The 230686-nt window shown below is 49.8% G+C and carries 212 protein-coding genes and 1 pseudogene (1 of these 213 cut by a window edge); 118 read left to right on the top strand and 95 right to left on the bottom strand.

The features are described 5' to 3' along the window. Positions 1-1460: the 3' portion of a hypothetical protein gene (locus tag FN808_RS04905; protein ID WP_142713443.1), read on the top strand. 361 nt of this gene lie to the left of the window's left edge; only the last 1460 of its 1821 coding nucleotides appear in the window; its start codon lies off the left edge, out of view; it ends in the stop codon at positions 1458-1460. Between the two features lie 61 nt (positions 1461-1521). Next, complete coding sequence (locus tag FN808_RS04900) at positions 1522-2919, top strand: tyrosine phenol-lyase (RefSeq protein ID WP_142713442.1); 1398 nt, start codon at positions 1522-1524, stop codon at positions 2917-2919. Positions 2920-2941: 22 nt separating this feature from the next. On the opposite strand, the gene FN808_RS04895 is transcribed toward FN808_RS04900, so the two are convergent. Then, entirely contained in the window at positions 2942-3346 is a 405-nt protein-coding gene (locus FN808_RS04895; RefSeq protein WP_185958252.1) for a BP74-related protein, read from the bottom strand. Positions 3347-3596: 250 nt separating this feature from the next. Here FN808_RS04895 and FN808_RS04890 point away from each other — a divergent pair, with 250 nt between their 5' ends. From FN808_RS04890 to FN808_RS04860, 7 genes are read left to right on the top strand one after another with little or no spacing between them, the layout of a single operon-like run. Beyond that, a complete protein-coding gene (locus FN808_RS04890; protein WP_142713440.1) occupies positions 3597-4853 on the top strand; it encodes a hypothetical protein in 1257 nt (418 codons plus the stop codon). Further along, entirely contained in the window at positions 4843-5238 is a 396-nt protein-coding gene (locus tag FN808_RS04885; RefSeq protein WP_142713439.1) for a group III truncated hemoglobin, read from the top strand. Before FN808_RS04890 ends, FN808_RS04885 begins: the two co-directional genes overlap by 11 nt. Beyond that, positions 5235-5432: an acetyltransferase gene (locus tag FN808_RS04880; RefSeq protein WP_142713438.1), complete on the top strand. Its 198-nt coding sequence runs from the start codon at positions 5235-5237 to the stop codon at positions 5430-5432. Before FN808_RS04885 ends, FN808_RS04880 begins: the two co-directional genes overlap by 4 nt. Further along, positions 5429-5896, top strand: coding sequence for a hypothetical protein (locus FN808_RS04875; protein WP_142713437.1), 468 nt, complete (start codon positions 5429-5431; stop codon positions 5894-5896). Before FN808_RS04880 ends, FN808_RS04875 begins: the two co-directional genes overlap by 4 nt. Then, on the top strand, positions 5893-6114 hold the full coding sequence (locus FN808_RS04870) for a DUF3565 domain-containing protein (RefSeq protein WP_142713436.1): 222 nt from the start codon (positions 5893-5895) through the stop codon (positions 6112-6114). The genes FN808_RS04875 and FN808_RS04870 overlap by 4 nt, the downstream gene beginning before the upstream one ends. Then, complete coding sequence (locus FN808_RS04865) at positions 6102-6587, top strand: cbb3-type cytochrome c oxidase subunit I (RefSeq protein WP_142713435.1); 486 nt, start codon at positions 6102-6104, stop codon at positions 6585-6587. Before FN808_RS04870 ends, FN808_RS04865 begins: the two co-directional genes overlap by 13 nt. A gap of 34 nt (positions 6588-6621) precedes the next feature. Beyond that, positions 6622-7029, top strand: a complete 408-nt coding sequence (locus FN808_RS04860; RefSeq protein WP_142713434.1) for a heme-copper oxidase family protein — start codon at positions 6622-6624, stop codon at positions 7027-7029. Positions 7030-7047: 18 nt separating this feature from the next. On the opposite strand, the gene FN808_RS04855 is transcribed toward FN808_RS04860, so the two are convergent. The 7 genes from FN808_RS04855 to FN808_RS04825 all read right to left on the bottom strand — a co-directional run bounded on the left by FN808_RS04855 (position 7048) and on the right by FN808_RS04825 (position 11089). Beyond that, positions 7048-7539 carry a DUF4149 domain-containing protein gene (locus tag FN808_RS04855; RefSeq protein ID WP_142713433.1) on the bottom strand — a complete coding sequence of 164 codons (492 nt, stop codon included), beginning with the start codon at positions 7537-7539 and terminating at the stop codon, positions 7048-7050. 98 nt (positions 7540-7637) lie between these two features. Next, positions 7638-8210 carry a plastocyanin/azurin family copper-binding protein gene (locus FN808_RS04850; protein ID WP_142713432.1) on the bottom strand — a complete coding sequence of 191 codons (573 nt, stop codon included), beginning with the start codon at positions 8208-8210 and terminating at the stop codon, positions 7638-7640. A 74-nt stretch (positions 8211-8284) separates the two neighbouring features. Then, a complete protein-coding gene (locus FN808_RS04845) occupies positions 8285-8704 on the bottom strand; it encodes an OsmC family protein (RefSeq protein WP_142713431.1) in 420 nt (139 codons plus the stop codon). A 172-nt stretch (positions 8705-8876) separates the two neighbouring features. Next, positions 8877-10010: a DUF8744 domain-containing protein gene (locus FN808_RS04840; RefSeq protein ID WP_142713430.1), complete on the bottom strand. Its 1134-nt coding sequence runs from the start codon at positions 10008-10010 to the stop codon at positions 8877-8879. 79 nt (positions 10011-10089) lie between these two features. Continuing rightward, positions 10090-10413: a metal-sulfur cluster assembly factor gene (locus FN808_RS04835; protein ID WP_142713429.1), complete on the bottom strand. Its 324-nt coding sequence runs from the start codon at positions 10411-10413 to the stop codon at positions 10090-10092. 6 nt (positions 10414-10419) lie between these two features. Then, positions 10420-10662, bottom strand: a complete 243-nt coding sequence (locus tag FN808_RS04830; protein ID WP_142713428.1) for a DUF2249 domain-containing protein — start codon at positions 10660-10662, stop codon at positions 10420-10422. 70 nt (positions 10663-10732) lie between these two features. After that, the gene (locus FN808_RS04825; protein ID WP_142713427.1) at positions 10733-11089 is read right to left on the bottom strand and encodes a ferredoxin family protein; all 357 of its coding nucleotides are present in this window, start codon (positions 11087-11089) and stop codon (positions 10733-10735) included. A 166-nt stretch (positions 11090-11255) separates the two neighbouring features. On the opposite strand from FN808_RS04825, the gene FN808_RS04820 reads away from it, so the two are divergent. The 8 genes from FN808_RS04820 (at position 11256) to FN808_RS04785 (ending at position 18588) form a co-directional block, all read left to right on the top strand. After that, positions 11256-12002: a hypothetical protein gene (locus FN808_RS04820; RefSeq protein ID WP_142713426.1), complete on the top strand. Its 747-nt coding sequence runs from the start codon at positions 11256-11258 to the stop codon at positions 12000-12002. Positions 12003-12062: 60 nt separating this feature from the next. Next, positions 12063-12674, top strand: a complete 612-nt coding sequence (locus FN808_RS04815) for a helix-turn-helix transcriptional regulator (protein ID WP_142713425.1) — start codon at positions 12063-12065, stop codon at positions 12672-12674. Between the two features lie 51 nt (positions 12675-12725). Further along, positions 12726-14087, top strand: a complete 1362-nt coding sequence (gene gdhA / locus FN808_RS04810; RefSeq protein WP_142713424.1) for an NADP-specific glutamate dehydrogenase — start codon at positions 12726-12728, stop codon at positions 14085-14087. A gap of 197 nt (positions 14088-14284) precedes the next feature. Further along, positions 14285-14653, top strand: a complete 369-nt coding sequence (locus tag FN808_RS04805) for a hypothetical protein (RefSeq protein WP_142713423.1) — start codon at positions 14285-14287, stop codon at positions 14651-14653. Between the two features lie 180 nt (positions 14654-14833). Continuing rightward, entirely contained in the window at positions 14834-15886 is a 1053-nt protein-coding gene (gene nirK / locus FN808_RS04800) for a copper-containing nitrite reductase (RefSeq protein WP_185958264.1), read from the top strand. Positions 15887-15935: 49 nt separating this feature from the next. Continuing rightward, complete coding sequence (locus FN808_RS04795; protein ID WP_185958250.1) at positions 15936-16406, top strand: plastocyanin/azurin family copper-binding protein; 471 nt, start codon at positions 15936-15938, stop codon at positions 16404-16406. 100 nt (positions 16407-16506) lie between these two features. Next, the gene (locus FN808_RS04790; RefSeq protein WP_142713420.1) at positions 16507-17772 is read left to right on the top strand and encodes an alginate export family protein; all 1266 of its coding nucleotides are present in this window, start codon (positions 16507-16509) and stop codon (positions 17770-17772) included. Positions 17773-17841: 69 nt separating this feature from the next. Beyond that, positions 17842-18588, top strand: coding sequence for a DUF2249 domain-containing protein (locus FN808_RS04785; protein ID WP_142713419.1), 747 nt, complete (start codon positions 17842-17844; stop codon positions 18586-18588). 33 nt (positions 18589-18621) lie between these two features. Here the strand turns inward: FN808_RS04785 and FN808_RS04780 are convergent, their stop codons facing one another. The 8 genes from FN808_RS04780 to FN808_RS04745 all read right to left on the bottom strand — a co-directional run bounded on the left by FN808_RS04780 (position 18622) and on the right by FN808_RS04745 (position 26145). Beyond that, complete coding sequence (locus FN808_RS04780) at positions 18622-19491, bottom strand: tetratricopeptide repeat protein (protein ID WP_142713418.1); 870 nt, start codon at positions 19489-19491, stop codon at positions 18622-18624. Continuing rightward, positions 19488-21299 (bottom strand): CRTAC1 family protein, encoded by a 1812-nt coding sequence (locus tag FN808_RS04775; RefSeq protein ID WP_142713417.1) that lies wholly within the window; start codon positions 21297-21299, stop codon positions 19488-19490. The genes FN808_RS04780 and FN808_RS04775 overlap by 4 nt, the downstream gene beginning before the upstream one ends. Positions 21300-21302: 3 nt before the next feature. Next, positions 21303-23393 (bottom strand): cytochrome b/b6 domain-containing protein, encoded by a 2091-nt coding sequence (locus FN808_RS04770; RefSeq protein WP_142713416.1) that lies wholly within the window; start codon positions 23391-23393, stop codon positions 21303-21305. A gap of 448 nt (positions 23394-23841) precedes the next feature. After that, positions 23842-24228: a DUF302 domain-containing protein gene (locus FN808_RS04765; protein WP_142713415.1), complete on the bottom strand. Its 387-nt coding sequence runs from the start codon at positions 24226-24228 to the stop codon at positions 23842-23844. A 136-nt stretch (positions 24229-24364) separates the two neighbouring features. Then, positions 24365-24814, bottom strand: a complete 450-nt coding sequence (locus tag FN808_RS04760; protein ID WP_142713414.1) for an OsmC family protein — start codon at positions 24812-24814, stop codon at positions 24365-24367. Then, the gene (gene trxA / locus FN808_RS04755) at positions 24814-25140 is read right to left on the bottom strand and encodes a thioredoxin (RefSeq protein ID WP_142713413.1); all 327 of its coding nucleotides are present in this window, start codon (positions 25138-25140) and stop codon (positions 24814-24816) included. Before trxA ends, FN808_RS04760 begins: the two co-directional genes overlap by 1 nt. A 1-nt stretch (position 25141) precedes the next feature. After that, positions 25142-25414, bottom strand: a complete 273-nt coding sequence (locus FN808_RS04750; RefSeq protein WP_142713412.1) for a hypothetical protein — start codon at positions 25412-25414, stop codon at positions 25142-25144. Between the two features lie 110 nt (positions 25415-25524). Continuing rightward, a complete protein-coding gene (locus FN808_RS04745) occupies positions 25525-26145 on the bottom strand; it encodes a Crp/Fnr family transcriptional regulator (RefSeq protein WP_142713411.1) in 621 nt (206 codons plus the stop codon). A 260-nt stretch (positions 26146-26405) separates the two neighbouring features. On the opposite strand from FN808_RS04745, the gene FN808_RS04740 reads away from it, so the two are divergent. Further along, positions 26406-27716 (top strand): MFS transporter, encoded by a 1311-nt coding sequence (locus tag FN808_RS04740; RefSeq protein WP_221929906.1) that lies wholly within the window; start codon positions 26406-26408, stop codon positions 27714-27716. A 127-nt stretch (positions 27717-27843) separates the two neighbouring features. Here the strand turns inward: FN808_RS04740 and FN808_RS04735 are convergent, their stop codons facing one another. Then, positions 27844-29445 (bottom strand): RagB/SusD family nutrient uptake outer membrane protein, encoded by a 1602-nt coding sequence (locus FN808_RS04735; protein WP_142713410.1) that lies wholly within the window; start codon positions 29443-29445, stop codon positions 27844-27846. A gap of 52 nt (positions 29446-29497) precedes the next feature. Continuing rightward, positions 29498-32407 carry a SusC/RagA family TonB-linked outer membrane protein gene (locus tag FN808_RS04730; protein WP_221929905.1) on the bottom strand — a complete coding sequence of 970 codons (2910 nt, stop codon included), beginning with the start codon at positions 32405-32407 and terminating at the stop codon, positions 29498-29500. Positions 32408-33103: 696 nt separating this feature from the next. Between FN808_RS04730 and nirK (FN808_RS04725) the strand changes: the two genes are divergently transcribed. The 12 genes from nirK (FN808_RS04725) (at position 33104) to FN808_RS04670 (ending at position 49225) form a co-directional block, all read left to right on the top strand. Then, a complete protein-coding gene (gene nirK / locus FN808_RS04725; RefSeq protein ID WP_142713408.1) occupies positions 33104-34558 on the top strand; it encodes a copper-containing nitrite reductase in 1455 nt (484 codons plus the stop codon). Next, the gene (locus tag FN808_RS04720; RefSeq protein WP_221929904.1) at positions 34518-35354 is read left to right on the top strand and encodes a formylglycine-generating enzyme family protein; all 837 of its coding nucleotides are present in this window, start codon (positions 34518-34520) and stop codon (positions 35352-35354) included. The genes nirK (FN808_RS04725) and FN808_RS04720 overlap by 41 nt, the downstream gene beginning before the upstream one ends. Before the next feature lie 12 nt (positions 35355-35366). Continuing rightward, on the top strand, positions 35367-36020 hold the full coding sequence (locus FN808_RS04715; protein WP_142713407.1) for an SCO family protein: 654 nt from the start codon (positions 35367-35369) through the stop codon (positions 36018-36020). A gap of 227 nt (positions 36021-36247) precedes the next feature. Continuing rightward, the gene (locus FN808_RS04710; RefSeq protein WP_142713406.1) at positions 36248-36730 is read left to right on the top strand and encodes a plastocyanin/azurin family copper-binding protein; all 483 of its coding nucleotides are present in this window, start codon (positions 36248-36250) and stop codon (positions 36728-36730) included. Between the two features lie 221 nt (positions 36731-36951). Beyond that, a complete protein-coding gene (locus tag FN808_RS04705; protein ID WP_142713405.1) occupies positions 36952-37989 on the top strand; it encodes a hotdog domain-containing protein in 1038 nt (345 codons plus the stop codon). An 11-nt stretch (positions 37990-38000) separates the two neighbouring features. Beyond that, positions 38001-38687, top strand: a complete 687-nt coding sequence (locus FN808_RS04700) for a response regulator transcription factor (RefSeq protein ID WP_142713404.1) — start codon at positions 38001-38003, stop codon at positions 38685-38687. Next, positions 38674-39993 carry a HAMP domain-containing sensor histidine kinase gene (locus FN808_RS04695; RefSeq protein WP_142713403.1) on the top strand — a complete coding sequence of 440 codons (1320 nt, stop codon included), beginning with the start codon at positions 38674-38676 and terminating at the stop codon, positions 39991-39993. Before FN808_RS04700 ends, FN808_RS04695 begins: the two co-directional genes overlap by 14 nt. A gap of 88 nt (positions 39994-40081) precedes the next feature. Beyond that, positions 40082-41320 (top strand): TolC family protein, encoded by a 1239-nt coding sequence (locus FN808_RS04690; RefSeq protein ID WP_142713402.1) that lies wholly within the window; start codon positions 40082-40084, stop codon positions 41318-41320. A 19-nt stretch (positions 41321-41339) separates the two neighbouring features. Continuing rightward, complete coding sequence (locus FN808_RS04685) at positions 41340-42566, top strand: efflux RND transporter periplasmic adaptor subunit (RefSeq protein WP_142713401.1); 1227 nt, start codon at positions 41340-41342, stop codon at positions 42564-42566. Positions 42567-42584: 18 nt separating this feature from the next. Next, positions 42585-45674 carry an efflux RND transporter permease subunit gene (locus FN808_RS04680; RefSeq protein ID WP_142713400.1) on the top strand — a complete coding sequence of 1030 codons (3090 nt, stop codon included), beginning with the start codon at positions 42585-42587 and terminating at the stop codon, positions 45672-45674. Between the two features lie 16 nt (positions 45675-45690). Beyond that, positions 45691-46200 (top strand): hypothetical protein, encoded by a 510-nt coding sequence (locus tag FN808_RS04675; protein WP_142713399.1) that lies wholly within the window; start codon positions 45691-45693, stop codon positions 46198-46200. A gap of 745 nt (positions 46201-46945) precedes the next feature. Next, positions 46946-49225 carry a TonB-dependent receptor gene (locus FN808_RS04670; RefSeq protein ID WP_142713398.1) on the top strand — a complete coding sequence of 760 codons (2280 nt, stop codon included), beginning with the start codon at positions 46946-46948 and terminating at the stop codon, positions 49223-49225. 93 nt (positions 49226-49318) lie between these two features. On the opposite strand, the gene FN808_RS04665 is transcribed toward FN808_RS04670, so the two are convergent. After that, positions 49319-49747: a hypothetical protein gene (locus tag FN808_RS04665; protein ID WP_142713397.1), complete on the bottom strand. Its 429-nt coding sequence runs from the start codon at positions 49745-49747 to the stop codon at positions 49319-49321. Positions 49748-50025: 278 nt separating this feature from the next. On the opposite strand from FN808_RS04665, the gene FN808_RS04660 reads away from it, so the two are divergent. The 8 genes from FN808_RS04660 (at position 50026) to FN808_RS04625 (ending at position 58264) form a co-directional block, all read left to right on the top strand. Further along, positions 50026-50913 (top strand): cation diffusion facilitator family transporter, encoded by an 888-nt coding sequence (locus tag FN808_RS04660; RefSeq protein ID WP_142713396.1) that lies wholly within the window; start codon positions 50026-50028, stop codon positions 50911-50913. A 3-nt stretch (positions 50914-50916) separates the two neighbouring features. Continuing rightward, the gene (locus tag FN808_RS04655; protein ID WP_246068281.1) at positions 50917-51486 is read left to right on the top strand and encodes a helix-turn-helix domain-containing protein; all 570 of its coding nucleotides are present in this window, start codon (positions 50917-50919) and stop codon (positions 51484-51486) included. A 121-nt stretch (positions 51487-51607) separates the two neighbouring features. Continuing rightward, positions 51608-53518, top strand: a complete 1911-nt coding sequence (locus tag FN808_RS04650) for a heavy metal translocating P-type ATPase (RefSeq protein WP_142713395.1) — start codon at positions 51608-51610, stop codon at positions 53516-53518. A gap of 132 nt (positions 53519-53650) precedes the next feature. Further along, positions 53651-54079 carry a nuclear transport factor 2 family protein gene (locus tag FN808_RS04645; RefSeq protein ID WP_142713394.1) on the top strand — a complete coding sequence of 143 codons (429 nt, stop codon included), beginning with the start codon at positions 53651-53653 and terminating at the stop codon, positions 54077-54079. 704 nt (positions 54080-54783) lie between these two features. Then, positions 54784-55137, top strand: a complete 354-nt coding sequence (locus FN808_RS04640; RefSeq protein WP_185958249.1) for a hypothetical protein — start codon at positions 54784-54786, stop codon at positions 55135-55137. A 128-nt stretch (positions 55138-55265) separates the two neighbouring features. Continuing rightward, positions 55266-56615, top strand: a complete 1350-nt coding sequence (locus FN808_RS04635; protein WP_142713392.1) for a polysaccharide deacetylase family protein — start codon at positions 55266-55268, stop codon at positions 56613-56615. A 98-nt stretch (positions 56616-56713) separates the two neighbouring features. Further along, positions 56714-57295, top strand: a complete 582-nt coding sequence (locus tag FN808_RS04630) for a glycosyltransferase family 2 protein (protein WP_185958248.1) — start codon at positions 56714-56716, stop codon at positions 57293-57295. A 180-nt stretch (positions 57296-57475) separates the two neighbouring features. Continuing rightward, a complete protein-coding gene (locus tag FN808_RS04625) occupies positions 57476-58264 on the top strand; it encodes a hypothetical protein (RefSeq protein ID WP_142713390.1) in 789 nt (262 codons plus the stop codon). 109 nt (positions 58265-58373) lie between these two features. Here the strand turns inward: FN808_RS04625 and FN808_RS04620 are convergent, their stop codons facing one another. From FN808_RS04620 to FN808_RS04600, 5 genes are all read right to left on the bottom strand, one after another. Continuing rightward, the gene (locus tag FN808_RS04620; protein ID WP_142713389.1) at positions 58374-58790 is read right to left on the bottom strand and encodes a DoxX family protein; all 417 of its coding nucleotides are present in this window, start codon (positions 58788-58790) and stop codon (positions 58374-58376) included. A 339-nt stretch (positions 58791-59129) separates the two neighbouring features. After that, entirely contained in the window at positions 59130-59720 is a 591-nt protein-coding gene (locus FN808_RS04615) for a choice-of-anchor V domain-containing protein (protein WP_142713388.1), read from the bottom strand. Positions 59721-59826: 106 nt separating this feature from the next. Further along, positions 59827-60834 carry a Vgb family protein gene (locus FN808_RS04610; RefSeq protein ID WP_142713387.1) on the bottom strand — a complete coding sequence of 336 codons (1008 nt, stop codon included), beginning with the start codon at positions 60832-60834 and terminating at the stop codon, positions 59827-59829. A gap of 161 nt (positions 60835-60995) precedes the next feature. After that, positions 60996-61550: an RNA 2'-phosphotransferase gene (locus FN808_RS04605; protein ID WP_142713386.1), complete on the bottom strand. Its 555-nt coding sequence runs from the start codon at positions 61548-61550 to the stop codon at positions 60996-60998. 67 nt (positions 61551-61617) lie between these two features. Continuing rightward, entirely contained in the window at positions 61618-63666 is a 2049-nt protein-coding gene (locus tag FN808_RS04600) for a S9 family peptidase (RefSeq protein WP_142713385.1), read from the bottom strand. 484 nt (positions 63667-64150) lie between these two features. Here FN808_RS04600 and FN808_RS04595 point away from each other — a divergent pair, with 484 nt between their 5' ends. Then, complete coding sequence (locus FN808_RS04595) at positions 64151-64765, top strand: ABC transporter ATP-binding protein (RefSeq protein ID WP_185958247.1); 615 nt, start codon at positions 64151-64153, stop codon at positions 64763-64765. Continuing rightward, the gene (locus tag FN808_RS04590) at positions 64766-65557 is read left to right on the top strand and encodes an ABC transporter permease (RefSeq protein ID WP_142713383.1); all 792 of its coding nucleotides are present in this window, start codon (positions 64766-64768) and stop codon (positions 65555-65557) included. A 64-nt stretch (positions 65558-65621) separates the two neighbouring features. On the opposite strand, the gene FN808_RS04585 is transcribed toward FN808_RS04590, so the two are convergent. Together FN808_RS04585 and FN808_RS04580 are read right to left on the bottom strand one after the other, a co-directional pair. Next, positions 65622-67643, bottom strand: a complete 2022-nt coding sequence (locus tag FN808_RS04585) for a monovalent cation:proton antiporter family protein (protein ID WP_142713382.1) — start codon at positions 67641-67643, stop codon at positions 65622-65624. Then, complete coding sequence (locus FN808_RS04580) at positions 67643-68242, bottom strand: DUF3124 domain-containing protein (RefSeq protein WP_142713381.1); 600 nt, start codon at positions 68240-68242, stop codon at positions 67643-67645. Before FN808_RS04580 ends, FN808_RS04585 begins: the two co-directional genes overlap by 1 nt. Positions 68243-68473: 231 nt before the next feature. Between FN808_RS04580 and FN808_RS04575 the strand changes: the two genes are divergently transcribed. From FN808_RS04575 to FN808_RS04565, 3 genes are all read left to right on the top strand, one after another. Then, positions 68474-69160, top strand: coding sequence for a response regulator transcription factor (locus FN808_RS04575; RefSeq protein WP_142713380.1), 687 nt, complete (start codon positions 68474-68476; stop codon positions 69158-69160). After that, on the top strand, positions 69157-70434 hold the full coding sequence (locus FN808_RS04570; RefSeq protein WP_142713379.1) for a sensor histidine kinase: 1278 nt from the start codon (positions 69157-69159) through the stop codon (positions 70432-70434). Before FN808_RS04575 ends, FN808_RS04570 begins: the two co-directional genes overlap by 4 nt. A 308-nt stretch (positions 70435-70742) precedes the next feature. Then, a complete protein-coding gene (locus FN808_RS04565; protein ID WP_142713378.1) occupies positions 70743-73199 on the top strand; it encodes a TonB-dependent receptor in 2457 nt (818 codons plus the stop codon). A 72-nt stretch (positions 73200-73271) separates the two neighbouring features. Here the strand turns inward: FN808_RS04565 and FN808_RS04560 are convergent, their stop codons facing one another. From FN808_RS04560 to FN808_RS04535, 6 genes are all read right to left on the bottom strand, one after another. Beyond that, the gene (locus FN808_RS04560) at positions 73272-74987 is read right to left on the bottom strand and encodes an IlvD/Edd family dehydratase (RefSeq protein WP_142713377.1); all 1716 of its coding nucleotides are present in this window, start codon (positions 74985-74987) and stop codon (positions 73272-73274) included. Between the two features lie 67 nt (positions 74988-75054). After that, positions 75055-75933 (bottom strand): SMP-30/gluconolactonase/LRE family protein, encoded by an 879-nt coding sequence (locus tag FN808_RS04555; protein WP_221929903.1) that lies wholly within the window; start codon positions 75931-75933, stop codon positions 75055-75057. Between the two features lie 6 nt (positions 75934-75939). Continuing rightward, positions 75940-76710 (bottom strand): SDR family NAD(P)-dependent oxidoreductase, encoded by a 771-nt coding sequence (locus tag FN808_RS04550; RefSeq protein WP_142713376.1) that lies wholly within the window; start codon positions 76708-76710, stop codon positions 75940-75942. 58 nt (positions 76711-76768) lie between these two features. Continuing rightward, positions 76769-78205, bottom strand: a complete 1437-nt coding sequence (gene gnd, locus FN808_RS04545; RefSeq protein WP_142713375.1) for an NADP-dependent phosphogluconate dehydrogenase — start codon at positions 78203-78205, stop codon at positions 76769-76771. Between the two features lie 108 nt (positions 78206-78313). Beyond that, the gene (locus tag FN808_RS04540) at positions 78314-78805 is read right to left on the bottom strand and encodes a gluconokinase (RefSeq protein WP_142713374.1); all 492 of its coding nucleotides are present in this window, start codon (positions 78803-78805) and stop codon (positions 78314-78316) included. Positions 78806-78823: 18 nt separating this feature from the next. Next, the gene (locus FN808_RS04535; RefSeq protein WP_142713373.1) at positions 78824-79600 is read right to left on the bottom strand and encodes a hypothetical protein; all 777 of its coding nucleotides are present in this window, start codon (positions 79598-79600) and stop codon (positions 78824-78826) included. Positions 79601-79831: 231 nt separating this feature from the next. Between FN808_RS04535 and FN808_RS04530 the strand changes: the two genes are divergently transcribed. The 3 genes from FN808_RS04530 (at position 79832) to FN808_RS04520 (ending at position 81806) form a co-directional block, all read left to right on the top strand. Next, positions 79832-80749, top strand: coding sequence for a collagen-like domain-containing protein (locus tag FN808_RS04530; protein ID WP_142713372.1), 918 nt, complete (start codon positions 79832-79834; stop codon positions 80747-80749). 142 nt (positions 80750-80891) lie between these two features. Then, positions 80892-81098: a hypothetical protein gene (locus FN808_RS04525; RefSeq protein ID WP_142713371.1), complete on the top strand. Its 207-nt coding sequence runs from the start codon at positions 80892-80894 to the stop codon at positions 81096-81098. 369 nt (positions 81099-81467) lie between these two features. Next, the gene (locus tag FN808_RS04520) at positions 81468-81806 is read left to right on the top strand and encodes a hypothetical protein (protein ID WP_142713370.1); all 339 of its coding nucleotides are present in this window, start codon (positions 81468-81470) and stop codon (positions 81804-81806) included. A gap of 16 nt (positions 81807-81822) precedes the next feature. Here FN808_RS04520 and htpX read toward each other — a convergent pair whose 3' ends face one another. Beyond that, positions 81823-82665, bottom strand: coding sequence for a zinc metalloprotease HtpX (gene htpX / locus FN808_RS04515; protein WP_142713369.1), 843 nt, complete (start codon positions 82663-82665; stop codon positions 81823-81825). 116 nt (positions 82666-82781) lie between these two features. On the opposite strand from htpX, the gene FN808_RS04510 reads away from it, so the two are divergent. Further along, positions 82782-84215 (top strand): pyridoxal phosphate-dependent decarboxylase family protein, encoded by a 1434-nt coding sequence (locus FN808_RS04510; protein ID WP_142713368.1) that lies wholly within the window; start codon positions 82782-82784, stop codon positions 84213-84215. 24 nt (positions 84216-84239) lie between these two features. Here FN808_RS04510 and FN808_RS04505 read toward each other — a convergent pair whose 3' ends face one another. After that, complete coding sequence (locus FN808_RS04505) at positions 84240-84851, bottom strand: TetR/AcrR family transcriptional regulator (RefSeq protein ID WP_142713367.1); 612 nt, start codon at positions 84849-84851, stop codon at positions 84240-84242. 206 nt (positions 84852-85057) lie between these two features. Between FN808_RS04505 and FN808_RS04500 the strand changes: the two genes are divergently transcribed. Genes FN808_RS04500 through FN808_RS04490 form a run of 3 tightly spaced genes read left to right on the top strand, consistent with a single transcriptional unit; the run spans position 85058 to position 88284 of the window. Further along, positions 85058-86359, top strand: coding sequence for an NfeD family protein (locus FN808_RS04500; RefSeq protein ID WP_142713366.1), 1302 nt, complete (start codon positions 85058-85060; stop codon positions 86357-86359). Positions 86360-86395: 36 nt separating this feature from the next. After that, on the top strand, positions 86396-87226 hold the full coding sequence (locus FN808_RS04495; protein ID WP_142713365.1) for a slipin family protein: 831 nt from the start codon (positions 86396-86398) through the stop codon (positions 87224-87226). A 59-nt stretch (positions 87227-87285) separates the two neighbouring features. Then, positions 87286-88284: a Gfo/Idh/MocA family protein gene (locus FN808_RS04490; RefSeq protein ID WP_142713364.1), complete on the top strand. Its 999-nt coding sequence runs from the start codon at positions 87286-87288 to the stop codon at positions 88282-88284. Between the two features lie 4 nt (positions 88285-88288). On the opposite strand, the gene FN808_RS04485 is transcribed toward FN808_RS04490, so the two are convergent. Next, complete coding sequence (locus tag FN808_RS04485; protein ID WP_142713363.1) at positions 88289-89323, bottom strand: metal-dependent hydrolase; 1035 nt, start codon at positions 89321-89323, stop codon at positions 88289-88291. A gap of 306 nt (positions 89324-89629) precedes the next feature. Here FN808_RS04485 and FN808_RS04480 point away from each other — a divergent pair, with 306 nt between their 5' ends. The 5 genes from FN808_RS04480 (at position 89630) to FN808_RS18840 (ending at position 98413) form a co-directional block, all read left to right on the top strand. Beyond that, positions 89630-90889, top strand: a complete 1260-nt coding sequence (locus FN808_RS04480; protein ID WP_185958246.1) for an efflux RND transporter periplasmic adaptor subunit — start codon at positions 89630-89632, stop codon at positions 90887-90889. A gap of 54 nt (positions 90890-90943) precedes the next feature. Next, on the top strand, positions 90944-94063 hold the full coding sequence (locus FN808_RS04475) for an efflux RND transporter permease subunit (protein ID WP_142713361.1): 3120 nt from the start codon (positions 90944-90946) through the stop codon (positions 94061-94063). Positions 94064-94224: 161 nt separating this feature from the next. Further along, the gene (locus tag FN808_RS04470; protein WP_142713360.1) at positions 94225-95619 is read left to right on the top strand and encodes an alkaline phosphatase PhoX; all 1395 of its coding nucleotides are present in this window, start codon (positions 94225-94227) and stop codon (positions 95617-95619) included. 334 nt (positions 95620-95953) lie between these two features. After that, the gene (locus FN808_RS04465; RefSeq protein WP_142713359.1) at positions 95954-97279 is read left to right on the top strand and encodes a hypothetical protein; all 1326 of its coding nucleotides are present in this window, start codon (positions 95954-95956) and stop codon (positions 97277-97279) included. A gap of 990 nt (positions 97280-98269) precedes the next feature. Continuing rightward, a complete protein-coding gene (locus tag FN808_RS18840; RefSeq protein ID WP_185958245.1) occupies positions 98270-98413 on the top strand; it encodes a hypothetical protein in 144 nt (47 codons plus the stop codon). A 468-nt stretch (positions 98414-98881) separates the two neighbouring features. Here the strand turns inward: FN808_RS18840 and FN808_RS04460 are convergent, their stop codons facing one another. After that, on the bottom strand, positions 98882-99250 hold the full coding sequence (locus FN808_RS04460) for a response regulator (RefSeq protein WP_142713358.1): 369 nt from the start codon (positions 99248-99250) through the stop codon (positions 98882-98884). A 382-nt stretch (positions 99251-99632) separates the two neighbouring features. Between FN808_RS04460 and FN808_RS04455 the strand changes: the two genes are divergently transcribed. Both FN808_RS04455 and FN808_RS04450 read left to right on the top strand, forming a co-directional pair. Continuing rightward, positions 99633-100232 carry a YceI family protein gene (locus tag FN808_RS04455; protein ID WP_142713357.1) on the top strand — a complete coding sequence of 200 codons (600 nt, stop codon included), beginning with the start codon at positions 99633-99635 and terminating at the stop codon, positions 100230-100232. 19 nt (positions 100233-100251) lie between these two features. After that, positions 100252-100977, top strand: a complete 726-nt coding sequence (locus tag FN808_RS04450; RefSeq protein WP_142713356.1) for a hypothetical protein — start codon at positions 100252-100254, stop codon at positions 100975-100977. Between the two features lie 11 nt (positions 100978-100988). On the opposite strand, the gene FN808_RS04445 is transcribed toward FN808_RS04450, so the two are convergent. From FN808_RS04445 to FN808_RS04435, 3 genes are read right to left on the bottom strand one after another with little or no spacing between them, the layout of a single operon-like run. Then, positions 100989-102347: a sigma-54-dependent transcriptional regulator gene (locus tag FN808_RS04445; RefSeq protein ID WP_142713355.1), complete on the bottom strand. Its 1359-nt coding sequence runs from the start codon at positions 102345-102347 to the stop codon at positions 100989-100991. 6 nt (positions 102348-102353) lie between these two features. Continuing rightward, positions 102354-103658, bottom strand: a complete 1305-nt coding sequence (locus tag FN808_RS04440) for a two-component system sensor histidine kinase NtrB (RefSeq protein WP_142713354.1) — start codon at positions 103656-103658, stop codon at positions 102354-102356. Between the two features lie 30 nt (positions 103659-103688). Further along, complete coding sequence (locus tag FN808_RS04435; protein ID WP_142713353.1) at positions 103689-104162, bottom strand: DinB family protein; 474 nt, start codon at positions 104160-104162, stop codon at positions 103689-103691. A gap of 360 nt (positions 104163-104522) precedes the next feature. Between FN808_RS04435 and FN808_RS04430 the strand changes: the two genes are divergently transcribed. Further along, positions 104523-104936, top strand: a complete 414-nt coding sequence (locus FN808_RS04430) for a helix-turn-helix domain-containing protein (protein ID WP_142713352.1) — start codon at positions 104523-104525, stop codon at positions 104934-104936. 103 nt (positions 104937-105039) lie between these two features. Continuing rightward, positions 105040-105327 (top strand): hypothetical protein, encoded by a 288-nt coding sequence (locus FN808_RS04425; protein ID WP_142713351.1) that lies wholly within the window; start codon positions 105040-105042, stop codon positions 105325-105327. A gap of 41 nt (positions 105328-105368) precedes the next feature. Here FN808_RS04425 and FN808_RS04420 read toward each other — a convergent pair whose 3' ends face one another. Next, a complete protein-coding gene (locus tag FN808_RS04420; RefSeq protein ID WP_142713350.1) occupies positions 105369-105935 on the bottom strand; it encodes an NUDIX domain-containing protein in 567 nt (188 codons plus the stop codon). 62 nt (positions 105936-105997) lie between these two features. On the opposite strand from FN808_RS04420, the gene FN808_RS04415 reads away from it, so the two are divergent. The 4 genes from FN808_RS04415 to FN808_RS04400 all read left to right on the top strand — a co-directional run bounded on the left by FN808_RS04415 (position 105998) and on the right by FN808_RS04400 (position 112193). Then, positions 105998-106588 (top strand): CDP-alcohol phosphatidyltransferase family protein, encoded by a 591-nt coding sequence (locus FN808_RS04415; protein ID WP_142713349.1) that lies wholly within the window; start codon positions 105998-106000, stop codon positions 106586-106588. Positions 106589-106657: 69 nt separating this feature from the next. Beyond that, positions 106658-107611: a signal recognition particle-docking protein FtsY gene (gene ftsY, locus FN808_RS04410; RefSeq protein ID WP_142713348.1), complete on the top strand. Its 954-nt coding sequence runs from the start codon at positions 106658-106660 to the stop codon at positions 107609-107611. Between the two features lie 331 nt (positions 107612-107942). Further along, positions 107943-110870 carry a CHAT domain-containing protein gene (locus FN808_RS04405; protein WP_142713347.1) on the top strand — a complete coding sequence of 976 codons (2928 nt, stop codon included), beginning with the start codon at positions 107943-107945 and terminating at the stop codon, positions 110868-110870. 150 nt (positions 110871-111020) lie between these two features. Next, on the top strand, positions 111021-112193 hold the full coding sequence (locus FN808_RS04400; RefSeq protein ID WP_142713346.1) for a glycoside hydrolase family 18 protein: 1173 nt from the start codon (positions 111021-111023) through the stop codon (positions 112191-112193). Between the two features lie 134 nt (positions 112194-112327). Here the strand turns inward: FN808_RS04400 and FN808_RS04395 are convergent, their stop codons facing one another. Both FN808_RS04395 and FN808_RS04390 read right to left on the bottom strand, forming a co-directional pair. After that, positions 112328-114034, bottom strand: a complete 1707-nt coding sequence (locus tag FN808_RS04395; RefSeq protein WP_142713345.1) for a M28 family peptidase — start codon at positions 114032-114034, stop codon at positions 112328-112330. 27 nt (positions 114035-114061) lie between these two features. Further along, on the bottom strand, positions 114062-114805 hold the full coding sequence (locus FN808_RS04390; RefSeq protein WP_142713344.1) for a segregation and condensation protein A: 744 nt from the start codon (positions 114803-114805) through the stop codon (positions 114062-114064). Positions 114806-114967: 162 nt separating this feature from the next. Between FN808_RS04390 and FN808_RS04385 the strand changes: the two genes are divergently transcribed. From FN808_RS04385 to metK, 5 genes are all read left to right on the top strand, one after another. Further along, entirely contained in the window at positions 114968-115513 is a 546-nt protein-coding gene (locus FN808_RS04385) for an RNA polymerase sigma factor (protein WP_142713343.1), read from the top strand. 102 nt (positions 115514-115615) lie between these two features. Continuing rightward, positions 115616-116395: a tetratricopeptide repeat protein gene (locus FN808_RS04380; RefSeq protein WP_142713342.1), complete on the top strand. Its 780-nt coding sequence runs from the start codon at positions 115616-115618 to the stop codon at positions 116393-116395. 149 nt (positions 116396-116544) lie between these two features. Then, positions 116545-117546, top strand: a complete 1002-nt coding sequence (gene ruvB / locus FN808_RS04375; RefSeq protein WP_142713341.1) for a Holliday junction branch migration DNA helicase RuvB — start codon at positions 116545-116547, stop codon at positions 117544-117546. A gap of 167 nt (positions 117547-117713) precedes the next feature. After that, positions 117714-118652 (top strand): fasciclin domain-containing protein, encoded by a 939-nt coding sequence (locus tag FN808_RS04370; RefSeq protein ID WP_142713340.1) that lies wholly within the window; start codon positions 117714-117716, stop codon positions 118650-118652. 181 nt (positions 118653-118833) lie between these two features. Next, positions 118834-119982, top strand: coding sequence for a methionine adenosyltransferase (metK, locus tag FN808_RS04365; protein WP_142713339.1), 1149 nt, complete (start codon positions 118834-118836; stop codon positions 119980-119982). Between the two features lie 80 nt (positions 119983-120062). Here metK and FN808_RS04360 read toward each other — a convergent pair whose 3' ends face one another. Together FN808_RS04360 and FN808_RS04355 are read right to left on the bottom strand one after the other, a co-directional pair. Then, the gene (locus tag FN808_RS04360) at positions 120063-122675 is read right to left on the bottom strand and encodes a M14 family zinc carboxypeptidase (RefSeq protein WP_142713338.1); all 2613 of its coding nucleotides are present in this window, start codon (positions 122673-122675) and stop codon (positions 120063-120065) included. Positions 122676-122830: 155 nt separating this feature from the next. Continuing rightward, positions 122831-123967, bottom strand: coding sequence for a baeRF7 domain-containing protein (locus FN808_RS04355; RefSeq protein ID WP_142713337.1), 1137 nt, complete (start codon positions 123965-123967; stop codon positions 122831-122833). 184 nt (positions 123968-124151) lie between these two features. On the opposite strand from FN808_RS04355, the gene FN808_RS04350 reads away from it, so the two are divergent. The 4 genes from FN808_RS04350 (at position 124152) to FN808_RS18835 (ending at position 126803) form a co-directional block, all read left to right on the top strand. Continuing rightward, entirely contained in the window at positions 124152-125435 is a 1284-nt protein-coding gene (locus FN808_RS04350; RefSeq protein ID WP_142713336.1) for an Nramp family divalent metal transporter, read from the top strand. Positions 125436-125558: 123 nt separating this feature from the next. Beyond that, a complete protein-coding gene (locus FN808_RS04345; protein ID WP_185958244.1) occupies positions 125559-126089 on the top strand; it encodes a DUF1697 domain-containing protein in 531 nt (176 codons plus the stop codon). 105 nt (positions 126090-126194) lie between these two features. Then, positions 126195-126443 carry a WYL domain-containing protein gene (locus FN808_RS04340; protein ID WP_142713334.1) on the top strand — a complete coding sequence of 83 codons (249 nt, stop codon included), beginning with the start codon at positions 126195-126197 and terminating at the stop codon, positions 126441-126443. Between the two features lie 123 nt (positions 126444-126566). Continuing rightward, complete coding sequence (locus tag FN808_RS18835) at positions 126567-126803, top strand: hypothetical protein (protein WP_185958243.1); 237 nt, start codon at positions 126567-126569, stop codon at positions 126801-126803. A 78-nt stretch (positions 126804-126881) separates the two neighbouring features. On the opposite strand, the gene FN808_RS04335 is transcribed toward FN808_RS18835, so the two are convergent. Both FN808_RS04335 and FN808_RS04330 read right to left on the bottom strand, forming a co-directional pair. After that, positions 126882-128420, bottom strand: a complete 1539-nt coding sequence (locus FN808_RS04335; protein WP_142713333.1) for a SulP family inorganic anion transporter — start codon at positions 128418-128420, stop codon at positions 126882-126884. Positions 128421-129270: 850 nt separating this feature from the next. After that, on the bottom strand, positions 129271-129891 hold the full coding sequence (locus FN808_RS04330; protein WP_142713332.1) for a CGNR zinc finger domain-containing protein: 621 nt from the start codon (positions 129889-129891) through the stop codon (positions 129271-129273). Positions 129892-130017: 126 nt separating this feature from the next. Between FN808_RS04330 and FN808_RS04325 the strand changes: the two genes are divergently transcribed. After that, complete coding sequence (locus FN808_RS04325; RefSeq protein ID WP_142713331.1) at positions 130018-130581, top strand: DinB family protein; 564 nt, start codon at positions 130018-130020, stop codon at positions 130579-130581. A gap of 907 nt (positions 130582-131488) precedes the next feature. Here the strand turns inward: FN808_RS04325 and FN808_RS04320 are convergent. Next, entirely contained in the window at positions 131489-132394 is a 906-nt protein-coding gene (locus FN808_RS04320; protein WP_142713330.1) for a DNA-3-methyladenine glycosylase family protein, read from the bottom strand. A gap of 558 nt (positions 132395-132952) precedes the next feature. Between FN808_RS04320 and FN808_RS18830 the strand changes: the two genes are divergently transcribed. Further along, the gene (locus tag FN808_RS18830; protein ID WP_185958242.1) at positions 132953-133093 is read left to right on the top strand and encodes a hypothetical protein; all 141 of its coding nucleotides are present in this window, start codon (positions 132953-132955) and stop codon (positions 133091-133093) included. A gap of 793 nt (positions 133094-133886) precedes the next feature. Here the strand turns inward: FN808_RS18830 and FN808_RS04315 are convergent. After that, the gene (locus FN808_RS04315) at positions 133887-134099 is read right to left on the bottom strand and encodes a hypothetical protein (RefSeq protein WP_142713329.1); all 213 of its coding nucleotides are present in this window, start codon (positions 134097-134099) and stop codon (positions 133887-133889) included. 78 nt (positions 134100-134177) lie between these two features. Here FN808_RS04315 and FN808_RS04310 point away from each other — a divergent pair, with 78 nt between their 5' ends. Together FN808_RS04310 and FN808_RS04305 are read left to right on the top strand one after the other, a co-directional pair. Then, the gene (locus FN808_RS04310) at positions 134178-134528 is read left to right on the top strand and encodes a VOC family protein (RefSeq protein WP_142713328.1); all 351 of its coding nucleotides are present in this window, start codon (positions 134178-134180) and stop codon (positions 134526-134528) included. A gap of 160 nt (positions 134529-134688) precedes the next feature. Beyond that, positions 134689-135114: a nuclear transport factor 2 family protein gene (locus FN808_RS04305; protein ID WP_142713327.1), complete on the top strand. Its 426-nt coding sequence runs from the start codon at positions 134689-134691 to the stop codon at positions 135112-135114. Positions 135115-135236: 122 nt separating this feature from the next. On the opposite strand, the gene FN808_RS04300 is transcribed toward FN808_RS04305, so the two are convergent. The 3 genes from FN808_RS04300 to FN808_RS04290 all read right to left on the bottom strand — a co-directional run bounded on the left by FN808_RS04300 (position 135237) and on the right by FN808_RS04290 (position 137006). Beyond that, positions 135237-135461: a hypothetical protein gene (locus tag FN808_RS04300; protein ID WP_142713326.1), complete on the bottom strand. Its 225-nt coding sequence runs from the start codon at positions 135459-135461 to the stop codon at positions 135237-135239. Positions 135462-135683: 222 nt separating this feature from the next. Then, positions 135684-136136 (bottom strand): carboxymuconolactone decarboxylase family protein, encoded by a 453-nt coding sequence (locus FN808_RS04295; RefSeq protein WP_142713325.1) that lies wholly within the window; start codon positions 136134-136136, stop codon positions 135684-135686. A 108-nt stretch (positions 136137-136244) separates the two neighbouring features. Beyond that, complete coding sequence (locus FN808_RS04290; RefSeq protein WP_246068283.1) at positions 136245-137006, bottom strand: sigma factor-like helix-turn-helix DNA-binding protein; 762 nt, start codon at positions 137004-137006, stop codon at positions 136245-136247. A gap of 321 nt (positions 137007-137327) precedes the next feature. On the opposite strand from FN808_RS04290, the gene FN808_RS04285 reads away from it, so the two are divergent. Further along, positions 137328-138167 carry a bifunctional transcriptional activator/DNA repair enzyme AdaA gene (locus tag FN808_RS04285; protein ID WP_142713323.1) on the top strand — a complete coding sequence of 280 codons (840 nt, stop codon included), beginning with the start codon at positions 137328-137330 and terminating at the stop codon, positions 138165-138167. A 782-nt stretch (positions 138168-138949) separates the two neighbouring features. On the opposite strand, the gene FN808_RS04280 is transcribed toward FN808_RS04285, so the two are convergent. Together FN808_RS04280 and FN808_RS04275 are read right to left on the bottom strand one after the other, a co-directional pair. Then, positions 138950-139840, bottom strand: coding sequence for a DUF72 domain-containing protein (locus tag FN808_RS04280; RefSeq protein WP_142713322.1), 891 nt, complete (start codon positions 139838-139840; stop codon positions 138950-138952). Positions 139841-139910: 70 nt separating this feature from the next. Continuing rightward, entirely contained in the window at positions 139911-140894 is a 984-nt protein-coding gene (locus tag FN808_RS04275) for a GlxA family transcriptional regulator (protein ID WP_142713321.1), read from the bottom strand. Between the two features lie 205 nt (positions 140895-141099). On the opposite strand from FN808_RS04275, the gene FN808_RS04270 reads away from it, so the two are divergent. From FN808_RS04270 to FN808_RS04230, 9 genes are all read left to right on the top strand, one after another. Continuing rightward, positions 141100-141588: a DinB family protein gene (locus FN808_RS04270; protein WP_142713320.1), complete on the top strand. Its 489-nt coding sequence runs from the start codon at positions 141100-141102 to the stop codon at positions 141586-141588. Between the two features lie 28 nt (positions 141589-141616). After that, positions 141617-142024: a VOC family protein gene (locus FN808_RS04265; protein ID WP_142713319.1), complete on the top strand. Its 408-nt coding sequence runs from the start codon at positions 141617-141619 to the stop codon at positions 142022-142024. Between the two features lie 58 nt (positions 142025-142082). Continuing rightward, positions 142083-142499 (top strand): VOC family protein, encoded by a 417-nt coding sequence (locus FN808_RS04260; RefSeq protein ID WP_142713318.1) that lies wholly within the window; start codon positions 142083-142085, stop codon positions 142497-142499. 98 nt (positions 142500-142597) lie between these two features. After that, entirely contained in the window at positions 142598-143269 is a 672-nt protein-coding gene (locus tag FN808_RS04255; RefSeq protein ID WP_142713317.1) for a DUF899 domain-containing protein, read from the top strand. A gap of 16 nt (positions 143270-143285) precedes the next feature. Further along, a complete protein-coding gene (locus tag FN808_RS04250) occupies positions 143286-143678 on the top strand; it encodes a VOC family protein (protein ID WP_142713316.1) in 393 nt (130 codons plus the stop codon). A 15-nt stretch (positions 143679-143693) separates the two neighbouring features. Further along, positions 143694-144449 (top strand): DUF899 domain-containing protein, encoded by a 756-nt coding sequence (locus FN808_RS04245; RefSeq protein ID WP_142713315.1) that lies wholly within the window; start codon positions 143694-143696, stop codon positions 144447-144449. A 136-nt stretch (positions 144450-144585) separates the two neighbouring features. Next, positions 144586-145515 (top strand): VOC family protein, encoded by a 930-nt coding sequence (locus tag FN808_RS19210; protein ID WP_246068280.1) that lies wholly within the window; start codon positions 144586-144588, stop codon positions 145513-145515. A 218-nt stretch (positions 145516-145733) separates the two neighbouring features. Further along, entirely contained in the window at positions 145734-145982 is a 249-nt protein-coding gene (locus tag FN808_RS04235) for a hypothetical protein (protein ID WP_142713314.1), read from the top strand. A 37-nt stretch (positions 145983-146019) separates the two neighbouring features. After that, the gene (locus FN808_RS04230; protein WP_142713313.1) at positions 146020-146547 is read left to right on the top strand and encodes a GyrI-like domain-containing protein; all 528 of its coding nucleotides are present in this window, start codon (positions 146020-146022) and stop codon (positions 146545-146547) included. Positions 146548-146638: 91 nt separating this feature from the next. Here the strand turns inward: FN808_RS04230 and FN808_RS04225 are convergent, their stop codons facing one another. The 3 genes from FN808_RS04225 to FN808_RS04215 form a co-directional block, all read right to left on the bottom strand. After that, positions 146639-147118 (bottom strand): Dabb family protein, encoded by a 480-nt coding sequence (locus FN808_RS04225; RefSeq protein ID WP_142713312.1) that lies wholly within the window; start codon positions 147116-147118, stop codon positions 146639-146641. A gap of 213 nt (positions 147119-147331) precedes the next feature. Then, entirely contained in the window at positions 147332-148153 is an 822-nt protein-coding gene (locus tag FN808_RS04220) for a helix-turn-helix domain-containing protein (RefSeq protein ID WP_185958240.1), read from the bottom strand. Positions 148154-149017: 864 nt separating this feature from the next. Next, positions 149018-149476 (bottom strand): hypothetical protein, encoded by a 459-nt coding sequence (locus tag FN808_RS04215; RefSeq protein WP_142713310.1) that lies wholly within the window; start codon positions 149474-149476, stop codon positions 149018-149020. A 156-nt stretch (positions 149477-149632) separates the two neighbouring features. Between FN808_RS04215 and FN808_RS04210 the strand changes: the two genes are divergently transcribed. Further along, positions 149633-150139, top strand: a complete 507-nt coding sequence (locus FN808_RS04210; RefSeq protein ID WP_142713309.1) for a DinB family protein — start codon at positions 149633-149635, stop codon at positions 150137-150139. A gap of 289 nt (positions 150140-150428) precedes the next feature. Here the strand turns inward: FN808_RS04210 and FN808_RS04205 are convergent, their stop codons facing one another. Beyond that, a complete protein-coding gene (locus FN808_RS04205) occupies positions 150429-151181 on the bottom strand; it encodes a ThuA domain-containing protein (protein ID WP_142713308.1) in 753 nt (250 codons plus the stop codon). A gap of 170 nt (positions 151182-151351) precedes the next feature. On the opposite strand from FN808_RS04205, the gene FN808_RS04200 reads away from it, so the two are divergent. Beyond that, positions 151352-151837, top strand: a complete 486-nt coding sequence (locus FN808_RS04200; protein WP_142713307.1) for an OsmC family protein — start codon at positions 151352-151354, stop codon at positions 151835-151837. Between the two features lie 47 nt (positions 151838-151884). Here FN808_RS04200 and FN808_RS04195 read toward each other — a convergent pair whose 3' ends face one another. Further along, positions 151885-152790 (bottom strand): DUF4412 domain-containing protein, encoded by a 906-nt coding sequence (locus FN808_RS04195; RefSeq protein ID WP_142713306.1) that lies wholly within the window; start codon positions 152788-152790, stop codon positions 151885-151887. A 168-nt stretch (positions 152791-152958) separates the two neighbouring features. Between FN808_RS04195 and trhA the strand changes: the two genes are divergently transcribed. From trhA to FN808_RS04180, 3 genes are all read left to right on the top strand, one after another. After that, positions 152959-153624 carry a PAQR family membrane homeostasis protein TrhA gene (gene trhA, locus FN808_RS04190; protein ID WP_142713305.1) on the top strand — a complete coding sequence of 222 codons (666 nt, stop codon included), beginning with the start codon at positions 152959-152961 and terminating at the stop codon, positions 153622-153624. 63 nt (positions 153625-153687) lie between these two features. Then, positions 153688-156573, top strand: a complete 2886-nt coding sequence (locus tag FN808_RS04185; RefSeq protein WP_142713304.1) for a TolB family protein — start codon at positions 153688-153690, stop codon at positions 156571-156573. Between the two features lie 50 nt (positions 156574-156623). Continuing rightward, a complete protein-coding gene (locus tag FN808_RS04180; RefSeq protein WP_142713303.1) occupies positions 156624-157202 on the top strand; it encodes a DUF2911 domain-containing protein in 579 nt (192 codons plus the stop codon). Positions 157203-157459: 257 nt separating this feature from the next. On the opposite strand, the gene FN808_RS04175 is transcribed toward FN808_RS04180, so the two are convergent. Together FN808_RS04175 and FN808_RS04170 are read right to left on the bottom strand one after the other, a co-directional pair. Beyond that, positions 157460-157741, bottom strand: a complete 282-nt coding sequence (locus FN808_RS04175) for an Lrp/AsnC family transcriptional regulator (protein ID WP_142713302.1) — start codon at positions 157739-157741, stop codon at positions 157460-157462. A gap of 495 nt (positions 157742-158236) precedes the next feature. Further along, positions 158237-158587 (bottom strand): AtuA-related protein, encoded by a 351-nt coding sequence (locus FN808_RS04170; RefSeq protein WP_142713301.1) that lies wholly within the window; start codon positions 158585-158587, stop codon positions 158237-158239. A 157-nt stretch (positions 158588-158744) separates the two neighbouring features. Between FN808_RS04170 and FN808_RS04165 the strand changes: the two genes are divergently transcribed. Together FN808_RS04165 and fabF are read left to right on the top strand one after the other, a co-directional pair. Then, positions 158745-159107 (top strand): SnoaL-like domain-containing protein, encoded by a 363-nt coding sequence (locus FN808_RS04165; protein WP_142713300.1) that lies wholly within the window; start codon positions 158745-158747, stop codon positions 159105-159107. A 240-nt stretch (positions 159108-159347) separates the two neighbouring features. Then, positions 159348-160598 carry a beta-ketoacyl-ACP synthase II gene (fabF, locus tag FN808_RS04160; RefSeq protein WP_142713299.1) on the top strand — a complete coding sequence of 417 codons (1251 nt, stop codon included), beginning with the start codon at positions 159348-159350 and terminating at the stop codon, positions 160596-160598. Between the two features lie 27 nt (positions 160599-160625). Here fabF and FN808_RS04155 read toward each other — a convergent pair whose 3' ends face one another. Together FN808_RS04155 and purM are read right to left on the bottom strand one after the other, a co-directional pair. Continuing rightward, a complete protein-coding gene (locus FN808_RS04155; RefSeq protein ID WP_142713298.1) occupies positions 160626-161348 on the bottom strand; it encodes an alpha/beta fold hydrolase in 723 nt (240 codons plus the stop codon). 105 nt (positions 161349-161453) lie between these two features. Then, positions 161454-162464, bottom strand: coding sequence for a phosphoribosylformylglycinamidine cyclo-ligase (gene purM, locus FN808_RS04150; protein ID WP_142713297.1), 1011 nt, complete (start codon positions 162462-162464; stop codon positions 161454-161456). A 449-nt stretch (positions 162465-162913) separates the two neighbouring features. On the opposite strand from purM, the gene dtd reads away from it, so the two are divergent. Then, entirely contained in the window at positions 162914-163354 is a 441-nt protein-coding gene (gene dtd / locus FN808_RS04145; protein WP_142713296.1) for a D-aminoacyl-tRNA deacylase, read from the top strand. Positions 163355-163433: 79 nt separating this feature from the next. Then, a complete protein-coding gene (locus FN808_RS04140; protein ID WP_246068279.1) occupies positions 163434-164303 on the top strand; it encodes an alkaline phosphatase family protein in 870 nt (289 codons plus the stop codon). Positions 164304-164338: 35 nt separating this feature from the next. On the opposite strand, the gene FN808_RS04135 is transcribed toward FN808_RS04140, so the two are convergent. Next, the gene (locus tag FN808_RS04135; protein WP_142713294.1) at positions 164339-164911 is read right to left on the bottom strand and encodes an adenylate kinase; all 573 of its coding nucleotides are present in this window, start codon (positions 164909-164911) and stop codon (positions 164339-164341) included. Positions 164912-165308: 397 nt separating this feature from the next. Between FN808_RS04135 and FN808_RS04130 the strand changes: the two genes are divergently transcribed. Next, positions 165309-165620 carry a DNA-binding domain-containing protein gene (locus FN808_RS04130; protein WP_142713293.1) on the top strand — a complete coding sequence of 104 codons (312 nt, stop codon included), beginning with the start codon at positions 165309-165311 and terminating at the stop codon, positions 165618-165620. Positions 165621-165744: 124 nt separating this feature from the next. Continuing rightward, positions 165745-166971: an ABC transporter permease gene (locus FN808_RS04125; RefSeq protein ID WP_142713292.1), complete on the top strand. Its 1227-nt coding sequence runs from the start codon at positions 165745-165747 to the stop codon at positions 166969-166971. Between the two features lie 111 nt (positions 166972-167082). Here FN808_RS04125 and FN808_RS04120 read toward each other — a convergent pair whose 3' ends face one another. The 8 genes from FN808_RS04120 to rpmB all read right to left on the bottom strand — a co-directional run bounded on the left by FN808_RS04120 (position 167083) and on the right by rpmB (position 172294). Continuing rightward, a complete protein-coding gene (locus FN808_RS04120) occupies positions 167083-167553 on the bottom strand; it encodes a MarR family winged helix-turn-helix transcriptional regulator (protein ID WP_142713291.1) in 471 nt (156 codons plus the stop codon). 778 nt (positions 167554-168331) lie between these two features. Further along, a complete protein-coding gene (locus FN808_RS04115) occupies positions 168332-169102 on the bottom strand; it encodes an exodeoxyribonuclease III (RefSeq protein WP_142713290.1) in 771 nt (256 codons plus the stop codon). A gap of 221 nt (positions 169103-169323) precedes the next feature. Next, the gene (tyrS, locus tag FN808_RS04110; RefSeq protein ID WP_142713289.1) at positions 169324-170538 is read right to left on the bottom strand and encodes a tyrosine--tRNA ligase; all 1215 of its coding nucleotides are present in this window, start codon (positions 170536-170538) and stop codon (positions 169324-169326) included. Between the two features lie 15 nt (positions 170539-170553). Continuing rightward, positions 170554-171111 carry a CvpA family protein gene (locus FN808_RS04105; protein WP_142713288.1) on the bottom strand — a complete coding sequence of 186 codons (558 nt, stop codon included), beginning with the start codon at positions 171109-171111 and terminating at the stop codon, positions 170554-170556. Between the two features lie 12 nt (positions 171112-171123). Then, on the bottom strand, positions 171124-171579 hold the full coding sequence (locus FN808_RS04100; protein ID WP_142713287.1) for a GatB/YqeY domain-containing protein: 456 nt from the start codon (positions 171577-171579) through the stop codon (positions 171124-171126). Positions 171580-171693: 114 nt separating this feature from the next. Then, the gene (locus FN808_RS04095; protein WP_142713286.1) at positions 171694-171864 is read right to left on the bottom strand and encodes a DUF4295 domain-containing protein; all 171 of its coding nucleotides are present in this window, start codon (positions 171862-171864) and stop codon (positions 171694-171696) included. Positions 171865-171879: 15 nt separating this feature from the next. After that, positions 171880-172044, bottom strand: coding sequence for a 50S ribosomal protein L33 (rpmG, locus tag FN808_RS04090; protein ID WP_142713285.1), 165 nt, complete (start codon positions 172042-172044; stop codon positions 171880-171882). 4 nt (positions 172045-172048) lie between these two features. Then, on the bottom strand, positions 172049-172294 hold the full coding sequence (gene rpmB / locus FN808_RS04085; protein WP_073067952.1) for a 50S ribosomal protein L28: 246 nt from the start codon (positions 172292-172294) through the stop codon (positions 172049-172051). A gap of 289 nt (positions 172295-172583) precedes the next feature. Between rpmB and gyrB the strand changes: the two genes are divergently transcribed. Then, a complete protein-coding gene (gene gyrB, locus FN808_RS04080) occupies positions 172584-174515 on the top strand; it encodes a DNA topoisomerase (ATP-hydrolyzing) subunit B (RefSeq protein ID WP_142713284.1) in 1932 nt (643 codons plus the stop codon). Positions 174516-174574: 59 nt separating this feature from the next. Continuing rightward, positions 174575-177031: a DNA gyrase subunit A gene (gene gyrA / locus FN808_RS04075; RefSeq protein WP_142713283.1), complete on the top strand. Its 2457-nt coding sequence runs from the start codon at positions 174575-174577 to the stop codon at positions 177029-177031. Positions 177032-177346: 315 nt separating this feature from the next. On the opposite strand, the gene FN808_RS04070 is transcribed toward gyrA, so the two are convergent. The 5 genes from FN808_RS04070 to FN808_RS04050 all read right to left on the bottom strand — a co-directional run bounded on the left by FN808_RS04070 (position 177347) and on the right by FN808_RS04050 (position 182241). Then, positions 177347-178291 carry a helix-turn-helix transcriptional regulator gene (locus tag FN808_RS04070; protein WP_142713282.1) on the bottom strand — a complete coding sequence of 315 codons (945 nt, stop codon included), beginning with the start codon at positions 178289-178291 and terminating at the stop codon, positions 177347-177349. Positions 178292-178378: 87 nt separating this feature from the next. Continuing rightward, entirely contained in the window at positions 178379-179011 is a 633-nt protein-coding gene (locus FN808_RS04065; protein WP_185958239.1) for a 16S rRNA (guanine(527)-N(7))-methyltransferase RsmG, read from the bottom strand. A gap of 9 nt (positions 179012-179020) precedes the next feature. Then, on the bottom strand, positions 179021-180910 hold the full coding sequence (gene mnmG, locus FN808_RS04060) for a tRNA uridine-5-carboxymethylaminomethyl(34) synthesis enzyme MnmG (RefSeq protein ID WP_142713280.1): 1890 nt from the start codon (positions 180908-180910) through the stop codon (positions 179021-179023). A 333-nt stretch (positions 180911-181243) separates the two neighbouring features. Further along, positions 181244-181567: a hypothetical protein gene (locus FN808_RS04055; protein ID WP_142713279.1), complete on the bottom strand. Its 324-nt coding sequence runs from the start codon at positions 181565-181567 to the stop codon at positions 181244-181246. 179 nt (positions 181568-181746) lie between these two features. Continuing rightward, complete coding sequence (locus tag FN808_RS04050; RefSeq protein ID WP_142713278.1) at positions 181747-182241, bottom strand: fasciclin domain-containing protein; 495 nt, start codon at positions 182239-182241, stop codon at positions 181747-181749. Between the two features lie 266 nt (positions 182242-182507). On the opposite strand from FN808_RS04050, the gene FN808_RS04045 reads away from it, so the two are divergent. Next, positions 182508-183902, top strand: a complete 1395-nt coding sequence (locus FN808_RS04045; protein WP_142713277.1) for a Gfo/Idh/MocA family protein — start codon at positions 182508-182510, stop codon at positions 183900-183902. Positions 183903-183964: 62 nt separating this feature from the next. On the opposite strand, the gene FN808_RS04040 is transcribed toward FN808_RS04045, so the two are convergent. From FN808_RS04040 to acsA, 8 genes are all read right to left on the bottom strand, one after another. Further along, positions 183965-186148, bottom strand: coding sequence for a DUF5916 domain-containing protein (locus tag FN808_RS04040; RefSeq protein WP_142713276.1), 2184 nt, complete (start codon positions 186146-186148; stop codon positions 183965-183967). A 626-nt stretch (positions 186149-186774) separates the two neighbouring features. Next, positions 186775-187521, bottom strand: a complete 747-nt coding sequence (locus tag FN808_RS04035) for an SDR family oxidoreductase (RefSeq protein ID WP_142713275.1) — start codon at positions 187519-187521, stop codon at positions 186775-186777. Between the two features lie 414 nt (positions 187522-187935). Further along, positions 187936-188178, bottom strand: coding sequence for a hypothetical protein (locus FN808_RS04030; RefSeq protein ID WP_142713274.1), 243 nt, complete (start codon positions 188176-188178; stop codon positions 187936-187938). Positions 188179-188227: 49 nt separating this feature from the next. Beyond that, a complete protein-coding gene (locus FN808_RS04025) occupies positions 188228-188482 on the bottom strand; it encodes an acyl carrier protein (protein ID WP_142713273.1) in 255 nt (84 codons plus the stop codon). Beyond that, positions 188479-189702 (bottom strand): dihydrolipoamide acetyltransferase family protein, encoded by a 1224-nt coding sequence (locus tag FN808_RS04020; RefSeq protein ID WP_142713272.1) that lies wholly within the window; start codon positions 189700-189702, stop codon positions 188479-188481. Before FN808_RS04020 ends, FN808_RS04025 begins: the two co-directional genes overlap by 4 nt. Beyond that, entirely contained in the window at positions 189695-190693 is a 999-nt protein-coding gene (locus FN808_RS04015; protein WP_142713271.1) for an alpha-ketoacid dehydrogenase subunit beta, read from the bottom strand. Before FN808_RS04015 ends, FN808_RS04020 begins: the two co-directional genes overlap by 8 nt. Before the next feature lie 7 nt (positions 190694-190700). Then, a complete protein-coding gene (gene pdhA / locus FN808_RS04010; RefSeq protein ID WP_142713270.1) occupies positions 190701-191717 on the bottom strand; it encodes a pyruvate dehydrogenase (acetyl-transferring) E1 component subunit alpha in 1017 nt (338 codons plus the stop codon). 16 nt (positions 191718-191733) lie between these two features. After that, positions 191734-193476, bottom strand: coding sequence for an acetate--CoA ligase (gene acsA, locus FN808_RS04005; RefSeq protein ID WP_142713269.1), 1743 nt, complete (start codon positions 193474-193476; stop codon positions 191734-191736). Between the two features lie 307 nt (positions 193477-193783). On the opposite strand from acsA, the gene FN808_RS04000 reads away from it, so the two are divergent. From FN808_RS04000 to FN808_RS03980, 5 genes are all read left to right on the top strand, one after another. After that, entirely contained in the window at positions 193784-194167 is a 384-nt protein-coding gene (locus FN808_RS04000) for a YybH family protein (protein ID WP_142713268.1), read from the top strand. Positions 194168-194246: 79 nt separating this feature from the next. Beyond that, entirely contained in the window at positions 194247-194816 is a 570-nt protein-coding gene (locus tag FN808_RS03995) for a hypothetical protein (protein WP_142713267.1), read from the top strand. Positions 194817-194822: 6 nt separating this feature from the next. Next, the gene (locus FN808_RS03990; RefSeq protein ID WP_142713266.1) at positions 194823-195941 is read left to right on the top strand and encodes a DUF3419 family protein; all 1119 of its coding nucleotides are present in this window, start codon (positions 194823-194825) and stop codon (positions 195939-195941) included. Then, the gene (locus FN808_RS03985; RefSeq protein WP_142713265.1) at positions 195931-197043 is read left to right on the top strand and encodes a GNAT family N-acetyltransferase; all 1113 of its coding nucleotides are present in this window, start codon (positions 195931-195933) and stop codon (positions 197041-197043) included. The genes FN808_RS03990 and FN808_RS03985 overlap by 11 nt, the downstream gene beginning before the upstream one ends. 164 nt (positions 197044-197207) lie before the next feature. Continuing rightward, positions 197208-197717, top strand: a complete 510-nt coding sequence (locus tag FN808_RS03980; RefSeq protein WP_142713264.1) for a hydrolase — start codon at positions 197208-197210, stop codon at positions 197715-197717. An 11-nt stretch (positions 197718-197728) separates the two neighbouring features. Here the strand turns inward: FN808_RS03980 and FN808_RS03975 are convergent, their stop codons facing one another. The 4 genes from FN808_RS03975 to FN808_RS03960 all read right to left on the bottom strand — a co-directional run bounded on the left by FN808_RS03975 (position 197729) and on the right by FN808_RS03960 (position 202602). Next, a complete protein-coding gene (locus FN808_RS03975; protein ID WP_142713263.1) occupies positions 197729-198919 on the bottom strand; it encodes an efflux RND transporter periplasmic adaptor subunit in 1191 nt (396 codons plus the stop codon). Between the two features lie 2 nt (positions 198920-198921). After that, on the bottom strand, positions 198922-201285 hold the full coding sequence (locus FN808_RS03970; protein ID WP_142713262.1) for an ABC transporter permease: 2364 nt from the start codon (positions 201283-201285) through the stop codon (positions 198922-198924). Between the two features lie 5 nt (positions 201286-201290). Continuing rightward, the gene (locus tag FN808_RS03965; protein ID WP_350354186.1) at positions 201291-201950 is read right to left on the bottom strand and encodes an ABC transporter ATP-binding protein; all 660 of its coding nucleotides are present in this window, start codon (positions 201948-201950) and stop codon (positions 201291-201293) included. A 175-nt stretch (positions 201951-202125) separates the two neighbouring features. Beyond that, positions 202126-202602 (bottom strand): TspO/MBR family protein, encoded by a 477-nt coding sequence (locus tag FN808_RS03960; RefSeq protein WP_185958238.1) that lies wholly within the window; start codon positions 202600-202602, stop codon positions 202126-202128. Between the two features lie 263 nt (positions 202603-202865). On the opposite strand from FN808_RS03960, the gene FN808_RS03955 reads away from it, so the two are divergent. Both FN808_RS03955 and FN808_RS03950 read left to right on the top strand, forming a co-directional pair. Further along, positions 202866-204029, top strand: coding sequence for a c-type cytochrome (locus tag FN808_RS03955; protein ID WP_142713260.1), 1164 nt, complete (start codon positions 202866-202868; stop codon positions 204027-204029). Between the two features lie 61 nt (positions 204030-204090). Further along, positions 204091-205743, top strand: coding sequence for a multiheme c-type cytochrome (locus FN808_RS03950; RefSeq protein WP_142713259.1), 1653 nt, complete (start codon positions 204091-204093; stop codon positions 205741-205743). Positions 205744-205774: 31 nt separating this feature from the next. Here the strand turns inward: FN808_RS03950 and FN808_RS03945 are convergent, their stop codons facing one another. Continuing rightward, positions 205775-206254: a GNAT family N-acetyltransferase gene (locus tag FN808_RS03945; protein WP_142713258.1), complete on the bottom strand. Its 480-nt coding sequence runs from the start codon at positions 206252-206254 to the stop codon at positions 205775-205777. A gap of 320 nt (positions 206255-206574) precedes the next feature. On the opposite strand from FN808_RS03945, the gene FN808_RS03940 reads away from it, so the two are divergent. After that, entirely contained in the window at positions 206575-206898 is a 324-nt protein-coding gene (locus FN808_RS03940) for a hypothetical protein (protein WP_142713257.1), read from the top strand. A 237-nt stretch (positions 206899-207135) separates the two neighbouring features. Then, positions 207136-207984, top strand: coding sequence for a hypothetical protein (locus tag FN808_RS03935; RefSeq protein ID WP_142713256.1), 849 nt, complete (start codon positions 207136-207138; stop codon positions 207982-207984). 25 nt (positions 207985-208009) lie between these two features. On the opposite strand, the gene FN808_RS03930 is transcribed toward FN808_RS03935, so the two are convergent. Next, positions 208010-209434: an esterase/lipase family protein gene (locus FN808_RS03930; protein WP_142713255.1), complete on the bottom strand. Its 1425-nt coding sequence runs from the start codon at positions 209432-209434 to the stop codon at positions 208010-208012. A 786-nt stretch (positions 209435-210220) separates the two neighbouring features. Here FN808_RS03930 and FN808_RS03925 point away from each other — a divergent pair. Further along, positions 210221-212017 carry an arylsulfatase gene (locus FN808_RS03925; protein ID WP_142713254.1) on the top strand — a complete coding sequence of 599 codons (1797 nt, stop codon included), beginning with the start codon at positions 210221-210223 and terminating at the stop codon, positions 212015-212017. 292 nt (positions 212018-212309) lie between these two features. Beyond that, positions 212310-213177: pseudogene (locus FN808_RS19420) on the top strand (SDR family oxidoreductase). A 43-nt stretch (positions 213178-213220) separates the two neighbouring features. Here FN808_RS19420 and FN808_RS03915 read toward each other — a convergent pair. The 5 genes from FN808_RS03915 to FN808_RS03895 are packed head-to-tail and all read right to left on the bottom strand — an operon-like array spanning position 213221 to position 219568. Then, complete coding sequence (locus FN808_RS03915) at positions 213221-213655, bottom strand: TraR/DksA family transcriptional regulator (protein ID WP_142713253.1); 435 nt, start codon at positions 213653-213655, stop codon at positions 213221-213223. A gap of 47 nt (positions 213656-213702) precedes the next feature. Next, positions 213703-215208 (bottom strand): glycoside hydrolase family 130 protein, encoded by a 1506-nt coding sequence (locus tag FN808_RS03910; protein ID WP_142713252.1) that lies wholly within the window; start codon positions 215206-215208, stop codon positions 213703-213705. A 13-nt stretch (positions 215209-215221) separates the two neighbouring features. Then, a complete protein-coding gene (locus FN808_RS03905) occupies positions 215222-216154 on the bottom strand; it encodes a glycoside hydrolase family 130 protein (RefSeq protein WP_142713251.1) in 933 nt (310 codons plus the stop codon). A 22-nt stretch (positions 216155-216176) separates the two neighbouring features. After that, entirely contained in the window at positions 216177-217229 is a 1053-nt protein-coding gene (locus tag FN808_RS03900) for a glycosyltransferase family 4 protein (protein WP_142713250.1), read from the bottom strand. An 8-nt stretch (positions 217230-217237) separates the two neighbouring features. After that, entirely contained in the window at positions 217238-219568 is a 2331-nt protein-coding gene (locus FN808_RS03895) for a glycosyltransferase family 4 protein (RefSeq protein ID WP_142713249.1), read from the bottom strand. Between the two features lie 712 nt (positions 219569-220280). Between FN808_RS03895 and FN808_RS03890 the strand changes: the two genes are divergently transcribed. The 7 genes from FN808_RS03890 to FN808_RS03860 all read left to right on the top strand — a co-directional run bounded on the left by FN808_RS03890 (position 220281) and on the right by FN808_RS03860 (position 230433). Beyond that, complete coding sequence (locus FN808_RS03890; RefSeq protein ID WP_142713248.1) at positions 220281-223553, top strand: DUF1553 domain-containing protein; 3273 nt, start codon at positions 220281-220283, stop codon at positions 223551-223553. Between the two features lie 4 nt (positions 223554-223557). After that, the gene (locus FN808_RS03885) at positions 223558-225021 is read left to right on the top strand and encodes a DUF1501 domain-containing protein (protein ID WP_142713247.1); all 1464 of its coding nucleotides are present in this window, start codon (positions 223558-223560) and stop codon (positions 225019-225021) included. Between the two features lie 379 nt (positions 225022-225400). Continuing rightward, on the top strand, positions 225401-226960 hold the full coding sequence (locus FN808_RS03880) for a DUF2231 domain-containing protein (RefSeq protein ID WP_185958237.1): 1560 nt from the start codon (positions 225401-225403) through the stop codon (positions 226958-226960). A gap of 370 nt (positions 226961-227330) precedes the next feature. Beyond that, a complete protein-coding gene (locus tag FN808_RS03875; protein ID WP_142713245.1) occupies positions 227331-228689 on the top strand; it encodes an enolase C-terminal domain-like protein in 1359 nt (452 codons plus the stop codon). 402 nt (positions 228690-229091) lie between these two features. Further along, positions 229092-229427: a type II toxin-antitoxin system HigB family toxin gene (locus tag FN808_RS19415; protein WP_142713244.1), complete on the top strand. Its 336-nt coding sequence runs from the start codon at positions 229092-229094 to the stop codon at positions 229425-229427. A 2-nt stretch (positions 229428-229429) separates the two neighbouring features. Further along, positions 229430-229963, top strand: coding sequence for a helix-turn-helix domain-containing protein (locus FN808_RS03865; protein ID WP_142713243.1), 534 nt, complete (start codon positions 229430-229432; stop codon positions 229961-229963). 2 nt (positions 229964-229965) lie between these two features. Then, positions 229966-230433: a hypothetical protein gene (locus tag FN808_RS03860; protein ID WP_142713242.1), complete on the top strand. Its 468-nt coding sequence runs from the start codon at positions 229966-229968 to the stop codon at positions 230431-230433. Positions 230434-230686 lie beyond the last annotated feature (253 nt).

The raw sequence follows: 230686 nt of genomic DNA, 5'->3' as shown, positions 1-230686 counted from the left end.
TGATGCATACTGACAAGGGCAGCCTTCGCGATCGCCTGTCGTCGGAGCTGTCGCGGCTGATGCAGCCCGGCTCCATTGATATAAATATCATGGCCAAGGTGGATAAGATCAACTATACCAAAGGCGGCATGCCGATGAGCCAGGAATTCAGTGATGCCAGTGCGGCGCTGCGAGGCTATGCAAAAAGCTCCCTTTCCTCCAGTCTGATTCTTTCTGCCGGCTTTAACCCCCGGCTCTACAATTATCTGACTGAATTCAAGGATTTTTACCGGGATACCAGGGGGGACATTAAGAAGAAAATCATCCTGAAAGTAAGTGACTTCCGATCGGCGCTGATCCAGGGCAAGTACCTGGCAAAAAAAGGATTGGAAGTTTTTGAATACCGTATCGAATCGGGATTGAATTGCGGAGGGCATGCCTTCGCCTCCGATGGATTCCTGTTACCGAGCCTCTTAAAGGAATTTCGCGAAAATAGGGATCAGTTATCTACCGCGGTCCAGCCGCTGATTGACAAATACTACGACAAGGAGCGCAATGGGTTTTCTGCCGACTGGGATATTCAAGAACCACGGCTTACGGTGCAGGGGGGTATTGGTGTAAGCGGTGAAGCCCACCGCCTGCTCCAGGATTTTGACATGGATGCCACAGGCTGGGGCAGCCCATTTCTGCTGGTCCCCGAGGCTACAACGGTAGACCAGCCGACGAGAAGACTCCTTGAAAATGCCAGGGAAAAGGACCTATACCTTAGTGGTGTGTCACCTCTGGGCGTACCGTTCAACAATGTACGAAATACCGGATCAGAACAGTGGCACAAGAAACGAATTGCAAAAGACAAGCCCGGGTCGCCCTGTCCGAAGGGATTCCTGGAAGCGAATACCGAATTTACGGAGCAGCCCATCTGTACGGCTTCCAATCAATACCAGCTGCTGAAGCTGGACCAAATCGCCCAGAGCGAAATGGCAGAAGAACAGAAAGAGAAGGAACGCGAAAAAGTTCTTGGGAAAGCCTGCCTGTGCGACCACCTGGGCAACGGGGCCCTCATCGACCTGGGTATCCTGGCCGAACATCGTGCCCCCCAGGCCATCTGTCCGGGGCCCAATATTGCCTTTTTCGATGGCGAATACTCGCTTCGGGAGATGGTGGACCATATTTACGGACGATGTCCTTCGCTTGTGCCTGCCGAACGCCCCCATATGTTTGCCAAGGAAATCGTACTCTATGTTGATTACTTTGAAGATCTTGTAGCACAAAGTGACGGCAGCAAGGGTACCCTCAGGAAACTGAAAAAATTCAAGAACAACCTGGAAAAGGGGATGGCTTACTGCCTTGATATTGCCCAGACAGATCCTTACCGGGATGAAAATCTTGCTTCCATTCCTCCCACCGTACGGGAGCAGCAGAAGCGTCTTAATCGCTTGCTTGAACAGCTTGAAACCCAATGCCTGGTAACATCCTCTTGATTCTAACCAAACGGTTGACAATGTTACCACATACTGTAACATGAAATAAAATCTCGTGGTTATGTCATCATCCAAGCGAACACGATCCTGGGCAGAACCCTACAAAATCAAAATGGTGGAGCCGGTTAGGATGATCAGCCGCGAAGAACGGGAAGAAGCCATCGCAGAAGCCGGCTATAATACTTTTCTGCTTCGTTCGCGGGACGTCTATATTGATTTGCTGACCGACAGCGGTACCTCGGCCATGAGCGACCGTCAGTGGGCCGGCATCATGATGGGCGATGAGGCCTATGCCGGAAGCGAAAATTTCTACCATCTTGCAGAAGCCGTTAAAAAGTATTACGGTTACACTTTTCTGGTCCCTACGCACCAGGGGCGCGGGGCTGAACATATCATCTCGCAGCTGCTGATTGAAGAAGGGGACTTCGTCCCGGGGAACATGTATTTCACGACGACCAAGCTTCACCAGGAGCTGGCCGGCGGCACCTTTGTTGATGTCATCGTCGACGAAGCGCATGATCCGGAAAGTGAGCACCCCTTCAAAGCCAATGTGGATCTCAACAAGCTGGAAGATCTCATCAAGCGAAAGGGGGCGGATAAGATTCCCTATATTGCCATTGCCACATCCGTGAATATGGCCGGCGGACAACCCATTTCCATGGCCAATTTAAAAAAAGTGCGCCGGCTTACCCGCAGGTATGGCATACCCATCATCCATGACATGACCCGGGTGGCAGAAAATGCCTATTTTATTAAACAGCGGGAAAAAGGATATGAGAATACGCCTGTCAGGGACATTGTCCATGAAATCTGTTCCCTCACGGATGGGGCCACCATGAGCGCCAAAAAGGATGCGCTGGTTAATATCGGCGGTTTCCTGGCCCTGAACGATGAGGAGCTTTTCAGAGAGGCCCAGAACATGGTGGTAATCTATGAAGGGCTGCATACCTACGGCGGCATGGCCGGGCGGGATATGGAGGCGCTGGCAATCGGCATAAGGGAGTCCGTGGATGAAGATCATATTCACGCGCGGGTCGGACAGGTACAATACCTGGGGAATCAACTGATTGACATGGGAGTCCCGGTGGTGCATCCCATAGGCAGTCACGGAGTCTTCCTCAATGCCAAAAAGATACTGCCCCATCTCAGCCAGGACCAGCTGCCCGCCCAGTCACTGGCAGCGGCCCTTTACGTGGACTCCGGCGTACGAAGTATGGAGCGAGGGATTGTTTCCGCGGGACGCAATCCTGAAACGGGAGAGCATCATTATCCCGAGCTTGAACTTGTACGGCTGACCATCCCCCGCAGGGTCTATACCCAGGCCCACATGGATGTGGTAGCGGAGTCGGTTGAAGCCGTCTATGACAACAGAGACCATATCTCGGGACTTTCATTTGACTATGAACCCGAATATCTCCGTTTTTTCCAGTCCCGCTTTAAAAAAAGCAAGAAATCCTAGCCCAATTGCCGCTTATCCGTCATCAGCGATTCACTTCCCGGAGCACCCGGGCAGACCAGGGACAAAAATAACCGACCTGGTCGACCCAGTAGTCGAGGTCATCCTCCACCATCTGCGGACGGCCGTCGCACACTTCCACAGACATCTCAACCATATCCCAGTGGCCCGGCGTAAACTTCCAGCTCCAGCCTTCATTATAGCCGCCGTTCCCTCTTTCAATATCACCATTGATATGCAGGTTGCGCTGTTCGAAAGGGAGCTGCAGCTGCTTCTCGACCTTGTCAATCACCCCGGGATCCGACGTTTTAGCAACAAAACGGTAACTGGTTTTCCCGTCCTCGTGGGCAAATTCAAAGTAGTGTGGCTCTATCTCACCATTGCCTGAATTCGTATCACAGGCCGCAAAAAACAGTATCAAAAGAGACATTAATAGCTGAAGAGTTCGTTTCATCACGACAATATCCATTGACTACTATTCCACTGAATGCTTGTCAACGCTTGTCTGTTGGTCATATTCTGCCGGAAATGACCCGTCAAGGCCTTCGGTTCACCTAATTTTAACCCATACCTTTGGCGGGGCATAAATTATCATTATATTAAGACATAGCACTCTTAAATAGGTTGAGAATATACCGGATTCCATTTTTTAAAAGTTTCGAGGACTGAGGTTGTACCGGATGCAAGTAAAATACAACGGGTTGAAGGAGGAGCGCTGGTTATGGCAGGTGTCGGTGGTTTCTTTTATCCTCGCAGCGCTCACCGGCCTTGTTTACCGGCTGGGACTCATCGGCTGGCTGCCCGAATGGGGGCTTTCGCTCGGAAATATCCGCCATGCCCACTCCCACCTGATGTTCTTTGGGTGGGCCGTTCCCCTCCCTCTTTATATCATGCGCAGCCAGATTATGAGTGTTTCAGGCCGGCAGGAAAGGGGCACGCCATGGATGAAATATGCCCTGTTCGGAACGCTGTTTTTTGGTATGGCCTCCTATCCTTTTTTTCTAATTTTCGGCTATCGCCCGGTAGCCATCGGAACGCTTTCCCTGCCTTTATCGGTCATATTGTCCGGAATGGTGATGATCTGCTGGTATATTTTCATGGGAGGCTACTTGAAAAGGCGCTCCTTGCTTGATGGGGAACCCTGTCAATCCTGGTTTGACAGTGCGCAAATCCTGTTGCTGATCAGTTCCCTCGGCGCGTGGAGTGTTGCTGTAGTTCAGGCCCTGGCACCAAATAATCACCTGCTCATGAAGGGAATGACCCATTTCTTCCTGGCGGCATTCACGGAGGGCTGGATCGTGCTGGCGCTGCTCGCTATCCTGGTGGCAAAATTTTCAATCGGCCAGAAGAACTGGCCAATATCACACCATGTTTCGCTGGGATGCATAGCCATCGGGGCTCCGCTCACTTTTCCCTATGGCATATCAGAATCCCTGTTGTCGCCAACCCTGCTTTGGACAGCACGCCTGGGTGGTTTATTAGCAGCCTTCGGACTATTCCAGGCGCTGTATGTTATTATATCCAGTAGCCCGTGGAAAAAAAGTCCCTGGGTCTGGCCGGTTGCACTGCTGGCACTCAAAGCCCTCATGCAGATGGGTGCATCCTTTATTCCATCCTCATTCCTGTTTTCCGATCACGCACTCCGGATTTTTTACCTGCATGTTTTACTGCTGGGGGCATTCACATTGACCATGACGGGCTGGCTTTCCGTTAAAGCCAGTATTCCGGGCAGGTATTTCTCTGGTATCGCGGTCACTGTTCTGCTCATGCTGCTCAGCCTGCTGCCGCTCACTTCATTTTGGCCTGTCAGATGGAGCGGCCCCTGGGTTTTCTATGCTGCTGCGGCGACAGCGCTTCTGCCTGCCCTGGCTGTAACGGCACAGTGGATTAAAATTATCCAAATCGAAAAGAACCCTAACCCTCATTATGATGCATGACATTCGAGATGACAACGATGTAAAGACGCTGGTACACAATTTCTACAATAACGTTGAACAGGATGAACGCCTGGGTTATATCTTCAACGACGTAGCCGGGGTAGACTGGGATCATCACCTTCCCAGGATGGTAGATTTCTGGTCCAATCTCCTGTTTCAAACCCGGCGTTACAAGGGGCGGCCTTTTCGTCAGCACCTCCCCCTGCCCCTTGAACAAGAGGATTTTGGACGCTGGCTTGAACTGTTTGAAGACACCGTCGACCAGCATTTCAGCGGAGAGCGGGCCGATTATGCCAAGGAAATGGCCCGCAAGATAGCCTCTTCATTTTCCATTCGCATGGAGATGGAAGGCAAATTCAACCATACTAATGAAAAACAGCCATGAATAACGAGAACCCTGTTAAACCGTCAGATCTGGAAACAGCCCGGAAAATTCGCTCGGCCTGCATCAAAGCCGCCCGCGAAGGTTTCAACAATGCCTCAATGAGCGGTCTCTGCAGCGAAGGGGCTATGGAAGCTGCCATCAGTGCCATCCAACAGATCGATCTGGAGAAAACATTAAAAGAAAACCCATCATGATGCGACATTTACTTGTTCTTGCCACGATGCTCGGTGCATCGGCACTCTTTCTCCTCGGATGGAGTCATTCAACCCAAAAAGCGAACTCCCAACCAGAAACCATGCCCCTGGTGCCCATGATGCAGCAGCTGTTGACCGATATGCAGCAGGCTGACCGGGGCCTCTACACTGAAAATTACGACATGATTAAAGAGGCTGGTGGAAATATTTCCAATCATCCGACCATGACACCGGAAGACAAACAGCTGGTAAAGTCAACCCTGGGAGACGAGATGAAACAATTTGTTGAGTATGACATGATTGTCCACCACCACGCCGACTCCATGAGAATCGCCGCCATCCAAGAAAACATGCAGAAGGTCCTGCAGCATTATGCCATTGTGCAGCGTGGATGCGTTGATTGTCATACGGCCTTCCGGACCCCCATCTCCTCAGCCCGGCAAGACAGCAAACAATCCAAATGAAACAACCGATTATTGGTTATCACAAAGATGAGGAAGATTGCTGGGTTGCAGAACTGCGGTGCGGCCATCAACAGCATGTACGCCATAACCCGCCTTGGACACTCCGTCCCTGGGTCACCACGGCTGGAGGACGCGAAAGCAGGCTGGGCCAAAAGCTGAACTGTAAAAAATGTGACCGCGACGAACCCAAAGATTTCATATTACCATGCCAAGATTAGCACGGGCATTTGTCAAAACCGGTCTTGTCTGTTTTATGTTGTCCCTGCTTCTGGGGCTCTTTATGGCTTTTCAATGGCTGCCCCTGCCCGGTATGGAGCCCCTCTTCTGGCATCTTCTGATGGTAGGGTGGATAACACAGATCATCTTCGGCGTGTCCATGTGGATGTTTCCGGGCCGAAACCGCAGCGAGGGGTTCTGGGTCCAAAAATGGGGCTGGTTTACCTACATCCTGTTAAATACCGGATTACTGCTCCGCGTCGTGGCAGAACCCCTGAACTACCTCTCGGAGAGCCCCGTCTGGAATCTGCTCATCATTCTTTCGGCATGCAGCCAGGCTGCAGCTGCTGTTACCTACACCGTAGAACTCTGGCCCCGCATACAATCGAAGCAGCAGCGGCGGGAACAGCGTAAAAAGAAGCGAAAACGCAGGAAAGCCGACAGGCAGAAACCAAACCGGGAACGTACAAATTGAAACAACTATTTTGAACTGAAAACTTTCCAATCGCATGCCCACAGTCAGCCGATGGATGATCCGAGCCTCGCTCGTCTACCTGCTTGCCGGTTTCATAATCGGGGCCGCCATACTTATCAGCAAGGCCTATCCGTCCTACTCCTCGGTATGGTCGCTGCTGCCCATTCATATCGAAATGAGTATTTTCGGCTGGATCATCCAGCTGACCATGGGCACCGCCTACTGGATTCTGCCCCGCTACCTCAAGGGGACAGCCAGGGGAAATCCCACGACGGCCAGGATCATGGTGATCATATTCAATGCGGGCATCTTAGTAAATGTATTCTCCTTTATGAACATTTTGCCTTCAACAGCCATTGTCCTGGGCCGCTTGCTTGAAGTGCTGGCCGTCATCCTGTTTATAGCCCTGCATTGGCAGCGGGCTGTCAGCTATAATAAATAACGCTCAGCTTGCAGTTTCTCATCCTCTCAGCAGTCGCATGGCATAGTAGAGAATCCCCAAACCCAGCAGCAAGTTCAGGCGTCCCAGCCAACTCGACATTTTCCGCATTTTATCCGTCCTTGGACTGTCGGGCTCTGTATCCAGCAGGGTCACGGCTTTGGGACCTGCATAAAAGTCATGGACCCCGCTTACGATTAAGACCAGGGCAAAAAGATGTAGTTTTATAAAGAGGTTGCCCCCGAATACTTCGGTCCAGAAAGACCCTCTGAGAAGCTGATCAGCAGCATATCCTCTTGTGATCAGATTCGTGACCCCCGTGATTATGAGAACAATAAACAACACCCAGGAGATACGGCTGAACTTTTCTCCCACAAGGGCAAAAAAGGCTCCCTTTTTGTTTCTCAATAATTTATCGCGCGTGGCCGGTACCAGCACACCCGCCGTGAAGAGCATTCCCCCAATCCAAAAAAACGCAGACAGCAGATGAATAAATACAGAAAGGTAATACATATAAGCGAGTCAAGGTATAGCTCTGAATATTGGCAGTACATAAAAAAGGCGACTGTATATTCAGTCGCCTTTTCGTTTAACAAATAAATGTGTAAATCTTATTCAACCTTCAGGATGCCCTTCATGCCGGCGGCATAGTGTCCCGGAAACGAGCAGATGAACTCATATTCGCCTGTCTCCTCGGGGGCCGTAAAGGTCACTTCTACCGTCTCACCTCCTGCTGCCAAGTCGGTATGAGCTATAATCTGATCACTCATATCAGAAGGGATATACTCATTGTCCCTGGCTTTGGAAGCCGCGTTGACAAAAGCCTGTACATCAGCTTCCATGGTCATCAGTACAAAATTGTGGGCCATGGCCGAAGCCGGCAGGTCGCTTTCGGTTGTAAGTACGATCCGAATTTCTTCTCCGGGTGATGCCGTAATTGTTTCGAGCAGAGGCATACCACCAGCAACCGGATCTCCGATCGTGATGCCTTCGGCTTCTCCTTCCACTACGAATTTCATCTGGTCAACACCTGTAATCTCAATAGTGCGAACATCACTGGACTGATCCGCACTGCTTTGTGCTTCCGTGGCTGTACTTTCAGCTTGCTGCTCTTGCTCACTTGATCCGCCACCACATGCAGTAATAAAAAACATAAGGGGCAGTAAATAGATTAGATATCTCATAATAGATTAGATGTAATTTTTATTTAACTTTATTTCAACCTTAAATATAAGGTTAAACACAATATAAAATACAATTAATTTAACGTCGCTTCGAGCGTTATCGCAGGGCCTGCCAATGCCTTTGAAACAGGGCACCCCTCCTTGGCTCCCTCCGCAATTTCCAGGAAGACATCCTTATCAATATCAGGGACGTCTGCTTTTGTAATTAGCTTGATGCTTGTTATTTCTCCCTTCGAGCCGTCAAGTGTTACTTCGGCCTTTGTTTTTACTGATTTTGGATCATAGCCTGCTTCTGCTAATTCATTTGAAAGAGCCATAGAAAAGCATCCTGCGTGAGCAGCACCTATCAGCTCTTCCGGGTTGGTTCCCGTTCCATCTTCGAACCGGGAAGCAAAGGTATAGTCCCCTTCAAAAAAACCGCTGCCCAATTCCATCGTTCCGCTTCCATTTTTGAGATCACCATTCCACTGTGCTTTTGCATGTTTGGTAGGCATAATAAATAATGTTTTAGTTGATAATTGTGTGATGTTACTAAATGATTTTTGTACTCATTTAATTTCCTCTAGTCTACATTTGTTCCTTGGTATCGGCTGTTGATATCATTCCTGCATAACAGGTTGGCAAATCGTACAGTCGCAACAATATAAAAATCACCTTCCATTTTTCTCATGGATTATTCACTGTTTCTAATACCCGTGCTGCCGTTTCCCGGCGGGATGCAGCTGTAGTCGTGATCAGCCGTACAGCAATACCGCCCAGGAATAGCAGGATAGCAACGATGTTACCGTAGCTTCCTGCTTTTCGCACGGCCGGCCACCATGCTAAATCACCCATCACCCGAAACACTAAAAATAGATGAAGCAGTATCAGCGGCAGATAAAAATAGTTGTGATAAGCCACCAGTTTCCCAGAAAGTGAGGGAATAATCACCGAAGCATGCGCAAAAATCATGCTGAATACGAATCCCACAAAAATCATGTGCAACAAGGCATCATAGATCGGACCCGCTGTCGGAAATCCCCGCCAGATCCCAAACAAACCACCAGCAATAAGCCAGCCGTAGCCCGTGAGCAGACTAATGGCGCTGTAACGCGTCCATCCCGCTGCCTTAATTGTACGCCGGGCCACGTCATATCTGATAAGCCAGGCGGCAATGACCATCAATAAAAGCGAGGCCAGCCTCCACCCGGCGTCACGGTCAACGTGCGTTGTAACAAGCGCCAATATCCACAAGAATATCAACAGCCCAAACAATTTACGGGCTTTTTCGGGGGGACGCATAATACGATTCAGCTCCAGCCGTTCTCCGAAAATGGTAAGCATGGGAAAGGCAGCCCACCAAGCCACGAAAACATAAACGGGATAATGAAACAAAAAAGCTGTGTTGCCGACAGCAAGTGAGGCCGCCCCGGCTGCCATGATCAGATGATATATTTTGGGTTGCAGGTAATACAAATAGATCATGACGCCTGTTAATCCAATCGAACCGAGCATCATCAGCCAGCGCCCCGGCTGCTGATATCCGGTCAGCATCAACAGGGTTGAAAGAGCGATAAACACCGGTGCAGCATAGGCCCATTTTTTATCCAGGGCGGCCGCACGCTCGACTCCAATCAGCGTTCCCAGGAAACCATTGATCATGAGAGGACCGTGGGCAACAGGAGAAACAGGATAAGCGGTCACCGGAGCCGAAAATCCAAGACGCAGCAGTCCTGCATAAAGTCCACTGACAAGTCCACCGGCAGCCAGCAACAACAGACCTACCAGAATGGCTGTCGTGTACTTTGTAAACTTCATCATGGTTTCATGTTAATGTTGACCATTACCATTGTAATACAGAGTTCCAGAACATGCAGCTGATGCGGGCTTGATCGTTACGTTAATCCTGCATCGGGGGTGGATGAGCAAAGAAGGTGACCTCCTCTTTGATCATGTCCACGGACCACTCGGGCTCCCACACCACTTTTGTGCTGACTTCCGCGGTTCCATCGATGGAATCCACGGCGGCTTCTATCTGCTGCTGAAGATAACGGCGCATGGGACAGCCCGGCGTGGTAACGGTATATTCTACAAGCACCTTGCCATCGCCAAACAAGATGTTATACACCAGTCCCAGGTCCACGATGTTCACGCCCAGTTCAGGATCGATGACATCACGGAGTCGCCGGACTATCTCGCGCCGCTCTATGGGAGTAGAATCCATGGTTGACTACTTGGCTGTCTTCCCGATAAGCACTTTCCAAACTTTGGGGCCTTTCTCCAGATATTTCCAGCTAAGGTTATCTTCTCCATGCATGACTGCCAACTGGTATCCAAGAGGTTTGGGATCGTGATCATTAATGATAATAAAGGTTTCCCCAACCCTGAGTTTGTCGTATTCATCAAATACAGTTGCATGTTTTTCGTGGGGAGATATATTACGAACGTCGATTTCTTCTATAGTTGCAGGCATCGTTTTTAACTTTAGTTATTGATTAATAGTTATCAGGATTTGTCCCCTATGAATAACCATTAACAAATAACTATTTTACTGCTTTTAGATCGTCCCAGCTTTCCACCAGGTATTCCCGCTTGTGTTCTCTTCCGCTCCATCTATCCACTTCGGGCAGCGGCTCTTTAACTTCGGCAATCAGGTGCTCCTCCCATTCGGCGGAAAGCCGCTCATTCAGGGTGATGTAGTCCTCCCATTCCAGGGGCACTTCATCATCAGGGAAAATGGCCTCCTCCGGACATTCTGCTACGCAGGCATCACAATCGATACACTCCAGAGGGTCAATGACCAGAAAATTAGGGCCTTCCCGGAAAGCATCAACCGGGCAAACAGCCGCACAATTCGTATGTTTACACTGGATACAGGGATCCGCTACTACATATGCCATAAAACGGGACTATTGATCATTGGCCTGTGGTTCGCCCCCAAGTTAGAGTTCCGGAAAATCAATTTCAACTATAAAAACGGTTTTTACCAATTTTATTGATTTATTAATCCCGACTGCCTATCTTGTAGGTGTTGCAACAAGCCCCAGAACCAACCAGACCCTCACTATGAACTCATCTCCCCTGACCAAACTGTCCCCGGATGCCAAACTTTCACAGATCATGTCTGCCAACCATTGTGCAGCGGAACTGCTCCGATCTATCGGATTGAGGCCGTCTAATCACAGCAATGAGACACTGCGGTCGATATGCAGGCAGCGGCAATGGAATGAGGTGGAAGTACTTCAGTGGATCAAAAAGAAAAGCCATTCCGGTGAGAACTGCAATGAATTCGCTGAACAGCAAGAGCCTCATTATGGAAATGACCTGTTGAAATGGTGTAATTATGTGAGTGATACGCTGCACGTCCCCACCACCTCGCTGCTGCAGGAGATATCAGGCCGTTTTCCCAAATTCAGTACTGGCGGTGTCAACCAGTATCCACGGCTTGAAGAAATGCAGCGATATTTTACAAATTTCAGCGAAGATCTGCAGCTTTACATGAAATTTGAACAGCTGAAACTTTTCCCCCTGGCGAGAAGGGTCTCACAGTCGGACGCCCATATCCTGGACGGTACCATCCGTCAACTTCAGCGCGGGGTGCAAATTATTTCCAGCGACCAGAAGCGGCTGTCCAGGCTGCTGGATACCGTAGCGGAACAGGGGCACCACTTCCATACCCCGCCTGATACCAGCTCAGCCCACAGCATCCTCTATAAGACGTTATTGACCCTCAAGAGTCAGCTGAATAAACAATTTAAAGTAGAAAAAGAGCACATAATTCCCCTTATTCATAGATCCCTGCGTACCCTCTGATTCTTAGCCCAAATTTTAATTCATAATCCTCTTGTCATGTTTACCGGCTAAAAAAAAGAATTGCTTGACCTTATTAAACGCAGGGGGACCCTCTCAATTGATGAAGCCACAGCCCACATCGACCTGGCCAAAACAACCCTCCGCGAGCATTTTCTTCAGCTTGAACGGGACGGCTATGTGAAGCGCGACTACGTGCGCTCGGGGCCCGGCCGACCCAGCCTGCAGTATCAGCTTACTCCCAAAGGCAATCAACTCTTTCCCTCCTTCGAGTCCAGCCTGATCAGGGAACTGATTGATTACCTCAAAACCAGGGAGCAGGAGGAGATGATTGAGTCCTTTTTTTCTTCCTTTTGGGAGGCACGCCTGGAAAAAGCACGCGGGGCCATGGACCAGGCTCCCACCGGGGATCTGCAGGGTCGCCTGCAGGCATTGGAAGAAATGCTGCAGGAAGAGGGATTTATGCCCGAGCTGGACCTGGATCAAGAAAACAACATACTCACCGTTAAAGAATGTAACTGTCCTTTCCGCGAGGTAGTGAAAGAAACACGTTTGCCTTGTAAGCTTGAGACGTTATTTTATCAGCAACTATTTAATAACAGGGTAGATAGAAAAACCTATATTGCCGAGGGAGATCATTCCTGCACCTACGAGATTCCGCTGGATAACAGCTAACTCTTCTCACCCTAAAAACTGTCAATAACCAAACTGATCATCATTCACCCTATGGAGAATCATAATAATGATGCCAACCATTCCATCAACTCTTTTCTGAATGGTCTGAAGGCCCGCAATCCAGGTCAATCTGAGTTCCAGGAAGCCGTACAGGAAGTACTCGAATCGGTATGGGACATGCTCGAGGAACGGCCCCGTTACTACCAGGCGAATATTCTTGACAGGATAACAGAACCCGAACGCGTTATCATGTTTCGGGTTCCGTGGATGGACGATGAAGGCAAAGTCCATGTCAATAGAGGATATCGGGTAGAATTCAATTCAGCCATCGGTCCGTATAAGGGCGGACTGCGATTTCACCCGTCCGTGAATCTGGACATACTTAAATTTTTAGCCTTTGAACAGATCTTCAAGAACAGCCTGACCACCATGCCCATGGGAGGAGCCAAGGGCGGTGCTAATTTTGATGTCAAGGGGAAATCGGACATGGAAATCATGCGATTTTGTCAATCATTTATGACGGAATTATATCGTCACATCGGCCACAATACCGATGTACCCGCCGGGGACATTGGAGTCGGCAAAAGGGAAATCGGCTATCTCTTTGGACAGTATAAACGTCTCCAGAACGAATATACGGGCGTTTTAACAGGGAAAGCTGTGGAATGGGGAGGAAGCAAACTGCGTACGGAGGCCACGGGTTACGGACTTGTGTACTTTGTCCGCCGGATGTTTGAGAGCCTCAATGAGTCCCTGGAAGGCAAAACCATTACCGTCTCCGGATCCGGCAATGTAGCCCAGTTTGCCACTGAAAAAGCCATTCAGCTGGGCGCTCGCGTGGTGACCTTGTCAGACTCCAACGGGGTGGTATATGACCCCGACGGCATTGATGAAGAGAAGCTGCAGTTCGTAAAACAGCTGAAGAACGTCAAACGGGGACGGATCCGGGAGTATGCGGAGAAATATGATGTTGAATATATCGAAAACGGCAGACCCTGGCATATCGAATGTGATATTGCCCTACCCTGCGCCACTCAAAACGAAATTGATGCCGATGATGCTGCAGCCCTTATTGAGAATGGATGCAAATGCGTAGCTGAAGGGGCCAATAAACCGGCCCAGCGAGAAGCTGCAAAAATCTTCATGGACAGCGAAATCCTGTTTGCACCGGGTAAAGCAGCCAATGCCGGCGGCGTTGCCGTATCCGGGCTGGAGATGACACAAAATGAGATGCGTATCCAATGGCTGCGATCGGAGGTTGATGAAAAGCTCCAGGATATTATGAATGAAATCCATGATACCTGCGTCACCTACGGGGATACCGGCAACAGTTATGTCAATTATGTTCAGGGAGCAAATATCGCAGGCTTTATTAAAGTGGCGGACGCCATGCTCGACCAGGGGGTCGTTTAACCGACATGCTGGGCCTGTGCACCGCGCTCTTATCGCAAGCGAAAAGAGCTGCAACTAGCCAGAAGGGATAAAACCGCCTATTTAAGACATCTTCATCTTATATTCACAATCAGCTTTTATTATGCTTTCAGAAGGAGGTTGTGTATCCCCTTTATTTAAGATAAAGTAGTCTTAAATCTTATTACTGTTGGTTTTTGATGAAAAAAATATACTCAGTCATACTACTTTGGTCTTTTCTGATCGGCGCCCTGCAGCCGGTCCTGCCAATGATCGAATATCAGCTTTACGAGGGCAGCCTCATTGAGCTGATTACCGAAGATTTTTGTGAGGACGGGCATTCCGGGACAAAGATCTGCTGTACGATCGGGCAAAGGTGTACGACCGGGGATAAGGAAAATGACCAGCAGGACTTATTGGATGTGGACTATTATCCCCTTGCTCTGCAGATTTCAGAAATTCCCTCCCCAATGGTCTTTCCCCACACCTGGTCGCTGTTCCCCGCGAAGGGAAAGGACGTCACGAACCCGACTTACCTGCCCAATCCCCCACCGCCCCGCTGGAGCTAATTTCTTCACTGCCATTTACACAGCAGATCTGCCCCGGCCCTGACGGCCAATCACAAAGAGCAGGACTGCCATCAATTTGATCAAGAAATTAGCTCTAAACAAAGATATATTACTATGAAATCACGAAAAAACTATAGTCGGCAATCAAATAGCTCCACCGGTGTATCCCGCAAACAATTTATGAAAAACATCGGCGGGGCCATGCTCACGGGAAGCATCATGGCGGGCACTGGCTTTTCACTGAATGCCAGGGCTGCAGCTGCAGCATCGCCAAAAACAGATACAACGGCCTCTTCCGCTGTTGAAGTTGACCGTATTGCAGCGGATCCAACTGCTATTCCCGGGCCCATCCGAAGAAATACTCCTAAAACCCATGAAATTGAGCTGGTCAGCCGTGAAGTAATCAGTGAGATCGAAGACGGAGTGCAGTTTCACTACCTGACGTTCGGAGGCCAGGTACCGGGACCCTTTATCCGGGTACGCCAGGGCGATACGGTGATCCTGACCCATAAGTCAGCACCAGAAAACGTACTGTTGCACAATGTAGATTTCCACTCAGTCTACGGTACGGGGGGAGGGGCAGAAGCAACCTTCGTCACCCCTGGACAATCCCAGACAATCAAGTTTAAAGCAATGTATCCCGGTGCTTATATCTATCACTGTGCCGTACCGCGCATGGACTATCACATCAGCAGCGGCATGTATGGAATGATGCTGGTTGAACCCGAAGAAGGACTACCCGAAGTCGACCACGAATTCTACTTTGGCCAAAATGAAATATACTCCCAGCAGCTGGCCGGCGAAAAGGGGATGCATGAATTCAACTTCGAAGACATGCGGAAGGAAACGCCCCAATACGTATTGTTGAATGGAGAAAAGCAGGCCATCACGGCCAATCGGCGTGGTGCCCTCAAAGTTAAAAAAGGAGAAAAGGCCCGGATCTTCTTTGTAAATGGAGGTCCCAACCTGTCTTCCAGCTTCCACCCGATCGGGAACGTCTGGACGAAAACCTGGCGCGAAGGTGCTATTGCCAGCAATCCCGAGCGTTTTGTACAAACAGCCCTGGTTCCTCCGGGAAGCTGCGGAATTTTTGAAATGGATTTTCCCGTAGCCTCTACCGTACACCTTGTGGACCATGCGCTCAGCCGGGTAGCCAACAAAGGCATGATGGGAGATATCATTGTCGAAGGACCGGAAGATCCTGAAATTTTTGACCCCAATTACAGTGCCTGATCCCATGGCTGAAGCAACAACCTACATTCAACAATCAAATATTACTGTTATGTCTATTCTTAAAAAACTAATCGCCTTCTCCGTAGTTATTTTAACTGCTATCGCTCTTTGCATTCCGTCAACAAGCTTTGCACAGGATGTGAAAGTGGTAGAAATGGAAGGAAACGACCAGCTCAAATTCACTCAAACGGAGATCACAGCAGCCCCAGGGCAAACGATTACCGTAAAACTCACCACCGTAAGCCGGCTTCCCGCTACAGCCATGGCTCATAATTTCGTACTTCTTGAGTCCACGGCTGACGCCACGGAAGTAGCCCAGGCCTCCGCCAGGCATGCCGACAATGAGTATATCGCTCCCGACATGGAGGATCAGATCATTGCCTACACGGCCATGGCAGGCGGCGGGGAAACAGTGGAAGTAACTTTTACAGCTCCCGAAACTCCTGGAGAGTACGTTTACCTGTGCTCCTTTCCCGGGCATTTTATGGCCGGAATGAAAGGAATACTCACGGTTGAATAGTTTTCCAGCCATTACCGGTGAAGGCCTGGCGGGACACATGCCCACGCATGTTCCCCCGGGCCTTTTTTATACTGTTAATCTTTAACAGAAGGAATTGATCATGAATAACATACATCACCTGTCAAAATCACTGTTACTACTGCCAGCGGTCATTCTTTTCATTGCCGTTGAGAGTCATGCCCAGCTTAATGTAACTGGAGAATTCCGTCCACGCACCGAATACCGCAGCGGCTATAAAATACTGAGCAGCTCATCCGATGATCCAGCATTTTTCACCTCTCAGCGATCCCGGCTCAATCTCAGATACCAGGGGTCCCAATACATTTTCAAATTATCCGGACAAGACATCCGTACCTGGGGTGAGTCGGAACAGCTGGGCGATACTCCCAATGTCAACATGCATGAACTTTGGGCCGAGATTGGCCTCTCGGAGACAACGGCCCTTAAACTGGGACGCCAGGAGCTGATCTATGATGATCAACGGCTGCTGGGCAGCGTCAACTGGGCACAGCAGGCCCGCAGCCACGACGCCCTGCTGATGAAGTATCGCAACTTGCCCGCTGCATGGACGATAGACCTGGGGGGCGCATACAACCAGGAAAGCCAGCAGCTGCTGGGTAACACCTACACCTTGTCAAATTACAAGGTCCTGGCATACGTCTGGGCAGAAAAAAGGATCGGCTCCCTGGAAGCCTCAGCGCTGGGGCTAACCGATGGATTTGAAATACCATCCGGGTCTGTCAACTATCGCTATACCTATGGGCTGCAGCTCAATTACCCTGTGGATGCCCTGAGCCTGCAGGGCTCTTTTTACGTGCAGCGGGGCGATGATGCCATCCGCAGCAACATTTCGGCTTACATGACGACTATCAAGGGTACTTACAAGCTAAACCCGATAGTATTATCTGCAGGTTTCGACTACCTCTCCGGCGGAAATGCAGACGATGAAAATCCTCAAAGGCATGCTTTCCATACGCTCTATGCCACCAACCATAAATTCTACGGCTCGATGGATTATTTTAATGATATTCCACGGGATACGCGCGGGGGCGGGCTGCAGGACCTCTACGCAAAAATCGGATATGTTATGTCAGATCAAATTGCCGCAGACCTGGGGTATCACTACTTCGCGCTGGCCGGCAATATCAGCGATCCGGCCGACAGCGAACGCAGGCTGAAACGCGGCCTCGCTTCGGAACTGGACCTTTCTTTTTCCTACTTCTTCTCTGATGAGATCACCTTCCGATTGGGTTACTCTGCACTGTTTGAAAACCATTCTCTGGAACGACTTCAGAACCGTCCCGCCGGCGGACTGCAGCACTGGGGATGGACCATGCTGGTGCTCTCCCCGCAGATTATAAATTGAAATCATACATGCCATTATAATATTCATTTAACCCTACGGAACACTAACATCAAGCGAAATCATAAACCAATGCAGAAACCAAAAAAACCACTGGATGTACGAACCCTTATTCCTATCCGGCGACATCAAAAACTGCTGCAGCTTTTTAAGGATCTGCCGGCAGGCGACAGTTTTGTGTTTATCAATGACCACGACCCCAAACCGCTCTATTACGAATTCCGGTCTATCTACGGTGACGTAGTGGACTGGGAATACCTGCAGCGGGACCCTGAAGAATGGAAAGTGCGTGTTAGCCGTACAGAACCCTCAAAGGGACGAACGCTCGAAGGGGCTTCCACTCTCATGGACCTTCGCAAAACAGCAAAGAAGGACTGGAAATACGCGGTCTTCCACCGTTACGGCATGATGCTCAGAGGCGATACCATGGAGATCATCGCTGCAGAGGACCCTGAAGAAATCCACACTATCTTTGAAAATAAGTTCCAGGATGAATACCGGTGGAGCTATCTGAAGAAAGAGGCCGGGGAATATATTATACATATAACCAAACAGGACGAAGCCGATCCGGTGGCCGTGGATGTTGCCGTAATCAAGAAATTTGATGTTCGCCCCCACCCGCCTGCCAGGCGCCACGATATGGTCTTTGATGCCTTCGATGCCCTCTCCATGGGCGAGGCGTTTGTCTTTATCAACGATCATGACCCCAAACCGCTCTACTACCAGCTTGAAGCTGAGAGCACGGATCCCTTTAAGTGGGAGTATCTGGAAACGCTGCCGGGCGAGTGGAAGGTCAAGGTTACGAAGGTGGCCTCCTGAGATCATCTGTCGCAGCAGAGTACGTCCCGAGCCTCAATGGGAAGGGAATCGGGCTAATCGTTCTTCAAAATCCCCATATATCCCGTAGGCCGTAAAGGATGGCCCTGCCGCATACCGTTGTATTAACTGGTGGATCTCATCCCGGAGAAGGTCGCATCGGGGGACAGGGCTCGATACCGCGGATTCCACGGATCCGCTTTGCCCTTCCCCCACATTGGCATACTTCTCATCGCCATCGGTCAAGATAATCTTACTCTGTTCCAGGAGATGCCGGGCACTACTCAGATCATCATGTTTCCAGGCGATAAATCCCTGCAGGAAAAAAGCCTCTGTGCTGCGGAAATTGCTTTTTAGCACTTCCCTGAGATGTCGGGCGGCCTCCTTCATTCGACCCTGTATCAACTCAATTTTAGCAATCTGCAGCAAGGGACCACTGACCTCGGGATTCAACACCAATGCTTTATCAAAATGCCTGCGTGCCCTTGCCAGGTTGTAAAAATCGGTACCAGCTGATTGACAGCCATATAGATTTCCCAGCTGTATGTACCCCCGGGCACTGGCATCATTTCTTTCGATCAGCTTGACCCAGTGCGATTCCGCCTTATCAAAATGAGCCAGCTCCAGCTGCATATTCCCCATGTAGTAAAGGGAATTCAGATGGGCGGGTTTTATGTCCAGGGCTTGCCGGTAATAACGGGCAGCGCTGTCGTAATCACCGGCAATACGCCGCTCGGTGGCCTGGTTATAATCATCCCAGAATGCCATCAGCTCTTGCTGTTCCCGATCCGGCTTTGAATGGACCTCGGCCGCCACGGATCCCGACCCGGGGGTATATTTCTGGTACGTAATATACAGGAAAGCCAGCCCCAGCAGCAGATATATGATGGCAAATGTTTTCTTCATCGGGATACCTTTGGTACTCTGTGCGTTTCAAAGCCTGTTTCACCCTCGGTAACCGTAACAACAGTATTGGGCTGGACGTTGAGATAGACATCCTTTGTTCCACTGGGCCATGCTATGGAAAGCGTATCAATGACCGTCTTATCCCCGAGACCGAAATGCTGGGTGCTGCTGTTCTGGGATAGGTACGAACTTTGTGACCCCACCTCCCGCAGCTGTATGGTGCCGGAAGATACCAACCGTATTTGGGCCCCGTATGCCGAGCGATTGCTTTCCTGCCCTGCGAGTTTGACGGCGAGCCAGTTGTTACCAAGCTCATTGTCATTCCTGAGGAGTATGCCCGGACCGTTGTGGTTGACAATAAACAGATCCTGGTCACCGTCCCGGTCATAATCCGAAAGGGCCCCGCCCCGGCCCACGAAACGTTTGGCGAAATAAGGGCCACTGAGCTTTGAGACTTCATAAAATCCCTGTGCCCGGCCTGCATTCCAGAATATCTGATCATTCATGGGATGCAGCCGTACCGGATTATCAGGATATTGGTTGGTACTTCCATTGACAACAAACAGATCCAACCGGCCGTCCAGGTCGAAGTCCACAAATGAGGTGGCCCAGCCGATGTAGTCCAGCGATGACTGGCCGAGTCCGTGATTGGCTGAATCATCAGTAAACTGAAGAACTGATGAGGCTCCTGCCTGCAGGGTATCAATAAAACCATTGGTGTACAGGGCATTTTCCTGCGCGATCCAGTGAGTGATAAAGAGATCAGCATCCTGGTCATTATCCCAGTCACCGCCCGCAATGCCCATCGCACCCCGGTAGTCGGCTACATGGGCAAGATGACTCACATCCACAAAGGTGCCGTTTTTATTATTCAGATAGAGCACATTGTCAGATACATCATTCGCCACGTACAGATCCGGCCACTGATCCTTGTTCAGATCAATCCAGGTGGCAGACAAACTTCGGCCCGCTTTATTCTGCACCCCTGCCTGCCTGCTTATTTCCGTAAACGTGCCATCCCCGTTATTTTTATAGAGCAGGTTTCCGACAGGATCAAAAGTGGAGGGATTAATGCTGGGGGGCTCTTCGGCGGCCAATTCCTCCTCAGTTAAGTCGATCGACCTGTATGTTACATATCCTGTAATATAGAGATCCAGGTCCCCATCCCGGTCATAGTCGGACCAGGAGGCCCCGGCCCAGAACCCTTTTTTTCCACCTACCCCAGCCTGCTGAGTTACTTCGATGAACGTTCCCTCGCTGGTATTTCTGTACAGCCGGTTTTCCCCATAGGTGGTAATAAACAGGTCTGTTGCACCGTCATTATCGAAATCTCCTGCTGCTGCCCCCATGCCACGGACCGCAAGATCCAGTCCTGCATGACTGCTGATATCTGAAAAAGTCCCATCCCTGTTGTTTTTATACAGTTTGCTATGGCCAATTGTTGCTGAATCCGTTTGGACTTCATTGCTCAGCGGCCTGGCGTAATTCAAAATAAAGAGGTCATCCCAGCCGTCATTATTGAAATCCAGCCAGGCCGCTCCCGACCCCATATCTTCCGGCAGCTGGGAAGTCCGATCATGAGGGTAATGGTAAAAATCAATGCCAGCCTCACCGGTTGCCTCTTTGAATCGTACGCCCCTGTAGGTATTCGGGACCTCGCGATCGAGCCGCGCCGTCAGTCCTTCCACCTGCTCTCCGGGTATATAGGCACTACGGTCCTCTTCATGCCAACTATACCAGGCAGCAATTGCAAATGGGATTGCCATAAACAGCGATACAATCAGCAATTTTCTTTTCCGTCGGGACATGGTTTATCTTGTTGTTTTTTGAGACCTGCTGGCCGACAGTACTCTTACTGTTTTATGGGCCTCTGAAATGGTCGTGACAGGGGCCGTAATATCCTCCTCACCAAAGAGTATATTCATGAGGTATTGATTTATTTTCCGGTATTGAAGGCGAACCGATACATCCAGGTGGCCAACTGCCTGATTGTCAGAATAAGGGGCTTTGATACTGATCGGAATGTCCCGCTGCGACCCGACCGTATCCGAAAGCTGGATTTGGTAATGGGCATTATCAGAATGTCCCGGATAAATCGCCCTGCTGTAACGCACACCCACCATTTCCCACAGGTTGTGCTGATCAATCACGTTGTTGTACTGATCCACCGGCTCGGCTTTGAAAATAAACGCACCGGGCTGTATGAAATGATCTTCATCAAGGGTACCCGAACTGTAACGTATATTTCCCCGTTGATCTGTAACCGTGATCTCCAGCCAGGCCTGAATCATATCCAGCGGGCCGGTCGGGAAATTATGCCCCCCTTTGTTGTTGGTCACAATAACATTAATGTCAAGAGTGGAATCGCCCCGTACTTCTTCGGGAGCGGATATGGTAATGGGAACAGCTTCACCCGGCTCCCATTTCCCGGCTATTTCGGGGATCTGTACCTCCCCCCGGAGCCACTGCTCTGTCAGCGCCACCTGCTTGCGGGCTCCGGGCAGATCAAGCATCTCGGGTACCATTTGATTACCCCCCAGAAAGCGATGGCTGCGATGCTTTCCATCCTCTTCCGAACGATTATAGTCCAGGGGATCGCCGCTGGCCGGATCAAAAGAATCGACCAGGGGCATGTGGCATTCCCGGCATTCAGTGGTCTTCGCTGCATCTCCGGGATGATTCCACCGGCTTTTTCGCCAGTTATCATATTGATTCTGCAACTGCACCCAGCCCACACTGTTGATTTCCTCATCTATGAACTGCTTGTGACAGCTGCCGCAAAATTCCGGCGTTTTCAACAGGGGACGCTGATAGGTCTCCATATGCTTTTCCGGGTAGGCACGGATCAGGAAATCGCTGATTTTTTTGGCCATCTTCCCGTCTTCCAGTTCAAAAATATAGCGCTCCGGCGGAGCAATGGCATAATCCGCGTTGCCCGATACATCCACCTGCTTTACTGCATGGCAAGAAGCACAGGAAATACCCTCGTTCAATCCCACCTTGTTGGTCAGGCTGTCACTGAACAGGTTCTTGGTCCCCGAAAACAGGGAAATGGGATCATGGCAGCCCCCGCAGTAGCGCGTGGCTATTGTTCCTTTCTGTGTGCCCATCTTGTTCTGTATTTTACGAAAGACAGGGTCCATGGCCGCATAGCGGTGCGCACTGGCCTCCCACTCCTCCCCGATCTGTCCGTGACAACCCGAGGTCGTGCAGGATTCCGAACCACCCAGCAGCTGTACATCAATACCATCCCCGTTGGTGGTTGTCGCCAGACTTGGAGCAAATGGACGATTGTCGCTGCTGGTTAACCTGTGATAGTCATCGGGCAGTGTATTGTTAACCGGGGTAGGCTCAAAAGCATAAAGCAGGAGCAGCACCACCACAAACTGGGCTATGAGCGCCAGCAGGCTGTTGATGCCAAAATTTTTCTCAGAGGACACCCGCTCCCTTAAATTCGGATTGGATCGGGACTGGTAATCCCGGATAATAATGAGACCAACATGGGGAAAGACCGAGGTCAGCAGAAGAAACGTAGCCAGCAGGTGTATCTTGTCCCACACGGCACTGATTCCAGTCGAGAAGAAAGCCTGCCAGGTTATTACCAGACCCGACACAACGGCCCCAACCGCAGCAACCATGGAAATATAACCCGTCAGTTTTATTTCATTCAGCGATCGATGCCGGTATGTCAGCCAGTGGCGCAGCTGATAGACCAGATAGGGTATAGAAAACGCCACTCCAATGATGGTATGCACCAGGATAGTTACCTGGTTGCTGACACTAAAAGGGAGAACATAGATCATCAACCCGCTGATCATCTCAAACAGCAAAAACCCCGTTACCAGTACAAGAAGCGGATGCCTCCATTTTTTGGAGGCATCCGTGCGGGACCTAAACTTCATTGCTTATTTCATATTTAAGAGTATTATATCTTTTATTAAAATAAATGTAACAGATTCTCAAATCCCATCAAAATAAAATCGTACCATACGGGCGGGAATACGTGCTGTAGACTGTCAGATAATGCTATTTGAACAGTTCCGTCACGGCTAAAAAGCAACCGAATTCCGGGATCTGCCTTCAGGCAACTGTGTCAGCGGTACCCACCAGAGGTAAACCTGCCGCACCCTTATCCCTGCGGTATGAAGCCGGAAAAGGTTGGCACCCTGCTAAAAACAGGGGCGGTGACAAGGAAGACTTGAAGCATGCCTGCCTTATAGGCTGTGTATGTGAGAATGGATTAAACGGAACCATAGCCCAGCCGTCCACTGACATGATAAAAAGCATGAGGCTGCTTTGCATAACGAAAGCAGCCCCATACAGCGATACTCCGCCGGTGCTGGAAACGTATTACAACCTGTCTATCGTCTTACTCAGCAGCGAACGAACTTCTTCGGCTACTTCTTTCAAATCTTCATTTTCGATAGCCTGCATTGATGCGACCGGATCGACCGCTGATACCTCCACAGTCCCGTCCTCATGTTCCTGTACAATAACATTGCAGGGCAGCATCAGACCGATATGATCTTCAGCAGATAGCGCCCTGTAGGCGTGTTTGGGACTGCAGGCGCCAAGAATCTGGTATTTTTTAAAGTCTACATCCAGCTTCTTTTTAAGGGTGGCCTTTATATCTATCTCGGTGAGCACCCCAAATCCATTTTCCTTGAGTGCTTCCGTAACATTATCGATGGCCTTGTCAAAAGAGACATCCAGTGTTTTGCTAAAATGATAGGACATAATAGATGAAATTAAAGAGTTAAAAATTATACGTCATGGTTTACAACCATCAGCTGACGGCGGTTAACAGCGATCACCTACGTACTCATACCATCAGGCCTTTTACAACAGGTCTTCTGCTGCAATCATTTGCTGATTAATCCAGTGCTGCGACCACAACCCGCGGAGTGAAAATAATGTCGGTTCTTATGGATCGCGTAATCAGGCAATTTTTTTCGGCTTTTTCCAAAATACGCCTTGCTTTATCCGCCAGCTTCTCATTTGTAATGATCAGCTCCGGTTCCAGCGTTATTTCTGTCATCATAAACCGGCCCTCTTTTTTAGCCATTTTACCAAGGGCCTTTATATTCAGGCTTTCATAAGCAAGCTTTGAAAATTCTGCGATAGCGGTAAAAGTCGTCATAAGACAACTGCTGACCGATGCCACGAACAGGTGCTCCGGCGACCATTTCCCCGGGATGCCACCCTCAAATTCCGGGGGCGTTGCCACTTCGATCACTTCCTCCAGTCCAGGAGATGACATGGTTCCCTGCCGTCCCTCTTGCCAGCTGATATTTACATCGTAAAAATACTCTTTATTGCTCATTATGCACTCAGTTTTTGATTAATAATGTTCTTTAGCTGATGCAGCTGCACCACGCCGGACTGTTGCCACAAAATACGTCCCTTGTGGAACAGGATAAGAGTCGGTACGCCCCGTACCTGGTATTTAATGGCCGCATCGGCATTTTTTTCAGCGTCGATCTTGATGATATTCAACTCCTCGCCCATTTCCTTTTTCAATTTTTTCAAAATGGGATTCATCATCTTGCAGGGGCCACACCAGTCGGCATAAAAATCAACCAGTACCGGGGTCTCACTGTTGATGATGTCTGAAAACGAGGGTGATGTCTGTTTTTTTGCTTCTGCCATCTTAACTTTCTTTTATTTCGGTATAGGTTACATTATGTGCACGGCCGGTCTGTGATTCCTCATCCGGCACTGCTGAAACGGCGGGCTCACACGTCCGTGCCACCAGGCATCCACTGTTGGTGATAGCCTGGTAGAGAAAAAACATCCCTGCCACCGCCGGTATGACGTCCCAGTAGCGGAACGCCTGGAAAACAAAAAAAGATCCCAGCACAAGGGCAACCCAGCGCATGAAATGCCAGTTTGTCAACAGTTCCTGCTCTATAAATTTTTTCATATCCATCTGTCTTATTTTAACATGCCTGGAATGTGCATCATTCTCCATTCCGTGTTTCAGGCATTTTCTATCATTTTAGGTATTTTTTTCTACAATCTCAGTGACATAAGTTACAGAAGGCGTATTTTGTTTCTTCCCAATACCACCCGCTCTTCCTCTTCCAGCTTTTTAAGCAGTCGTGAAACAACTTCCCGTGCTGTTCCAAGCTCCTGAGCCAGCTGCTCGTGCGTTATTTTCAGAATTCGGCTGCCAGAGACTTCAGCCCGCTTTTGCAAAAACTGGAGAAGACGCTCATCCATGTTCTTGAAAGCTACCGCATCCACGACTCCCAGGAGCTCCTCAAATCGTTTGTGGTAGATCTCAAAAATATAATTCAGCCATTCCGGATGCTCCCGGATGAGTATCCGAAACCTTGCGACGGGTATAAAAAGCACCTCGCAGGGCTCTTCAGCTATCGCTTTTATCTTGCTGGTGCCCTGGTACAACCCCGCCAAAAACGACATCACACAGGTTTCCCCCGGACGCAGGTAATACAAAACCATTTCTTTGTGCGTATCATCCGATTGCATCACCTTTACGCTCCCTTTCGTAATAATGGGAATTGAATGTACGTTAGCGCCTTCACTGACGATTGTCTGACCTTCCTTGAACTGCTTGACAATCCCCAGATCATCAAGCTGCTCGCCCTTTTCAAGGGCAGAGGCCAGCAACTGCAAGTTAGGGGTCTTCATATAGGAACAGCAATCATAGATTGAAAATTATGTTGAATAATTTAACAAAAAAGAGATTTACTTATCTTAAATAATCATTCTAAATTGCAGGCTTTGGTACAGCCAGCCTCCAGACGATCGTTTCCTCAACTCATGGTCCAGTCTGGCAATATGTGCACTCCTCATCCACCCCTTCACGAGTACTGCTGCAGATTGCTATTACAACGGCATCCCTTTAAATTTGTTGGTTTATATTAGATTATTTCTAACATTCCGTATACATGCTTTTTCGCGATACAGACTCCCGTATCATCGCCCTCGGTTTTGCCCGCATGGCGGATGCCGTGGCCAATTCTTTTCTCATCATTGTACTTCCGCTCTATATAGCCAGTGGCAACATTACCGGCTGGAACCTGGGACTCACCGAGGCCGCTATAACCGGAATTATACTGGGCACCTTTGGCATCGTAAACAGTGTGATTCAGCCGCTGGCGGGCCAGCTGTCGGACAAAATTGGCCGACGCAAAATCTTCATCCTCCTTGGTTTAATACTGCTGGCTGCATTCAACCTGAGTTATGCCTGGACTACCAGCTACCTGTCCATTCTTGCTGTCCGGATCATACAGGCGGGAGCCGTAGCCTTAACCATTGTTGGCAGCGTAGCCCTGGTCAGCGAACTGAGCCCCAAAGTGGGACGAGGCCAGAACATGGGAATCTACAACTCTTTTCGGCTCATTGGATTTGGGGCAGGACCGCTGGCGGCCGGTGCTGTAGTCACCGGGGGGCCCTACCTGTTGCTGGGACTGGAAATTACCGGCTTCGAGGCCTCCTTCTACGGCTCAGCCGTTGCCGCTTTACTTAGCGCCCTGCTGGTCAACCTCCTGGTCAGTGACCCGGATCATATTCGGCCCTCCAAAAGCAAGATGTATTTCAAAGTCCGATCCGGAGAAACCGGTAACATATTTGATCCCATCTTCACACTGGCCATCGCAACTCTGTTGATGGCCGCCTGTATCGTCCTGCTGGCACCTATAGAACCGATAGTAAACGAGCGTCTTGGACAAGGACCCATGCTCTTTGCCGTCGAATTTGCTGCTTTTATCGGAACCCAGGCAGTGGTTCAGCCGTTGCTTGGAAGCCTGTCGGACAGCTATGGCCGCAAGCGTTTTATTGTATGGGGGCTGATCGGCCTGATTCCCGCCACGCTATTGCAGGGCATAGTCACAGCCCCCTGGCAGATGATTATTGCGAGGCTGCTTCAGGGAGTAACAGCAGCCATGGTTTTCGCGCCTGCCCTTGCCTTAGCCGGTGATCTCGCACAAGAGGGGCAGTCAGGGGCCCAGCTTTCTATCTTAACAGTATCATTCGGCCTGGGCCTTGCTTTCGGGCAGTTTATCAGTGGATTTCTGGTAGAATTCGGCTATTTCCTTCCCTTTGCCACGGGTGCTCTGTTGGCTGGTATGGGATTACTGCTTGTACATACCCAGATTGATGACGACAGGCAAACAGAAGATACACCCGCTACTGATCCAGATCCGGTTAAATCACCTGCCTGCAATATAAAAACTATGAAACAGGATTTCCCGCATTAGGCTGTCCGGGCTGTTCCACCTGACGACCACTGCCACATTCACTCATGAAACCGGCTATGCATGGAAAATAAAAGCCCGGATGCTCTCACATCCGGGCTGAATTTATTTTTTGTCCGACAGATCGCTGCTAGTATCCGGGATTCTGGGTTAGTCCCGGTTCTACTTTCAGACTATTTTCATGGAAAGGCCACAGATAGTTATGCGGTTCAAAAGATCGATCTTCTATATGCAGCGACTGAAGCCCGCCGTTTACCTTTCTCGTATGTCCCAGTGCCGGCTGATTCAGTACCTCCTCGGCAATTCGCCACCGTATGATATCCGCATAGCGAAGTCCTTCGCCGGCAAATTCAATTCGCCGTTCATTCCTGATGAGGTCAATCCATTCTTCCTGGGTATAAGCGCTGTAGCGCGGCAGGGTCACATCCGCCCTGGACATATCCAGCCCTGCCCGTTCCCTGATCTGGTTTATGGCATCTTTAACCGATCCATCGATTTCGTTCATCATGATTTTGGCCTCAGCATAGGAAAGCAAGACCTCGGCGTAACGCAGAAGCCCGAATTCAAGGTTTCCGCCCGATTTAAAGGCATCTGCTTCCGATACAAACTTCCTGAACCAATAACCCGAAGAGCTTCCCCTCTCCGTTTCGTAGTACATGGGACTGTTTTCATTATAAATGTCGATGGTATCTTCATAGAAGACATCCCCGTGTCCCATGATGCTGGCTTCATAGCGCGGGTCCCGGTGCAAATTGGGATCCAGCTCATGCTCTTCCTTCGTATGCTGCGGGCATTCGTCAATACGGTAGCCATCGAGGGTCCAGTAGGCATCCACCAGAGATTTCAAAGGTACCAGGTATGACTCTCCGTTGCCGGTCCGGTAGTGGGGACCCAAATCCCGGAACGAATAGGTGGTGCTTCCACTGAAGCTCTCCTGGTTCTGGTGTATGATAAACTCATTATTGTTGGAAGCGGCCTCGTACTGGAACAGGTCCCCGTAGTTCGGATGCAGCTCGTAATGCCCGCTGTCCATGATTTCCCGGGCCAGCGAGGCAGCAAGCTCATAGCGCTCATTATAGAGGGCATATCGCATCGTGAGGGCCTTCAGTGAATACTGGTTAAACATGTATTTGTCTGTTGTGTATTCTTCCTCCGGAAGCTTTTCAGCAATATCGAGGGCCATCGGGAAGATGGTATCCAGTATTTCTTCCTTGGGTGTGGTAGGCTGGGTGGCATTTGACAGATCAGCCGGCTCCAGATGAAAGGGGACATCACCCCAGCGGAAGGTTAACTTGAAATAATGCCAGATCCGCAGGGCTTTCAGGATGTTTTCGTACTTGGTCCTGGTGACCTCATCCTCTACATAAGGCACATCCGAATTGGCAATGAACGTATTCAGCCTTCCCAGGTGCTTCATCTGCAGTTCGTAATAGTAGGAAAAAGCCGCCGTGTTGCTGTTGAAATCACCATTGGCTATCCGCTGGTGGTGATCCCCCTCGAGCCGGCTGTAGGCATTATCGGACTTGCCGTCCTGCATGTAAAACAGGGTTTCCCGGTTATAGTGATGTGTGAATACATCATAGTAGCTGCTGTACACAACCCGCCGTAAATCTCCCTCGTCGTTATAAAACTCGTCAAAAGAGGTCGCCGTCGGATCTGTTTTATCCAAAAAATCCTCGCATCCCATTACGCCAACTGAGATGACCATAAAAAAGTATATTAGCTGTTTCATATCTGAAATAAGCTTTGCTATTAATATTTTAAGCTACTGCCTGGTTTTGCTTTTAGTAGATGGAGGCCTGTATGCCTATGCTGTAGCTCGACATGCGCGGGTAATTACCGTTGCCCCCGTTTCTTTCCGGCTCAAGGCCTTCCCAGCTGGTAAAGGTGAAAGCGTCCTGGGCATTCAGGTAGATACGCACGTCCCTGATGCTGTTGCCAATGGTCGGAATGGAATAGCCCACTTCAATATTCTTGATCCGGAAGAAGGAGGCGTCACTCAGCCATACGTCGCTCAGCTCGGCATTCGGAGTCGAACCTGTCCATACCCTTGGGAATCGGGCATCCGGGTTATCCGGCGTCCACCTGTTGTTCATGTAGTATTGTCTGGGCGCTCCCAGGCTGTTGGTGGAGCCGTCCATCTTCACGGGGTAGCCCTCCAGTCCGTTCAGCCGGCCGGTTCGCTTGCCCACCCCCTGACCGATGACGCTGAAATCCCACCGTTTATAGTTCAGGTCAATATTAACCGAATAGTTAAAGTGGGGAAACGGATCCCCGAGATTGACCTTGTCCTTGTCGTTGATTACACCGTCGCCGTTCTGATCTACATACCGTATATCCCCGGGCATGGTGTTGGGAAGCTTGGCCTCAGTGGATTCCACTTCCTGCTGATTCTGGAAGTAGCCATCGCTTTCGTAGCCATAATAATTATCAATGGAAATGCCCCGGTACCATATTTTATCGGGATCATCCGTAAAAATAAGGGTGTCCGATTTGGCATAGCCGGCCTTCAGCACCTTGTTTTCATTGTTAAAGAGCATGCCGCCCACATCATAGGAAAAATCGCCAATTTCATCGCTCCAGTTTGCGGATACTTCCCAGCCCTTGTTCTCCACTTCCCCGATATTGACTGACGAAGTGAGGTAGTACGAGCCCGTCAGCGGAGGAACAGGAAAGTTTGAGTAGATCAGGTCATAGGAATGTTTGTTGTACGCTTCAAAGGAAATATCGAGCCGGTTGTTGAGCGTCGCGAGGTCGACCCCGATATTTTTCTGCTTCTGTTTTTCCCAGGTGAAATCCGGGTTGGGGACACGCATGGTCCACCCCCAGGCATTAACCACCTCCTGCCAGAGATAGGGATCCACATTTTCGTTCCCGATAATTCCGTACGAAAGGCGTACTTTCAGCTGATTAAGCAACCCGCTGTCGGTCAGTCCCGACATGAAATCTTCGTTGTGAATATTCCAGGCAAAAGCTCCCGAGGGGAAAAAGCCCCAACGGTTGCCCGGAGCAAATTTGCTGCTGCCGTCGGCACGAGCCGTTCCCTCCAGGAGGTAGCGATTGTCAAATGAGTAATTCACCTTGCCGAAGAATGATGATTTCGATATTTCACGGTAATCGGTATAGGTGTTATTCATGATTTCGGAACCCGCGATCAGGTAGATTTTATCTTTTTCCTTCCTGAGGTTGGTCTCATAGTTGACCAGCGCCCGCGCGGTTATCTGGCTCCTGCTCACTCCCTGCGAGGAGCCTACGGCATTCTGCCATACATCAACCGGCTCTCCGTCTCCATCGAAGAATTTGAAGGTATCTCGGGTATACTTATCGGCGGATTTGTTCACCATATACGAGACATTGCCCGCCAGGTGTAGCTTATCGTTGATGTAATACCGGGGTCTCAGGTTAATAGTACTCCTGTCGTGAAGGGCATTCCAGGCCCCCCCGTGATAAATGGAAGCAAGCGGATTCTGGTTGTTATGGAGCTTGTAGTGATCATCCAGCTCAGAATCATAAAAGATCTGCTGCGTCGGCTTCATCTCCCAGGCCATGCGATACAATCCATGGCCGTCGGTATTCGAAAGCAGGCGGTCTACTTGTAAACGGTGGGCGTAAAAGTCCGCCATAAGTTCGAACTGGTCGGCGATGTTGATGTTGGTATTGAAACGCGCGCTGAACTTCTGAGTGCCTTCGTATAGATTCAAGCCGTTTTCCTCCAGATATCCAAGCATCAGGTTAAACGTACCGACACCGCCACCACCGGAGATACTGGCCGAGGTATTGTGGGAATAGGCCTTTCGCTCCATGACCGTGTTCAACCAGTCGGTATTGGTATATTCTCCCCCCTCGGCCTGCGCAATCTCCTGCTGGGTAAAAAGTTCTGACTGTCCCTGCATGGACCGTGCTTCATTATTGAGGCGCATATAATTGGCCGAATTTACAAAGCTCGGCAAATTGATTGGGTCATCGATGGCTCCCCAACTATGGACATCAACCATAAACCGATCGGCCGTTCCCCGTTTTGTTTCGATGATGATTACGCCATTGGCCCCGCGCGAACCGTACATGGCGGCAGAGGCCGCATCCTTCAACACCGTGATATCCTTGATTTGATTGGGATCGATATCCGTCAGTGACTGCTCCATCCCATCAACAATAACCAGGGGCGATGCATTTTGAAGCGTGCTGATTCCCCGTATTGAAATAGTCCCCGGCACACTGCCCGGCAGGTTGCTGCCCTGCATAAGTGTTACCCCCGGCAGGGTTCCGCTGAAGGCTTCTTCCAGCTTGGCAATGGAACGCGTCTGTATATTTTCCATATCCACATCCGCCACCGAAGAGGCCAGGTGCTGGGTTTCCACTTCGCTGTATCCCACAACCGTGACTTCATCCAGCCCTATGGTTTCCTCGTATAAAACCACATCAATCCGATCTTTGCCTTCTGTATTCAGCTCCTTGTCCTCAAACCCCATCATGCTGAAAATCAACGTAACATCTCCGCTAACGCTGATTTCATAATGCCCTTCGGCATCAGTGGAGGTCCCCACATTGGAGCCTTTGACCAGTACGTTAACCGCCGGAAGGGGAATGCCCTCTGCATCTGTTACCGTACCTTCTATCGTTCTCTTCTCCTGTGCAAGAGCGGCTGATGAACAGAAGACGAGCAAACTAAAAACAAGTAGTAGCTTATTTTTCATTGTTAGTATCCCCATACTATAATTGAAGTTAAGAGTTGAGAGATAAAAGAAAGGGGAGTATACCCTCTTCATCCCGATGGTAAATATTTAACAGAAGTACCTATATCAATTAAAATTTATTTATTATTGATATAGCAACTGTTAAATACGTTTCTGTTAATAATTTTTTAATAGATATTATGATATTTTTTTATAGGGAGGTACAGTAGTAAACATACTGATGATAACAGATGCATCCCCTTACCCGCCGTTCTTGCCCCTGATCACGGCCCGGGCAAGAACAGTGTTTCCCCTTGTTATACTTTTCCCGTTCTTATTCCTTTAATAAATCCCAAAGTACAAAAACTGCTTGCCTATCATCGGTAGGTCTCATGGCTCGCATCATCCCATCCCATTTCTGCGACATATTATATGAACATATGCTTGTATAGACAACCAGATAGCAATGTAATAAAAAAAGTGGACTCTCCAAATTTCATATGTAATTCTATCTTAATTTTAAGTTTATAATCTAGAATTTGACATACTCATTGTACAATAGAGAGCTGATCCTTTCTATTATTTTGTATCCCCATCAGGCGTACCTATATTATATCAGCATTAGGGATAATTTTGAGGTCTTCGCTATCATATGTAACTATAAAAAATAGGAGACAGGCTGTTCCTTTCTTTTAATATAAATTATAGGGGATAATTATGGATACTGCTCATCGCTTTTACAATATTTCATTGGCTGTTGCCACCCTGCTGATATTTGTTGCCAGTTGTTCAGATAACCAGAATGACTTTGATCCGGAAACCGCTGAGATTGTGGGCGAAAAGCAGGCAGAGCTGACCCTGCCGCCTGACGTACCGCCGCCCATCGATCGTGACAACGCTACCAAGCTGATTGTTAATATGGAAGTAGTGGAAAAGGAGATGCGTCTGGCCGACGGCGTTACCTATACGATGTGGACCTTCGGGGGATCCGTACCCGGTAAATTTATCCGGGCCCGGGAGGGAGACATGATCGAGTTTCATCTCCAGAACCATCCCGACAACAAACTGCCTCACAACATTGATCTTCATGCCGTCAACGGTCCAGGAGGCGGTGCCGAATCAACCTTCACGGCCCCGGGCCGGGAAACGGTATTTACATTCCGGGCCCTGAATCCGGGCCTGTACGTGTACCACTGTGCCACAGCCCCCGTGGGCATGCATATAGCCAATGGCATGTACGGCCTGATTCTGATTGAACCGGCTGAAGGCCTCTCGGAAGTCGACAAAGAGTATTATGTCATGCAAAGCGAATTCTACACCGAGGGCGACTACGGCGAGAGGGGGCTGCAGCCCTTTGACATGGAACAAGCCATCGAAGAGAACCCCGAATACGTAGTCTTTAACGGCGCCGTCGGTTCCATGATGAACGACAAAGCCATCACCTCGGAACAGGGTGATAATGTCCGCCTTTTCGTTGGTAATGGCGGACCCAACCTTACCTCTTCCTTCCATGTCATCGGGGAGATACTGGACAAGGTGCACTATGAGGGGGGCGACCGCGTTCAAACCAACGTGCAAACCACCTCTATACCGGCCGGGGGAGCTGCCATGGTAGAATTTGAAACGGAAGTCCCGGGCAATTACATCCTGGTTGATCATGCCATTTTCCGCGCCTTTAACAAAGGGGCCCTGGCTACACTTGCCGTGTCGGGCGAGGAAGATGAAAATGTTTTTACCGGACAGCAGTTAGACCGCGTTTACCAGCCGGAGGGGGGGGCCATACAGGAGCTTCCGCAAGAGAAACGAACCATCCCAACCGCCAGCACCATCGAAGAGCGGATCGAATTTGGACGTGAAACCTATATGGCGGTATGCCAGGCCTGTCACATGGCCGACGGTTCGGGTATCGAAGGGGCCTTTCCCCCGGTGGCAAACTCTGACTACCTGAATGAGAACCCGGATCGGGGTATCAGCGCCATCGTTCACGGACTGTCCGGGGAAATTACCGTCAACGGTGAAACATACAACGGGGTCATGCCACAGCAGAACCTGACGAACGAAGAGGTGGCCAATGTCATTACCTATATCCTCAACAGCTTTGATAACGAAGGCGGAGAAGTTACTCCCGAGGATGTCGAACGCATACGTCAGCAAGAGGGTGTTGAAAGTTAGTGCAGTTTTAAAATATCGCTTTTTTCTCCTGTATATCCTGTTCACAGCAGGGTTCGGTGCCAATGCTTCGGCTCAAACCGATTCCATGGCCTTTATTGAAGGAGGACATTTTATGCCCTTTTACCATACGTCAGACGACAGCGTTGCAGTCGCATCCTTTTACCTTGACAAGCATCCGGTTACGAATGGTGAATTCCTTGCCTTTGTCAAGGTCAACCCCCAGTGGCGGCGCTCGCAGGTCAAATCAATTTTTGCGGAACCGGGATACCTGAACCACTGGTCGGGCGACCTGGACCTGGGCCCCCGGGCTGAACAAATAAAAGATAGTCCCGTTACCAATGTGTCCTGGTTTGCAGCACGGGCCTATGCCCAATGGAAAGGGAAACGGCTTCCTACCCTCCATGAATGGGAATATGCCGCTTCGGCCAGCAGGGATCAGCCATTGGCGGGGCGCAACAAGGGATTCGTCCAGCAAATCCTTGACTGGTACAGCCGTCCCAGCCCCACCATTCTGCCGGCTGTTGGTCAGCAAACCCCCAACTACTATGGCGTTTACGATCTTCACGGATTAATATGGGAATGGGTGCAGGACTTCAACACGGTTTTTATCAGCGGCGAGTCACGCGCCGACCAGGGAGAGCTCAAGCAGTTCTATTGTGCTGCAGGCAGTTCCGCCGCTTCCGATATCGACAAGGAAAATTATGCTGCCTTCCTGCGTTACGCTTTCCGGGGAAGCCTGGAAGCTGATTTCTCGGTTGGCAATCTCGGTTTCCGCTGTGCGAGGGACAAACAATAAAACATTACTGTTATGAAATTCCATAGCCTTGTCGCCTTTCTTCTAACAAACGCTCTTTTCCTCATCGGTTGCAGTGGAGGCGACCGTGGAAGCCGGCAGCCTTCCAGCCAAACACAGATGACGGAGGATCACAGCTCCCATCAAAAAATGACTATGGATGCGACCAAGCCAACCGATGAATCAATTTACAATGTAACCAGCACCTGGAAAAACAGGGATGGGAAAACACTCAACCTGGCGGAACTGAGAGGGAAGATCCAGGTCGTAGCCATGGTTTATACCCACTGTGAACATGCCTGTCCCCGCATCCTGGCCGATATGAAGCGCATACGGGATGGACTATCCAGGAAAGCGCTCGGTGAAACAAACTTCGTGCTTGTATCCATTGACCCTCAGCGCGATACTCCAAAGCGGCTCAGCCGTTTTGCCGACGACAACAACCTTTCCGAAACACAGTGGACCCTGCTGAATGGAGCCCGGGGAGATATCCTGGAACTGGCTGCCCTCCTCGGCGTCCGTTATAAGCGCATCAGCGATACCGATTTTACCCATTCCAACATGATTTCGGTGTTAAACAAAGAAGGGGAGATCATCCACCAGCGCAAGAAACTGGAAGACCAGCAATCGGCTGTTATAGCAGCCATCGAGCAACATACTTCCAATTAATACCCTGTACTTTTTGCCTTTCCTTCCTCCCGCAATCAGCCAATCGTGGTTATGTATTCCTGAAAAAATATAATAAATTGGCCGATTCCGTTGTTAACTGTCTTCATGCCATCGGCCGCAACACCCTGCTGCTGACAAGATAAAACAGTAACATACTGATTTTGCATGGACGGTTTTTCTCATTCAGCTACATAATCATATTCATAATACTAATTTCAAAAAACGCTATGATGCCTATTACAACCATGATCAATAAAGGTTTATTACCTGTAATTGCGGTCCTTCTGCTTTTCGGAGCGGCTTTTGGACCAGTCAACAACAGCTCGGAACCCAGAACCATAGAAATTGTTGGTTCAGACCACATGAAATTTGATGTAACCTCTATTGATGCGGCCCCGGGCGAAGAAATCCGCATTGTTCTCACTACCGAAAGCAATCTTCCCAAAATGGCCATGGCACACAACGTCGTGGTGCTGGATGATGAAACGGATATTCAAAAATTTGTCAGTGCTTCTGCCAAAGCGCGCGACAACCAGTATATTGCTGACGGCTTTGAAGATCAAATCATAGCCGCCACTGACCTCGCCGGCGGTGGAGAAACGGTTGAAGTTACCTTCACGGCCCCGGAAGAGCCGGGGACCTACGAATACATCTGCTCCTTCCCCGGGCATTATGCCTCCGGCATGAAGGGTGTGCTGAATGTTGAGTAAGGTGTTTGCGATACTTCTTTACTGAGCGCAAACCCAAAGGGATGGTCTGACGGACAGGCCATCCCTTTCTTTTATTATTTTTTCCCTTCGCCAAAAAACTTTCATCTTTCAGAATATACGGGGGCGAATTATCGTTAAGCTGTGCAGGTGGCGCACTTTACTTCCATGTTAATTTTTCAGAATATAACTGTAGCTACACACATTCAACCTACCACACTGCCATGAGGCCTCTTGACACTTCCATTGAGCGCACGCTTCCCTTCAGTACCGACGCCAGCCTGCGCCGCCGCTTTATGATTATTGACAAAGATATCCCCGGCAATATGCGATGGGGGCGGCTTCTGGAAGAACTGGACAAGCTTGCTGAGGATATCGCGCTGGATTACGTACACCAGTTTGAACCCCGGGGGCGGGTCGTAACCGCCGCAGTGGATGACATCGCCCTGCACGTACCAGGCGACATCAACAAGGATGTCTACCTTCGGGCCCGTATCAACTATGTGGGGCGCACCTCCATGGAAGTGGGAATCCGGGTAGACCAAGACAAGAAAGCCAAACACTCACTGGCAGCCTGTTATTTTACCATGGTGGCCCGGCTGGGCAAGGGGGAGGACGCCCAGAGCCTGCCCATCCCACCGCTTGAATATCAAAGCGATATCGAGAAAGAGCGCTACCAGGCGGCTATCGAACGACGAAAAGCCTACCGCGAGCAGATTGATGCGCTGGAGGAGCCGCCCAGTAAGGAAGAATTCCACCATCTGCGCGAGCTGCACAAGGCCCAGGAGCAGGAGAATTTCAAGGGCCTGCTGGCCGGTGATCTGATCCGTAACAGTATGGAGCGGATGTACCCGGACCAGGAAAATGTCCCCAAGAAAATTTTCGGGGGCTATGTCATCCGTCGGGCATTTGAGCTGGCACTGATGCATGCTGAAGAAATCGTATCCCACCGGCCTGTTTTTGTGCGGGTAAATCGCATTAACTTTCTTCAACCCATCCGAATTGGCGACAAGCTGGATTTTACCAGCCGCATTGTGTACACCGGCGACACCTCCGTAAGCATTGAGATCAACATTGAGCGGACCAGTCTCGACAAAATCACCAAGGCACTCTCCAATACCTGCGTTTTTACGTTTGTAAATGTCGACGACGAAATGCAACCCCAACCCGTGCCCAGGGTTTACCCAACCACTTATGCCGAGGATGAGCGATACCTGAAGGCGCGTCGCCGGCGGCAAGATCATCTTGAACTAAAACCATAACGCTCCCTCTTATGCGTGCCCTTATCGTTGAAGACGAACCCCTGCTGATTGAGGACCTGGAACAGTGCCTGCTCGAGGAACAGTTCTACGTTGACAGCGCCAGCCGGTTGCAAAAGGCTACTGACCTCATTGCCGCCGAAGAATATGATCTTATCCTTCTTGACCTGGGACTTCCGGATGGTGACGGCACCAACCTGTTAAAGCTGGTCAAAAAACATCATCCGGATACGGCTGTTATCATAATAACAGCCCGGGGAGAAACCGAGGATAAAGTCAGGGGCCTGGAGCTCGGAAGCGACGATTACCTGGCAAAGCCTTTTCCGATTGCCGAGCTGCGTGCCCGGATTCATGCGGTTCTGCGACGAAAATTTAAAATAAATGACAACAAGGTTTCAGGCGGACCACTCTCGGTTAATCTGGATCACATGGAGGTTACCATCAGGGATGAATCCATTGATGTCACTGAAACCGAGTACAAGATGCTTCGTTACCTGCTGCTCAACAAAAATAAAACAATTACGCGTATCGCCCTGGCCGAACATATTTGGGGCAATCGTATTGATGACCGGTTTTCGCTCGATTTCATTACTTCTCATATGAAAAATATCCGGAAAAAACTCTCACAGGCGGGCGCCGACAACCTCATTGAAACGGTATATGGCGTAGGTTATAAACTCGTTCCCGATGAAACTGAATAACAAGATACTGCTAAGCAATGTCATCCTGACGCTGGTGGTTTTTTCCTTCACCAGCATTGGTATCTACTACCTGGTGAATTCAACGGTCTATGACGAACTGGATAATCACCTGCTGCAACATAAAGTGGATTTAATCGACCAGGTTCAGGAAGATACCTCCTCTCTTGAAATGATGAACCAACTGGGAACGCTTGGATCTTATGAATGGATCGAGATTACGAAATACGATGGGTCGACGCCACTCAATAGTAATGAATTTTCCACCATTGACACGCTGCGAAATCCCGCAGAAGAGCTTGAGACGAACGCTTATCGCCAGCTCACCACAACCATCAGTGTAAATGACCGCTACTATACACTAAAAATATACGAGGAGGTGGCAGCATGGACCCATATCAGCAGAACCATTTTAATAAGCATCCTGGCCGGATTGGCCATCTGGATCCTGCTGCTGTATATACTGAACCAACTTGTATTAGACCGCATTCTAACGCCCTTCTACAACACTGTGGCTTCGCTTGAAAAAATAGCTGACCCCTCGGATCTTGATGAATCATTCCCGGAGACGACAACATACGAAATCAACGTCCTCAACCGGGCACTCAACACCATGATGCAGCATATCCGGTCTTCTTTTGAGGACCAAAAACAATTTATCCAGAATGCTTCTCACGAACTGCTCACGCCTCTTTCCATTATTCGCCAGAAGGCGGAAAAAATCCTCTCAATCCCGGAGCTGCTTGATCGATCAACCATCGAATCAGTCGGTCAAATCCAGCATACGGCGGTGCGCTTGAGCCGCTTGAGTAACGCGCTGTTGCTTATAAGCCGGATTGAAAACAAACAGTTTGAGCTCGGAGAAAGGGTCGACATTCCAAAAGTTACTGAAGCGGTCCTGGAAGAGCTCGATGATTTCATTCGGATGAAAAATCTTAACATCACTACTTCTTTTGCCGCTCCCGTCGTCGTGAAAGGTAATAGCGAACTTCTTCATGCGGCCGTCTATAACATCATACAGAATGCCATAAAATTTAGTCCCGAAGGCGCAACCATCACCATTAGCACTCGCCGCGATACTGAAAAACCCTGCTTTTCGGTGCTTGATGAAGGCCCGGGCTTTCCTCCGGAATTCATTGACGCGGCGTTCGATCGATTTAAAAAACCACCGCCCGACGCTGCCGGCTTCAATAACAACAGTCCCGGGCTTGGACTCTCCATCGTACAAAGCATCTGCCAAATGCACCACTTTGACTGCCGGGCCAGCAACCACCCTGAAAAGGGAGCAGAAGTAAGCATCCATTTCTAAATCCATATTCTCTACAGATTTGATTTGTAGCTTTTAGCAGTTAGTGCAAAAGACATATCGTTGCGTTTAACAGCTAAAAGGTTAAGAGATGCTATATTCCTTTATTCTGACGTTGGTTTTCTGGGGACAAATTATCCCTGCCGACACCACGGATCTTACCACAATTGATGTTCGTAAGGCGCTCCAGATTGCCTACGAACATAATCCTGAAATCAACCAGCTAACAAATAGAATCAGAGCCCAGCAACAGCAGCAAATACTGAGCATTGGGCTTCAGGATCCCGAGCTTTCGTACGTGAAAGAGGGTATCGGCAAAGGAACATTCGGGGAGCAGCGCTGGTCGATCTCCCAGAAAATTGAATTCCCGCTTAGCAGTTACTATCGCTATCAAAATGAAAAGAAGCTGACCGCCGGGCTTGAATATCAGCTGCAGGCACGAAAACTCCAGCTGAAGGCCGATGTAAAATCAGCCTACACCAGGCTTGCCTATGCTATTGAAAACAGTCACCTGGCCAGAGAGCAGATGACACTGTTTGAGCAACTGAGTAGTGCCGCCCGAACCCGCTCTGACCTGGGCGAAGCCTCCGAAATTGATGCCATGCAGGCCAACCTGCAGCTATCTGAGGCCCAAAACAACCTTGAAACAGCCCAAAACCAGATCATGAATGCCCGATACGATCTGTTTGAAACCATTGGCCTGGATCCGGAAGATCAAACCTATGACATCAGCTTTCCTGATACGCTGCACTATATCGAGGTCGATATTAACCAGAATGAGGTGCTCCAACAGCTGAATCATCATCCCGAGCTGCGACAAGTCAGCCAGGCCCAGCTGGCAATGTCCCTGCAGGTAAAAGCAGCCAAAACAAGTTATTTGCCCGACCTGAGTGTCAGCTATTACCGGCAGGATTTCGGTGGTGATTATGAATTTTATGGGTTTCAGTTTGGCATCAGCCTTCCACTTTGGTTCGGAGCCAACAAGAGTCCCAGGGTCAAACAGGCGCATGCCCGCAAAAGGGAGACCGACTGGAAATTCGACCAGCTTCAGCTATCGCTTAAAAAAAGGGCTGAACAAACCTGGCACGGCTATCAGACAACCCGGGCCAATATTGATCGTTTTCGTAAATCCATCCAGTCAAGATCCATTGAACTGGTGCGCTTGACCCAGAAAGGCTACCGGTATGGAGAACTTGATCTTTTAACCCTGTTGGAGGCCCAGCGCACCTACCTGAGAACCCAGGAAGCCTATTACCAAACACTCAGAGACTATTATCTGAAGGTCATTGAGCTGGAACAATACCTTCAAACCGATATCATCTTCAAATAACAAATTACAGGATTCTATTATGACGCTTCTTTCAACCTATATTTTGAGACCTGCCGCAAGATGGAACCTGCTTCTTCTGATGACAGGCCTTTTACTCTCGAGCTGCGGAGGAGACTCCGTGGACGGCGACGCTGCCGTTGATCCCGGAACCCCGCCTTCCGTCACCGCCTCAACCGCCACCAAGACGGTTCACCTTTCAGAACAGCAGGCCCGGGACTTAAATATCCAGACGCTGACCATTGAACCACAGCAGGTTTCCTTTACCATTCAGTCGCCCGGTCAGGTATTTGCCGCGCCCCAGCACATGTCGCTGGTAAGTGCCCCAATCAACGGGCGGGTCGCTACTATTTATGCCCACGAAGGGGAACAAATTACTAAAGGGGCGCCCCTCGTTGAACTTGAAAGCCTGGAATTTGCCAACCTTGTAGCTGACTATCTTGAAGTGACCGCAGAAGTCACCTACCAACAGCAGCAGGTGGAACGCCTGAAAGTATTAACAGAAGAACGAATTAGTCCCGAACGCACGCTTCAGAGAGCCCAGGCAGATCTGCAAATGGCCCTGACCAAGCAGAATGCATCACATGCACGCCTGCATGCCATCGGCATTTCAGACCGGGCCATTGAGCAGTGGGATCCACAGACATCAGAGCCTCAATCCCGTTTAACCATTCATGCTCCGATAACAGGCACGATCAATGAACATATGATTGAACTGGGGCAATCGGTCAATGCATACGAAGAAATGCTTAGCATTATTGACAATAAAGAGGTGCTGGTCCGCGGGTTTGTTTCTGCCTCAGACGCCCCCTTTCTGCAAAGAGGCAACAGTGTAATTATTACAGAGCGAGCCGGGGATGATGTATCATCAGGCGCCCGTATTGAAGCTACGGTCACCTCAATAAACCCGGCCCTGGATAAAACAAATAAATCTATTGTCCTGAATTCTATAGTGGCAACCCAAAATGGATGGCCCATCATCGGCCAGAATGTACGCATGACCTATACGGCCCGCGCCGAGGAGGGAACAATCAGCATCCCAATGACAGCCATCCAGTTCGATGAATCCGATGCCACGGTTTTCGTAGAACGATCGCCATTGGAATATGAAAAACGGCCGGTAGGGATCAAGCGTGCAACAGCTGAATACGCCATCATTGAATCCGGACTGCAACCGGGCGATAAAATAGCTGTCACCCAGGTTTTCAGCCTGAAAGCATTGGAACGGTTTGAACAATTTGCCGATTAACCATCACAATATCGTCACATGTTATCTCGATTAATTGATTTCAGTCTCAAACAGAAATTTGTTGCCCTCTCTCTCACCCTTCTGATGGCGGTCGGTGGTATTTTCGCACTGTCGAATATTCCCATCAACTCCCAGCCGGACGTCACACCCGTTCAAGTGCTTGTCATCACCAAGGCCGGTCAATATTCGCCATATGACGTTGAACGGCTGGTAAGCTATCCGATTGAAACTTCCATGAATGGTCTTCCAGACGTTAAAGAAGTGCGCTCGATCTCCCAGTTTGGCCTGTCAGCTGTAACCGTTGAATTTGAAGAAGGCACAGATATCTATTTTGCCCGGCAGCTGGTCAGTCAACGTATTCAAGGTATCACCGGGCAGCTTCCCCAGGGTGTTTCCTCGCCACAACTGGGACCTATCTCCACAGCACTGGGGGAAATTGTGCAATATGTGGTGCGGGGCGACACTTATACCCTTACTGAACTGCGGACCATCCAGGACTGGCTGATTGCCCCCCAGCTCAAAACAGTCAAGGGCGTCACTGAAATCAACTCTTTTGGAGGCTTTGTCAAACAGTATGAAGTGACCGTTGACCCGGATCAACTCATGAACTTCGGGATTGGACTCAAGGATTTGACCGATGCTATTGAAAACAACAATAGCGTCTCGGGGGGCAATTACCTTGAACACAATCGCGAACAATATATTGTACGGGGGTTCGGGCAAATTGGCAATATCAATGATATTGAGGATATCATTGTCAAAGAGCTGGAAGGAAGGCCGGTCTATGTCAAAGACATTGCCACAGTCTCCATCGGCCGACAGCTGCGGCAGGGGGCCGTTACCCAGGATGGAAAGGGCGAAGTGGTAACCGGTATTGCCATGATGCTAAGAGGAGGTAACGGGCGTGAGGTCATCAATGACATGGATGCCAAGATTGACGAGGTAAACCAAAGCTTGCCCGAAGGCGTCTATATTGAAAAATTTTATGATCAGTCGGATCTTGTGGATCGCACCACCGATACCATCATCACCAACCTGGTGGAAGGCGGCTTCTTTGTCATCGCCGTCCTTCTTCTCCTCCTGGGAGAAATTTCCGGGGCTCTCATTGTAGCTTCCGTCATCCCTCTTTCCATGCTTTTTGCCTTTATCGGCATGGAGCAAGTGGGATTGGCGGCCAACCTGATGAGCCTGGGGGCCATAGATTTTGGTATGGTCGTGGATGGCTCGGTGGTAATGGTCGAGAACATTGTGGAAAAGTTACATAATGACCGATCTCAAAAATCCCGCCTGCTCATTATTCGCGAAGCGGCCCACGAAGTTGCGCGCCCCATCTTCTTTGGGGTTCTCATTATCCTGATGGTCTATGTGCCTGTCATGACCTTCTCGGGAATGGAGGGCATCCTCTATCGTCCCATGGCCATCACGGTGGCTACGGCCGTCCTGGGTTCCCTGATTCTGGCGCTCGTTTATGTGCCCGCGCTCTCAGCCATCGTATTTCGCAATGGCGTTAAAATCCGCAAGAACTACGTTATCAACTGGCTGCGCCCACGGTACGAACGGTTTCTAGAAAGAAGCCTGAACAAAAAAGGGATCATCGTTGCGACTTCCGTTACGATTTTCGGCCTTTCGGTAGCCCTCATTCCCTTGCTTGGCACCGAATTCCTGCCGGAACTGGATGAGGGATCCATCCTGATTGAGCAGGTTCGGATGCCTTCGGTGACCCTGGAAGAATCCGTTGAGAATGCAGACTGGCTGGCCGGCAAGCTCAGCCGGAATATCCCTGAAATAAAAACAGTGGTCCCCAAAACTGGACGGTCTGACCTGGCCAACGACTGGATGGGTGTGCACCAGACCGATGTCTGGGTCGTATTGCATCCACCTGAAAAGTGGCGCGACGGGATGAGCAAAGCAGATATCATCAATGATATTCGCCCCTACCTGGAAACTGAGCCGGGGCTCTCATACAATATCACCCAGCCCATTGCCATGCGGGTGGATGAGTTGACCAGCGGGGTTAAGTCGGATATTGCCATAAAAATATTCGGTGAAAACATGGATACCCTCAATGTCGTTGGACAACGCATTTCCAATATGCTCAACAATATTGAAGGAACAGACAACTTCTATCTTGAACAAAGCAGCGGGCAGCCGTACTACAACATTGCCATCAACCGCGAGGCGGTGGCTTCCTACGGGTTAAATGTCAACCATGTACAGCACGTCATTGGAACCGGCATCGGGGGCAGTGAAGCTGGACAAATTTTCGAGGGTCAACGGCGGTTCAATATTAATGTCCGATTACCCGAGGAACTCAGAAACAGCTTTCAAGACATCATGGAAGTTCCTCTGCAACTCCCCAATGGAGGCTATATACCACTTAAGGAAGTAGCGGATATTCACGCCGAAGAGGGGCCTCGCGAAATTGCCCGTGAAAACGGCTGGCGACGGGTCGTGCTGGGTATTAATATCCGTGATATTGACATGGGAACCTATGTTTCAAATCTGCGCAACACTATCGCCGACCAGGTCAGCATCCCTGCGGGATATTTTATCCAATACGGCGGGACTTTCGAAAATCAGCAGCGAGCCATGAATCACCTCTACCTGGTGGTTCCCATTTCACTTTTGATAATCATCGGACTGCTCTACCTGATGTTTGGAAAACTCCGGTTCACCCTGCTCATATTTTTAAACCTTCCAATGGCGCTGTCCGGGGGAATATTTATCCTCTGGCTGCGCGGACTGTACCTTTCCGTATCAGCCAGTATTGGTTTCGTTGCCCTTTTTGGGGTAGCTGTGCTGAACGGTATTGTTTTGGTGGCTCACCTGAATGATTTGCGAAAGGAAGGCAGGGATCTTAAAACAGCTGTCATTCAAGGGGCCAGTGACCGACTGCGGCCGGTGCTTATGACAGCCCTGGTCGCCAGTCTCGGATTTATCCCCATGGCCTTTAATACCGGTCCGGGTTCCGAAGTACAGCGCCCATTGGCTTCGGTCGTAGTCGGAGGGCTCATAACTGCTACCCTGCTTACCCTCCTGGTGCTGCCAACCGTCTATCACTGGATGGAAAAAGACAAAAAACTGGAAACAAAAAAAGAAACATTCTAACTAAAAAGGAGATATCATGGATGCCGACTATCTACACCTCATTGTTAACCATATTCCCATTTTCAGTATGCTTTTCGGCCTTCTGATCCTGGGGTGGGGCCTATTCAAACATAATCTGCCTATCCAGCAAATGGCACTTGTACTGTTCCTGCTGGCGGCCGTCAGCAGTTACATTGCCCTGGAGACCGGCGAAGCAGCGGAAGATATCGTTGAAGAACTCGGTGTTGCTTCCTCACAGGTTATTCATGATCATGAAGAAGCAGCTGAAATTGCCTTCTGGTTTTCTGTTGTCACCGGACTGTTGAGTCTCGCAGGCCTGTTTGCCCTCTCACACAACCTGCGGTGGAAGAACACCCTGCTTTCTATTTTGGCCATAGCGGCCATCCTATCGCTTGGTACCCTGCTTTTTACGGCCTACCAGGGCGGAAAGATCTATCATGGCGACGCTGCTGCCCAAGGCACCGTTGAGCAGTTCAATAATAACCAAGCAGATATCGCAGAGCTGGCACTGAGCTATTATTCCTGACTTATTATCTACCAAAAAGAGAACACCCATGCGGCGGAGTGCCGGGTAGTCACTCCACCGGAACGGATTCGTTGATCTTTAGCACACGATTTATTTTTCAGGACCGTTAACAGATCTATAAAACCAGAAAAAATCAATACCTTCGATATTCTTTTTCATATGAAAAGGTATTTTTTTATTTTACGGACAAGTTACTCTTTTTTTACTTGCTTTAGTGCTTAAACCGTATAAACACATACAGCCTTTTGTTCTGACCCTGCTCCTGTCAGCATGGGTATTCCAGGTTGCCGTACCGGCATTAACGCTCATGCAAAAGCACCTTCACACGGAAACCGCTGCCTTTTGCGATCTTTCGGACCCGGCCTCATCTTGTGCGGTGGATGGCCAAAAAAACTGCATGTGTACCCACCATGCCCCCTCAGCAGACGACAATGCCACAACTACGCTATGCAATTGTACCCATCACGGAGGTCAACCGATGGGTATGGCTCCCGCCTCTCAAATAAAAGGAGTGCTCCTATCCACAACCGGGCTTTCCATGAAGATCTGCGCGAGCATACAGTTTCAAACCGTCAAAACAATTATTCCACTCTTTACACGCGAAATTTTTCACCCTCCCCGCCTGATCGCGTGACCACCCGGATCTAAACATTCATCATCATCTCCCGACCCCAAGCGGCAGAAATATGCTATATCGCTGCTCTTTTGGCCCAGCCTGGGGACTGGAACTTAAATCTCATGCATCATGCGTATATTGAAATTACTAGTATCTACTATCGGAATATCACTACTATTAGCTGTGCTTGCCGGTACCCTCCGGGCGCAGCAACGATCTTTTGAAGGAAAAATCCTGGACCGCACCACCGAACAACCGGTTATCGGTGCCCATATTCACTGGCAGGAAGAAGGCCAAACCACTGTCACAGATAAGAACGGGATGTTTGAATTCAAAACAGGAAAAGCGGAGCTGACCCTTCATATCTCATATGTAGGCTACCGAGACCTGAAACTGCAAATAATGGCTGAACCCGCATCGGGGACGCCCCATCGAATCTATCTGAACAAGAAAACCCATGCCATGAGCCCCGTGACGGTGCTCGCCCGGAAACAGGGGCGTCAGCCAGATCAGCATATGGATGTCATGACCTCGGTCAATCCATCTCATGACGCCGGGACCTTTCTCAAGGATTCTCCCAACATCTCCGGTATCCGGAAGGGGGGCGGCTTCGGAGTCGATCCCGTAGTGCGGGGATTCAAAAAAAATCAGCTGATTGTCCAGCAGGATGGCGTACTGCAGTCCCAGGGAGCCTGTCCCAACCGGATGGATCCGCCAACCTCACACATCCAAATGGAACAGGTGGAGGAAATCGAGATATTGAAAGGGCCCTACGCCCTCAAACATGGACCCTCGTTCGGCGGAGTTATTAATTTCAAGTCTCAACGTCCCAACTATTATCAGCGTCCCACATTCAACAGCTATATGACAATCGGTTATGAGAGCAATATCGGCCGGCAACGCTATGCCGGCGGTATTGAAAAGGAGGGAGGGGACTGGACCACCAACATTCACGGCAGCTTCACTTCCACCGACGACTATAAAGACGGTTCCGGAAATAATGTACGGGCCGGCCTGTCCAATGTGGAATATACGGTGGAGACCAGCGCCCGCCTGACCGATGTCAGCAACCTTTCGGCCCGTTTCAGCCAGGGTTTTGTGCGCGATGCCGAGTATCCGGCCCTGATGATGGACATGCGGGAGGACAATACGACCAACCTCACCCTTTCCTACCTAAACACCAGCCTCCGAAAGGGGCGTCTCGAGACCTCCCTCTTCGGCTCCTATGTTGACCACCAGATGGATAACCTGGAACGAAAAATGGCCCGTATGGTGGAAGCCGTCACAGATGTTACCACTGAAACCTACGGCTATGATCTGTCCTATACGCTGCCGGCGGCTTCGGGAAGCTGGTTCGTAGGCACAGACGCCACCTTTCGTGCCCTGGAAGGCTTCCGCAACCGCACCTTCCAGATGGGCGAAATGGCCGGCAGCAGCATCCGCGACAATGTGTGGCAGGGTGGTAAACGCAACCGATGGGGCACAGTTGTTGAATACCAACCCAGCATCCGTGACTGGGCTTTTGTGATCTCCTCCCGCTTCGATTACTATTATTCCAATGCCAGCGATCCCGATGCCTATTTTAAACAACAGCTAGGCGACCTGAAGCAGGAGCATCTCGGCTGGAGTGCCAGTGCCGGTTTCACCAGGGAGTTGTCGTCCCGCTGGTCGGCCGGCTTCTGGGTGGGGCGCGCCGAACGCTACCCCGGTATGGATGAGCTGTTTGTCAACTACCTGTCCATTGGCATGGATCCCTACGAATATGTGGGCAATCCCCGGCTCAACTCCGAAACCAACCATCAAATAGATGCCTTGCTCCATTACAGCAGCCGCACCCTCTCTGTGAAAACCTCTGTGTTTTACAGTTATGTTCGTGATTATATCAGCGCTGCACTGCGTACCGATCTGCAGCCCAGGCAGGAGGGAGCCCCGGGCGTCAAGCAGTTTAAGAATATCGATGAGGCCGCCCTCTACGGTTTTGAATGGACCCTTGAAAACAACGGGCAAAACCGGTTGGGTTATGAACTTTCATCAGCCTACACCATCGGCCGCAACCTCTCCATGCAGGAGGACTTGCCCCAGATTCCCGCTTTTGAGGCCAATCTCAAGCTGGATTACCGTCTCTTCGATGACAGGCTCATTCCACAGATCCACCTGCGAGGCGTGGCTGGGCAGACGCGCGTGGCCGAATCGTTTGACGAGCGGCCTACCGACGGCTATCTGCTGACCAACCTCAAGCTGACCTCCCGGCTGTTCAGCATGTTACGCTTATCGGCAGGCGTTAACAACCTGTTTGATGTAACCTACCACGAACACCTGAACCGAAGCCTGCAGGGGTCCACGCTTCCGCTCAACGATCCCGGCCGCAGCATCTTTGTGGAGTTAAAATGGAACGGACTCTTCAATTAGATAGAAAGCAACTCATACATATTCACCTTGGCGCGACAACAAGGTCGCGTCAAGGTATTAACAGCAATCAACGGATCGGCTTGTGGCAGCGTGCTATGGCCAGACTGACCAGGGAATACGAATGAGGATAAACAGGGTTCCCAGTCCATAATAGATTAGCAGCTTTTTATAGCGCGCGGCATCATTGGTGCCCGATTTCGCCTTCGAATAGCCAATAGTAATCAGGATGATGCCGATAATCATCGTCAGCGGATGCTCCAGCATATACAGCCGTGACATGGCATCGCCCATCGCCTCCCCGGAAAAATTAGACACCCCCTTTGGAGAAATAAAATAGAGCACCAGCCCGATCAGCAGCTGCAGGTGAGCGGCAATCAATCCCACAAGCGACGCCTTCCGCAACTTATCCGTAAACGGCCTTTTTTTCAGGAAGTTCAGCAACACATAAATAAAGGAGAAAATCAGGACGGCAAGCACAATATAGGCTATGCCGGAATGGAGATGTAGAAATCCGGTGTACATAAGTCAGGGGACTCAGAATTAAGTGATTGTAGTTTGGGAATCAAGGCTCCGCTTTGTTACAGCCGCCGGCTTTGAAGGCAGTGCATGATCTTTGACTGCTTAGCGGTGCAACTGATGCAATTTTTCTATATTACAAAAAACGATAGCGATCCGTTTGTTTAAATAATAAAAATTGATGATTTATAATAACAAACAAAGAACTCACAAACCAAACCCCGGGAACCTGCTATCATCCGGGCTGCTAATCTGTTCTTCTATTTCCAAACGATGACTATTCCATGGGCCACGACCACTCCTCGCATGTAAAAACCTACGGAAAAGCGTTTGCTATCGGCATCGGGCTGAACATCGCCTACGTTATCATTGAAGTTCTTTATGGCCTGGCAATCGATTCATCTGCGCTGCTCGCCGATGCCGGGCACAACGCCAGTGACGTTCTGAGCCTGGTCTTTGCCTGGTTTGCCATGAGCATCGCCCAGAAACGCCCGGCCCAAAAATACACCTATGGGCTGCGCCGCAGTACCATCCTGGTCTCCATCCTTAATGCCCTGCTCCTGTTTGGCGCCGCCGGGGTCATCGGCTGGGAAGCCTGGAACAAGCTGTACGAACCGGTGGAGGTACCCGGCACCCAGCTGATTATTGTTGCCAGCATCGGCATTGTTATCAACACCCTGACGGCCCTGCTCTTTATCAAAGGCCAGAAGAAAGACCTGAATATCAAGGGAGCTTTTTTACATATGGCAGCTGATGCGGGGGTTTCCGTGGGCGTAGTGGCAGCCGGACTCCTTATTAATACCACCGGCTACCACTGGATCGACCCGGTGACCAGCTTCCTCATACTCCTTATTATTCTCTACGGAACCTGGCAGCTCTTTATTGATTCCCTCAACCTGGCCCTGGATGCGGTTCCCAAAAACATCGACTACCTCGAAGTGGAGCGGTTCCTCTCCTCGCATCAGCATGTACGCAGCATACACGATCTGCATATCTGGGCCATGAGCACCACGGAAAATGTACTTTCGGTACACTTGGTAGTGGCGGAGGAAGCTTCTGATGACCTGCTCAAACGCATAAAACACGAACTGCATGATAAATTTGGAATTACTCACACTACAATTCAGTTAGAACAATCGAGGCTCGATGATTCTCTCTCATCCAACGAATGAACAATGGACGCCAACAAACATTTCCTCATAAAAAACATGGTATGCAGCCACTGTGCGGAAGTCCTGAAACAGAAACTCGAGGATAATGACTTCCGGGTACAGAACATTGATCTCGGCGAGCTTGAGCTGGCCGAGGACCTCAGCCCAAAAGACTACCAGCGCCTCTTATCGGTGGTACGCAACAATGGCTTTGATATTATCAACGACGAGGGCAGCAAGACCGTAGAACGTATCAAGCACCTCATCATCAAGCTGGTGCGATCCGAACAGCCGCTGGAGGGCAACCTTTCCGACTATCTATCCGATAATATCCACAAAGATTACCAGCAGCTCAGCAGGCTGTTTTCAGGGGTGGAGGGCAAGTCCATCGAGCGCTACTTTATCCTGCAGAAGATTGAACGGGCCAAGGAACTGATTGTCTACGGCGAACAGACGCTCAGCGAAATCGCCTATGCCCTCGATTACAGCAGCCAGCAGCATTTTTCACGGCAGTTCAAGAAGGAGACCGGCCTGGCGCCCTCCCACTTCAAGGAGATCAAGGAAAACAGGCGCACGGCCATCGATCAGCTCTGACACAATTCTGCACAAGATATACATAAAGATATAAGAGCCGGTCCCCCCGGCTTCCTATCTTGATGCCAAAGATTAACCAACAAAAGTTCTTATCGCATTTTTCAAGAAGTATAAAGAAGCCATGATCAGCGCCCTGCTGCTTGCCGGGGCCCTGATCATTGAATTTGCAGTTGCTTTTCCCCACCGGCAGTACCTCTACCTGCCGCTTTATACCGGTTCCTACCTGGTGGTGGGCGGGCCGGTCTGGATAAAGGCCTTCAAATCCATTCGGGATGGCACCATCTTCAGTGAATTCCTGCTGATGGGCATCGCCACCGTCGGGGCTTTTGCCATCGGCGAGTATGCCGAGGGCGTGGCGGTCATGCTTTTCTACATGATCGGGGAGTATGCCCAGCACGGGGCCGTCCACCGCGCCCGTCATTCCATCCGCGAGCTGCTGGACCAGCAGCCCGAGGTGGCCACGGTGGAGCGGGAGGACGGTATCAGGCAGGTGCATCCCGCCAAGGTGGAACAGGGAGCCGTCATCCGGGTGAAGCCGGGGGACAAGGTGCCCCTGGATGGAGAACTGCTCGACGATCGAGCGAGCTTTAATACTGCTGCACTGACCGGCGAGTCGCGGCCTATGAGCCGACGCCGAGGGGAGGAAATCTGGGCCGGGTCTATCAATCTGCAGTCACCGGTCCGGATCAAGGTGACCAATGGCTATGAGGATACCAAGCTGTCGAAAATTCTCACCATGGTACAGGAGGCCACCCAGCGCAAGGCCCCCACCCAGCGCTTCATGACAAAATTGGCCAAAGTATATACGCCCACGGTTGTCTGGCTGGCCGCTGCCCTGACCTTTCTCCCTTACTTCTTCGTTGAAACCTACCTCTTCCGCGAGTGGTTCTACCGTGCCCTGATCTTCCTGGTGGTTTCCTGCCCGTGCGGACTCGTTATCTCTATCCCGCTCGGCTATTTCGGGGGTATCGGAGCTGCCTCGCGCAATGGCATCCTGTTCAAGGGTTCCGACTTCCTGGACCGACTACGCAGGATGGATACCCTGTTTATGGATAAGACCGGCACGCTCACCATGGGAAACTTTGAAGTACAGGGGGTACATTCGATCAACGGCTTCGACCGGGACGAACTGGTACAGCTGGCGGCATCACTGGAACAGCACTCGAGCCACCCCATCGGCCGGGCAATCCTGCAGCATACTAACGGCCAGCCCCTGCAGAGCGTAGCACGACAGCAGGAAATTTCCGGCAAAGGACTGCGGGGCACCATCGGCAACAAGGAGGTGCTGGTGGGAAACCGAAGCTTGCTGGCTGATCATAATATCCGTGCCCATACCAACGAGCTTCAGTCGCCGCATACCCAGGTTCACGTGGCGGTCGATGGTCTCCATGCCGGCACCATCAGCATTGCGGATCAGGTCAAGGCAGACAGCGGCCACGCCGTCCGCGGCCTCCGCGACCGCGGCATCGGCACCCTCACCATGCTCTCGGGCGACAGCCAGAAGGTAGTTGATCATGTGGCCGGGATGCTCGGACTCGATCAGGCGCACGGCGACCTGCTGCCAGACCAGAAGTATGCTCGTGTTGAGCAGGCACTGGCTGCTGATCATCCCGTGGGCTTCATCGGTGACGGTGTCAACGACGCACCCGTCATCACCCTCGCAGATGTGGGTATTGCCATGGGCGGCATCGGCTCCGACGCTACCGTGGAAACGGCCGATGTGGTCATTCAAACCGACCAACCCTCCAAAATACCCGTTGCTATTGATATCGCCCGCTTTACCCACAAGGTAATCTGGCAGAATATCGCCTTTGCCCTTGGCATCAAGGCACTGGTAATGGTGCTGGCCACCCTGGGCATGGCCACCATGTGGGAAGCGATCTTTGCCGACGTAGGTGTAGCCTTAATTGCTATTGCCAACGCCATTCGCATACAGTACCACTTCACCGACGAAGACTTCAGCCTGCCCAGCGCACCACCGTCGTCCGCCGGCAGGGGATCCACCGAAGCGGACTGCTGCTGTACCTGCTGATCTTCTTAAAAAGCAGCCGGTCTTCCGTGAAGCTTTGCTTCTTGACCTGTCTATTTGGATATTGCTACCTTAATTCAACGGAAGCATCCTTTACCATGTAGACGCTAATACCCCTGAAGATACTACCTAACCATGCCTGCTATCTCCAAAATGAAAAATGAAATCAGAGCCACCATTGAACAGTTCTTCACCGCCCTGGACAAACAGGAGTTTAAACTGATGAACAACATCATCGCGCATGATACGGAGATGGTACATATCGGAACCGACAGGGATGAAATATGGAAAGGATGGCAAGTACTTCGCACAGCTACCGTGGAACAGTTCAAAGAACTTGAATACTACGACGCTGATATCAAGAATCTCCAGATTAACCTCTCGGACACCGGCCAGGTTGCCTGGTATGCGCATCTTCTCGACGCCCGCATAAAATCCAATGGCCGAGAGCACCGCTGGCTTGATGCGCGATTTACCGGGGTGCTCGAAAAAAGAAACGGGCAATGGGTACTGGTGCAAACCCATGTCTCGCTCCCTGAAGCCAAGCAGACCCGGGAGCAGTAACAGCGCTCCGGCATGCTTGTTTCCGGGCGTTTATCATTCAGCCCCGGCAACCGCAGGTTCGCAGCCGGTTCTCCAGGGTAAATCAAACAGTCAGATGCGATGGATAGTCAGGAAACCATTGGGGAGTTTCTCGAAGAGCAGTTCCACAATACCTCCCCGTTCTTTGTCTATAAAGACAACCAGCTGCTTAAACAGGGCAAATTTCAGACATAGGAACGGGAACAGACAAACAAAGCCAACAGGATATATTGGTCTGTCGCATTTGGACTGATTATTTGTTCCTGTTAGGTGGTTATCCATTTGATTCAATATGCAACCGCCCCAACCAGTACGCTTTTACCCAGGGACTAACAGCTTTGACAGGTCTTGTTCTTGCCTTGCAGTATCGTTACGTCTCCAAACTGCTCGATCAGTAAAACATTCTACTGTACGGGCAGCTGACCAAAGAGGAGCATGAAGCCTGATGCATTACATTTGTGCGCTTCGACTCATGGGAGACTGCAAAAATATGTACCGGAAAGTATCATCGGAATATCTGCGTCCCCGGATCATAGATATTTACATAAAAAATCATAGTTGCCTGGCCTTTTGGCAGTGTATCATTCAAGCACCCCGTACCAATCTCCCTTTTGCTCTTATATTTTAACACTATGTGTGCCAGTCAAACATCCACATTATCCTGTTCCATCCAACGGCTGTTGATCTTGTCGACCAGCCTGATCATCACAGCCTGTTTATTAACCGCCTGCTCGGAAAATCCGTCTGAACCGGGCATAAATACCGCCGATGTACAGGTTGAAGAAGACGGCATCCGGGTGACAAACGAGCGGCGTTACCCCATTTGTTATTTTGCCGTAGGTCGTTATTATGCCGCCCAGATCAGCTGGGCGCCCGTATCCAGCCCGGAGAATGAAATTCTTCCCCGCCAGAACAAATTCATCCCCTTTTCTGAGATTGGCGGCTATGAGCCGGGCAGCGATATCCTGTTCTATTATTGGTCAGGGAAGGATGCCACACCAGAAGATATCCGGCGTCTGGTGATCAAAGCCGGCTACTGAGCAATCCTTTTTCCGACTTGATACCGGCCTGAAAGAACCCAACCCCATTTAAAGTTTTGATATTCGACAGAATATTATAGCTTCTATACGGTAACGACGCCAAATACCGAAAAAAACAGGGATACGTTATGTTCAACCACCGAATGTTTGCCATTTTTCTGCTGCCGCTGATGCTCACTTTCCTGTCCTGTCAGAATGATACAACGGGACAAACCGAAATCACCAAATGGAAAGACGGCAAACAATCTGCCGTCTCTCTCACTTTCGATGACAGTTCTATTAACCAGTTCAGGGTGGCTCTGCCCCTATTGAATCGACATAACATGCCGGGTACTTTCTATGTGCTCACCGGGGCCATACCCGGATCAAAATACGAGGCTGAATTTGTGGGACGCCCGGTGGAAGAAATTATCACTGAGACTGCTGAAACCCCGACCAATGAGGAAAACCTCTTTGAGCGCGCCTCGGCCATCCGCTTTTCGGGCTACAAAGGCACCTATGAGTATCATACCCGGGCAGGACGCCTGTTTGAATCGGGCGATGTTGAAGAGGCCTACACGGTTATTGACGAAGGATACCGCAAGATCCGGAACGGGGAGTTCGAGGAAGCCGAAGGGAAAGGATATGACCTCTATAATGTAATGGCGATCGGGGAACCGGGCACCGAGCGCATCACTTGGGATAAGCTGCAGACCTATACCGAACAGGGCCACGAAATTGGCAGCCACACCATTCTGCACCCGTTCCTGGCGGTGCTCGATTCCGCTAATATTCACCATGAGCTGGTAAAAAGCCGTGAGGACATTCGCAACCACCTGGGAGTTGAACATACCTTTTCTGCCGAGTGCCCCTATGGCACCGAGGATGAACGCGTGATGGACCATGCGTATGAGCTGTTCCCGGCCCTTCGCAACCGCATGCCGCACCCCTGGCTGGCCGAACTGAACCGGTCCAGCGACGAGAACCCGCAGGACCCTCAGGAGGAATATGTACAGTGGCAGCGAGGCGCCCTCTCCGACACCCCGATGGACACTATGAAACAGTGGGTGGATACCTCCCTCGAAGATGACAACATCTGGCTTGTCCTGGTATTCCACGGCGTGGAGGGCATCGGCTGGGAACCACTGACGGAGGAGGAGCTCCGGGAGTATTACGGTTACATCGGAGAACGGAAAGATGACCTGTGGGTGGGCACATTCAGGGATGTCACCAAATATATCCGGGAGCGTATGAACGCGGAGGTCAACAGCAGCTACGACGGCGATCAGATCTCGATTGAGCTGACGCACTCGCTGGACCCGCGGCTCTACCAATACCCGCTGACTCTGAAAACCTATGTACCCTCCGGCTGGGAATCTGCCGTAGTACAGCAGGGCGAGGACCAGCAGCAGGTGGAAGTCAGGGAAGATGAACAGGGTACTTATATCCTCTATAACGCCCTTCCCAATGCCGGGCCTGTCGAACTTTCATCCTCCTGATCATCAAAACACGGTTGAGTCCCTTCAAAACCTCCTGACAGCTCTCCTCTTTGATCGCAAGGCCGTTATCAAGGTGGGCGGATACCTTCACAATACGGTTGGCGAAGACATGGAACCTGGTTGTTCGCCTCCATGAATATTACCGCAGTCAAAAAACCCCTTATCGTATACGTTTCATTTCAGAACCGGTATGCTGGACCGAAGTACCCGAAGACAAGGCTTCCCTTGCGCAACAGCGCAACCGCTGGCACCGGGGCCTCGCTGACAGCCTGTTTCGGTACAGGCACATGCTGTTCAATCCGCGATACGGCCGTATTGGACTTTTTGCAATGCCGTTTTTTGTCTTTGTTGAACTGCTTTCTCCCGTCATTGAATTCTCTGGATATATTCTTGTCCCCCTGTCCTGGTGGATGGGTATCACAAACGGTCACTTTGCCCTTCTTTTTATGACCGTTGCGGTCCTCTTTGGCATGATACTTTCTGTCAGCGCCGTTTTCTTGGAAGAGCTCACCTCGCGCAGGTATGAGCGTCCTCTCGATACCTTTATCCTGGCCGGATACGCTCTTTTAGAGAATGTGGGCTACCGTCAGCTCCATGCATGGTGGCGGCTCAAGGGACTGGTCGATTTTATAAAAGGCAATAAGGAATGGGGCACCATGTTGCGCAAAGGTATTGGATAATTATTATTCTGCCGCATACACCAATAGACGATAGGGAATCCGTGAACAGGCATTAGCCCGACCCTGCGGTGTAAATGGGTAAAACCAGCACTTTCCTGTCATAGATAGGACTTTCGAGTGTTTTTTACCGAAAAAATGTGTTATTTAATAATACATTCCAATATATACCGGAGGGTGCTTATGAAAAAGTTTATCTTTTTTCCCGTCCTGCTCATCCTAATCCTAACCGGGTCTATTTTTTCACAGCCCGTCCCCGGCGAATATAAAAAAATAGACTATATCCGTGTTGGTCCTGAGCAGCTGGCTTCTTTTGTGGATCAGGCCAATGATGAATTGAGAGCTGTTTATCAGCAACTGGTCGACGGAGAAGAGCTCAACGACTGGCGCCTCTATTATGTGCGTTACCCGGGAGGCGAAACCAGCAGTTACAACTTTGTCAGCATCGTCTCTGCAACTGATCTGGATGCCTTTGAATCAATCTTTTCATCGGTATCGGTGGCTCCATACGTTCCTTCTGCATCGATTTCCAGCATAGAAGCCAATCATGAAGCAATCGTAAAAACGGAGCTTTGGAAGGTTCAGAACGCCCTGTTGGACTCAACCAATGATTACCCCAGTTCCTACATGACGATGGATTACATGGATGTGGCTCCCAATAAAAATCCGGACTACCTGATGCTGGAAGACGAGGTGGCCAAACCCATCCACAGCGAACGGATGGATAAAGACATTATGGCCGGATGGGAAGTGTATTCACTCCTCACGCCAGGCGGGGTCGGGTATGGGTACAATTTTGCTACTGCCAATTTTTATGATGCGCTGGAGCATATTGAATACGGCTTCACCAACGAAATCATAAACCAGGCGATCGGGGCCAATGCAAATATTCCGGAACTCTTTGAAACGATCTATGCCACCCGCGACCAAGTGAAGGTAGAACTCTGGAAATTAGTCACTCATACCGAGTAAGGACTGAAGCTTTCAGGCAGGACCCTCGCAGTTATTTATTCATCGGACGACCATCCGGTCGTCCGATGCGTAACGTTCTCTTTCTATATCTTTATTAACGGCAAAGTGTTTAACTTTCGCCGTCTACTGCTGCCTTACCGGGTCCCAGCAAAAAGATCACAATAAAGGAGACCAGGTACAGGGCGGCCGTTTCAAAGCCTCCGAAGGCATCACCCGACGGTATGTGATGAAAGAAAATGGCTACCGCCATGTTAATCACCAGGATAAGGGACGCCAAACGAGTCCAGAACCCGATAAGTACCAGAAAGGCACAGACTCCTTCGGCAAAAGCGGCGAGAACAAGCGAAGCTGCCGGCCCGATACCCAGGGGATCCAGGAACTGAAAATTACCTCCCAGTACATTCATCACCTTCCCAAAACCATGCCCGTAAATCATGAAAAAAGCCACCAGAACACGAAAGATCATGGCTGAGGTTTTAACATCAACAAATTCACTTAGTGTAGAAGATTTTAATCGTTTTAACATAAGGCAAGTGTCATTTTTTAAAACGTTGTGCTTCAAAAGCTGAGGGCCCTTCTTTGTATCCCCATTTTAGGAAGAAGGATGACCTATGCAACGCATTGATTGTCAGATGAACTATAATAAAACAACATTTCGGGGAATAATGCCAATAAAGTGTTGAAATACTTACAGTTGAACCATCTTGGATATGCACGCACCCGCCCGCTCCAAGGGAATATTGTACTTTTTTCAGTATGTCCTGCCGCAGATGTTGGTTCCGGTATTCCGTATAGCCCCCGTTTGATACAGCATTCGTTAAAGATAACTCTGGGGCCACCTGCTGCCCTACTCATTCTCAGACAATTATCGTGCCCCTTTCTGAGGTTGCACTCTTATTTCCCGGGCATAAATAAAGTCACCAAATTCGGATTGGTCACCATTCGCCGCGTTGGCTACTACATTAAAAACAACATTCCCGGTAATACGTTCAGGAGCCTTCCAGTTCACAGTCCAGCTCGTTCGGCCGTCACCCAGCGGCTTGCTTCCCGCACTCGAATGCTGAACATATTCCAGGGAGTCGGGGGCAGACGGGGTCAAGATAATCCTATTACTTTCACTTATATCAAAACTTCCTGCCTGGATACCATCTTCATATCGCGCCGCCAGCTGGAAGCCTGCCCGTCCCATCTGATCCCGTGTCAAGCGAAGCTGAATCTCGATCCTCTCGCCCCGGTCGATGGTTTCAGGAATACCTGTGACCGATAGTTGACCCCCTGCGGGATTCAGCTCATAATCAAAATGGCAGCTCCGACAGGTCTGTTCGCCGAATCCCCCCGTAAAGGCCCCGGTCAAATGCTCGGGATAAGCAGGAGAAGCCGTCCTCGTGGCTGACTGACCTGCACTAAACAACAAGCCGGCAGCTATTGTAACAAGTGGCAGATATAATATTTTCATCAGTGGATGCTGACGTTATGAACCAGAAAACAGTGAACAAGAACCATAGAACCAAAGCATACCGGAGTTGATGCAATTCCACCTGTTGATCCTGTTCCCACCACTGCTACTGAATTTGGGCACGTCCCAGGTAATTGGTGTCGGTCCCAAACCAGACAGCGTTGGTCGGCTTGTGGAATACCATGTGCCGGACCGTCCCTCCGCCGCTTTCTATGGGCGTTGAACCTACAAATGTTTTACTGTTCGTATCAAAGCCCACAAATATGTTCGGAGAGACTCCGGTCTCCACCAGCCAAATGCGATCCTGATCATCCACGGTCACCGCATAGGGCCGCGACTGCTCACCTGAAGGCATCTTCCACTCCTCGAATGAACCGTCTCCGGGGTTATACCGGCCGATATACCCACGGGCGTAGTCGCCATACCAGATCATGCCATCGGATGTTTGTGCCAGCCGACGAGGACGGGCATTTTCCTCAGGCAGGGCAATTTCCCTGAGTTCCATCGTTGACGGATCCACCGTAGCCAGCTTATTGGTGCCAAAAAGACAAATCCAGGGGCGCTGCCTGTCATGATCCATGATAAGACCATAGGGCCGGGCCCGGGGCGTAGGCACCGGGATGATCTGTGGCTCACCAGTCTCTACATCCAGCTTTCCTACTGAATTTGCTCCCTGAGAAGTAAACCAGATATCCCCCTCCTGATTAAAGGCCATCGTATGCGGATCGCGAGCACTGTTATCCTCCGGCATCATAAATTTCGTTATCTCCCCGCTTTCGGGATTGATCCTGCCGATGTGGTTGGCCCGGTTTCCGGCATACCACGGGGTGCCATCCTGGCTCACAATAACTGTATGCGGGCCGGCTCCGTCCTCAAGATCGAACTTGCGAAATTCTTCGGAATCGGGATCAAACTCAGCCACATAATGCGACCGTTGCCCCACAAACCAGACATCGCCGTCCGGGGCTACATACGGATCACGGGGGCGGCTTTGCTCCCATGGGACCTGCCACTCGGTTATGGCAACCTCCACCTTCGATTCAGATTTCTCTGTAAACACAAAAGCGGAAACAACAAAGGAAACAGCAACAAGCGTCGATAATACTTTTGTCATGGCAAATAAACTTTTGTTAAACAGTACTTAAAAGTAATAGTTAACTGTTTAAAAACAAGAGGTTACCATAATATTTTACAATTGCCTCCCTGAATACAGTCTCCGTTCATCCTCGTTGGCATTCCCGAAACATGGTACAGCCGTCCACTCCCTGAAATTATTCAGCATTTTTTTTCCAGGAACTGCACCGGTACGCTTTTTACAAGCCAGATACCCGGGTCACTCCCCGATTGATAAAAGGGATACTCACTCCTGCTCATTCCGGCTGTGTTAATACAAAGGACCACAGGCCTGCCATGAGGCTTCCCTATAATCCTGGCATTTTTTTTCTCAGCCGAAAGATGCACAAAATTGCGGCCGCCCGCCCGGAGGCCTTCACTCAAAATAGAGGGGAGGAACTGTTTGGCCGTGCCGTGAAAAAGTGGGTCCGGCGGTATTCGGGGTCGCAGCTGCAGGTCCACATCAATGGAATGCCCATAACCAGCACGGATGAACCTGCCGTCTGCGCTGAGGTTAAAACGCTGCCTGGCGCTTTCATCAATAATTTTGTTGATCAGGCTGCGATCCAGCCGGCGTCCCTGCTGACTGGCTTTTTGAATCAGTTCTCTTATCGACGCCCAGCCATGGCTGTCGACTTCCAGATCAATGGCTTCCGGATGGTGACGAAGCACATAACTCAAAAATTTGCTTGCTGACCTCACACCCTCATTTTCCATCAGCCTGCATTGCTGTTAGATCTCATGAGTACCGTAGTGGTTCAGAACCCCGTCAAACGCTACGGATTCAGCTTTGAACCGACCGGCTTTCCACATCCAGTTCGATACCCGGTTCTTTTTGTACATTCCCCTGCAGGTACTGATTAAACCAGCGCATCATCCGGAGGCTGTAGTCGTATCGCGCCGTGGAGTTAATGTTGCCGTGTCCCTCACCAGGATACAGTACCAGTCGCACCGGCGTATCGGTGCGGGTTTTAATATGACGATACATCTCATACGACTGGCTGGGGTCGACGCGGGTATCTTCTTTTCCATGCATGATAAGAAGGGGGGTCTTGGCCTGGCCCGCGTAGTAGATGGGACTTTGCTCCAGAAAGGACTGGTAGTTCTCCCAGATACGCTCCCGGGCGTGCACCTGATAAAGCTCTTCAGGAATATCGCTGGTACCCCACTTTGAAATATTATTGCTGATACCTACAAACATCACCCCCGCGGCAAAGTGATCGGTATAGCGTGTAGCCATCCAGCCAGTGGCATAGCCTCCATAGGATCCCCCCGTAACCCCTACCTTGGATGAATCCACGAGCCCTCCTTTGATCAGCTCCTCAACACCGGCTACAATATCATCAAATTCAGCCCCGGCCATGTCGCCCTGACTGCTTTTGGCAAAATTCTCACCTCGGCCTGTACTACCCCGGTAGTTGGGATAAAAAACAAAGTACCCCTGGGCTGCCCCCACCTGTCCAGGTGTGGAATAGCTCGTCAGCCAGCCGTTGTCATAGTGGCTTTCCGGCCCTCCGTGCACGGTGGTTATCAGGGGATATTTTTCGCCCTTCTGATAATTCACCGGGTAAATCAACAGTCCCTGCAGTTCGGTTCCGTCACTGGCAGTCCAGCTTACGGCCTCCTGGCGGCCCAGTGCGATATCTGCAAGCCACTCATTATTGTTGGTCAGCCGTACCACGGTATCCTTTTCCGCATAGTACTGGTATAGTTCGCGGGGGTGGGTGATATGATCGGCCATGAACACCGCCGTTCCATCCGAGGCACGGGCGAATGTTTCCAGGTAGGGTCCACCTTCCTCCACGATGCTTTCCATGCTGGTTCCGTCTGCGTTGATACGGCCGTAAACAGACCACACGCCCTTACTTGCCAGGTAATGCAGTTCGTTGTCGCCCGTCCATTTAAACTGCTCAAAGGCTCCGCCAAACTGGGGCTGAAGCTGCTGGGTTGTGCCGTCACTGGCTGAAACAATATGCAAACGGCCTGCTGTCGGGTCGTGCAGATCAGCCGCTGCAAGCATCGCCAGACGGGTTCCGTCCGGACTCCACTGCACATCGCCCAGCTTCCCTTCATGGTCCACCGTAACAAGCGTTTCCTGCCCGAGCGAGTCCGTAATCATCACCTGCTGCTTCATGTAGTAATCATCCACCAGGGGGGTGGGAGCTGCTGCAACGACGAGTCTTCTCATTTCAGGGCTCCAATCGATCTGGTAGATGGAACCATCAACCTGCAGCTTCCGCGGCTTCGGATCCTGATCTGCCATATTTACAATAAATCCGTGCTGGTTACTGAGGTTTTCCTCATAAATTTCCGGCTCATAGGGCAGGGATGACTCCGATTTCTCCGCAGTATCGGCCGCGATAAATGCAAGATGGTTCCCATTTTTAGCCCAGGAATAGGATGAGATGTCCGTGGGGAATGTCAAGATGCGCTGTGGTTCTCCACCGATCATCGAGATTTCAAACAGGCCTGCGGTACTATCGCTCTCCCGCTTACTCAGAAAGGTGATGCTTTTTTTCGAGGGACGAAATGCAATGTTGCTCACACTCATGGTTGTCACAAAAGGGACCGATTGCTTGGAATCCAGATCGCGCACAAACAGCCGATATTTAGCCGGCCGGTTTTCCTTTCTGGGATCAGCCGGTTCTGAAACAGTGTATGCCGCCTTATCTCCCGAGGGAGCTATGGCAATTTCATTTACCTGCTGCAAATGAGCAACCTGGAGCGGTGTCATACCCTGGATCGTCGACATATCCTGCGCCTGCGCCATCAGGGGCAGCATCAAAAAAATGAATATCCAGTATATCTGATTTTGCAATTTCTGAAGTTCCATATGCTTGCTTTTTAAAAATTTGATAACACCTTTATTAATCTGTACCAACGCCCAAACTTAGCATTTTAGTATCATTTCCACTAATAGCCAGCAGAAACGTTTTTAAAATACCTTTTTAAGTACAAAAAATATACCTACCATATCAACATTGCTTGCTTGCCGTGACCGGCAGCTGGCTTCGGATGAGCGATTAATGCGTGTAGGTTCGAAACTGATGCACTTTAGTGCCTGCACCTTGCGGTCCAAATATTTAAAATACCAATGGCCTCCACATGGTATCCACCTTTCAGAACAGAAGCCGGCAGGCTCCTCCTTGTTCCCGCGATTGCGATACTGATTGCAGCAACGGATGGGATACAGGAATTCCTGCACCGTTCGAGGCGGCCTGCTGATCGCTTTAGCAGCATCTACCCGCCGTTCAACAGAAGCGGAACCGCGGGATAACATCATCCATCTTGAACCGAAATAACTTCCGCACATAATCTTGAACGCCCTTGTCACTTGCTCAGATATCACCATCCGGTTTGACACTGAAACGGTTTTACAACATTTCAGCTGTACCATTCCAGAGGGCAGTCATACCATCTTCAAAGGAGCGTCAGGGTCGGGTAAAAGCACCCTCCTGAAGCTTTTGCTGGGATTTGTAACCCCAACGGAGGGAAGCCTCCAATATGCAGACGGACAAACAGCCCGCCAAATGCGCAGCCATATCGCCTGGCTTCCCCAGGATCTGGACCTGGGCGACGGCAGCGTGGAGGAGCTTATGTATCGCCCTTTTGAATTTGCCGCAAATCAGTTAAAAACGCCAAGCGCAGAGACCCGCTTATCCGTATTAAAAAAACTTGGTTTGTCGGAAGACACCTACCGCAAGCAGTTCCGCGATCTGTCCACCGGCCAGCGGCAGCGTGTTGGACTGGCAATCTGCCACCTGCTGAACAAACCGCTGCTGCTGTTGGACGAACCCACCTCAGCCCTTGACAAAGCCTCCAAAGACCGGGCTATTGATCTATTGCTTGCACATACAAATAAAACAATTATCTCAACGTCCCATGATCCCTACTGGGTTAAGCAGGGCGATAACATCATACTCCTGGACTAAATGGATATCATTGATCTGACATGGATGCAGCTGGCTGTTGCCTTTGTCATACTGCTGCTGCCGGCCTATATCCTCTGGAAATACAGAACAGGGCTTAACAAGAAACTACTCACAGCCACCCTTCGGATGGTGCTTCAGTTATTGTTCGTCGGCTATTACCTGGAGTATCTCTTCAAGTACGACAATCCATGGGTTAATGCCGGCTGGATTTTAATTATGGTGCTGGTAGCCGACTTTGCAACCATTGACCGCAGCGACCTCAAGCGAAAGAGCTCCCTGCTCATCCCCATTTTTGCAGCAACCTTTTTGGGCATTATAGTTATTGACCTCTTTTTCCTGGAGGCAGTGATCCAGCTTCCAACCTTTTTGGCCGCCCAATACACCATACCCATTACCGGGATGGTGCTGGGAAACTGCCTGCGCAGCAATGTAATCGGCATTAATGCCTTTTACTACAGCCTGAGTGAGCACAAGGAGCGCTACCAGTTCTTTCTTGCCTGTGGCGCCACCCGGAACGAAGCGCTGCAATCGTTCATCAGCGAAGCGCTGCAGAAATCTGCCAATCCCACGCTCGCTTCCATGGCTACAATCGGACTTGTTTCGCTGCCGGGCATGATGACAGGCCAGATACTCAGCGGCAGTTCGCCCATCATCGCCATCAAATACCAGATAATGATTATGATCGCCATCTTTTCGGGCACCATACTGTCGGTCTTCCTGGGCATCTACCTGACCAACTTCTTTGTATTTAAGGACACTGACATGCTGGATGAAAGCATCCTGAAAAAGTAGGAAGAGCCGCCAGGACTTATTAACTGTTTAGTCAAAACTAACCAGAGGACCACAGATGTATCAATCAGTGACCATCACGGCCGGGGCCGTCGGTTCGGAAAAGTGCTGAACAGGTGGAGAACTGATCAGCACTGCCCACCAGCACCAGCCGGTCATCAGGCTGAAGGCGGAACGAGCCGGCAGGATTTCCCATCGTATTTTCTCCCCGCTTGACGGCCAGTACGGTAAACCCGTATTTCTTCCGAAGCTCGAGTTCCTCGAGCGTCTTTCCAGACACGGGTGAACCTTCACGAACAGCCACCGCCCGGGTGTGCAGTCCCTCCTCATCCAGTCCCTGCAGTACCATCAGGTGGGCCTCCTGTATGCTGCCCCTGAGAATTTCATAGTCGTCAGCCCTCAGGATACGGACATATTCCTGGATTTCCTCTTGGGGCACCATGTAGGCACCAAGTACATGCGTAAAGAGGCGAACGGTTGTCTCCATCTCTTCCGGCACCACAATATCGGCGCCCATTTCTTCGAAATACTCCAGCTCGCTAAGGTAGCGCGAGCGCACAATAATCTGCAGAGTGGGATTCAGATAGCGCGCCTGCCGCACAATACGTGGACTGGCCAGGGGATCATTGGTGGCAATGACACAGAGCTTGGCCTGTTCAACTACTGCCTGAGAAAGGATGTACTGCTGGCAGGCGTCTCCAAAAATGACCGGAATATCCTGCTGCTGCATCTCTTTTACCGAATCCGGATTCATCTCAATTACGATGTAGGGGATGCCCGTATCCCCCAGGACCTGCACGAGGTGACGCCCCGCTGGTCCATAGCCGATAATGATTACATGATCTTCCAGGGACTTTTTATCAGCGGAAGGCACTGGCTGGCTATCGGAATCTTTGCCAAACATCCGAAAGCGGCTGACCATGGTGCCTACCGTGGAGCCGCGATCCATCAGCCACGGGGTTACCGTCATCAACAGAACGGAAACTGCTATAAAAATCTGCGATCCCAGATCCCCCATGTCGGCCGGGGTAAGGCCGGCCATGCGCCCGGAACGCTCGAGGACAAAACTGAATTCCCCAATCTGTGCCAATCCAAAGCCGGCCGTGGCAGCGATGCGGACTGGATATTTCAGGGCCAGCAGACTGCCGGTACTGACTAGGAATTTTAGCAGGATAACCGACAGGGCAATCCCCGCTATGATCAGGGGATGTTCGATCACATACTGAAGATCCAGCAGCATGCCGACAGAAACAAAGAACACCGCGTTGAATATGGTTCGAAGGGGCAGTATTTCACTGATAGCCTGCTCGCTGTAGTGGCTTTCGCTTACCACTAGACCTGCCAAAAAAGCTCCCAGCGCCAGGCTCACCCCTACGAGGTTGGTCACAGCCGCGGTCCCAAAGCAGATCGCCACTACCGTCAGCAGAAATAGCTCCTGCCGCCGGGTCTGCGCTACCTTTTCAAGCAGCCAGGGCACGATACGCTGGGCTAAGACAATGACCAGCACGATGAGCATCGCCGCCTTGCCGATGATAACCGCAATATCCGACAAAGACTGCGATTCTCCCGCCAGGATTGGTACCAGCAACACCATCAGTACAATGGCTAAATCCTGGAAGATCAGTACCGCGAGAGTAAGCTGTCCTGTCGGCGTATCGGTTTCACCGCGCTCATTCAGCAGCCCCAGGATGATTGCTGTACTGCTCAACGCTACCAGACAACCGGTATAGATGCCGCTGTTCCAGCTAATGCCAAATAGCCAGAGAAGAACCGCAACCAGCAGGGTTGTAATGCTCACCTGCAATCCTCCTCCCACAAGAATCGCTTTTTTGATGCGAGCCAGTTTGTCGAGGCTGAATTCGATGCCGATGGTAAACAACAGCAAAATGATTCCGATTTCCGCCAGCATATTCACCAGTTCCTGATCCTGCACCAGGGCCAGTGCATTGGGACCAATAAGGACCCCGGCCAGCAGGAAGCCGACAATGGGTACAATCCTGAAACGATAGCAGATGTAGGCAATGACGACACTGACCCCGAAAAGCGCTACCAGTTCAGACAAGAACGGAAGTGAAACCGCAAACACCATCAGTCGGTACCTGTTTCTGCGGGTTGGCCTTGAAGCTCTTGCAGCACCCGGCCCTTGCTCAGGAAGGAGATGCCCTGCTGCTGTGAAGTGCTGATCATCACCGCTTCCACCACCGGCGGATTCACCGGGTGGTCCGACAACCAACTAACCAAAAAGTTAGCGCCCACCCCTCCGCGCAGATCCCGTTCTTCAATAACAAAGGAGGTGGATGAGAGCGGCTGCAGGGTCGTTGGCTCCTTCAGATATTGTTGCACCAGCTCGCCATGCGAATCGTAGTAGATAACCTCCCTGATGATCATCGATCGATGCGGATCAACATTGCGGATACTCAATGTAGTCGTTAAATTAAAAGTTTTCTGACGATCCTGCTGGTAAATATGGGAATAAACCGGTACGTAGATAAGCTGTCCCAAACTGCTGTCTTCGCGCTCATAACTGGAGGCATCCAGTGGTTGGGGCAAAGCAGATCCAGCATGCTGTTTCTGCGATCCCTCTTCCGGCGCAGTAGAAGAGGCAGAACCATTGGAACTGCCGCCCTGCTGACCTGCACAACCGGACAAGAGAACTCCCACTAAGGTGATGATCACAACAAATCTCATAATACGTTGGCCTGATATTGATGATTAGCCTGTACAACTGCAGGAAATATAACTAATGAGTTGCTAAGGTCTAATCACTTGATAGATTTATTGAAAAGAAGAAGGAAAACTAATAAAGTTTTCCCGTAATCCCGCGGTAAGGAATACGGTCCAGTCTCCCTGTGCAACGGATACTGCCGGTATGTCTTGAACTTCAGTTTTTCTTCAAAATTATTGCTTATCCTCCTACATATGAAACTGCTTATTATCGAAGATAACGAAGACCTGCTGCAGAACATCCGCACCTATCTAAAGCGGGAAGGATATATCTGCGAATATGCCAGAGACTATAAGCAGGCATTCGACAAAGTGATGTCCTATACCTACGATGTGGTTTTGATTGACATCATGATCCCCGGCGGATCTGGACTGCAGGTTCTTCGGGAACTCAAATCGGTGAATCCCCAGACTGGTACCATCATCATTTCTGCCAAGAATGCCCTGGACGAAAAAGTCAAGGGGTTGGAACTGGGAGCCGATGACTATATCACCAAACCCTTCCAGCTGCCGGAACTGCACGCTCGTATCAAGGCCGTTAACCGCCGGAATCAGCGCGATGGCCGGGAAATCATCAACGTCAATGAGATTGCGATCAATACGGATACCATGGAAGTGACCGTCAATGATACCCCCGTGGACCTCACCCCTAAAGAATATGACCTGATCCTGTACTTTGCCTCCAACAAGAACCATGTGCTTTCCAAGCAGACAATCGCCGAACACCTGTGGGGCGACTACGTGGATCACCTCACGAACCTCGACTTCGTTTATCAACACATCAAAAACCTGCGCAAAAAACTGGAACAGGCGGGCGCCCGGAATTATATTGAAAGCGTCTATGGCATCGGGTACAAGTTCAAAGTGACCAATCACGCATGAAGCTGATCAATAAATTTATATCAATTTACCTGGTCGTGACTGTCATCGTACTGGGTATTGGAGGCTATATTTCTTACTTCGTCATCAAGGGCGAACTGGACAACGAGCTGAAGTGGCGTTTCATGGATCGCATTGATCGAGTCACCCATCTTCTCCAGCAGGGCAAACACTTCCACCACCCCAAAACCCGCGGGGATGATGATCGCAATCTTGTCATACAGCCCCTTCCTGTAAACCGTGAGCCCGAAACCATTATTGAGGATACCCTTGTATGGCACGATCGACTCCAGCAGATGGAGCCCAACCTGAAAGTTTCTGCCTACCGGACGGTGGAGGATACAACCTACTTCATTTCCACATACGGGGCACTGGTCGAAACCGATGATATTACCGAAGCTGTTGTTCAGATTCTGCTGTGGATCCTGGGACTTCAGGTTATTGGTGCTATAGGGGTGGGCGTGATTGTTTCGGGCCGGCTCTTCAAGCCCTTTCGGGAAACGCTCGACCGGATCAGGCAGTTCAACATTCAGAACAAGGAACCGATTCTGGCTACCGAAACCAATGTCAAAGAGTTTGACGATCTCAACCGCTTCGTGGAAGAGATGACCCGCAAAGCCGTGGCGGACTATAAAAACCTGAAGGAATTTGCCGAAAATGCGTCACACGAACTGCAGACTCCACTTTCCATCACCAAGGGAAAGATGGAACTGCTTACCGAAACCGACCTGACTCCCGAGCAGTATCAATATGTGGAGGCAAGTCAGCGGGCCATTAAAAAATTATCACGTCTCAGTGAATCGCTCGCTCTGCTTACCAAAATTGAGAATCACGAGTTTACCAGCAAGGATGAAGTAAATCTCACGGATCTCATCCGGCAGAGTACGACGTCTTTTGATGAGTTCATCAAGCTGAACGGCCTCCACGTGGAGACTAACCTGGAGGAAGACGTCATCCTCAATATTCATCCGGTGCTTGCCGATATTATGTGGACCAACCTTTTTCAAAACGCCATCAAGCATAATGTAGAGAAGGGAGAAATCCGCATAACCCTTACGCCAACCGAGCTGGAAATCCGCAACACCGGAAAACCTTTGAACATTGACCCCAATACCCTGTTCAAGCGTTTTAAAAAAGCCGACCACGGGATGGACTCCATCGGACTGGGCCTCTCGATTATCAAACAGATTGCTGATCAGAACGGCTATACCATAGCCTACGATTACAGAGACAACTGGCACACGATAACGATTACCTTTGCCTCTGAGCAAAGCTGATGAGCGTCAACAGGCTGGATCCTGTTTTCTGCCCCCCGAAAAAGGAATGGTTCATCCCAACTGCTAAAACAACCTTTTTCATTCGCCACCTGCCATCTCATCTTACCTGTGCCACTGGACAGTCGTTAAAATTTCGGGTGGTACGTCCCCTCTTTATGCCGGTCAGACAGGTCCATTTGTAAATTTATGTTACAAATTGGCTGCGGGATAAAGACTTCAGATTTACTTCAGATTTCGTTCAACGTTACCACAAGTTCTCCTGTTACGTTAACCTCACAACATGAAACCAAAACTATTGACATCGAGCAATGAAAAAGTTTTTATCCATAGCTCTTCTGACATTATTTGCGGCCTCTGCAGCCTATGGGCAGGCTGACGAAGCCATTGTGACAGGAACCATTTATGACGAAAACGATCAGCCCGTACCCTACGCCTCGGTGGCCGTGTACGATTCTACCGAAACCAACGTGGTAACCGGAACTTCCAGTGATTCCAGCGGCACCTTTCGTATTGATGTTGATCCGGGCAGCTATGTGTTAAAAATAACTTTTCTCTCTTTTAAGCCCTACACCGAGCCTTTCCGGGTCGCTTCGGGTGAGACAGAAGACCTCGGTGATATCACCCTGAATCCAACAGCCGAATCCCTGGGTGAGGTCGTCGTTGAAGGGGAACGGTCCCAGATGACCATGAGTTTCGACCGGCGCGTTTTTGATGTGGGACGCGACATTACCAGCCTGGGCGGTTCGGCCATTAATGTGCTCGACAACGTCCCATCGATCACTACTGACATCGATGGCAATATCAGCCTGCGCGGCAATGAATCGGTGCGGGTGCTTATCAACGGCAAACCCTCCTCCATGGTCAGCAACGGCGTGGATGCGCTTCGAAGCATTCCAGCCAACATGATAGCCGAAGTAGAAATTATCACTAATCCCTCTTCCAAATATTCAGCCGAAGGGACGGCCGGTATCATCAATATCATCCTGAAAGAGGATAAACGCCTTGGCCTTAACGGCAGCGTAAGCCTGGGCACCGGATGGCCCCAGGATCATGAAGTGTCGGCCAATGTCAATTATCGCCGGGGCATGATCAACTGGTTCCTGGGCGGAAGCCTGGACTACCGGAAAGATCCGGAGGAGGGAAGTTCATTCCAGCGCTTTGCCGGAGCCGACACCTCTTACATGTATGCGGAACAAACGGATGCCGATGAATCAGAAATCGACGGAAACCTCCGGTTCGGGGCCAATTTCAATTTCTCTGAAAATTCGGTACTCACGGCCAGCGTCTTTGCCAACCTGGAAGAGGAAGAAAACCGTGAAGATATTTTATATACCGATTTAAATTATGTACCCAATGGCCAAAATATAGGCGACGGAAACATCATTACCCGCACCGATCGCAATTCTGTTGAAATAAATGATGAAAAGGATCTGGACTTCAATCTGGACTATCAGAACGAGTTCGATGGTGACGAACACAAGCTGGAGGCCGATGCCAGCTTTGATATCAGCCGGGAGAAAGCCAATGCCGATATTGAGGAATCCATTCGCCAGGGCAGCGGGGATCCGCTGATCCAGCGAAGCGTAGATGAAGAAGAAGAAAAGGATCTGCGCTTCAATGCCGACTATGTGCGTCCCCTGGGTGAAAACGGCAAGCTGGAGGCCGGACTTCGAAGCGACACCGAGTGGATGGAAAACTCTTTTCTGGCCGAAGAACAGCAGCCCGACGGCAGCTGGCAGGCCGTGGAAGGGGAATTTAACGACAACTTTCTCTACCGCGAGGGCGTATACGCTGCCTATACCAACCTTGGCACCGAATGGGGAAAATTCTCCGGACAGATCGGCGTTCGACTGGAAAATACCCGCATCCGAACTGAACTGTCGAGTACGGATGAAGTCAACGACCAAAATTATGTTAACCTTTTCCCGACCGCTTTTCTCAACTACTCCTTTAATGAGGAGCAATCGGTGCAGTTCAGCTACAGTCGGCGGCTGCGTCGTCCCTGGTCGCGCATGCTGCTTCCCTTCTCCGACTTTTCCGACAGCCGCACGCGGTTTACCGGCAACCCAAACCTGAAACCGGAATTCAGCAACTCCTACGAGGCAGGCTACCTGCATTACTGGGAGACCGGCTCCTTACTCACCAGCTTTTATTACCGCCATCGTACGGATGTCATCGAACGGATTACGGAACAGGAAGAAAACCAGATTCGCATCTATCCCATTAACCTTGCAACCGAGAAGGCCTGGGGCGTTGAATTCTCGGCCGATCAGGATATTATGGATGGCCTGACCCTGACAGCCAATGCAAATCTTTTTCGTTCCAAATCAGAAGGCACCTACCAGAACCAGGTCTTTGACAGTGAGGGCGAGACCCTTACGGCCCGGTCACGGCTTCGCTGGGAAATCAGCGAGCAGCTGAACTACCAGGCTTCCCTGCGCTACCGGGGCCCGCGCAATACCACCCAGGGCCGACGCGAGGGCAGCACCATGATGGATTCCGGGCTCTCCTACGAAATGATGGAAGGAAAAGCCCTTCTTTCGCTCTCCGTTCGTGATATCTTCAATTCCCGAAATTTCAACAATACCGTTACCGACGACGGGAATCCCAACACTGATTTCTACTCGCACCGTGAGTTCAGCTGGTCAACCCGCTCATTCTCCATTAACTTCCGCTATTTCTTTGGCAATACGGAGGATCGCCGCAGAGGAGGGGGCGGCGGAGGTCCCGGCGGCGGTGGCGATGACATGGGTGGAGACTTCTAACCCCCCTGCCAGCATTATTGATGAATTGTCCCTTGGAGATCCCCCTGCTGAAACATTTTGCGGGGGGATTTTTTAATGGGATTCGCGTTTCACCTCGCCTCCTGAGCTTCCCACCAGGAAATCCATGTCTGCCCCCAAATGGGCCTGCTCTACATGATCGATATAGAGCCTGACATAACCCCGGTCAAAGTCATGGACCGGTGGATTCCAGTCAGCCCTTCGTTGCTCAAGCACCTTTTCGGGCACATCCAGATGGAGACGCTTGTTCTTTACATCCACTTCAATCATATCCCCGTTCTGAACAAGCGCGAGATTCCCGCCCGCATAAGATTCCGGAGCCACATGCAGGAAAGCTGTCCCATAGGCCGTGCCACTCATGCGTCCGTCGGAAATGCGAACCATATCCTTGACGCCCCTGTCCAGGATTTTCCTGGGCAGCCCCATGTTACCGACTTCGGCCATGCCCGGGTATCCCTTCGGGCCCACGTACTTTAATACCAACACCGAGTCTTCATCCACCTCCAGGTCGGGATCATCGATACGGGCGTGATAATCTTCAATATTTTCAAATACGACCGCCGGTCCCCGGTGCTGCAGCAGCTCTTCCGAAGCAGCAGATGTTTTAATGACCGCTCCTTCCGGGCACAGGTTGCCGCGAACCACGGTTATTCCCGCCTCCTCCTGAAAAGGGTCGTCCACCGACGCAATCACGTCGCGGTTGTAACAGGGAGCCCCCCGGTTATTATCCGCCAAAGTTTTGCCGTTTGCCGTTACGATATCGGAATTCAAATATTCCTCCAGTTCGGCAATGACGGCCGGAAGTCCGCCCGCATAGTAGAATTCCTCCATATGGTACTCACCGGAAGGTTTAAGGTTGACCAGCAAAGGGACTTCACTCCCGTACCGATCGAAATCATCGAGCTCCAGCGGTGCCCCGATACGCCGGGCAATAGCCATGAGATGTACAATAAAATTTGTGGATCCCCCAATGGCTGCATTCACCTTGACAGCATTGACAAAGGCATCGCGGCTCAGTATAGCGGAAGGGGTTAGCTCTTCATCCACCATCTCCACAATCCTTCGGCCCGAGCGGTGAGCCAGCACCTTGCGCCGTGCATCAACCGCAGGAATAGCCGCATTGCCCGGGAGACTCAGCCCCAGGGATTCGACCATGGATGCCATGGTCGAGGCCGTGCCCATCACTGCGCAGTGGCCCGCGCTCCGGCAAAGCGCACCCTCTGCCGCTCTGAACTCTTCGCGATTCAACGCACCAACTTTGTATTCCTCTGCGAACCGCCACACATCCGTGGTCCCGATATCCTCCCCTTTGAATTTGCCCGTGAGCATGGGGCCCCCGGAAACCACAATGGATGGAATATCCACGCTGCAGGCTCCCATGACCAGGGAAGGCGTCGTCTTGTCACAGCCACACATCAGTACCACCCCGTCCAGCGGATTGGCCCGAATTGACTCCTCTACATCCATGCTGACCAGGTTCCGATACAGCATGGCCGTGGGACGAATCAACGTTTCTCCCAGCGACATCACCGGAAATTCCAGCGGCAGACCGCCGGCCTCCCAGATGCCCCTTTTCACCGCCTCTGCCAGGTCACGAAGGTGTGCATTGCAGGGCGTGAGCTCCGACCACGTATTGCAGATACCGATGACGGGCTTCCCGTCAAATTCATCAGGCGGAAAGCCCTGATTTTTCATCCAGGCCCGGTAGATAAACCCGTCTTTCCCCTCTTTTCCAAACCAGTCGGTGCTCCTGTGCTTCTTCTCAGACATGTTATTTTCTTTTTACTCTTGTTTTAATGCTGGAAAGCCACCTGTTACCTTTATACAATCTGTAATTCTATCCTTTAAAACGCGATGCAGCAAATCCCCTGACCGGAACACTGGCTTTAAACAGGGAACCGGAAAGCGGCCATTCCTCAATTTCCTCTTCCCTCATATGTTCCCGGGCGGTTGTAATATAAAGCTCATTGAGTTCCGCGCCTCCAAAGGTACAGCAGGTCGGCTTGGGCACCGGCAGCTGAACTTCAAAAAGGGTATCCCCGGTCTGCGGATCGACTCGAATAACCCTGCTACCCCCATAAAGGGCAATCCACAGTTTCCCCTCCCGGTCGATGGTCATGCCGTCGGGAAACCCCTCATCCTCCCCAAATGACCGGATCACGGATGGATTGGCAATCTCACCAGATTGGGCATCATAATCGAAAACCCGCACCTTTCTGGTCGGCGTATCTATAAAGAAAAACTGATGATCGGTCCAGGCCAGTCCGTTGGAGATCGTGATTCCCCGCAGCTTTGCTTTTGCCTTCAGGCTGGTATCCAGGCAATACAGGCTGCCCGCTCCCTCCTCCAGCTCATACGACATCGTTCCGGCCCAGAATCGCCCGGACGGATCGCACTTGCCATCATTAAAACGATTGCCGGAGAGTCCCTCTTCGGGATCAGTGACCGGAATAAGCTCCTCTTTTGCCGGATCAAAAAAAGCAAAGCCCGACCGGATCGCCATTACCAGCCCGCCCCGCTCTCGAAGGGCTACACAGCCGATATGCTGCCCGATATCGTATGTCCTGTTTTCTGACGTCGAGGGATCATAGCAAAACAACGTGCCCGAAAGTATATCGACCCAGTACAACCTGGCCGCCTGCTCGTTCCAGACCGGTCCCTCGCCAAGGACCGCCTCCCATTGCAGTTCAAGCGACGCCTGTATTGATTTCTGCATAACAACTCAGTCTGTTTTGCTTCCTGCTATTTTGATCCCCATCCCGCCGTCTATGCGAATGGGCTGTCCGTTGATAAACGATCCCTTGTCGCTGGCCACAAAAGCTACCAGCTCGCCGATATCGCCCGGCTGGGCCATCCGTTCCACAAGGTGCAGATCGATGGTTTCCTGACGAACCTTACTGGGGTTCGGCGACTGCTGAAACGCCGCCCGGTTCAGCGGCGTATCCACCCCGCCGGGGCAGATAGCAACGCTTCGTACTTCAGGGGCATAGTCAACGGCAATACTCCTTGTGAGTCCGATCAGTGCCGACTTGGAAGTAACATAGGGGGCTACATTCGTCTGCGTTACAAATGCCTGGACGCTGGACATATTTACCACAATCCCGGACCCGCCTGCTACCATATGGGGGATGGCATACTTGGCACACAAGAAGGCCCCTTTCACATTAACATCCAATATGCGGTCCCAGTCCTCTTCGGAGGTATCGGTCACTTTCGAATATTGCAGGATACCGGCATTGTTGACCAGCACGTCCACCCCTCCAAAGGCTGAGACAACCTGGCCAATGGCCTGCTTTACCTGCTGCTTGCGGGAAACATCGCATTTGATGAAACGGGCACGGTCTCCCAGATCGTTGCAGAACGCCTGACCCGTTTCCTCATCCAGGTCCAAAACCACAACGTTGCCGTTCTGCCGGTAAAAAATCTCCGCACAGCCGGCACCAATGCCTTTTGCCCCCCCGGTAATAATGATTGTTTTGTCTTCAAATGACATAATCCTGATCGCTTTATCTGTGTTCCAATGGTTTCATGCTCCATACCGCATGATGACGTTATGACGAACCAGCCTGTTTCTGCCAGTCGGTATGAAAGAACGTGCCCTGCGGCTGGTCGAGCCGCTCATACCGGTGCGCCCCAAAATAGTCGCGTTGGGCCTGAATGAGGTTGGCCGGCAGCCGGCTGCTCCGAAGCGCATCACAATGGGAGAGCGCCGCAGCCATCGCGGGAACCGGAAAACCCGCCTCCAGAGCCCCGGCTACAGCCGAATGGCTGCTTTCATCCATTGTGGCTATCATTCCTGCCGGGGCCGGCGCCAGGAGCAAGTGTTCCAGGTCCGGATCCTCCCGGAACGCCTCTGCAATAGGGTCCAGCAGCGCCGACCGGATAATGCACCCGCCGCGCCAGCTTTCGGCAACACGGGCAAACGGGATTTCCCAGCAATATTCTTTTTGAGCGGCCCGGAGCAGCCAGAAGCCTTCCGCAAAAGCAACAAGCTGTCCTGCCAGCAAAACATCCTGCAGCTGCTTCAGCAGGCCCTCATCCTGCAGCTGCTTTCTGTCGACATGCATTGCTTTGGAGGCCTCTTGGCGCAGCTGTTGAAAACTCGACATCGTTCGTGCAAAAACCGCTTCCGTAATCAGTGGCAGCGGAACCCCCAGCTCCAGGGCCGTAAGAGCCGTCCACCGGCCGGTGCCTTTTTGGCCGGCCTTGTCGAGGATATGATCCAGAACGAGAGTTCCGTCTTCTGCCCGCACCCTAAAGATATCCGCAGTTATTTCAAGCAGATAACTTTCCAGCCGACCGCTGTTCCATTGACCAAAAGTTTCGGCAATACGTTGACTGTTCATTTTTATTCCTTCGCTCATCAGCTGGTAGCATTCGGCAATCAGCTGCATCACCGCATATTCAATGCCATTGTGGACCATCTTCACAAAATGGCCGGCCCCCTGGGGCCCCATCCATGCGCAGCAGGCATCACCCCCTGGTGAGCTGGCAGCCACAGCTTCTACAACGGGCTGCAGGTGCGGCCACGCCTCATGATCGCCGCCCGGCATCAGGGATGGACCGTGCCGTGCCCCTTCTTCTCCACCCGAAATACCCATGCCAACGTAGCGGATGCCCTCATTGGCAAGTTCCTCGAGGCGCCTGTTGGTATCCGTGTAGTGCGTATTGCCACCATCAATGAGAATATCCCCCTCTTCCAAAAGGGGAACAAGCTGCGCAATGACCGAGTCCACCGGCGCACCGGCTTTGACCATCATTAAAATCTTTCTGGGTTTCTCCAGGGAAGCTACAAACGCTTCGGCACCTTCAAAGGCCTCGATATTGGTGCCGGCCACTTCATTATTCGCAAACTTCTGCAGCAGGTCTTCCTCGCCGGGCAGCTTGCGATTATGGACAGAAACCCGGAATCCCTTGTCGTTAAAATTCAATGCCAGATTGCGCCCCATCACGCCCAGCCCATAAACGCCGATATCAGATTTTTCCATTGCTTCTTGTTTAAATAAAGATCAAATTTTGATCAATTTTCTACCGAGCCGATCTCTGAAAAAGATGCAAGACCACAGATGATCTTGCAAGTTATTCTTTTGATTTATTCAGAGAAGATCCCGGGCGGCAAGCTTTTCCAAAATAGCGGACACAACAGCTTCCGGTGGACGATCCACCGAAACGGTAATAGCCTCGTCCGGCTCTTCCAGGGTTTCAAACTGCGATTTCAGCAGAGACTCGGGCATAAAATGACCTGTTCGCTCCGAAAGGCGCTCCGCTATCAGGGAAACTGTTCCCCTTAGATAAATAAACTGTGCCTCGTGTTTGGAGATAAGCAGTTGCCGATAGCGCTCCTTCAAGGCCGAGCACGCCAAGACAGCGCCGCCTTCAGCCTCCCATTCAACCATCTTTGCAGCCAGTTTTAGCAACCAGGGCCGGCGATCCGCATCATTGAGCGGCCGGCCGGATTCCATCTTTTGAATGTTCGCGGGCGGATGAAATTCATCACCGTCGTAAAAGGGAAGGCCGAGCCGGCGGGCCAGCTCCTGACCCACCACCGTCTTTCCGGCACCTGAGACGCCCATGACGATATAAATCATAAGTGAATTAGTTTAGTCTTACTTATTAAGGTGTTTCCAATTATTCCGGGCGTCAAAGAACTGGTTATTTACAATCTTCATAATGGAACAGGAATTGGCGATCCCTCCGCAGTAGGATGGTTCCTGTGCTATCGTCAGCCCGTCCATGCGTGACAGTATGTAGCGGAACGCATCCCTTTCGATATTAATGACTGATCTAATCTCTTCTTCGGTATAGGGTTCAAAGGTTCCGGGGTAGAACACATTTCCCTTGCCATGGATAAAATAATCCAGGTCGATATCCAGGAATATATTCCGATCATCGCGCTGAACCAGGAAGGCTTCCATGCGTTCTACATCCCTAAATTCGAAAATTCGGTGCTCACAACCATGGCGATCGGCAAACGTATCTTCCATTGGACCGGATGAGTTCTTGAGAAGGATGATGTCTCCCACAAGGTTGAGCCAGGCCGCGCAGAAAATGTGGCCGTCGTTGGTCTGGTCAAACCGTCCCCAGACGTAATTGGAGACATCAGAAAGATTTGACTGGTCGAGCCCCAGCAGCCCTTCTTTCTGTTCCCGGTCCGGCGGGGCCAGGTCGCGGTGCCAGTCGATGGTAACCAGTGTGGGGGCCGCCTGTTCGAGCCAGCCCCGCTTTTCCAAAGCCCGTTTCCACTTCATCCAAAAGACGAATGCAAAGCGGTGTTCCATGATAATCGCTTTCTCAATGGCACGATCCTCGCCACCGGGATGAGCAACAACTTCGCGGAAAGTGCCCGGCGGGTTGCATTTCAATGGCTCAATATTTTCATACATGATGGCAAGACGTTAGCTGCTTCCAGTTGACCATGCATTAAGTTAGGAGGAATACCGAGAATCTCAACCCCAACATCCATCAATCGGCTAATGATTGTTGACCAGGGCTTCACAATACCAATTTGAGCCCATTCCGAATGATGCTTCGTATATACTACAAGTGAAGCGGGGATTCAAAAGCCCCGGACTGATCATAAATCGATAATCAAAGAATGCTCTCAACACGTTATTATGAAGACAATAAAACCCGACAGACAGAATATATTTCATAAATTCATGCTGCTGGTAGTCCCTCTGGCGCTGGTCCTGGGAACGATGGCCGGCTGCGAAGGTCCCCAGGGACCTGAAGGAGCACAGGGACCAGAGGGTCCGCAGGGACCTGAAGGACCCGTGGGTCCGGCCGGTGAGGACGGCAGCGTAATCCATGCCGGCAGCGGCACCCCTGACGCAGCAACAGGCGTGGCGGGCGATTATTACCTGAATCAGGATACCGGTGAACTCTACGGCCCGAAGAATGACAACGGCTGGGGGACCCCCATAACCCTGAAGGGTGAAGATGGAGCTGACGGGCAGGATGGAGCCGATGGACAAGATGGGGAAGACGGAAGCCAGATTCATTCCGGCACAGGTGCCCCGGCGGCCTCTCTGGGCGTGGCAGGCGACTACTACCTCGACAAATCCAGCTATGAACTGTACGGGCCCAAAACCGACAGCGGCTGGGGAACGCCCATCAGCCTGAAAGGGACGGCCAATGTGATATACTCTTCATGGACCACCCTGGATTCTGCCGTCCGTGACACAACCATCGACGGAAGTGACATGAAAGTAGGTGATATTGATGCACCCCAGCTCTCGCAGGAGATCCTGGATCAAGGCGTAGTCAATGTCTACATGAAATTCTCAGACGACATATATCCCCTGCCCTATACAGGATATGCCGGCAGTGCGTCGAATGTCATGGACTTTCTCCCCCGCTTAAACAGGCTGTTTATTACACGGTTCACGCTGGACAACAGTGCCAGTGTCGGTTTCAACAGCTCGCTTGAATTCCGGTATGTCATCATTCCCGGTGGTGTAGCAGCTAAAAAGAAGCTGAATAAAGATCAGCTGCAGAATATGTCGTACCAAGAGATACAGGAGCTGTTCTAAATTAAAAGTTGGAGTTGATTCAGTTATCCTTGGTAAAAGCAGGCCCCGTTTAGAAAGCGGGGCCTGTTTTATTTTGTAAACCACGACAAAAATTCACAAAGAAGCTGCATTGTCTTATCTTGTTGCAAACCAAAGAAAAATTATGAGTACTGTGATTGACTCCTACAAATTAGGTTCCATCAGTGTTGAAATCAGCGAAACCGATCACCCGAACAAGCTGAAGGTGATATGCAACGACGGCACTTACCGCTCGGAATTTACGGTCCGCAAATACGAATACAAGAATTACAAGCGTCATATGAACCAGCGCATCAAGAATGCCTACAATGATCAGTATGAGGAAGAGTAGATCACAGTTTTAAGCTTTTTGGCCACCACAGGGTTGAAATTATTGAAGATATGAATGAGGGGCTGGTCGCTTAGTCAAGTCTGTTAGACTAAAAGATTTCTTAATCTAAAAAAACGGATAAAGTAGATTAGTGAAATCTATTTAGCTTTTTCATCCTTCCCGGCCACCCACACCTCCCAACAGATGTCCCCCAACAAAAGCGGCAGGTCGCCGGGCCATCACACGGCCGGCATCGACTGCCACACCGGGCACTTTTGAGAAGAAAGGCGGGCTGCAGCAAAAGATCACCGGATCATAGGTGGACTATGAGCTGTGCAATGCTTTAATTGAAGCTATCGGTATGTTCACAACTCATTTAATGATCTAACTATGGCCTGGCTTAAAGATGTTATTGTCGATCTCATTGCTTCAGCAGTCATCATTCTTGCGGTTCTGTTTCAATCTCCCATACTTACCGGCATTGTTTGGGGATACACCGGGCTCCTGCTCATCGTAAAACTTCTGGGTTACTTCGGCGACGGGGTGTTAGACCTGATGAGCAAAGCCCAAAACGCAGCACCTCCGTGGTTTAGTCATCTGCTGTATGCCCTCAACACCGGAGTCATCCTCATCGCCGGCTGGTTCTATCTTGCTATCGGATGGGCCATCATCTGGTTTTTTTCCTATCTGACGCAACGTAAGATCGATCAGAAAAGGGTTGCCCAGTGACTGGGGACCAGGACCATCACCCCATCTCCATCAGCCGTTGTACGCGATCTTCCGTTGCCGGGTGCGTTGAAAAGAGGCTCATCAACCGCTCTCCGCTAAACGGGTTCACCGGGAACATATGAGAAGTGGATCGCATAGCAGACTCCGAAACATTCATGGGAATTTGCTCAGCCGCCTTTTCGATGCGTTGCAGGGCCGAGGCCAGCTGTCGGGGGCTGCCCGAAATTTCGGCCCCTTCCCGATCTGCTTCATATTCACGAGTTCGGCTGATCGCCGCCTTCAGCAACATTGCAGCGATGGGAGCTGTTATCAATACAATTAAGGCCACCAGTGGGTTTGCGCCGCGGTCCCGGTCGCCCATCGGGATAAAGTAGGCAAACTGCGCCAGCATGCTCAGCGCACTGACCACCGTGGCAACAACGGTTGAGGTCAGGATATCGCGGTTTTTAATATGGGCCAGCTCGTGAGCTGCCACTCCCCGAAGCTCCTCTATTCTGAGGGTTCGAAGGATACCCTCGGTAAACGCCACCGCTGAATGTTCAGGATTTCGTCCTGTTGCAAAAGCATTCGGCTGCTGCTGAGGGATAACATAAAGCGCAGGCATAGGCAAATCGGCTTTCTGCACCAGCTCTTCCATCATACGGTAAAGTTTTGGGTGCGACTGCTGATCCACCGGCCGGGCATCGTACATTCGAAGCACCATTTTGTCAGACTTCCAGTAGCTGAAAAAATTCATCCCTGTCGCTACAACAAAAGCGATGACCATACCTGTTGTTCCGGCCACCAGGCGACCGACAAAAATGATCAGCACCATAACGAGTGTCATTAAAAATACGGTACGCAAGCCATTATTATTCATAATAAAATTCTATTTACTTCTCTCTAAAATTATTCAGACGTTAAAGACCGTCTCTTCAGAAATCAATTCATTATATAAAACGATTTTCATTTCGTTTAAGTATGGGCAGAAATAATATGAAATCACGTATTAAAAATCTCGAACGTCAGGCCCGCATACTTGAAATGGATGGGGCTGACCGGTCTGAGTTGCTGAACAAAGCACGAAACTACACGGAGCATTTTCTGAACACACTGTCGGAAAAGCCGGCCTACGTTGACACTCCGGACAAAGGCCGGGAAGTATACAAGCTCCCCATTGAGGAAGCCCCCCACCCATTGTCTGACCTGCTTGAACTGCTTGAGTCCGAGGTGGACACCCCGGGACTAAATCCCACCGCTCCCACGCATGCCGGCTATATCCCCGGCGGAGGCGTATATCCCTCCGCTGTTGCCGATTTCCTGGCTGCCGTAACCAACCGCTATGCCGGCGTTTTCTTTTCCTCCCCCGGGGCGGTTCGCATCGAGAACATCTGCATCCGCTGGATGTGTGACCTTATCGGCTACCCCGGGAAAGCGGCGGGCAACCTTACCTCGGGCGGTTCCCTTGCCAATCTTATCGGCATGGTGACCGCCCGTGATGAGGCTGGGATCCGGGCTAAAGATTTTCACCGGTCCGTTATATACACCACGCGGCAGGTTCATCACTGTGTCATCAAGGCCATAAAGTTCTCGGGGCTTCAAGAGGCAGCCGTCCGGGAGGTTGCCATGGACGACCGCTACCGGATGAAACCCGCAGCGCTGGAAAAGCAAATAGAGTCCGACAAAAGGGAAGGACTGATCCCGCTGATGATTTTTGCCTCAGCCGGCACTACAGATCTGGGGGCGGTGGACCCCCTGGATGATATTGCCGACCTGGCTGAAAAGCACAAGCTTTGGTTTCATGTTGATGCGGCTTATGGCGGCTTTTTTATGCTCACCGAACACGGTAAAAAGGTAATGAAGGGAATGGAACGTTCCGACTCCCTGACTATCGACCCGCACAAGGGCCTGTTTCTTCCCTACGGACTGGGGGCAGTGCTGGTTCGCAACGGTCGAAAGCTCTATGATTCACAGCACATGACCGCCAACTACCTGCAGGACACCCTTAAAGCAACCGAAGAATATTCCCCGGCGGATCTCTCCCCGGAGCTCTCCAAGCATTTTCGCGGTCTCCGGATGTGGCTTCCCCTTCAGCTGCTGGGCGTTGCTCCTTTCCGCGCGGCCCTCGAGGAAAAACTCCAGCTTACCCGCTATTGCTACCGGAGACTCAGTGATATGCCCGGTATTGAGGTGGGACCAGAACCGGAGCTTTCCATTCTTTTCTTCCGTTACCTACCCGAGCACGGTGACCCCAATGCCCTCAATAAAGCCATTGTCGATTACATCCATCGTGATGGGCGCATTTTTCTGTCATCAACCCATATCAGCGGGACGATCTACCTGCGGTTGGCCCTGCTGAATTTCCGCACGCACCTCAAAGAAGCGGAGCTGATACTCGATATTATTGAAGAAGCAATTGAGCAGCTGTAAAACAGCTGAGACCACATCCCCAGTTTACGCCGTCAACCAATTCAGTATGGTATCCAGTACAATACCTTGACGGTCCGCCGCCAGTGACGATGCGGTCACACCATCCCCATTATTCAGCAAGGATGCATTAATAGAGCTGGTAACGGCCGGATAGTAGCAAAGGGAAAAGATATTGAGCAACAGCTGACCGGGATGCACCGAGGCAATAACATAATTGGATGAAGCCTCCTCAATCTGTCCCGTGAAAACCTCCTGCTCAAGTGAAACCTCCTCATCAAAGATAGGTCGCAGCCAATCTTCATTCCTGCTGGTTTCGGCAATCACAAAGCTCAGTACTTCAGGATCACGCTCGGCGTTCTCCAAACAGGCCGCGACCAGCTGTTCAATTTTTTTAAAAAGTGGAAGATCAGCCTCCAAAAGTTCCGACAGACCACTGAACATTGCCTGAACAGAACGGCGATAAATATATTCAAACAGCTCAGCTTTCGTGTTAAAATAATAGTGAATCATCGCCTTGGTGACGCCAATCTGATTTGCAATATTCTGCAGGCGGGCACCGCCATATCCATGGGCGATAAACTCGTCTTGGGCCGCCTGAATGATCTCACTCCTGCTATCCTTCTTTTTATCCGTCATTTCAGTAATACCAATTGGTTAGTTAGTTTCTGTGATTGAAACATAAGGTATGCATTAGTCTCATTCAACAGAAACTAATCAGAAAGTTAACCTGTATGGCGGGCTTATGTCTCCAACTGCCGGGCATCTCTGCCGCTTGCAGCAGGGCTCCTCAGAAATCACATGATTTTCATTGTTTCCAGAATGCTTTTTAATATCTTACCTATATGAGAAATTTCATCTTCCTCATAGCGTGCTTGTTGGCAATGGCGGGTGCAAGCTGGTCGCAGACTGATACCACGGCAGCGGCGGGCGCATCGAGCTCCACTGTTGCCATGATTTCAGTAGAGAGTTCCATTTCCCCTACCGCCACCAATTATATCAACCGGGGTATACGGCTGGCCAAGGAAGAAGGAGCGGAATGCCTGATCGTGCAGCTTGACACTCCCGGGGGCCTGCTGGAATCCACCAAGGATATTGTACAGGCATTTCTCGATTCTGATGAAATGCCCATCGTTGTCTATGTAGCCCCAGAGGGAGCCCGGGCCGCAAGTGCCGGTACATTTATTACCATGGCCGCTCATATTGCCGTCATGGCTCCCACTACCACCATCGGGGCCGCCTCGCCCGTCCAAATGAGCGGCGGACAAGTAGACTCGGTGATGCAGAAAAAGATCTTCAATTATTCCGAAAGTTTTATCGAAAGTATTGCCAACCGACGCGATCGCAATGCCGAATGGGCAATATCGGCCGTACGGGATGGTGAGTCGATTACCGATTCCGAGGCCCTTGAGCTCAACGTTATCGATTTCATCGCCAGCAGCCGCGAAGAGCTTCTCGACAAGATTGACGGGCGCGTTGTCGACGGTGACACCCTGCACACCCGGGATGCCACCATCTCTGAGATCCCGACCAACCTCGCTGAAAACCTGCTTGGCTTCATCATGCGTCCCGAAGTCATGCTAATTTTGACCATGATTGCCATTTATGGCATTATTGGCGAAGTGACCAATCCCGGTGCCATTGTCCCTGGTGTGGCCGGTATCATTGCTCTCATCCTTGTACTTTACGCTTCGGCCTCCATGCCCATCAACATTGCCGGTTTTGCCCTGATTGGCCTGGCTATTGTGCTCTTCATAGCCGAAGCATTTACGCCCGCCTTTGGCATCCTGATAGCAGGCGGTGCCATATCCTTTTTTCTGGGTGCCCTGATGCTCTTCCAGGATCTTCCCGCATCCATGGAACTGTCCTGGGCATGGCTTATTCCAGCTACAATCCTGACAACCCTCTTTTTTGTCTGGATTGTGACGGAAGGCATCCGAATCCAGTTTTCAAATAACATCACGGGCAAGGAATCGATGATCGGAAAGAAAGCGGAAGTCGTTGAACCCATCGACAACAGCCACGGGCGTATCTTTATCAACGGCGAATACTGGAATGCAGTGAGCGAGGAATCTATTACAGAAGGAGAGAGCTGTGAAATTGTTGATATCCAAGGATTAACAGCCAAAGTGAGACGTTTCTCGTAATTCAATAATACAAACCCTAATCAACTCCACATCATCATGGAAAACGGCACAGAATTTATTGACTCGCTATCATGGATTATCACTATTGCTGTACTGGCAGCCATCCTGTTGCCCCAGATGTTCAAAATTCTGCGTGAATATGAGCGGGCGGTTGTCTTCAGGCTTGGAAAATACAAAAGTACGAAAGGTCCGGGACTCATCTTCCTGATCCCATTTATCGATAAAATCGAACGGGTGGATCTGCGGGTGCTGACCATTAATGTGGATAAACAGGAGGTTATCACCAAAGACAACGTGACGGTTAATGTGGATGCCATCACCTTTTTTCGCGTACTGGACGCCGAGGAGGCCGTCATACAGGTGGAGCGCTATATTCATGCAACCTCCATGCTGGCCCAAACAACCCTCCGGAGCATTGTAGGGCAGGTGGAACTCGATGAACTGCTGGCCAACCGGGACAAGATTAACAAGAAAATTCAGGAAATCATCGACCGGCAAACGGATCCCTGGGGCATCAAGGTAGTGTCGGTAGAAGTGCGCGATGTGGTCCTGCCCGAAAACATGAAACGGGCCATGGCACGTCAGGCCGAGACCGAACGCGACCGGCGGGCCAAAGTCATTAACGCCGAAGGGGAATATCAGGCTGCCGAACGGCTGGTCGACGCTGCCAAGATGATTGAGCAGGCGCCCGCGGCACTCCAACTCCGGTTCCTTCAAACCATGACCGAAGTTTCCGAGGAAAACACCTCATTCGTCATGCTCCCGCTTCCCATGGATTTTATGGAAGCGTTCCGAAGCATGAAGAATGTTAATCTCCCGGCACAGGGTCCGGAAAAAAGCGAAGGTGAACCCCCATCCAACGAGTAGCTGATTTCCGAAGCATCTGAAAAAGTAAAATAACCTTAAATACAGATTAGATTTTCAACATGGACAACAACCATCTTCGCTGGGGCATTTTAAGTACGGCCAAAATTGGAGTTGAAAAAGTGATCCCCGCCATGCAGCAGGGGCAATACAGTAAAATTACCGCTATTGCCTCGCGCGACCCCGAGCGGGCCCGGGAAGTGGCTCAATCGCTGAACATCAAAGAGGCTTACGGTTCCTACGAGGAACTCCTGGCCTCTCCCGAAGTGGATGCCATTTACAACCCGCTTCCCAATCACCTGCATGTCAGCTGGTCGATTAAGGCACTGCAGGCCGGCAAGCATGTACTTTGTGAAAAACCCCTCGGACTCAACCTGGAAGATGCCCGGAAACTAGCCTCCGAGGCTTCCAAACATCCAGACCTCAACGTAATGGAAGCGTTTATGTACCGGCATCACCCGCGATGGGTGAGGGCCCGGGAGCTGGTCAAGGAGGGCGCGGTGGGCAAGGTGCAGACGATCCGCTCCTTTTTTTCCTATTACAATGATGATCCCGATAACATCCGCAACAAACCGGGCATAGGCGGGGGTGGACTGATGGATATTGGATGCTATTGCATTTCGGTCCCCCGTTTTCTGTTTGATGAGGAACCCGACAGCGTCTTTGGCACGATGGAGATGGACCCTGAGCTCGGCATCGATAGGCTAACTTCCGGCATCCTGGCATTTCCCGGCGGTACTGCCACCTTTACCTGTGCAACGCAGCTCGCCCCGCACCAAAGCGTCCGTATTCTGGGTACAGAGGGAAAAATGGAGATCGCCATGCCGTTCAATGCTCCCGTTGATACCCCGACGACCATTCTCCTGACCCGTGGAGATCAGCAGCAGGAAATACGTTTTGAACCCTGCAACCAGTACACGGCTCAGGGTGATCTTTTTTCAAAAGCAGTTCTTGACGGCGACAGCGTGCCCACCCCGCTGAATGACGCCCTGGCAAACATGAAGACCATCGATGCCGTAGTGCAAAGCCACAACGAGGGCTGCTGGGTTGACATTGACTGACTTATCAGAAGGCCTCTTCACCCATAATGCGGTCAAGCAGGCCGGACAGCATGGCTGTACGACGCTCAAAGCTAGGTTCAAACCGGAAAAAACCCGTAACCCTGGATGAGTCCCTGTTAAATTGCAGGCGATAATTCCAGACATAGGGTGCCGGTCGGCCGGTAAGCCAGAAGTCAGATCGTCCGAATCGCAGGTCATGCATGAAGAGTTCTCCGGAAGAATCCCGATCGGCTACATAGTATCCCTGCGAAAACCAGAGAAGTCGCTCCAGGGGCAACTGTTCCCGGTAGGGCTTTATCAGCTCTTCATTTTTTGCTATACGTCGAAAATGGATTTCCCGGTCGTCATCCAGCACCGAATACAAGCCCACCAGCAGGGTGTCTCCTTTGTTGGCGTAACCCGTCCACAGCAACACATTGAAGGGGGTCGGCGTACTCATGTATTGCTCCGGATTCACATGCTGTGCGCTAAAATTATGTTCAAAAACCGTATTGACATGGGCCTTGATTCCAAAACCGATCAACAGGTATAGCGAGCTGACCGTTATGCCTGCATAATTGAGCCATCGGCGTCGATATGATTCCCTGGGCAAAAAAAGAGCTGTGACAACCCCGGCCATCATGGGCAGGGTATAGAAAGGGTCGATAATAAAGATGGAGTTCAGGCTGAAAAGCCGGTCACTGAACGGCTGCAGGATCTGTGTTCCATAGGTGGTGCATACATCAATAAAAACATGGGTGGACAGGACCCAGAATACAAGCCATGACCATGACTGCCAACCAAGACGTTCCGTGCGGTGAAGCCTGTTGAGCGCCCAGCCCAGCCCAAAGGCTCCCAAAATGCAGAATAATACCGAATGAGAGAGCCCCCGGTGAAGAGCCAGAGCCTGAACATTGGATACAAATGGAATAGCTAAAACGTCAAGGTCGGGTACAACCCCCAATACCGCCCCCCAGAGGGGAGCCTTATTGCCAATCTTTCGTCCCAGTATCCATTCACCAACAGCGGCTCCGAGGGTAATTTGTGTTACAGTATCCATATAAATGTCTTTATGGCTTTTGACTATGGAGAGACGTTGGAGTCCCCCCAAAGGTGGCTGGCGTCTTCAACGATTGTAAAATAACTTAAAACCGCCTCTCTATGGGTATTTCTCCACGAAAGTTCAGTTTTTCTTCAGAATTAATTCGTTTCTTTACTATCTAACAAGTTATTACATCTCTTGATCGTTCTTTTAAGTAAAATTCAACATGCTGTATTCAAACAGCATGCCTGTTAAATAACACAATCTGAATTTCTATTACAATAACGAATGAACCTTCCCAAGGCTAGTCTTTCAACCCAAAAAATGGCTCTGGTTTTGGCCGCTCTGATGCTGGTATCCTGCTATGGCGAGTCAGGAAACAGCGAAAATGCAGGGGGTCCCAGTACTGCTTCCATACCCGCTGTGGAAGCAGTACAAGCCCGATATGGGTCTCTGCCGTTATCTGAACGGCTAAGCGGTACCGTCGTTGCCGAAAACCAGGTTGCCCTCTACCCGGAAATATCTGGTAAAGTTGCACAGATTCACGTCCAAAATGGAGATGCCGTGGCCAAGGGCGATCCAATCATCTCGCTGGAAGATCGCCAGTATCGCGAACAGGTCGAACAGGCGCGGGCCAGCTACCGTATCAACCAGGCACGGCTTAAGCAGGCTGAGGCCCGGTACCGCGAACTGGATGCCCGATACAAACGGACCCGTCAGCTGAGTGAACGGAATCTTTCAAGTGACATGGAGATGGAAACAATAGAGGCTCAGATGGCTTCTGCAGAAGCTGATATCGAGCTGGCGAAAGCCCAGCTTGAACAATCCGAATCGAGCCTGCAGGAACAACAGGAGCTGTTGTCCAAGACGGTAATCCGGGCTCCCATTGATGGATCGGTAGGCCAGCGTAATGCGGAGGTGGGCATGCAGGTGGGGCCCAACTCACCTCTTTTTACGATTGGTGACCTGAACAACCTGCGCGTCGAGGTGGTATTGACCGACGAAATGCTCGACGAGCTGGAAATTGGACAGACAGCCCGGATCTATACCGGATCCGGAGAGAACCGCGACGTTATTGAAGCAGAACTCTCGCGTATTTCCCCATTCCTGAATAATATCACCCGGAGCACAGAAGGGGAGATCGATGTCTCCAATGAGAGTCAGACCCTCAGACCGGGCATGTTTGTCCCAGTTGATATTCTGTATGGAGAAAGTCAGCAGGCAACCATCATCCCCACCAGTGCCCTTTTCACGGATCCCAATACCGGACAGGAAGGTGTTTACGTTGCCACCTCGCTGAGCAGCGAAATAGAGCCGGCACAGCAAACCGACTCTTCAAGCCTTCCGCCTCTCACGGAGCCGACGGAAGTGCAATTTCAGGAAGTGGATGTCATTGCGGAAGGCCGGTTTGAAATCGGCATCGCCGGAGTTGAATCCGGCAGCTGGGTTATCACTGTCGGACAGGACCTTCTTGCGACAGGTTCCGGGGAGGCCCGGGTGCGCGCCAGCTCCTGGGAGCGGATTTTGGCATTGCAGGGATTGCAGCGCCAGGACTTGCTGCAGCGCGTGCTGGAGAATCAATAACGTGCAGGCATCCTTAATCTACATCTGTGTTATGACTGTTAAACCCCTACTGTTATGAAACTGACTGAAACGGCTGTCGAGCGGCCCATTGCCACAACAATGTTATTTCTCATCATCATCGTGCTCGGGGTGATGTCTTTTCGCTACTTACCGGTGGATCTTCTGCCTCCCGTGGAATATCCTCAGCTGACGGTTGCCACAGAGTACCCCAATGTGGGATCAGAGGAGATTGAAAAAATCATTACCCAGCGTATTGAAAACACCATTGCCGGAGTGCCGGGCGTAGAGCGGGTGCGATCGAGCTCCTCAGAAGGCCGAAGCCGCGTAACACTCGAATTTGCACAGGGCACCGATATCGACGTTGCAGCCAACGACATCCGTGCGGCCCTGGATCGGGTGCGCGACGAACTCCCTCCAGAAGCCGAACCGCCGCGGATATGGAAGTTTGATCCCAATAACTTTCCGATCGTTATTGTTGGAGCAAATTCAGAGATGAACCTGCAGGAACTTACACAGGTACTCGAACGTGAAGTAACCAAGCGCTTTGAACAGATTGCCGGGGTTGGCTCTATTGATATCTGGGGCGGCGTTTACAAGGAAGTCCACATCGAAATCAAACGCGACCGCCTTATTGCCAGTGGGCTATCATCCGCCCAGGTACAGCAGGCCATTGCCAGTGAGAATGTGAATCTTCCGGGAGGCAACGTTAATTCCGGCGTACAGCAGCTGTATGTGCGTACCCTTGGCGAATACGAGTCTATCGACCAGATTGCCAATACTATTATCGTCATGCAAGAGGGTAAACCCATCCGCGTCAAAGATGTTGCCGAAGTACGCTGGGGTTACGAAGACCTGAACCGGCTGGTAACGATTGATAAAAAGCCAATGGTTCGTTTTGGTATCCGTAAGCAAACCGGGGCCAATACCGTTGCCGTTGCCGAAGAAATCCGGGATGAGATCGAGCAGGTCAATTCGGAACGCAGGGATATGAACCTTTTCGTGACCACGGACCAAAGTGAATTCATCCAGAATTCAATTGACAACGTCCAGAATTCGGCCGTCTGGGGAGCCTTGCTCGCTATTGTCGTGTTATACCTGTTTTTAAGGAATGGCTCATCAACTTTTATTATTGCCGTTTCGATTCCTATTTCCATTATTGCCACTTTTGCACTTCTCTATTTTAATGGACTAACTCTCAATCAAATGAGTTTTGGGGGACTTGCACTCGGAGTTGGACTTATTGTAGACAATGCCATTGTCGTACTTGAAAATATTATTCGCCTTCGGGAAGAACGGGGCAAGGAACTCAAGGCCAGTGCCCTGGTGGGTACACGAGAAGTCGGGGGCGCGATCGTGGCCTCCACTATTACGACCTCGGTCATCTTTCTGCCGGTTGTATTCATGCAGACGATCTCGGGATCCATCTTCCAGCAGCTGGCCCTGGTGGTGGTCTTTGCCCTCGTCTGTTCGCTGTTTGTGGCCCTCACCCTGGTGCCCATGCTCTGCAGCAAGTTTCTGACGATCCAGCCTGCCGATTCCAGGGGAGCGCAGAAAAAGAACTGGTTCCAGCGCATTTTTGCCATCATGGAACATAAATATGCCAAGCTCATTGATCAAACCCTCAAGCGCAAACCACTGGTTTTTGCTGTAACCGGAGGGTTGGTTTTGACCTGTGTGCTGCTCATTCCGCTCATACCGGTAGAGCTGGCTCCACAATCCGATGCCGATGAAATTGACGTGGATTTCATGATGGCTGAAGGAACCAATATTGCGGTTCAGAACGAATACCTGCAGGAACTGGAAAAAGTGGTTCGTGCGAATCTCCCGATGGAAAATGTAGAGCATATTACTACGGATGTGCGCGATGGACGGGCAGAGGTTGAAATCGCGATGGTTGAGGCTTCCGAGCGATCCATGAGCACCTCCAAAATTGCCGACCAGATCCGCGAAAACGTGTCTGGCCTGGTGCCAGGCGGCGACATCCGGGTCAGTGCGCAATCCGGGCTGTGGATCCTGCGTCGGCTTTTCGGATCAGGGGGCGGAGAAGCCGTAGAAGTTCAGCTTCGCGGCTACAACCTGGAACAGGCGAAGTCAATTTCCGAAGAGATTAAACGACGAATGGAAGAGATCCCGGAAGTCACAGGCGTACGTACTGACCGCCGGGAGGGGCGCCCGGAACAGAATTTCGTTTTCAACCGCGAAAAAATTGCCGACCTGGGGCTTTCCGTTCGTGAAGTCGCCCAGGTCATCCAAACCAATGTAGGAGGGAGTCGCGCCGGCACATTCCGCGTAGGTGGCGACGAATTTCCCATTACGGTCCGACTGCGACCGGAAGACCGCCTGAGCACCACGGACCTTGAAAACATTTCCATCCGTACCCCCGGGGGCGAGGTATTACCGGTATCAGCCGTTGTTACCAAGAACAAGGGCCGTGGACCTACAGATATCAACCGGATTAACAGCCAGCGGGTTTCCTATATTTCCGCCAACCTTGAAAGCGGGGTGCCCCTCGGCGAAGCCGTAGAAAAAATTCAGGCCAGGCTTTCCGACATGCAGCTTCCCGACGGTTTCTCGATTGTCTACGGTGGAGAATATGAAGAGCAGCAGAAGGCGGCAGCCGACTTCCGTCTTTCCATCATCATGGCACTGATTCTCATCTACATGGTCATGGCGGCCCAGTTTGAACGCTTCTTTGACCCACTGGTAGTGATGTTTTCAGTACCACTGGCCATTATTGGCGTCATCCCTACGCTGCTAATTACCGGTACCACTATCAACATGCAAAGCATGATGGGCATTGTGATGCTGATTGGCATTGTGGTCAACAACGCCATTGTGCTCGTTGATTATATCAATCTAATGCGCCGCGAGCATAATATGAACATTCGCCAGGCGGTCATCCACTCGGGCAAGCTGCGCCTGCGCCCCATACTGATGACGACGCTCACCACTGTCCTGGGCCTGCTCCCCCTTTCATTCGGACTCGGATCAGGGGCCGAGCTCCAGGCCTCCCTGGCTCGGGTGGTCATCGGCGGACTCACAGCCTCCACGCTTGTAACCCTGATATTCATCCCGGTGGTATACGTAGCAGCCGAACATGCCCTGGCGAAGATCAAGGCCAAGAGCTGGATACCTTTCAGTGGCGGTGAGAAGATCAAGCCGGCCAAGGCCTGAGGCTGTTTCCGGCCGTGGCCCATGAGCGGCTGAACGGCCGGAGACAGTGCGGAATATACAGTCAGGATATCCAAAAGATAATCTGTCTTTTACTTTTTGGTAACATTCCATTTATTATTCTATAGCCAGTAACAAGTATTTGAACCAGGAATTAGGATAACATGTCGATTTCGCGCAAACACTTTTTAAAACAGGCCGGAGCGCTTACCCTCGGATTTTCAGGGCTGTACATTTTTAGCGGGTGCAGCACATCCGAAGGAGCCCCCACACGACTTATCACGGAACCTTTTGGCTCGCTGAAAGCCGATCCCAACGGACTTTTTGACCTTCCAGAGGGGTTTTCCTATAAAATTATTTCCACCTTTGGCGACAAGATGGATGATGGACTGTATGTACCCCACCGGCCGGATGGTATGGCCACATTCCCCGGACCGGACGGGCTTACTATCCTGATCCGCAATCACGAGGTTAATGCCGCCAAGGGAGGAGCCGAAAGTGCCTTTGGCGAGGATTTTGCCCTCACCGACAAATTAGGTGCGAACGAATTTTATGATCCGGGACAGGATAACAACCCCGGACAGGGCGGTACTACAACGGTCGTATATGATACTGAAACACAAACCGTAGTACGAGAATTTCTAAGCCTGGCGGGCACCCTGCGCAACTGTGCGGGCGGGGCTACGCCCTGGAACAGCTGGCTGACCTGCGAAGAAATTGTTACCCATCCGGATGACGTCTATGCCAAAAGTCACGGCTACGTCTTTGAAGTCCCGGCCAGTACTGAAATTGGACGGGCAACCCCGACCCCCATAAAAGCAATGGGCCGCTTTAACCATGAAGCGGTGGCTGTTGATCCCGGCAGCGGGGTTGTCTACCTCACCGAAGACGATTCAGAAGGACTGCTCTACCGGTATATCCCCAATACGCCGGGCCAGCTGCTTGACGGTGGACGATTGCAGGCCCTGGCCATCCGGGGACATGCCAGCCTTGACACCCGGAACTGGGGCTCACGAACCGTTGAGGTAGGTCAAAAGTTTGACAGCAAATGGATCGACGTCAAAGATGTAGACAACCCTGATGACGACTTGAGATATCGCGGCTTTGAAGACGGGGCCGCACGGTTTGCCCGAGGCGAAGGCATGTGGTACGGAAATGATGCCGTCTACTTTGCCTGTACCAACGGCGGGCCGGAAAAATTGGGACAAATCTGGAAATATACGCCCAGCTCATCCGAAGCTGCTTCCGGAGAAGCGGATGCCCCGGGCACCCTCGAACTCTTCGTCGAATCACTGGACAGTACCATCATCGAAAATGCGGATAATCTCACCGTTGCTCCCTGGGGCGACCTGCTTGTCTGTGAAGATACCGGGGAACAACAACACCTTAACGGCATTACCCCCGAGGGACAAGTGTATAAGCTCGGTCTCAACGCCAAATCCAATTCCGAGCTGGCAGGCGCTACCTTCTCTCCCGACGGGTCGACGCTGTTTATGAACATCCAGCACTCCGGCATCACGCTCGCCATCACGGGTCCCTGGGAAAAGGCCCGCGGCTGATCCCTTTTCTCTTTTGTTGCAGTATTGCATCTGGCTCTTGCTGCAGCCTTGCAATACTGCAACACCTTCATATCTGCGGTTATCCGGCTCCTCCCGCTCTAAAAAAAAGATTCTGTAAAACCCTTTCTCACAGCTCGTAAAGCCTCCCTTTGAGGGTTCTGCATATTTTTTTGGCCCGCTCTTACCTTTTTGGAACAGATGTTGTAATCATTACCCATAGAACACAATGGTGATGGTTAAAACCAATACCTAGCCAAAGAGATTCAAGAAAATTACTGACCAGAATTTAAAATAAACAAGTACTAACTAAACATAACCAAAACAGGGTATCATCATGAAATCCTCCATACAATATATCACCTTATTCCTTCTCGGCTTCTTCATGATGGCGGGAAGTGCTTTCGCACAATTCGATCGGGATCTACAATATTATACGTATCCGGATCAGCGGGGACTCAACCAGTTTGAAGCTCCCTTCGAAACCGACGTTGAATTTGACGGCGTAAATGTCCGCATTGGCGGGGCCAACACGCTGCAGTTTCAAGGTCTGAGCCAGGACAATGCCGGCCCGTGGCAAACAGGGGTCGATGAAAACGGCGAACCTATAATGAGCACCTTGCCTGATCTGGAATCCAACTTCAACCTCGCTACTTCAAATCTGGACCTTGACGTGGCACTGGGGGATGGACTGCGTATGCACCTGCGCACTTACCTGACCTCCCAGCACCACACGGAAGCCTACGTCAAGAGCGGGTATATGCAGGTAGATCGCCTGGACTTTATTCAGGAGGGACTGCTTTCCGGACTGATGGATAAAATCCGTATTAAAGTAGGTCACATGGAGCTCAACTACGGCGATGCCCACTTCCGTCGATCGGATAACGCCTTTGCCATCCACAATCCCTTTGTTGGCAACTACCTGATGGATTCTTTCACCACGGAGGTAGCCGGCGAACTTTATTATTACAACGAAGGCCTGCTGGCCATGTTCGGCGTTAGCAATGGCAAGCTGAACCAAAGTGTGGAAGCCGGAGATATCAAAACACACGCAACTGTGTATGGCAAGTTGGGATATGAGAAAAAAATGGGTGATGCATTACACCTTCGCTTAACGGGATCCATCCTCAATGTATCCAACTCTTCATCGATCTATCTGTACTCCGGTGACCGTGCTGGAGCCCGGTACTACGACGTCATCGAGGCGGGCAACTTCCGCAGCGGTCGCATTGCTCCCAGCTTCACACCAGGACGAGGTGCTACGCCAGCTGCCGGTGAGATGACAGCCATCATGATTAACCCCTTCGTTAAGGTTGGCGGTCTTGAATTCTTCGGCCTGTACGAAAATGCAACGGGTAAAATCAAAAATGGTGTCGATGACTCACGTACCTACAACCAATATGGCGCCGAACTCCTCTATCGCTTTGGAGCCAACGAAAACGTCTACCTCGGCGGACGCTACAACTACGTCGATGGTGAAAGCCTGAATGGCGACCTTGAAGTCGACCGCTTCAACATCGGCGGCGGATGGTTCCTCACCAAAAACGTCCTGGCCAAGCTTGAATACGTAAAACAGTCCTACGACGGCGAAGCTTACGTGGATGGCCCCTATGACAACGCAGAATTCGACGGAGTCATGCTTGAAGCCGTCATCAGTTTCTAACCCAAAAGGTCCTGACTAACTCATAAAGAGAACTCATCTATAGCCCTGAACATTACATTTCCTAATCCCTAATCCCTACAACGATGTCACCATGATATGGTGGCATCGTTTTTTTTATGGTACTTCTGCTAATCCGCCCATTCGATCGCTGGTCCAACGGTCTATTCATGCCGCTGGATTGATGAAACATCACCCTTTGCTTCCCTGAACACTTCCTGAAAGCAACCGCTGAAAATCAACTCCTCTCTGCCCCTTTTCCTGTATCCGTGTCCCGTTATTGGTTACACTCCTGCCAACCGCGCTCCAACAGATCACCACGTACACCGATGCATACGGTCTCCTGTCTGCATCTGGAACCATTTAGCAGTATTCACAGGCAAAAAATCCTGCAGTATCCAGTCTCTATCAATGAGTCGGTCAAGGGTTATTGGGCAGATCCCAGGTGTTCACGTCATACGGAAGGGAATGCCGGCAGTGTATCAATATTTGCAGCACTCCAAGTCAGGTTGGAGCTTGATCTCACTGCCAGATCTCTGCAATTAACGGCGCAAATAGGTACAGAGACTCTCAGACCTTCGATTTGTGGCCGGGGGCCTAACCCAAGGACGCCATCACTGCAGGTACTTTTCATCGTTAAAAAGAATATCACACTTAAAAGCCGCAGGGGCTTGACCTCCTGACAGGGGGCGAGGCGTAGCCGGTAACGCAGGTCCATGTAACAATTACTGTTACAACCCGGAGTTTTCGGGACCACACCATCAGCAGCTATCTAAAAAGCTGTTGCTTTGCCAGCCTGCAGGACAGAACAGTTTAGAAAACTTCTCAGAAGTCATTCAACTATTAGAATAAAGTGCTTACCGATAAATATCCCACAGAGATATTTTTGGGTTGCCGGAGAGACGAATGAATTAACTCACAATTAATTCTGAAGCACTGGCTGTAGAAGTTTTGGTCAAAGAAGCTATTATTGGATCTGAAGGTACTCCGAAAATGGATTTTCCCATACCTATCGCCAGCTATGAGATTTACCTCCATGCGGATGTAGAGGTTGAACTTCAAGCGTATAACGCTCAGCAGTCACGGGAGCCGCTGACCCGGCCGACCAAAAGAGGTTACCTGTACCATTCCGGTTGACACGAGCCCGCGGCCTGTCGTGACCGCTCCCTTGTCTTTGCCCCAGTTTTATGGGGGTAATTGTGACTGCCCGGCGGGGGGATCATGTTCTCATTTTCATGGGAGAGTACCATCATACGGTATCCGATGCCTGGAACAGCAGGGCAGGAAGCTCCTCCCGTTCACGACTGTATACTAGATGCCATACTATAGTCAGTCAAAAAGGATTACAATCAGGGGCGATTCCGCCTGCAGGCCCCTAATCAAGGGTTTGGCAATCTGTTTCCTCCGGACAATCCCCATGAAAACCGAATTGAATTCTACCCTCTCATCCCGGCAAGGAATGGAATTACAGACAGGATGCTGTAACTGGACTGATGAGCAATCCGCTGGATCGCCCCATTTTGTATAAAAAGCTGAAATAAAACAGTAGGCTGCGGGTCTTAAGAAAAGAAGTGTTAACCAAAGAGGGATCAGGAGGAGCTCTTTTTACCTGCCAGCGGGAGTAATCATCCGTTTTACCAGCCGGATCAGTTCATCGAAATCCAGCGGTTTCAGTATAATGCCACTGGTACTATCCATCAGAGCCAGCTGAATGCTTTCAAGTGCGGCATAGGAGCTGATGATGATGGACTTAACCGAGGGATACCGCGCCTTTATAATTTGAGGCAATCCTGTTTTCATAGCCAGCTGGCTATCCAGAATCACAATTGCAATAGCTTCTGCTTGCAGTATATCCAATATTTCTGATTTACTGGAGCTGGTGAAACATCTGTATCCTTCATCACTCAATACCAGCTCAAGCGAGTCGCTTACAGCTTCCTCCTGATCTGCAATAAGAATAGCTCGCTGTTGCATTGTCTCAAAGGTTTTATGAAGGTTTTTCAGGTACTCTACCTTATATCAATGCAATTTGCAGACCATTCTTTTCTGGTTTATCGCTTTTATTTTTTATCGGCCTGTGCATCCTCATGCCGGATTTTACTGATGCATTACCCTTTACATGCAAAAATTAATAACCGGGTATTGCATAGCTGCAACGGATGCAAGCCTCCTGGTTGCAAAGCTGCAATTCTTTGATAATCCACTCTCCAAACGGCACGGGGACCCGTTGCCCATCGCCCTTTACAGGCGTTCATCAGGGTTTTTTCTAGAAAGAAAAATTCGTCTTTCATCATTTTTGGAACGGGGATTGCACTATTACTTATAGAAAACATTTAAACCATAAAATGAGGTTATTATGAAATCCTTACTTGCTTCAATATTCTTATTCCTTTTTACCTTCAGTGGCAATGTCCTTGCCCAATCGACCGGCTACAGCCTGCTTGAAAAAAGCACCATGCAGGTTGACGGTACCTCAACCATACACGACTGGACCGCTGATGCCGAAGAAATAGATATCACCAATTTTAATTTTGACGCGGCCGCCCTTTCATCAGATGCCGAAAACAGCCCGGTTACCTCCCTTTCGCTTCGCGTTCCCGTAGAGAAACTGGAAAGTGGCAAAGGTCGCATGAACGGAAAGATGTATGACGCCCTCAAGAAAGATGACCACCCCAATATCACCTTTGAGCTTTCCAGTGCTGAACTGAACGGATCGTCTTCGGGCTCCACCTTCACCCTCAACACCTCCGGTACGCTTACGATCGCAGGGGTCAGCAAAGAAATAAACTTTCCGGTCGAAGGAAGTGTTGTAGAAGATGGCACGTATAAATTCACCGGTTCCTATGAACTTAACATGGAAGATTACGATGTTGATCCTCCCTCTGCTATGTTTGGAACTATTAAAAGTGGAGAAATGGTTACTATTTCATTTGAACTCTTTTTCTCTCAACAATAACGATTAAGGACGAGCGGTCATGTTGGGCCTCACCACATATTATACAAACAGCATCTGGACAGCAGGCAGTCATATTGCCCTGCTGCTCCTTTTTCTGCTCCTTTTACCCTTGCATGGCGAGGCACAATCGCTCGCCGGCTCGGGCAATATAACCATTGATGAAGGAGGCAAACTGTGGATCAAAGGCTCAGCCGGACCGGTCGACTTCAGCTGCCAAGCCCGGGAACTTTCAGGCAAGGGAAATATTGAGAACACGGCGAACCCAACTTCAACGGTAACCGGCGATGGGCAGGTACACATTTCAATTTCTCTGCCTGTTGAATCCCTGGACTGCGGCAAACGCAAGATGAACCAGGACATGTATGGAGCCCTGAAAGAGGACCAACATCCCGTCATCACTTATCGTCTGCTGGATGCTTCGCTGGAGGATTCGGTAGAAGCATCTTCCTCCCACGACGAATGGATGAGGATCCGTACGCGCGGCGTCATGGAAATTGCGGGAGTTAGCGACACCACCACAGTGCTAGTAGAAGGCAGAATACACAAGGGGAATAAATTCCATGTGAAGGGACAAAAGCGGATTCACATGGATACCTACGATATTGAGCCTCCGAGCACCATGTTTGGACTTATCAGGGCAAAAAAAACACTGAATGTTCTTTTTGACGTTACCGTTACCCTCAGCCAGTCCCATGAGGCCCAAGCCACGAAGGTTAAACTGGGCAGAAAGACTTTCCGTCCATAAACCGTACGTAACTATTCCGACAAGCCCAGCCGCTCCATCTTGCGATAAAGGGTAGATGGGTCAATACCCAGCAGGCGCGCCGCTTCTGATTTATTCCCCTCCGTACGCCTGAGCATACTTTGGATGTGGTGCTTCTCAAATACCCGTACAGCCCGATCCAATGTATCTGTGTCCATTTCCATGGTTTCGGAATCAGCCACTTCCCGAATGGCACTGGGGAGATCTTCCAGCAGGAGATAATCGTTGTCACTAAGTAATACCGCACGCTCAATGATATTTTCCAGCTCCCGGACCTGCCCCTTCCATTCATAGGCCATCATAGCACTCATGGCTTCGCTGGATACGCCTTTAATATTCTGGCTAAGCTCCTTATTGTATTTCTGAAGAAAATGGTGGGCCAGAAGCGGGATATCCTCGCGCCGATGCTGCAGTGACGGCAACTGAAGCTCCACCACATTAAGCCGGTAATAGAGGTCGTCACGGAAGGTGCCGTTTTCAATTTCTTTTGCCAGATCTTTGTTCGTGGCCGAGATAATACGGGTATCAAAACTTATGTTCTGATTAGCTCCGACAGGTTTAACTTCCCGCTCCTGGAGCACCCGCAAGAGGTTGACCTGCAAATTCAAAGGAATTTCAGCTACCTCATCCAGAAAAACCGTTCCCCCATGGGCGGCAACAAAAACGCCGTCCTTATCAGATGTCGCTCCTGTAAAGGCCCCCTTTTTATGACCAAAGAGCTCAGACTCAATCAGGTCTTCCGGAATAGCCCCGCAGTTGATGGCTAAAAATGGTTTTTTGGCCCGGTCGCCGTTAAAGTGGATGGCCCGTGCTACCAGCTCTTTACCCGTCCCGCTTTCACCGGTAATAAGCACGTTACTGGTTGCCCCGCTGACCCTTTCCACCATCTTGTAGACCCTCTTCATGGCATCGCTTTCACCAATAATATGGTTGAAATTGTATTCCTGGTCGATCTGCTCGCGGAGATATTTATTTTCCTGTATCACCTTCTTTTGCTCAAGGAGGTTTTCAACCCGAATCAACACCTCGTCGAAATCCAGGGGCTTGAGAATATAGTCAGCCGCCCCTTTACGGAGCGCCTGTATAGCCGTCTCTATCGTACCATGGGCCGTAATGATGATGGTCAGCGTATCCGAAGAATGCTGAAGAGCATGTTCCAGCACCCCGAGACCATCTACTTTCGGCATCTTTAAATCCGAAATAATAATATCAAAACTTTTACTGTTGATAGCCTCAATGGCCTCTTTACCATTCTGAACGGCCGTACAGTGATAGCCCTCATCCTGTAACACAATGGTCAGTGATTCACGGATGCCCGATTCATCATCGGCAATTAAAATCGATCCTCTCATAGTTCCTTATTTTTTAATGGGCAGTTTAATAATGAAGGTGGTTCCTTCTCCATATTCAGATTCGGCGCGGATGGAACCGTCCATCTTGTTTATTATGCCATGGCTCACCGACAGCCCAAGTCCTGTACCTCTTCCCACATCCTTGGTGGTAAAAAAGGGTTCAAAGATCCGGGACTGATGTTCTTCTTTAATTCCTTTGCCTACATCGGACACTGTTAACTTGACGGTGTTTTTTAATCTTTCGGTGGAAACAACAATCCGGGGGTCAGCGACATCTTTCATCGCATCAACTGCGTTAAGCAGGAGGTTGACCAAAACCTGATGGATCTGATCGGGCACACAAGGAATCATCGGAAGATTATCGGCAAGATGAAGCTCAAATGCCACATCCCGGCAGCGGGCATCGTGTTTTAACAGCCCTACTGCGGAATTGATAATGTCATTGATCTGGACATGCTCGGTCTGCATGCTCGAGGGACGGGAAAAGTCTACCAGCTCACGCACGATTTTATTGATTCGCTGAATGTGTTCGCGGACCTTCTTGAGCTGGTCCTGAATAAATTCATCCTCGGTCTTGCGCTGACACACCTGTACCAGCGATGAGATCGCGGTAAGCGGATTTCCCACCTCATGTGCCACACCGGCTGCCATATGTCCCACGGTAGCCAGTCGCTCCGATTGCTGTATCTGCTCTTCACGCATTTTCACATCGGTCAGGTCGCGCAATATCAAAGAGCGCCCCACCACTTCATCCTCCTCATTACGGACAAAAGATTCCGTGAGATTCACCAATTTTTTCTCTCCGCTTTTTGTCAGGCGCTCGGTTTCAAAATTTTGTATATACCCCTGATACCGCATGCCCGAATCAATATACTCGAGTTCTTTCAGCTCAAGAAGCTTATCGGGCACAATGGTTTCAATAGATTCGCCTATTATATCATCCCGGTGCCACCCCAGCATCTCCTCGGCCCCGTGATTCCAGGAGATAACCGTACCGTCGTTATTCAGCGATATAATGGCATCCGCGGAGTGCTCTATGATATCGCTGTAGCGCAGCTTGGTGGCCTCAAGCTGATCTTCATAATACTCGCGGTAGTTGTATACGGTCCATGCCGCCCAAATCATCAGCACGAGTGCTGACAGAACACCCCGGCTAAAATAAAGCCACTGCATGGTATTTTGAGGCGTATCCTTCAGGAGGGTTTGATCAATAATTTCAAAAGCGCCGAAAATGACCCCCAGCACTATTAACGAAGTGAATAGGAGATAAACGATCCGTGCTTCCCGTAAAAATCGCAGTATATCCTTCATAATAACTGATCAAGTAAAGCAGGCCCCTGATTACCAGCTGCCCAGCTGCCGTCGAATTTGTACAATTTGCCCAATATGATAGGCATTATGATCCACAAATAACATGGCTTCTCGAAAAAGCGTTTGTCCGTCGCCATGTTCAAAGGGAGCCTGCAAATCATATCCTGGATTCGCGACCATGGCTTTCATCTCCTCTAATCCTTCCCGGACGGCCAGGATAGCCTCCTGCAGCATCTCGGCGCTATCCGGAGAAACCGTTTCGGGCCAGTAATCCTGTGGCCAGTCAAGTTTCTCGTAATCCGGGTTTTTACAAAACTCCAGAATGTCGTCCTGGACCATACGGATATGCTCAATAAGTTCCCAAATAGTATGGGGTACTCCCTCTACCTTTATGCCCGCCTGCTTGTACGTTAAACCCTGCACCGCCTGATTGAAATCAATATGGGCGTTCCGGCTGTTTATTTGCTCGATAAGCAATGTGCGAATAGCTTTGTAAGTATCCATAACCTTTTTTCCAGAATATGTTTTCGTTATCTAAGATAACAGCAGCTGATAAAAAACTAAACTACCGGCTTGAGATAACAGGTCACCGATTCATAGAACAGGGGAGTGGGCGAAATGCACTAGTAGGAGAAGGGCCTGAACAAGGAAAAGCCCTGCGCCTGCAGAGCTTTAATTGAAATCACTGTTTATAATGTACAGCTATTACCCAATACAGAACAAATTTTTATTCCATCAGGGGATTAATATATAAGTAATATATAATTAAAAGTAATTATTGTTTATTTATTGTGTATCTTTTAGTACTTTCCGATTTAGAAACTGTAATTACTAACAGTCCGTTAAACACCTTACCTGTGCTCTATGCCTAAACAAATTGGGAATCTCACCCTTTATTCTGTTGATGACTTGCACGAGCAGCTGGGCCTGAGTAAAATGACCATCAGGGCCTACCTGCGGGAGGGTAAAATCAGGGGGCGAAAACTGGGCGTCAAATGGTACGTAACCGAGGAAGCGCTCCGCGAGTATTTTTCTATTCCTCCCGAAGGAGTTCCGACAGAGGCCAAAAAATCCAAAAATTATCGCTATGTTGTTAAAGGCATCAACGATCTGGTTAGCGAACAGGAAGAATGCGATACGATTGAAGAAGCTATTGCCTGTATTAACAACCAGGCCATTATCAGTCTTTTTCAGGTCGCGGTAATTGATCGCAGCAACGATGAAATTGAAGAACTTGTTAAAGCCCGCGATTTTTTGGAACGGCACCAGCCGGCCTAAACCGACCGGGAAGCCCCGTCTTCCCAATGCCGTGCTTCTTTACGAAGCGATCCTTCTATAATTTTACATTACAGGCCAACCATAACAATAGATTATTTAGGGCATGTTAAAAAAAGATGACACCAAGCTCGAGATTTTTGGGTTTGGCGATAATACGGACGACAATTTCTATTGCCTGGTCAACATCAAGAAAAGTCCCGATGGCATTGATCTGGAAAAACTTTCGGCGGCGGACCCCCGAAAGTTTGATGAAGTGCTCAATGAGATGGGATGCATCCTGCTGCTTCGCGGAGACGAGATCGAAGAATTGATCAAGCGCGGGGCGATCACAGATGCCGACCTCCATGCCTCCATTTACGAGCTGGCGGTGGAGCAGGATATCATTCAGTAAACAGGCACCCGGCTCACATTTGTGACGCCCCTCCCGGTTTGTCATATACTGAACGGCTGATGTTCCTGCCACCAGTGCCAGCCGCGAAGGAGGGTGACCATGCTCTTGCCATCGGCGATCTCCCCGGAATGGACCATCTCCACGGCCTTGCGGAAGGACAGGCGCTTTTTTAACAGAAACTCATCCTCATCAACCTGCTGCTCATAAGATGTGATGTCCCAGGCAATATAAAGATGAATAATTTCATCGGAATAGCCAATACCGGGATAGAACCGGCCGAGATACTGGTAGTGTTCGCAGGTCAGCCCCGCCTCTTCCTTCAGTTCCCGGCGGGCCGTTGACCCGGCCTCTTCGCATGGATCGATTTTTCCAGCAGGCACTTCCAAAAAAATTTGGCCCATGGGATATCGGAACTGCCGTACCATCATGATATCCCCATTCTCAAATACCGGCAGCACAGCCGCCGCCCCCGGATGTTTAATCCATTCACGCGTTGACCTCGATCCATCAGGAAGACTTACTTCATCAAAAAATACGTGGAGCAGGCGTCCGCTGAACACCTCCTTCGAAGAAATGGTACGCTCCACAAGTTCATGGGAATCGTTCATAGCAAGAATTTTATGTATCTTTGGTAATTAAAGATCAAGTATAAGAAACAATTAGGTTCCCGTTGACTGAATTGCACAATATAGAACGGCAAAAGGTTGAGGTCAGGCAGATACTGTTTACCTGGTCGAACCTGATCTCCTTCACACGCATCCTGGTAGCTGTTCCCATCGTTTACCTGCACTATACCAATGGACAGCGCATTACCTGGGTTATTGCTGCGCTGGTTTTCTATGGCATTATCTCGGACTACCTCGATGGATTTGTGGCCCGGTGGACCAACCAGGTTTCGGAGTGGGGCAAGATTCTCGACCCGGTAGCAGACAAATTCTGTGCGTTCATTCTCTTTTTGTATGCCGTATATATCGATCTTATACCTCTCTGGTTTTTTCTCATCGAAATTATCCGTGACATCGTTATCATGGGGGGGTCATTATACATTCAAAAAATGCGCGGTAAAGTGGCCATGGCTGGAATGTCGGGCAAAGTCAGCGTAAATGCCCTGGGCCTCTACTGGCTGTCGGTATTTTTTTACCCCGGGGCCGAGGCCGTTCACCTGGTTCTGATGGGCAATTCTTTAGCGCTTATGTTTTTCTCCTTCTTTGATTATCTTCATCGTTTTAACCAGATACGTAAAGGCGTCTACTTTAACTGAATCATTACATACTGCTGTAATCTCCGCTATTGGTCCGGATATTACACAGTCTCATAACCGAACAAGAGCATGGGTTTTTTAGAAAAAATAGGTCTTAAGAAGAAAGAAAAGGTTGAAAAAGGTGTTGAGAAGAGCCGCTCCGGCATCATGAAAAAGCTCGGCAAAGCCATTGCCGGTAAAAAGACCGTGGACGCGGCGGTACTCGACGATCTTGAAGAAATACTGATAACCTCGGATGTAGGCGTCAAAACCACCCTTGAGATTATCGACCGCATTGAGGCACGGGTGGCCCGCGACAAATACCTGAACAGCAGTGAACTGCAGAAAATTCTACGTGAAGAAATCATCGCCCTGCTTAAAGATCACACCCCTGACAAGCCGGCCGAGTTTGACGCTGAATTTCCACAAAAACCTCACATCGTCATGATTGTCGGCGTTAACGGGGTTGGCAAAACCACCACCATAGGCAAGCTGGCCCACCTGTACAAAAAAGCCGGTAAAAACGTCATGCTAGGGGCCGCCGACACCTTCCGGGCCGCAGCTGTTGATCAGCTGCAAATATGGAGCGAACGGGCGGATGTTCCGATTATTCAGCAGGGCCAGAATGCAGATCCTGCGGCAGTAGCCTACGACACCGTAGCTGCCGCCAAGGCACGCAGCGCCGATATCGCCCTGATCGATACCGCCGGACGACTTCACAATAAGAAGTCCCTGATGCAAGAACTGGCTAAAATTAAACGCGTCATGGGGAAGGTGGTCGACCATGCCCCGCACGAGGTTCTGCTGGTGCTCGATGCCTCAACCGGTCAAAATGCAATGCAGCAGGCCAAGGCTTTTACCGAATTTGTCGACATCACCGGGCTGGTTCTAACCAAGCTCGATGGAACGGCCAAGGGCGGTATTGTGATTGGCGTGTCCAACGAGCTGGATGTTCCTGTAAAATATATCGGTGTAGGCGAGGATATCGAAGATCTTCAGGTCTTTGACCGTGAGCTTTTTGTCAACGCAATGTTCAAGGAGTAACAGCCGTCAAAGTGCCTGCAATATGCCAGCCGAATGCTGGTATGGTGTTATTCAGAGACCGAATCACCATCGTCTCTATCGGGTTTAGTCTCTTCTTGATCCGGCCTGGATGACAAGACCACCCAACATAAACCGTCTATGGGGATAAGCATCATGGGACAGTATTCAGATTTTTAGCAGTTCCGTATCTCTAAAAGTGCCATTATTTTAGCACAATTTCCATTGTTTTTAATTTTGTAAAATGCCACTATTTTAAGGGCAATGGGGCCTTTTCTTTTTAGGTTTGATGGTAATCACAAAACAGTTGGCGGGATAGAACGGGGTAACAGCAATGTACAAATGTTGGCTTATCATTATTCTTGCAGGATGGTGTCTGCCGGTAACCGGGCATGCCCAAAACCTGGAACCGGCAGATTCCCTTTTCCAGAAGGGCCGACAATTTGATGACAGCGGCCGGATGGTACAGGCCGAATTTTATTACAGACAGGCATATAATCTATATCGAAACGGCCAGGATACCACCGGCTGGCTCGAAGCGGGCAAGGAATACGCCAGTGCCATGGTCACACAGTTGAAGTACGAACGAGCCATGAAACTGTACCAATATCTCCTGGAGATTAACCACCCCGATAATGATACCTACAACCGGGGCGATTTGTATAACAGCATGGGATGGGCCTCCAACCGGCTGGGAAAATCAGATTTAGCACTAAATTACTATGAAAAATCCCTGCCCCTGGCCCAGAAATCCGGAGATGCTGAGTTAATCGGCGTAGTTTTGGATAACATTGGAAGTGCCTACAGGCGCAAGGGCAACTTTAGCAAGGCACTCTCCTACAGGGAACGCGCACTCCCGCACCTCCAAAAGCTGGATAATAAACTACCCCTCAGCATTGGTCTCAGCAATATCGGGGATCTTTATGAGGTTCTCATGCTCTACTCCAAAGCGCTTGACTATTACAACCGCAGTCTTGAACTCGCAAAACCACTGGGCAATGTAGACCGTCTGGCAATAGTCTACAGTCAAATTGCAGGCATCCAGGAACAACTTGGAAATTTTGACCAGTCACTGATTGCGTACCATAAAAGCCTGGACTACGCCCGCAAATCGGGCAGACCCAAACGAGTTCAGACAATCCTGAATGACCTTGGCCTCCTGTACAAGAACCTCGGGGAATATGAGAAGGCCATTGCATTTTATCGTCAGAGCCTGGAGATAAGTAAAAAGAGAGAGCAACTTCAGAGTATCGCCACAACCACAATGAATATTGGCAAGGCACTCTGGGAGCTCGACAGGAAAGAAGAAGCTGCTGATTATTATCTCAAATCATACAAATTGAGAAAAAAGGTTGGGAACAGCTACAAAATGTCATTTTCTCTCAACACGATGATCGAACTGGAACTATACAAGAAAGATTATGGCCGGGCCCGGATGTATGCCCGCCGGCTACGTACTATAGGAGACTCTATCAACAACCATTCGATTTTGGAAAACGCTGCCAGTTATTTCGGAAGGATCCATGCGGCAGAAGAAGAGGACCGGGAGGCCCTGGAATACTTTCAAAAGGCCTATAATCACAGCAGGCATTCCCCGGAAGAGAACCGTTTCACTGCCCTCCACAACCTGGCAAAACAGCATGATAAGATGAACTCTGACAGTGCCGTGGTCTATGGGCAGCAAGCAGTCGATATCATTGAACGTTATCGGTCCAACGCAGGAGCCAGCTCTACGCTCAAGAGGGGATATTTCAAAAAATATTCCGGCTTTTACACCCAATTGGCTTCATGGGTGCTGGAGTACGAGCAGGACACTTCGCGGGCCTTCCGACTGGTTGAGCAGGCCAAAGCACGCTCGCTGCGTGATGAGCTGGCCAACGCTTCCCGGAGCATTCAACAAAACCTGCCTGTAGAGATCCAAGAAAATCGCAAAAAGAAACAAGTGGCAATAGACAGCCTTTACAACCAGTTGGAAGTGGTTTCGGGCAAGGAGGAACAGGAACAGCTAAAGTCTGCCCTTCGTACAGCAGAGCTTGACTACGCAGCCTATGAAAACAGCCTGAGAACACAGTTCCCCAGACTAAAAAATATGAACCAGCCGGAGCCAATAAGTTTAGAAAAAGCACAAGCGATCACAGGGACAGAAACCGCTGTCCTGGAATATGCCATCACTGAGGATGAACTGATTGCTTTTCTTATTAGCCGGGACAAAGTACACGTTAAGCAGTATTCACTGGCAGAAAAAACAGCGGTAGACAAGCAGCTGAACACGCAAATCGCTGCTTTCAGAGATGGTATTTTATCCAACGCCAGCCGGAGTCAGCTGAAGAAATCCTCCGACAAGCTTTATGCAATTCTAATAGAACCTTTTGAACAGCTGCTGGCCGGCTATTCAAATCTGATTATTGTACCGGATGGTGTGTTAGCCCACCTTCCCTTTGAAGCACTCATGCAGGGAAACCGGTACCTGATTGAAAAATTCCGAATCAAATATGAACCCTCAATCACCAGTCTCACGCTATTGAATCCCCCCGGTGAATCCGTGGATCAGAAAAAAATGCTGGCGGTTGCCGGATCCCAGTTTGCAAAAAATGCCAAGGAACGTCCCTCTAATACCAGCCGACTTTCAAGCCTTCCTTCAACTACTCTTGAAGTAGACTCCATTGTCTCCCACTTTGAGCAGGTGAAAACACTCAAAGAAGAGCAGGTTTCGGAACAAGCAGTCAAGAGCCTGCTCGCAAATAACAGCTATCAATATGTACACCTGGCAACTCACGGCATTATCGATGAGAAACGACCCCACAGGAGCGGACTGGCTCTTTCGTCTGGAAACTACATTACCGCATCCTCTGAAGAGGACGGACTGCTGCGCAGTTCTGAAATTTTTGGGCTGAACATAGATTCCGACATGGTGGTTCTGAGTGCTTGCAACACTGGACTCGGAAAGGTCGTTGAGGGAGAAGGCATGCTGGGCATGCAGCGTTCCTTTTTTTATGCCGGAGCCTCCACCGTTGTAGTAAGCCTGTGGAATGTATACGACCGGTCCACCTCCTCCCTGATGAACCTTTTTTACAAAGCGCTTATGGCTGACGAAGCCGCTGAGAGCTGGTCCGACCGCTTCCTGCGCTGGATTGGCTGGGATATTTCCCTCCCCTTCGGCAAAAAAGCCAATGCCATGCGAAAAGCCAAAATGAGAATGATAAACCATCCACTGTATAATCATCCCGTTTACTGGGCCCCCTTTATCGTCGTGGGCAGGTAAAACACCCCCATAACAGCCTTACTGCATCCTACCAGAATCGAAGACCCTGTTGGAGAATACCCTTTTGGGCTGTGTACCCTGCAAATTAGCTCTGAAACCTGTAAACTTACACCCGCAGGCAATAATCGATCCCAATGTACAAAACCAACTATGATTTATTCCAACTCGAGACAACTCCTGCAAACAGCTTTCTTATCCCTGCTTATCTGGGTGGTCTTTGCTCCGGATGGTGCCGCCCAGCAAAAGAGCACCTCTCCTTTCCGGATCATTGCCTACGCAGACGGGGGAGTAGACAGCTGGAAAATGGATGCCGGAAAACTAACTCACATTAACTATTCTTTTGCCCATGTGAATGATAAGGGGGAAATCCATTTCCGGGACGAGATTAAAGCGGCCCGGCGACTTGCCCGGCTGCAGAAACTCAAGGCTAAGAATCCTGCACTCAAGTTACTTGTTTCTGTGGGCGGATGGGGTGCCGACGGCTTCTCGGATGCGGCTCTCACTGCTGAATCCCGCGATATCTTTTCATCAAGCGCCGTTAAACTCATCAAGACCTACGGGCTCGACGGCATTGACATTGACTGGGAGTTTCCCGGCCAGCCGGGGCCCGGCATCAAATACCGGCCTGAAGACAAGGGAAACTTTACCCTCATGCTGAAATCACTGCGAACACATCTTGACAGCCTCAGCGATGAACGCGGGCTTACCGGAGATGACCGCTTTCTTCTGACCATTGCCAGCAATGACGATCAGTCCTTTTTTGATCACACCCAGATGGACCAACTTCATCCTTACCTTGATTTCATCAATGTCATGACCTACGACATGTTTACGGTTGGCTCAGAGACGACGGGCCATCATACCGGACTGTATCAGTCTTCGCCCGGTGCCCCTGCGCGCACTGCGGCAGCGGCTGTCAGACGGCATCTCGATGCAGGCATTCCAGCCCGCAAAATTGTACTGGGTGCTGCTTTTTACGGTCGCAGCTGGTCCGGTGTTAATCCAGAGAACAAGGGGCTTTACCAGCCGTTCGAGGAATTCTATGAATTCATCCCCTATGCCCGGCTGAAATCCGATTTTATCAATGAATACGGATTCAAACGCTACTGGGACGACGGAGCCAAAGCGCCCTACCTGTGGAATATTAAAAAGAAAATCATGGTTGCCTATGAAGATCCCGAATCCCTGAAACACAAAGCCGCCTATATCCGGGATAAAGGCCTGGGAGGCGTCATGTACTGGCATCACAGTTATGATCCCGAACAAATCCTGCTTCAGACCCTCCACAGGGAACTGACCAGGCAAGAGCCCTCGAAGCAGTAACACGTTCCTCCCTCCTTCAGGGCCAATGCCATCACAGCATTCCGCAAACTTGCTAAAGGATGCACGCTATTTTTATTTCAGTACAGCCCTTGCTCTTCTCATCTGCGGAACTTCCCGCGTTAGCCGCGACCATACTATAAGTCCGCGCTTGTCTTTTCAATAAAAGCCTGGTTGTCCACGGCTGGTGCCTCCGCGGCATTGGCAATCAAAACGGCAGAGGCATACATCGTCCGCACAATCTTTGCCATCTTTTCGAACCGAATTTTGTGAACTTCATCCGAAGGACGATGGTAATCTTCATGCACCCCTGTAAAGAAAAATGCAAACGGGACCCCGAGTCGACCGAAATTCCAGTGATCACTCCGGCGGTAAAACTGGTTGGGATCATTCAAGTCATTATATTTTTTGTCAAGTATAATTTGCCCTGACTGCCGGTTGGCTGCCTCAATAAGGCTGTCCAGACCGGAAGAGATGAGCTCACCGCCGATGATATAGACATAGTCTTCAACCCCTTCGGCTTCATGCTCCGCGTCAATTCGTCCAATCATGTCGGTATTTAGATTCGCCACAGTTTTCTCTATCGGCCAGGTTGGATGGTCCGAATAATAACGAGATCCCAGGAGCCCTTTCTCTTCACCGGTAACATTCAGAAACATGATGCTCCGTTTGGGACGTACACCGTCTTCGGCCGCGGTCCGAAATGCGTTAGCCAGGGCCAGTGTACCGATGGTGCCGCTTCCATCATCATCGGCGCCGTTATAAATACGGTCGCCTGTGGAATCGGGCTGTCCGATGCCCACGTGGTCGTAATGTGAGGTTACCACCACAACCTCATCTTTCAGTTGGGGGTCCGCTCCCTCGACCAGGGCCAGAACGTTTTCTGTTTCCAGGGACAGCCTGGTCTGATAGGGAATCTGGGAAAGTAGAAACTCCAGGGGACGGGGTTTGAATTCGGCTATATTGCTCACCAGCTTCTGACGATAGCCGGCCAGTGTTTCCTCCGCTTCCAGGCCGAGCAGCCTTTTTGCCATCTCCGGGCTTACCAGGCTGTATCCCTTATCAAATCCGCCGGAACCTTCTTCCTCCTCCAGGTACGCCAGCCGCATGGCGGAAGGCTTGTCAAAACCAGTTTGCATGCCGACCGCCGATGCCCGGAATTCCTTGCTGCTCATGTCTGAAATCAGCAGCAGTCCCTCGGCTCCCTGATTGAAAACGGCACTGAAACGGGCACGGGCATCTATGGATGGATCCACCAGGGTGTCGCCATCGACCACATGAGGGATCTCCTGGAAGACCATCACCCATTTTCCCTGCAGGTCAAGCCCCTCCAGCTGGTTGATGCCTTGTGAAGGATCCTGTACGCCAAAACCGGCAAATACGATCTCGCCCTGCAGGGAATCGGTTCCTCCAAACGCCCGGATATAGTCGGCAGTTCTGTTGTTACTGGCTACCGAGCGGCTTATCCTCAGCTTTTGATCATCCTTCAGATCAAATGTTTCGAAAACCACACTGTCGCTTTGGATCGCTTCCAGCATAAACTTTTGATAATAATCGTCCCCCTCCCCAGCAGGCTGCAGCTCCATCTGCCGGTACTGGTCAACCAGGTAACGCGCCGCTTTTTTCTGGCCGGGCATCGCCGTTTCGCGCCCCTCCATTGAATCAGCGGCAAAGATGGTCAGATGCTCCCTTAAAAAGTCTTCTGTGATCTCATCCTGGTACTTTAAGAGTGCATCGGTATCGGTTACAGGGGGGGAGGTCTGCTGCGCTGACTGCTGGGTACCTCGACAGCCTGCGAAAATTAGTACCAGACCCGTAAAAGCAGCTAGCAGGGGGCGTCTCATAACTCTGTGATGTTTTCAATATTAAATTTAGGAAGTACTGATAATCTCGTCTACCGGTTTCAAGTCCAGAAAAAAATCCGTCGGATCATCATCCTCGACATACAGATTAATTTGACGCTCTTTGAGCATCTCCAGAATAGCGAGGAAGGTAACGACAATCTTGGTACGGCTTTTCAGCTCGTGGCAGAATGTCCGGAAGGCCGTACGGCCCTGTTCCTGAAGCCAATCCAGCACATATTCGGTTTGCTCTTCAATGGTATGCTGAATCTTCTCCACATGATGAACGGTCTGCTGTTTTTTAATATCCGTTAGTACTTTCTTAAATGCCGACATCAAGTCAAACATGGTCACATTTTTCAGGGCTTCCCCGCTGGCCTGCTTTTCCACTTCGTCGGCGTCATGATACCCTCGGAAGTGTTTTTTCTGAGCCTCTTCTTCAATGGACTCCATTTTCTCAGCCATTTCTTTATAGCGCTTGTATTCCAGCAGCCGTTGTACGAGCTCATAGCGCGGGTCGTGCTCATCGAGCTCATCATTCGATTCTTCCTGCGGGAGCATCATTTTGGCCTTGATTGACATGAGCATGCTGGCCATCAGGATAAATTCGCTGGCCACATCCAGATCGAGCTCCTCCATAAAGCTGATATACTCCAGGAACTGGTTGGTGATGTAGGAAATCGGAATATCATAGATATCGAGTTCGTCTCTCTTTATGAAAAAGAGGAGTAAATCCAGAGGGCCCTCAAAGTTTTTTAATCGTACTCGATACATTATGCCGTTCTAAATAGTCTCATGCTGCTTTTTAACTTCTTATCAGTGCAAAAAAGGAAATTTTTGCCGTTTTTACTACCAAAATTTGTAAAATTGGGCTATCCCATTTTTATTACGTAATATTAATGGGATTTATTAGGGTGATAGGGTCAGTTATTTGTCATGGATTATTCAGAGTTGGTGGCCGCCCTCAATGAGGACGACCCAAAAAAAATAAACAAGCTGATATCGGCATTGCGTTCCCGGCTTATGGCCTTCCTGAGAATTCATATGAATGCCAGTGAAGATGATGCTAAAGATGCGTCTCAGGAGGCGTTGATTCGAGCTCTCGAATCAATAAAAAGGGATAAGCTCAAAAACCCGGATTACGTAGTATCCTATATCTTATCAATCTGCCGCAATTCATACCTGAAATTAAAACAGCAGAAACAAACCACCTCACTGAATGAACTCACCGACCAGCACCACCAAGCCCCCAGACAGCTGCAGTCATTACTCAATAAAGAGCAGATGCGCCTTCTGCAATGGTGCCTGGATCAGCTGGCGGAAAAGCACCGCCAATTTATACAGTATTGGTTTGACCACCCGGATGCTCACACCCAAAAAGTAGCCGACCGGTTTAATATCACTGTCAATAACGCCTGGACCCGTAAACACCGCGTGATAAAAAAGCTTAACGACTGTTATCAGAAAAAAATTAATTTATAGTGTAAGGATTGGCTGGGAAAACGATCTTACCTATAAAGGAACATCTTTCAAAGCACCTGTATAGGCTGCTTTAGCCGTTATAGTAAATTAAACCGACACAATATGTCACGAGACATAGAACTGGAAAAACAGATTGATGCCTATATCAAGGGGCATTTAAATGAAGACCAGGCCCAGGAACTGTGGGAAAAGCTGCTGCAGCATCCGGAATACCTCGAGCTTTTAAATACTGAACTTGGGGTCCAATCGCTTATAGCAGACCCTGCAAATACCTCCCCCGAGCAGAAAGATCACCACGCGTTGATACATTCCCTGCAAAACTCATGGAAATGGGTGGCGGCGGTTGCCGCTGCAGTCGTTGTGGCCATTGCTTTCAACTACTTCTCCTTCCATGAAGAACCAAGTCTCAGAGAATTAGCGCTGAATGAAATCATCTTATCTGAAAATCTTGCCTCCGCGCCAACCATACGATCGCAGCAGCATCAGCTTACTCCCGGTGATTCGCTGCTTAACCTCGGATTTAAAGCCGCCCTGTCCGGCAACCTCTCGGAAGCTGTAGCATATTATAACACCATCATCCGGGAATACCCGCAGCAGCCGGCGGCCGTTCAGGCCTACCTCAACAAAGGAATCATCCGTTTCAACCAGCAGGATTACAAGGTTGCAATTGCCTCTTTCAACGAAGCGATCGACCGCGCAGAGGAGCATTCTTTCACTCGTGAAAAAGCATACTGGTACATGGGCAACACCTACATCAAGACGGACAGCCTGGAACAGGCCCGTACGGCAATATCTGAAGTATATTCGATGAAAGGCATTTACCGAAATCCGGCGGGCGATCTCCTTAAAGAACTGGATAACCAGCTGAATCGACCGGAGTGAGAATAACAGGAGCGTATCCATCGGCTCTTCTGTTTCCCATTTCCGGTGAAAATCAATTTTTGTCGCTTCCCCTTCGAATATTTGCAAATAATGCGTTAATTTTATCATTTGTTCAGACCTTGATCTGCTAACCGATTAATGCCACTATTTTGCAAAACCCTCTTTTAGATGCCCAAGATAATGACGAGGCTTATGAACAATCGCTCCGGCCTGACCGCATCAGCGAATTTATAGGACAGAAAAAAGTCCTGCAAAACCTGTCTGTGTTCATCAAGGCCGCCCAACAGCGCCAGGAAGCCCTCGATCACGTCATCCTTTCAGGACCCCCGGGATTGGGAAAGACCACCCTGGCCCATATCATTGCCAATGAAATGGGGGTACAGATCAAACCGAGTACCGGCCCAGTGCTGGAGAAGCCCGGAGACCTGGCCGGCATGCTCACCAATCTTGAGGACGGAGATGTCCTCTTCATTGATGAGATTCACCGTCTGAACCCGGTGGTGGAAGAGTATCTCTATTCCGCCATGGAGGATTACCAGCTGGACATTGTCATTGACTCGGGACCCAATGCCCGCAGTATCCAAATCGAACTCAACCACTTCACCCTGGTCGGTGCCACTACTCGCAAGGGCCTGCTCACCGCGCCACTCCGTGCCCGTTTTGGGATCGACATGCGGCTGGATTATTACGACGTGGAACTGCTGCAGCGCATTGCTCTCCGAACCGCATCCATTCTAAATATGGGCATTACCGACAAGGGAGCTCACGAAATTGCCCGCCGAAGCCGGGGAACCCCCCGCATAGTCAACAAGTTGCTCCGGCGGACCCGCGATTTTGCACAAGTCAAAAATATGGATACCATCACCGATGAAATTGCAGATATTGCCCTGAATGCCCTGGACGTAGACCAAAATGGGTTTGATGAAATGGACATCCGTATTTTAACTGCTATCATTGAAAACTATGAGGGCGGCCCGGTGGGACTGGGCACCCTGGGTGTGGCGGTCGGAGAAGACAAGGGTACAATTGAAGAAGTCTATGAACCGTATCTCATCAAGGAAGGATTCCTGCAGCGTACTCCCAAAGGTCGGATTGCCACCCGCAAAGCCTTTCAATATCTGGGTACGGCCCCTCCGACAGACCATTTCTAATAAAGTTACGTATTAAAAAAATAGTACCTAAAACTATATATTCAATATATTCGTTCCATTCATTTATTAATACATAAAAAATATTTAACTTATAAATTTAGGGAACTTTTGATGACCATTATGTGATTATAGCCCATATCTTACCCTTAAATAAATCACATAATGCCATGGATACACTCATATACAATCCCTCGAAAAAATCGATCGCTTTTTGGCGAAACGGACTCATCGCCCTTCTTGCACTTGTTATGCTGCAAGCCTGTGATGACGATGACGGCCCCACCAATCCCCCGGATACCACCGGTAATATTGCCGAAGTCGCCAGCTCTGATGACAACTTCAGTACGCTGGTTTCAGCGCTCACAGATGCCGGTCTGGTAGCCACATTAGAAGGGGACGGCCCCTTCACCGTCTTTGCTCCTACCAATGATGCTTTTGCCAAACTCCCGGACGGCTTGCTTGCGAGCCTTTCCAATGAACAGCTGGTAGAAATTCTGAGCTACCATGTTGTAGGTGCAGAGATCGCATCCGGCGATTTGCAGTCTGAACAAACAGTCGAGGCCCTGGCAGGCGGTGAGCTGTTTGTAACCGCAAACGGCGGGGTGACTGTTAATGACGCGGCCAGTGTCATAACCGCTGATGTCGAAGCATCCAATGGAATCATCCACGCAATCGACACGGTATTGCTGCCCGACAGCTACCAGACTGTTGTCGGCATCATAGCAAAGCGTTATGGACTGCAGGCACTGGAGAACGCAGTGGTACAGGCAGAACTCGCCGGTACGCTTTCAGGGGATGGTCCCTTTACAGTCTTCGCCCCCTCTGATGCCGCCTTCGAAAACGTAGATCTGTCTGGTCTCTCCCAGGAAGAGCTCAAGGCCATTTTGACCTATCATGTTCTCCCGCAGGAAGTGCTTTCCGCTGACGTTCAGTCCGGCACTGTTGAAACCGTCAACGGAGCCACGATCGATATACAGGTAGACAGCAATGGTGGTGTTACGCTTACCGACCAGGCGGGCAATACCTCTTCAGTGACCACTGTGGACCTGCAGGGCACGAATGGTGTAGTTCATATTATTGATGGGGTCTTGCTGCCTGCAGAATAAGCTCCGGACCTTACATTCCATTCCAACCCACCTTAACTCCAAAAATGTATCATTGAGCGGCACGCTACCCCGTGCCGCTTCATGGTACAAATCCCTCACTTTCGACCCTGCATTATTAGCCTTTTTTTTGTAGCTTCAAGGCTTCATAATATTCAATCATGATCACGAATTTTTAGTACAGATGAAAAATCTCTTCACCTCCGAATCCGTATCTGAGGGACATCCGGATAAAATTGCCGATCAAATTTCAGACTCTATTTTAGATGCCATGCTTGAACAGGATCCAGAGTCCAGAGTTGCTGTTGAAACGCTGGTAACAACCGGCCTGGCCCTGATATCCGGGGAGGTAACCACCGAAGCCTACGTTGACGTGCAGGAACTTGTTCGACAGGTCATCCGGGATATCGGCTATACTAAAAATTCGTATCGCTTTGATGCCGACTCCTGTGGTGTACTTACAACCATCCACCAGCAGAGCCCCGATATTGCACAGGGCGTCGACGAAGGAAATGACAAAAAAATGGGGGCAGGCGACCAGGGCATGATGTTCGGCTATGCCACTGACGAAACCGATACCTATATGCCGATGTCGCTGCAGTATTCTCATGACTTGCTCAGGGAACTGGCCCGCATACGAAAAAAAACGGAGCTGCTGCCTTACCTGGCGCCCGACAGCAAGAGCCAGGTCACTGTTGAATACGGCGATGACGGACACCCAGCACGCATTCACACTATTGTACTCTCGACCCAGCATGATGAGGGGGTGAGCCAGGAACAAATCAAGCGCGACCTGAAAGAACAATTGATCGCAAAAGTTATTGATGAAAAGCTCATTGATGAGGAAACCATCTTTCATGTCAATCCCACGGGTAAATTCGTTATCGGCGGTCCCCATGGCGATACCGGGCTGACCGGACGGAAAATCATTGTTGATACCTACGGCGGGTATGGCGCACATGGCGGCGGAGCTTTTTCCGGTAAAGATCCATCAAAGGTCGATCGAAGTGCCGCTTATGCCGCCCGCCATATTGCCAAAAACATTGTAGCCGCCGACCTTGCCGAACAGTGCCTGGTTCAGATTGCCTATGCTATCGGGCTTTCTGACCCTGTCTCTATCAATGTGAATACCTATGGCACCGGCAAAGTCAGCGATATGGCACTCGCCAATGCCATCGAAACCACTTTTGATTTAACGCCGGCCGGCATCATCAGCCGTTTTGACCTGCAACGCCCCATTTACCGGAAAACGGCTGCCTACGGACACTTCGGCCGGGATGAGTTTCCCTGGGAAAAATTAGATCATACCGACAAAATTGCCAATGCGCTGTAGCGCAGGGCTGTGTTATTCATGAATTTCGGGGTACCACTTCTAAAATGGAGCTTCATTATGAAGCTCCATTTTTTTATTTATTAGTTACCCGAACTGCCGGCAATGGTTTGACCGAAGAACACCGCGTTCAGAAACAGCTTGTTGGTACCATACCAGAACGCCCGGAAGTTGGGGTTATCTGTCATTGATATCACCCGGCCACTCCCGGTATCACTAACGACAATGGCTGCGGTTCCGGACAGCTGTTTCAGGTTGTCATCGGAAATATAGCCGCTGGCAAGCGGCTCATCGGTATAGTAAAGAGGAGTGGCATAGGGATTCTCCGCTTTTTTCATAAAAAGCGTGCTGTTTCTAAACACCGTCAAGTCATTATCATTGTAACCGTAGCCCAACGGGTGCGTGAGATCAAGGATGGCATGAAAGATAGATCCCCCGATATACTGGGCGCCGCGGCTCTTGTTCATATCGGCATAGGCTTTGGGCTTCACTTCTTTGCTCCCCTCCAGGGTATCAGCTTCTGATTCCACAAATTTAATGTGAGCCAACCCCTGCTCCCGGGCCCAATTATTGGCATACTTGGTGGTGATAAGTGTCCCGCCGTTTTGAACCCACCTCCGGAGCTCCTCTACAGACTCATTGGCCAGGCCGTCATAACGGCCATTTACCATAACCATGACATTATACCGGCTGAGATCGGCTCTTGCTATACGGTTGCCGGGCAATAGGGTAGCCTGCATTTCATACCGCTGATCCAGCAGATGCCAAACTTCACCCACTTCATAGCTGCTGGCTCCCTCGCCGGACACGATGGCAACGGAAGGCTTTTCCAATATCTCAAAGCTTCCGCTTCCCAAATCGATCCCAGCAGAGGTAAGACCGGTGCCCATGCCATAAACCGTTACCCCATCCTGTTCCGCCGCCTGTTCAATCAGCTGGTGAATCTTTTCTCGGTCCGTACGCTGTGGACCCAGGGGGACCATGACGGTGCCGTAATCAAATGTCTTGACTTCCCCGTCGTCAAGATTCATCGTAAACGGCTTGGTGGCGACCTTTGCCCGCACCCCCTGATCCAGCAATCGGTACAGAGCACGGGGAGCATAATATTCATCCCATTCGAAAAGATAGGCATAGCTGCTTCTGCCGCCCACCACTTCGCCCTCCGGGAAGGAGGGGAGGCCTTCGACTTTGTCTCCCCTTGCAACCCCGCGCTCCACTTCAACAAAAGGCAGGTTGAAGGCATAGGGCATTGTCCATGTTGACACATCATAAAAAAGACTGTCGCTAAAGGTGGTGCGCCGTTCAAACAGGGCTTTTATAAACTTGTATTTCTTCTGGTCGGATGGCACTACGTAAGCCGAACCCGCTTCAAACGATTCGCCATCCACGTCAATATCCTCGGCCAGTTCATACAGCTCGATCCGGTGCCGTTTCAACATCTCCACAAAATGATGGGTTCGCGCCCGGTCATAAGGTGTTCCAAAGACATACGCCGCAGTAGAAGCCTCATCGCCGGCCTGCCTGGATTTTTTAAAAAAATCGCGTTGGTAGTTAAGGATATCCACACGCAGGTCCTGGGCGGCCTCGAGGGTGGAAAGAGAGGTGAGAAATTGATTTTTGATGGTGAAGGGGAATGTCAGCACTCCGTGAATACTCTCCTGGGCATGCCCCCGCGAGCTGGCCTGCTCAAACAGGATGCCGATTCCGCCATTCACATCCGGGTAGGTCGAACCCTTGCCGTAGTAAAAATCGTCGTAGCTTTCCTCGGAATAGTAAAGGTGCTGCTCCTTATCCAGCTTATCGGCATGGTAGCCGGCAATCGCTTTGGTAAGCTCCTGATTTTCAGGCGAAGTGATGGGATGCGTCCTGGACTGAATACCCGGCTGAAAAAAGAACGTGGCATTGGTACCCATCTCGTGATGGTCTGTCAAAATGTTGGGCATCCAGCGGTGAAAATTCTCGATGCGCCCCTGGCTTTCGGGGTGCTGGACCAGCATCCAGTCTCTGTTTAAATCAAACCAGTAGTGGTTGGTTCGTCCGCTGGGCCAGCGCTGGTTAAGTTCCATGCTGTTTGGATCGGAAACCACGTTTTTACTTTTATGCGTATTGGCCCAGCTGGCAAAACGGTTCAGCCCATCCGGATTCAGGCTGGGATCCAGTAAAACAATGCTGTTTGCAAGCTGCTGCTCGACCTCCCCTCCCTGTGCCGCAGCCAAATGATATGCAACGAGCAGAGAGGCATTGGCACCGCTCGGTTCATCTCCGTGGATGCTGTACCCCATATAGAGCACGATCGGCATATTCCCGGTATCCAGTTCTCCCGACCGGTCCGGGTCCGTCAGCGCCAGGTGCTCTTGCCGAATCCGGTCAATATTGCCATGGTTTTCAGGCGAGGTTATGGTCAGGTACAGCAGGGGACGGTCCTCATAGGTTTTCCCATACTCATGAAGCGTAACCCGGTCCGACGCTTCAGCCACCGCTTGCATATACTGTACCAGCTGGTCGTGGCGCACGTGCCACTGGCCGGGGACCGTGCCCAACACCTCTTCAGGCGTGGGAATTGAGGAGTCGTAGCTCGCTTCCGCGGGCAGGTAATATTCCATGGAAGCTTCGGCATCAGCCGGATTCTGGGCCCGGACTCCGGAAGAAAGCAGGAAAAAAGAAAGCGCGGCAAGGAGCGTAGAGAATCTCATCATATATAGTAGGGATCTGGATTTTTGCCCGTATGCGAGCTGTATGTTATGGAACAAGAAATATCAAAAAAACAGGATCTGCAAGCCCACAAACGAAAAAATCCCCGGAAGCATCTGCTCCCGGGGATTCTAATTACTTCCGGATGCCAAGGGCCGGTTCAGGCATATCGGAAGATGGCCGCTATGGCTGCTGAGTTCGGCATGTCATTTTTATCCAGCGCATATACATTACCGCTCTGTACGAGGGTCTTGATAGCCGCCATATTGATCAGGTCGTGTTCTCCATTCTTGGGACCGGTACTGTGGTGCACCACATCGCGCTCCTGGTCGAACCAGCCCCAGCTGTGTTCGCCAATGGGCACAAACAGCGAATCGACCTTACCATAATACGCAGCCTCTACAATCTGCGTTAAGTTATCCGATTGTTTGTCCGATCCGGAGAGATCTGCAAACCGGTCCATGTCCCTGTACATATCTTCAAGGAAATGGGATTTCACGATATTCCAGCTGCGCTGACCCACCTCTTCATCACTCAGCGGATCCGGATTCTCCGCAATTGCCTCATCGATGAGCCGGCTGTAATGATTGACCTTCCTATATTCCGCAACAGCCTGCTCAACCCCGGCCAGGATCAGCGGATCGTTGCGTTTTTGCAGAATCGAGGTCACTTCATTTTCTACCGTCTTCAGATAATTAATGATTTCCTGCGTGTTTGTATCCCGCGCCCCTCCCTGACCGTGGAATATGGCACGCCCCTTTCCCTGCCCGGAGTGATGCTGCAGGTGCGGCTCGTTGACATCATATTTCAGAAACTCATCGAGGCTGGTCGGTACATCCTTCAACGTGATGGGTTCGGCTGAATTGCGCGTGCATTTAAGCAGTCGAATATTCTTTTGGCTCAGTACCAGCGTGCAGAACGTTCCCTCAAGGGTAATCATCGGAATGATAGGAGTAATCAAGAAGTGATCACTGACCATCACCTGCTCCTTGAACCGAAGGGGCACCCGATAATAATCAAAGCTTTCTTCACTAATAAACAATGCCAGTCCCCTGTCATTGTGCTGCCAGAACAGGGGCTGGTCCAACAACTTTCGAGGCTCCTCCAACAGCTTTTCGATGCGCTTGTCTGACAACTCTCTTTCATCAAGCTGTGTCTGGGCCTCATTCAACAAATTTTTTAGCCGGATAGAATCTTGCTGAACCTGCTCGCCCGTCTTGTGGGTGGGAAGATAGATTGAGATACCAACATCATGTTGTTGCTTGGCAAGGTTAAGAATATTATCACGCGTAATCATATAAACCTCCACTTATTAATATTAACGCTGTATAGTAATTAACAAACAGTAACTGATAAGACAAGATTCAAATAGATCTTTTTTATTGATGCAACGTCTCATGAGTTCCCTTCCTTGTTTAGGTTTGTCATTTAATGTCCAAAATTGGTATATACCCTCAAAATTAAAATGAACTTTTTTTTGAATGACCGACGAAGGGAATAAGGCGAATACATTCAACTGGGATGGCATAAAAAAAAGCCTCGGTCCGGGCCTGCTGATGGCCGCAGCCGCCATAGGGGTATCCCACCTTGTTCAATCTACGCGTGCCGGTGCCACCTATGGACTGGCCATGGTCTGGGCCGTGGTGCTGGCCAATATTTTTAAATACCCCTTCCTGGAGTATGGCCCCCGTTATGCCATTGCCACCGGGGAAAGCATGATCGAGGGCTACAAGCGGCTGGGCCGCTGGGCCATCGGTATCTATATCATTTTTACCCTTGGTACGGTCTTTGTCATACAGGCGGCCGTCACCATCGTCAGCGCAAATCTGGCAGCGGAACTCACGGGCCTCGCCCTCTCCCCGCTGCTGTGGAGTGTGCTGCTGCTGATCATCTGTATCTTTCTACTCTTATCGGGACAGTACTCTGCTCTTGACGGGGCCATCAAACTGATTATGGGGGTACTGGCCGTATCGACGGTTATCGCTCTTGGGGCTGCCCTGCTGCAGGGGAACCAGCATGAGGCGGCCACGTTCTACCCCGATATCTGGGATGTGGCCGGCGTTTCCTTCCTCATCGCCCTGATGGGGTGGATGCCCATTCCTATTGACGCCGCCGCCTGGCATTCGCTGTGGTCGCTGGAGCGCCAGAAACAAACAAAGTACAGGCCGAACCTCCGCGAAAGCCTCCTGGATTTCAATATCGGCTATATCGGGGCCGCCCTGCTAGCCCTCGGCTTTCTTGGACTGGGCGCCCTGGTGATGTACGGAAGCGGCGAGGCCTTTGCCAGCAGCGGCACCGTCTTTGCCGGCCAGCTGATCAGTCTTTACACCGGCAGCCTCGGAAATTGGGCCTATACCGTCATCATCATCTGTGCCTTTACGACCATGTTCAGTACAACCCTGACGGTAGCTGACGCCTATCCACGGGTAATCAGCCGTTTCCTGGAGGTGCTGATGCCTGAGACTTTCGATAAAACAAATGCCCGCCGCTACTACCGCATTCTGCTGGTTATCATTCCCCTGTTCTCCATGAGCGTGCTTTATTTCATGGGCGATACGTTTACCTTGCTCATTGACTTTGCCGCCACGCTTTCTTTCTTGACCGCACCGGTGCTGGCCTATATCAACTACCGATTGGTTACAGCCGACCATGTGCCTCCGGAATGCCGTCCCCAACCATGGCTTAAAACACTCAGCTGGGGCGGCATCCTGTTTTTGTCCGCTTTTGCCCTGCTGTATCTCTACTGGATCATTCAATTTGGCTAGCCCGCCTTTTATTAATTACCTTTATGTTATTCACCGCTACAGGGCGGTATCCAATGCCGCTCTATCGGCCCGATCCCGGCCGTAAAAACAGTGATGTTAGTGCACGCACTTAGCCCGAACGATATGAAAACCTATATAGCACTGCTTCGCGGAATTAATGTTGGAGGACATCGCAAAATCAGGATGGCCGAGCTGAGAGAAATGTTCAGCGGGATGGGCCTTGCGGATGTACAGACCTATATCCAGAGCGGCAATGTGATTTTCAAGTCCCCGGATCGGCACGAAGCCGGCCTTGCCGCTGCAATACAACATGAGATTGCGGATACCTTCGGCTACAGGGTGCCTGTTATCATCCGGACCAAGGCTGACTTCGAAAGGACCGTTGAGCGCTACCCTTTTGAAGAGAAAGAGGGATGGAGGGGATATATCACCTTTCTGTCTGATCAACCCAGCAGCAAAAAGCAAGAAGAATTAGAAGCCCTCTCTACTGAAATTGAAACCTTCTGCATGGGCCCGCGGGTGGTCTATGTCCATGTGAACAAACAGGCTGCTGAAAAACCCCTTTTTTCCAGCAATTTCATACAGCAACGCCTGAATATCCCCTCCACAAATCGAAACCTGCATACGATAAGAAAACTGCTGGCACTGGCCTAAAATACGTAATCAGCAATTATGAACCGCATAGACTGATTAATCTCCCTGATTATTTAGCTGTAGGGGAGGTCGCGAACAACAATCGGGAAGCTGTACGAGCACAAGGTGGAACCGCTGGGACTGCTGCGAACAAACTACCGCATGTTCCGCATGGATCGCATCCAAAAGTACCGTCCCCGGCGATCGACTCACGGATACCACGAACATATGCTGAAAGCGTTTTTGGTACGGAGCCTGCAAAAAGAAACGGACCTTCGAAAAATGGTGGTGCGTTTTGATCAGAATATGATTTGCTACATCCGTTATAAGAAGTACTACCACGAGTGGTCTTCAGAAAAAGAGGTGGCGGGCTGAAGATGACTTTCCAGATCTCCTCTCATGAATACTTTTACCGCTGGCTGCTTATCCGGGGAGCCGGAATGACTTTGATCCTTAACTGGCAACCCAGGATATAACACTGGAACTACCGTGGAACCTATGCCGCTATTTCCTCACGAACGGGAACATGAAGCCAGGAAGACGCAGCAATCTTTGAAATACGTGCCTTCAGGGCAATTACCCATGAAAAAAGTATGGCTATGCAGGAACTATCGGTTTGCCTTTCATGAGATCCCGTACTGGGTGGAAACGGCACTCACCACCGATATGCTGGGCTTTACCAGACATCCTATTTCAAGTTCATACGGGCCCAGTGCTGATGATCAAACCTTTTAGGAACAGCGCCTTTAGGTTGTCACAGGTCGCAAGAGGGGAGCAGCCGTTTGCCCATTCTCTGCGGGCCGGTAAATGTTATTATGCCAACTCATCGGAAACCAGCTTGTACCGGGGATCCTCCCAGTAATTCACATCGATGATGGCCGAAGCATTGTCGAGCATATCCCGGCAGTCTGAACTGAGGTGCTTGAGATGAACCGTCTTGCCCACTTTGGCATAGCGCTCGGTGACTTTATTCAGCGCTTCAATAGCCGAGTGATCCACCACGCGCGATTCTTCAAAGTCGATAATTACTTCCTCGGGATCCTCATCCACCTTGAATTTCTCCTGGAAGAGTCCCACCGATCCGAAAAAGAGCGGACCGTAGATTTCATAGTGCTTGATGCCTTCCTCGTCAATGCGCTTGCGGGCACGGATCCGCAGGGCATTCTCCCAGGCAAATTTCAGTGCAGAAATAATTACCCCGATCAGCACAGCCACGGCCAGGTTGTGGAAGATGACCGTCACCAGGGCCACCGTTATCATCACTATGAAATCGGTGTGAGGCACATTTTTGAACATGCGCAGACTGGCCCATTCAAAGGTTCCTATCGCCACCATGAACATCAGTCCCACAAGCGCTGCCATGGGTACCTGCTCAATCAGCGAAGAACCCATGAGTACAAACAGTAGCAGCGCAACAGCCGCCACAACACCCGATATTCGGTTCCGCCCGCCTGAGCTAACGTTGATGATACTCTGACCAATCATGGCACAGCCGCCCATCCCGCCAAACACACCGCATACCGTGTTGGCGATGCCCTGTGCCACACTTTCCTTGTTGCCGCGTCCCCGGGTCTCTGTCATCTCATCAACAACGGCCAGCGTCAGCAGGCTTTCTATCAAGCCTACCAGCGCCATAATCAGCGAGTAGGGAAATACAATCATCAGGGTTTCAAGATTAAAGGGGACATCCGGAATATGAAAGGAGGGAAGCCCGCCCGAAATAGACGCAATATCGCCCACTGTTTTTGTGGGTATGCCCAGCGAAATGATGATTCCCGAGACCACCAAGATAGCTGCCAGCGATGCCGGTATAGCCTTGGTCAACTTGGGCAGAAAATGAATGATTGCCATCGTCAGCAGTACAAAGCCGAGCATTATGATCAGGGGAGTACCTGTAATCCAGTGCATGGCTCCGCCGGCCCCCTCGTATTGGAACTGTTTGAACTGGGCCATGAAGATGACAATTGCCAGCCCGTTGACAAAGCCGTACATGACGGCATGAGGAACCAGACGTATAAATTTGCCCAGCCGCAGGGCCCCGATGAGAATCTGGATAACTCCCATCAGGACCACCGCTGCAAACAGATATTCAACACCGTGTCGCGCAACCAGGCTCACCACGACCACGGCAATAGCCCCCGTAGCACCCGAAATCATTCCCGGACGGCCGCCCAGCAGGGCCGTAATGAGTCCGATGATAAAGGCTGAGTACAATCCGACCAGGGGACTTACTTCCGCTATCAGTGAGAAGGCAACCGCCTCGGGCACCAGGGCCAACGCCACCGTAAGCCCGGATAACACTTCGTTTTTCAGGTTATATTCGTAGTTCTTGAGCTGTTCGAGAAATACCATTCGTTATTGCCAATTAAACTATCATTATATGTTATGGGGGCTGTTGTCTGGATACAGGCGATCCCCTGCGACACCATCGGTTAGTTTCAGTTGTTCCTAAGTTCTTCTGACACACAACCTGGAGGTCCTTTTAAGGCGGGCAAAGATAAGGGTTATTTTCCGGATTCTGTATTCTTATTATCTTCCGAAGCCTGCTTACCAACTCCGGCGCAAACATTTTTTATATCTCCCGCGAATACTATGTAAAAAAATTGCATTCCATGACATTACAGGTTTTAAATGCTGCAAGGCCACCAGCCAAAGACCAGGGATCATTGAACTGGCCAATGAATGAAATGCAACACCCTATGAAATGCCAAAAATATCCCCGACAAGTTCCAGCAATTGATCTAAATGATCGGTTTTTTAATTGAATTAAAATATATTGCAAGTATTTTCAGAACTGCATCGGTGGAAACATGAAATCATCCTGCAGATTATTGATGATCCTACTGCCCAGTGTAGCAGTATGGTCGGCCTTGTCTACCATATGCCTGATGCATATGCCTGATGGGTTCCTTGTCCTTCACCGGCAGCAAAAGAACATTTTCATGACGTCTGGGATTGGCCGGACATGATCATGAATCCCATAAGCATAATCTTCCTTTACCGGCCGACAGCCACAAGCTCTAAGGGAAGGAGGGGGGAGGTATTCCAGGGTCAAACCCTATTCAAAACCAAAGATTCTGATTTCAATCACCTTAGCATAAGCCTGACGCCTGTTTGGCCTCCTATCAGTGGTAATTTATTTCTTTAACACTTAGAACCTAAAAACCCCGCTGAGGACCCACCAAATACGGGCGATGGAACCTCAGTCCTCTTTTTTGTTTTTGGTTCGATGATAGTACCGCTTTGCTTTTTCGTTGCTTCCGCAGCTTTCCATGCTGCACCATTTGCGGCTCCTGTTTTTGCTCTTGTCAAAAAAGAGCCAGCCGCAGGCACCACACGCTTTCACCCGCTCCAGCTTCCCGGAGGTGAGCAGCTCGTATGCAGATTTCAATACAGGACGCATGGGATATGCAAGGTCCTTCGGGCTATCCCATAGCTGCTCTACCTGCATTTCTTTATCTATCGTTAATTTCAGAAATCTCATGGCCTGCTGCAGTCGTGCATTGAAGGTATCCTGGGTATGCCTGTCCGGCATTTGTCCGTTTGCAATACACCGGAACAGCTCGTAGAATAGCCCACGCAGCTCAATGGCCTCCCGATGGACTCTGGCAGCCCCTTCTATATTTGATTGCGCAAGCAAACTAAGAGTTTCCCTCTCTTCAGAACTCATAAGGCCCGCCTTCTCCGACCATTCCAGCAGATCACTGTAATCCTCCAGGTAATCATAGGGATCTGGTTTCAAATAGTCGTGGACCGTATTTATAAAGTTCAGGCATAAAACCCCTCCGTCCAGGGGAAGTGTTTCTATGGAACGTTCTTTCATAGTCAAGCTGTGGATTCAAGTTTCTGCAATATACCCCGTTTTACTACTAAAATAAACTTTGGAGGTGATAATTTAGCTGTATATATTTTTACTATTGAAACTACTTTAGACAGTAAAGTAAATATTATGCATCCCGACCTGTCCCTGCAACAAATTGAAAAACAACTGGCCCTCGTCTTTGAAGGGGATCCCTGGTATGGCCCATCCATGCGCTCCATACTCACCTCACTTGATACCCGATTCCTGTTTAAAACGCCGGCCGCCGGCGTGCATTCTATTGCTGAGCTCCTGGCCCATATACTGGCCTGGCGGCGATTCGCTGAACAGCAGCTGCGCGGACAGACAGGGGAACTGCCGGAACAGGAAGAGACCTTTGACTGGTCACGGTTTTGCACCGATGCCCAAAAGGTCTGGCCGGTTATGCTTGACGAACTCAGATCCAACCAGCGCAGTCTCCTGGCCCTGCTGCGGCAATACGATGACACCATACTGGATCAGCGGGTGCACGGCAAACCCTACTCCTACCGCTACCTGCTGACAGGAATTATTCAACATGACCTCTACCATTTCGGCCAGATTGCCTATATTCAGAAGATCCTTACTCCAGAGAAAGATCGTAAGCCAGTCCCCGGCCTCTTAACCTACAGTTACCGGGTATTTCCCTTCGAAAACCTCTCACTGCTAAAATGAGTTTAAAAGTTTATTCCCTGCCTAACCGTCTCCCGCCGCTTCTGCAGGGATCAGACGAAAGAATAACCGTGAACCTGACTGTGACAGGGGGCTCCGGATGGATTTTTTTCAACCAGACCAACAATATTAATTCATCATTATGAACTACAATACCTTGGGCTTCCCCCTGCCAATTGGGACTGCCTTTTAATAATTCTCCGACCGTTCATAAGCCTATATAGCCTGCAGTGATAACTAACTAATTAATCACCTCTATAATTAAGCCAAAAAACTTTAATCCGGGCTTGTAATCCCAATATCGCCATCAATATCGTTTATAAAAGGAATAGAGCTGTTCTTCCATTATGTACGAGCGATTCACTTTTCATTTGAGTTATGCTATCAACTTTCTGATTAATAACAACCGACGAGTAACGACACATGATACCAGGCTTTCCGGGATATGGATCTGCGCTGATTTCCGAAGCTGCGTAGGCAGGAGTTTTTGTCTTTCGTTAGGGAGTGGAACCCATACAGCTTCTTTTTGAGAATTATTGGTAACGGTGAGTGGCGGACCAGCCATAAAGCCAGCAGACAAAAATGAAAGGAAGTAAGATTAAATCCTTTAGAGGGGGGGAGACGACGGGCTATCCGGAGATGGCGGTTGACCATAGTAGTTTAGCGGCCGCCTTAACCCACATTAGTATTCACTCCCAGCTTTTTTTCATTCTGCCCATCTCTGGCATTAAAGTGGCAAAAGCCAAATAACTATCCTATCCGATAATTACTATGAGCAGGCCATTCATCACTGCCCAAGTAGCAGAACACGTATAAAAAGATTCTTTGTTCATTGATTTTCATATCAGACTAAGTGACCACTCCTCATTTAAATACGCATCAACCGATCGCCTGAAAACACTCCATATCCTTAGCCCAAGCTCCTCCACAGGTAGATATTGAGGTACGACTCCCAGCCTTTAAAAGGGGCAAAGACTCTCTCAATTTCCTTTCGCGTGGGCTTGCGGTTCAATTCAAGCAGGGATGATACCGAGCTCTGCAGGCCGGTATCGCCATAGGTCACGCAATCGGTTCTGCCCATCGATTTCATCAGGACATAATTGGCCGTCCATTCACCGACGCCCCTAATTTTTAACAGTCGCTTCAACATCTCCGTCCGGTTTTCACAGCTGCCCAACTGCTTTTTCGTCATTTCCCCTTCAGCAAATTGCTGTGATATTCCTATGATGTACTCGGCTTTACGTCTGGAGAATTGGAGTTTTCTGAACGCACTGATTTCCAGACGGAACAGCACTTCCGGCTCCGGGAAATAGTAAAATGTTTTTCCATCATAAGTGACGGAGCGGCCATAGGCCTCTACAAGCCTTCGTTTCAACCGGTAGGCAAAAGAAAGATTAATCTGTTGTCCGGTCACACACCAGCACAGGGCCTCAAAGAGGTCGGGGATGCCCATTAAACGAAGCCCGTGGTAACGGTTGGTCATCCATGAGAGGTTTTCATAATTATTAAGTTTACAATAAAAGGGCTTTAAATCTCTTTTTAGGTCAAACCAGTCAATAATATAATTTTTGATCCCTTGCTCGTATTCTTCGGAGGTATCACCCAGAAGTATTTCAATTTTTAATTCGTCTTCATGATCGCTCACCCGAGTCAGGTAGCGATCGGCTCCAATCTTCAGAGCCTTATACACACTTTTTCTATTGATATCGATATGGTACAGGCAATCGTCATATCCCCGATCGAGGAAGTGCAGGCATTCCGGGAACGAAAATAGGTCTGGTTTTTTGAGGTATATGGTTTGTTCAGTTTCAGGCATAACCTCATAATAACAACCATCCACGCTTAAAATACAATCCGTAATATGCTTTTACGGTTATCATGCTAAGGCATCTTGCCTTTAGGTGGTCTAAAAGATTCAAAAATTTGCCGCCTTTAGCAGCGCAAGCCAATAGTTTTCACCCATATCATACAGGGAAAACCACAAAGCCTCTCTTGTAAATAAAGAGGTGAGAGCGGTTACAACGACCCTGGTGTTCTCATGTCCGGTTTTACAGCCTGCATAACTCGTCCCAACAAAGACAGGGATTGAGAGAAGATTCGGCACTTTCTATGACAATAACGCCGCGATCCTGTTCGCTATTCTAAAACTTACTGCCATAGTTCCCCCTGCTTACAAAGATTTTCTTCTATCAATTCAACCACTTTGTCTGGTCTTTACCGGCAGTGCTCCTCAAGTCGATTTTAAAGTCCTGCCAGCTATTTAACCATGCCAGCATAACTTCTTTATTTGGTACCTGGCGCAATCACAGCAGATCGAATATCACATCCAAGGCCGAGAATCAACAACAAAGCCCCTGCCTACCATCAGCAGATCTTGGGTGGCAAAGTGCATATCCGGGACCGTCATGATAATCCCAATATGGAAGTGCCGGACGAATATACCGACAAGGTGCTTCATGCCCGCTATCAATGCACCGGAAACATGATTATGGCAAATGATGTATTTCCCGGTTAATCCGCCCACAAAAACAGCGGCGATATAGCCCTGACGGTTTTTCCGGATGATACCGATAAAGCATGCGAAATATATGATGCCTTTGCCGAAGACGGTGAGGTGCAATTCCCTTTTGAAAACAGTTCTGGGGCGACTGGCTCGGAAACCTGACCGACCGCTGGATGATCAGCATGGAAGCGGGATAAGCGAGTGTAGGAAGATCTTGAAGGGGAATCTTCTACTCATAATATTAATACGTACTGCTGCATTACTATCATTTGCATAGCCGACTGCACTCTCTATAGCAGCCGCGAATGTTGTATCCATTGCAGGCCGAAAATATGACGGGCCCCTTAACCTAACTGGTCCAGCTGCAAGAATTGAACTGCATTATCATGGTGCCATTCCCGGGCTGAAATAGCCTCAGCAGATCAGCTGACAGTAAGAGGAAAATAGACCATCAGCAGGAAATACAGATGATAAATTTCAGGAGTCCTCATCGGCTTATCGCAGTAATTCAGAGGCTGCACCTGATCTCATACGAATATTCTCTCAAATCCTTGGCCTATTTTCTCCCAATAATGCCACCGTCATCCGGGATTTTCTGCATTAATGCAGTACAAATTCATTAACTATTCTACTAAATCAACACGCAGAACTTACAGCGATCCCTGCTTCCTGTCCCCATCCCAAAAAACGAATACCTCTATCGAACCCAGCACAGTCCATACCCGGGAATATCGATTTAGATACGGTAGGTGTCACGTTTTGGGCTATGTATCATATGTATTAAAGACACATTCAAACCACAAAATTAAAAGTCATAACGGTGGAAGAAAGAATGATATTTGAGGATATTAACTCTGCTCAAATGAAAGGACCGGTCTACAGGAGGAATAACAAGGTCATCGGAAGCCAACGCGCCGGTTGCAGTCACCAAATAACCGCTACCGGGCTGTCCCACAAGTGGTAAATACTCAACCAATGGTATAGCTGGTACTGTATTGTCCCCGCTGTTAGCTTCCATACAGCTGACGATAATTTAGCCCTATAGATTCAAGGTCGTTTGATTGCAAAATAAAATTTACAACCAAAGTTAAACAACATGCCAATTAGGAGAATAGTGCCAAATATAGAATCAGGAAATCCGGCAAAGAGCATTGAATTTTACCAAGGATTCCTGGGATTGAATGTTGCGATGGATATGGATTGGATCATTACTTTTATTTCAGAAAGCAACCCATCTTCGCAGGTAAATCTCATCCGCAATGATAAACCGGAAGTACCGCATCCGGACATCAGTATTGAAGTAGAGGATGTTGACCAAATATTTACAAAAGCAAAAGAGCAGCAACTGGAGATTGTTTATCCCCCTGCTAATGAGCCCTGGGGTGTGCGCCGGTTTTTTGTTAAAGATCCCAATGGAAAAATTGTTAATATTTTAAGTCATCTATAAAAAGCACCTTGCCACAGGAGGCTTCACATCAAGCGCAAAAGGCCTCCTTCTCGCTCCACCAGTTGGCGGTTTTTTAAAACAGCGGGATGTCACTGGAGCCGTCGTTTTCTGTTGTTTCTCAAAGAAATACTGTTTGTTCAAGTCAACTTGCAAATGATTTATGAATGAGATGAATGAAATCCAACATGTAATAAGCAAATTCGCCCATTCCTTTGACACAAAAGAATGGGAAAGAATGAGATCAACGTTGTCGGATGAGGTCCTCTGTGATTATTCCGATCTGCGCGGCGGCGTTAAAGATACCGTCGGCGGTGATGTCTATGTAGCAAAGCGGATGGAGGCGCTGGATAATATCCACACTCATCACCTGATATCTAATTATGAAATAACTGTTACAGGCGGTAAAGCCAGCTGCACTGCCTCTGCCATCATCTGGAGGAAAGCACAGGGCAAAGAGTTCAACACGCATGCACAGTATACGTTTGAGCTTCAAAAAAAGACGCACAGCTGGCGGATTTGTTCTATCAAGCAGGAAATCTACTGGAATAAAGGGGATCCCTCAATTCATTCGGGCGTACAAAAATAGTTAATAGTGAAGTTCCGCGGCCGCGGCTGCAGGTTCTTTTCACCGGACATCATTTTTGGAACTCCGAGGCCATCCATATCGAATAATGATCAATGCCCCGGGGAATCCCGAATCCAACGAATTTAATGACCCCGAGCAATGAGCTGGCAGGCGAACCCAAGTTCATTTATTAATTTCACAATCATTCTTGTACGAAGGTTGTACCCTTCCACACGCAGTATATTATCATGGTCATCCAGGTCAATGCTCCAATCATAGATGTTCTCCCTGAGCCTCAGGATTTCCAGTTTTGATGCCTGATCAGTGCCCTCAATATTTGTTTTAAAAACCAATACTCGGTTTCCCATTAGAATAACTCCCATTTCGTTTATGAATTCATTCACCTTGACGACGAGATGCAAAGCAGAAATGTGACATCTCTGAGAGGTCCCCTTGAGCCTGCTGTACAAAATGTCGGGCCAAGGGGAACCGTTTCGTTTGTGGAACAGCAGGGATCCTCTATCCATGGGGATGCATCACACCATCGCCAACCACTTGTTACTCCCGGGCAGATCCAGGATTTTATCAAATTATCCCGCTTCATATTGCCCAAGTGTGGGCAGGAAAGCAATATTAATGCGGTTAAAGGAATTAATGAGGGTAATGGCAAGCGTGAGATCGCCAATTTCAGAGTCTGAATAGAACGACTTCAACCGATCGACAAGCGAGTCTTTCACTTCATGCGACGCCACTTTTGTCAAGATCTCTGCGTACTCCAGAACGACTTTTTCTTTATCCGTATAAAATGGACATTCCCTGAAGGCAGGCAGCGAATGCAGGCGCAGAGCGTCCTCATCGTTGGCTAAAGCTTCTTTGTAATGCATCTCCAGACAGTAGGCACAGCCATTGATTTGGGAGACGCGGTAATTAACCAATTCCAGGAGTTTCGGGTCCAGTCCGGATGACTTCAGGTAGCTTACCATCTGGAGCAGGGGGTTCATCATTTCCGGTTTCAGATTATTCAGAGAAATTCTTTCTGTCATAACAGGTGGGTTCCTTTGGTATGGGATTTTGTTCAATGGTATGACGAGAAAGAAGAGGAAAATGTGACAACAATTACGTACTGGATGCTAAAAAGAAGAACCAAAAGATTAATCGGGGAAGCCCAGGTGCTGTATTTTGTGGGGATTTCGAATGACATAAATGCCTGCTATGAGGTTGTCCTGTATGTCTAAAGCTAACACTCCCGATATTCTATTGCCGCCTAATATAAGGATGCCGGGGCGCCGGTTAACCTGAGCCGGTTGCAATTCCATTTCTTTGGTTTTTTTACTGGAAAGGTGACGAAGAAAACGGCCGATTTTGTGAGAGCCAACGATCAGTTTGGGCGCGGCAGTAACTTCTCCCCCGCCATCAGAATACAGTATGGCATCGTTAGCCAACAGTCTCTCAATTTCTTGAATTTCACCAGTTTGCAGTGCCAGGATAAACTCTTCAGCTTTACGGGCGTCCCGGATTTCGGTAACCCGCGGCATGGGACGCTGTTCCTGAATATAGGGGCGGGAACGCTGGACAATTTTACGGCAGGTGTCCGGTTTTCGATCAATAATTTCAGCTATCTCTTTGAAGGTATAGCCAAAAATATCATGCAGGAGAAATACAGCGCGCTGCACAGGATTCAATTGTTCCATCAGGTGCAGGAAGGCAATGGTCAGGCTGTCGGTCAGCTCTGTATGGCTGTCGGGGACCTCCCAGCCGGAAGTTACTACGGGTTCGGGCAGCCAGGGGCCCTGGTACTGTTCCCTTTGGGAGCGGGCCGATTTCAACTGGTCGAGGCAGAGCCGGCTCACGACGGTGGTAAGATAGGCTCCGGGAGATCGGACAGCCGAATGGTCAACACCATTCCATTTCAGGTACGCCTCCTGTAGCCTCTGAAAGTCGGCCCAGCATCGAATAGGCTATTTTCAGCAGCCTGGGCCGCTCCCGTTCAAAACGTTCGGTAGCATTCATGGTCTGCCTTTTTTTCTGGTTGAGGGTTATACCATTATGACAAATGTAAGGTGAAATGTGTGACAATACATGTTTAAAAAAACTGTGACTGTATTAATATATCTTTATGCATAGCCGCCACTAAGATTTACAGGATCCCGGGTCAGGAGGTGATAAAAAGCAAGAATCGGGTTTCATGCGGGCCCGTTCGCTGTTACCTTGAACTAAAAACCCACAGAGCAGTCATGAAAATCGATTACAACCGTGTAGCCAAAGCTATCAAATACATCGATGACCACGCCACGGAGCAGCCGAGTCTGGATGAAATTGCAGAAGCCGTGCACCTGAGCCCCCATCACTTCCACCGCATGTTCAGGAAATGGGCTGGAATTACGCCCAAAGCGTTCCTGCAATACCTCAGTTTAAGCCATGCCAAAAGCCTGCTGCAGGCTAACCAAACCATAGAAGAAGCAACATTCCATACCGGGCTTTCCAGCAGCAGCCGCCTGCACGACCTGTTTGTCAATATAGAAGGGATGACCCCGGGTGAATACAAAAAGGGCGGGAAAATGCTACACATTAAGTATACGTTTACAGAAAGTCCCTTTGGCAGGATCCTGGTGGCATCAACGGGCAAGGGCATTTGCAATCTGCAATTTACAGATCATGCGCAGGAGGGCGTTCGGCTCCTGGAGAAAATCTGGCCCAATGCTGATTTCTCAAACTCCATGGATCATCACATTGAAAAGGTGGAAAAACTATTTGCTCATGACTCGGAGGATCTGGATGACATAAAACTCCATATCCGGGGCACAGATTTTCAGCTCAAGGTATGGGAGGCCCTGCTGCGCATTCCCTCCGGCCATCTGACCACATACTCAGCAATCGCAGGACGGGTGGAAAAGCCAAAAGCAGCCCGCGCCGTGGGCAGTGCCATCGGGCAAAACCCCATTGCCTACCTGATCCCCTGCCACCGAGTGATCAAAAAAGTGGGTAAAGTGGGGGAATACCGATGGGGCAGTACCCGAAAAAAAGCCATCATCGGGTGGGAGGCAGCCCAAAACGACCGGAGGGGAAGGAGTTAAACAGGGGAAATAATATTCCCTTTACATCAACCTCAAAATCAATGGAAAGTACGCGAACCGTGTTCTGGTACTGGAGGGTTTCAGGACCCCCGGTTCGGTTTGCCTTCCCTTGATATTCCAGCAATATGCCCAATCTTCTTTGCGTAAGTAAGAAGGAGGTATTGGAAACTAATAGACTGCACCCCTTGTCTTAACTGGACAAACCGCCACCCCAGACACGGAAACTGGAATCCTGTTTACGTGGTGAACACGCTGGATTAATTACCCGCGATGATCAGCTGGCGATAAATTCTCTACATCTGCCTATTTTCTTTACACACTTCTGTTTAATGCGTAAGTATCAGATATAGCTATTTGTGTTATCCGACTGGGAGTTACGATCTGAAGCCGATTTCAGCATCTATTGATCTAAAAGATTCAAACCCGGTAATTTGCAGCTACATGAAAGACTGATAGAAAAACAGATTTTTGCGGGACCGGGAAATCTTCGGCTTATCATTTTGGATGACGGGCGACTTCATCGGGAACCGCGCGAACATAATATCAAAGCCGGCGGTCTGCCGCCCGGCCTGTTGGATACCCTGATGCTGAACGGTAATAAAACAAGCTGCAGCAGTCGCTTTACTATTTCAGTCCCAGGATACAGTCGCATCTTCTCAGCCCCATAAAGCCCGAATACGGCTCCTCCCATGCCAACCGAATTAAACTAACTGGTTAGATACCTGTTCTTTAAGCTGCCCTGATCACCGTTAACATCTCAGTGTGGACTCGCCACTGATCGTTTAGAAAAGCTCGGACTGCCCGCCTCTTGATTTCGGGATATCCAGGTTGAGCCCCAGGCTTTCATTGAGTCGGCTGATAAAATGAGCGGCCAGCTCCGGTGATTTTTGCTCCTTGTTCTGGTGTACGAAGAAGTGGATGTTCTCCAGTCCCTGCCCGGTCCATTTGTCCAGCCGCTGCACCCAGTCATCCAGGCGCGTATAGTCGGTGGGATGGTTAGCCCCGACATAGCGGATAAACACCTCGTTATTGGTCAGTCGCATATGCAGCAGGTCGCGCCGGCCGGCTGTATCGGTTATTACATTGGCCACATCGTGCTCTTCCAGCAAGGCATACAACTTATCCGCCACAGCCGGATCATTAAACCAGTCGGAATGCCTGAACTCGATGGCCAGCGGCACCCCCTCGGGCCAGTATTCAACGAACTGCTGAACACGGTCAAAATACTTGGGCGCAAATTTACCTCTAAGCTGAAGGAAGGTGGTGCCCAGCTTTTCCCCAAAGTGCACGATATGGTTATAGAAATCATCCGTTGCCTCTTTAATACCCGACAGCCACTTGCGGTGGCTGATATAGCGGTTCACCTTGGGAAAGAACCGGAAACCCTCCTGCACCTTGCCACGCCAGGTTGCCATCTGATCGGCATCAAAGGTATTGTAAAACGTGGCATTAAGCTCCACCGCATTAAACTGCGATCCATAGTATTCAAGTTCGTCTTTGGTCCCCTTGGGATAAAAATTCTTCAGCTCCCTGCTGTTCCACTTGGCACAGCCCACATACACATTGAGCGAACCGATACGCTTTGATTCAGCAAGGGTGGCTGCAGTTCCCGGGTGGTCAGCCGGCAAAGAAAAATCCACCTGCCCCGGTTGATCGACGCTGCCAAATTTCATGATTCAATAACTGTATTTGAGTTAACGGCTCCCCAAATATATTTATAATCCCTCAATTTCCGTATAGCCTTTATAGCGCAACGGCCTCCTTATTATACTTGTCCCGGTACTCAACCGGGGTCAGTCCCGTAATTCGGCGAAAGAGGTTGCGGAACGATTTGCTGTCGGAATAACCGACATCATACATCACTTCTGTTACATTCTTGCGGGTCGTCTCCAGATCCTTCTTGGCGGCCTCTACCTTGACGCGCTGCTTGTATTCGGTTACCGTGTTATGGGTGGCCTTCTTGAACCGGCGTTCGAGGGTTCGGCGGCTGAGCGCCAGCTCCCTGGCCAGCTGGCTCACCCGGATTTCATCCTGGTAATGATCTTCAATATAATGCTGGGCCTCAATTATCTTCTGATCCTCATGATCCTTCTGCCCTTCAAAAATGATGAACGGCGACTGGCTCTCCCGGTCGATATCGATAGAAAAGGCTTTCGAAATCAGGATAGCGATCTCCCGCCCGGCATACTTCTCAATCAAATACAGCAGCAGATTCAGAAAAGCATACGCTCCACCGCTGGTATAGATGCCATCCTCCTCTGTCAAAATTTTCTCATCCACTACATGGACCTCGGGGTACATCTTCCGAAGGGCATCAACATGCATCCAGTGTGTGGCACACTGTTTGCCATTAAGCAGACCTGTGGCCGCCAGGAAAAATGCTCCCACACAAAGGCTTGCAACTTCTGCACCCTTTTCATACTGCCCGACTATCCACGGGATAAAGGCCTGGTTCCGGTCGCGGGCCGTACCGGGATCATCGTGAATGGCGGGAATGACAATAAGGTCGGTCTGCTGAACCTCGGCCATCAGGCAGTCCGGGGCTGCAGAAAAAAGACCCGTTGACTGCTCAACCTCCTTATCCAGGCCAACCATATGCACCTCAAAGGCGGGTGGCCGCTGTTTTTTTTCCAGGAGCTCGTTGACCATGTTAAAAATTTGATGCGTCCCGGCAATATTCACCAGGCTGGTATGGCCGCGTGGTATAAGTATTGACACATGTTTCATAACCTGTTCCCCTTATTTGATACGTCCGTTCCCTCAATCCTGCTTACCGTCGGATACGGAATAATTACTTACAGAATTTTACGCAACTGATTTGTCGCAATCAACCCGTGAAAATGACGTATTTGCACCACGCATCATATCAACCTTGCCATTATACTTATTTGTAGAACAAACAACGTAAAACTGCGAACAAGGGATTGGGATTATGAAAAACGCCATGCTGACCCAGTTTGACCTTCATCAGCAATTATATAACAACGTGCTGGATGGGTTCTCCGATGCCGAAAGCAACCGTCGCCTTCACGGGAACCGGCAGATGAACCACGTAAAATACCTGGCGGGCCATCTGCTGGACTCCCAATATGGGCTCGCCCTGATTGCAGGGGTTGATGTTACGCCCAGATGGCAGGAGCTGTTTGCCGGGCGGGGACAGTCGGAGGCCAGAGACGATGCCCCCTACCCTGAGTTGGAAGACATTAAAACCGAATGGAACAGCCTGTATAAACCCGTCAGGCAGGGATTGAGCAGCATAGCCCCCCAGGAGCTTAACAGTACCCCGCCGAAACCATTTGATCAAGTCGCCCGATCAACGGGCGAACTATGGGCCTTCATCAATCACCACGTGGCCTATCATATTGGACAGATCGGAATTCTCCGGCGGGGATTTGGCAAAGAGTCCATGCAATACACCTAAATCAACCTTCAACCCAATATTTGCTATTATGGCCAAACAAATTTACGTCAACCTGCCCGTACAGGATCTTGATCGATCCGTTGCATTCTTCAGCAGCCTGGGCTTTGAATTTGACCCACAGTTTACCGACGAGAATGCCACCTGTATGATCATAGACGACAATATTTACGTCATGCTGCTGGTCGAAGATTTTTTCAAGACCTTTACGCCCAATCCCATTGCCGATGCCACCCAGAGTACCGAAGCCATCGTCGCACTTTCCGCCGACAGCAGGGAAGAAGTGGATGAAGTGGTAAGCAAAGCCGTTGAGGCCGGTGGAACAACGCCCAATAAGAAACAGGACCAGGGATTTATGTACGGCTGGGGCTTCCAGGACCTCGACGGGCACCTGTGGGAAGTTATGTATATGGATATGGATCAGGCATCGGGCAATTAGCCTGATAGTTGGTTTCACAGCAGGTTTATTAGTTTAATTACAGACACAATAAATGATTATGAAATCGATAAATCCATACCTCACCTTCAAGGGCAGAACGGAAAAAGCATTCAATTTTTATCAATCAGTATTCGGAGGTGACCTTCAAATCGACCGGTACAGCGATCTCGATGACAATATGGGCGCTGTGGGCGATGATCTGAACCTGGTCGCAAACGCTGCTCTTTCCCTTGGTGCCGGAACGACCCTGTTCGGGTCGGATATCCTGGATTCCACCGACCAGAATCTGACAAAGGGAACTAACTTTTATATCAACCTGGAAACAGACACGGAAAAAGAAACCAGGCGGCTGTTTGATCGGCTGTCAGCCGAAGGAGAAGTCCAGATGCCGCTGGAGCAAACCGGCTGGGCCAAAAAGTTCGGGATGCTCAGAGACAAATTTGGGATTGGCTGGATGCTCTATTACACCGGTTAGAACTGGATGGGGGCTGCCGGATAGCGGAAGAATTTCGTTAACAGCCAGCCACCTCTGGACAATTAACACATGGATTAAATAATTAAAAAGGTCGTCATATGGATAGCGTACAATACTCACTCCCCAATGTGGTATCACAGCAGGAATGGCAGAAAGCCCGCAGAAAACTGCTGGAGAAAGAAAAAGAGCTGACCCGCCAGCACGACAAGCTCAATGCGGAGCGCCGGCGATTACCCATGGTTGCCGTTCAAAGTACCTATCACTTTGCAGGCCCCGAGGGGCAGATCTCACTAATCGACCTGTTTCACGGCCGACGGCAGCTTATCGTCTACAGTGCCATGCTCGAACCCGGGGCAGCCCCCTGCAAGGGGTGTTCTATGGTCATGGATAATATTGGTCATAACCTGGCACATGTAGCCGCCCGAGATACCTCCTTTGTGTTTACCTCGCCCGCACCCCAGGAAGAAATTCTGGCATTACAGCAGCGAATGAACTGGAATGCACCGTGGTACACTGATCCGGCCCGTCGATTTGCCGACACTTTTGATGCAGGCAAGGGTTTCGCCGTTAATGTCTTTATCCGTGACGATGCAAATAACATATACCGCACATACTACACCACCGCACGCGGGGCAGAGCTGTTTGATACTAATTTCAAACTGCTTGACCTGACTCCCTACGGACGACAGGAAAGCTGGGAGGACTCTCCGGAAGGCTGGCCGCAGACACCGCCCTACCAGTGGTGGAGGATGCACGATGAGTATGAATAATGAAAGAACAACCCCCATGATTATCAAATCAAGACAACTAAGCATTCCGGTAAAAGAGCTGGATGAAGCCCGGGAATTTTATACCCAGACGCTGGGGTTTGCCATCCGGGCAGACATTAATTTTTCGCCGGGATGGCGCTACCTGACCGTAGCCCCAAGCAAAGAATGTGAAACGGTACTTGAACTGCATCACGTCGATGATCCCGGTAAGCAGTCCCGCATCGGGAAATCACCTGTAATGGCCCTGGTGATGTTTGAGACCGATGACATTGAACGGGATTACAAAGCAATGAAGGCCCGGGGCGTCTCCTTTTTAAATGAACCTCAAGAGGTACCCGGCGGAAAAGGAGCAGGATTCATCGATCTATACGGCAACAAGTTCGATCTCTTCCAACCCATGGAACACTAATACTAAACGATCACCATGAAAAACACCAACACTCTGCTTCCGGAAATTGTCTCACGAGAAGAATGGCTAAAGGCGCGCAAAGAGCTGCTTGTCAGGGAAAAAGCACTAACCCGGAGCCGCGATCGTCTCAATGCTGACCGCCGCAACCTTCCCATGGTGGAGATAAAGAATGATTATACCCTCGAAGCACCCGGCGGAAAAGTCCGTCTGCTCGACCTGTTCAAAGGCCGCCGGCAGCTCATAGTTTATCACTTTATGTTTCATCCGGACTGGGCGGAGGGGTGCTCCAGCTGTTCCGCCTGGGCTGACCATGTTGCACGGGGACATCTTAACCATCTGCACAAGCGGACGACCACACTTGTGCTGGTTTCGCGGGCTCCCATTTCAAAAATAATTTCCTTCAAAAAAAGGATGGGCTGGACCCTGCCCTGGTATTCATCTTATGGCTCAGGCTTCAACTACGATTTTCATATTACACTGGATGAATCCGTCAGGCCGGTTTCCTATAACTACCGAGACCAGGCCACGCTGAAGCACCTCGGTTACCCCACAGAGGGTGAACGGCCGGGGATCAGCTGTTTCCTGCGAATCGAAGACACCGTGTACCATACCTATTCCACCTATGCCCGGGGGGTTGAACAAGTGGGGGGCGCCTGCTACTTCCTTGACCTCACAGCCCTGGGCCGACAGGAAGAGTGGGAAGAACCCCGGGGACGGGCGTCCGCTTTTGAGAGGAGGGCGGCAGTTCAAAATTCCGCCTCCCCTCTGTGAATGCGATCCTGAAGAGTAATACCGGAAAAGATTAGAAGAATATGAGAAAAGGCTTAGCCTGCAAATAAAACTCTTCGCTGGATAGGCTAACGCCGACCTAAATCAACATTATCACAAGAAACCAAGAGGTTGAATCATGACATCTACAGACAATAACAGAATCCAGAAAATAATCCCGCACCTCTGGTTTGATGACCAGGCCGAGGAAGCGGCTACATTTTATACCTCCATCTTTGACGACTCGAAGATTGCGAATACAAGCCGGTATACAGAAGAAGGATACGAAATACATGGACAGGAAGCCGGTACCGTCATGACCGTGGATTTTGAACTGGCCGGGCTAAAATTAATCGCTCTGAATGGAGGGCCGCATTTCAGTTTCACACCGGCCATCTCATTCTTTGTTACCTGCGAGTCGGAAACCGAAGTTGATAGCCTGTGGCAGCAGTTATCTGAAGGGGGAACTCCCCTGATGCCCCTGAAAGAATATGGCTGGAGCGAAAAATATGGCTGGACCAAAGATAAGTATGGGTTGAGCTGGCAAATTTCTTTGGGCCGGCTTGAGGATGTACACGGGCAAAAAATTACCCCTTCACTGATGTTTGTCAGCAACGAAGGGCAGGCCGAAGAAGCCATAAACCTGTATACTTCTCTATTTGATGATTCGGATATCACCGGGATTCTTCGATATGGTGCAGGCGAAAATCAGCCGGAAGGAACGGTCATGCATTCCCAGTTTTGCCTCAACAACGGGGAAGTATTTATGGCCATGGACAGTTCTCCCGACTATGCTGACTTTACTTTCAGCGAAGCCATTTCGCTGATGATTCAGTGCAAAACACAGGAAGAAATAGATCATTTTTGGAGTCTCTCTACCGTACCAGAGGCCGAACAGTGCGGCTGGCTGAAAGACAAGTTCGGAGTGTCATGGCAGGTCTCGCCGGTTCAGCTTTCGGAAATGCTGAACGATCCCAACCCTGAAAAGGTAAAACAAGTAACAAAAGCTTTCCTGCAGATGAAAAAGTTTGACCTTGACAAGCTGCGTGAGGCGTACCGGTCGGCCTAAGTCATAATAAAAACATATTACGATCATATTTTTTGATGTCGCACTCTCACTGGTCGGGCTTATACCTTCACCGCGAGCCATACGCCTCAGAAGCAGGGCCTCCCCGATCAGGGCCGTCCCGCAAAAGGTGGCCACATTAATATTAGTTACAACAACATCCTCACGGGTATCTAAATAAGAATCCCCAAGTGCCAACAGCTTAACCTGGAACAACAGGAATGAAACAGCTTGCTTTTTACGACGATATGAATATGATCGAAGTTTATAAAACAAATATAGACAAGAGATCGGAGGCAAAGTCCATTCTAAGCGTCATACGCGAAACGGTCCCCGGCAGCGATCCAAGCATCGACCTTGAGGATTGTGACAGCGTTTTGCGTGTTGAGCATCCGACTTCCAGACTCCATGAATCAACGATCCGAGAAATAGTAAACCGTTTCGGCTATGACATGGAAGTTCTTCCCTGAAGATACTGCACAATGCCAAAGTCATAATTAGAACAGTATGGATAACAAAACTGCAGATCATATCACTGTAACCCCTGTTCAAATAATCGATAATTACAAGCCGATGCTCATTGCCGGACTGAGTAGGGAGTATCCTTCCTGTGGACCTTTTGAAGTTACCAGCCTGTGGGACGAATTCAACAGGCTGCTGCTCCGGTTGCCCATACCCAACAAGGATATAACCTACGGATTATGCTCTGATCCGGGTGCTGAAGGCGGTCTCGAATATACTTGCGGGGTGGAGATCTCGGGCAACTGGGATCTCCCTTCACTGCCAAATCATATTTCCATAAAACAGCTTGCCTCTCACGCCTACGCCATATTCGAACACAGGGGGAGTGTTACCGACATTCGGACCACCTGTGACGCTATTTACAAGGAATGGATTCCACAGACAGAATATACCACCAGCCCGGAGGATATCGATTTCTTTTTCGAACGGTATGGCAGGGAATTTGACCCCCGGCGCGGTAAAGGAGATATCCAGATATGGATCCCAATCAATACAGGACCAGGTCTGTCATAACGCGACTCAGCCACCCAACCCCATTATCCAGGCTCATTTGAAACAGCTGACATAACAGGGGTGATGGCCTTCAAACGGTGACTGCCTGTTGTTAGCGCACTTCTATGAGATCAGAATCATAGACTCGAACTTCAGACCAGAGATCGCTGTATTTCTCGATAAATTCCATATGCACCGGGTGTTCAGCATAAATCTCATAATCTTCCATGGTTTCAAACCAGGCGAAAATAGAATAGCCAAAAGAATGGTCGGTGACGTCCCGTTCCGGTGTCTGGGCAGGCACCCCGAGTTCTGCTTTATGAATCTCATCTATGGCAAGAAGTTTCTTTAATCCCGACTCAAACTGTTCTTGCTCCTCCGGAGTCACATCGTCATTCAAATAAAAATATACAGTATGCTGCAGCATATTGGTCGTCGTTTCTGGGGTTTGAGTTTCTGTTTGCTCAACAGTTGGCTGGCAGGCTGCCAAACCTGCTAAAATTAGGCTTACAATAAAAATATGTGATGGCAAAGGGAATACATTCATCGGCTTGCTCGTATAAAATTTACTGGACATTTGATTATTTTTCACAGCTAACAAGATACATCTTGTAGCCTCTTTTGCAAGGTTAAACAGCACTTTTTACAGAGGGGGTGGGGATCCATGTCCGGAGGGGGAAACAGCCATTGCCAGCTATTTTCAGTATCAGCCCTGATAATGAAAACTGGATAAGACAATGCTTCCCTGCATTTCAACGAACTGCTAAAATACAATCCCTTTTTCCAGCAACCATAGGCAGGAACCCTACCAGCGATGATCGCCCGGTCGTATGCTACGGGCGTATTCTGTGGGAGTCTTTCCCATAAACGTCTTAAAATCTTTAATGAAATGCGCCTGGTCATAGTAACCCAGCCCGAGCGCCAGTTCGATCCAGTCGGCCGGATTTTCCTTGTCCGCAATTTTTTTTGCGACCTCGTGTATTCGGAACCGCTTAATAATCCACTGGGGCGAGACGCCGACGTACCACTTGAACAGTTTTTTGAGCGAGCGCTTGCTAATGGCCATACGGTCTACCAGCTGATCGACGTTGATGAGGCGCTCATCATTCTTCACCGCCTCGATAAGATTATTCACTCTATCAATCCGCTCATCCCGTTCGGGCAAATGCTCGCGCAGAAAATGCTCAGTCCGTTTGACCGCCTTATCCCTGCTGTCAGGGGAAATAATGTCTTCCTCAAGTTTTGTTATATCCGTATCAAATACCTTTCCGGGATCAAGCACCCCGTCGGAGATAGCCGAGACCGGCGACTCATAGAAAGGGTAGAAGCCTCCGGGCCGAAATTTGATCCCTACCGCACTTCCTTCTCCTTTGATAGTACGCCTGAAATTGCTTGTTACAACTCCCCAGATCCAGCTGTTTCCCTTCTCAAGGACAAGGTGCACCGAGGGGTATGACTTGATTTCCTGCTTATACGAATCGCCCTCCAGGTTCCAGTCCATGAACCAGTAGTACTCAATAAAATACTGAAGATCTTCAGAAGGCATGCATTTGGAGTAATCATACTTCTCCCCCCCGTCATGGGTATTGAGCAGCTCCTTGGATTTTCCCCTGCTGGGCTCAGGCATGGCAGTAACGGTTCGTGAGTTAATTGTCGTAATATTATGTGCTCCATCCCCATACAGTAAATAAAGTGCCATAGAATTAAGAATGCAAATAGAATTGCTTGAATTATATTTTATTATTTAAATAGTCGTTGCTTTAAGACCACAGTGCCTTTTTTGTTCCCTCTTTCACAAAATATTTTTTGCACTGCGTTCTGGAATGCAACGACTCTTTGCTACAGCTTTCTTATGCCATTAATAAAATATCTGGCTTACCCTCGCTTTCTATCACGTTGCTTTTTGCCAACTTGAACCGTTGTCCATCCGGTTTGGGCGTAAGAATTACTGACCTGACGTTTATACAGCTAATATGCGTACCCTGGGCAACCCGCCGGGAAATAAATTAGCCCCCATAAATATGAATCTGAGAGCAGGTTACCCTCTTGCTAAATACCTAATTTAATATCCCCAAGCTTCTTCTCTGCCCGCAATCATTTTCCGGGTAGTCACTTGGTAAACGAAATCTTAACTATTATAATGAAATCTGTTTAAATAATCTTAGCAAAAAGTCGCTTTTTTTAATTTTTTTGTGCAGAAAAGAAAGCGTTGATACATTTTTTTGCCATGACTGCCAAAAAAATAACTATCCTACCTTAAATAGCTCCTGAGAGGAAGAGAAGGGCGATCTTGGCTATAAAAGAAATGAGAGCGGCAGAACACCGGACCGGCCAGGATCACCGGGAAGGAAGAAGTATGGGATGCAATACCGTACTCATCAACTGAAATGCTGTGCTATTTACTGGTGCCTATAGGCCGGAGAGACCTCTCCTGAGCTGCCAGAGAAAATTATCCAGCTGGGATGGCCATGCTGACGACCGGGTTATACTTCTAGGAGGCCGGCCGGGCACTTTCCCCATCCCCGTTTTCATCGGTAACGGTTAACTCGGTGGGGTTGGATAAAAAATCATCATAGTCACAAGGCATCTCGGCCTTTTCATCGGGTCGAACATCGAAGGTGCCGCAGTAGCCGTTGTTGTTATTAATATAGATGTCAAAGGGAGCATTAAAACGTTCGTCTGTCACTTTCACCGTAACGAAGAAACCCTCATCGATGTATGCATCATCATCAGGAGTTATACGCGCCGTGGAGACGGTACCCACTTTACTTCCACCGGCAACGAGCACAAGGTCAAATGTTTGGGTATCTTTGTCAGCTCCATTCCCGTCCGTGACCGAATCCTTGCACCCGGTGATCATAATGCCGGCCAAAAGCAGCATGCAGGCCCTGTTAAACCATGTCCACTTGACGAGCCCGGAAGAAGGACACCTATATTTTCTGAATCTCATCGTCATTATTTTTTGTTATTGTAAATTCTATCTACAGTGATATACGCAGTTGAAGAATTAACCGGATCATTTTATTTGGCTTTTATTGACAAAGGGTTGTCAGTATAGCCTCTTATAATGCTTTTCCATTGAAAAACAAATAAAATAAATCTCATTATGAAACATAAAGCCAAGCAGCAGTACGATTATCATCACTGGGCAAACAATCGCCTGCTAAAGCACCTGCACCATTTGCCGGGAGAAGTATACAGCAAGCAGGTCAACAGTGTCTTTGCTACCGTCGCAGAGGTGATCACTCACATCTATCGCACCGATGGGATGTGGTTGAGTGTTATGACAGGAGATCCGTTAGAAGAGACAATGGTGCTTATCAAGCAGCACGAACAGGAGGTGGAAGGACAGGATCTTGGCGGGATGGAAACGTTATACACTGCAATGTCTAACAAATACGAATCCTTCTTTAGGTCACAGGAGGACCTCGATGTGATCCTGTCTATAGAGCATCCAAAATATGGCAAGCTGGAATGTTCCATAGCCGAACTGGTACAGCATGTAGTTAATCACGGAACCTATCACCGGGGAAATATAACAGCCATGCTGCGACAGCAGGGACATCCGGGAGTACCAACAGACTATGTTTTTTATTTATATGATAAATCCTGAAGGTCGCCGCTTTGTTCATTTCAGGAAGGTACCGGCAACGGCGCTGACACCATTGTTCGACTGTAGAGCCACTGTCAATAGCTGCCAGAATCGTATGCCCTGGCGATCATAGCCGGGCCTTTTCCTCCTTTTCCTTGAAGCCAATGAACGAAAGGTTTTCATCAAAGGGCATAAACGCAAAAGTGTCATCAGGCGAAATATTCGGTAATTCCCGATTCCCGGGTGCTTCAACGGGAAAACCATCCCCCTGCTTTATGATTCCGGCATTCTGGAGAGGAGCGGGGTGCTCTTATAACTCTCCCACTGCCCAGAGGAGTCCATTTGCCACCATCTCAAGAAACTCTTTTTTCTGATAAATTTCATTGCTGTGGCCCAGCGTAGTGGCAAACACCCGGGTACTGTCGCCCTCATGCGTCCAGGTTACCGGTTGAAATTCCTGCATCTCTTCCCCGAAGGCGCGGGCCAGCGTCGTTATTTCGCCCCATTCTTTCTCCATGATAAAAATTTCTTCTTTGGAGGTGGTCCAGGTCGCTGGAAACCCTTTCATAATCGAATTTTTGGGAGCGATGTTCTCAATTTCAAGTGTTCGGCTTTCCTCCGAAGCCATGGACTGGTAACCCATGAATTTAAACCAGCCATCAGACGGTTCAGCAAAGCGGTAGCTCTGTATTGCAGCATGGATAAGCACTGCCGGTGTCCCTTTGTGATACTTCACAAGCTGATCAACAAAATTCGGATCCCGTACGCGGGCAAAACCGGTATTATGTACCACTACGTCATAATTGTCGGCCCAGTGGGGCTCCTTCAGCACCGATACCTGGTGCCCAGGATCTCCTTCATCTTCATGTACAATAGTCCATTCTATTTTGTGATCCAGCCGTTCAGAAATTCCCTCTGTTAGCAGTTTTTTCTGCGTCTCGAAGTCATGCCAGCCACCGCCCGTGATCAGCAGTGCCTCAATAGGGGCATTCTGTCCATTTGCAACCGGTACAATAATCACCGTTACCAGCAGTATCAATAATGAAAAAAAACGATGGGTCATAGTCTATTACAAGTCTCTTTTTATTTCTTATACTAAAAACATATACCTTGCTTCAAACCGATTATTTTCGATCTCAGCAGACCATAAATTAATAGCTTTTCTCTGAATTTGTCCACGATAAATCGGTAAAAAGCGCAGTCTCCAAAATTAAGATAAATTAGATATAGCCAATGGATCATTATCGCGCAACCATTGCCTGGGTTCGCAATGGTGCAGCATTTACCGACCACCGATACAGCAGGTCACATCACTGGTACTTTGACGGCGGGGTAAAAGTTCCTGCCTCCGCATCCCCGGAAGTGGTTCCTGTTCCCCTTTCAAATGCCGCGGCCGTGGATCCCGAAGAAGCTTTTGTAGCTTCGCTCTCCAGCTGCCATATGCTCTGGTTCCTATCCATCGCTGCATCGCATGGCTTTGTAGTTGAAGATTACCGCGATACGGCCGAGGGAGTTCTGGACGAAGATGAATCAGGACGAACAGCCATAACGGAAGTGACCCTTCGTCCCGAGGTCTCGTATTTGAACAGTGCCGCTCCCGAAGCCCGGGAAGATACCGAACTTCATGAAAAAGCCCATGACAACTGCTTCATTGCCCACTCGGTTCGCACGGTTGTCCATGTGGAACCAACCATTATAAAAGTCGACGCCGAACCATAAAATCGTTTGACTGTTTTCCATGCCAACAGTAATGAGCCAGGATCCGTCTAATGGCCGCCCATGCTCATGATCGGATAGTCGGCCATCGCATACCTTGTGTCCACATTTTTGCGCACATCGATTACCTTCATAATTGTCTTGTCTCCACTGGCCCGATCCTCAGAGATCATTTCCATCATCGTACCATAGGGGTAGTTTTCCGGGAGGGTTCCTCTCATCTTTCGGGTATTGGCATTGGCCTTAAACAGGTGGTGGCTGCCAAAAAAGTCATCCCGACTTACCCACACTTCAACAACCCCTTCACTGTTCTCCGACCGGTAACCGTCACATTCAAACCCCTGAATATTTTTAGTCCCGATTTTTGTGTATCCCTGCCATTCTTCTACTTCTTCCCAGTTTATCTCTTCCTCCTCCGACAACGGGTTCTCCAGGGACTGCTCCCAATCATAGGCAAAAGAAAATTTATCGTTCTTATTCTCCATCAACATGACCATGGCAGAGTGTTTTAGGTCATAAATAATAAATAGATCCCCCTCGTCCTGCTTCATTTCCTCACTGGAAAAGCGAGTCCCCGTATATAATTCTTCTTCGTTAAAATACATTTCCATGATAGCAGGGGGTTCCGCCTGCCCATCACTCCTGACGGTAGTAATTTCCATTGTAGTGGCGGTATCGAAATTGTAGACATCCTCCGTTTCAACATTGCTATTCATGGAAAAGGGCAGGGGACCGAAGCTACTATCAGCAGAAACCTCCCCAAATACGGTATTCCAGGATTTTTCCACTGCTTGACGCGCCGCCAGTTCTACCTGTTCACTCAGTTTCTCTTCCGCCTTTTGTTCAGCCGCCGCTTTGGCCTTTTTCTTGAGCCTATTTAAAAGCTGGGCTTCTGCACTGTTGCTGAATGTGAGGACAGCCAACACGGCTGCCAATACTAAACTTATAGATCTCATGATGCTCTCCCTTTTTTATTCCCGTGATTATTGTATACCAATCTACAGAAAGATTCCCACAAATGAAGCAGAGAAGTCATCTATTCTTCAAAAATATTTCCTTTTAAACTATTTGCAGTTCCCTCTCGTTGCTACTATTTGTATCTTTCGATCACCATGAAATTACGCATGAACTCCTTACGCGATCATTTACGAGAACCAGTGAACAGCATAACCCATGGAGTGGGAGCAATAGCAGCACTGGTTGCCTTTATTCTGCTGCTCTTCGAGGCCGCATCCGGAGGGTCCTTGAGCCAGACCATCGCCTTCTCAATGTTCGGCCTCAGCATGGTCCTTCTTTATACCTCAAGCTCGCTCTATCACGCCCTGCAGGTTAAAGAAAAGACTCTGAAATTCCTTCAGAAGCTTGATCACAGCATGATTTACGTGCTCATCGCCGGCACTTACACCCCCATCTGCCTGCTGGTGCTCGACGGCAGCTGGAAGTGGGGGCTATTTACCACCGTCTGGGGCCTGGCAGTCATCGGCATTATCAAGAAATTTCTGTGGATGGGAGCCCCTCGCTGGCTTTCCACTGCCTTCTATCTCGGGATGGGATGGATGGCGGTACTCCTTTTTCCCACCCTTGTAGAAAAACTGCCCCTTGCCTTTATCATATGGATTGTCATTGGAGGACTGGCTTATTCCATTGGCGCTGTTATTTATGGGATCAAAAAGCCCAATCCTATCCCAAACTGGTTTGGATTTCATGAGATATGGCACCTTTTTGTAATGGCCGGCACCTTTTCTCATTTTTGGGCTATCTACTATTACCTGCCGGGCTATGCAGGATAATGCTTTCTGAATGTTCCTGTCGGTCTGTTTAAGGTTCGTTTAACCCTCTTTGAAAGCCGCATCATGTGTCAAAAACTATTCTCTTTTTTTTTCTTTGCATTAGTTCTTCATCCCACCGCCTCTGCCCAGCTTTATCCCACCCAGCATCGTCCCCCCGACCAGGATTGGCAACAATTGAAAACACCTCATTTCAACCTGCTCTACAGCCGCGACAACGACACAACCGCCCTCCGGCTGGCACGTATTCTGGAGGATCACTATCCCCGGGTTCAACAGCTGGTGGGTGGGGAGCTTCGCAACTTTCCCGTTATTCTTAACAGCTACAACGACCGCTCCAACGGCTTTGTTACCCCCCTTCATTTTCGCTCAGAGATTGAACTGCCGCCCCTCAAGGGAAAATCACTCAACCCACAGACCGGAAACTGGCTCACTAATGTTGGTCCCCATGAACTGGTTCACGCCCTGCAATACAATAATTTGGGCCAAAATAATATCCCGCGGTTGATCAGCCTGCTCTCTCCCGATCTGGCCCGATCTTTTCACGGGGCCATCCCAGCAGGCATCACTGAAGGTATCGCAGTCCAGTATGAAACCGAACAGGTTGCCCCCGGCGGGGGCCGGGGTAACTTCCCGATGTTCACCAGTCAGTTTGATGCGGTATTCAACAGCGACCGGCGCTGGTCCATGGGACAGATGGTGCAGATTTCATCCAATACCCGACCCTTCAATCGACACTACATCGGGGGCTATATGTTCAGCTCGTGGCTGCAGCGTGAATTCGGCGACACTGCAACCCGCAATGCCCTGTCCTTTTACATGAATTATCCTTTTCTGGGCTACGGGTTGGCTCTCCGACATGTAACTGGGTATTGGCCCGGACAACTTTACAGCCGCTTTGAAAAAGCATACGATCGATTCCAGGATTCAACTTCAGCCGCCGGCCCGCCCCCTCTGAACGTGCCTTTTCAGGGTCCGGAAATTCGCCGTCCATTGTGGCTGTCCGACTCTACCTTGGTCTTCCACGGTTCGTTTTATAATGCCCGCCCCGGATTTTATCGTTATGATCTGGCCTCTGGCAGCATGAAACGCTTTCTCACGACCAACTCCATCCAAGACTACCGCTATGACTTGTCTCCAGACCGATCAAAGATGGTATTCAGTTATTACAGGGCTGACCCGCTATACAACCGCACCTACAAGGCAGTATTAGCCAGCTATAACTTTTCTGAAAATCGCCTTCTAACGCTTACTGACGATGCTCGGGTCTACGCACCGCAGTATGCCGGCAAACAACTGCTGGCCCTGCAAAGCCGACCGGCCTCCTCCGCCCTTGTTTCCATCCCCGGTGATTCTCCGGCAGAAAACCATAACCCAGCTGAGCTGCTATCCCTCGGCGAAGATGAAATTACAGCTGTTTCAGTCGCCCCGGATGAAAATCGTTTAGTCGTCGTCGCCAACAAAAAAGGACAGCAGGCACTCTGGATTACCGACATCAGCCGGGCGGGTGTAACCCTGCCGAAGCACCCGGACATCGCTTTTGAAGATGGCTCAGTTTTTGATCCCTATTGGCATCCTTCAGGACAAAAACTCCTGTTCAGTAGTGATTTTTCGGGTACGCACCAGCTTTACGAATATGACCTGCCCAGCGAGACGGTTAGCCAGTTTACCCAATCTGCTTTTAATGCTTTTGAGGGATCCTACAGCCCGAACGGCAGCCGTGTGGCATATATCCGCCAGGTTGGCAACAAGCGATTGCCGGTTATTGCCCGCCGTACCGATGGCACCGGCCGCATCCTCCCCGACTCGCTGTGGCAGCCTGTGACCAAACAAAGCAATACCATGCGAGAGTATATGGTATCTGATTCCATCAGAAAGGCATCCAAAAGCTGGGAACCGGAAGCCTATACCTCCGATATTAGCTGGCTAAAACCCCGTGCCGTACTGCCTTTTGGGGAGGAGGTTTCCAACAGCGGCCACTACCAGTTTGGCCTCTCCCTACACAGCAACGATGTACTGCAAAGCCAGGCCTATGACATCGAGATGAGTTACCTGGAGGAGCGGCTGTGGTATGATTTGTCGTACGAAAACAAGCAGTTTTATCCCGGATTCAGGCTGCAGTTCTACAGTGAGCCTTCCTACATCAATTTTCAGCGGGATCAATTTACAACCACCTTACTCCGGCAAAACCGATCTCTGGACCTCAGCATCCCCCTGGATATTCAGTTGCGCGATAATATTTTTTCTACCTCACTGTTTATCGAACCCAAAATCCGGTATTCCCAGCTTCGTTTTTATGGTCTCTCCAGGGATCACCGTTCATCCGATTTTTCGAATATAACTGCTGCCAATCTATACAGCCAGCTTAATTTACGACTCCAGCAGAATATCCGGGATATTCAGCCTAATTCGGGTATCGTCCTCTATTCCGAGCTGGAACATTACTGGAATTCCTACGATCTCAGCATTCCCCTCCAGCAGAACAATATAAGACTTCAGTTCCAGCAGCCGACAGCCCTCAAGGCGGGCCTGTTGACGTACCTTTCTCCTTTACGACGATGGAACCAGTCAATGCGACTGGCCATAGAGGGACTCAGCCAGTCGGGCCTGGTGTTCAACAACCAGTCGCTCGTTTCAGATGCCTTCTCAGAACCCGTGCTTGTCAATGCCGATAATTTGCTGAGTATAAGCAGCCGCTATACCATTCCTCTCATTCATGCTGATGAAGGGGGCTTTTTGCTGCCCCTGTATTTGGCCAAGATTTACCTGGTTGCCTTCTCCAATACTGTAGCGGATCCCTCTGCTTCCGACTGGTACGAGCAGTCGCGCTCTGTTTTTGGATTAGGCCTGCGAACAACATTCCGAGTATCCAACCTGTCATTTGATCTGGGTATCGGATATGGATACGAACCCACACGTAATCAGCACCAGGTATTCATGGGAAACTTTTAAGTACATTATTTGTTATTATGTCGTAGCCAACAAGTCACAGACCTATTATTATGTTAACCAGACAGATACCGCTTTTATTTCTTCTCCTGTTGATACTTGTCGCAGGCAGCTGCTCCCAGGACAAGCCAGAAGAAACCGAGACGCTGCGGAGGAAGAGCCCCATTGCTATTGCCAAAGTAATGCATCATCCCACAGATACCTACATCAAAATTATTTACGGGCAGCCCTACAAACGAAATCGTGATATTTTTGGGCAGTTGGTTCCCTACGACAATATCTGGCGCACCGGGGCCAACGAAGCTACTGAACTAACCACCACTCATGATATTCTTCTGGCCGGAGAAAAGCTCAAAGCTGGTACCTATGCCCTCTTTACTATTCCTCGCGAAGATGAACCGTGGACTATCATCCTGAATGATGAACTGGGACTTTGGGGAGATTTTGACTATCAACAGGCCCACGATGTGCTTCGCGTTGACGCAACAGCCATTCAAAAAGAATCAGTTGCTGAAGCTTTCACCATCCAGTTTTCAGATGTCGTGGACGACACAACGCAGATTGTCATGCAATGGGATAAAACAGAGGTTACCATCCCCATCAGGTTTCTGGAACAGGAGTCAGAAAGCTGAAATTCTTATGTCCACCCGGGGCTGTCTCACAGATAAGATAGGCTGACAACTGTTTCTGCTGTTCACTGGAATAAATGGAGATCAAACTCAGGATTCCCTCACATTACTGCACTGTCCAGATACAGCTGCAGGATTTACCTTTTCAAACCCGCCCTGTGATATCTTTTGGGTTGGTGCTGAGCTATTCAGTCAATGGCCTGTTATACCCCGCATTCCTTTCATTCTTGATGCTGTTCTGTTACGGCCCCAGCCGGCAGTCAGTCTTCGAAGCCGATGGAGAACATGTGCTCCAGGTCATGCCGTGAGAAGGTCCGGAAAGCAATATGCGTCTCCGTATCTGTAATTCCCTCCACTTTGGCTAACTGACTGGTTATCAGTTCCGCCATCTCATCATTTTCCTTGACGCGTATCATGGCCACCAGGTCGTACTGCCCGCTAATGGAGTACACTTCGGAAACCCCTTTAATTTCAACCAGTTTTTCGGCCACTTCGTTAATGCGGGTACGCTCGGTAGTGATAAAGACTAATGCGGTAACCATAGGATCCTGCTATTTTATACTATCTGCTCATGTTTGCTTGGAACTTATAATAATATCACCACTTATACCAGCGCAGTTGTTCGTCTACGGCCCCACGCCGCACAGCATTTTTTGCCAGTGTCCAGGCAGGACAGGATGGTTGAAACTATAAAAACGTTTCAAAACAACAGTCTTCCCTTCTAATCCAGCATACACATTCATGTATGTGAAATGGTACAGCCTCGCTGGCAGTTTCGGCCGGGACCCTATACACATCCTTCCCCCCGGCTATTTCTTTTAGCAGATAGTGAGGCCATCTATGCAGTTCGGTAAACACTGAAAATGGAAAGCACAACGCACCGGGTTGCTGTTGACATCAAACTGTCCAAAAGTATTCCCAGCCGGACAAGCTGCCTGTTATCTTCATGACGTAAATCAGGATACAGTCATGGGTTTGTATCCCGTTCGATCACAGAATAATAAAAGTGTTGCCGTATTGATAGGGGATAAAAAGCGTCAATTCCTTCCCTGTACCTTCTGCAGAAGCTTTTCAGGAACCTCCAGCTCCATGCGCAGCAGGAGCGCGGCATGCGTCTTGCCCTGGGCGTCGAGCTTCAGGGAAACGGTGCCGCCCCCGTCCAGGCTGTCATGGAGAACAAAATTGAGCGCCCCGATATTGGGCAGTTCATATCGCTCCACCGTGCCTTTGCAGACATGCTTCATATGCTCCCTGACCAGCCCGGCCGTGAGTTTTTCTTTCAGGAACGGATAGATATCCGGATGGCGGGCGATAATACCCACATTACTGTTGTTTCCCTTGTCGCCGCTGCGCCCGTAGGCAATATCAATGAGTTTGACCTGTTGCATACCCTTGTACATTCGTGCTAATAACCGATGAAGATAAAAGATAGCCGGCCGGAACGGTCGGTGCAAATTGAAATGGCCAGCTGCAAACGATTTCAAGATCAGTCTCGTTGCAACAGAATCACTAACGCTTTAATATTAAATTAATTCACTTCAGATTATGAGTTATTTAAGCAAGATTACCGACATCTATGATCACATTTCCCAGGGTGAAGCTATGGATGCTTTTGAAAAGTATTATGCCAAGGACGTGGTCATGGTGCTCGAAGACGGGTCCAATGTAGAAGGAAAAGCCGCCAACCGGGAACGGGAAAATGATTTTTTTGAGAGCGTGGATGAATTCCATGGGATGGATGTAAAAGCGATCACTTCCAACGAAGAGAAAGCAGCAACTTCTGTGGAATGCGTGATGGATGTCACCTTTACCGATGGCAACCGCATGAGCCTTGAACAGGTAGCTGTGCAGCACTGGGAGGGCGACAAGATAGCGAAAGAACGCTTTTACGCCACCCAGCAGGGATAGAATCACCAAATACAAACAGCACTGCTCAAGGGGCCGTTTTCTTGCTCCCTTCAGCCATGTGCTTTCCCGGTTTTTTAGTAAAACGTCAGAAATCCGTCTATTTATATTTTCTTCTACACGGGATGTTTTTCCTGAATCCAGTCTGCGGCCGGCAGCCTCAGATATTATATGCAGTCCGCCCATATCCTTCTTATATTGGGCACAGATAAAATTTCTATACTTAAAATATTCTTACGTAGCATGAGCAAGCCGAACAGAGTCGTCATTACCGGGTTGGGTGCCCTTTCTCCTTTAGGCAACAACGTCGATGATTTTTGGAAAAATTTAATAAACGGCGTCAGCGGTGCGTCCCGAATTACTCATTTTGATCCTTCACAATTCCGTACCCATTTTGCCTGTGAACTCAGAAATTTTGACGCCAGCGAACACCTGGAGCACAATATGATCCGGCGTTCCGATCCCTACAGCCATTATGCATTGGTTGCTACCGAAGAGGCCGTAAAAGATTCCGGACTGGATTTTGATGCAATGGATCCTTTTGATACCGGCGTCATCTGGGGCAGCGGCCAGGGCGGCATGTACACCTTCGAACAGGAGGTAAGGAATTATGCCGAAAATGATTATAGCCCCCGCTTCAACCCCTTCTTTGTACCCAAGCTCATTATCAATATGGCACCGGGACTTATTTCAATGAAGTATGGACTTATGGGTATTAATTATGCGACGGTTTCAGCCTGTGCAACCTCCAATACCGCTATCATGGATGCCCTTAACTACATCCGGTGGGGCAAGGCAAAAGTTATCATTACCGGAGGATCAGAAGCAGGGATTACCGAATCCTCCTTTGGCGGTTTTTCTGCCATGCGGGCCATGTCGCAGCGGAATGATGATCCCGAGCATGCATCCCGTCCCTTTGACAAGGACCGGGACGGTTTTGTAATGGGAGAGGGGGCTGCCACACTTGTCCTGGAAGAATATGAACATGCCAAAGCACGCGGTGCCAATATCTATGCCGAGGTGACCGGAGCCGCGATGACGGCGGATGCCTATCATATGACAACAACCCACCCGGAAGGCAAAGGTGCAACCAGGGCGATGAAGCAAGCACTCAGTGACAGCCAGATGAATGCTGAGGATATCGACTACCTTAACACCCATGCTACATCTACTCCGGTAGGTGATATCAGTGAAATGAATGCCACGGTAAATGTCTTTGGTGAGGAGCCGGACCACCTGTCTATCAGTGCCACAAAGTCTATGACGGGCCATCTTCTGGGAGCTGCCGGGGCTATAGAGGCCATTGCCTCTATCAAGGCCATCAATGATAACATCATTCCTCCCACCATCAACACGAAACAGATAGATGAAGAGATCCCCTCTTCACTGAACATTGTACTGGAAGAAGCCGCCGAAAAAGAGGTCAATGCCGTAATGAGCAATACCTTTGGCTTTGGCGGTCACAATGCCATTGTGGTATTCAGGAAGGTCTGATCTTTTATCCTGTGTACTATAGTTTAGTCAAGCCCGGTCATTCTCGCCGGGCTTTTTTCTTTCCCTGAAAAAATCGATCAGGGAGGAGACCAACATAGAATGGTTGACCTCCGTAATGGGGTGCCCCGTGCGCGGCAATACGGCCAGTTCAGCATAATCCATCATTTTGTATACCTCAAGTGTATCATCGAGTCCAGCGGTGGTATCCCGGTCACCAATATGGAGCCGAACTTTCTGCTTAATTCCCTGCCAGTCACCAGGCTGAATAAAGGGATGAGTTCCCAGATATTCCATCATATCCCGTGTGCGGTTCACAACCCGCTCCCAGTCGCCGGAATGTCGCTCCTTCAGCTGCTCCGCAAAATGCGGTACCTTCTCTGTGATCTTGCCTGGGTGCAAATAGCGGCATTCACGACGGGCTACCTCCGCAGTCCACTGCAGCACTGTCCCCAGTGTCGCTACCCGCCGGATACGCTGGGGATACTCTTTTGCCAGGCAAAGAGCCACATAACCGCCCATACTGTATCCAAAAATATCTATTGTATCAAGTCCGTGCTCATCCATATAACCCAGAACATTCTCTACAAAATAGCCAATGCGGAATGGGCTGTTGGGGACCGCAGATTCTCCATGGCCTTCAAAATCCATGCGGTGCAACTCAGCATGCTCTTCCAGCTGTGGAACCAAGGACTCAAGCTGAGTAAGATCACCAAGCGACCCATGAAGCAACAGCAGTGGTCGTTTATCCATATCATCCTCCCTTTTAATATAAATTTATAATCCCCTATAATGGGATTTAAAGTCGGTATCTGTACAGCCAGGTGATCCCTCCAAAAGCCCGATATAAACGGTCTTCTACGATGATCCTATTTTCCCGAGCTCAATTATCTCTTCATTCATCTCCGCAGCATGGGCTCTCACTTCCCCCGCAATATCCGGATTAACAATGACAATGAGTCCAATACCCAGGTTAAAAGTGGCCCGCATATCATCTTCAGGCACATTACCAATTTCCTGGATCATTTCAAATATTGCCGGTCGGTTCCATGCATCCCAATCTAACTGAATGGTTAGATTATCAGGTACAACGCGTTTGGTATTTCCTATGATTCCGCCACCGGTTATATGTGAAAACCCATTCACACCATCCAGGTCACGTAATTTTTTAATAATCGGCAAATAGGACTTGTGTACTTTCAGCATAGCCTCTCCAACGGTGGTATCGAGCTGATCTACATGATCACTTACCTCGTACTTTGAAAAAAGCACCTTTCGTGCCAGCGAATATCCATTGGTATGGAGCCCGGAACTGGGAACGCCCAGCAGGAGATCCCCTTCTTCAATGGCAGATCCGTCAATCACATGATCGCGGTCAACCAGTCCAACAATGGTTCCTGCCAGATCAAATTCTCCATCGCTGTAAATATCGGGCATTTCGGCTGTTTCACCACCAATGAGGGCAACGTCATTTTCTTTACAGGCCTGCGCAAATCCCTTAACTACCTGGTAACCCACCTTCTGCTCCAGCTTGCCCGTAGAAAAATAGTCTAAAAAGAAGAGAGGATCTGCTCCACAAACCGCAATATCATTGACGCAGTGGTTAACCAAATCCTGTCCAACAGTGTTATATTTACGGCATTTGAATGCAACAATAAGCTTGGTGCCAACCCCATCTACGCTGCTGACAAAAACAGGATCACTGTAGCTGGAAAGGTTGGGACGAAAAAAGCCTCCAAACCCCCCAATATTACGCAGTACGGCATCACTGTGGGTCTGTTGGACCAGGCCTTTTATTGATTCAACCATTTCCTCACCGGCTTTTATATCGACACCGGAATCCTTGTAGGTAATTTTTTTTGAACTCATGCTGTAAGAGTGTATTGGCTTTTTAGACTGTTAAGAATATAGAAAGATTGAGCTTCCTTTTTAAGGATTATTTCTCCACATTATCCACCGGAAAACATAATATATATTAGATAGATAAATTTTGTAGTACATAGTAGGGGCTGTGGATAAGTGGAAAACTTTTTGATGCACAAATATTTATCTTTAGATAATGGATTGTGGATTATTTTGTGGATAAGTAAATGAATAAAAACAAGGGTTTACGGGAATTAAAAATAAGTTATCCACATTTATTGTTAAAAGCTATGTCAAGTTATTTTTTTTATCCGCACGAATATTGAGCTGTATAATCTGTGGATAATGGATTTTTTTTGTTGAAAGCTGTGGAGAATTTTTGTTGGTTTTCATTGGTTTATTCTGAGAAAGAGTTATTCACACAGTTGTCCACATAATTATTAACAGGCATAGATATGAAAGTTGTACTTCAAAGAGTTTCTGAGGCAGCCGTAATGGTGCGCGATGAGCAGGTGGGAGCAATTAATAACGGAATGATGCTGTTGGTGGGTATTCATGAAGATGACGCGGAAGAGGATATGGAATGGCTGGCTGAAAAGATTCTGAACCTGCGTATATTTGATGATGAGAAGGGGAGAATGAACCTATCGGTTGTAGATGTGCAAGGGGAGATATTGGTGGTACCCCAATTCACACTCTACGGGGATTATGAGCAGGGGAACAGGCCCAGTTACATTGAGGCGGCGGATCCCAGCAAGGCCGAACCGCTGTACGAAGCGATGGTGTCCTATTTTAGGAAACACTCGGAGCTAAAAGTACAAACGGGCCGTTTTGGGGCCTACATGGATGTACAGCTGCATAACGACGGTCCAGTCACGCTGGTACTGGAGCGATAAATAATATTCTGATAATAACTAACTGGTTGGAAGTTTAAATAATATGTCCGTTATTTTCTTATTTATTGACGGAGTTGGCTTGGGCCGACGACAGGACAGCAACCCTTTTTACAGGGATCGGTTTTCAGGCTTCGAACGACTGGCCGGTGATCTTCCGCTGATAGGCGATAGAAGGGATATTCTTGAAACTAACCACCTGTTTAAATCTGTCGATGCCACACTTGACGTTAAAGGCTTGCCTCAGAGCGGTACCGGCCAGGCCACGCTCTTTTCTGGAGAAAATGCAGCAAAAGAGATCGACAAGCACTTTGGACCTTATCCCCACTCTGGAATCAAACATTTGCTTGAGGATCATAGTCTTTTTTTGAAAGCCCAGCAACACGGAAAACGCTGTCATTTCATAAATGCCTATCCTGATGTGTTTTTTAAGAAAGCCCGAAAGAGGAATCGCTGGAGCTGTACGACTTTGATGAGCAGGAGTGCAAGCATCTCCCTTAATTCAGCCAGGGACGTCAATGAAGGCAAAGCCATTACGGCCGGGATTACGCAGAAAGCCTGGCGCAATCGACTGCAGATTAATGTACCAATTATCGAGCCGGAAGAAGCGGCGGACAGATTAATTAATCAGTCGGTTGAATATGATCTGATCTTGCATGAGTATTATTTGACGGATAAGGCTGGACATGGTCAGGATATGGAAGAGGCCAGCTATTACATTCGGATTTATGACCGGTTCTTGAAGCGCCTGATTGTACGGAAACCATCCGAAACGACCATAGTCTTCAGCAGTGACCATGGAAATGTGGAGGATTTATCCGTAAAGACGCACACTGTTAATCCGGTTCCCCTGGCGTGTGTGGGGCCGGGTGCGGCCGTTTTTAAAACGGCGACCACCATTGCGGATGTCACGCCCGGGATTATTAAAGTTTTAACAGAGTCCTCTAATTGAACGGTAGGTATTGCATGCTGACGCTCCCGGGATCCTTATCCCTTTTGGGACTGGGAGGAAAGGGTACGTCTGATGCGGCTGAAGATCTCTTCAATTGATCCGGTTCCGTCTATTTCCTGCACGACGCCTTTATCCCTGTAGTAGGAAAGTACGGGTTGTGTTTCCTGCTTATAGACTTTTAACCGCTTCTTTACGCCTTCTTCGGTATCATCGGAGCGTCCTTCTCCACGGCTCAGTATTCTTTTTATAAGCTCTTCCTGAGGGACCTTCAACTGGAGAAAAGCGGTAAGATTGGTTCCCTGCTCTTCTAAAAGGGTATCGAAGGCCCTGGCCTGTGGCACAGTGCGTGGAAAGCCATCGAGAATGTATCCGTCATCATATTTGCTGTCTTGCAATTCTTCTTCTACAAGTCCGACTACCTTCTTGTCGGGTACAAGTTCTCCGGAATCCAGGATAGCTTTGACTTCCTTGCCGAGCTCGGTTTCATTCTTGATGGCGGTCCTGAAAATTTCACCCGTTGAAAGATGAGGAATATTGAATTTTTCACTGATAAGGGCAGCCTGTGTACCTTTTCCGGCGCCCGGAGGGCCAAAGATGATGATGCGCATAATAATTTTTTAAGATTTATCTTATGAGAGATTAAGAAAGGCCAAAATACCGCAATCAGGGGGTATATTCAATAGGTAAAGAAAAAGCAGAAGAAGGGATAAGGAGAAGCAACGAAGATGGACGGTGTTCTTCGGAGTACCAGTTGGTATTTCTCTGAAGGATGATACTAACTAATAGATTAGTTATAAGTATAACGTCAGGCGAGGGCTCCTCACAGTACATTTTATTGCTCCTGGTCCTTGGTTGATATTCTTCTTGTGCTGCATGGAGTATTTTAATGAGGTAATTTTTTTAAATTTTTTTGTAAGGATTGACTCTTTTTCGGGTCTTACTGGTGAGCGGCCTTTTTTTATAGCTGCTTCCAACACAAAAAGTTCAATTTCAGAGAAGAATACCATGGCTATTGAATATAAATTGATTCCCGATCCAACACCTGAGAATCCCGATAACCACAAGGCGGTCGTATTGCACAAGAATGTTGCTAACCTTGATGATATTATCGATCAAATATTGTCCAAGAATAGAATAGATATGGACCGCGAGGAGATACGAAAAACGATTGAAAGCTATCTTGCGGCGATTCAGCTGGCTTACATTGACGGAGAAAAAGTGATGACTCCGCTGCTGGAAGTTACAGAAGAGGGGATAGAACCGGGTGCCTTGTTGCGATGTGTAGCTGATAACATTGAGGTTAAAAGAGTGGATTAGTGCTGTATAGCGATTAAAAACTTAACCAACGGGTTATTGCTTCAACTGATTCGGCGTAAGGAGCTGTAGGAACAGTGGATAATCTTTGGATGTAATCCTTGCGGATTATCATTATTTTGGTCCTATGAACATAACCGGATTTATAGCACGGAGATACCTTTTTTCCAAGAAGCATATCTCGCTCATTTCGACTCTAACCCTCATAAGTATTGCCGGGGTGACCGTTGGTACGGCCCTGCTTATCGTTGTTTTGTCGGTTTTCAACGGTTTTTTTGATGTAATCAAGGGTTTTTTGCTACAGAACGATCCAGATATTCGTATTGAATCGGTTGAAGCACATACGTTCCTCTATACGGATGAACTGCAGCATACACTTTCGGCTATTCCGGAGCTTAGGGATATTTCGGCTTATGTTGAAGGCAAGGCGCTGATGGTGAAAAGCCGGGATAATGATAAGGTTGTGCAGGTGAAGGGCATTACACCGGATGCTTTTTTTAGCATCAATGATCTTCAGAAAAATATAACATCCGGATCCGCTGATTTAGCCGTCAGAGATGGAACGCTGGGGATGCTGGTCAGTGAACAGATGATGGGGGAGATGAATCTGAATACCGGTGACGAGCTATCCATGTTAAGTGCCAGCGGCATGCGAAAATCCCTGACCCAGTTCTCGCTTCCCCGTAATTACCGTTTTGAGGTACGTGGCAGCTATTCCCAGATACAGATTGTCGAAGGGGCTGCTGTTTATATTGATATGAAGGCTGCTCAGCGCCTTTTTGAAGTGCGTAATAAAATTTCTGGCATTGATATCCGTCTCAACAACCCGGCATCAGCGGAACAGATAAAAAAGTCGCTGGCGGATCAGCTGGGAGATAAGTTCAAAATTTCCACCTGGTACGACCTGCAGCGACCGCTTTACGATATTATGTATCTTGAAAAATGGAGCTCTTATCTGATCCTCATGATTATAGTGCTCGTGGCTGTGCTCAACATCATAGGATCATTGACCATGATCGTGATACAGAAGAACCGGGATATTGGCGTGCTGCAAACCATGGGATTTACTCCGTCGGATATAAAAGGGATTTTTATGCGACAGGGGTTATACATCGGCCTGATTGGCTGTGTTATCGGAGGGGGCATTGGACTGCTGCTGAGTTGGCTTCAGATGCAATATGGACTCATTAAACTCTCATCGGCCTTTATCATCGATGCGTATCCGGTGAGTATAGAGCTGATGGATGTTACCATTGTCCTACTGGGAAGCCTCATCCTGTGCCTGCTGGCCAGCTGGTATCCGGCTCGTCGCGCTGCTTCGGTGGCCCCGGCAGAAGCTATTCGATATGATTAAGCATGGACGGGTTCCCACAAAAAAGGGGATGGACCGTTCGGCCCATCCCCGGAGGGTTTTATGAAGCTACTCACAAATTGAGATGTTGCTCTCAATCCCCGCTTATATAACTTATGAATCTTCTGAATTATTGTCTGGGCTTTGCAATCCTATTTTTTTGCATATAGCCGCCAGTTGGTCCAGTTCCTCGTTTGAAAGGGGGGCAAACTCGGCCATAATATTTTCAACGTGCTGGGGGAAGTAGGAGCTGATCAACTTTTCGCCCTCCTCGGTTAAATGAATGAGCATGGAACGCCGGTCTTCCGGATTCTGATGGCGCTCAACCCATCCGCTTTTTTCGAGGTTATCAACAACCAGGGTAATGTTGCCCCCGCTTTTTAGTAGTTTTTCACCGAGGGCTTTCTGATTGAGCGGTCCAAGATGAAGCAGGGCTTCCAAAACACCAAATTGGCTGAGCGTCAGGTCCTGTTCAACAAGATGACGGTTCAGGCGGTTATTTATGGATTCAGATGCACGCATAAGTTTGATAAATGCGTTCAGCGTTTTGACTTCTTTTTCACTTCCCTGGTAATGTGTACCCATTTTCGATTAACGGTTTGATGGAAAATTTTTTATAGGAAGACTGCTAACCAATGTATCATAATTATGTTGAAAAAACAGATGCCATTTCATCATTGACCGAAAGGCCGTAGAAGAGGCACTTCCAGAAGCTTATCTTGACGGCATGACGGTACGAGCGGGATTCTTCAGGAGATGAACCGTCAGGCTATCACCGGAATAGCCCGTGAGATCTACCACGACGGTATGGATATTTAGGGCATCGGCGGTGAAGGTTTTTTTGGCATTTAAATTTTACCGTAAAAAAACGAAAGAAGTGAAGACCGGGCGTGACCTTTTGTATGTCTGTTTCCCTGGGGTACATCAGGCTGCTTTTAAAGAGTTTGTCGGATACTTTGACTGTCAACTCCGGGGTCTGAGGATGGGAATTTACAAACCGGATATAAGCATGAGTTTTGCTTCCGTTGTAATTGTCACGTATTAAAAACCATTGCGGGAGATACTGGTTGTCGTCGGTAAGTTCGCTTCCGTCCATTCTCGTCAAATTGATGTCCCTAAGGTATTCGAAAGACCACCGCTTTCTTAAATTTATTTGCTAAATGAATGCAGCTGTAGGCAGAGGTAAGGGCAATCATGGCCGCGATGAGAAGATCAGCCAGCTCCACTGAAGCGAAATGGCCACTATGACCCCCAAAACCGTATAAATCACACCTTCCGCCGGCGGTTAACGACCAGTCCGAGGTGAAACTCAACGATCCATCTGAATCTCCTGAACTCAGGTGGTTGTGTTGCCTGGGGAGGATTACCCCAGATTATAGGAGATTGTAACCGGAGCATGATCGGAGAGATCCCAGTCTTTTTCAATGACTGCTTCCTCCGCGGCATCAAGCAGCTCGGGGCTGGTCATGTGATAGTCTATTCTCCAACCTTTGTTGCGTTCTTTGGAAGCAGCCCGGTAACTCCACCAGCTGTACAGATCGGGCTCACCCTCATGCAGGCGCCGGTAGACATCCTCAAAGCCGGTATCCAACAGCAGGCTAACCCACTTGCGCTCTTCCGGCAGAAAACCGGAGGTATTCTTGTTGCGTTTGGGGTTATGGATATCAATAGGCCTGTGGCAAATATTAAAATCACCGCAGAAAACCACCGGTTTATCTCCCTCCAAATGCTGGTGGGCGAAGGGGAGGAAGACATCCAGGAACTCCATCTTAAGCTCTTGTCGCGCATCGCCGGTAGTGCCGCTTGGGGCATAAATGGAAAATACTGTTAAGTCCGTATATTCAGCCATTATGACACGGCCCTCCTGGTCAATCCAATCAACTCCGATCCCGTCCTGTACGCTGATGGGTTCTTCCCTGGAGAGAATGCCCACCCCGGAGTAGCCTTTCTTTTCAGCCGTATGGTAAAAGGCGTGATAGTTCAGGCTCTGGATGGGACCGGGAACCTGGTGCTCCATGGCACGAAGTTCCTGGAGGCAGATGATATCGGGGTTAGACTGGGCAATCCAATCCTTGAATCCTCTTCGGTGGGCAGCCCTGATTCCATTGAGATTGAGGGACGATATTTTAAGCATACGGGTGTAGGGAATATTTTCTTTCTGTTAGGGACGAAGAATAGACTGGAGAGCAGCAGGACATTACATGCCGTGCATGACTGCCCCCGGAATGAACGGAACTACTCGTATGGATGCTTTGCACAAAGGCAGGTCGCCCGCGAGTGCTTTAAAGTACTTCAAAATAAAGACCACCGATAGCCGGAGGGGGAGATTTTACTGCAATCCAGGGTTATGACCGCTTATTTTGTCTTGACGATGGCAAAGTTCCGTTTTCCAACTTTAAGCGTGAATTCGGTATCCCCGTCAAAAGTAATGCTGTAGCCTTTATCGGATATTTTCTCATCATTGATGGAAACACCGCCCTGCTTAATAAGGCGCTTTGTTTCCCCGTTGCTGGACGTAAAGCCGGCGTCGGACACAATATCGAGCAATCGGACTTCATTACCGGCCTCGTATTTCAGGGTCGGGGCATCATCGGGGATGGCATTGCCGATCACGGTTTTTTCAAAATGGGTGCGGGCTGCCCTGGCTTCTTCCTCCCCGTGATACATCCGGGTAATGGCCAGGGCCAGTTCATGCTTGGTATTGCGCGGGTCTTCCTCTGCTTTCTTTTTATAGGCTGGAAGATCCTCCACCGGAATGTCGGTAAGCAGCTCAAACCAGGAATAAATAAGATCATCCGGAATGGAAAGTACTTTACCGTACATCTCATTGGCCGGCTCAGTGATGCCGATATAGTTATCGTACGACTTGGACATTTTCCTGGTTCCATCTGTACCCACCAGGAGAGGCATCATGAGGGCAATCTGCGGTTCCTGTCCATCGTCTTTTTGAAGCTGACGTCCTACCAGCAGGTTAAATTTCTGGTCCGTTCCACCAAGTTCCACATCCGACTGCAGGTGTACAGAATCCTGTCCCTGTGCGAGGGGGTAGAGAAACTCGTGCAGGGAAATCGGTTCATTGTTGTTGTACCGCTTGGAGAAGTCGTCACGCTCAATCATCTGCGCAACGGTGAGCTTGGAGGAAAGTTTGATGACGTCTTCAAAACCCATGGTTCCGAGCCATTCCGAATTGTAAACAATGGTGGTATGTGATTCGTCCAGGATCTGGGTGGCCTGCTCGAGATAAGTGGAAGCATTTTCCTCAATTTCTTCGCGACTCAGGGGCGGACGTGTTTTATTTTGTCCTGTCGGATCTCCTATAAGGGCAGTGAAATCGCCAATGATAAGGATGGCTTCATGGCCTAAATCCTGGAACTGGCGCAGTTTGCGAAGGATCACGGAGTGGCCCAGGTGAAGGTCGGGGCGCGTAGGGTCACAACCGAGCTTAATTTTTAGCGGTTTATTTTCTCTTTTGGAGCGTTCGAGCTTCGCAACGAGCTCTTTTTCAGGCACAAGCTCCACCGTGCCTCTTTTGATAACGTCGAGTTGTTCATCAACAGGTAAAAATGCCATGGAATAATAGAATAGTTACTGTTCGAAAAAGGGAAAGTTGTTAATGAGACTATGTTGGTCAATGGTTTTTTCCACCGTTTCAGTAAAATTTTCGGCCCCGGGATATACTGAGGCTACGGTGTCGTAGGCCCAGGGAGCGAGGTACACAACATAGCCATAGGAAATAGACTCTTTGCGAACCTCCTGCGAGGGCATATTAAAGCCGGCAGCCATCAAGAGCACTGCGCTGATTATAACACCGCATTTGAGGGCTCCGAACGCCAGGCCGCTGGCACGGTTAATAAAATTGAGGTGAATTGTTTGCAGCATCTTTTTGCTTATATACGCCACGAGATTGACAGCGATGAGCGTGCCGATAAAAATAATGAATGCGGCTACAAAAGGAACATACTCGCTATTTCCCTCAAAGAAAGGCTGGATATAGGTGCCTGCTTCCTCCATATACCGGAAGGTTAAAAATACCCCCAGTATGATGCCGGCAATACTGAGTACCTCTTCGATAAGACCGTTTTTAAAACCGCGGTAGGCAAAGAACAAAATGGGAAGTACTATCAGCAGATCCAGGATGTTCATGCTTCCATTCGCTCAGGAGAGTTCTTCTTTCACTACCTTGCTTACCAGCGAGCCTTCGGCCTTGCCTTTCAGTTCCTGCATCATGGCCCCCATTACTTTGCCCATGTCGGACATGTCGCGGGCACCGAGCTGCTCAATTTTCTGACGGGCTACTTCTCGCACTTCCTCTTCAGAAAGCATTTCCGGAAGGTAACTGTTAATGATCTCCAGTTCCTTCTTCTCGGAAGCTACCAAATCGTCACGCCCGCCCTCCTGGAACTGTTCGATGGATTCTTTGCGCTGTTTGGCAGCTTTCATCAACACTTCGATGGCCTGTTCATCCGACAGGGAGGCCTCGCCTTCTTTTCGTTCACTGATTTCGCGCTCCAGAAGCTTGGCTTTCAGCGACCTAAGCACACGCAGACGGTCCTGCTGCTTGTTTTTCATAGCCGTTTTCAGGTCGGCCATAATCTGGTCTTTAATTGCCATAATAAAGTATGATTGTGTTGAAGTAATGGTGATGACAGGCGTAGAATCCCGTCAAAAAAAAAGGTTCCACCCGCAGAACGAATGCAACCTCTTAGGGGCTAACAAAGAATAGTACTATCCTTTATTAGCTTTAATGAAGTCCTGAACTTCATCCTGGTCTACAATCGCTTCTTTGTAACCAAACTTATTGTTAGCCGTCTTTTTAGCAACAATCACTTTGGCCATGCGCCGATCGGCTGCCTTGTTGTCTTGCGCTTTCTTTCCGAAAACTTGTTTCTTAGCCATAATTTAAATCAATTACTATTTAATTTCCTTGTGAACCGTATGCTTCCGAAGAACCGGATTGTATTTCTTGAGCTCGATGCGGTCGGGATTGTTGCGACGGTTTTTCGTCGTCACATACCGCGAGGAGCCCGGCTTTTCGGTGCATTCTAATATTACTTGTACTCTGTTTCCTTTTGCCATAATGCTATACGTCTTTTAAAAGAGTTCCTTTTTTTCTGGCTTCTTTTAAAACGGCACTGATTCCTTTCTTGTTAATTGTGCGAAGCGTCTTGGCAGAAACCTTCAATGTTACCCATTTGTCTTCCTCGGGAACATAAAATCGCTTTTTCTGCAGGTTTTGCTGAAATTTGTGCTTCGTCTTATTATTTGACTTTGAGGAGCGATAGCCGTTTAATGCTCCTTTGCCAGTAATGTCATCTTTGCGTGCCATGATGTTGTGAAAACTCATTGTTAACAATTCGTAGATAGACGGGAAAAATAGGCTTATTCCTGAATAATATCAATCATTCTTTTGGTATATGTTTTTGTTGTCGGACTGAAGCTCAAAAGAGGGGCGGTTTCTGCTCGAAAAGTCCATTTCTCCGGACTATTAAAATTAGATTTACGGACAGATCTCTGCTTTTGCCAGTAACGGGCATAGCTCGCTTTGATTTTGCCTATTTATACACTATTTTCAGGCGTCTTCATCATCATTTTGAACCCCAGTCACACCTAATTTTATGGCGAATAAAAAAGGATCAGATTATAAAGCGGAAAATATCCAGGTTCTGGAGGGTCTTGAAGCTGTTCGGAAACGTCCGGCCATGTACATTGGCGATGTTGGACAGCGCGGACTCCACCACCTGATCAATGAGGTTGTTGATAACTCCATTGATGAGGCCCTGGCCGGATATTGCGACCGCATGGAAGTCATCATCAACAAGGATGGTTCCATGACCATCAAGGATAATGGTCGGGGGATCCCCGTGGATGAACATCCGAAAATTAAATTGCCGGCGGTTGAAGTGGTACTTACCAAGCTGCATGCAGGCGGTAAGTTTGACAAAAATACATACAAGGTTTCCGGTGGGTTGCACGGGGTCGGGGTGAGCTGTGTGAATGCCTTGTCTTCCCATTTTTACGCGGAAGTGCATCGCGACGGTGAGATTCATGTGATGGAATTTGAGCATGGAAAAACGGTACAGCCCCTTAAGGTGAAGGGCAAAACGGATGAAACCGGTACTATCATTACCTTTACCCCGGATGAGACGATTTTTACACAGACCACTGAATTCAAGTTTGATATTATTGCCGATCGGATGCGGGAACTGGCCTTCCTGAACCCGGAAATTACGATTGTGCTGCGTGATGAGCGGGATGATGATGGACCGCTGGAAGAAGAATTTCACTTTGAAGGCGGTGTAAGAGACTTTGTGGAATATCTCGATGAGAACCGTGAACCCATGATGAAAGAACCGATTCTGATTCAGGGAGAGGTTGACATGGTTCCGGTGGAGCTGGCTATTCAGTATAACAGCAGCTACTCCAAAAATGTACACTCCTACGTTAATAATATTAATACGCGCGAGGGAGGAACCCATATTTCCGGCTTTCGCCGTGCCTTGACGCGTTCTTTGAAAAAGTACGCCAAGGACAACAACCTTATAAAAAGTAATATCAAGGTGTCGGGCGATGATTTTCGGGAAGGCATGACGGCCGTGCTGAGTGTAAAGGTGCCGGAACCACAGTTCGAGGGACAGACGAAAACAAAGCTGGGCAACTCGGAGGTTCAGAGTGCTGTTGAGGTGATTGTCTATGAAAAGATGAACGAATACCTGGAACGGAATCCAAAGGAAGCCAAGAAAATTCTGGAAAAAGTCATTCTGGCGGCTGAAGCACGCGAGGCTGCACGAAAGGCCCGTAAACTGATTCAGCGCAAAAGCGCCATGAGTGGCGGAGGGCTTCCCGGAAAGCTCGCGGATTGTTCGATCAAAGATCCAGAGCACAGCGAAATTTACCTGGTGGAGGGGGATTCGGCCGGCGGTTCCGCCAAGATGGGCCGTAACCGAAGTTTCCAGGCCATTCTCCCACTTCGCGGTAAGATCTTAAACGTAGAGAAAGCCAAGATTAACCGGATCCTGGAGAATAATGAGATCCAGGCAATGATTACCGCGCTGGGTGCAGGCGTGGGGCATGCCGAAGAGGATTTTGAGCTGGAAAAGCTGCGCTATCATAAAATCATCGTCATGACGGATGCCGATGTGGACGGCTCCCATATCCGGACGCTGCTGCTTACATTCTTTTATCGTTATATGTATCCGCTTATTGAAAACGGTCATATTTATATTGCCACCCCGCCATTGTACCGCATTTCCTACACGGGCGGTAATATCGAATACGCCTGGGATGATGAAACCCGCGACAAAATTATCAAGGATCTAAGGAGCAGCCGTACAAAGTTTGATGTTTCCCGCTACAAGGGACTCGGGGAGATGAATCCGGAACAGCTGTGGGAAACCACAATGGATCCGGAAACACGAACGCTCCAGCAGGTTACTGTTGAAAATGCAGCTTCTGCGGATAAACTCTTTTCTACCCTGATGGGAGGCGATGTGGAGCCCCGGCGTAAATTTATCGAGCGCAACGCCAAGTATGCGACCCTCGATATTTAAAGGCTAAACATGGTCTTATCTTTAAATTTTATTTGGAACTGATTTAGAAGAACGTATTCATGGCTCGAGAAAAAATTATACCTGTTACAATTGAAGACGAGATGCAATCGGCCTACATCGATTACTCGATGTCGGTAATTGTTTCTCGCGCCCTCCCTGATGTCCGGGATGGACTGAAACCCGTACATCGTCGCATTCTTTATGGGATGAGCGAACTGGGCATGCTCCATAACCGAAACTATAAGAAGAGTGCTCGAATTGTAGGAGAGGTACTTGGTAAGTATCACCCGCATGGCGACTCTGCTGTCTATGACTCCATTGTTCGGATGGTGCAGGATTTCTCCCTGCGGTATCCGCTGGTCGATGGACAGGGAAACTTTGGCTCTATTGATGGTGACAGCGCTGCGGCGATGCGTTATACCGAGGTTCGCATGGAACGCATTGCTGAAGAAATGCTGACCGACATCAATAAGGAAACGGTCGATTATCAGAATAACTTTGATGATACCCTGCAGGAGCCTACGGTGCTTCCGGGCATGCTTCCCAACATGCTGCTTAATGGAGCCTCTGGTATTGCAGTTGGTATGGCTACCAACATGGCTCCACACAATATCAACGAAACGATCGACGGCATTATCGCCTATATCGACAACCCCGATATCGATTGTGAAGGATTGATGGAGTATATTTCTGCGCCTGATTTTCCAACCGGTGGAATCATTTACGGCTATGGCGGTGTGAAAGAGGCCTATGAGACCGGACGGGGAAAGATTACCCTTCGTGCGCGATGCACGACCGAAGAACTGAGGCGGGGACGCGAACAGATTGTCATTACCGAAATTCCGTACCAGGTCAACAAGACAACGCTGGTTAAGAAAATTGCCCGTCATGTTGAGAACGAAAAGATTGAAGATATCTCTGAAATTCGGGATGAGTCTGACCGCGAGGGGATGCGTATTGTCGTTGTCCTCAAACGTAATGCCAATGCGGGCATTGTGCTGAACCAGCTTTATAAGTATACCCAGATGCAGACCACCTTCGGGGTGATCAGTCTGGCGCTGGTGAAGGGACGACCTAAAGTGATGCCACTTAAGGAGCTTATTTACCATTATGTTGAGCATCGCATTGAAATTATTATCCGTCGCACGCTCTACGATCTGGATCAGGCGGAAGCACGGGCACACATCCTGGAGGGACTCAAGATTGCCCTGGACGACCTGGATGAAGTGATTAGGACTATTCGGGCATCCGATAGTCCCAAAGAAGCAAACAAGGCGCTGCGGCGTAAGTTCGCTCTTACCGATATTCAGGCCAAAGCTATCCTGGATATGAGACTGCAGAAGCTGACGGGTCTTGAACGTGACAAGGTTGAACTGGAATACGGTGAAATTACTGAAAAGATCGCAGATTTCCGCGATATCCTTTCCAACCGAAGCCGCCAGACCAGTATCATCAAGGAAGAGCTGCAAGAGATCAAGGGTCGATATGGTGATGAACGGCGGACACAGATTGTACATTCTGCTGAGGATTTCAGTGTAGAAGACATGATTGCCGATGAGGACGTCGTTGTTACTATCAATAATAAGGGGTTCATTAAACGCATGCCGCTCAGTGGGTACCGTCGGCAGAAACGGGGCGGTAAAGGAATGAAGGGAACGACCACTAAGGATGATGAATATGTAGAACATCTCTTTGTGGCCACTAACCATAACTATATTCTGTTCTTTACCGAAAAAGGACAGTGTTATTGGTTGAAGGTCTATGAAATTCCGGAAGCTTCCCGATTGGCCAGGGGACGTGCTATCGTAAATCTTATCGATATTGACAAAGATGATGCGATAAAAACGTTTGTCCCGGTCAAAACGCTGGATGATGAAGAGTACATCAATAACCATTACATCATCATGGCAACACGGGAGGGCAAAGTTAAGAAGACAGCCCTCGAAGCTTATAGTCGTCCCCGTAGAGATGGTATTATTGCCATTAATATCAATGATGATGATACCCTGCTGGAAGCCGCACTTACTGATGGAGAAAGCAATGTGATCCTGGCCAACCGAAAGGGACGGGCTATCCGGTTCCATGAGGAAGATGTCCGCGATATGGGACGAAACACTTCCGGGGTCAAGGGAATGAGCCTCGGCAAAAATAATGTGCTGGTAGACATGGTGGTTATTAAGAATACGCATGAAGCCACGGTGCTGGCGATTTCCGAAAATGGCTACGGTAAACGTTCACTTGTCGAGGACTACCGTGAACAAAGCCGTGGCGGAAAAGGAGTCATTACGCTCAAGGTAACGAAAAAAACCGGTGAGCTGATTGCACTTAAAGAAGTCTCCGACAGGGATGACCTGATGGTTATTACAGAAAGCGGGAAGGTTATTCGCATGAACTGTGGTGATATCCGAACCATGGGAAGAAACACCCAGGGGGTGCGAATTATGCGTCTTGACTCGGAAGGCAAAATTGCGGCGATCACCCGTGTGGTCAATGAGGAGGAGGACGCAACTGTCTGACCATAAACGAACCACCTTCTTAAAGGGCTTGTCGAACCGATGGTTTGGCAAGCCCTTTTTTATTTCAGAAGGGATTGGCCAGAGATGATCGATAGAATGGTCCAAAAATGGGGAAGCCTACAGTTGGATTGGATACCGCACGAGAGTTTGTTTGAAGAGGCGATTGTATGGGCATGGTGGAGGGGCATCTCAATATGGCGGATCTTACATAATACTATAGAGCAGGGTCTGCTGCAACCTGATTCAGTGTAGCTGAAAAGTGGGCAACCCCATCAAAGACTATTTTAATATTCATTATAGAATAAACATTAATATCTATTTTATAGAGATCATTTCTTCCAGGAGATGGTTTCTTTTTTCTATTAAATCATCAGGACTAACAATTTCTACATTTGTATGAAATTGGAGCAGCCACTTGTTGATATAGTCCATATTATTGAACTCAAATGATAACCTAAAAAAATTAGGATTATAATTTGTTTCCCTAATAATCTTTGTTGGTAAATTGGCTTTAAACCGGCTTAAGCTGTCTTTATGTACATTTACCTCTATTTTACGGGATCTCTCGTCAGATCTAAAGATAAGGCCCTCTATGTCGATTTGGCCGTAGGGAGTGAATTTTTCGGATAAAATTTCCACTTTTGACATGCGATCAAGGACAAAATTGCGAACAGCATTCCGTTTATGAGAATGCCCGATAACATTCCAGTGATCTTTGTAGAATACAATAAGATAGGGGTCAATCCTGCGGGTGGAGACATTGCCAGAAGTTTTTGAGCGATAGTTGAAAGAGATTCGCTTGTTTTCTGCAATTGCATTACTGATTAGAAACCAGTTTCCTCCTTCCTTTTTCTCTGCCCCGAAATTCATGTAGGGGTCCACGACTGTCCGTTTTTCCAGAGACTCCATAAACCCGAGCAGGTCATCGGGCAGCACCTCTTTCATTTTTAATTCAACTCCTTTGGCATCATTAATGAGGGTTTGGTCCACCTGTGACTTTACAAAATTGAGGCCGACTAAAATTGTGGCCAGTTCTTTGGAGGTAAACATTAGTGGAGGGATTTTGTAGCCTCGCATGATACCATAGCCCGTATATTCATCCCATGTTACCGGTACATTCATTTCCGACAGGGCGTTGAAATCCCTGAATACGGTACGCCTGCTTATATCGAATTTCTCTGCGATATCATCGACGGTAATGCGGCTGTTCGACTGTTGAAGCATTAAAATAAGCTTCATCCGACGCTCAGAACTATTCATATTGCTGTGGTTTCTGCTTCGTTTAAAAGAATAGGTTGAGCCAATATAAGCGAAATAGACTAATAGTTACAGTCGGAAAAAGAGGACTTAGCGCCGAATAATGACAAGGGCCTTGCCCTTGTAAAAATCTGATCCCTCGGTAAGATCATATCGTTCAATGGAGAGGGGGGGCTCTATACCCGCGAGTTCACCCTGAAATTCAAGTCCTTTGTATAGAACCATCGCTGTCCAGGGAAGGTGTGAAGTCATGGAGTAAAGGTCATTTACCTTAAACGCATGCTTTGATATAAGAAGAAAGGGCGTGTCGTATTGCAGGTTAGCTACAGTTCTGTCAACGATGGTGATGTTGTCAAGTCCGAGGTGACGAACCATCTGTTTGACCGCAAGACATTTTTTCGTTACGATATCATTGAGAATAAACGACTTGCCGGGATGGGTTATGGCCAGTGGAATACCCGGAAGCCCACCGCCAGTACCGGCATCAATGATGTTTTTTTCTGAAATGAAAGGGGAAAGTTGTGAGATGAGCAGGGAGTGGTGCAGGTGGTTCTCTATTGTTTCACGTGAAACATCCCGGCTGACAAGGTTAATCCGGTCATTCCACCAGAAGAGCTGGTCGATGTACTCCTCCAGGAGGTCTTTATGAGAGGCGTACAAGTCTTTGGTGGCCTCAAACGTTTCACGTGAAACATTGGAGGTGGTGATTCGATGATGTTCCACGTGAAACAATTAGTTTTTCAGGTAGACCATTAGCACAGAGATGTCGCTGGGGCTTACGCCGCTTATTCTGCTGGCTTGTCCAAGGGTTTCTGGTTGTATTCGTTCCATTTTCTGGGTTCCTTCAGCCGAAAGGCTGCTTATTTTGCGGTAATCAAGCGTGTCGGGGATGATGGTGTCTTCCTGTTTGCGCATTTCCTCGACCATCTCAAATTCTTTCTCTATGTAGCCGGCATACTTTATTTGTATTTCAACCTGATCAAAGACATCGGGGTCAGAGCTTATTTCGTGAGCCCTTCTCTTTAGTTCGGGATCTGCATCCAGGAGGTTATAGATGGAGAGCTGGGGGCGGGGGATCAGGGTCTTTGCCTTGACCGGTTGAGAGAGCGTACTTGTTTCCTGCTCTTCAAGCATGGGATCCATTTTGTCAGGATAAACCGTATAGTCCGCGATAAGATCATGAAGTTGGTCAATAGCTTCCTTCTTTGTTTGGAAGCGTTCATGACGCTGCTCTGAGACCAGGCCGATCTTGTAACCGAGTTCAGTTAGACGCAGGTCGGCATTGTCCTGGCGTAACAGTATCCGGTGTTCTGCGCGGGAAGTAAACATCCGGTAGGGTTCTTCCGTGCCTTTGGTAATGAGATCATCAATGAGGACGCCAATATAGGCTTCTGACCGTTTTAATATGAATTCATCCTCGCCCTTAACCTTGCGTGCGGCATTAATGCCGGCCATAAGTCCCTGGCAGGCGGCTTCTTCATAACCGGTTGTGCCATTGATTTGTCCCGCAAAAAAGAGCCCTTCGGTGATTTTGGTCTCCATGCTTCTGCGTATTTGATAGGGCGGGAAGTAGTCATATTCAATAGCATAGCCGGGACGCAGCATGACAGCTTCTTCAAAGCCTGGAATAGTCTGCAGTGCTTTGTACTGTACATCCTCGGGAAGGGAAGTAGAAAAGCCATTGAGATACATTTCGTATGTGTCCCATCCCTCCGGTTCGAGGAAAAGCTGATGGCTGTCTTTATCGGAAAATCGATTGATCTTGTCTTCAATACTTGGACAGTAGCGGGGTCCGGTAGATTCAATGGTCCCATTGAACATGGGGCTGCGATCAAAGCCCGAGCGCAGCATCTCATGAACCCGTTTATTGGTAAAACCAATCCAGCAGGTAAGTTGTTCCTGCCTGGTGGGAAGATTATCCGTCATGAATGAGAACGGGCTGGGATCCTCATCTCCATATTGAATATCCAGCTGTTCATAATCAATGGATCGTCCATCGAGGCGTGGTGGTGTTCCGGTTTTAAGGCGACCCACCTCAAATCCCAGCTCTTCGAGTGCGGCGGAAATACCGATGGATGCCCGTTCGCCGGAACGTCCGCCTCCAAAATTGGTTTCCCCTATGTGCATGAGTCCATTGCCAAAGGTGCCGGTAGTAAGTATAACTGTCTGAGCTTCAAAGGTTTGTCCGGTGCTGGTGCGAACACCGCTAACATGCTTCCCGTCTTCTGTTGTAAGTACATCGACGACGTTATCCTGACGGAAGTGAAGATTGTCCTTTTTTTCCAGCTCCTTGCGCATCATGCTGCTATAGAGCGCGCGGTCACTCTGGCATCGGGGACTCCACATGGCAGGTCCCTTGCTTGTGTTGAGCATGCGAAATTGAACGGCTGACTGGTCGGCAACAAGGCCCGTTAGTCCCCCCAGGGCATCAATTTCGCGTACCAATTGGCCCTTTGCTACTCCCCCAATGGCGGGGTTGCAGGACATTTTGGCGATGGCATCAAGATTCATAGTAATTAAAAGGGTCTGGGCACCCATAGCTGCTGCGGCCCCCGCCGCTTCACTGCCGGCATGACCAGCCCCGACGACGATGACATCATATGTGGGAAATAAAGACTTCATTATCAGTTAAGTGTATGTTTTTATTACACTTATAGAATTCATTGTTAATTTACGAAACTCTAATGGCCTATACAGGCCATATAAACCTTTAAAATAAGGGTTTTTAATGAAATAATTTAACCGGAAGCAGCCTTAATGCGAATAGACTTTTCAGGCCCTAAAACCAAAGATAGGGAAGTTTATTTCAGGGCTAGTCCAATCAGGCAGTTACCATGGGAACATCAGGCTGAGTGACGATTGATGTCAGATTCGCGGGGGTGTAAGCAGAGAATGCGAGCCGCGCGCCAGAAAACACTCATGTTGTGAATATGTAAAAGAGTGAAGCCCGGCGCATTACTGCTGCTCATACCACTCAAGGAAGTCTACAATAGTGTGCCAGATCGCTTCCAGTTTTGTATCAGATTCGTTTTCAAAAACAGTGTCCTCATCAGCAGTAATTTTACACCGCTTTCCCTCGATGAGAACGAGATAGCCCAAATCTTCTTCAATTTTGATTACCACAGGCATCATCCATTTCCAGGACAGGTGAAATTTCATGTCTTCCACAGACAGGAAGGCCAGGGGAATATCCTTGACATCTTCCTGTTCAATTTTAATGGTGCTTCCCATTATATTTTCAATAAGCCTGCTGCCCTTGTTGATTTCTTCTTGTTGCATAACAGATAAATTGGTAAATATGGTTTAAATATCAGTGAGTGAAGCTCCTAAAGATAATTAAAAAATAAGAAGCAGAAAGCCTCTTCTGCCCGGGCAGGATGCTGATACAGGAGTTATCTACGAAAAAAATGAGTCCGCCATATAATGTGGCGGACTCAAAACAGAGTAACGATATGTAGTTACTCCTGGGGCTGGGCAAGAAGGGTATCAATGATAAAGACCATTCCGTTAGAGGCTTCAATACCATCAGAGGCAATGAGGGCCTGGTCACCATTGATCGCCACGGTATCACCATCAGCAGTGAAGGTGATGGATTCTCCGGAAAGCGTGGTTTCGGAATCGGTTTCTTTAAGTTCGTCATGGGTAAGCGCCTTTTCAACGACATGGTACTGCAATAAACGGGTAAGTTCTTGATCGCTCAGGCTATCTGCCCCGCTTTCTGAAAGGGCATTATTTGTAGGGGCAAAAACAGTTACGGCATCCTTGGAGAGGCTGTCACTCCACGCCTGTTCCGATAGGTAATCGTAGTATGAGGATAAGTCGTCTTCCTGTTCTATTGTTTCAAGAGCAGTCAGGTCGCTGTCCGGACTCGTGCTGTCATCATCACAGGCAGTAAATCCAAGACCAGCTAATAAAATTGATAATAATATTAATTTTTGTATATATGATTTCATGTCAATATCAATATGTTATAAATATTACATATGATTAACATTTAATTACACGATAAAAAAGCAAATAACTACTCGTAAGGGGATTTTTTGAAGTATGGGCTGATAACCGAAATAGGGGTATCACAAAGGAAAGAGATGGACTACAGGCAAAGAGCGGGGGGAGAAAAGATACGCCGTCAGAGTAACCCATGAGAATAATACAGCTTTGTTTTTTATGTCTATCTTCTTTAATTGAAAATTATGGAATTTGTCAAAGGTAAGCAGAGATGCCATTAAAGAAACAACTCACCGAAACGTTACAGAATACAACTATGGATGTTAAACGCTCAACAGAGGACAAGATCAAAAATATTTCACGCCGTAAATTTCTGGGGAATTCGGCCGCACTCGTCGGGGGCGCCTTGCTCAGCCCCTTGTCCGGAAATAAAAGCGCCTACGGAAAGAGTAAAAAAGACAGGCTCAGCATTGCCTTGATTGGCAGTGGCTCAAGGGGGGCAGGCGCTACCGTTAATGCCCTGGAAGCTGACCCGCAGGTGGAGCTGGTGGCAATGGCTGATATCTTTGAGGATATGCTTGACAAGAGTTATGAAAACCTTATGCGGGTCGACACTATCAAGGATCGGGTGAACGTTCCAGACAAGCATAAATTTATTGGACTGGATGCTTATCAGAAAGCTATAGATCTGGCCGATATAGTTATTTTGGCAACCCCGCCTGCGTTTCGTCCTCAGCATTTTGAGGCGGCGATCAATGCGGGAAAGCATGTCTTTATGGAGAAACCGCTGGCCACGGATGCACCCGGGCTGCGAAAGATTCTTGCTACGGGTGAGTTGGCCGACCAGAAAGGATTGAATGTAGTTGTTGGCCTGCAGTACCGGTATTCACGTCGCTTTCAAAACCTGGTTGAAAAGCTGCAGACTGGCGAGATTGGGGATATCAGTTCCATGACCTGCAACTATCTGCTGGCCGGCATCAAACAGGTGGCCCGCAAGGAAGGAGATTCTGAGCTGGAGTACCAGTTGCGCAACTGGCGTCGCTTTGAATGGCTGTGGGGCGGTTCGCCCGCGGGCCTGACCATTCATTTTGAAGATATCGCACACTGGGCCAAAGGGTCATACCCGGTACGAGCATTTGGCACAGGCGGACGTATTGCACTGGAGGGACCTGAAGATGGAAATATCTATGATCATTATTATATAGATTATGAGTATGAAGATGGAAGTCACCTGCACAGTCGGACTCGCCATATGCCGGGATGCTGGACAAACCGAAGCCTTGACTTCCAGGGGAGTGAGGGGTCAGCCAGGCTATCGGCCCGGGAAGGAACCAAGATTGAGGATCTGGAGGGAAAGACGCGGTGGAGCTATGACGACTCTGGAGATCCCAATCCCTACCAGACGGAACATGAACACCTTATTCAGGCTGTAAGAACCGGCCGCCACGTAAATGATACGGAATGGGCCGCCAAGAGTACGATGACCAGCATCATGGGACGCATGGCGGTGCAGTCGGGCAAGCTGGTTGAATGGGAGGATGCACTCAATTCGGATCTGGTGTTGGTGCCGGATAACCTGACCTTTGATTCCGAGGCTCCCGTTCTTCCCAAGGATGATGGATCGTATCCCTATCCCATTCCGGGCGGCAAGATACGAGCTATATGATGGAACATTAATTCAGGCAGGAAGTAGCGGGGAGCTCCTGGCTGCCGTGATCGCCTTCTTGCCTACAGGTTCCACCAGTAGGTGAATTTGACCATCAGGGAGCGGGTTTTGACGGAGAATAATCCCGGCAGGTAGTTGTCAGTATAGACGATAAAAAGGTCGGAGGCCGGCTGAAAGCGCCACTGAAAGCGGCTGTTGATGTTCACGTTATCCAGCTGTTCGTTGTATTGGGTGAAGGTGGTGAAGTAGATGTTTTTGGTGAAGGTAATATCTAAGCGGGTTCCTATGAGCCAGAAGTCCGTTTGATTCCATGGTTTAGGCAGATTTAGATGATTATAGCTGGTGTGCGCCGAGATGTTGACATACGGCTGAAAACGATACCCCAGCTGGGTGGTGGCATAGAAACGCTCTCCATCCGCAAAGAAACCGCCCTTTTGGACGGAGAAACCGTAGGTATACAGGCTCTGGGGTTTGGAGGTAAATTCCAGCCCGAAATTTTTCCAATGGTGGCGGGTGCCTGCTTCCAGGAAATAACCAGAGGCATTGGTCGGATCAAAGGGATTAATGAGCTCCACAAACTGATTGGAAACCCAGCCGTTCAGGGTATTCCCATTTCTGAAATTGAGGTTATAGGTCAGCTTGTTTTCATAATCGGTATTTCGGAATGATTCGCTGAAATAGTAGGAGGTGCTTATCGTGGGGCCGTGACTTAAAATCGAAGTGGTACTGGGAAAAAACAGGTAGCCTACCTCCGGGTATGTCCGAATATATCCTTTCCTGGGGACATAACCGGTTTCAGCGGTAAAATCTTCCCCTACGTAGTCGTGAGCCCACGTTGCTTCCCAGTTTCCATCGGAGTACAACAGACTCGTGGAATGGCTAAAGGTACGTCCCGAGGTCTGAGAGGAAAAGGATTTAAGAAGAGTAAAATTACCGTTCCACAGATTATTTGCGGTGGCAAGATCATATTCAATGCCCACGTTTCTATTATAGCGGGGGGCGCCGGTGGTATTGTCCTCCGCCTGGTAAAGTTCCCCCAGGGATTCCTTGTTAACGAAGATCAGTCCAAGGTTAGAGCGGTCGGCTACCCGTCGCTTCAGGGCAAAAACAGAGAAATTCTGAGAGGGGATACGCTGAGCATCGACCCGCTCGGTCTGCATGTTCATCACCCCCAGCCGCCAGTTGCGGTTCAGTTGTCCGCTTAGGCGACCCCCAAAAATGATGGGGGCTTCCAAGCCAATCCTTCTGGAGAAGAAGGGCCGGATCGTCGGGGTACCGAAATTGGCAAAAAGATCTTCATTTTCCAGGAAGAACTGGCGCTTTTCCGGGAAAAAGAGTTCAAACCGTTCGGTGTCAATAATCTGCTCATCCACTTCCACCTGGGAGAAATCCGGGTTAACCGTCAGGTCCAGGTTTAATGAGGAGCTGATACCGATCTTCGCGTTTACCCCTGCTTCGCGGCGGTAAGAGGTGCTGCCCGATCCCTGATAATCATGGCTGGCTCCTCCCAGAACATGGGGAATCACTGAGATATTGGATCCGGCTGCCGGAGGGGGTTTGTCCCAGATCAGGTTTCCCGTATAGGCCAGCGAAGCCGAAGGAAACTGCCGGGGCACGGGTGCCCAGCCCGATTTTTCCTGGAAGGTCAGGTCGTACCGGCTGAAATTGATGCCCCACTTGGTGATATCTTCGTCATACCGGAGGGACTTAAAGGGGATGGCCGCCTCAAAAACCCAGCGGTCTTCATAATTTGCCACTTTCGAAACCCACTTGTTATCCCAGCTGAGATTCACGCTGCCGCCGTCGTACATGAGCCCGTCCCATTCGGCTCCTTCGGCATTGGCTCCAAAGGAAAAGCCGTTGGTTTGATCATCAAAGGGATCCATGAAAAGCAGGAAATTGTCATTGTTGCCAAAATTGAAGTCACGGCGAAGGGATTCAACCACATTGGGATCGGATTCGCCCTTGAAATTAATGGCGATCAGGTACAGATTCTTATCATCATAGGCCATACGGACATCGGTGCGCAGCGTGGCATCGCTGGTATCCATGGGGGTTATCATATGAAAATCCGTGGCTACTTCGGCCTGCTGCCAGGCGCGTTCATCCATTTTCCCATCGATGGTGATCGGGGAGTTGATTTCCCTGATATGCAGCTGATAGGAGTCGTTGACTTTTTGGGCATGCAGGGGTAAAAACTGGGTTAGAAGTAAAAGAACAGGAAAAGCCAATTTTAAAAAGGACATCTGCGAATAATAGTAGGTTTAAGCAGCATTTGTTAATGAACATAAAAAAGTACGATTTGGAAAATAAGCCTGTTTGCTTAAGAACCAATATAAATTAGTGTTCTTTCTGTGAGGCAAAGCCGGGGAGGCGAGACTAGTTTCAAAATTGGTAGAACAAATGAACCTCCTGAGCCTGATTGTCCTACAGTGGTTAAAATATTGGTCTACAGGAGGAATCAGGGTGATGCCATATTTTATTTTAGTTCCATAGACCAGTGGCTAACAATTGACAAGAGGCCCTGCGAATTCAGACCTCCATACGACACAGCCGAACAGGATGTAAAAACCTCGGCTGGTGTTAGTATTCGGAAATTGTTCTGACGAGAGCTCTTCGCCGTCTTTATTATCAGGCTAGTTCTGGTCCTTCTCTTTTCTTTGCTGCTGGGGAAATCACACCATCGGCTTCCATATAGCTTGTCGCTGCTGGCGGCCTGCACAACCACAACAGCAGCGGCTATATTCTTGCCCGTCTTGCTTAACCTGGTCGATAATGATCCCGGGGGCATCGCAACCGACCTCCGGGACATCTTAGCCATAATCATATATACTTCTACAACGACGGTCCTACTTTTTTCTACGCCCGTCAATCAGCGAACCGTGAACCCTCCATCCACTGCCAGCGTCTGACCGGTGATGAAAGAAGCCTTTTCGGAGCACAGCCAAACGGCCGCTTCTGCAACTTCTCCCGCTCTACCCAGCCTTCCCATCGGATGCTGGGCAATAAGCTGTTGACGATCCTCGGTATTTTCGCCGGCAAAACGGTCAATCATGGGGGTATGGATTGCGCCCGGGCATATGGCATTGACCCTGATTCCCTTGCCGGCATATTCAAGGGCCGCTGTTTTTGTCAGTCCGTTGATGCCATGCTTGCTGGAGGTATAGGCGGGGATGCCCGGAAAGCCTATCAAACCGGCAATAGAGGAAATATTGACAATGGCCCCTCCATACTGGATCATCTTTGGAATTTCATATTTCATGCAGAACCAGGTACCCCGGAGATTGATATCGATGACCCGGTTCCAGTTCTCAACAGAGCAGTCGGGCGTAAGGGCCTGTTCACCCTCAATGCCTGCATTGTTACAGGCAAAATCCAGTTGTCCAAAGCGACTGATGGTCTGTTCGATCATATCCCTGACCTGCTCCTCATTTGAAATATCGACTTGCAGGGCCATCCCTTTTTCTCCGAGCTTTTTAATCTGTTCCAGGGTCTCATTTGCACCATCGATGTCTGTGTCTGCTGCAACGATGACGGCTCCATGGACCGCGAATAGTTCCGCTGTTGCCCGACCGATCCCGGATGCTGCTCCTGTAATAACGGCTACTTTTCCTTTCATTGTTCTCTCTGTCTGTTGTTATTGCTCAAGGTTAATTATACTGTAAATATAAGAAGCACAGAAAAGTAACATTGACAGGAAAAACCTTATATAAACAATTATTCCTTTTGCATGCATATCTTTTATACTGCAGGAAGGAGGGGCTGGGGCAGCGAAAGGACAGTAATTTAAACTTTGGTTGGTTCGAATGAATAGTTGAGATTGGGACGCATGCCAGGGCATTGTTCATGGTGAACATGTTCAAAAAAGTAAATGCTATGCCGCAGCAATCCCAGGGAAGAATCTTGCGACCCCCATGAGCCGCCGCTACACGCCAGGTGGTGATGCCGATATTGATGTCCACCAGAAAGGTGCCCCCGATGGTTACCCCCCTGATGAAATTATGGAGAGCATTCCCGGTTAATATTAAATACGTTAGCGGCTGGCGGTATGAAGGCTCTGCCCTGCGGCAATGATGTCAGTGCAGGAACTGTTCGAGGAAAAAATAGAGAAACTTCCCAGGAACCCAATCATCACGGTGTCGTAATGGCCGATGGCGGTGAGAGTTTCGGGCAGTATATGGAAGAAGGCTCCTCCAATAAGGGACAACTGCAGTTTGACCAGTGTTGCCTCATCCAGCAGCAGGGCGAATCCTCCAACCAGTGCTGTCGCACGCATCAGCACTCCACCAATAATGATCCAGTATAAGGGTGCCCCTTCAGGCTGCTCAGGAATCCATGGGCCGGTTAACCGATCGCTCTAAAAAAGTGGTGATACTTTTCAAACTCCTCAGCTGTCCGTATTCCTCTTCCGGGACTTCCACCCCGAACTCTTCGCTGAGAGCCACCATCATAGTGTAAAAGTCCATGGAGTCGATATCCAGTGCATTCCCAAGATCATCTTCAGGTCGCAGCTGGTCCAGGTTTGCTTCTGGGGCCACGCGGTGCAGGTGTTTTTTTATCACGGCCTCGGTATCATTCATAATGCCTCCGGGTGCTGTAGCTGTTCATTGAGTTTTTCCAGGAACCGCGAACCCGTGTGTCCATCGCTGGCACGGTGGTCGCCGGCAAGGACTACGGAGAGGGTGGGGCGTATGCCGATGGCGCCGTCAACGGTCTGCGGGCGTTTGGCGATCTTTCCAAATCCCACCAGGGCCACCTGCGGGGGATAGATGACTCCATAAACCTTGTCAGCGCCCCGTTCGCCGAGGCTGGTGACAGTAATTGTGGCACTGCTTATCTCGCGGCTGCGGAGGTGACCTTCACGGGCGCGCATCACCATGTCGACAAAAGCACTGCGCGTTTCCTCCAGTGATTTCAAATCGGCATTCAGGATCGCGGGAATGACAAGCCCCCCCTGTCGCAGCGCAATGGCGAAGCCAATGTGAATACCTTCTTCTACATGCATGGCTTCATCCGTCCAGAAGCCGTTAAGCGCTGGAAGTTCTGTGAGCACATTGGCCACTGCTTTGATAAGCAGCATCGGGGGTAGCAGACGGTCACTGACCGCCCGTTCTTTGTTTTGTTCATTCAGCCAGTCAAGGGGGACTTTCATATCTATTTCTGTTTCCAGGTAATAATGGGGGATTTCACGGTTCGAGCGGCTCATGGCTGCAGCAATGGCCTGGCGCATCCCCCCGGTCCCGGCTGCCGACAGATGCTCGGCCATATCCAGCTCTTTCTCGAAGGTTTCATCAGCCGCCTTTTGCTTCGCAAACGCTTCCACATCCTTCTTGTGTATGGTTCCCTCCGCCCCTGATCCTTTGACTTTACTAAGATCAACCTGCAGGTCTTCGGCAACCCGCCTGGCCAGCGGGGAGGCCTTGACCCGGTGCAGCGGTACTTCCCGGGAGGCTGTTTCAGGCTGTTCCGGGGGCGTTGCTGCTTTCTCCCGTTTCTTCCGGGGCTCCTTTTTTTCAGGTTCTTCTGGAGGACTGGCAAGCTTGGCTTTGGCTTTCTCCCCCTCGTCCTCGCCGTCAATTACTGCCATTACGGAGCCTACGGGGATCACTTCCCCCTCTTCAGAGACCAGTTCTGTAACCACGCCGTCTTCAAACACTTCTATATCAATCAGGCCCTTCTCGGTATCAATTTCCCCAATGATATCGCCGCGTTTAACGGTATCACCCGGCTTGACCAGCCATTGAATGAGCCGGGCTTCGATCATTTGTGAGCCCAGGCTCGGCATGATAAATTTACCCATGGATTCCTCCCATTTTCTGGATGGTTTCGATAATTTGCTGAGGCTGCGGTAGCGACGCCTGCTCGAGATGACGGGCATAGGGAGCGGGAACTTCTGCACCGCAAACCCGCTCCACGGGACAATCCAGGTCATAGAAAAGTGATTCCGTGATGCGGGCACTCAGCTCGGCCGAGATCCCCCCGCTTTTCCAGCCTTCGTCTACAATGACCGCCCGGTGGGTTTTGCGCACGGAAGCGAAAACAGTTTCATTATCGAGCGGACGCAGTACGCGCAGATCTACAACTTCGGCTTCTATGCCTTGTTTCGACAGCTGCTCGGCTGCCTTCAGTGATTTGTGGAGTCCTATCCCATATGTCAGGATGCTCACATCACTGCCGGCACGTCTGACCCTCGCGGTTGAAATATCCACCGTATGCCCGTTCCCGGAATATGCGTCCTCGTAGTTATAGAGCGTGCTGTTTTCAAAGATCAAGACCGGGTCTGGGTCCTCGAGAGCCGGCCAGAGCATCCCGCGTGCATCTTCAACGGTAGCAGGGGTCAGGATCTTGAGCCCGGGAATGTGGGCATACCAGTTTTCCAGGCTTCGGGAATGCTGCGCCGCCAGTTGTTTGCCGCCCCCCGTGGCCATGCGAATGACGACGGGAACATTGAATTGTCCGCCGGACATGTAATACAGAACGGCAGCCGTATTGATAATCTGGTCGGCTGCAAGCAAGCTGAAATTTACCGTCATAATCTCAACAATGGGACGCATGCCGGCCGCGGCGGCCCCGATTCCGCAACCCGTAAATCCTGATTCGGACAACGGGGTATCCACCACGCGATCTTCGCCAAACTCCTGCAGCATCCCCTCGCTTACATTGAAGCAGCCGCCATACCGCCCCACATCCTCTCCCATTAGAAATACGCGGTCATCTTTCTGCATCGCCTCTCGCATTGCCTCGCGGACGGCCTGCCGGTACGTCATGTGCTGTTGGGCTGCTTTATTCATTAGTCGCTCAATTTTTTGAATTACTGTAAACGAATTGCGAGAGGTTTTCTATAGGCTCATCCGTACCTTCCTCCGCAAACTGAACCGCCTGAGCTACCTCTCCGGCCACCTCGCGGTTGATATGCTGCAGTTCCTCATCTGTAAGCAGCTGCTCTTTTTTCAGCTTCTCGGCGAAAGTGGTAATGGGATCTTTTTTCTTCCACTCCTGCACTTCCTCTTTACTGCGGTAACGTTCCGGGTCGAACATGGAATGGGCCCGATACCGATAGGTCCGGCACTCCAGGAAATAGGGCTGCTGGTTGTCACGGGCGTAGGCTACCGCCTTCCGGGCTTCCTGCAGCACGGCCAGTACATCCATTCCGTTCACGCTGGAGGCCTTCATTTTGTAGGACCGGGCCTTGGTAACGAGATCGGTCTCCGACTCGGCCAGTTCAAACGGCATGCCCATCGAATAGAGGTTATTTTCGCAGACGAACAGCACCGGCAGCTTCCAGAGTGCGGCCAGGTTCATGGATTCGTGAAATTCACCTTCATCTACGGCTCCTTCACCGAAAAAGCAGCAGGCTATGGCCTCCTTCTGCTGTCTTTTATAAGCCAGTGCCACTCCGGTTGCCATGGGAAGGCCATTGGCTACGATGGCAGACCCTCCGAAGAAATTCGTTTCCTTGTCATACAAATGCATGGAGCCGCCCCGTCCCCCGCTGCATCCTTCCAGCTTGCCGTACATTTCAGCCATGATGCGCTCCATCGATACACCGCGGACCAGCGCATGCCCGTGTTCCCGGTATGTAGCCACAATGCTGTCTTCTTTCTGCAGGTTCTCAATAACACCCACTGCCACGGCTTCCTCACCATCATAAAGGTGCAGAAAGCCCCGGATTTTCTCCTGGGTATAGAGCTCGTAGGCTTTTTCCTCCATTTGGCGGATACGAATCATCTGGTGAAGCAGGTGCCTTTTTTGCTCCTTTTCCCTGCTTTTCCGGGATGACTTTTTTTTAGCAGGCGTTTTCTTCTTGGTTGCCATGATGCTCCATTTAGGTTCATTCGGGATGCCGGTTGATTTTTTTCTCCTCCTGGTCCCTCAGCAGCCGCCGCATAATTTTGCCGCTTCGCGTTTTGGGGAGTTCATCAATAAATTCAATCTCTTTGGGGGCCACGGCCGGACCCAGCTGTTTGCGTGCAAATCCTTTTATTTGTAATTCAAGGTCATCACTGGCGCTGCTGTTGTCTTTAAGGATAATGTATGCCTTGACTATTTCCCCCATGATGTGATCGGGTTTCCCGATCACAGCGGCTTCCGCCACGGCCGGGTGCTCCATTAATGCGCTTTCCACTTCAAACGGTCCTACCATGTGTCCCGCGGTTTTAATAATGTCGTCGGCACGTCCCACAAACCAGAAGTAACCGTCCTCGTCGCGGCTGGCCAGGTCGCCGGTCAGGTACCAGTCGCCAATAAAGCTTTTCCGGTAGCGTGCTTCTTCCCCCAGGTAGCCCCGGAACATCGAGGGCCAGCCCTTTTTCAGTGCCAGCTGACCGGATTTCCCGGGGGTCTCAACAAAGCTGACACTTGAGTTTGAATCATCTACATCTACGACAGCCGCTTCCACGCCCGGCAGGGGTCTGCCCATGGATCCCGGTTTGACCGGCATGGCGGGATAGTTGGCAATCATGATGCCGCCGGTCTCCGTCTGCCACCAGTTGTCGAGGATGGGGAGCCCCAGGGTTTTTTGTGCCCAGCGCACGGCTTCAGGGTTCAGGGGTTCCCCCACGCTGTGAATAAGGCGCAGGGCATGCAGATCGTATTCCGAGCGCACATCGATAGACATGCGCATAAGGCGGCGGATGGCTGTTGGTGCCGTATACCAGACGGTAACCTGCTGTTCCTCCAGGGTTTTATACCATAGACGGGCATCAAATTCTGCTTCCACAACAAGGTTCGTGATCCCATGCATAAGGGGTGATAAAATGCCATAGGAGGTGCCCGTTACCCAGCCGGGATCGGCCGTACACCAGAATATGTCCTCCGGGTGGAAATCAAGTACATATTTTCCGGTGATATAGTGCATCTCCGCAGCTTTGTGTACATGCACTACTCCCTTCGGCATGCCGGTGGTCCCGCTGGTAAAGTGGAGGAGGGCCCTGTCTTCCGGACCTGTAGATGCAATTTGAAATGCTGTGCCTGCTTTATTGAGCAGTTGTGGATAGGATCTGATAACCTCGTTGCGGTCGCTGTCCATATCAACGACCAGAACATGGTCGAGATCAGGAAGAAGGTTGAGCAGCCCTTTCACCTTCTTGTCAAAAAGCTCCTGCGTAGTAATAAGTACACTGGCTTTTCCCCTGCTCAGTCGCTGGTAGATGGGGTCGGGACCATAGATCGAAAACAGTGGGGAATAAATGGCCCCGTATTTCAGTGTTCCCAGCGCGGCAACGTACAATTCGGGTATGCGTCCCAGGAGCGTGCAGACCACTGCTCCCCTCGGCGTGCCGAGATGGTCAAGGATATTTGCAAAACGGCTGCTTTCTTCGCTGAGATTTTCGTAGGTAAAATCTTGTACTGTTCCATCCGTTCCCAGCCACCGCAGGGCCAGTTTGTCTCGCAGTGCACTTCCGGCATGACGGTCCACCGCCTCATAGGCTATATTCAGTCCCTTTCCGCCGGGCAGCCCTGACAGTTCATGCTGCACCTGTTTCCACTGAAAGGTGGCTGCCATCTCCTCATAATCCCGGAGATTGGGTGTGACTGCCTGAATGGTGTTGATTGAACCTTCGCGTTTACGCATGACGGTACCTTTATCTTGCATGAGGCTAAAGTATATCCAACAGGGATGAGCCTGGGAAAGAGGAAAACGATTGTTTGACTGTAGATGGATCTCTTACACAGAAGTCATAAAAGCATGGCGTAGTACCCGGCACTACACACAAGCCATCCATTCTCTTATAGAAAGGTATCCCATATTTTATGATCATATAGCGGTGCGACTGTGCGAAAACAGGAAAGAGAAGGTGTAGTGAGTGAAAGCCGGAACCACGGAAAACCAAATGAACCTTGATATGCTACTATAGCAGCTAACGAAGAGGGAGACAGTTATGAAAACACATGTCAAAGAAATTGAGCGTCTTGTTGAGCACCTTAGTGAGGACTGGATAGACGGTAAGCTGGAAGCAATGGAGCCCTATTTCCATCAGCGCGCGGTTATGGTGGAACCTGGCACCGGCAACCGCATAACGGGGGCAGATGCCGTGATAGAGCGGTACCGGGACTTTATTGAAGAAGCGGACATTTCCAGCTTTAAAATTACGGAGATGTTTGTAGACTTCTTTGAAACGACGGCGGTTGCCTTTTTCACCTATCGCATCAAGTACCAGGTGGAAAGCACGAACTACGACGAAACCAATGCTGAAATTTTAGTATTCCGCCAGCATGAGGAGGAATGGCAAATTGTCTGGCGAACCCAGCTTCTTGGTCAATAGGGCCGGCTGTATTTATTGTTACCTCCTTGCAGGAAGAGAGTACTCGATTCAGAAATTTTTTAGATTAGGAGGTTAAAATGTGAGACTTTCAATCAGTACATCCATTGTTGTTGTCGTAATGCTGCTGGCTCCATTGAAGAATGCCGCATGGGCGCAGCAGGAAGACGTAAAGGCGGGCGACCGTATCCGGGTAACGTACAAGGATATTACCATCCACCGGTTGAGTGGGCTGCTGCAGGAGGTTTCCGGTGACAGCCTGTACCTGGCACAGCCGGATTCCATCGTGGCTTTTTCCCTCTCTTCCGTTCGAAAGCTGGAAATAAGCACAGGAAAAAAAAGGAGGGGGCTCAGGGGAATGATGATTGGAGGAGCCGGAGGCGGATTGTTTTTGGGGCTGTATTTCATGCTTGCAGATGAAAGTTGTGATCCGGATGATACCTGGTGTATGGATTTATTCAGTCCGGGTGAATCTTTCATACTGGGACTGGTAACAGGCAGTGTATTGGGAGCAGTGACAGGCGGTGTAATCGGGCATCTGACAAAAACAGATAAGTGGAAGCAGATCTCTATCAAGCCGGTCTCTGTGGGTTATGGCCAGGGAAGGGCCTATGCCCTTACAATGAGTGTCAATCTCTTTAATTCGAGGTAACGGTTCATGGTGAAACGGTCATATCTGTACGATTTTGGTATCTCCCAGGATGATCCGCAGACCGAGTTGCGGGTATTGGACCTTGTACCGGGCGATCGCCTTTTGTGCATTGCAAGCGGAGGAGAGGTGCCGCTGGAACTGCTGGTCAACAGTCCCAGCTCTGTTACCATTGACGCCGTCGATATAGCGGAACCCCAGCTTTTTCTTTCAAATCTAAAGCTCAATGCAGCCATAGAGCTGGATGGCCATGATGCCGCCCGGTTTTTGGGGTACCTCCGCGCCGATAATTCCCGTCGGGAAATTTGGTTTGAGCAGATTCGAAAGCGGTTGCCCGATCGGGAGGTGCATTTCTGGGAGCAGCATTCCGCCGTTTTTGACAGGGGGCCCGTTCATCTTGGCCGGTTTGAGACTTATATCGCCCGTTTTGCGCCGCTTGGGCGGTGGCTGCTGGGAAGCCGGCGCGACATAAGGGGATTATTTGAAACCAGGACAATCGAGGATCAAAAAGAATATTTCGACCGTAAATTTAGGGTCGGCCTCCTAAAGAAACTTTTCCGCATTATGTTCAGCAAGCGCCTGTATAAGAGCCATGGTATCGCCGAGCAGGGCCTGATCCATATGGACGAACAGGAGCAGGATATCAGCCGGATATTTTACCATCGATTTCGGAGATTCTGTACCAATACCCCGGTGCGTGAGAATTGGCTTCTGCAGTTTGTGCTGTTCGACCGGGTCTTATTCGAGGAAGCGCTGCCTTCGTACCTGGGGGAGGCCGGCCGGAAACGGCTTTGCCTTGAAAAGGATCGCCTGCGGTTTTCCAATAAATCGTATACCGATATGATTAGCCATCACTCTTCCCGGACCTACAACAAGTTTGCCCTTTCAAATGTTAGCGACTGGCTCTCCACCGATGCTTTTAGCGGGCTCTTGCGTCTTATCGCGGAGAAGACGGGAGCAGGGGCCCGCGGACTGATCCGGTATATCCATTCCGCCGATACGGAAGACCCGAGGCTGCAGGGTCGCATCAAATTTGACCGGGTATGGGGCGAGGAACTGCTTTGCAGGGATCGTTTCCCCTTCTATAACCTGATTCCCTTCGAAGTCCGGGGCAAGAATGATGAGTAATTCCGGGCACAGTGATTATGAAATGCGGATCCTGGATGAAAGGTGGAATGGGAAGCTGCTGCAGTTGAACCGCCGGTCACCGGTCAGGACGGGCAAACTCCGAATTCATTTCGACCGCTCGCCGGATGTTTTTACCATTCCCAGGCTGACTTCCTACCGGAATCGGTGCCTCGGCCTCTTCAGGCACGACCGGCTGGTGGGATACGTCATGGCATCATACCAGAAACGATATATCAATGGATGTCTTTCTGAAGTTATATACCTGGGGAACATGCATGTCACGGAAAAGGGGGGAGGACGGGTGTTTCTGAAAAAGATCGCCGACCGATTTACCCGTACTGTATCAGGCCAAACAGGGGTAAAGTATCTCTACGCCTACGTGGCCAGCCAGAATCGCCCGGCCATGAAGCTGGTGGAACTCGGGCAGCTCAACTCGATGGTGATAGGACAGATCTCCATGGCCATGATTATGTTGTGCAAGCCTGTCGGGGTGAGTGGGTTGTATTCCATTAGGCCGGCGACAATGAGTGATGTTGACGTGATTGTTGAGCTGCTCCGGAAGGAATACGCCCGTCGATTCCTGGCTCCTGAAATGTGCCGGGAGGTCTTTTTACAGAATCTGGCCAGGCGTCCCGCTTTCGATATAAGCAATTACCTTCTGGCCGAATCCGCTGGCAGGGTTGTCGGGGTATGTTCCGTGTGGGATATGACTAGCTTCAAGAAGAATAGAGTGTTAACATATGGGCTAAAACTCGGGCTTGCTCGGAAGATCTACAATTGCACGGCACCGCTGGTTGGCAATGCGGCCCTTCCGAAGGCCGGAACCCCCTTCAGGGACGTCACGGTAGCTGAATATGCGGTTCAGGATGGTGATCCAGGTATATTGAAAACTATGCTGCAATACCTGTACAGGCAGTATCGCAGGAAGGGATACCACTTTATCATTATAGGTTTCAGTGAGGGTGATCCCTTGAATGAAGCCACAGCTCCATTCATCAGGAGGAAGATGCGATCGAATGTGATTTTGGGGGCCTCTGACCCGGCTTGCATGGATCGGGTCCATCGGCCCTTGCAGTTGTATGCGGATGCTGTACAAATCTAACACGGGAACTAAGCCGGGTGGATACCGGTTCCGGTTCAACATAACAGGGGCGCATTGTGTCATCATATTACACTGATTTGGGCATTTCCCTGTCACGAACAGGGTTCGAAAATTGGTATCCTGCTACAAGTTGCTTACTAATATAAATCAACAATGATCAGGAAATGGAAATAAACCAACTCCCCGCATATGATAGGAGCGATAATCCGACGGGCTGCTGTCCGAGATTCAAACCGGAGGGGTGGGATCTTCAGGAGCTGCACTTTAAGGATAAGCTGTTTGTGCGAGTGGAGACGAAAAGTCTATTTCATATCCCCGTTAATATGGGGCAAATCTTTTCTAAAACATTTAAGGCTATTGAAGAGGCCAATGCCATGGATGGGGACCAATTTGTGATTTTAACCAACGCCCCCTCACCCTGGAAAAGCGAACATTATTTTGCCGTTGCAAAGGCCGTGGCCGGACAGGAACTGGTGAAGCTGAACGGGAGCTTTTTGACGAAGGTCTTTGAAGGGCCATATAGCCGGGCCCCACAGTGGGAGGAACAGACAAAGGCCTCTGTCCGGGAGCGGGGTAAAACAGCCCGGAAGATTTATTTTTTCTATACAACCTGTCCCTCGTGCGCCAAGTTCTATGGAAAGAATTATGTGGTAGTGTTTGCGGAAGTGTCGTGAAAGGGGACTGTTCAGTTCTGAACCTTCACCCGGACACCGTCCTCAATACGTTCGTCGGGGTGCGTAATAACCATTTCTTTTTCCTGCAGGCCACCGGTAATTTGTGAATGGAGTCCGCTCTGGTACCCCACCTCCACTTGCCGAATCCTGGCCGTGCCTCCTTCAACAAGAAACAGGGCCCATTCCTGTCCGCTGGTCCGGAAAAGGGAAGAGGAGGGCACCTGAAGAACCTCCTCGCCCTGCCAGAGCAGAAATTCTGCTACCACCCGGAATCCGTCGCCCAGCATGCGCCAGTGGTTATGAGGTGATACAATATCGACAATCACCGGTACTCGCTGCTCTTCTACACCCAGGGCCGAGATGCGGGTGTAGCCCGAGGGCTCGACCACCCTGACGACTCCTTCCAGGACGGTTTCGTTGCCCCATCGTTTGATACGAACCTGGGTGCCCGCCGCCACCTGTACGGCATCTGTCGACAAAAGATCTACTTGTACTTCCAGGGATCGGGGATTCCCGATTTCGAGGATGGGAGTACCCGCCTGTACAGTGCCTTCGCTCTTCTGATGAATCTTCAGCAGACGTCCGGTTACCGGCGCGGTAATAGATACCTGGTCGCTGGTGCCGCCGGACTGAAAGGACTGGACGGCCGAGCGGGCTGCTTCTAGTTCAAACTCCGCAACATCAACAGCAAAGCGGGCTGATGCCTGTTGTGCAGCCGCCCTCCGGGCCGCCAGCTGGGCGTTGTCGAGGCCCTGTTCGCTGCCGATCTTCTGCTCAAACAAGTTCTGGATGCGCTTTAGCTCGAGGTCTGCAATTCTTTTTTCCTCGTTGGCCAGCTTCAGATTCTCCCGGGCCTGCTGCAGTCGCGTCCGGGCCGCCTCGAGCTGCGCTTTGGTCACCTCACGCTGGCGGGCACTTATCAAATCCGGGACCGGCTGAATCCGGAAAAGTTCCTGCCCGGCTTCAAGGCTGTCTCCCACCTTATGTTGAAGCCGAAGGGTATATCCTGTCACTGGCGCCGAGATGGTATACCGATCCGTAACCCGCGTTTTCCCTTCTTCCTCGATAGTGACTTCCAGGGGAGCATATCCGGCTTCGTCAGTTAATACTGGAACGGGGGAAGGCATAAATCCCCAGATGATCAGGATGAGGAGGACAACTGCAATAGCTGAAATAAATAGCTGTTTCTTTGTGATCTTCATTGTTATTCTCTTGTTTTGAGTACGCTGATCAAATCCAGACGGTTAATTTTGTAACGAATGAAAAAGCCCGATAACAGTGCAGAAAGAATGACGATCAGGGCTGCCAGGGTGTAAGTGGCAGTGCTGATGTGCATGGGGATCCGGTACAGCTCGGTCTGCATTGACCAGACGATGAAGTAAGTGAGTCCCCATCCGATCAGAAAACCGAGCGGGATGGCCAGCAGTACGAGGATAGCCAGTTCGCCCAGGAGGATGTACGATATTTCCCCCCGCGTCAATCCTAGTACCCGCAGGCTGGCCAGCTCACGGCTGCGTTCCGACAGTGAGATCCGCGCATTGTTATAGACTACGCTGAAGGCGGTGGCCCCGGCGAAAAGGGAGATGAACAGCGCCATGATAAGCCAGGTCTGTGCCGTGGACTCGTAAAAGCGTTCAATGATTTTCTGTTTGGATATAATCTCTCCCACATGCGGGCTTTCAGCGATGGTTTCCGTGATATCCTCTTCCTGCCAGCGGTCAATCAGGAGGTAAGCCCCGCTGATGACTCGTTTTTCAGGCAGGAGCTTGCTGAGCTCATCAATGTTCATGTAGCCGTTCAGCCCGATATACTGGCTGACGAAGCCGGCGACCGGTATCCGTGCAGAGCGGCGACTGCCATCCATGAAATGAACCGTTATCATATCACCACGCTGAACGTTCAGTATATCACCCAGTTTCCTGGTCAACAGCAGCCCTCTTGCGGGTACGGAGACCTGCTGTTCATCAGAGCTGAGGATTCTCCGTAGTTTCATCTCGGTATCGTACCCCTGAATGGCCGTAAGGTAGCTGCGGTGCTGCGACCGCAGGCGTACGGGCACCCCGCGATAGCCTTCCCCGTAGTACACGCCGGGCAACCGTTTCATCTCCATTACGGCGTGTTCCGAGATGTTCTCGCGGAACAGGATCCCAAGGTCGAATGGCTGCGCCTGCCGGAATTCGACTTCAATAAGATATTTGACCGAATCGTTGCTCATGCGGCCGACCACCATCAGTGCTGTGGCAAACGCAAGGCCCAGAATTCCAAAAGTTATTTTTACCCGCTGCCGCCCCAGCTGGCGCAGTACCATTTTTGTTGGCTGATCCAAAAAAGAAGCGCCTCCCAGCCGCTCAAGCATGCTTCGCTTGTACATTTTTGGTGGTTCGGGGCGCATCGCTTCGGCCGGCGGCAGCTGGGCTGCCTCCCGTACGGAAAAGAAGACCCCGCTGTAGGCTGCGGCCATGCTGATAAGTGAAGCCGCAGCCAGGTCCCACGGGTTCAGTACAAATTGCAGGTAGGGAAACCTGTAATAACTGGCGTATAACTGTGAGAGCTGCTGCCCCAGGTAATAGCCCAGTACGATACCGCCGATGAGCCCAATAACAACAATAACAGAAACCATGAGCAGGTAGTGAAGTCCGATTTCACGGTTGTTGTATCCAAATGCTTTGAGAATGCCAATCTGTTCGCGCTGGGTGCGGATCAGTCGGCCTATAACCACGTTCAGAAGAAAGGCCGCCACCGCGATAAAAATGGTGGGGATGATGGTGGCTGTCTGGCCGAGCTGGTTGAGTTCCTCCGTGATGAAAAAGTGCGAGTTCTGGTCTTCACGGGCAATGGCTCCCAGTCCGCCGTGAGGTTCCAGGATTTGATCCAGCTGTGTTATCACATCTTTTTCGCTGGTCCGGCGAGTCAGCGAAACCACCACATTGTTAAAAGCCCCGTCCATATCGTAGGCCGCCTCGAGCGGCGCACGGCGCATCCATAAAATTCCGAAACGTTTCAGGTCGGGTGAGAGGCTCCCCGGCTGCCCCTGGTAAATGAATTCCGGGGACAGGCCGATGCCCACGATTTTGAGTTCCCTTATTTTCCCGTTGAGGATGGCCTCCAGCCGGTCGCCGATGGAAAAGCCGTGCTCTTCCGCAAAGCCGTCGCCCAGCACGATCTCGTCTTCAGTATAGGGATGGGGCATCCGTCCGGCCCGCAGGTACAGTCGGTTCAACAGCGGCTCTCGTTCGTCGGGCAGCGAAATAATCATCCCTGTTACCGTCTCATTGAAGCCGGGGACGTTGAGATTAACCCCCGCCTGTATCCTGGTTTCCACGCGATTGACACCCTCAATTTCACGGATGCGTCCGCCTACAGCGTTGGGCGCCCGTTCCAGGGAGGCAAAAATATTGGCAAAGTAGTATTCCTGGTAGTACGACTGCTGGGTCTGCCGCAGGGAGTCCAGCGTACTCAAAAACGTGATGTAGGTAGCGGCACCGCAGGCGATCATCAGGGCGATAACAAAGACCATGCCCCACATGTTGGAAATATCGCGCAGTAGTTTTCGGTTTATCGCACGCATAGCAGTCACCACTCCATTTGATCCGGAGAGACCTTGTGTTCATTTTCCCGGATGCCTGCAATTTTACCATCATGCAAACTGATAATCCGGTCGGCCATTCCGCCTATTACGACATTATGAGTAATGAGTACCGTGGCCGTGCCCAGGCGCTGATTGACGTTTTGGAGTGCTTTCAGCACCACAATACCAGTCTGGGAATCCAGCGCGCCGGTGGGTTCATCACAGAGCAGCACATCGGGATTCTTGGCTACCGCCCGGGCGATGGCTACTCGCTGCTGCTCGCCGCCGGAGAGCTGGGCGGGAAAATGATCCATGCGATCGGCAAGGTTGACCAGGGCCAGGGCTTCCTCCGGTTTCATGGGGTTTTCTGCTATTTCGGTGACAATAGCAACGTTTTCTCTGGCCGTGAGGCTGGGGATCAAGTTATAGAACTGAAAGACAAACCCCACATTCAATCGTCGAAAGCTCGTCAGCTCTTTCTCTGAAGCGTGCGTCAATTCGATATCCCGATATCTTACTTCACCTTCTGTAGCCGTATCCAGACCTCCAAGGATATTTACCAGGGTTGATTTTCCGCTGCCGGAAGCTCCCAGCAACACCACTATCTCCCCGGCATAAATTTCCAGGTCAATGCCCCGCAACGCCTGTACCTGCACCACACCCATCTGGTACGTTTTGGTCAGTTCCCGGGCAGAGAAAATAATCTGGTTGGCCTTGAGAGTCTCCACTGATGGTTGTTTTTCCTGCATGTTACCATGGGGAATGGTAAAGGGGTATAGGGAGATCCCCTAATTGACAGATGCTGGTTTTCACGGGCAGGTGGGTATGCCGCCGGCCGTTCTAGTTCAGCAGGATGATCGCATAATTCAGGATGGAGGCAAAGGCAACCCACAGCAGGTAGGGCAGGAGCAGCCAGGCCGCCCACGGCTTTATCTTCTTGAACTGGTACATGGTCATGACAATGGCGACCAGAAGCAGAAGGATCTCAAGAAACGCCAGCAGGGGCTTCTTGAGGCCGAAGAACAGGAACGACCAGATGCCATTCAGGATAAGCTGGATGCCGAAGATCGAGAGGGACCGTTTTACCCGGGACTGGTCAAGTCCAACCTGCCATATCCCCGCGGCGCCTACGCCCATAAGGGTGTACAGAAGCGTCCAGACGGGGCCAAAAACCCAGTTGGGTGGGTTGAAGAAGGGTTTGTTGAGCTGGGCATACCAGCCCGGGATGGCATCGAGCGTAACGCCGCTGGCAATGATGCCCACCAGGTTACAGGTGAGAATGCCGATTACAATTTTTGCCCAGTAGGGAATCTTCATATCCGGTCTTTTCTTTTGATGGGAGAACACGAGGCGGCCAGCTGGAATTCCCTGAACGGTGATATTTGGCGCGGTGGTTTCGAGGAGTGATAAAACAGGGCAAAAGTATAGGGCCGATGCGGTTGAATGCACAAGGCCGATAGGGAAAACCCCTACATGCAGACAGGTGCTAACCCATTACAAGGCGGGATACCGGATTTTACTATTCTATTGTTACGCCGGATGATGCTCATGCCAGTGAAAACCTTCAATCAAGAACTGCTATGAACGACGATCGTTTTTCAGCTTATGGTCCTATCCTTGTGATGCTGTTCTTTTTTTCCATCGTCGTACTGAATGCGGGTAAATATCAGCCGGCAGAGCACGAATGGGAGGGCGTCCTGCCGGATACCGTGAGGCAGCAGATCGAAAGTGGAGAGGTACTGTACCGGAGAGCCTGTGCCAACTGTCATGGAATCAAGGGGGGAGGAGCGGTACAGAGCCAGCTCGGTTTTTCTACCCCTGTGCCCGATTTTACCGATTGCAATTTCGCCACGCGCGAACCGGATGCCGACTGGATCGCCGTGGCCCACCAGGGAGGTCCCACACGGGGCTTCTCAACCGACATGCCAGCCTTTGGGGAGGCCCTGACCACAGAGGAGCTTCAAAGGATCATGGATTATATCCGAACATTCTGCGCCGATGATGACTGGCCCCGGGGAGAACTGAATCTGCCCCGTCCGCTTGTCACTGAAAAAGCCTACCCCGAGGACGAAGCGGTACTCAGCAGTTTCATTAATATGGAAAATGAAGGCGCCGTTATGAACGAGATCGTCTATGAAACCCGATTCGGCGCGCGGAACCAGCTGGAGCTGGTTGTTCCCTTTGGTTTCCGGGAAGCGGGCGACGGAAGCTGGAACGGGGGGCAGCTTGGGGATCTGGCCGTGGGGGTAAAGCGGGCCTTGTACCACGACCTCAGCCGGGGTACCATCATAAGCGTGACAGGGGAATATATCTTCCCGACGGGCGACCGCGGGACGGGTTTTGGCAAGGGGACCACCCTCTTTGAACCCTTTGTATCGGTGGGTCAGCTATTGCCCGCAGATGGATTCCTGCATTTTCAGGGGGGCATGGAAATTCCTTTTATCAAAGATAAAGCTACGGAAGAGGTTTTCTGGCGGGCGGCTCTGGGGAAGACGGTGGCCCAGGGTGCGTGGGGACGGGCCTGGTCACCGATGGTTGAAGTGCTGGGGGCGCGAGAGCTGGAGTCCGGGGCACAGAACCAGTGGGACCTCGTACCCCAGCTGCAGGTTACGCTGAATCAGCGGCAGCATATTATGATGAACGTGGGCGCGCGCATTCCGGTGGATGATTCCGGCCGGGACACCCAGTTCATGGTGTACATCCTGTGGGACTGGTTTGACGGCGGGCTGTTTGAAGGCTGGTAACACCTGCAGGAAACAAAGAGGGTTAACACCTAATTAACAAAAAAAGCTTGCGAGAGATATCATGCACATACGATTGATACTTCTATTGACACTCCCCGTGGTGATTTTAATCATCGGAAGTTCCTTCAACCGGGTGCAGTCTGGTCAGTCGGGCAACGGGGAACCGGCCACGCCTCCCTACCATCGCCTTTTTGAAACCTCAGCGGCCTGCATGAGCTGTCACAACGGACTAATGACCCCGTCGGGCGAGGATGTCTCTTTTGGCACCGACTGGCGTGCTTCCATGATGGCCAACGCTGCGCGGGACCCCTATTGGCATGCTGCAGTGCGGCGCGAGGTCACCGACCATCCGGAATCACAGGCTCATATTGAGGAGGAATGTTCGACCTGCCACATGCCGATGGCGCATTATGAGTCGGTACAGAATGGCGAGCAGCCGCAGGTTTTTGCCAACCTGCCGGTAAACGAGGCAGTTAGCCGCACGCATCTGCTGGCCGCCGACGGTGTTTCGTGTACCACCTGTCACCAGATAACGGACGATAATTTTGGACAAAGGGAAAGCTTTACCGGCCGTTTTGGGCTGGATACCACCACCGCCATGGGGAATCGCAGTGTTTTTGGTCCCTATCCGGTGGATCAGGGGCTTTCCCGAATCATGCACTCTTCTTCCGGCTTTGAACAGCAGCAATCCAGGCATATACAACGCTCGGAAATGTGTGCCACCTGTCATACGCTGATTACGAAATCGCTTGGCCCGGACGGGGAGGTCATCGGGGAGCTTCCGGAGCAGGTGCCCTACCTGGAGTGGAGGCACAGCAGCTTTGTGGACCAGCGGAGCTGCCAGTCGTGCCATATGCCTGTGATACAGGAGCCAGTGGCCATATCCTCTGTGATGGGACAGCCCAGGGAGGAGGTGTCAAGGCATACCTTCCGGGGCGGAAATTTCTTTATGCTTAAAATGCTCAATCGCTACCGGCAGGATCTGGGGGTACAGGCCCTGCCCGCTGAAATGGAGGCTGCCATAAGACGCACAGAGGAACATCTGCAGGACCGGACCGCAGCCCTGGAGTTCCGCAGACTGGAGCGAAACGGAGGACAGCTGGAGGCGGACCTTCTAATAACAAACCTGGCAGGTCACAAGCTTCCCACGGCCTACCCGTCGCGTCGCAGCTGGGTTCACTTCACCATACGCGACAGCGCAGGGCAGGTGCTTTTCGAGTCGGGCGGCCTGGAAGCCGATGGCGCTATCACAGGCAATGACAACGATGAAGATCCCGCCCGCTATGAGCCGCATTACACTCGTATCACCCGGCCCGGTGAAGTGCAGGTCTACGAAAGCATTATGGCCGGCCCTAGAGGTGAGGTTACGACGGGACTATTGACGGCGGTAACATTTATTAAAGACAACCGCCTCCTTCCGGACGGCTTTGACAAGTCGGAAGCCGGGGAGGATATTGCCGTACGCGGGGCCGCTTATGAAGATCCGGACTTCCTGGGCGGGAGCGACCAACTTCAATACCGGGTTGATGTGTCCGGGGCCCGGGGACCACTGCATGTGGAGGCCGCACTCTGGTATCAGCCCATCGCTTTTCGCTGGGCTCAAAACCTGTCCGGTTATGATACGAAAGAAACCAATCGCTTTGTCTACTATTATGATTCGATGTCGGAGCAGTCGGGCATCAAGTTGACGGAGACATCAACGACAGTACAGTGAGCAGATCTGCAGGGGGGCTATAGGGCGGGGGCTATTCGTCCCGGGGTAGCATTTTCCGGTACAAGATAACTTCATTCCCATTCCCGTAGTCCGAAATTACGGCCGATCGGCTTACCTCGAGCGTGGATATATACAAGTCTTCGGCGAAATGCCCCTCCGAGGTCGTCACAAAAATGGCCCCGACAGCATACCCTCTGTCACTGATATGCTTTTTGAATTTGGCAAAAGAGGTATCTATTAATTTCCTGGCAAGTCCTTTGCGCGTGTGATCGGGGTGCACCCCTATTTGTTCCAACTCGGCGATGGTATTCTTCCGGAACCCGTTCTTGACACACCAGAGGATATAGCCTGCCGGTGCACCATCCTGCTCGATTACATAATAGATGCACCGGGGAGCAGCGTTAAACGTTGCTTCAACCCAGACCCTGTGATCCCTTTCCCTGGGAAAACATGCCTGGTAAATATCCGAAATCCGGGGTATATCTGATTGATTTGCTTCGCGTATGTCCATAATCTGTTTCTTTGATAATGAATATTGTTGTTACCCGGACCTCTTTGAAATTCTCCGGGGGCTATCTCTCCGCTGCATCGATGCCCCCTGGTGAGGCTTCGTCGGTATAAGGGTAAATCAGCAGCTGCTACGGCTATAACATAATAAACAGGGAGTACGGTTGTTCCGTAAATACCGGGATAAGATAATAGCTGCTATCGCAGGTCTTGATAGGCCTGTGTGTACTGGAATCCTTCCTAAAATGGATTGTATCTAAAAAAATAACTGTGTAGTCTTTGTATATAGAAACCGGGAAAATAAATAATAGAGAGAGGGAGATTATGGCATGGAAATGGTATGATATCGACAATTACACCGCATCAATAGGAGGCGACCGGTACTATGCCGGGCTCCAGCTGCATGGTGAGGACTTTTATGCAAATATTACATTTCACAAAGAGGGTCCCTTGCCCGATTCAACGGCTCCCACAAGGTATGGTCAGCGTTTTTACGGGCATTTGGATTTCCGGCAAATGCAGATATTTGTCGACCTTTTGCGCAATGAGGAGCCGCTGCGTTTCGGATGGAATGAATCCAACCCCAATATGTTTCATCTTATGACAGGTTCCGAGCCTGTGGGTGAAGGGGAGGGAGACGGTATCTGACTTTTTAAACGGTCCTCGGCCCCGGGAGTCTGCGCGGGTTTCGCAGCGGACGTGCTTCTGGGGTGAAAGAGGTCCTTGTGCTGCAGGGGCTTGATGTCCGGCCTTTTTGAAGAAGGGAGAGCGTATGAGGCGTACGGGCGGAAGATGCTCCGGCACTGAAACCCAGCCGAAAGCCGGGTCAAATATCAAGGTACGGCTGGGAACGACTTCTTGTGAATAAAAAAAGAGATATTAGTCATGGGTACATCGGAACCGCGTGAAGTGCTTGTCAAGAAGATTAAAGCCAAACGAAAAAATATACAGGCCTTCGTACATAAGCTGGAGCCAAAAGGGACGAGGCTCACTACACTGAACATCTGGTGCAGCGGATTAGCCACCGTATTCACAGCTTCACCGGCCATCGGCGGCCCTTCCTTCCTGGAGGTATTCGGTGGATCTGGCCCGGATTCCGTAACCTGGCGCATTCTCTTTGCCCTCGCGGCTTTGTTTTCGGTGTCATCGGTGATATTTGCAGGCTTATACAAAGCGCGCGACATTGCCACCAAACTAAGTGAAGCGCGTGCCTGTGATGCAAAGCTGGAGGGGCTGGAGACCTTGCTGGAGCTGGAGAAGATAAGCTCCGATGATGCGGTGATACAATACAATAAACTCGTGGAGGAAAGTGCGTTCATCCCCAAAGCCGGATGGAGAGGGGATATCTTATCTCTGGACTGGGCGACGGGTGAAATTGCAGAACCTCATCCAAATCAGGTCACGAAGAGTTCCATCGCCTGTTCCGGCTGGGTTGAGGGGCTCGGTGCGGACCTGCACCTGTGGCTGGCCGTGGAAATTGATAACAGCATCTGGCCCAAAGAAGGGGAAATATTTGTCGATGATGACGGCTCCTGGTACAAGTCCATCCATGACGTCGGGTCCGAAGGCCCTTTTTCCCTATCGCTGTTTGTAGCTGATAAGAAAGCGAATAAGAGGATCCGGGCCTGGCTGGACGAACGTGACCAGGCGGGCGATTACCCGGAGCTGCACCGCTTCCCGGGTCTCAGGCGTATTGACCGGGTTGACGGCCTGCGTCATGAGGAAACATCCTGATCCCGGGACCGTCGGAACGGGCATCTTAGTCTTTCGGATGCGTACTCAGGGTGACATAGCTGGTTCGTCGGTTCACCTCCAGCTCAATCAGGGTGGTGGTATTCTCAAAAAACAGGGAGGGTTTGTCTGTTTGGGTGGCATCGGACCGATAGATAACGACATTTTGAAGCAGGCGGAGATCATAGTCGATTCCCCGGTCAATGCTTGGGACGAATATTTTCATGCTGATGGCAAAGGGGCCCAGCTGTTCTTCCGCTTTTTTCATCAGCTTAGAAATATTCTTCAGGTTCACCAGTAGCCGGCGATAGCTTGAGTCTTCCTTGTTGGCATGTATCTCGCAGAGCATTTCGTCTTGAAATTCCTCCGATAGCTTTTCCTCGGTCTTGTTGAAGTATTTTCCCTTGTCAATCACCTCGTTTTCAGCTTTATCGGCCTTGTAGATATAAAATTCGATGGTAAAGTCCTTGACCGGGGCACCCTGGTCGTCTATGGCATGAATGATGAACTGCTGAAATTTACTGTACTCATTATTGGTGCCCTTCTCGGAATAGGAGTCGTAGGTATCGGCGGTGATCTCTTCCAGCTTCTGCTGGTACGTCTTGAACGCTTCCGCATCTTCAATCTGCAGGGCTTCCATGGTAAGCTTTGTGATTTGGCTTTCTTTTTCCGAGAAGTTGCCTACGATGCTGCCGTGATCAAGACCGGGAAGCACTCCGAAGGAAAAATCATGGGCCGTCTTGGTTTCCTTCCATTGCACAGGAGTGTTCGGATCAGAAAAATCAAGGCCCAGTTTAATCGCATCAAGAGAGGTTCCCGCAATCACAACCGTCCCATCGGTTCCGGGTTTATTCACCCATCCCCTGATGCCGGAATAATCCTTGATTCCCACCAGGATGGTCAGCTGTATCTGCTCCCGGTTGAAGTAAGAACCATCCGTTGTAAAGAGATCCCGGTGGGCCATCTTCCATTGGTACGGGCTGGCCAGTTCCAGGCCGTTGAGCAGCCGGCGGCCCACTTCAAGGAAATCGCCGATCTTCCACCGCCCTTTTACGAGCCTGCCCAGAAACGACTTGCCCCTGTGTGCCAGGGGCGAGCCAAAGTTGGCTGGGGCCAGCATGATCAGCCGTTTAACGGGACACTCCGCTATGTTGTCATGGTAATAGCGCCATATCCAATGCCGGATAACCAATCCTCCGGTAGAATGGACAATCACATTCAAGTCTGTCTTCTTCCTGCCGTCACTGTCTATAAGTCCTTTCTGTTTCAGCTGATCGTTCAGCCCGTCAATGACATCATTGAAGGTGATGTTGTCTTCTCTGGAGTCATAGTCGCCGTACAGGATGGTGTCAACAGTTCCCACCTGGTTTTCTTTCAGCCGTTCTTTGAGTTTGACAAATGATTTCGAACAGTCAGAATATCCGTGTACGATCAGTGTTGCCTGGGGTGCCATTGCTCTCTTCCTCCTTTAATAGTAATTGTGATCGGTTTTGTTACCGGTCGGTTGGTGCATTGCTCATATCCCTTTCCGTACCATACAGTATAATACTAATTTTTATTCTTTTAGCGAGAACTTAACCCCCAATAAGAGGGACCTCATTCATGCCTGCCATAAACCATTGAGAGATTTAAAACCCCATAATGATGTTGCATCGCAGCGCCCCAGGCCCGGTGACCAGCAATACTATGCTTCCAAAGGCGTTGGAAAGGGCCTCCAAAGGCGTTGGAAAAGGCTTCCAATGACTTTGGGAAAGGCTCCCAGTGTCTTTGGATAGTACCTGCATACCCTTTTGGGGCAGGGGCAGTTTTGCTTCCACGCTGTTCCGGGAAGGTTATCAACAGGAAAACCTCCTGCTTGGTGTTGGTACATAACCCCCATATTTCAGCAGCATCCCGGGGCAGCGGCTTGGGCTGGTGATGGAGTTTTATTAATGATCTGTGCGAAAGTAGTGTCTGGCATGGATGGGGATGGGAAACTGCAGCAACAGGGCCTGCCGGAAACCATTCAGGAATGTCAGGCTCGCTGCTTCCCGTCGTTGTGAAGCCACCGTAACGGAATGCGGTTAACCGCTGGTTTTGATTCCGGCAAGTTGACTTTATGGATGTAATTCCTCATCTATACGAAGGTATGGCAGCTTGTAGTGATAAGGTCCGGATGTATCCGGTTTACAAGAGCTGTATGCGTCAAACGACAGGTCTAAACCAAAAGAAGGGGCAATCCCGGCGAAGGACAATAACGATGAATATATCACGATCGAAGATAACCATAGTACTCCTGTTCCTGGTGATTGTCGGATTCCGTTCGCGCTGTTATGGGCAGCAAGCTGGCCAACAACCCAATGTGATCGTAATACTTACAGACGATCAGGGCTGGGGAGACCTGGGATACCATGGGAATACCAATCTTGAGACGCCCCATCTCGACAGGCTGGCAGCGTCGGGGGCTTCCTTTTCAAATTTTTATGTGAGTCCGGTATGTTCGCCAACACGTGCTGAACTGCTGACCGGTCGGTATCATCCCCGGGGCGGGGTTTATAGCACGTCAGCAGGAGGCGAACGGCTGGATTTGGATGAAACGACCATTGCCGAGGTCTTCAGCCGGGCTGGCTACAGAACTGGTATATTTGGTAAATGGCACAATGGAATGCAATACCCCTATCATCCCAATGGGCGGGGGTTTGATGAGTTTTACGGTTTTGCTTCCGGGCACTGGGGAGATTATTTCAGTCCACAGCTGCTGGAGCATAATGGCAAAGCAGTACAGGGCGAGGGCTATATTACCAACGATCTGACTGATAAGGCCCTGTCGTTTATGCGGCAGCATCGGCACGAGCCGTTCTTTTTGTACGTACCCTACAATACGCCGCATTCTCCCATGCAGGTGCCCGACCGATGGTGGAACAAATTGGAAGATAAGAAACTGGACATGCGACACCGTGATCCGGGGAAAGAAGATCCTGAATTCAGCCGGGCAGCACTGGCGATGGTTGAGAACATCGACTGGAACGTCGGCCGCATTCTGGAAACAGTACGGCAGCTGGACCTGGACAACAACACCATTGTCGTTTATATGAGCGATAACGGGCCCAACAGCTGGCGCTGGAACGGAGGGATGCGCGGGCGGAAGGGATCGACAGACGAAGGGGGCATCCGCTCGCCGCTGTTTATACGCTGGCCGGGAAAAATAGCGGCCGGGACCCGGATATTCGATATTTCTGCCGCTATTGACCTGCTGCCAACCCTGGCCGACCTGGCAGGGGTTGCGCTGCAGACGGCTCACCCGCCGGATGGGATTAGCCTGGCGCCCCTGCTGCTAAAACAGCAGCGATCCCGGAAGAACCGCCTGATTTTTTCTCACTGGAATGGACGGACAAGTGTACGCAACAGTACCTACCGGCTGGATCACCGGGGCCGGCTGTACAACATAAAGCGCGACCGCGGCCAGCGGCACGACAGCTCTGACCAGCATCCCGGGCTGACCCGGAAGTTGACCCGTGCAGTCAGGAAGTGGGAAAAACAAGTGCTTTCAGCGCTGGATGAGGATGAGGAACGCCCTTTTCCGGTAGGTCATCCCGACTTCAGGTATACCCAGCTGCCGGCCCGGGATGGGATGCCGCACGGGAATATCCGGCGTTCCAACCGCTATCCGAATGCCTCCTTTTTTACAGGCTGGACCAGCAGGCGGGATAGCATAACCTGGAACGTTGACGTGCGTGCCGGCGGTCGATACAAGGTTGAGGTCTACTACACTTGTGCGCCGGAAGACCGGGGGAGCGTGATCTCATTATCATTCAAATCACACCGTCTTGTACACAAGGTGTCCCGGGCCCATGATCCTCCCCTGCGGGGCCGGAAGCAGGACCGGGTAGAACGGGTTGAGTCTTACGTCAAGGATTTCCGTCCGCTTGAACTGGGAGTGATCAGGCTGGAAGAGGGGCAGGGGACGCTTACACTCAAAGCGTTGGATATTCCGGGCCGCCAGGTCATGGATGTCAGAACAGTGATGCTGACACGGGTGGATAATGAAAGGCATTAAAGGAGGATACCGGTCCGGGCAGCACCCGGCGGGGACCCATGGGATCATTACCAGGGCCGGTGTGTACCGGGATTAGTAGCACCTTGGTCGTCTGGTGGAGAAATAAATCCTGCACAATGTATTGGGCAGCTCACCTATGGAAGCTCTATGGGTCCGGCGTATTCAGGCATCAAATAGTTCTGCATGCTGCAGTTCCTTATTACACACAATTCACATGCAACAGTACAATAGAGAAGAGAGGTGTTGCATATCTTGGGGGGGTAAATGCAGAACCAAGGATTATGGAGATAAAATGGATAAAGAGAATTTAAAAAAGAAGAATCTACCCAGGCAGGAGCAGTCGCAGCCGGGCCAGTCATTCCGGATGGATCCTCGCCCGGAGTACATCCGGGATAGCTACAAGGGAAGCGGAAAATTAAAAGGAAAAACAGCCCTGATTACGGGGGGCGACTCGGGTATCGGACGATCTGTTGCTGTTCATTACGCCCGCGAAGGAGCAAAAGTAGCCATTATCTATCTGGAGGAGGATGCCGATGCTTTGAAAACAGAGGAAATGGTTGAAAGCGAAGGGGGCCAATGTTTGATTATCAGGGGAGATATTAGGGATAAAAAGTTTTGCAGGCGATGTGTTGAGGAAACAGTCAGTCAATTCGAGGGCTTGAATGTGTTGGTTAACAATGCAGGGGGAGCAGCATGTACAGCAGGGGATAAGGAATTTAGACATGGAAAAAACAGAGCGAACCTTTCAAACAAATGTGCTGGCTATGTTCTATATCACCCAGGCTGCTGTCAAATATATGGAGCCCGGCGACAGCATAATCAATACCACCAGCGTGGTAGCATACGAAGGCCGAAAATATTTAATCGATTATGGAGCAACCAAAGGGGCTATTGTAGGCTTTACACGATCACTAAATGATGACCTGGCTCCGGATGGAATCCATGTAAATGCCGTAGCTCCGGGACCCATATGGACCCCGCTAATCCCGGCTACATTTGGTGAAGAACATGTGGCTGAGTTTGGAAAATCAACTCATATGGGGCGACCCGGACAACCCTCGGAAGTGGCTCCGGCCTATGTATTCCTGGCCTCAAAAGATGCCTCCTACATTTCAGGGCAGGTTATTCATGTCAACGGGGGAGAGGCTGTAGCCAGCTGACAGGGAAACGGAAGGGAAAAAACATGGATGCGATTTGCCCTGGCTAGGATGGTGTCTGGCCGAGCGGGCCGGGATTGTCAGGGCTGTCAGTGCGGCTGGCCTCTACGCTGTATCGTGCATAGGGTATTACTTCCAGGCGCTCTTTACGGATCTTCTTCCCTGTCTCTTCGCACACGCCATAGGTATTGTTCGCAATGCGTTTGAGAGCGGCGTCAATTTTATCCAGCTTGTCACGCTGCTTCTTTTTTAGAAGAAAAGCTGTTTCTTTTTCCTCCTCTTCACTGCCCAGATCTCCCGGATGGTGATCATGAGAAGAAATACGGTCGTCTTCCAGCGCATGCTGCTCTTCCAGCCTTTCATCTATTTTTTCGATCTCTTCTTTGGTTTGGTTGCGTTCTTCAAGCAACAGGTTCTCAAAGTGTTCCAGCTCTTTGTCACTGAAGGGGGATTTGTTTAGGGGGGCGTTCGGATCTGACATTGGATTGTTAGTTATTTGAATGATTGGTTTTAGTTGGGAATGGAAGGTCAGCTTTTTTTCATTGCGTCAACCAGCTCTTTTATTTTGACACTTGCTATTGCCGGCTGTACATCCGACATGGAATAGGGAATGATTAATCGGTCGTAATGCCTCAGGGCGCCACAGGTATATACGACGTTGGGTACATATCCTATCCGTTCTTCTTCCATCGCTCTCAGGAGCGGGTCTTCAAGGCGGCCTATCACTTTTGTTGGATCTTCCAGGTCAAGGAGTATGGCACCGATCGAATAGGTGCGTATGGGACCCACGCCATGGGTTAGTACAAGCCAGCCGTATTCGGTTTCAATGGGGGAACCGCAATTACCGATCTGTATTAATTCCCAGGGTTCCATCGGTTCCTGAATTATTTCGGAATGTTGCCAAAAATAGATGCTGTCGGAAAACATGATATGGTTGTTTTCCCCGTCCTGACGAGAGAGCATCACATACTGATCGTTGATCTTTCGCGGAAACAGTGCCAGGTTTTTATTTTTAATGGCATTCCCGTTCAGGGTATTGATCTTGAAATGATTGAAATCATAGGTTTCAATAAGCTGAGGCATGATGGTTTTGCCGTCGTATGCGGTGTAGGTCCCATAATAAACAAGCTCCCCGTTGTCTTTCCGAAACTGTACAAATCGCGCGTCTTCGATACCCCCGCTTTCTTCTTCGGAAACCGGAAATATTACCCGTTCAGAAAGATCATGGTCTTCATGAAAATTAAGTTCATAGTTTGAGTCGGCCAGCCTTTGCATGTCTTTAAAACATTTGAGCTGTTCCTTTTCAGGAAATTTGGGTTCATCGCTTAATGCTTTTATTTCATTTTTAAGATCTTCGCGACTAAATTCTTTGGGGAGTTTTTCGAGTATATATTCTGCAACGCTATTGCACGTCCCCATTTCCCTGAGTTTGACATAAAACAGGTGGCGGTAGTAAACAGGGTTTAACACTTCCGGGGTATCCACATACGAACTGGGTGGGTCGAAGGTTAGCTCTCCTTCCCGGCTAATGATACCGCTGCGAAAAACCATAGAGGAGATATGACCTTCTCCAACGGCGCGCAGACTCATAATAAAGCGCAGGCTTCCTTTTTCAACGCCCGTTTGATCAGGGTGGGGAACAATGGACGGATTGAATAAAGCAGCAGACTCAATGGCATATTCCATGGAAAAGTAGGCCCCGATAAGCAATTCCTGCTCTCTGCTCAGGCAGGTGACATCTTCGACGGGGATATAGTTGCGCACCAGGCGGTAATGGTTATCCAGTATTTGTCGCAAATTCAGGTGTCGATCCGAAAATTCTTCAAGAACATGATCCAGGAGGGGTTTTACTTCGGACTGATCCAGTTTGAAAATCCGATTGATGATACTTTTGGCACGGGCAGGATCACCGCCATGCATTAGAAACCGGCAAATAACCCGGGTACTGTCACGTTCTATCGTCTGGCTTTTGCGATCCACATTGAGTGCGGTGGAAATAGTTTCAGAATGTTGTTCATTTTTTGAACGATGCATAACTAAACCTCAGTTAATTAGTTCGCGGATGATCAATACAAAGTTGAACCAGTTCCTCTATTTGAGCGGTACCCATACACATGACCGTATCAGCACCGCCCCAGTAAATTTTTACTGAGCCGTCCGGTTCGGGTACGGCAGCGCAAGTGAATACGACATTGGGCACATATCCGCTGATCTCCCAGGGGGCCTCCGGCTGCAGTATCCAGGAATCGGCTATACCGACAAGATTAGACGGGTTTTCCAGTTCATGCAATGCGGCTCCAAGCCGATAGACGGCTCCGTTCATGGTTTCAAAGACTCCATGATAGATATTCAGCCACCCCCGGTCCGTTTTAATAGGCGGCGCCCCTGGTCCTACTTTCATTTCATCCCAATGGTAGGGCAGTGGAGCTATAATTCTTTCGGAATCGCCCCAGTATTCCAGGTCTTTGGAGTACGAAATCCATATAGACCATGGTTGAATGTTGGTATGCGGGCGATCCAGGCGCACGTAACGACCGTCAATTTTTTCTGGAAATACGACTACATTTCGCATATCCGCCTGGGTAATAAATCCCAAACGCTTGACTTCCTCAAAATCTTCGGTCCGGGCCAGGGCGATGCGAACGCCGTGCTCGGAATAAGCGCTGTACGACAACAGGTAATGATCTTCAAATGGGCAGATGCGCAGGTCTTCCACCCCAAAGGCCTCGTACCGGGCAAATTTTCCCTGCTCTGACGGGGTTAAAAAGGGTTTGTCTGATACCGTAAAGTGAATGCCATCCTCACTGTCGGCACGGCCTATAATCGAACGGCCGTTATGGCGGTGAGACCGGAAAAGCATGATATATCGGTCGTCGTGCTTGACAACCCCCGCATTGTGGACCGTGGAAACGGGATAGGGGACATCATCTCGCGTGAGGATGGGATTGTCTTCATATCGTTTGACAAGAGGGTCAGGCATATGCGTAAATGTCAGGTTATCATTATTGGATATCGGATTTCAGAAGTGCAGTCTGTCGTCCTTCTTCTTTATCCAGAATGCTTTCATAAATCTGTTCATAGTCATCGACCATCCGGTCTACCGTAAAAAACTGTTCAACGTGCTGCCGGCACTGGCTCCGGCTGATCGTCTTCAGCCGGTTTACGGATTCCACGGCTTCCTCAATATTCTCAGCCAGGAAGCCGTTCGTTCCGTTTTCGATAAGTTCGGGCATGCTGCCGCGATGGTAGGCGATAACGGGAGTGCCGCAGGCCATCGACTCGATGACGGACAAGCCGAACGGCTCATCAAAGTAGATGGGATGGAGTAGCGCCGAAGCATTGCCCAACAGGCTGTTCCTTTTTTTGGGCCCCACGCTGCCGACGAATTCGATGTGGTTTCCGTCAATTTCATCTTTGATCTGTTCGTCAAAGTACTCCTGATCCTGGATAATACCGGCCAGAACTAAACGCCTGTTACTTTCCCGGGCTATTTTAATGGCATCGTGGGCTCCCTTATCCGGGTGTATGCGACCGAAAAACAGCAGGTAGTCATCGGGCTGTTGCCGGAATCGGAAATGGTCAATCTCTATTCCATGATGCACCGTGCCGGTATAATGCAGGCTCGAGGCTCTGTCCGAATTACTGATGGATACATAGTGGACCTCCTCGTCATACTTTTCATAAACGGGGAGGATGCCCGGCGATGAAAAGCCGTGGATGGTGGTTACCAGCGGGGTCTCAGTCATCCCGGAATAGGTAAGCGGAAGAAAGTCGAAATGGTTATGAACAATGTCATATTGATCGGCTTCTTCAAACGCTTTGGCAATATGCAGGGATTCCCAGACTTTGGGTATGATATCGGAGTCCTCCTCATATCCCCGGGGACAGACTGATTTAAGGGTGCCGTTTGTCAGAGAATCAGCTGTAGCATAGAGGGTAACGTCATGGCCCCGTTCTACCAATCCTTCGGTTATGTGCGACGCAATACTCTCCCACGGGCCATAATGCCGTGGGGGAGTGCGCCATGCAATGGGGGATAAAATGGCGATGCGCATTGGTGACCTCACCGTTTGCTTATGAGTGATTTTTCCATGCTACCTACCTCGGAGTCCTCTTTACTTTCTTTGGTTACACGGTACATGGTCAGTAAAGACAACAGCCACGCCAGGGTGGATTCTGCACCCTGATTCTGGTTTACCTTGGTGCTCTCCAGGCCGTCCCGGCACCCGCCGGTAGAATCGTAGAGGGGCATATGCAAATCATTATGGCCCAGGAACCAGTTAAAGCACTGGGTCGCCCGTTCCAGCCAGTCCTCTTTGTTGCTGGCATTGTACGCCGTTATACAGGCTTCAATCAATGCATGGAGCTCGAGCGCCTGCTGGTCAAACCGTGCTTTATGCTTGTCCTTAACAAACCATCCCTCGTTTCCGATGATGGATATATGCCCGTCTTCTGTCTGTTGGTTTAGAAGCCATTCCAGGGCCCGCAATCCGGTACGGACCATTTCCGGGTTATCCAGTCGCTGGCCCCAGGTGATCAGGGCATCCGGGACTTTGCCGTTTGAATACGAGATTGTTGATTCAAGCCATGGCCAGTTCTTTTCTTGATTCTCTCTGAATTCATTAAGGAGACGTTCAGCCAGGTCTGAACCAATGTTTTGTACATTGGAGTCGCCCGCAAATGTTTCTAAATAGGCATCCATGCCAACCAGGGCAAAAGAAATCGGCCTGACTCCTTCAAATGAGTCAGCCGCCTTTACGGCCTTCATAAAGAGCGAAGAAGCGAGGGACGTATAGGAATCGTTTTTGGAAAACTTTATGGTTTCTCCGAGTGCCCAGAGCGCCCTCCCGTGAGAATCTTCTGATCCGGATGATTCAAGCCATTGGCGGGAATAGCTCATAAAGTTGCGGAATCGCCCGTTGTCGGGATTATAAGCGTGCAGCAAAAAGGAAAGATAACGGGCGGCCAGGGTATTTAACCGCGGCTTGTCTATCCTGTTAACCCCGGGCGTGTGCAGTGCCTGCATCGCCATGATAAGCGCCCGGGCATTGTCGTCGGTACAATAACCGTGATCCCGGTTGGCAATGGTATACCGGGCATGCTGTAGTATACCGGTATCATCCGTCAGCGATAAAAGATGATCAAACGCCAGGGGGGGGAGCTCGATGTCATCAATAGAATTTGCTGTCGCTGGAGCCGGGAATGAGGGCTGCGGATTTTGTCGATGCTCCAACCTCACTTCCTTGAACGATGCGATATATTGATTGGCCACTTCTTCCCATCTCGCTTCCCTGTTATCGTCATATGCCTTTTTCCTCATCTGGTGGCGCTGAGCATCATCCTCAAAGAGCTCCAGCATTGCATCGGTAATGGCGGGTGCATCTTCAAAAGGCACCAGCTGACCACGACCATCCGACAACATCTCTTTGGCATACCAGTAGGGCGTAGAGATAACGGCTTTACCGGTTCCGAGAGCATAGGCTAACGTACCGGATGTTATCTGCTCTTCCTTGGTATAGGGCGTGATATACAGGTCCGCCGCCGAAAGGTATTCACAGAGTTCATCGAATGGTACGAACCTGTTTTCAAATTTCACATGGTCTTCCAGGTCTAACTTTCGAACCAGCTTTTTAAGTTTGTTGCGGTACTGTTCCCCTTCTGCCTCCAGGATATTGGGATGGGTCGCTCCCAGCACGATATAGGTGAGGTCCGGGACCTTTTCTACAACGTCCGGCAGTGCTTTGATAACATATTCGATTCCCTTGTTTTGAGAAAGAAGACCAAACGTCAAGAGAACTTTTCGGTCGATAAGGTCAAACTTTTCCTTGTAGTAGCAGGGGTCTACAAAGGGAACGTCCGGGATGCCGTGAGGGATCAGGGTGATATCTTCTCGGGGAATATCGTAGATGGTATGCAGGATATTAACGGCCGTATCACTCATGACAACCAGGCGGTCGGAAAGTTCAATCAACCGGTTCATGACCCATGCCTGTTCCCGGGTAGGTTCTACCAACACCGTATGCAGCGTGGTTACCACCGGCATGGTGAGGTCTTCCAGGAGCTCGAGAATAAACTGCCCGTGGTCGCCGCCGTAAATGCCGAATTCATGCTGCAGGCTCACCATATCAAATTGATTGATATTGATGTATTCGGCGGCGGTACGATAATCCTGCGGATCATTTTCATTAATTTCAAAACATACCTCTTCGGGATAGTCATATCCCCCGGGCCTGTCATTAATCGCAATGGTTTTGCATTCTGGTTCTTCATTGTGTTTGGTCAGGGATTTAACAATATCGGCGGTGAAGGTAGCTATGCCGCACTTTCGCGGAAGATAGTTTCCTATTACAGCTACGGAATTAATAACTGGGGTTGAGATAGGAGATGTATTCATCATATACTCTGTTAAAGTCGTTATAGGTGGTTGCGGATGTTGTATTAATCCGCTTGCGTTTATGTTCGTCTATTTCGTTGGTGGTGAAGCTGAATTTTATATAATTCAAATTTTCCACTGCATAATTTGCTAATTAGAAATGAGAGGCCATGACCCACAATCTTGGGTTTATATGTAGTTATTTTTTCCAGCTATCCGTAGGACTTGTTTCTACTTCCAGGGGAAAGGGAGGAAGGTTGATTAACAATAGGAGCGGACGACTTTTCCCGTGAATTGTTCAACCATAATGGCGGGCAACGATTTAATGAGCATGCATTTTGGACGATCCAAAAATATTCTGACAGCATCGAAGTGCGGCACTGTCTACATTATGAGCAGTGAAAAAGAAAATGGCCTTTCGGATGGCGGTTACGCTCCGTTTCGTGTTGCGTCTCACCGGCCATGATGATAATCTGGTTGCAGATGACAGTAATTTTCTTAATCATTGTAAACCAGCATACCCATATACAGAAACAGTATAAGGTTGTATATTCTTTTATCCTGTTAATGCTTTTTATCTTCCGGGTAAAAAGAAAAAAGGCGTGGTTTCCTATTCGGGCTGCGATATTATTGGGATAAAGATGATTTGGTGGAAACTGGGATTGGGATTATAGAAATGGGATAAAGATAGAGGAACTCCCTGCCCCGCAATATTAAGATAACAATAAATGGGATGGGCCGATTAGTAGTTCTAACAGGGAAGCAACGTAGTATTGCTGGAGCTTTTCTTTTTATTTTATTGACGGTTGCTGCCGGTTGCCGTTCTGGCAATGAGTATACGGGAAAGGGAAAGCCGATACCGGAAAAAATAGATTTTAATTTCGATGTAAAGCCGATCCTTTCGGACCGCTGTTTTGCCTGCCATGGACCGGATGAAGAGGCTGTAAAAGCGGACCTCCAGCTCCATACCGAAGAAAAGGCCTATGCCGCCCTTGGCGAAAAGGATGAAGAAGTCCGTCATGCCGTGGTACCCGGAAAGCCCCATCACAGTGAACTCTACAAGCGTATTTCTTCGGATGATCCTGAATTCAGGATGCCGCCCCCGGAATCTAATTTAACCATCAGTGACCGGGAAGTTGCCATCCTGAAAAAGTGGATCGAACAGGGTGCGGAATACCAAAAGCACTGGTCCTTTATTCCACCCGAAAAGCCGGAGGTGCCGGAAGTGGAGGATCAGAACTGGCCCCAAAATCCGATTGACTATTTTGTACTTGCCAGGATGAAGGAGAAAGGCATGCGTCCTTCTCCCCGGGCCTCCAAAGAAAAACTGATCCGCCGGGTTTCGTTTGACCTGACAGGGCTACCACCAACTGTAGAGGAAGTAAATGATTTTGTTGCTGATAGTTCAGAAGATGCCTACGAGAAGGTCGTTGACCGCCTGTTGGCCTCCAGGGCCTATGGGGAACGCATGGCCACCGAGTGGCTGGACGTGGCGCGTTATGCTGACACGCACGGTTACCAGGATGACGGTCCCAACCACATGTGGCCGTGGAGAGACTGGGTAATTGATGCATTTAACAAGAATATGCCCTTCGACCAGTTTACGACCTGGCAGATTGCGGGAGATCTGCTGCCGGATGCCACACGTAAACAGAAGCTGGCTACCGGTTTTAACCGGGTTCACATGCAAAATCAAGAGGGGGGTATCGTGGGCGAAGAGTACCGCGTGGAATATGTGGTGGACCGGGCTAACACTACCTCTACGGCTTTTTTGGGATTAACCATGGAGTGCGCCCGGTGCCATGATCACAAATATGACCCCATTTCCCAGAAAGAGTATTTCCAGTTCTCGGCGTTCTTCAACAATGTCAACGAGGCCGGGCAAATTCCCAATGTCGGTGCCTCCGGTCCCACCATCCTTTTGCCCGATAGTGCCGCCGAGCAGCAAATTCAGTACCTCGATGCCGCTATAAACAAGCAGGAGCAGAAGGTAGCACAGCTAAAGTCCGAAAAAACCGCAGACTTCAACCTATGGCAGGATCGTCAGCAGTCGCCCCGTCCGTTTGCTCCCGGAGCCGAAGGGTTGGTGGCCCACCTCGATTTTAATGAAATATCGGATGGCAAAGTCATGAACCGGACCAGCGACTCCTTAGATGGGAATGTAAGAGGAGAACTGCCCGAAGTGGACGGTAAATTTGGAGAAGCACTTGAGTTTGAAAAAGGCAATTCTATTAATTTGGGAGAGCTTGCCTCTTTCGAGCGTACCGATCCGTTCTCCTTTAGCCTGTGGGTGAACCCATCCGATACTGCCAGCGGATCGGAGGCGCCTGTTTTGGTGAAAACCGGGAATATTTTTATCGGCTACCGCGGTTATGACATGTCCCTTCTTGAAAACAAAATTTCCGTGCGCTTGATGCACGGCTGGCCTTACAACGCCGTTCAGGTGAAAACCCCGCAGGCCCTGCCTCTCGACAAGTGGAGCCATGTGAGTGTCACCTATGACGGATCAAGCCGGGCCGAGGGCATACGGGTATATGTAAACGGGAAGGAGTGGGAAACGAACACCCTCCAGAACAACCTGTTCAAGAACATCATTATCGGGGAGGAAGAGGAGACGTATCCCTCACAGCCCTTTTTGATAGGAGAGCGGAGTTCGTTTGAAAAGATTGCGTACAAAGGGCTGAAACTGGATGAGCTGAAGATTTACAATCGCCGGTTAAGCCGGGCCGAGGTATGGGCCCTTTCGGGCAGCCGGCAACTGCCGGAACTGATGGCGCAGGCCCCGGAGCTGCGCAGTGCGTACCAGCGGCAGGTGCTGCTCGACCATTACCTGCTCCATCATGACCCCGAGTACAGCCAGCGTGTTGACAAGCTCCAGGGGCTGCGGGTGCGCAAAAGCCAACTCACCGATACGCTCCGCGAAGTTATGGTGATGGGGGAACGCATCAAGAAGCGGGATACCTATGTGCTTAAGCGCGGCCTGTACGACAACCGGGGCGAAAAAGTGAAGGCCAATGTACCTGAAAGTGTGATGAGTTTTCCCGATGACCTGCCGAAAAATCGGTTGGGACTGGCTCAGTGGCTCGTAAGCGATGAAAATCCGCTTACGGCGCGCGTGATTGTGAACCGCTACTGGCAGATGTATTTTGGAAAGGGCATTGTGGATACCCCGGGTGACTTTGGAAACCAGGGGGCGCTGCCCTCCCATCCGAAGCTGCTGGACTGGCTGGCGGTGACTTTCCGGGAGAGCGGGTGGGATGTGAAGGCGATGCAAAAGAGGCTCGTAATGTCCGAGACTTACCGGCAGTCAGCGGTTATGACCGAGGAGAAGCTGGCCCGGGATCCCTCGAATAAATACCTGGCCCGCGGCCCGCGTTTTCGCATGTCGGCGGAGATGATCCGGGATAACGCCCTGGCAGCCAGCGGACTGCTGGTCGAAAAGGTGGGCGGGCCGAGTGTTAAGCCCTATCAGCCGGAAGGCTTGTGGAAAGAGAAAACTTCCGGTCGGCATTTGACGGAATATGTGCAGGATCAGGGTGATTCACTCTATCGCCGGAGCCTGTATACGTTCTGGAAACGAACGTCTCCCCCGCCCTACATGACGACCTTTGATACGCCCGGGCGAAGCCATACTTCGGTAGAACGGGGTAAGACCAGTACCCCGCTGCAAGCCCTGTTTACGCTGAATGATCCGCAGTTTGTGGAGGCCTCCCGGCTGCTTGCACAGCGAATGATGAAAGAGGGCGGAGACAGCCTGCAAAGCCAGATTTCCTTCGGTTTTAAAGCGGCGACCTCTCGGTCGCCCGAAAGCAGGGAGGTGAAACTGCTCTCCGAGCTGTATCGCCAGGAGCTGCAGGCGTTTGAGCACCAGCCCGGCAGGGCCGACAGCCTGCTGAATGTAGGAGAATACCAGCTGGACAGCAACCTGGAAAAACCGGAACTGGCTGCCAGAACGATTGTAGCAAGCACCATCCTCAATCTCGATGAAACGATAACCAAGGAGTAGGATCATGGGTAACGAGAAAGAAATTGACAAGCTGAATAACAACATGAACCGGCGGCATTTCCTTTCCAAAACCAGTCTCGGCCTCGGTGCTGCGGCGCTGGCATCACTGTTGCCCAAATCGATGGTATCGAGGGAGGGGGAGGGGCTGGACGGGATGCTGGATTCTCCCCATCTGATACCAAAAGCCAAGCGCATTATCTACCTGTTCCAGAGCGGCGGCCCCTCCCAGCAGGATATGTTTGACTACAAGCCCAGGCTGCGCGAGTTGCACGGGGATGACTTGCCGCCCTCCGTCCGCGGAGACCAGCGGCTCACCGGGATGACCGCCAACCAGGATGGGTTTCCGCTGGCTGGTTCGCATTACGATTTTAAACGTCATGGAGACAGCGGCATCTACGTAAGTGAGCTAATGCCCCATACCGCCGAGGTTGTCGATGAGTTGTGTTTTATCAAATCCGTCTATACGGATGCCATCAACCATGACCCGGCTATTACGTTTATTCAGACTGGATCCCAGCAGGCGGGGCGCCCCAGCATGGGGTCATGGATAAGCTACGGGCTGGGCTCCGATAACGAGAATCTGCCGGCCTTCAGCGTGCTCATTTCGCGCGGCTCGGGCCGCCCGTTTGATCAGCCGCTGTATTCGCGGTTGTGGGGCAATGGTTTTCTGCCTTCCCTGCACCAGGGCGTACAATTTCGGTCGGGTAAAGACCCGGTACTGAATCTGAATAACCCCCCGGGGGTGAACAAGATGAGTCGCCGCAACATGCTCAGCAAGCTGAAGGATCTGAACCAGCTGCACCTGAACCGGTTTGGGGATCCGGAGATCACTTCTCGTATCAGCCAGTACGAGATGGCCTATCGGATGCAGACCTCCGTGCCGGAAACAATGGATCTGTCTGACGAACCCGACTGGGTGTTTGATATGTATGGAGAAGATGCCAAAAAACCGGGAACCTATGCAGCGAACTGCCTGCTGGCACGCAGGCTGGCTGAACGTGATGTGAAGTTTATCCAGCTCTATCATATGGGATGGGACCAGCACAATGGGATACCGGAACAGCTGCCCCTGCAGTGCAAGGATATCGACCAGGCCTCGGCGGCGCTGATCAAAGACCTGAAACAGCGGGGGCTGCTCGATGAAACGCTGGTGGTTTGGGGCGGTGAGTTTGGACGGACCTCCTACTGCCAGGGTGAGCTAAGCAAACAGACGTACGGGCGGGATCACCATCCGCGCTGTTTTACCATGTGGATGGCCGGTGCAGGCGTTAAGGCAGGATTTGAGTATGGCAAAACCGATGAATTCGGATATAACATATTGGAGAACCCGGTGCATATTCATGACATACAGGCCACCATTCTGCACCTGATGGGTATTGATCACGAAAAATTGACCTACAAGCACCAGGGACGTCGGTTCCGCCTGACCGATGTACATGGGCAGGTGGTGGAGGATATCCTGGCCTAGGGAATCAGGTTTTTCGTCAGGCTTTGGCCGGCGATACCATGATGAGCTGTTATGTTCAAATGAGTAGTAAGAAAAATATGACGACGGGCAGTTGTAGCTAGCTGATAGTTCAGGATATATCCATTTTTAAGGATTCTCATGATGAGGGCGTAAATGAAGAAGATAAAAATATCAATGTCTGCCAGTGGAACACCGGATAATCTTATACAATTGTGCTGCAAAGGGTCTGACAGTATATTACATTAAATGGCAGTTACCCGCATCAGCCAACCTGCCGTACAATCTGAGAAGTGATAGAAAAGAGGCATGCGTTTAGGTGAGTGGATAAAAGATATTCTGTGAAGGAAATTGGATGAATAGTGAAATTCGGAGTTTGCATATGTTGAGATACAGCGGTATTGGAATAGTATTGATCGCACTGCTATGGGGCGGAGGGGAGTTGGCAGCAGCCGCTATCTATGGCGGGTATGCTGAACCCGCTGTTGCGGTGGCGGTGCAGTCCGCCGCTTCTGATGGCGGTCCCGCTGATATTGTGTTGTTTGTCGGGCGGTTTCATCCCCTGTTGGTACATCTGCCGATCGGCTTCCTGTTGCTGGCCTTTCTGTTTGAGCTATTCGGGCGATCTGAGCGATACAGGGATCTTGGCGGTGCAGTGTCTTTTTCCCTGCTGGCGGGCGGACTTAGCGCGATCGGTGCGGCGGGCACCGGCTATTTTCTTTCCATGGACGGGGGATATGGGGAGGAGGCTCTATCTATACACATGTGGCTGGGCATAGCGGTAACGCTGTTCTCCTTCGCTGCTTTTGTATTGCGCCGGTGGTACTACAAAAATCGGAACCTGAAGAACGTCTATACAGCATTGCTTGTGGCGATGGTGCTTTGCCTGATGGGAGCGGGGCATTATGGAGGGTCATTAACCCACGGATCGGGTTATCTGGTCCAGTATATGCCTGAGCCGCTTCGAACAGTAACAGGATTGCCGCCCCGGCAGGAAAGGGGAATACCAAAGATTGAAAATCTTGATTCGGCAAGGGTTTTTAAGGATGTGATCCATCCCATCCTGGATACTCGCTGCGTGAGCTGCCATAATCCCGAAAAGAAAAAGGGAGAATTGCTGCTTACTACCTACGAAAAGCTGATGGAAGGCGGAGAAAGTGGTCCGCCGTTAAAAGCGGGCAGTGCCGACAGCAGTGACCTGGTGCACCGCCTGCTGCTCCCCGAAGCCGCTGATGACCATATGCCGCCAGAGGGAAAACGCCAGCTGACGAGCGACCAGGTTGACCTGATTTCCTGGTGGATAGACGAGGGGGCTCCGATGGACCTGGCCATATCCGAGATGCAGGTACCGGAAGGTATCTCGGAAGCCCTCAAGAAGCTGACGGGAGAGGGAAGGAGCTACCTGGCCAAAACCGAGGTGGCCAAAGCGGATACGGCTATTATCAACAATCTGCAACGGCGAGGGATTAAAATTTCTCCCATCGCCCGGGAAACCAATTTTCTGCAGGTGAAATATCCACCGGATGAAGACAGTGTTGACCTGCAAGCACTAACCCCGATTTCCGAACAGGTCACCTGGCTGGATTTAGCTGAAAGCAAGGTCAGGGACAAGGATCTGGCTCCACTGGCCGACTTTACCAATCTGACAAGGTTGAATTTGGAGCGGACGGCCATCACCGACAGCGCAATGACGATCGTCAGTACCCTGGAACACCTGGAATACCTGAACGCCTACCAGACCGAAGTGAGTGATGAGGGAATACAACAGTTGCAAAAAAGTACAAGCCTGACCTCCCTCTACATCTGGCAGACCAATGTGACCGCTGAGGGCGTGGATAAACTGCAGGAGAAACTCACAGAGTTGTATATCGATACCGGCTGGGAGCGCGACGCGGCAGGAGCTGCCGACAGTACGTTGACAAAGGGGCAGCGTTCAAGATGAGTTGCCGGGAGGGTAACATAAGGCGCTTACTTATTAAAAATAGGGCAGTAATTGTAATGCATCCGCCCCCCCTGCCTCTTTACCAGGAGGGAATGGGGGTTGGAGACACGGGCAGGGCATTCCTCCTCGGGGAAAGAGGGCAGCAGCAGTGGCCTGACCGTTTCGATACAATTAGTTGGAAGCGGCAAACGGCTTAATATAGATGCGTGCGCCGATTAACTTGTACAGCTTGGTAAAGGTAAATATGACCCCCTGCCAAGTGCTTACCCCTATGCCTGCCATCTAATGGAGTGAGCAATCGTTTATCGAACAGTAATTCCAGAAACAACAATTAAATCCAATTTTAATAATAAAATAAAGAGACCTTATTATGGACCGACGAGATGCTATTAAAAACATGAGTATGGGATTATCCGCAGGTGCATTGGGAGGTTTCTCCTTGAAAAATGACTCGTGGAACAAAAATGAGGAGAAATACACACAGGCCACCAACGGGCTGCCTCCACTGGAAATAACAAATGTGAAAGCGATTGCCACCGCCCCGGAGGGAATCGAGCTGATCGTGGTGAAGGTGGAAACCAGTGAACCAGGTCTGTATGGACTGGGGTGCGCCACCTTTCGCCAGCGAGCCCGGCCAGTAGTATCAGCAGTGGACGATTATTTGCATGATTTGTGCGTGGGGATGAATGTAAATAACATTGAGAACATCTGGCAGATGGCCTACCAGAGTTCCTACTGGCGCAACGGGCCGGTGCTCAACAATGCTTTGAGCGGCCTCGACCAGGCCCTGTGGGATATTAAAGGCAAACGCGCCAACATGCCGGTCTATGAACTGCTGGGTGGCAAAGTCCGATTCGCAGTGGATACTTATACGCATGCGGGAGCGGACACCATCGAGGAGGTCATTGAAAATGTTAAAGGGTATATGGACCAGGGATATCGTCATGTCCGTATACAATGGGGAGGGTATGGCTCAAGTACGCTTGCGAGCAAAGCCGACTTTAAAGAAGCCGGTTTTGGGATGGAAAGGGATCAATTTATAGACCCTCAGGCTTATTTGAGGGGAGCGCGGGAACTTTTTGCCAAGGTGCGCGAGGAGGTGGGTAACGACGTAGAACTACTCCACGATATCCACGAGCGGATTCAGCCCATAGACGCCATCAACCTGTTGCAGGATCTTGAGCAATATCGGCCGTTTTTTATTGAAGATCCGCTTTCTCCGGAGAATATGGATTATTTTAAGCAACTTCGTGCCAAGACCTCCGTACCTATCGCCATGGGTGAGTTACTGAATAATCCCCATGAGTGGCTGCGGCCGATGAGCAACCGCTGGTTTGATTTTATCCGGATCCATATTTCTCAAATTGGCGGAATTACCCCGGCCATGAAGGTAGCCCGCCTTGGAGAATGGTTTAACGTACGTACTGCCTGGCATGGGCCGGGCGACGTCTCGCCGGTGGGCCATGCGGCCAATGCTCATATTGACCTGGCGGTGTGGAACTTCGGTATTCAGGAAGCCGCGCACATGGTTCGCGACCCCAGCGAACAGATGCAGGAGGTCTTTTCAGGTATCCCCCGGGTGGAGAATGGCTATATGCACGTTAATGAAGCCCCGGGTTTAGGGGTCGATATTGATGAGGAGGCTGCCGCTAACTATCCTATTCCTGATCAACAACTGAACGAATGGACCCAGATCCGGAATCGTGACGGAACCCCGATACGCCCATAGTTTTTAGCCTTGAAAGAACTGCCAAAGATTAAATAGCGTAGATGAGAAATCTATTATGGAGCGTACAAAAACGCATACAACTATGAGCAAATGTATACAAAATTGTGCACAGGTATGTTTCAGGGGAAAAAATAAATAACGCCATAAATGTTTTAAAAGACATGGAGCATACTTAGAACCTCAGAAGCTCTGGACGAGGGTATATACCGCCGAACCCTTTATCATATGGAGGAGGGGCTTGTAACCAAGCTTGAGCGTGGTGATATACATTCGATCCGTGATACCTTTATTGGATTTCAGGAGTATCTATATCAGTCAGAAGCGAGTTGGCAAGCAAAAACCTCAATGGCAATAAATGTTCGCAAATTGCGAACTATTTTGTACCTTTGGTTCGTTACATAAATGAAAGTACACTTAATAAAGGCTAAAACAGTAAAAGCTTTTGCCAGGCAGCATGCGTCATCCATCAGTTCCTTTAACAGGTGGCTGAGAATGGTAAATGAGATTGACAACTGGGAAACTGCAAATGATATAATAACATCTTTCCCCACAGCAGACTTGTTAGGTAAAGGAACAAACAGGGTAATATTTAATGTGGGAGGGAACAAATATCGAATATTGTGTAAATATCAGTTTGGCAAAAATATGGTCCATCTGTTCGTTCTATGGATAGGGACACATGCAGAATATGACAAACTTTGCGCTGAGGGCAAGCAATACACGATAGAAAAATACTGAATATGGCTACCGAAATGGAACAACTAAAATACACGGTCATAAAATCCGAAGAGCAGTACAAAGAATACTGTGATGCTCTTGAGGAGTTGGTTTTTTCAGATAACGCAGAAGCCAAAGAGGATGAAATTGAACTGCTCACCCTTCTTATTGAAGATTGGGATAGAAAACATCCACTCGGCCCCGAGCTTGATCCAGTAGAGCTTATAAAAGCTTTTATGGATGAGCATGGTCTTAATCAAACAGAGCTTGCAGAAATAGCAGGTGTAGGAAAAAGCTATATCTCTGAAATACTGAATTATAAAAAGCGGATGTCTAAGAAGGTAATCCGAAATATCGCCACCCATTTTAAGATTCAGCAATCAGCTCTTAACAAGTCCTACCGATTGGAAAGAGAAAGGGTAAGTGACTCAAAAGATGAATCTAATCGCAGTAGAGTATTTGATATTTCAACTGGTAATCGTTTGAGCTATGAAGATCAAGAAGGTGAATCAGAATATGTGATTCCATCTCAAGGTGAATTGGAACTTGTTAATTGATTATGAGTGAAGAAGAGAAACAAGGGATCTCAATCAACTTTGGTCTTGAGGCTTTTGAGATTTTAGAATATATATATGATTACGAAGGTCCCGAACATGATATTGATTTAAGAGAGCTTGGATTCAAATTACAATTTGAGCATAAAGCTGATCTTGAAGCAGGCACCTTTGCCATTAAATTTAAGGTGACCGCTCAAATTGGTAAAGATAATCCATTAGAGTTAGGCTATATTTCAACACGTACCATTTACAGCTTGTCCAATATGGATGAGTTAATAAATGATGACGGGCATTTCGTCTTACCAAAAAACCTTGCCATTACACTTCTTAGTATTGCCCTTTCCACCACTCGAGGAGCGTTAGTAGCAAAATCAGAGGGAAATATTCTCTCGGAGGCTATTTTGCCTTTGGCGGATCCAAAAGAAATGTATGAGGCATCGCCGTTGAAAGGGGAGTTGGAGATTAAGTAGCCAGTTATATGAAGTTGAAATCCCATTTTATCTATAAACACTGTGAGGATCACACAGATCGTTTCAATTTCATGAGGTGTAAATTGTAATAGCCACGACTTGATCTGACAGTCAGCCGTTAGAAGTTGGTTTTAGTTGTCAGGTTGATCTCATCTGAGTTTGGCTCTTCCGGAGCTGGTTGTTCATCGGTTAATCCAATATCAGATTCAGCCGATTGCATAACGTCTTTGGCGACCTGATTGTTGTTTTGCCA

Source organism: Fodinibius sediminis, assembly GCF_900182555.1.
Lineage (GTDB): Bacteria > Bacteroidota > Rhodothermia > Balneolales > Balneolaceae > Fodinibius > Fodinibius sediminis.
Note: the sequence above shows the minus strand (reverse complement) of the source record. Positions and strands in the feature narration are given on the sequence as shown.

What these genes read in the sequence shown, in the direction of transcription:
- FN808_RS04895 (WP_185958252.1), bottom strand. Translation starts at nt 3,346, where the DNA reads ATGTCTCTTTTGATACTGTTTTTTGCGGCCTGTGATACGAATTCAGGC.
- FN808_RS04775 (WP_142713417.1), bottom strand. Translation starts at nt 21,299, where the DNA reads ATGTCCCGACGGAAAAGAAAATTGCTGATTGTATCGCTGTTTATGGCA.
- pdhA (WP_142713270.1), bottom strand. Translation starts at nt 191,717, where the DNA reads ATGGCAACCAAGAAGAAAACGCCTGCTAAAAAAAAGTCATCCCGGAAA.
- FN808_RS04570 (WP_142713379.1), top strand. Translation starts at nt 69,157, where the DNA reads ATGAAGCTGATCAATAAATTTATATCAATTTACCTGGTCGTGACTGTC.
- FN808_RS04215 (WP_142713310.1), bottom strand. Translation starts at nt 149,476, where the DNA reads ATGAGATTCAGAAAATATAGGTGTCCTTCTTCCGGGCTCGTCAAGTGG.
- FN808_RS03860 (WP_142713242.1), top strand. Translation starts at nt 229,966, where the DNA reads ATGAGTGAAGAAGAGAAACAAGGGATCTCAATCAACTTTGGTCTTGAG.
- FN808_RS04530 (WP_142713372.1), top strand. Translation starts at nt 79,832, where the DNA reads ATGAAGACAATAAAACCCGACAGACAGAATATATTTCATAAATTCATG.
- FN808_RS04770 (WP_142713416.1), bottom strand. Translation starts at nt 23,393, where the DNA reads ATGAAGTTTAGGTCCCGCACGGATGCCTCCAAAAAATGGAGGCATCCG.
- FN808_RS03915 (WP_142713253.1), bottom strand. Translation starts at nt 213,655, where the DNA reads ATGTCAGATCCGAACGCCCCCCTAAACAAATCCCCCTTCAGTGACAAA.
- FN808_RS03970 (WP_142713262.1), bottom strand. Translation starts at nt 201,285, where the DNA reads ATGCGTGCGATAAACCGAAAACTACTGCGCGATATTTCCAACATGTGG.
- FN808_RS04670 (WP_142713398.1), top strand. Translation starts at nt 46,946, where the DNA reads ATGCGTATATTGAAATTACTAGTATCTACTATCGGAATATCACTACTA.
- FN808_RS03925 (WP_142713254.1), top strand. Translation starts at nt 210,221, where the DNA reads ATGAATATATCACGATCGAAGATAACCATAGTACTCCTGTTCCTGGTG.
- FN808_RS04385 (WP_142713343.1), top strand. Translation starts at nt 114,968, where the DNA reads ATGGATTATTCAGAGTTGGTGGCCGCCCTCAATGAGGACGACCCAAAA.
- FN808_RS03895 (WP_142713249.1), bottom strand. Translation starts at nt 219,568, where the DNA reads ATGAATACATCTCCTATCTCAACCCCAGTTATTAATTCCGTAGCTGTA.
- FN808_RS04635 (WP_142713392.1), top strand. Translation starts at nt 55,266, where the DNA reads ATGTTCAACCACCGAATGTTTGCCATTTTTCTGCTGCCGCTGATGCTC.
- FN808_RS04485 (WP_142713363.1), bottom strand. Translation starts at nt 89,323, where the DNA reads ATGGATACTGTAACACAAATTACCCTCGGAGCCGCTGTTGGTGAATGG.
- FN808_RS04695 (WP_142713403.1), top strand. Translation starts at nt 38,674, where the DNA reads ATGAAACTGAATAACAAGATACTGCTAAGCAATGTCATCCTGACGCTG.
- FN808_RS04035 (WP_142713275.1), bottom strand. Translation starts at nt 187,521, where the DNA reads ATGAAAGGAAAAGTAGCCGTTATTACAGGAGCAGCATCCGGGATCGGT.
- FN808_RS04525 (WP_142713371.1), top strand. Translation starts at nt 80,892, where the DNA reads ATGAGTACTGTGATTGACTCCTACAAATTAGGTTCCATCAGTGTTGAA.
- FN808_RS04235 (WP_142713314.1), top strand. Translation starts at nt 145,734, where the DNA reads ATGAAACAGCTTGCTTTTTACGACGATATGAATATGATCGAAGTTTAT.
- FN808_RS04900 (WP_142713442.1), top strand. Translation starts at nt 1,522, where the DNA reads ATGTCATCATCCAAGCGAACACGATCCTGGGCAGAACCCTACAAAATC.
- FN808_RS04295 (WP_142713325.1), bottom strand. Translation starts at nt 136,136, where the DNA reads ATGACAGAAAGAATTTCTCTGAATAATCTGAAACCGGAAATGATGAAC.
- FN808_RS03885 (WP_142713247.1), top strand. Translation starts at nt 223,558, where the DNA reads ATGGGTAACGAGAAAGAAATTGACAAGCTGAATAACAACATGAACCGG.
- FN808_RS04300 (WP_142713326.1), bottom strand. Translation starts at nt 135,461, where the DNA reads ATGGGAAACCGAGTATTGGTTTTTAAAACAAATATTGAGGGCACTGAT.
- FN808_RS04870 (WP_142713436.1), top strand. Translation starts at nt 5,893, where the DNA reads ATGAAACAACCGATTATTGGTTATCACAAAGATGAGGAAGATTGCTGG.
- FN808_RS04380 (WP_142713342.1), top strand. Translation starts at nt 115,616, where the DNA reads ATGTCACGAGACATAGAACTGGAAAAACAGATTGATGCCTATATCAAG.
- FN808_RS04460 (WP_142713358.1), bottom strand. Translation starts at nt 99,250, where the DNA reads ATGCAACAGCGAGCTATTCTTATTGCAGATCAGGAGGAAGCTGTAAGC.
- gyrB (WP_142713284.1), top strand. Translation starts at nt 172,584, where the DNA reads ATGGCGAATAAAAAAGGATCAGATTATAAAGCGGAAAATATCCAGGTT.
- FN808_RS04820 (WP_142713426.1), top strand. Translation starts at nt 11,256, where the DNA reads ATGAACTCATCTCCCCTGACCAAACTGTCCCCGGATGCCAAACTTTCA.
- FN808_RS04875 (WP_142713437.1), top strand. Translation starts at nt 5,429, where the DNA reads ATGATGCGACATTTACTTGTTCTTGCCACGATGCTCGGTGCATCGGCA.
- FN808_RS04745 (WP_142713411.1), bottom strand. Translation starts at nt 26,145, where the DNA reads ATGAAGACCCCTAACTTGCAGTTGCTGGCCTCTGCCCTTGAAAAGGGC.
- FN808_RS04095 (WP_142713286.1), bottom strand. Translation starts at nt 171,864, where the DNA reads ATGGCTAAGAAACAAGTTTTCGGAAAGAAAGCGCAAGACAACAAGGCA.
- FN808_RS04465 (WP_142713359.1), top strand. Translation starts at nt 95,954, where the DNA reads ATGAAATCCTCCATACAATATATCACCTTATTCCTTCTCGGCTTCTTC.
- FN808_RS04430 (WP_142713352.1), top strand. Translation starts at nt 104,523, where the DNA reads ATGCCTAAACAAATTGGGAATCTCACCCTTTATTCTGTTGATGACTTG.
- FN808_RS04220 (WP_185958240.1), bottom strand. Translation starts at nt 148,153, where the DNA reads ATGCCTGAGCCCAGCAGGGGAAAATCCAAGGAGCTGCTCAATACCCAT.
- FN808_RS03990 (WP_142713266.1), top strand. Translation starts at nt 194,823, where the DNA reads ATGGTGAAACGGTCATATCTGTACGATTTTGGTATCTCCCAGGATGAT.
- FN808_RS04585 (WP_142713382.1), bottom strand. Translation starts at nt 67,643, where the DNA reads ATGGTGTTTGCGGTTTCACTTCCGTTCTTGTCTGAACTGGTAGCGCTT.
- FN808_RS03955 (WP_142713260.1), top strand. Translation starts at nt 202,866, where the DNA reads ATGAACGACGATCGTTTTTCAGCTTATGGTCCTATCCTTGTGATGCTG.
- FN808_RS19210 (WP_246068280.1), top strand. Translation starts at nt 144,586, where the DNA reads ATGACATCTACAGACAATAACAGAATCCAGAAAATAATCCCGCACCTC.
- FN808_RS04325 (WP_142713331.1), top strand. Translation starts at nt 130,018, where the DNA reads ATGCATCCCGACCTGTCCCTGCAACAAATTGAAAAACAACTGGCCCTC.
- FN808_RS04590 (WP_142713383.1), top strand. Translation starts at nt 64,766, where the DNA reads ATGGATATCATTGATCTGACATGGATGCAGCTGGCTGTTGCCTTTGTC.
- FN808_RS04205 (WP_142713308.1), bottom strand. Translation starts at nt 151,181, where the DNA reads ATGACCCATCGTTTTTTTTCATTATTGATACTGCTGGTAACGGTGATT.
- FN808_RS04275 (WP_142713321.1), bottom strand. Translation starts at nt 140,894, where the DNA reads ATGAAACATGTGTCAATACTTATACCACGCGGCCATACCAGCCTGGTG.
- FN808_RS04860 (WP_142713434.1), top strand. Translation starts at nt 6,622, where the DNA reads ATGCCCACAGTCAGCCGATGGATGATCCGAGCCTCGCTCGTCTACCTG.
- FN808_RS04610 (WP_142713387.1), bottom strand. Translation starts at nt 60,834, where the DNA reads ATGACAAAAGTATTATCGACGCTTGTTGCTGTTTCCTTTGTTGTTTCC.
- FN808_RS04885 (WP_142713439.1), top strand. Translation starts at nt 4,843, where the DNA reads ATGATGCATGACATTCGAGATGACAACGATGTAAAGACGCTGGTACAC.
- FN808_RS04765 (WP_142713415.1), bottom strand. Translation starts at nt 24,228, where the DNA reads ATGTCCTATCATTTTAGCAAAACACTGGATGTCTCTTTTGACAAGGCC.
- FN808_RS04790 (WP_142713420.1), top strand. Translation starts at nt 16,507, where the DNA reads ATGAATAACATACATCACCTGTCAAAATCACTGTTACTACTGCCAGCG.
- FN808_RS04615 (WP_142713388.1), bottom strand. Translation starts at nt 59,720, where the DNA reads ATGAAAATATTATATCTGCCACTTGTTACAATAGCTGCCGGCTTGTTG.
- FN808_RS04480 (WP_185958246.1), top strand. Translation starts at nt 89,630, where the DNA reads ATGGCTCTGGTTTTGGCCGCTCTGATGCTGGTATCCTGCTATGGCGAG.
- FN808_RS04565 (WP_142713378.1), top strand. Translation starts at nt 70,743, where the DNA reads ATGAAAAAGTTTTTATCCATAGCTCTTCTGACATTATTTGCGGCCTCT.
- FN808_RS04170 (WP_142713301.1), bottom strand. Translation starts at nt 158,587, where the DNA reads ATGCAACAGGTCAAACTCATTGATATTGCCTACGGGCGCAGCGGCGAC.
- gnd (WP_142713375.1), bottom strand. Translation starts at nt 78,205, where the DNA reads ATGGAAAAATCTGATATCGGCGTTTATGGGCTGGGCGTGATGGGGCGC.
- FN808_RS04055 (WP_142713279.1), bottom strand. Translation starts at nt 181,567, where the DNA reads ATGCAACAAGAAGAAATCAACAAGGGCAGCAGGCTTATTGAAAATATA.
- FN808_RS04710 (WP_142713406.1), top strand. Translation starts at nt 36,248, where the DNA reads ATGATGCCTATTACAACCATGATCAATAAAGGTTTATTACCTGTAATT.
- FN808_RS04230 (WP_142713313.1), top strand. Translation starts at nt 146,020, where the DNA reads ATGGATAACAAAACTGCAGATCATATCACTGTAACCCCTGTTCAAATA.
- FN808_RS03905 (WP_142713251.1), bottom strand. Translation starts at nt 216,154, where the DNA reads ATGCCTGACCCTCTTGTCAAACGATATGAAGACAATCCCATCCTCACG.
- FN808_RS04245 (WP_142713315.1), top strand. Translation starts at nt 143,694, where the DNA reads ATGAAAAACACCAACACTCTGCTTCCGGAAATTGTCTCACGAGAAGAA.
- FN808_RS04255 (WP_142713317.1), top strand. Translation starts at nt 142,598, where the DNA reads ATGGATAGCGTACAATACTCACTCCCCAATGTGGTATCACAGCAGGAA.
- FN808_RS04130 (WP_142713293.1), top strand. Translation starts at nt 165,309, where the DNA reads ATGGCTATTGAATATAAATTGATTCCCGATCCAACACCTGAGAATCCC.
- FN808_RS04405 (WP_142713347.1), top strand. Translation starts at nt 107,943, where the DNA reads ATGTACAAATGTTGGCTTATCATTATTCTTGCAGGATGGTGTCTGCCG.
- FN808_RS04865 (WP_142713435.1), top strand. Translation starts at nt 6,102, where the DNA reads ATGCCAAGATTAGCACGGGCATTTGTCAAAACCGGTCTTGTCTGTTTT.
- FN808_RS04370 (WP_142713340.1), top strand. Translation starts at nt 117,714, where the DNA reads ATGGATACACTCATATACAATCCCTCGAAAAAATCGATCGCTTTTTGG.
- FN808_RS04805 (WP_142713423.1), top strand. Translation starts at nt 14,285, where the DNA reads ATGAAAAAAATATACTCAGTCATACTACTTTGGTCTTTTCTGATCGGC.
- mnmG (WP_142713280.1), bottom strand. Translation starts at nt 180,910, where the DNA reads ATGAAGTCTTTATTTCCCACATATGATGTCATCGTCGTCGGGGCTGGT.
- FN808_RS04625 (WP_142713390.1), top strand. Translation starts at nt 57,476, where the DNA reads ATGAAAAAGTTTATCTTTTTTCCCGTCCTGCTCATCCTAATCCTAACC.
- FN808_RS04390 (WP_142713344.1), bottom strand. Translation starts at nt 114,805, where the DNA reads ATGTATCGAGTACGATTAAAAAACTTTGAGGGCCCTCTGGATTTACTC.
- FN808_RS04740 (WP_221929906.1), top strand. Translation starts at nt 26,406, where the DNA reads ATGCTTTTTCGCGATACAGACTCCCGTATCATCGCCCTCGGTTTTGCC.
- FN808_RS04795 (WP_185958250.1), top strand. Translation starts at nt 15,936, where the DNA reads ATGTCTATTCTTAAAAAACTAATCGCCTTCTCCGTAGTTATTTTAACT.
- FN808_RS18835 (WP_185958243.1), top strand. Translation starts at nt 126,567, where the DNA reads ATGCCGCTATTTCCTCACGAACGGGAACATGAAGCCAGGAAGACGCAG.
- metK (WP_142713339.1), top strand. Translation starts at nt 118,834, where the DNA reads ATGAAAAATCTCTTCACCTCCGAATCCGTATCTGAGGGACATCCGGAT.
- FN808_RS04210 (WP_142713309.1), top strand. Translation starts at nt 149,633, where the DNA reads ATGAAACATAAAGCCAAGCAGCAGTACGATTATCATCACTGGGCAAAC.
- FN808_RS04890 (WP_142713440.1), top strand. Translation starts at nt 3,597, where the DNA reads ATGCAAGTAAAATACAACGGGTTGAAGGAGGAGCGCTGGTTATGGCAG.
- FN808_RS04400 (WP_142713346.1), top strand. Translation starts at nt 111,021, where the DNA reads ATGATTTATTCCAACTCGAGACAACTCCTGCAAACAGCTTTCTTATCC.
- FN808_RS03985 (WP_142713265.1), top strand. Translation starts at nt 195,931, where the DNA reads ATGATGAGTAATTCCGGGCACAGTGATTATGAAATGCGGATCCTGGAT.
- FN808_RS03875 (WP_142713245.1), top strand. Translation starts at nt 227,331, where the DNA reads ATGGACCGACGAGATGCTATTAAAAACATGAGTATGGGATTATCCGCA.
- FN808_RS04730 (WP_221929905.1), bottom strand. Translation starts at nt 32,407, where the DNA reads ATGAAAAATAAGCTACTACTTGTTTTTAGTTTGCTCGTCTTCTGTTCA.
- FN808_RS04650 (WP_142713395.1), top strand. Translation starts at nt 51,608, where the DNA reads ATGATCAGCGCCCTGCTGCTTGCCGGGGCCCTGATCATTGAATTTGCA.
- ftsY (WP_142713348.1), top strand. Translation starts at nt 106,658, where the DNA reads ATGGGTTTTTTAGAAAAAATAGGTCTTAAGAAGAAAGAAAAGGTTGAA.
- FN808_RS04070 (WP_142713282.1), bottom strand. Translation starts at nt 178,291, where the DNA reads ATGAATAGTTCTGAGCGTCGGATGAAGCTTATTTTAATGCTTCAACAG.
- FN808_RS04455 (WP_142713357.1), top strand. Translation starts at nt 99,633, where the DNA reads ATGAAATCCTTACTTGCTTCAATATTCTTATTCCTTTTTACCTTCAGT.
- FN808_RS04500 (WP_142713366.1), top strand. Translation starts at nt 85,058, where the DNA reads ATGAGAAATTTCATCTTCCTCATAGCGTGCTTGTTGGCAATGGCGGGT.
- FN808_RS04715 (WP_142713407.1), top strand. Translation starts at nt 35,367, where the DNA reads ATGAAATTCCATAGCCTTGTCGCCTTTCTTCTAACAAACGCTCTTTTC.
- purM (WP_142713297.1), bottom strand. Translation starts at nt 162,464, where the DNA reads ATGAGTTCAAAAAAAATTACCTACAAGGATTCCGGTGTCGATATAAAA.
- FN808_RS04175 (WP_142713302.1), bottom strand. Translation starts at nt 157,741, where the DNA reads ATGGTTACCGCATTAGTCTTTATCACTACCGAGCGTACCCGCATTAAC.
- FN808_RS04155 (WP_142713298.1), bottom strand. Translation starts at nt 161,348, where the DNA reads ATGGATAAACGACCACTGCTGTTGCTTCATGGGTCGCTTGGTGATCTT.
- FN808_RS03890 (WP_142713248.1), top strand. Translation starts at nt 220,281, where the DNA reads ATGGGCCGATTAGTAGTTCTAACAGGGAAGCAACGTAGTATTGCTGGA.
- FN808_RS04520 (WP_142713370.1), top strand. Translation starts at nt 81,468, where the DNA reads ATGGCCTGGCTTAAAGATGTTATTGTCGATCTCATTGCTTCAGCAGTC.
- FN808_RS04495 (WP_142713365.1), top strand. Translation starts at nt 86,396, where the DNA reads ATGGAAAACGGCACAGAATTTATTGACTCGCTATCATGGATTATCACT.
- FN808_RS04680 (WP_142713400.1), top strand. Translation starts at nt 42,585, where the DNA reads ATGTTATCTCGATTAATTGATTTCAGTCTCAAACAGAAATTTGTTGCC.
- FN808_RS04690 (WP_142713402.1), top strand. Translation starts at nt 40,082, where the DNA reads ATGCTATATTCCTTTATTCTGACGTTGGTTTTCTGGGGACAAATTATC.
- FN808_RS04335 (WP_142713333.1), bottom strand. Translation starts at nt 128,420, where the DNA reads ATGGTATTTCTCGAACAGCTCAAGAACTACGAATATAACCTGAAAAAC.
- FN808_RS04645 (WP_142713394.1), top strand. Translation starts at nt 53,651, where the DNA reads ATGCCTGCTATCTCCAAAATGAAAAATGAAATCAGAGCCACCATTGAA.
- FN808_RS04000 (WP_142713268.1), top strand. Translation starts at nt 193,784, where the DNA reads ATGAAAACACATGTCAAAGAAATTGAGCGTCTTGTTGAGCACCTTAGT.
- FN808_RS04330 (WP_142713332.1), bottom strand. Translation starts at nt 129,891, where the DNA reads ATGAAAGAACGTTCCATAGAAACACTTCCCCTGGACGGAGGGGTTTTA.
- rpmB (WP_073067952.1), bottom strand. Translation starts at nt 172,294, where the DNA reads ATGGCACGCAAAGATGACATTACTGGCAAAGGAGCATTAAACGGCTAT.
- FN808_RS04535 (WP_142713373.1), bottom strand. Translation starts at nt 79,600, where the DNA reads ATGTATGAAAATATTGAGCCATTGAAATGCAACCCGCCGGGCACTTTC.
- FN808_RS04445 (WP_142713355.1), bottom strand. Translation starts at nt 102,347, where the DNA reads ATGAGAGGATCGATTTTAATTGCCGATGATGAATCGGGCATCCGTGAA.
- FN808_RS04435 (WP_142713353.1), bottom strand. Translation starts at nt 104,162, where the DNA reads ATGGATACTTACAAAGCTATTCGCACATTGCTTATCGAGCAAATAAAC.
- FN808_RS04420 (WP_142713350.1), bottom strand. Translation starts at nt 105,935, where the DNA reads ATGAACGATTCCCATGAACTTGTGGAGCGTACCATTTCTTCGAAGGAG.
- FN808_RS04575 (WP_142713380.1), top strand. Translation starts at nt 68,474, where the DNA reads ATGAAACTGCTTATTATCGAAGATAACGAAGACCTGCTGCAGAACATC.
- FN808_RS04490 (WP_142713364.1), top strand. Translation starts at nt 87,286, where the DNA reads ATGGACAACAACCATCTTCGCTGGGGCATTTTAAGTACGGCCAAAATT.
- FN808_RS04660 (WP_142713396.1), top strand. Translation starts at nt 50,026, where the DNA reads ATGGGCCACGACCACTCCTCGCATGTAAAAACCTACGGAAAAGCGTTT.
- FN808_RS18840 (WP_185958245.1), top strand. Translation starts at nt 98,270, where the DNA reads ATGGATTTTCCCATACCTATCGCCAGCTATGAGATTTACCTCCATGCG.
- FN808_RS03965 (WP_350354186.1), bottom strand. Translation starts at nt 201,950, where the DNA reads ATGGGTGTGGTGCAGGTACAGGCGTTGCGGGGCATTGACCTGGAAATT.
- FN808_RS04280 (WP_142713322.1), bottom strand. Translation starts at nt 139,840, where the DNA reads ATGAAATTTGGCAGCGTCGATCAACCGGGGCAGGTGGATTTTTCTTTG.
- FN808_RS04720 (WP_221929904.1), top strand. Translation starts at nt 34,518, where the DNA reads ATGTCGAACGCATACGTCAGCAAGAGGGTGTTGAAAGTTAGTGCAGTT.
- FN808_RS04015 (WP_142713271.1), bottom strand. Translation starts at nt 190,693, where the DNA reads ATGAATAAAGCAGCCCAACAGCACATGACGTACCGGCAGGCCGTCCGC.
- FN808_RS04845 (WP_142713431.1), bottom strand. Translation starts at nt 8,704, where the DNA reads ATGCCTACCAAACATGCAAAAGCACAGTGGAATGGTGATCTCAAAAAT.
- FN808_RS04045 (WP_142713277.1), top strand. Translation starts at nt 182,508, where the DNA reads ATGCCATTAAAGAAACAACTCACCGAAACGTTACAGAATACAACTATG.
- FN808_RS04555 (WP_221929903.1), bottom strand. Translation starts at nt 75,933, where the DNA reads ATGCAGAAATCAATACAGGCGTCGCTTGAACTGCAATGGGAGGCGGTC.
- FN808_RS04315 (WP_142713329.1), bottom strand. Translation starts at nt 134,099, where the DNA reads ATGGAAGCTAACAGCGGGGACAATACAGTACCAGCTATACCATTGGTT.
- FN808_RS04825 (WP_142713427.1), bottom strand. Translation starts at nt 11,089, where the DNA reads ATGGCATATGTAGTAGCGGATCCCTGTATCCAGTGTAAACATACGAAT.
- FN808_RS04260 (WP_142713318.1), top strand. Translation starts at nt 142,083, where the DNA reads ATGAAATCGATAAATCCATACCTCACCTTCAAGGGCAGAACGGAAAAA.
- nirK (WP_142713408.1), top strand. Translation starts at nt 33,104, where the DNA reads ATGGATACTGCTCATCGCTTTTACAATATTTCATTGGCTGTTGCCACC.
- FN808_RS04510 (WP_142713368.1), top strand. Translation starts at nt 82,782, where the DNA reads ATGAAATCACGTATTAAAAATCTCGAACGTCAGGCCCGCATACTTGAA.
- FN808_RS04185 (WP_142713304.1), top strand. Translation starts at nt 153,688, where the DNA reads ATGTGTCAAAAACTATTCTCTTTTTTTTTCTTTGCATTAGTTCTTCAT.
- FN808_RS04780 (WP_142713418.1), bottom strand. Translation starts at nt 19,491, where the DNA reads ATGAAGAAAACATTTGCCATCATATATCTGCTGCTGGGGCTGGCTTTC.
- FN808_RS04345 (WP_185958244.1), top strand. Translation starts at nt 125,559, where the DNA reads ATGAAAACCTATATAGCACTGCTTCGCGGAATTAATGTTGGAGGACAT.
- FN808_RS04195 (WP_142713306.1), bottom strand. Translation starts at nt 152,790, where the DNA reads ATGAGATCTATAAGTTTAGTATTGGCAGCCGTGTTGGCTGTCCTCACA.
- FN808_RS04320 (WP_142713330.1), bottom strand. Translation starts at nt 132,394, where the DNA reads ATGCCTGAAACTGAACAAACCATATACCTCAAAAAACCAGACCTATTT.
- FN808_RS04840 (WP_142713430.1), bottom strand. Translation starts at nt 10,010, where the DNA reads ATGATGAAGTTTACAAAGTACACGACAGCCATTCTGGTAGGTCTGTTG.
- FN808_RS04425 (WP_142713351.1), top strand. Translation starts at nt 105,040, where the DNA reads ATGTTAAAAAAAGATGACACCAAGCTCGAGATTTTTGGGTTTGGCGAT.
- FN808_RS04105 (WP_142713288.1), bottom strand. Translation starts at nt 171,111, where the DNA reads ATGAACATCCTGGATCTGCTGATAGTACTTCCCATTTTGTTCTTTGCC.
- FN808_RS04605 (WP_142713386.1), bottom strand. Translation starts at nt 61,550, where the DNA reads ATGGAAAATGAGGGTGTGAGGTCAGCAAGCAAATTTTTGAGTTATGTG.
- FN808_RS03940 (WP_142713257.1), top strand. Translation starts at nt 206,575, where the DNA reads ATGGCATGGAAATGGTATGATATCGACAATTACACCGCATCAATAGGA.
- FN808_RS04470 (WP_142713360.1), top strand. Translation starts at nt 94,225, where the DNA reads ATGTCGATTTCGCGCAAACACTTTTTAAAACAGGCCGGAGCGCTTACC.
- trxA (WP_142713413.1), bottom strand. Translation starts at nt 25,140, where the DNA reads ATGGCAGAAGCAAAAAAACAGACATCACCCTCGTTTTCAGACATCATC.
- FN808_RS04100 (WP_142713287.1), bottom strand. Translation starts at nt 171,579, where the DNA reads ATGGCAATTAAAGACCAGATTATGGCCGACCTGAAAACGGCTATGAAA.
- htpX (WP_142713369.1), bottom strand. Translation starts at nt 82,665, where the DNA reads ATGAATAATAATGGCTTGCGTACCGTATTTTTAATGACACTCGTTATG.
- acsA (WP_142713269.1), bottom strand. Translation starts at nt 193,476, where the DNA reads ATGCGTAAACGCGAAGGTTCAATCAACACCATTCAGGCAGTCACACCC.
- FN808_RS04835 (WP_142713429.1), bottom strand. Translation starts at nt 10,413, where the DNA reads ATGGATTCTACTCCCATAGAGCGGCGCGAGATAGTCCGGCGACTCCGT.
- FN808_RS04580 (WP_142713381.1), bottom strand. Translation starts at nt 68,242, where the DNA reads ATGAGATTTGTTGTGATCATCACCTTAGTGGGAGTTCTCTTGTCCGGT.
- FN808_RS03880 (WP_185958237.1), top strand. Translation starts at nt 225,401, where the DNA reads ATGTTGAGATACAGCGGTATTGGAATAGTATTGATCGCACTGCTATGG.
- FN808_RS04750 (WP_142713412.1), bottom strand. Translation starts at nt 25,414, where the DNA reads ATGAAAAAATTTATAGAGCAGGAACTGTTGACAAACTGGCATTTCATG.
- FN808_RS03910 (WP_142713252.1), bottom strand. Translation starts at nt 215,208, where the DNA reads ATGCATCGTTCAAAAAATGAACAACATTCTGAAACTATTTCCACCGCA.
- FN808_RS03865 (WP_142713243.1), top strand. Translation starts at nt 229,430, where the DNA reads ATGGCTACCGAAATGGAACAACTAAAATACACGGTCATAAAATCCGAA.
- FN808_RS04165 (WP_142713300.1), top strand. Translation starts at nt 158,745, where the DNA reads ATGAGTTATTTAAGCAAGATTACCGACATCTATGATCACATTTCCCAG.
- dtd (WP_142713296.1), top strand. Translation starts at nt 162,914, where the DNA reads ATGAAAGTTGTACTTCAAAGAGTTTCTGAGGCAGCCGTAATGGTGCGC.
- FN808_RS04735 (WP_142713410.1), bottom strand. Translation starts at nt 29,445, where the DNA reads ATGAAACAGCTAATATACTTTTTTATGGTCATCTCAGTTGGCGTAATG.
- FN808_RS03950 (WP_142713259.1), top strand. Translation starts at nt 204,091, where the DNA reads ATGCACATACGATTGATACTTCTATTGACACTCCCCGTGGTGATTTTA.
- FN808_RS04700 (WP_142713404.1), top strand. Translation starts at nt 38,001, where the DNA reads ATGCGTGCCCTTATCGTTGAAGACGAACCCCTGCTGATTGAGGACCTG.
- rpmG (WP_142713285.1), bottom strand. Translation starts at nt 172,044, where the DNA reads ATGGCAAAAGGAAACAGAGTACAAGTAATATTAGAATGCACCGAAAAG.
- FN808_RS04760 (WP_142713414.1), bottom strand. Translation starts at nt 24,814, where the DNA reads ATGAGCAATAAAGAGTATTTTTACGATGTAAATATCAGCTGGCAAGAG.
- FN808_RS04125 (WP_142713292.1), top strand. Translation starts at nt 165,745, where the DNA reads ATGAACATAACCGGATTTATAGCACGGAGATACCTTTTTTCCAAGAAG.
- FN808_RS04785 (WP_142713419.1), top strand. Translation starts at nt 17,842, where the DNA reads ATGCAGAAACCAAAAAAACCACTGGATGTACGAACCCTTATTCCTATC.
- FN808_RS04830 (WP_142713428.1), bottom strand. Translation starts at nt 10,662, where the DNA reads ATGCCTGCAACTATAGAAGAAATCGACGTTCGTAATATATCTCCCCAC.
- FN808_RS04265 (WP_142713319.1), top strand. Translation starts at nt 141,617, where the DNA reads ATGGCCAAACAAATTTACGTCAACCTGCCCGTACAGGATCTTGATCGA.
- FN808_RS04250 (WP_142713316.1), top strand. Translation starts at nt 143,286, where the DNA reads ATGATTATCAAATCAAGACAACTAAGCATTCCGGTAAAAGAGCTGGAT.
- FN808_RS04180 (WP_142713303.1), top strand. Translation starts at nt 156,624, where the DNA reads ATGTTAACCAGACAGATACCGCTTTTATTTCTTCTCCTGTTGATACTT.
- FN808_RS04620 (WP_142713389.1), bottom strand. Translation starts at nt 58,790, where the DNA reads ATGTTAAAACGATTAAAATCTTCTACACTAAGTGAATTTGTTGATGTT.
- FN808_RS03900 (WP_142713250.1), bottom strand. Translation starts at nt 217,229, where the DNA reads ATGCGCATCGCCATTTTATCCCCCATTGCATGGCGCACTCCCCCACGG.
- FN808_RS04050 (WP_142713278.1), bottom strand. Translation starts at nt 182,241, where the DNA reads ATGAAATCATATATACAAAAATTAATATTATTATCAATTTTATTAGCT.
- FN808_RS03960 (WP_185958238.1), bottom strand. Translation starts at nt 202,602, where the DNA reads ATGAAGATTCCCTACTGGGCAAAAATTGTAATCGGCATTCTCACCTGT.
- FN808_RS04115 (WP_142713290.1), bottom strand. Translation starts at nt 169,102, where the DNA reads ATGCTTAAAATATCGTCCCTCAATCTCAATGGAATCAGGGCTGCCCAC.
- FN808_RS04550 (WP_142713376.1), bottom strand. Translation starts at nt 76,710, where the DNA reads ATGTCATTTGAAGACAAAACAATCATTATTACCGGGGGGGCAAAAGGC.
- FN808_RS04505 (WP_142713367.1), bottom strand. Translation starts at nt 84,851, where the DNA reads ATGACGGATAAAAAGAAGGATAGCAGGAGTGAGATCATTCAGGCGGCC.
- gyrA (WP_142713283.1), top strand. Translation starts at nt 174,575, where the DNA reads ATGGCTCGAGAAAAAATTATACCTGTTACAATTGAAGACGAGATGCAA.
- FN808_RS04540 (WP_142713374.1), bottom strand. Translation starts at nt 78,805, where the DNA reads ATGATTTATATCGTCATGGGCGTCTCAGGTGCCGGAAAGACGGTGGTG.
- FN808_RS04360 (WP_142713338.1), bottom strand. Translation starts at nt 122,675, where the DNA reads ATGATGAGATTCTCTACGCTCCTTGCCGCGCTTTCTTTTTTCCTGCTT.
- FN808_RS04440 (WP_142713354.1), bottom strand. Translation starts at nt 103,658, where the DNA reads ATGAAGGATATACTGCGATTTTTACGGGAAGCACGGATCGTTTATCTC.
- FN808_RS04135 (WP_142713294.1), bottom strand. Translation starts at nt 164,911, where the DNA reads ATGCGCATCATCATCTTTGGCCCTCCGGGCGCCGGAAAAGGTACACAG.
- FN808_RS04675 (WP_142713399.1), top strand. Translation starts at nt 45,691, where the DNA reads ATGGATGCCGACTATCTACACCTCATTGTTAACCATATTCCCATTTTC.
- FN808_RS04350 (WP_142713336.1), top strand. Translation starts at nt 124,152, where the DNA reads ATGACCGACGAAGGGAATAAGGCGAATACATTCAACTGGGATGGCATA.
- FN808_RS04685 (WP_142713401.1), top strand. Translation starts at nt 41,340, where the DNA reads ATGACGCTTCTTTCAACCTATATTTTGAGACCTGCCGCAAGATGGAAC.
- FN808_RS04030 (WP_142713274.1), bottom strand. Translation starts at nt 188,178, where the DNA reads ATGCGTGCGACAGCACTGGTTGGAGGATTCGCCCTGCTGCTGGATGAG.
- gdhA (WP_142713424.1), top strand. Translation starts at nt 12,726, where the DNA reads ATGGAGAATCATAATAATGATGCCAACCATTCCATCAACTCTTTTCTG.
- trhA (WP_142713305.1), top strand. Translation starts at nt 152,959, where the DNA reads ATGAACTCCTTACGCGATCATTTACGAGAACCAGTGAACAGCATAACC.
- FN808_RS04665 (WP_142713397.1), bottom strand. Translation starts at nt 49,747, where the DNA reads ATGTACACCGGATTTCTACATCTCCATTCCGGCATAGCCTATATTGTG.
- FN808_RS04120 (WP_142713291.1), bottom strand. Translation starts at nt 167,553, where the DNA reads ATGGGTACACATTACCAGGGAAGTGAAAAAGAAGTCAAAACGCTGAAC.
- FN808_RS03935 (WP_142713256.1), top strand. Translation starts at nt 207,136, where the DNA reads ATGGGTACATCGGAACCGCGTGAAGTGCTTGTCAAGAAGATTAAAGCC.
- FN808_RS04395 (WP_142713345.1), bottom strand. Translation starts at nt 114,034, where the DNA reads ATGAGACGCCCCCTGCTAGCTGCTTTTACGGGTCTGGTACTAATTTTC.
- FN808_RS04305 (WP_142713327.1), top strand. Translation starts at nt 134,689, where the DNA reads ATGAATGAGATGAATGAAATCCAACATGTAATAAGCAAATTCGCCCAT.
- FN808_RS04475 (WP_142713361.1), top strand. Translation starts at nt 90,944, where the DNA reads ATGAAACTGACTGAAACGGCTGTCGAGCGGCCCATTGCCACAACAATG.
- FN808_RS03975 (WP_142713263.1), bottom strand. Translation starts at nt 198,919, where the DNA reads ATGAAGATCACAAAGAAACAGCTATTTATTTCAGCTATTGCAGTTGTC.
- fabF (WP_142713299.1), top strand. Translation starts at nt 159,348, where the DNA reads ATGAGCAAGCCGAACAGAGTCGTCATTACCGGGTTGGGTGCCCTTTCT.
- FN808_RS04020 (WP_142713272.1), bottom strand. Translation starts at nt 189,702, where the DNA reads ATGGGTAAATTTATCATGCCGAGCCTGGGCTCACAAATGATCGAAGCC.
- FN808_RS04310 (WP_142713328.1), top strand. Translation starts at nt 134,178, where the DNA reads ATGCCAATTAGGAGAATAGTGCCAAATATAGAATCAGGAAATCCGGCA.
- FN808_RS04450 (WP_142713356.1), top strand. Translation starts at nt 100,252, where the DNA reads ATGTTGGGCCTCACCACATATTATACAAACAGCATCTGGACAGCAGGC.
- FN808_RS03945 (WP_142713258.1), bottom strand. Translation starts at nt 206,254, where the DNA reads ATGGACATACGCGAAGCAAATCAATCAGATATACCCCGGATTTCGGAT.
- FN808_RS04285 (WP_142713323.1), top strand. Translation starts at nt 137,328, where the DNA reads ATGAAAATCGATTACAACCGTGTAGCCAAAGCTATCAAATACATCGAT.
- FN808_RS04705 (WP_142713405.1), top strand. Translation starts at nt 36,952, where the DNA reads ATGAGGCCTCTTGACACTTCCATTGAGCGCACGCTTCCCTTCAGTACC.
- FN808_RS03930 (WP_142713255.1), bottom strand. Translation starts at nt 209,434, where the DNA reads ATGGCACCCCAGGCAACACTGATCGTACACGGATATTCTGACTGTTCG.
- FN808_RS04855 (WP_142713433.1), bottom strand. Translation starts at nt 7,539, where the DNA reads ATGTATTACCTTTCTGTATTTATTCATCTGCTGTCTGCGTTTTTTTGG.
- FN808_RS04270 (WP_142713320.1), top strand. Translation starts at nt 141,100, where the DNA reads ATGAAAAACGCCATGCTGACCCAGTTTGACCTTCATCAGCAATTATAT.
- FN808_RS04600 (WP_142713385.1), bottom strand. Translation starts at nt 63,666, where the DNA reads ATGGAACTTCAGAAATTGCAAAATCAGATATACTGGATATTCATTTTT.
- FN808_RS04025 (WP_142713273.1), bottom strand. Translation starts at nt 188,482, where the DNA reads ATGAATGATACCGAGGCCGTGATAAAAAAACACCTGCACCGCGTGGCC.
- FN808_RS04560 (WP_142713377.1), bottom strand. Translation starts at nt 74,987, where the DNA reads ATGTCTGAGAAGAAGCACAGGAGCACCGACTGGTTTGGAAAAGAGGGG.
- FN808_RS04200 (WP_142713307.1), top strand. Translation starts at nt 151,352, where the DNA reads ATGGATCATTATCGCGCAACCATTGCCTGGGTTCGCAATGGTGCAGCA.
- FN808_RS04655 (WP_246068281.1), top strand. Translation starts at nt 50,917, where the DNA reads ATGGACGCCAACAAACATTTCCTCATAAAAAACATGGTATGCAGCCAC.
- FN808_RS04355 (WP_142713337.1), bottom strand. Translation starts at nt 123,967, where the DNA reads ATGATTACGCGTGATAATATTCTTAACCTTGCCAAGCAACAACATGAT.
- FN808_RS19415 (WP_142713244.1), top strand. Translation starts at nt 229,092, where the DNA reads ATGAAAGTACACTTAATAAAGGCTAAAACAGTAAAAGCTTTTGCCAGG.
- tyrS (WP_142713289.1), bottom strand. Translation starts at nt 170,538, where the DNA reads ATGGCATTTTTACCTGTTGATGAACAACTCGACGTTATCAAAAGAGGC.
- FN808_RS04040 (WP_142713276.1), bottom strand. Translation starts at nt 186,148, where the DNA reads ATGTCCTTTTTAAAATTGGCTTTTCCTGTTCTTTTACTTCTAACCCAG.
- FN808_RS03980 (WP_142713264.1), top strand. Translation starts at nt 197,208, where the DNA reads ATGGAAATAAACCAACTCCCCGCATATGATAGGAGCGATAATCCGACG.
- FN808_RS04850 (WP_142713432.1), bottom strand. Translation starts at nt 8,210, where the DNA reads ATGAGATATCTAATCTATTTACTGCCCCTTATGTTTTTTATTACTGCA.
- FN808_RS04880 (WP_142713438.1), top strand. Translation starts at nt 5,235, where the DNA reads ATGAATAACGAGAACCCTGTTAAACCGTCAGATCTGGAAACAGCCCGG.
- nirK (WP_185958264.1), top strand. Translation starts at nt 14,834, where the DNA reads ATGAAAAACATCGGCGGGGCCATGCTCACGGGAAGCATCATGGCGGGC.